This window comes from Williamsia sp. Y721 (genome assembly GCF_059683565.1).
On the sequence record NZ_JCASNH010000006.1, the window covers coordinates 1 to 229,034 of the forward strand.

Below are 229,034 nucleotides of genomic sequence, written 5' to 3' on the forward strand. Positions count from 1 at the left end.
CCGGAGATGACACCGTGACCATCCATGAATCCGGGATTGGTTGCGGTTCCTTCCAAGGTCGGCTGGTCGGTGATCACGTGCAGCACGATCTTCACGTCCACGCCTGAGATGACTTGTCCGGCAGGGACAGTGACGATCTCGGCGGTACAGGGGTGTTTGGGGTCGTTCGGGCATTCGCAGAGGAGCTCGCGGCCCATCACGGTGGCAAACAACGCATCGGCCATCCGATCAGACTTCTTCCGCGGATCAGCCTTACACGTGGCCATCGCCAGCTTTTCGAGCCGCGCCATGATCAACGTCAATTCCTCAGCGGTGGAATGCGCATCCAGCACCGCCATGCCGTGGTCGGCGTTGTTGGCCCACACGCCGCGATTGTTTTTCGCGTCCTCCCGGTTCTTACGAACCAGATCGGGATCGCGGCGAAAGATGATGGCATCGACCATGTCTCGCATCCGGCCCTTCGACCACGACCCCCGCCGACCCAGTGCTTCGGCGATGCCGCGATCGATATCGGCCACGTGGGCTGAGCCTTCGATCAACTCGGTCCGCGCGATGATGTCAGGGATATGGTGCGCGGCGATGCGACCGGCCTTCAACAACGCATTCACCGCAGGCAGACGGTCCCGCAACGCCACCCCGCGGCAGATCTGCAGCTCCGCGGCCCGCTGCGTCAGGCCTTGTGCGGCAGACAATCTCGCCGCACACTGCGCGAACGGATCCAGCGCCCGCATCTCCGCCTCGGACCCGGCGGTCGGCTCTACCAAATGCCGGTGCAACATCGCCGCAGCGGCATATCGCTCCCACTCCATCCGCGACTGCTGGGCCATCGCGAGTTCAGTGTTACGCAACAACTCGTTGACACCCAGCGACTCGACAGGACCGATTTCATCGTCCCCACCTGCATCTTCGATCTCCCCCTCGAACATACATTTGAGTCTAAACGAGGGGTCCGACACTGTTGATTCCGAGAAGCGACCGATACTGGTCAGCCGTCGAGTGTGCGATGAAATGGCGCCGGATACCCAGGCTTGGGTCGGTGATCACCCAGCCAGTCACCGAGTTCAGCGGCTCGACGCGTAATCGCGGCGGTGGCGGCGCGATTCAGGTCCTCCAACAGATGCGTGCCGATCGACCCATCCGCCCGCTGATGCCATCCGCCCACGATCCGTCCGTCCCACCAAACGGTTTGCCCACCATTGCCGTTCGAATCGAACAGGTGCGGGCCATGGGGACCCAGATACCAGTCCCGCTGCTTCCAGCCCATCAGCGTCGGATCAAGTTCGGGCAACAGCAGGGCTGTTGGCGGCACGGCCTCCACGTCGTCGAGATCATCGGGCAGGACGTACCCGATCGATCCGTCGTCAAGGTCCACCTCGACCACCTCGAGAGCTGAAAGAGCATTTCTCACAGCGGTTTTTGTGGACCCCAACCACCAAACGATGTCGGTTTCGGTGCCGGGCCCGAACTGACGCAGCCATCGCCGGATCAGTTCTCGGTGCCCGGTCGCGGGATCTTCGACCGGCAGCGGCTCGCCGAGCCAATCCGACATCGCTGTCCATCTGGGCCGCGAACGCATCCAGTTACCGTCGTTGGGTCCGCGGACGATTTCACCGGCGGCGCTCATGTGGTTCAGCACCCGCGGCCCCATCTGAGCGACACCGCCCCACGACTTACCCTCGCCGTGGCTGATGGCGCCCGCCAGTTCAGGCAATTCTTTACGCAGTTCAGTGGACGTCGCCGTTCGACCGTCGACCAGAGCTCTGTCCACGGCTGCCCGCGCCTTGTCGATCCAGCCTTCCGGATCCGGGAAGTCATCGCTGCGACGCAAATCGCGCAACATGTTGGTGCGTTCACTGGCTGCGACCCGCTGCCCCACCGCACTGACCGCATCGGCCAGCGCGGGGCGGGGAAACGCGAACAGCGTGCGCCGCATCGCGAGCTGCTTGACCAGTGTTCGGTCGTCGTACAGCGCCCGATCCATGTCGGGAACATCAAAGCCCGGCATGCGCGCCCATACCGACAGATAGACCGTCGCCGGGGTGGTCGCATGAAGCGCGACCACCGCTTCGGCGGCTTCCACCGGAGTTGCAGCCGCGGAGTCGGCGATCAGCCGGTGACGTCTGAGCAGCCTCGCGCGACGTTGTTCACTGCTGATCGCCGGCTTGGTCATGATGCGGGAATGGCCGCCACTGCTTCGATTTCGACCAGCTGGTCGTCGTAAGCCAGCACCGAGACACCCAGCAGGGTGCCGGCCGGCTTGTGGTCGCCGAAGACCTCGGTCACCACGTCCCACGCGACCACCAGATCGGCCTGCAGGTGCTCGGCGACGTACACGGTGACCTTGGCGACATCGGACAGTGACGCACCCGCCTCGGTCAGCGAGAGTTCCAGGTTTGCCATGCACTGGCGGGTCTGTTCACTGACGTTTCCCGGCGCGACCGTCACCCCGTCCCCGTCGAGCGGAGCGGCCCCTGCGGTGAAGACAAAACTCCCGGGGGCGATTATTGCGCTGCGCGTGTGACTGTTTTCCGGTCGGTTGATCTGCACTGGTGACATGAATCGATCCTAGGTGTTTCGACATCGACTCCACCTGACCCCGCGCGGTTTCCCGCACTCGACCGGCAGCACTGGCACAATGCCGTCATGGGACCTGGTGTCATACCGCAAAGCGCCTATTTTGTTCTCGGTATGCCCGACCATGCACTGGTCGGCGCCGGACTCGACATCAGCCAGGCCGAGGTGTTCTTCGAGGAAGAAGCCGCGCTCGCCTCGGTTGATCACCACTACACGCTCGCCCGCGATATCGCGTCCGAGAAGGTTCTGGCATCAACCGATTGGTTTGTCCTGACCGCACTGGTCGGCGATGGCGTCAGCCCGGCCTACGGTGATCACTTCTTTGCCTACGACGAAGACGACCGGCCATGGGCAATCGCAGGTGGCTTCACCCGCGCCGAGGAGATGACGGACTGGTTGCCGTTCATCTTTGCCGTCGAAGACCTGCACGAACACTGGTCGCCGGGTGGGGTCGACGAACACCTTGTGCCCTTCGAAACAACCCGCGACGCGGGCATCGACCTCTCACGGGTCTGGTTTGCACCGGTGATGGCGCAGCGGGTGTACCCCGGCGTGACCGAATGAAAGCCGAGCGCGAACCCAGCCACACGACTCATGCTGGAATCGTCAACTCGATCGTTCCAAATGCCTTACCGCCCTTGTAGATCGGCGTAGTGGCATAGATACTCTGCCAGGTCCGCGATCATCGACCCGAAACCTGACGCGGCCGATCCTGCACATAACGCCTACACCGAAGATGGACATCGTCGATGATGGATATGTGACCCAATTCATGGATGAGATCGACAACGCGATCCACGCGCTCAGGGAGCGACTGGACGCGCTGCAGGCGACCATGACGTACGCGCCCAATCAAATGACGCCGGCAGCGCGCGAGAAGCGCATCAAACTCGACCAGAGCATCGTCGAACTTTTCACGATCAAGGCGCTGGTCGCGCCTCCCAATACGGATCCGCCGACCAAGGAACTGCGGCAGCGTCTGCACCACGTGCTGTGGGAGAACGGTCTCCTCGCCCCGAAGGCTCCCCGCTCATAACGTGCGATGTGCCCGCATGCACCGGGCTCTTGGCCTGATCTTTAGCACTGAGTCAACCCGGCGAAACCGGCGAGTTGACCCTGAACTCTGTGGAGCCCCCTGTCAGGATTGAACTGACGACCGCTCGCTTACAAGGCGAGTGCTCTACCACTGAGCTAAGGAGGCAACTGCGTGCGTGAGTATATCGCGAGACTTCCCCGGCTCCTCGCCGGCAGTCGTCGAGCGACGATCGACACCATTGAACCGTTCGAACCGGCGGTGTCCCCCAGACAGCCGATCGACCTCACCGACGATGCCGCGGTGACCGAGGTTCTCGACCTTGCGATCCAGGTAGGCGCGGTGTTGCTCGACTCGGGCACCGGTGCGATCGACACACAAACGCAGGTGCGGTTCGTGGCAAGCATGTACGGCGTCGAGAACTGCGACGTCGATGTGACGTATAACACCATCTGGGTGAGTGCACGTCGCGGTACCTCGATGACCCCGGTCACCGCCATGAAGGCCGTGCACTACCGATCGCACGACTTCACCCGCCTGGCGGCCGTCGACCGATTGGTCCGGAAGATCCGCAACCTCGCGATCGACCCCGGCGAAGCCCATACCGTCATCGACGCCATCATCGCCGCACCTCACCCCTATCGGCGATGGATCGCGACGCTCGCGTGGTCGACGATGGCCGGCGCATTGTCTGTTCTGCTCGGTGGCGGCTGGCTGGTCGCGGTGGTTGCCTTCTTCACGACCGCGGTGATCGACCGAACCAACCGGCTGCTCAACAAGATCGGCACCCCGCTGTTCTTCCAGCACATGACCGGCGGTTTCATCGCGGTGATACCTGCGGCGATCGTCTACCAGAACAGTGAGGCCCTCGGGGTCGACATCAAACCGTCACTGGTCATCGCGGCCGGCGTCGTGGTGCTGTTGTCCGGGCTCTCGCTGGTCGGTTCGGTGCAGGACGCGATCACCGGAGCCCCGATCACCGGCGGCGCACGGTTCTTCGAGTTGCTCATCATGACCGGCGGCATCATCAGCGGCGTGGGTATCGCCATCCAGTTGACGGAGGCCGCAGGCGTCTATATGCCGACGATCACCTCGACCACCGCATTCGACCTCGCCAACACGCCGGTACGGGTGATCGCCGGTGGCGCCGCCGCCGCAGCGTTTGCCGTCGCGAGCTACGCGGAGTTCCGGGCTCTGCCGACAGCATTCATCGGAGGCGCGATGGGCGCCGCCATCGTCGCAACGGCCGGCCACTACAACTTCGGGCAGATCATCTCGGCCGGGATCGCGGCCTCCATGGTCGGCCTCGTCGGCGGTCTGCTCGCCCGGCGGGCGCTGACACCGCCACTTGTTGTCGCGGTCGCGGGCATCACGCCGCTGCTGCCCGGTCTTGCCATCTATCGAGGGCTCTACGGGTTGATCGGTGGTCAGACCGTCGACGGTCTTACCGCCATCGGATCAGCACTCGGCGTCGGCTGCTCACTCGCAGCCGGTGTCACCCTCGGCGAGTTCGTCGCCCGAACGCTGCGCCGCCCCCGGATTGCGACAAAGCCGACGCGAGCGCTCCTGACCGCACGCTCGGCAATCCGCCCTGGTCGCATGACAAGCGAACCCGAGGTCGACTCCGAGGCGGAGACACAGCCGCTGCGTAAGTCGGACCTGCGCGCGGGCCTCACCGATAGACGAGTATGAGCAGGTAGAATATTCGCCATGCCTGCCAAGACCAGTGACAAAACAGATATCGCCGACGAAGATCTGGAACCAGTGGCCGACGAGACAGCAACCTCCGCGCGCCGGGTTGTCGCTGCTTATGCAGTCGATGCCGACGAATGCCGGATGTTGCTCGCAATGCTGGGAATTGCTCCGGGCGAAGCCTGATCTGTGGCAACCAAGCGATCGAATGAGTCCGACCCGCGCGCCGATTTTGTTGTGGTCGCCAACCGGCTACCGGTTGACAAGCAGGTACTCCCCGACGGCAGCGTCCACTGGCAGCAGAGCCCCGGCGGATTGGTCACCGCCCTCGAACCCATTCTCCGGTCACAGACCGGCGCCTGGGTCGGATGGTCCGGCCTGCCGGATTCGGCAGAGCATCCCGAGGTAGAAGGGCTGCAACTCTTTTCGGTGCCGTTGTCGGCCGATGAGATCGCCGAATACTACGAGGGTTTCTCCAACGCCACCCTCTGGCCGCTCTACCACGACGTGATCGTCAAACCCGAGTATCACCGCGAGTGGTGGAACACCTATGTGGCCGTCAATCGACGGTTTGCCGAAGCGGCATCGGAGGCAGCCGCCGAGGGCGCGGTGGTCTGGATCCAGGACTACCAACTGCAACTGGTACCGAAGATGCTCCGGATGTTGCGGCCCGACCTGAAGATCGGGTTCTTCCTCCACATCCCGTTCCCCCCTGTTGAGCTGTTCATGCAGATGCCGTGGCGGACGGAGATCATCGAGGGTCTACTCGGTGCCGATCTGATCGGATTCCACCTGCCCGGTGGTGCCCAGAACTTCCTGTACCTCGCCCGCAGGCTCGCAGGCCAGGCCACGTCCAAGGGACAGGTCGGCGTCCGCGCAAAGTTCGGTGTCGTCCAGGTCGGCTTCCGCACGGTCCGTGTCGGCGCCTTCCCCATCTCCATCGACTCAGGCGAACTCGATGCGCGCTCGAAATCCAAGGAGATCCGCAAGCGGGCCGCCGAGATCCGCGAAGAACTCGGCAACCCGAAGAAGATCCTTCTGGGTGTCGACCGCCTCGACTACACCAAGGGCATCGACGTCCGGTTGCAGGCGCTCGCCGAACTCCTCGAAGAGGGTCGGGTCAATCCCGACGACATCACGATGGTGCAGCTGGCCACGCCCAGCCGTGAACGGGTCGACAGCTACATCAAAATGCGCGGCGACATCGAACAGCTTGTCGGCAACATCAACGGCAACTTCAGCGAAGTCGGGCATCCGGTGGTGCAGTATCTGCACCGCCCCGTCCCCCGCGACGACCTCATCGCGTTCTTCGTCGCGGCCGACGTCATGCTGGTCACGCCGTTGCGAGACGGCATGAACCTGGTGGCCAAGGAGTATGTCGCCTGCCGCAGCGACCTCGGTGGCGCATTGGTCCTGAGCGAGTTCACCGGCGCGGCAGCCGAACTCCGGCAGGCATTCCAGGCCAATCCGTACGACACCGACGGGGTGAAGCAGGCCATCGCCGATGCCCTCGAACAGGATCCCGACGAGGGCAAGCGCCGGATGCGGGCCCTGCGGCGGCAGGTCCTCACCCACGACGTGCAGCGCTGGGCGAAGAGCTTCCTCGGTGCCCTGGGCGGCGAAACCGAAACCATGCCGAGCGAAAACCGTGGACTTGACCTCGTGTGAGTGTCGGCGGGCCGGTGGGCCGCCGAGTTCGGACCACAAATTTGTGACGAGCACTGCAATTACACCCGCCTTGCGCAGTGGATTGGACTTGGCCGGGGTGCACAGACTTAGACTCGCGTAGTGAGTGCACAAGACCTGGCTCCGGAACTGCGGCGCGCCCTCAAAGCCATCGCTCGTATGCCCAGGCTGCTCGTTGCCTCGGACTACGACGGCTGCATGGCCCCCATCGTGTCCCGACCCCAAGATGCACGACCCAATGTCGATTCGGTTCGGGCCATGCGGGCCCTGGCCGAACTCGACTCCACCACCGCGGCAGTGATCTCGGGACGCGCACTGCGCGATCTGGCAACCCTGTCGCGTCTCCCGGCCGAGGTCCACCTCGTCGGAAGCCATGGCAGCGAGTTCGACGTGGGCTTCGTCCACGAGATCACCCCCGAGGCCACCGAACTCCTCGAAACTTTGATCGTCGAACTGCGCGCCATCGCCTCCGACTTCGACAACGTGACCGTGGAGACCAAACCGGCCAGCACCGCGCTGCACGTCCGGAACGCCACCCCGGCCGACGCCGACGCAGCCCTGCACCGGGTTCGCAACGGGCCGGCAACCTGGGATGGCGTGCAGGTGACCGAGGGCAAGTCCGTCATCGAGCTCGCGATCATCAAGACCGACAAGGGCCAGGCACTCGACATCCTGCGCCACGAGGCCGGGGCCAGCGCCGCCATCTTCTTCGGCGACGACGTCACCGACGAAAAAGCCTTCCAACGCCTGCACGGACCCGACTTCGGTATCAAGGTCGGCGAGGGCGACACCCTGGCGACCTATCGAGTCGACGACACCGAACAGGTTGCCGCCGCATTGGCTTTCCTCGTCGAGGAACGTCGCACCTGGCTGAGCGGCGACGCCGCCGTCCCCATCGAGCGGCTGACAATGCTCGCGTCCCCGCGCACCGTCGCACTGGTCACCCCGGAAGCCGACATCTGCTGGATGTGCCATCCCGAGCCCGACTCCGCGGCACTGTTCGCGAACCTCCTCGGCACCGACGAGGCAGGCGAGTTCTCGATCAGCCCGATCGTCGAGGGAGACAAGAAGCCACTCCCGCTGAGCCAGCGCTACATCGACGGAACGATGACCGTCCGGACCCGGTGGGCCGGACTCGAGGTCACCGACTACCTGCCGCACGACGTCAACGTCGGCCGCACCGACCTGACCCGCGTGATCCGCGGAAGTGTGAAGGCTCGGGTGCGGTTCTCACCACGCCCAGAGTTCGGCCAGGCCGCCGTTCGCATCGAGGTGTCCGACGACGGGCTACGGGTGTCCGGCTCCAACGAGCCGTTCGTTCTGCGCGCTCCGGGGGTCGAGTGGGAGATCGAAACCGACCGCCAGCACCAGATCGCCACCGCGGTGATCCAGCTCTCCGAAGAACCGTTGGTGCTCGAACTGCGCTGCGGTTCCGAAGACCTCGAGCCCTCGTCGGTCCCGGAACCCGAGCGCCGCGCGGAGGCAGAACGGTATTGGAGTGAATGGGCCGCGACGCTGGATCTCCCCGGCATCAAACGCGACCTGATGAAGAGGTCGGCGCTGACGCTGCGCGGACTCGTCCACAGCGACACGGGTTCGATCATGGCCGCGGCCACGACCTCGTTGCCCGAGGAAATCGGCGGAGTCCGCAACTGGGACTACCGCTATTGCTGGCTGCGCGATGCGGCCATGACCGCGTCGGCGCTGGTGTCCGTCGGCTCGTTCAAAGAGGCCGAAGACTACCTGGGCTGGCTGCACCGAGTGCTCGGCACCGTCACCGGCCCCGAGTGGCTGCATCCGCTGTACACACTGGCAGGCGGCGGGCTTCCGCCCGAAGCGGTCATCGATTCACTGCCCGGATATGCCGGTTCGCGTCCGGTCCGGGTCGGAAACGCGGCCAACCAGCAGGTCCAGCTCGACGTCTTCGGACCCATCGTCGACCTGATCTCGACCCTGTCCCATGCCCGCGCCGCCGCCGACCACCCGGATCCGCTGTCGGCCGCAGACTGGGAACTGGTGCAGGACATGGTCTACGCGGTGGAGCGCCGCTGGACCGAGCCCGACCACGGTATCTGGGAGATTCGCGGCAACCCCCGCCATCACGTGTACTCCAAGGTGATGTGTTGGCTGACCGTTGACCGGGCTCTCAAGCTCGGCAAGGAGTTCGGCCGCGACACCGAACTCGGATGGCCGGTGCTTCGGGACACCATCGCACGCCAGGTCCTGAGCCAGGGCTGGAGCGAGGCGGCCAACTCCTACACCGCCGCCTACGACGGCGTCGACCTCGATGCCGCGACCCTGCAAATCGGGTTGTCAGGACTCATCGACCCGTCCGATCCGCGGTTCACCGCCACTGTCGTCGCGACAGAGGCCGAACTCCGCAGCGGCTCAACGGTGTATCGGTATCACCACGACGACGGTCTGCCCGGCGACGAAGGCGGCTTCCACCTCTGCGCCGCCTGGCTCATCGAGGCCTACCTCCTCATCGACCGGCGCAGCGATGCAGAAGCGCTGTTCGACCAGATGGTCAAGGTCACCGGTCCGACCGGACTGATCTCGGAAGAATACGACCCCATCGCCGAACGGGCCCTTGGCAATCACCCTCAGGCCTACAGCCACATCGGCCTGCTCCGCTGTGCCCGGTTGCTGAGCGAGTAGCACCGGGGCACCAAGCCCTCTCCAAGTGGACACCAAGGGCCGCCGTGGACAGTGTTCACATGAACTACCAACCACGGCGCGGGAAGAGCTTTACGTGGATCTGCTCAACCTGTACACCGAACCCGGAAACGCCGCTGCCCCCGCAACGATCTGCCGCGCCGCAACGATGCACCACCCCACGGCCCTGGCGTTCGTCGGTCCGTCGTCACAGCCTGTGATCAGCTAGCGCAACTGGACCTGTAACGACGGATCGTCGATCGGTAGATAGCCGGCCACGATCGCCCCCACCTGATAGCTGCGCAACACGACGTCGCCGCCGTGGCTGTCGAGGAAGGCGGTGTCGGCGGCATCGCGACCAGAGGCTATCCGGACCAGCGATTGACGTGGCGCGAGCCCCGTGGCGTCCACGACCACCCACCGGCCGTCGATCAACGCCTCGGCGACGGCATGAAAGTCCATCGGGTACAGACCCGGGGCGTACACCGACACCAGGCGGGCCGGAATTCCCAAGGCCCGCAACAGTGCAACCACCAGATGCGCGAAGTCCCGGCAGACACCGGCCCCCGACAGCAATGTGTCGACTGCGCCGTCGATCGGATCGCTGGCACCGAAGATGTACGAAAGTCGCTGCCGGACAAAGTTCGTGACCGCCACCAATTGGTCGGCCGCCGGCATACTCGTATCGAATTGACCCGCGGCGAAGCCGAAGAACTTGTCGGCCTCGGCATACCGGCTCGGCCGAAGGTAGAGCGAACGGTCGAATTCGGCCACTTGCGGCGGATCGGCCGGTGTCAGGACACTCGCCGAGTATTCGACGTAGAGCTCACCGGACTCCACCTGCAGCCAGTGGATACGACTACCGCTGGCCGTCACGATCTCATCCGGGACAATTCGGTTGCCATCCAACCGAATTGACAGATTCTCGTTGACCTCCGTGCCGGGGAGCCGGGCCACTGCGATCTGCAATTCGATATCGGTGGCCTTGTTCACCAGTACGTCGAGTACAGCCGAAACGTCACGTTGAGCGGTTTGCCCGAAGTCACCTGACATGGATTGGATGATCCCTTCCCCGAATGGTCTGCCGAGTCAGGAACTCGAGTTCTGCAAGGCCCCGATGGGATCAGCGTAGAGCGCTCCGAGCGATACCACCACGGCTGCACCCTCCTGGACGCGCGCACCGAACCGCGGCGGCGACAGTTCCATCGGCCCCAGCCCGCTGGCCGCATCGAACGCCGCCTGCACCGGAGCCAGACCATGGCGATGTTCGGCAAAGACATGGCCGGCCAGGACCACCCGATCGGGATTGATCAGGTCGCGCACCAGAGCCACCATCTCGCCGAGCACTCGTGCTCGTTCGTCGTGCAACGCACCCGCATCGCCCCCGGCGGCCACCGCGTCGTCGAACACCTTGCGGCCGACAACATCCTGCAAGACCGATTGCGCCTGCCCCGTCAACAGCGGCGCGTGCACCGGCAGATGGCCGATGTTGCCGGGACGCTCCTGGACTCTGCCGTCGATCGTGATTGCCAGGCCGACCGTCTCACGAACGTAGAAGAGCAGATCGGTGCCGGTGGTGTTGTCGGCACCGGCCAGGAGCAACTCGGCCGCCGCCATTGCCTGAACGTGCTGACTCACCGATACCGGCAACCCCAACTCGTTCTCCAGGGCTTCACCGACCGGCGCCCGCCGCCACCCGAGTTGAGCATGGTCGACGCTGCCGTCCTCGTGGACCGTGCCACCAATAGCGGCACCGGCCCACAGCGGTACCCGCTGGGTGAAAGATCCGGCAACCAACGCCGCCCGCCGCGCGATCAGCCGGAGAGCCTGCTTTGCCGGGCCGACCGGCGTCGACATCGCGACCGTCTGCAGTGGTCGGCCACCCAGGTCCGCAACCATCAGCAGGGTCGAACGCGCACCGATGTGCACCGCGATCACACAGAATCGATCCCGATCGAGAGTCAACGGCACCTTCGGTCGCCCGATCGCGCCGGACGCAACCAGGTCCGGACGTTCCCGTACGAGTCCTAGCCGGTCGAGTGCCTGCAATTGCCTGTTGACCGTCGCCGGCGACAAGCCTGTTGCCGCAGGCAGCCGGTCCCGCGTCACGGGTCCCTGCGTGCGGACAGCCCGGAACACCACCGCGGCAGCGCCATCACCCCGCTCAAAAGACACGGTCCGTGATTCACCGGTTCGGGCTCGTGTGCGAGATCCGCCTTCCGCTTCGTCAGACCCCATGGTGGAAAAATCTACCGGTCGCAGCGCACCTAGACTGCACACCATGACAATTGCAGCCAGCACCGCGTCCAATACTGGTGATCGCAAGGTCGCCGTTGTAACCGGAGCCAGTTCGGGCATCGGCGAGGCCACAGCCAGAGTTCTTGCTGCGCAGGGCTATCACGTGGTGGTCGGCGCCCGCCGCATCGACCGCCTCGAGAAGCTTGCCGACGAGATCGATGGAACGGCGCTTCCCCTCGATGTCACCGACGAGGAATCCGTGCAGAAATTCTGCGCACAGATCCCGGCGGTCGACGTCCTGATCAACAACGCCGGGGGTGCGAAGGGTCTTGCCACCGTCGCCGAGGCGAACCTCGACGACTGGCGCTGGATGTGGGAGACCAACGTCCTGGGAACCCTGCGGGTGACCAAGGCGCTGCTGCCGAAACTCATCGACTCCGGCGACGGACTGATCGTCACCATCAGCTCGATCGCCGCCATCGAGGCCTACGACAACGGGGCCGGCTACACGACGGCCAAACATGCTCAAGCGGTTCTGCACCGGACGTTGCGGCCCGAGCTTCTCGGCAAGCCGGTCCGGCTGACCGAGATCCAGCCGGGCATGGTCGAGACCGAGTTCTCACTTGTTCGCTTCGACGGCGACGCCGAGAAGGCCGACAAGGTCTACGAGGGACTGACGCCACTCACCGCCGAGGATGTGGCCGAGGTGATCGGCTTCGTCGCCAGCCGTCCGCCTCACGTCAATCTCGACACGATCCTGCTGATGCCCCGAGACCAGGCCTCCGCCCGCCGAAACATCAAGACGGGCTAGGGGTTTTCGTATGTTCGTATGAACATCCCAAGGTTCGGTAACACATCGCGCACCCCGGTCGAAGTCCAGACATAATCCTTGAGCGGGTAACCGGTCCCCCACCATGGCGGGCCAGGGTCCGCACCGGACCTTGGAGACTCGAGTGAGCTATCCGTACGATGCTGCACCCACCGGACCGATCTCGACTCCACCCAACGACCGCAAGCAGATCGTCATCGTGCTTGCGGTCGTTGCGGCATTGCTGCTGGCGTTCCTGGGCATCGGTGCGGCATACCTGTTCACGGACTCCGAAAGCAAGGTCAAGGCAACGACTGCGCCAGAGCTCGTATTGGAGGCGGCCAACAGCACCGGCACCGACCCGTTCACACCGTCGGTCGCAGTCAGCAACCGCCCTCTGGACTCGGCCGTGACCGGACTCGCTCCCGTGGGAGCGCCCACCGTCCGCGGTGTCGAAGGGATCGACGGCACCACCGGCGGTCTCTACGGCGCCGATGGTGACGCGGTCTGCGACACAGCAGCTCTGGCCAACCACCTGGCCGACAATCCGGCCAAGGCCAAAGCCTGGGCGAGCGTATTCGGGATCAGCACCGAACAGATCCCGTACTACCTCGACACACTCACCCCGGTTGTCCTGACCCGCGACACCTGGGTCACCAACCACAGCTACTCGAGTTCCGGTGCGTATGCATTCCAATCTGTGTTCGAGGCAGGCACTTCGGTACTCGTTGACGCCTACGGCGTACCACGCGTTCGCTGCTCGTGCGGCAATCCTCTTGCGCCACCGGCAAGTACACCGGTCGCCGGGTATCGAACCGTCGGTGACCCTTGGCCGCGCTATGCACCTCGGCAGGTCGTGTACGTGACCTACAACAACGAGCACACGACGATCGTCAACAACACCACGACCGTCGTCCCGGCACCCAACCCGGCACCGACACCGGTCGCACTGACCCTGCTGGACCTGAACACACTACAACCACTGATCCGCGCGGTCGGCGGCATCCTGAACCTCGAAGGCCTTCCGCCACTGGCCGAACCACTGCCGTCACCGGCAGCCCTCAATACTCCGTTCACGTCCGCCGATCCAGAACAACAGGCGGCCAACGGAATCCAGGCCGACGGGCAGCCGGATCCGGAGGTCCAGCGTCGCGCGGCAGCTGAAACATCTGAGTCGTCGACAACCGACGTGCCGGCGCCACAAGCTGAGGTTCCCGGCGAATCAACGGTCCCGGCAGCTCCGGTGCCTTCCGATCCGGCAGTGCCCGTGGCCCCTTCGTCCTCCAGCGCACCTGCCAACCCGCCCGCCGACGAGGTTCCGGCAGTACCGGCGCAGAGCTCCAGCGTGGCCCCGACGCCGACGGTGTTCACCGGCAGCGGTGACATCATCTCGAGTTTCACCTTCACCGCCGAAAAAGCATCGATCACCTGCACGGTCCCCGACCCGACTCAGGCAACAGCAGAACTCAGCTGTACGGACGATGTGAAACGAACGGTGTCGACGAGCTCGCTGACACAGTCGTCGGTGACCTCGTCGACGGACAGCCTCGGGATCTGGACGGTCAAGCTGACCGACGTCACCGATCCGGAGAATCCGGCGACCGAGACGGTGACGATCACCAAGGCGGCGTGGACCGTCCTCCCGACCGCCACCGTGGCCCCGCCGGAACCCGAAGTCGCACCGGCGACGGAGACTCCGACCACGCAGGCCCCGACGGTCACCAGTGAGCCCGCCACCGCATCATCGGCACCTGCGGCGGGCTGACCCAGCACGGAACACAACGATGCCCCGAAGCGAAACCCTTCGGGGCATCGATGTGCGGCCACTCCGCTGCCATCATGGGCTGTCGTACTAGACTGGCGAGCACATTTCCAGGACGACCGGGGGGTCACTCATGGGTGAGTTCAATCTGGACTCTGATGCGTTGGGGCGCGTCACCTCGTCAATCCAGCAGTTGGCGGAGCGAATCGACAGGTACCACCTCAGAACCGGTACGACATTCAGCGAGATCTCCTCAGCATTCACCGGCGCCACCGCATCACTGACAGATGTCGCTGTCAGTGGCGACGATGCGGTACAGACTTCGTTGGACAACGCGGCCGGTCAGATCCAGTCATGGTTCGAACTGCTCTCCAACACTGCAGTGGCCTTTGAAGACAAAGACCTCGAAAATTCACAAATGATTCACAACGCGGGCGCACTGCCCACGGCCTACGTCATCGACCCGAACAACCAACGGTAACGGGCACGAATGACACCGACCTACAACAGCATTTCTACCTGGAAGCCAGAGATGCTGACCGAAATAGCAAGCGCCGTGCGCGAGATCCAACACGGACTCAACTCAGAGACCGCCAACATCGGCGACCCGGTCCTGAACCTCACCGACACAGAATGGTCAGGGAACACACGCTCAGCTGCCGACATCCGCGCGCAGGATGAAACCCGTTGGTTACGAACGCTCTCAGACAAGTTCGGAGATCTTGCCACGAATCTGGAAGATGCGGTTTCCGACATCAGAAGTGCGATCGATGTGCTCAAAGCCACCAAAGGTGATGCCGACGAAGCCGGCTACGTGCTCCGCACTGACGATCCCGGCTACACAGTCGACTTCGACAGCGAGCTGGCGCCTGAAGGCGCCGAGTTCGACCAAGATTCGGCCGACTACTGGCATTGGCGACTCTCCTCGCAAGCCACCGACGCGGACACCACCGTGACTTCTGCCGGGACGGCCATCGCCAGCGGTCTGACTTCCATCTCGAATCTGACGCCGGCGTCCCTCGCACAGAACTCGATGACCATCGACCCACAAGAGGCACAGTCGGACGCAATCGCCGTCATGAATGGGACCGCAACGCCTGAGCAACGCGCACGGTTCGACAATGCGATGACCCTGACACGTGATCAACTCAGTGCACTCAACCGGGGTGAGCCCATCTTCGTTCCAGAAGCACAACTGCAGTACATTGCACACGCTACAGGTGCAATCGATGTCGGCAACGGAAGAGTAAGTGGCATCAGCAGTTTCGACCAGTTCGGTACGCGGCCAGGGGAGGAGGGCCTCCGCACATCGCTTGCCAATGGTTTGCAGATCTTGTCCAATCCAAATGTGAAGTCCAGCGGAAATTGTCCGTACGACAAGGGTGGATTCGATCTCCTCCCGCAGTCGATCAAGGATTCGCTCACGAGGGAAGACCTCGCTGAGAGCGGTGACTACGGGCGCTTTTGGCTCAACGGCGTGAACGACAATCAAGCCATCGGCCGGTTGCTCCAGGCTGGAGATAGCCGCTACCAAACCGGCACGGATTTGGACAAACGCATGATCGAAGTTGGTCGCCAATATCTTGACCTGCAAACGAGGTACGAGCAGGAGACAACTGACGGTTTCCGCAACTTCTTCGTCGACGGAAAGCAAGTCGAAGACCCGGGCACCATCACCGAGGACATATTTGCCGGCGCCGGACCCGACGATATCGCGGTCCATGCGTCGCTGACCAATCCAGACAGTGGCCAGGACTTCATCCATGATCTGCTCACTCACGAGTGGACCGACGACGGAAAAGCCGCGGCGACGCTTCTGACCACCGACGTCAACGACGCAACGGTCGAGGATCCATCGAACCTCAACGACGCGTTCACCGCCAGAAAAACGGGCGAGACCATGGAAGCCGTTGCAAAATACATGGCATCCAACGACGGTTGGTCAACACTCAGCGACATGCCCGGCTTGGGTGGACAATCGGTCGGCCAAGTCAATCCCGAGCTACTCCGGACAATCTCGGATTCGATGTCCCCGTACATCCTTGAGCTGGCAGGCGGCAACACTCCGAACACACCGGGCTTCGATCCCGATGACAACTGGACAGATCCTGGCAAGACCACGAACACCGGCCACTACGCCGGCACCGCAAATATCTTCGCCACGATGAATACTGACGAGAAAGCGGGCACCAACTTCATGGGGCACGCAATAGATGACATGTGGAATGAAGAGGGCAAGTACGGCGAGGATCCAAACGCCAAGGGGTCAGGCGCACACCTGACAAACATAGGAAACCTGCATGGTCTCATCGACAAGTCGACAATGATGGCCACACAAGACGCATACGACGACGAATACGACGAAAACCTCAAAGCCTGGGAGATGAAAGGGAAGGCATTCGACTTTGCAGCCGACATTGCCGGAATAGGGATCGACAAAGTTCCTGGCAGCGAACTGGCAGAACCGGGGATCAACCACGAGAGAGAGCTCCTGAAATCGAGCCTGATCGGTGACGCGCCGACCCACCAAGAGGCCGGACTTTCCGGACCCAATTTCGATGAGATCCGATACAACGTCGCTCAACAGATACCCCCTGAGGTGTTTCGCGATATCGCACCCGATTTCACTACGGCCTACCCTGACTGGTTCGACCCCGACGGCCATCTTCTTCCACTCGACGATATTCGAGAACTGAAAAACGTCAATGGCGAAAAAGCCTATTCTGCAAACCAGGTCTCCGCTGGACTGTCTACCGCGATACGAACAATCGACACATCGCCACATAGCGATAACACCGATATCAATATCGCCTACGGTAAGATCGTCAAAGACCAAGGGTCCGAGACACCTTCGGAACAGGAGCCACGTTGAAAAGGCCTCCTCTTTCCACGTTAGTCCTGAGTGCGATTCTCTGCCTCTTCGCTTGCAGCACGACTGATCACGAAGTACCAAATTCATCGACACCACCGGAACCGACACCAGTCAACTATTCGATTCTCTGGTCCACAACACCCGGCGTCGACCTACAGGCGCGCCCCGCCGAGCTAATCCGCGCAGTCATTGGCGGTGCCGAAATGACGCAGTGGTACGGATCGCTGAAGTCATTTCCGGGCTATGCGGCTGCTATCACCGGATCGGAAGGCCGACTACTTGAACCGTGGGCTCGGCAGATTGTGCCGATCGACTTACGGAAACCAGTCCCCTCGGTGGTGTATTCGTATCATCTCCTCGATGTAAAAGCGTCCGTCGACACGATCACAGGCACGACATGTGGGTTCCGGCAAAGTATGGTCCGTTCAAATCCACCATCATCCCCACCGTCCTCGACCTACGTCGCACCGAAGAACTTCAGATCCGCGTTCCACGAGACGGCATACCGGATAACCATGACCAAACCCGCCGATCAGCCCGCGGGAGCCAGCGGCACCCGTGACGAGGACCCCGCCGAAGAAACGTCAAGGTCTCCCCGTGTTCCCACCTGGAATGTGTATGGCTCGTGGACGATTCATGACATCGAGATCCTCGGCCCGGACTCTCCCGACCGCAATCCTGTCGGCTGCACCGACTGGTGGAAGCAACGTTTCCCGTCGATCGTCCCCGACGGCGCAGGAGACTTCACCGCGCCGCCCGAAGGCTTTGAAATGAAGCTACCCCAACCCCAACCCGCGACCTTCCCCGAGTGGATTTCACCGGGAAAGACTGCAGCATAGGGCAATAGCGGCCGACCAGGTCAGCCGACCGGTGCTTGCGGTGCCCCGGCATCCCGGCATTGCCGGGATGCCGGACACGTCCGGCGCATTCGTCGGTGTGGTTCAGATGTCTCAAGTGGCCTGTCTGCCGCGATACGAACGATCGCCACATCGCGACAACACCGACATGAATGTCGCCTACGATAAGATCGTCAAAGACCAAGGGGCCGAGACACCTTCAGAACAGGAGCCACGTTGAAAAGGCTTCCTCTTTCCGCGATTGCCCTAGGCGCGATTCTCTGCCTCTTCGCATGCAGCACAACCGATCCAGAAGCCCCAAGCCCATCCACAGCAATAGAACCGACCCCGATCAACTATTCGAGTAATTGGTCTTCATCCCCTGGACTCGACCTCCAGGACAGGACCGCCGAACTCATTCGCGCGGCGCTGGGTGGTGCGGAAATGACGCAATGGTACGGCTCACTGAGGTCGTTCCCGGGCTACGCAGATGCGATAGCCGGATCTGAAGAACGGCTGCTCGAACCGATGGCCTGGCAGATTGTGCCAACCGACTTGGCGACCCCGGTGCCAACGTGGGCGTATTCATATCATCTACTGAACGTCGACACCTCAGACAGAAGCATCACCGGCGAGGTCTGCTCGATCCGGCAAAGCATGATCCGTCCAAATCCACCATCGTCCCCACCGTCCTCGACCTACGTCGAACCAAAGAACTTCGGACCCGCGTTCCACCAGACGGCATACCGGATAACCATGACCAAACCCGCCGATCAGCCCGCGGGAGCCAGCGGCACCCGTGACGAGGACCCCGCGGAAGAAACGTCAAAGTCTCCCCGTGTTCCCACCTGGAATGTGTATGGCTCGTGGACGATTCATGACATCGAGATCCTCAGCCCGGACTCTCCCGACCGCAATCCTGTCGGCTGCACCGACTGGTGGAAGCAACGTTTCCCGTCGATCGTCCCCGACGGCACAGGAGACTTCACCGCGCCGCCCGAAGGATTTGAGACGAAGCTGCCACAACCTCAACCCGCAACCTTCCCCGAGTGGATTTCACCGGGAAAGACTGCAGCATAGGGCAATAGCGGCCGACCAGATCAGCCGACCGGTGCTTGCGGTGCCCCAGAGTTCGCAGGCGTCGTCGGGATGCCTGATATGTCCGGCGCATTCGTCGGTGTCGCAGGCGCCGACTGCACGTCGGGCGTACCACCGATCGCCGACAACGACTTCCAGGTTTCCCAGTCGTAGATCCAGTCGAAGATGTCGCCATCGGCCTCGGACAGTGGGATCCGGGTGTTGATGACCTCGACCGGGTCGCCGTACATCGCGGTGCTGAAGTACTGCTCGGCGTCTTCGAGCGAGAGGTTGATGCAGCCGTTGGTGACGTTCGAAGATCCCTGGACTCCAAGGGTTGCCGGGTTGGCGTGGATGAACTCACCGTTGTTGGAGATCCGGACCGCAAAGCGCTCGAGCACGTTGAAGTAACCGGCGGCCGGGTTGCTCATGTAGAACTGCTCATGCTTTTCGCTGACGACATGGATGCCGGAGCGGGTGACGTTGCGGTCGAGGTCACCTTCGCCGTAGCTACACGGCAACGTCATCAGTGTGTTGCCGTCGTTCTGCACAACGATCTGATGTGAGTCGGCGTCGGCCTTGACGATCTGGTTGCGTCCGATCACGAAGTCGCTTGTGACGTCGGCCTCGCCGTAGCTGCCGTCGCCGTAGTTCACGCCGTAGAGTTTGCCGACCATCGACACCGTGGTGCCCGGTTGGTAATAGTCCTTGGTGCGCCAGTGCACACGGGACCCACCGTCTTCGCCCAGCCAGCCCCAACTACCCTCGGTCGCCGGTGTGGTGGTGACCGTCAGCGCCTTCTCGACGGCTTCCTTGTCAGTCACGACGCCGTCGAACTTGAGCATCAGCGGTGCCGCGATCCCGACTTCCTGACCGTCGGCGATGTTGATCACCAGACCGATCTGGCTGTCCGGGGTGAGGGTGCCGAAAGTACCGTTGATCGGGACAGCCTTGCCGTCCTCCCCCATCGCCGAACCCGCCCACGTGTACTGGCCGCCGTAGCCAAGCGGTTCGGTGATCGTGAAGGTGGTGCGGTCGGCCGACAGTTCGCCGGATACCACCCGTCCGCTCGCATTGGTCAGTTGCACATCGGGATTGAGCACACCGTCGGAGACCTTGACCGACACCACCTCGATGGGTGAGGCGTCGGGCACGTCAAGAGCGGGGCTGTACGAGATATCAGCTTTCGGCTCCGACGGCGCCTTGCTCCCGCCGGCACCGCCGGTCGAGTCGTCGCCGGTACTGCAGGCCGCAGCAGTCACCCCGGCCGCACCGACGGCTATCGCCGTGAGGGCCGCGCGCCGAGACAGCAGCAGACGGTCACGGTATTCAGTCATGCGCCAAACAGTACCTGCGTCGCTGGTCGCCACCATCTGTCGCGTCTATGACCTGCGCCAACAGTGTCGGCTGAACGAACTACAACGAACAGCCGACCAGCACCGGTTCCGGCTCGAGCCACAGCCCGAACTTCTCGCGCACGCCGCCGCGCACCTGGTGAGCCAGATCGATGATGTCTGCGCAGGTGGCCTGCCCTCTATTGGTCAACGCCAACGCATGTTTGGTGGACAGGCGGGCGCGCGCATCGGCGTCGGGATAACCCCGCGCAAAGCCCGCCCGCTCGATCAACCATCCGGCCGAGAGTTTCACCCCGCCCTCAGCAGGGAACTGTGGCACGGTCGCCTCCGAACCCAGCTCCTGGACGATCTGCGTCAGGACCCTGGGCAAATATTCGTGCGGGACAATCGGATTCGTGAAGAACGAGCCGACACTCCAGGTGTCGTGGTCGTCGGGGTCGAGGACCATCCCCTTACTCGCCCGCAACGCCAGCACGGCCTCGCGCACCTTCGGCGCCGGGGCTCGCGCCCCGTCCTCGAGACCCAGAACCCGAGCCAATTCTCCGTATCGTATCGGCTCACTCTGCCCGTCGTCACGGAGCCGGAACGAAACACGGACCACCAGTTCGTCATTGCGATGTTTGAGTCGGCTGGTGCGGTAACCCAGGTCCAGGTCACCCGAGTCGACCCAGTTGAGGGCGCCGGAACGGCGATCGAGGATCTGCACCGACCGCAACAGAGAACCGACCTCCACCCCATACGCACCGACGTTCTGGACCGGTGTGGCACCGGCAGCGCCGGGAATCCCGGACAGGCATTCGAGCCCGCCGAATCCACGCCCGACGCTCTCGGCCACCAGCGCATCCCAGTTCACACCGGCATCGGCGACGACATGGTCGGACCGCCAGTCGAGTTCGGTGTTGTTGATCCGGACCACCGTCCCGTCGAATCCGTCGTCACCGACAACCAGGTTCGATCCGCCGCCCACCAGCAGCACCGGAGTGCCCGCGGCATCGAGGCGCCCGACCGCGTCGATCAACGACTCGGAGTCTTCGCAGTTCACGACGTCGCGGGCGGGACCGCCAACGCGCAGGGTGGTGATCTCGGACAGCAAGAGGCGGTCATGTGTTTGTGCGGCCACCCCGCAACGGTAGCCTGCACTCATGGCGACCAAGCTGCAGCATTCGATCGACTTTCCGTGTCCCCCGGCCGACTTCGCTGCGGCGGTCACGTCCGAGCAATACTGGAATGACCTGGTGGCCAACGTTGCAGCCGACGTCTCCGAGCTCGAATCGTTCAAAGCCACCGATGACGAGGTCACCGTGGTCCTGCAACAACGTGTCCCAGAAGACAAACTGCCGTCGATCGTGACCAAGGTCCGTCCCGGCGACCTCCACATCGCCCGCACCGTCGTCTGGTCGATCGTCGACGGCGCCATCTCCACCGGCACGTTCGCCGCAGTGGTCGAGGGCGCACCGGCCAAGGTCCACGGCACCCAGACCCTGGCCGCGACCGCATCGGGCAGCACGGTCACGTTCGACGGCACCGCCGACGTGGCCATTCCCTTCGTCGGCGGCAAGGTCGAGAAGGCGATCATCGAGAACATCACCGAGTTGATCTCGGCCGAGCACGACTACACGATCGAATGGATCAACGCGCGCTGACCGGCGCCGCACACCCCCGACCGCAAGGCGGAGCACAGGCCTGACGTCCCCGCGGGTTACCCTGTGCCCATGGCACGACGTCTGTCCTACTCCGCCCGGTACCACCATGCCCCGAAGAAGGTGTATGAGGCCCTGACCCTCCGGGAGTTCTGGGACGCGCAGATGGAAGAGTTCCGCAAGCTCACCCCGCAGTCCGAGATCGATTCCCACATCGTCGGCGACAACGGGGTCGACGTCGTCCTCAAGCAGGTCCTCCCGCGCACAGAACTGCCACCGATCGCGCAGACGGTGATGTCCAAGGACATGATCATCACCCGCACCGAATCACTCGGCCCCTTCGACCCGGACAGCACCAAGGGCACGTATGCGGCGTCGATCCCGGCTGGCCCGGGCAGCCTGACCGGCGTGCAGGAGCTGTTCCCCACCGAGACCGGCTGCACCCTCCGGCGGACCACCGAGGTAAAGGTCTACATCCCGTTCATCAACGGCAAGCTAGAGCAGCTCATGCTGGTCAACCTGACCGATCTGTTCCGAGGTGAAGCAGAATTCACCTCGGGGTGGATTGACGCCAATCTCTGAGCGGCGGCCGGAAGGGACGATCACCCGCGGTACAACCGGTATCAACCGGCTCCGTCGTGTCGATCGCTGGATAGCCCACCACCGGCCGATACTTGCTGCCCTGGAGTCGGCGCGGCAACCGCTGGCCGTCGACCTCGGCTACGGCGCCCGCCCGGACACCGCACTCGAATTCGCGGCACGGCTCCGTGCCGTGGTGCCCGCCACCGAACTCGTCGGACTCGAAATCGATCCGGCCCGCGTGGTGCCGCCGCAGGACGGCGTGCGATTTGCCGTCGGGGGTTTCGAACTGGCCGGGCTGCGACCTCAACTGGTCCGGGCCTTCAACGTGCTCCGGCAATACGACGAATCACAGGTCGACGCGGCCTGGGCACGCATGCAGCAACAACTTGCACCGGGTGGCTACATCGTCGAAGGAACGTGCGACGAACTCGGTCGCCGGTGCTGCTGGATCCTGCTCGACGCGCACCACCCCCTGACCTTCACGCTGGCGTGGGATCCCACGCGCAGCGCTCGTCCCTCAGACCTGGCCGAACGCCTGCCCAAGGCGCTCATCCACCGCAACGTTCCCGGCGAACGGATCCACGACCTGCTGGCCAGCCTGGATCGCTGCTGGGACATCGCAGCGCCGTTCGCACCCTTCGGTCCACGCCAACGTTGGCATCGCACGCTGGAGTTGTTGTCCGGCTTCGGTTTTGCCCCGACACCTGATCGTCGGCGCCATCGCGACAACATCGTCACCGTTCCCTGGGATCAGGTCGCACCCCGAATCTGACCTCCGGTCGTAGGGTGGACGTCATGCGTATTGCCATCGCTCAGATCAGCAGCGGATCCGACCCGGACAAGAACTTGGCGACGGTTTCGGAGCAGACTGCGGCCGCCGCAGCGCAGGGCGCGGAACTGGTCATCTTCCCGGAAGCCACGATGTGCCGGTTCGGGGTGCCCCTCGGTCCGGTCGCGCAACCTCTCGACGGCCCGTGGGCGACCGCGGTCGGCAAACTCGCCGCCGAACACCAGATCACCGTGGTCGCCGGGATGTTCACCCCCGGCAGCACCGATCGGGTACGCAACACACTGGTCATCGCAGGCCCGGACGGCCAGATCACCGGGTACGACAAAATCCACCTGTACGACGCGTTCGGATTCACCGAGTCGAAGACCGTCGAACCCGGTGACCACACGGTCACGTTCGACGTCGGAGCGGTCACCGTGGGCACGGCCACCTGCTACGACATCCGTTTCCCACAACTGTTCACCACGCTGGCCGACCGCGGTGCGACCCTGATAGTCGTCCCCACGTCGTGGGGTGCCGGCCCGGGAAAGCTGACGCAGTGGCAGACCCTCGCAGCGGCCCGCGCACTCGACAGCGGCTGCTTCGTCGCCGCTGTGGGACAAGCGGTTCCGTCTGATCCCGCGGTCGCCGAATCGACGGCGCCGACCGGCATCGGCCATTCGATCCTGGCCGGACCTTTCGGAAACGTGCACGTCGAACTCGGTGAGTCGCCCGAGCTTTCGGTCATCGACCTCGACTTCGACGAAGTCGACCGGGCCCGTCGTGCGATCGCCGTTTTGCCGAATCGTCGCGACATCAATTCATTGGCCTCTACCAGCGTCGATACCGAAACACAGTAAACTCTTAGGCGCGGTTGCGCGCTGACCATGCATCATCGTTGGTGATGAACAATCGCGACGACGCCGAGTCGACACCGGACGACGAAACCCAGCCTGCGCCCTCCACTGAGGGTGCGCCGTCGCCCGCTGTGTCCGAGAATGCAACCAGTGATGACCTCAACTCGGACACCGACCAGTTCCCACCGGTTCCGTCCGGCCCTGCCCCCGAGGCCTATTCGAGCGGTCGCCAGGACACCGCGCAGCTCGAGGTGCCGCCGAACGGGTTCGAGCCGTACTCCGGTTCTGGCGGGCCCCCGCCCGCAGGCCCGGCATACGGTCCGGTATCGCCGGAACGGCCCAAACGTCGGACCGGCATGATCGTGAGTGTTGTCGCGCTCAGTGTCGTGCTCCTGCTGGTGATCATCGGTGTGGGCAGTGAGCTGGTCATCCGGAACAAGGCCCAGGACTGCCTCGAGCAGTCGTTCGGTGAACTCACCGGCGCCTCGACGTCGGTCTCGTTGAGCAAGCGGCCGATGTTGCTCCAGTGGGCCTCCGGAACGGTTCCTTACGTCCAGGTCGACACGAGCAACGAAGGCGACTCGTCGATGCGCCTGCACGCCCGCGGCGACGACATCCAGAGCGGCGACAACGAGACCACCATCGGTGAAATCCAGGGCTCGGGCTACGTGCCGTTCGCCCGCATCATGGAACTGAGCCAGACACCCCAAGCAGAACCCACCGAGCCGTCCGAACCCTCCGGCGGCGGTCTGAGCGGACTCCTCAGCGCGATGGGTGGCGGGATGACCGTGGACAGCGTCACCGGCAATGCCGCCGCAGGCACGGTCACCGTCAAAGGCAACTTCCAGCTGCTGATGCTGCCGATCCCGGCCGAAGCAGAGCTCAAGCCGGTCACCCAGAACGGCAAACTCACGTTCGAGGTGGTGCAGGCCAGCGCCGCCACCCTGGGCATCCCGAACTCCTGGGCCCAGGCCCTGGTCGATCAGATCAGCGCGGGACTGTTCCCACCGCTGTTCAACGAGCTCACCTTCGAACAGCTCACCGTCTCCGACAAGGGTGTCGAGTTCGCGGTCTCCGGCAGCGATGTCGCGCTGAACAACCAGACCACCGGCTCGAACGAGTCCGGTGAGAGCTGCACCGTCCTCTGACGACCGGGGAACGCTCGATCAGCTGAAGACGACCGTCTTGTGGCCGTGCACCAGCACCCGGTCTTCCAGGTGCCACCGCAGTCCGCGAGCCAGCACCAGCTTCTCGATGTCGCGGCCCTGCCGCACCATGTCGGCCACCGAGTCCGAATGATCGACGCGGATCACGTCCTGCTCGATGATCGGTCCGGCGTCGAGTTCGCCGGTCACGTAGTGGCAGGTGGCGCCGATCAGCTTGACGCCCCGCTTGAAGGCCTGGTGGTACGGCCGCGCTCCGATGAACGACGGCAGGAAACTGTGGTGGATGTTGATCGCCTTGCCTGCCCAGTGCTCGCACAGCCCTTCGGGCAGGATCTGCATGAACCGCGCGAGCACCACGGCGTCCGGATCGTGTGAGTCGACAAGAGCCTGCAACTCTTCGAATGCGCCGGCCTTGTCCTTGTCGAACGGGATGTGATGGAACGGCACGCCCAAGCGGGTGCTGAAGTCCTCGAGGTCTCGATGATTGCCGATCACGGCGCTGACGTCCGCGGGCAGCTCACCCCGATACGAACGGCCCAGCAGATCGCCCAGGCAATGACCCTCTCTGCTCACCAGCAGGACGGTCTTCTTGGGGACGGACGAATCGCTCACGCGCCACTCGGTTTCGGGGCCCAGCTGCGCCACCACTTCTGCTTCGAAGCGGGCGCGCAGTTCCTCGAACGTCAGCGCCACCGAATCGGCACGGACGGCCTGGCGGGTGAAGAACCAGCCGGAATCGGGATCGGAGTGATAGGCGGCCTCGACGATCCAGGCACCGACCTCGGCCAGAAAACCTGAAATGCGGGAGACGATTCCCGTGGTGTCGGGGCATCCGAGCGTCAGCACGTACCGATGGCCATCTGGCGGCGAGAATGTGGTCACAACTGTCCAGTGTGCCAAGCTCGATTCATGCCCGACACCCCGACCGGTCCACAGCTCACCCGATCAGTCGTCGCCGCCATGGTCGACCACACACTCCTCAAGCCCGAAGCGACCCGCGCGGACGCTGCGGCGACAGTCGCCGAGGCCAACGACCTCGGTGTGCTCGCCGTCTGCCTCTCACCGTCGATGCTCCCCATCAACACCGGATCAGCGCGCAGCTGCGTTGTGGTGGGCTTCCCGTCGGGTAAGCACCATTCGCTGATCAAGGCCACGGAAGCGAAGCTGGCCGTCGACTCCGGTGCGCAGGAGATCGACATGGTGATCGACGTCGGCGCGGCGGTCGACGGCAAGCTCGACGAGGTGTTCGCCGACATCTTGACCGTCCGCGAAGGGATCGGCGCCGGGGTCACCTTGAAGGTGATCATCGAATCGGCAGCGCTCCTTGCCCTCGCCGGACCGGAAACCGTGACGGCGGTCTGCAAGGTCGCGGTCAAGGCCGGTGCGACGATGGTCAAGACCTCAACCGGCTTCCATCCGGCAGGCGGCGCCAGTGTCGAAGCCGTACAACTGATGTCGGCAGCCGTACCCAACCATGTCGGCGTCAAGGCCAGCGGTGGTATCCGGACTGCGGAGTTCGCCGCCGAACTGATCGCCGCCGGCGCCACCCGGCTCGGCTTGTCCGGATCTCGGGCCGTGCTCGAGGGTTTCCCGGAAGCCTGAACCGGGTTACGGGGCTGTCGCCCGCGCGATGTGATTCATCCTGTCGCATCCGGTGGGCGTCCGTGCAGGCGTCGGCTGTCACTGTCCCGCCGTCCCGAAAGCCGCTTGTGCAGAAGGGTTGACCACGACGTGGGCAGCACACCGGGTTCGTCGAGCAGTCGCCGAATGGCAGGCGCGTCCCCGCGGTCGATGTTGAGTACGCGGTGAACCTCGGCGACTGTGATGCCATGCTTGGGAGCATGCTGTAGGACGAGGCTGTCACCAGCTGAAATACGGCCAGGCACAAGTACTCTCAGGTAGAAGCCGGTCCGTCCCGTGCGCTGGGTCACCACTGCGAGGTCGTCGATGCCATGGAAGGCTGCGAGTTTGAAGCACGGGCGACGGGGCTGGCTCACCTGTACCGTCACACTTCCGATATCGAACACCGAGCCGATCAGGGCATCGGTTTCGAGTAGCCCAGTGATGGTGAGGTTCTCACCGAAGGCGGGGAGCCCGAGCGTCCCGAGCGCGTCGCCCCAGGCTTCGTAATGCTCGTTGGGGTAGGCCAAAATCGCTTTGTCCGGTCCGCCGTGGTTTCTTCGGTCACCTTGTTCGTCACCAACCACGCCACGTTTGCCCACGGTGACCGGGCCCGATACCGGCACCTTGGCGATCGCGGACGGGACACCACGTCCATGCCATCGCAATGACTGCACGCTGCCGACCGACACGTAGAGCACGCGTGGCTCCGTCATCGCGCACTCTCCGCCACCAGGTCGGCGATGACGGCGTTGAACCGGTGCGGTTGCTCCCATTTCAGCAAATGTGTTGCATTCCTCCAGGTTTCGAACCTCTCAAGCGATCCGGCACAGCGCAGGGCCTCGGCGAGTGGAACCGCGAGCCGGAGAGGCGTGAGCCGATCGCGACCTCCGACGAGAACGGCGACAGGGACCGCCATCACCGACAGGCCCCGAGCCACGTCCAGGTTCTCCAGACAGCGTCCGACCTTTTCCCTCGTACGCCAATCGGTGTCACGCAAGATCTCGCCGAGGAAGGCAAGTTGCGCCCGGGTCGCTCCAGGGAACAGCGCACCGGCGGCCACCATGCCGGATCGCATCAACAGGTCACCGCCGGGCCGGTGGATGGCACTGAACGCCAGCCACGCCATCTCGTATTGGACGCGCCGAAGGAACGTGACCGGACTGGCCAGACGGACAGGACCTTTCGTCACCGGTGAGGTTGCCGCCGTACCGGCGAGCACGATCGACCTCGCGTAGCTCCCGACCTCGGCCGGGTACTGCGTGGCCCAGCTCATCACCGACATCCCGCCCATGCTGTGTCCGACGACAACAGCCTTCCGGCTGCCGGCGACGGTGTGCTCGAGCACTGCCGACAGGTCTTGCCCGAGGTGATCGTTGGTCATCGACCCGCTGCCGAGTTCAGATCGGCCGTGCCCGCGCTGGTCATAGGTGATCACCCGGAATCGATCGGCCAGACCATTGACCTGCGGATGCCAATAGCGCGCACTGACGGCGAAACCGTGCACGAGCACCACCGGATCGCCGTCGACCGGACCATATTCGTACGTGGCAATCGAAGCGCCCCCTGGGCGGTCGATGACGGTGTGCCGCATGTCGATCTGCGGGGCCTGCATCAACGGCTGCCCCCGAGACATCAGCCGGCCGTTCGATCCAGCAGGTCGGTCAGCAGTGCGTTGTAGCCCACCGAGTTCTCGATACTGCTCATGTGCCCGATCCCCGGCCACACCACCAGGTCGTCGAGATGGCCGTGGCCGCGGAGCGCGGTGGCCATCGATTCGGCATGCACGGCCGGTGTGAGTTTGTCGTCGGCGCCGACCACCACGAGCGTCGGCACCACCAGCGCGTCCAGACCACCCGATACGTCCAGGTTGACCAGTGCATTGCCCCACTTGCCCCGCGACCGTCCCGGACAGGCTGCCACCATCTCGTCGCAGAAGTCGACATGCGATCCACGTGAGGTCGTATTCAGCGCGATGTACTGGGTGACCTTGCGCGACACCTTGGTTCGCGGCAGGTGAATGGTGGCGCCGGCGACGAGACGACTCGTCAAATACTCGATTGGCGAGAGTGCGTCAGGCAAGTCGAGCGGAATGAGACCGAGATTGGGCAGCAGATGCTCGGCGCAGGTGGAGGTCAGCACCACCGCGCGCGCCACCTCGGGTACGCTGCCCGGAAACTGCTCGGCCCACGACAGAATCGTCATGCCACCCATGCTGTGTCCGGCTATCAGCGCTTTACGGCCTTGCGGGACAACCGCACTGAGCACAGCCTGCAGATCCTGCCCCAGGAGTTCAGCGGTCAGCTTCGAGGTTCCGCGCGGCGAACTGCCATGCCCGCGCTGGTCGTAGGCGACCACGCGGTATCGGTCGGAGAAGGCGTTGATCTGCGGGTACCAGTACTGGGTGCTACAGGTCCAGCCATGCACGAGCACCAGCAACTCACCATCGGGCGGCCCGTAGGCGAGCACATTGAGTTCGGTACCGTCCCCGGCCCGAACGGGTATCCGGTCAGGTTGCGCAGTGGGTGTGGCCAGGAGCGGATCCGGCTGGTCCTCAATGGGATCCGGCGCCAGCAGCGCCGCGCGAACGATCGATCCCAGGAAGGTTCCGGTGATCGCAGCACCGGCCGCTACCACACCGCCCCCGACTATCGCGCCCCCGAGCGCGATCTTCTTTCCGTTCACGCGTACCCCCTCATGCCTGTCTAGTGACTTTCCACATCGCCTGTGGCGACCGGCTTTTCATCGTCAGAGGCCATCATCAGCTCGGCACCGCGATCAAGAGCCTTGGAGATCTCGGCATCCATGGCTTTGCTGAAGGCGACTTCGACGATGTCGTGCGCCATCGGGCGAACGGTCTGCACCAACTCGGCGAGCCGGATCACTTCGCTCTCCTCGAGTTCGAAGGGTTCTCCTTCGACGAGGTATTTGTCGGTGACGATCGAGACGAAGCTCGCGGCGATGTCCTGCAGGTCATCCTGGACGCGTTCCCAGCGGTCGAGCAGGACTTCCAGGTCGATCCCGGCTTTGACGAGGACCTCGGCGCCGGCCAGGACCTCCGGGTTGGTGACGGCATATCCGGCACCTTCTTTGACCAGCAGACCCAGACGCTGTCCGAGCGCGATGCTGCTGTCGGTGGCACCGAGACCCTTGCGCAGTTCCGAGATCGTGATCGTGGCGACGCGTCGAAAGTTCTTCCAGCGGCTGCCACGTTTGGGCTCGCCTTCGAGTACGTGCTCGACCTTGAGCCCATATCGCGCCGCCATCAGCAATTCGCTGATGGTCGCAAACGTGTAGCCCCGCTCGAGCATCTGCGAGATCATCTTCAGGCGGCTCAGGTGCTCGGAGGAGTACCACCCCGTGCGTCCCTTGATCTTCGGCGGAGGCAACAGTCCGCGATCCTGATACACCCTGATGTTGCGAACGCTGACGCCGGAGACATCCGCGAGCTCATTGATCCGGTATTCAGCCATCTGCTCATTCTAGGTCGACCACCAGCGGTTCTTGGCGATGGGACCAGCGTGCTATATGACACCCGGCATTGTCAAGGTTTGGCGTCCCAGGGTCTCGACGACGTCGACCCCGCGACGACGGCGCCGATCAGACCTTACGGAACCACGACTTGTTCTGGATCGAATCGACCCGCGGCCGCACATCCACGATGTACACCAGCGTCGCGACCACACCGACGATCCCCAAGATGCCGATGGCACCGAACAGCCAGATGAACACCGTTGCAGCGGCCAGTATCGACACCCAGATCACCTTGCTCTGGCGATCGACCGCCGGAAACGCATCCGGCCGCTGGAGCGCGGCATGCACCAGCGAAACCGCCGCCGCGATGCCGGCCACAACCGTCAGAGCGAGAAGGACAAAGCTCTGCGCGTAACCCATGAAAGATAGAATGTCCACAAGTTCACCTTACTGTCCAATTCACCTGACGGTGGCGCCGTCGCATCACAGCGGCCGGTTTGAAACTCGTAGCCCGACCTGGCGGAGTCCCTACTTCGGCGGAGCCTTCTTGGCCGGAGCCTTCTTCGCGGGGGCCGCTTTCTTGGCCGGAGCCTTCTTCGCGGGGGCCTTCGCGGCCGGAGCCTTGGCCTCGGCGATCTTCTTGGCCGGGGAGTCGCTTGCGGTCCGCGCCTTCGCCTCCACGGTCCCGGCTGCGCCGGCGATCTGTTCGGCAGCCTCCTCGGAGGTGTCCTCGATCTTCTCCGAAGCCTCGTCGATCTTGGTCGAGGCGATGCCCGCGAGCTTGGCCGCACGCTGCCCGACGGCCCGCGTCTGCGACGAGATGGTGCCGAGGGTGTCCTCGGTCAGGTCGACGGCGTCGCCGTACGCCTTCTCGACGCGGCTGAGCTGCTCGTCGACGGCGGGGGTGGCACGCAGGCGCTCCACGGTCTCTTCGCCACGCTCGGCCAGCGAGTTGTAGATGTTGGTCGCGACCTCGATGTAGGCCTCGGCGACCTTGCGTAGTTCTTCGGCGGTGAACTTCGAACGCAGTTCATCAATATTCGACGGAACCTCTTCCGGCAGAGCCGAAATCCGCTCACGAGTCTCTTCCAGACGGCTCTGCGCGGTGGTGCGGGTTTCTTCGAATCGAGCCTGCGCTGTCCCCGTTGCGGTCTCGGTGCGTTCACGCAACTGCGTGATCACATCATTCACCTGCTTCAGTGCCAGATCTCCGGCACCGACAGCGGCGTACAGCGGGTTTGCGAGATTGCGGTCAGCTTTGGTCATCATGTCCCTCCAGCGTGGACTTTGAAGTGTTTTGTGTTGTGCCACTTTCGACCTCGGCCCGGTTCTCTTTACAGAACGACTCGTAGATCTCGAGCAACACTTGCTTTTGGCGTTCGCTGATGACGGTGTCGGCCATCAACGCGTCGCGCACCGGGCTCGCAGGACGCTCTTCGAGAATCCCGGCCCGCACATAGAGCACTTCCGCCGACACGCGTAGGCCCTTGGCGATCTGGGCCAGCACGTCGGCCGAAGGCTTGCGCAACCCTCGTTCGATTTGACTGAGGTACGGATTGCTCACCCCTGCGCGCTCGGCGAGCTGGCGTAGTGACACCTCGGCGGCAATCCGCTGAGACCTGATGAAGCTGCCGATGTCTTGGGCTGCAGTGGCAACGTTGGCACTGATGTCCTGGGCCGCGTTTGCAGCGGCCGCCACCGGCCCGTCTTCTGGATCAGTTGGCATTGGAACCATCGGTGACTCCTTCAGGTTTCGAGACCCATAGTGCCACTTCTGCTAGCAATTGCAAGCAATGTGCTAATTCGTGACGAAGGCCACAAACAACCTGTCCTTTTTAGGTGGTTTGTTCAGTGGAAAAGCAGCACGGACACGGTGTATATCGCCAGCCCGGCCAGCGCACCGACAACGGTGCCGTTGATGCGGATGAACTGGAGATCGCGTCCGACCTGCAGTTCGATCTTGTTGCTGGTGTCGTCGGCGTCCCACCCACGGACGGTCTCGGTGATGACCGAGATGATCTCCTGCGAGTAGTTCTCCGACACGTGTCGCGCCACCCGCACCATCAGCAGGTTCATCTTGTCCTGCAGTTCGTGGTCATCCCGGATCCGCACGGCGATTCCGATGACCGAATCGGTCAGGGTCTTGCGCAGGGTTCCGTTCGGGTCGGCGAGCAGTTGTTCGATCAGGGCCTTGCCCGCATTCCAGGCCGTCGAGGCCGCACCAGTCACCTCGTCGCGCTCGAGCATCTCCGACTTGATCGCCTCGAGCCGCGCGATCGTCGCCGGGTCATGCTGGAGGTCGTCGGCGAGTTGCACCATCATCGTCATCATGGCAGTCCGCACCTGATGGTGCGGGTCGGTCTTGACCTTGAACGAGAACTCGACCAGCTCTCGGTAGATCCGATCTCCCACAAAGTGATTGACGAACTTGGGCGCCCACGCGGGCCCGTCCTTGTCGATCACGCGGTCGATCAGCTCCTCACTACCGAGGGCAAAGTCATGCGCACGATCGCAGACGAGCTGGATCACCGGTTCGAGCCGGTTCTCGGCGATGAGTTGTTCGAGTACGCGCCCGGCCGGGGGACCCCATTCCGGTTCGGCAACCCACTTCATCCCCGCCAGGATCAGCTGTTCGATGTCTTCGTCATCGAGCATCTCTGCGGCAAACGCGATCCCGCGCGCGGCCTCCGCGCCGACACGCGGCGCATTCTTCGGATCGGCGAGCCACGACGACACCCGTTTCGGCAGGGCCAGCTGCGCGACCTTGTCCTCGATCACGTCCGGTGTCATGAAGTTCTCTTCGATGAACTCCCCCAACTGATCGCCGATCTGATCCTTCTTCTTACGGATCAGTGCGGTGTGCGGGATCGGAATGCCCAACGGGTGCTTGAACAATGCCGTGACAGCAAACCAGTCGGCGAGCGCACCGACCATGCCAGCCTCGGACGCCGCCCGCACATAGCCGACCCAGGCAGCGACGTTCTCTCCGTCGCGGTCTTCGAGCCAGCGGCAGAAGAAGTAGATCACCGCCGCGAGCAGCAGAAATCCGGTCGCGACCATCTTCATCCGTCGCAATGCGGCCTTACGCTGCGCGTCAGCACCCCCGATCCCGGCGATGTTCCGCTTGGGTGCGGAAGGCACTGCCGGTGGCGCCTGTGTCGTTTGCATTCAACCAGTGTTACCGAATGTCGAGATTTCAAGCGGGTTGGCGTGAGCGACCCTGCTCTCAATGCACTGCCCGCGTGCCGGGGAACATAAGGTGAACGGGCAACTACCGGCAACGAAGAAGAGACTTGTGTGATGTGCCCTCGACCGAATCCGGCAGCAGCCGCGCGCGCTGCGGTCGCAGCCGCTGCGACGGCAGCCGCCAAGGGCGCGTCGCTGCCCAAGGCCATCCGCGGCCAGGTCGGCATCGACGAGGTCAAGACAGACGGTCGAAAGCGTCGCTGGGAGGGCCACAAGGAGGCCCGCCGCACCGAACTGGTCGACGGCACGCTCGCCGCGGTCCGGGCACTCGGGCCAGACGCCGGTATGGACGAGATCGCCGCCGAGATCGGTGTCTCGAAGACCGTCCTCTACCGATACTTCAGCGACAAGGGCGACCTGACCACCGCCGCGATGATGCGTTTCATCGAGACGGTGCTGGTCCCTCGGCTGAGCAGTGCGATCAACGAGGACCTCGAAGAGTTCGACCTCACCCGGATGGTCATTTCCGTCTATGTCCAGACCGTCGCCGACGAACCGCAGATCTACTCGTTTGTGACGGCGGGTGGTTCGGGCGCGCAGGTTCTTGCCGACTCGCAGAAGCTCGTGGCGCAGATGCTCGCATTCGTGATGATCAACCGAATGGTCGATCAGGGATCCGAGACCGCAGGCGTGGAAACGTGGGCCTACAGCCTGGTCGGCGCGATCCAGCTCGCGGTGCACTGGTGGATGGTCGAACAGCGGCTCGGCAAAGAAGAGCTGATCAACTACCTGACGATGCTGGTCTGGTCGGCGATCTCCGGGATCGCGGCGGCCGGCGGCTCCAGCGAGTATTTCAACGCGCAAGAACATCCCCTCCCCGAGGCGCCTTCACCGATAGATTGACGCCCATGGGCGAGGACAAGGCAGCGGCTCCGGTCGCACTGGTGACCGGGGCGAGCCGCGGGGTCGGCAGAGGAGTGGCGACCGCACTGGGTGCGGCCGGCTGGACGGTCTACGTAACCGCGCGTGGGGGCACCGGGCCCGAGGATCCGCTGGGCCAGACCGTTGCCGCCATCAACGACGCCGGTGGCTCCGGGTTCGGCGTGCGTTGTGACCACACCGACGACGCGGCGGTGGCTTCCCTGTTCGAGACGATCTCGGCCGAACAAGGTCGGCTTGACCTCCTCGTCAACAACGCTTGGGCTGCACCAAAGGGTTTCGGTGGGTTCAGTGACAAGTTCTGGGAACGACCGGTCAGCGACTGGGACACCCTGATCACCGTCGGCCTTCGAGCGCACTACGTGGCGTGTGTCCACGCGGCGCAGCTCATGGTGCCGCAAGGGCAGGGCCTGATGGTCAACATTTCCTCGTTCGGAACCCGCGGCCACCTGCATTCGGTGCTCTATGGGATGAGCAAAGCCGCGCTGGACAAAATGGCCTTCGACATGGGCCACGAATTGGCCGGAACCGGCGTGAGCGCAATTTCCCTGTGGCTGGGCCTGATTCAGACCGAGTTGTTGCTGTCGTTCGGTATCGACGAGTTCGCCGGTTTCAAGATCAGCGAAGCCGAACACCCCGAGTTCGTCGGACGTGTGATCGATCGGCTCTGGCACGACCCGGATCTGCGAACCCACAACGGGCACACACTGGTGACCGCCGAACTCGGCGCCGACTACGGATTGTCGAACAACGACAGCGTCGTGCCGAAATCACACCGGGCCCCATTCGGCGGCGGCCCGCTGTTCCCACCCGCTCACTGACCCCCACCCCACCCAGCCACGAAGATTCGCGCCACTTGCCTGCGTTCGCGCCAGTTGCAACGGGCGCGAACGCAGGCAAGTGGCGCGAATTTTCGGTGGGCAACCCAGCTCCCGCTGTAATGGGATCGTATCAATTTCAACGAATTTCCATAACAGGTCAATTGACCTCCTTCAAGCCCCAGTTAATGGACACCTAAATGCACCAACGAGGATCGGTAGGGATCAATTTATTCAGAACAGCAAACCTCAAAGGGCAGCTTTCCACTACCAAAATACGGACGTATAGCCTGCTCAAAGCTGGTCTGGCGCACCGTTTCTCGAAGCCATTAGCGGTTCTTACCGATTAACATACCGATCATTCCCAGATTTAAAACCCTTGCTAAATGTCGAATAATTCAAGGACATCACCGTTTGCATTCACCCATACGACAGTTGTTAAGTTGACGTGACACCAACGCAACAAACCAACCTTCTGGGGGTCGATTCACAGCTATGAACCGCACTTTTGTTCGCGCCACCACCGCTGCCGCCGCAGTCAGCGCCGTCGCTCTGTTCTTCCCCGCCGTGGCCTCCGCCGCGCCGGTGACGGGCTCCAACTGCTCGACCGTATCCACCGGAACCGACGCCAACGGCTGGGGTAACCCGTTCCCGGAAGAAGCCGGCGCCGCGTACAGCGACACCACGGCTATCGATGCAGACGGTTCGCTTGTGCTGGCCACCGAGCCGTCCTCGGCACGGAAGGCGTGGTATCACCCCGCGGGTGAACTGAAGGCCTCGGACATCGGCGGGTCACTGACGTTCAAGCAGACCGCAGGCAATGCCAACTGGCAGATCCGGGTCACCGGCGCGGACACACAAGGCGCTCCCGAGTCCGAGAACGGCTTCGCCACCTTTGCCTGGGCGAGCCCCGGCAAAGGTGGCGACCAGGATGCCACCGACGCAACGAACTGGTGGTCGACCCGGAATCTGCCCGGCATTCCCAAGGGCACCCCGTCGACACTCGATGCACTGATCGCGGCCGCCGGCGACGCAACTGTCGTCACGAATTATGGAGTCTCCGCACAACCGGCCACTCCCGGCGAAACCGTATACGTCGACTCGGTGTCGTTCAACGGTTGCACCACGAACTTCAAGGCCACCGGCTCTGCGGGCGGCGACAGCGGCGGCTCACTCGGCGGTCTCGGATTGGGCAACCTGATCCCCGGACTGTTCCCGTAACCTCTACGCACGAACAGCAACATCTTCAGGAGTGCCCTTCCCATCATGGGAAGGGCACTTCTCGTTGCGGTGTCTCAATATGCGACGACAGTGCCCACTCCCCGGGTACCTGCCAGATCCCCGGCCTACACAACTAGCATTTGGCAGGGCACACCCGTAGTCGATATTTTTGGAGGGCGAAGTGATTTTCATCGTGGTGAAGTTTCAGGTGAAGCCCGAGTGGACCGAGAAGTGGCTCGATCTGGTCGGTCCGTTCACCCAGGCAACGCGGAATGAGCCCGGCAACAAGTGGTTCGAGTGGTCGCGCAGCGTCGATGATCCCAGCGAGTTCGTGCTGGTGGAGGCATTCGACGACGATGCGGCCGGCGCCCACGTGAACAGCGACCATTTCAAGAAGGCCACGCAGCAGGAGATGCCGCAGGCCCTGATGGCCACACCCAGGATCGTCAGTCAGCAGATCGAGGCCGACGGTTGGTCAGAGATGGGCGAGATCACGATCGACTGATCGTTCCCATCCAAACGGATCAAGAGGTGCCGGCGGCCTGTGCCTGCCGGGCCTCGACCCGGCGCCGTTCGCGCCGTGCCGCGGCGACCATGTTGCGCAACGCCGGCTCCAGTTGCCAGTAGTGCCTGGTCTTGAGGCCGCCATCCGGATTCACCCAGAGCCGATCGGGATCGATGGCCTGTGCTGCTCGCTGGATCCGTTCGTCGATCTCGTCGATGTCCGGGATCGCCGCGCTGCGGCTCTCATAGACACCTGGGCCGACCTCACGTTTGATGGACGTTCCCGAGGCCACGATCTGATCCAGCACCCAGTCGATCGCCCGGGTTGCCACGATCGAGGTGACATCGGCATCGAGCGCGTCGAACGCGTCCACCACTTTCGCGATACTGGAATAGCCGATGTGCGTATGGATCTGGGTCTGCGGCTCGGCACCGCCGACCGCCAGCTTGAACGCCGCGACCGCCCAGTCGAGATACCCCTCGCGACCGCGTTCGCGCAGCGGTAACAACTCCCGGATCGACGGCTCATCGACCTGGATGATCTTGACACCGGCCTTCTCGAGGTCGGCGATCTCATCGCGGACAGCCAGTGCCAGCTGTTCGGCGGTTTCATAGAGCGGTTGGTCCTGGCGCACAAACGATCTCGCCAACATGGTCACCGGTCCGGTGAGTATGCCCTTCACCGGCTTGTCGGTCAGGGACTGCGCATAGGTGATCCACTCGACGGTCATCGGGCCTCTACGCTTGATGTCGCCGTAGAGGATCGGCGGCCGCACACAGCGCGAACCGTAGACCTGAACCCAACCGAAATGTGTTGCGGCATAGCCGTCCATCAATTCGGCAAAGTACTGGATCATGTCGTTGCGCTCGGCCTCACCGTGCACAAGGACATCGAGGCCGATGTCCTCCTGCAGGTCGATGACGCGTTTGATCTCGTCGAGCAGCAGCTGCTTGTACTCGTCCCAGGCCACTCGTCCCTGGCCGTAGTCGTAGCGGGCCTGCCGGATCTCTGCGGTCTGCGGAAACGATCCCAGCGTCGTGGTCGGGATCAGCGGAAGTCCGATGGCCTGTTGCTGGGCTGCCCGGCGGACATCGTAGGGCGCCCGCTCGCGCTGATCCGAGCGGATCGCCGCAACCCGTTGGCGCACATCATGCTTGAGCTTGAAGTGCACCGACGTCGGCCGGTTGTACCAGCGTTCCGGTGCACCGTGGGTGACCGCCTTGGCCAGCGCCACCACCTCACCGACCTTCTGCTTCGCGAAGGACAACCGGTCGGCAACGTCACCGGGGATGTCATATTCGATGAGCAGGTCGACGGGGACGTGCATCAAACTGCACGAGGTCGACACGACCACGTCCGGGATCACCGCTTTGATGGCCAACAGGTAGTCGAGTGCCTGTGCTTTGTCGGCCTTCCACACATTCCGTCCGTTGATCACACCCGCGTACAGGCGCTTGCGCTTCAGACCCGGGATTTTGCCCAGAGCGGCGGCGCTGATCGGCTCCGACACCAGATCCAGACCGATGGCCTCGACCTTCGTCGCCGCCAGGATCGGCAGGGCCGCACCGAGATCGCCGTACTGGCCGGTGACGAGCAGACGCGGTCGCTGGCTCACCGCGGACAGCGCGTTGTACACGGTCCCCAGCAGTGCCAGCTCTTCGTCGGAGCGGTCGCCGGTGAAAGCGGGCTCGTCGAGCTGGACACATTTGGCGCCCTGCGCGGCCAGGTCCTTGAACAACTTCAGATAGACCGGGAGCAGCTCCTCGATCTTGTCGATCGGCGAGAAACCCTCGGGCGCATCAGGGCCAGCCTTCGACAGCAGCAGCAGCGAGATGGGTCCGAGGACCACCGGCCGCAGTTCGATGCCGTATTCCTTGGCCCGCTTGTGCTCGGCCAGCAACGATTCGGCGTGCAGCGAGAACTCGGTGTCGGCGCTGATCTCGGGCTGGCGGTAGTGGTAGTTGGTTCCGAAGAACTTCACCAGTTCCAGCGGCGGGATATCCGGTTTGCCCCGGGCCATCGTGAAATAGAAGTCCAACGGATGCAGCTCGCCGGCCAGCGGCTTGAACCGATCGGGGACGGCACCGAACATGAGCGCGTTGTCGAGCACGTGGTCGTAGAAGGAGAAGATGTTCCCGGGGACCTGCTCGAGCCCGGTGGCCGCGAGCTCCTGCCAGATGCTGTCTTGCAACTGATGCCCGGCGACGATCAGGTCGTCCACCGAACCGCCGTTGTGCCAATGTCTTTCGAGCGCTCGTTTGAGTTCACGCCGGGCGCCGATGCGCGGATACCCCAGGATCGAGGATCCGTATTCGATCTTCTCCGCGGGGCTGGTCATGTCCGCGCCCGTTAGTTCTTGACGCCGGTCTTTGCTGCTTCGTACTGGTAGAAGCCGTGGCCGGATTTCTTGCCGAGCCGGCCGGCCTCGACCATGCGCAGCAATAGCGGCGGCGGTGAGTAGAGCGGTTCCTTGAACTCCTCGTACATCTTGTCGGCGATGGCCTTGACGGTGTCCAGGCCGACCAGGTCGGTGAGCTTGAGCGGCCCCATCGGGTGCGCGCAACCCAGGACCATGGCCTTGTCGATGTCCTCGACGGTGGCAAAGCCGCTCTCCACCATGCGGATCGCCGACAGCAGGTACGGAACCAACAGCGCGTTCACCACAAACCCGGAACGGTCGGACGACCGCACGACCTGCTTGCCGAGGATGTCGCGGGCGAACTCTTCGGCGCGGGCGGTGATCTCCGGGGCGGTCATCAACGTGGTGACCAGCTCGACCAGAGGGAGCACGGGTACCGGGTTGAAGAAGTGCATCCCGACAACGCGATGTGCGTTGGCGGTGGCCATCCCGAGCTTCATGATCGGGATGGATGAAGTGTTGGAGGCGAGCACCGCGTTGGGATCGGTGACCACCTTGTCGAGCTCTTTGAAGATCTCGGTCTTGACCGCTTCGTCCTCGACGACGGCTTCGCACACCATCTGCCGGTCGGCGAAGTCGCCGAGGTCGGAGGTGAAACGCAAACGCCAGGAAGCCTGTTCACGTTCCCGCTCGGTGAGCTTCCCGCTGCTCACACCGCGGTCGAGCGAGCGCAGGATGCGCGAGCGTCCGGCAGCGGCAAGCTCGCGAGTGGTCTCGTAGACGAGCACATCCGCATGCGCACGCGCACACACCTCAGCGATGCCCGCACCCATCTGCCCGGCACCGATGACACCAACCCGCGTGATCTTCTCGCTTGCCATGACAACTCCTTGAAAACTACGAAACCGCAAAATCTTTGAACCAAAAGGAACCAACACAGAAGGCCGAGATGAGGGTAACCCTGCATGGGTACGCCCAAAAGCCTCCTAAAAACCAGCAGGCGGCCCGCAACGGTAGCTGCGGACCGCCTGACTAGTTCGTAAAGGCCCCGGAGTGGCGGTCCAGCCTAGTGGAACTGGCCTTCTTCGGTGGAGCCCTTCAGCGCAGTGGTTGAGCTGTTGGGATCAACGGTGGTGGCGATGCGGTCGAAGTAGCCGGCGCCGACCTCACGCTGGTGCTTGACTGCGGTGAAGCCGCGCTCGTCGGCTGCCTTGAACTCGCGGTTCTGCAGGTCGACGAATGCGGTCATCTGCTCGCGTGCGTAACCGTAGGCAAGGTCGAACATGCCGTAGTTGAGGGCGTGGAAGCCGGCGAGGGTGATGAACTGGAACGTGAATCCCATTGCGCCGAGCTCGTTCTGGAACTTGGCGATGGTGGAATCGTCGAGGTGCTGGCTCCAGTTGAACGACGGGCTGCAGTTGTAAGACAGCAGCTGGTCCGGGAACTCGCTCTTGACGGCTTCGGCGAACTTACGAGCCAGTTCGAGATCGGGGGTACCGGTCTCCATCCAGATCATGTCGGCGTACGGCGCGTAGGACTTTGCACGAGCGATGCACGGCTCGATGCCGTTCTTCACGTGGTAGTAGCCCTCGGCAGTGCGCTCACCGGTGACGAACGGCTGGTCGCGCTCGTCGACGTCGGAGGTGATGAGGGTGGCGGCCTCGGCGTCGGTCCGGGCGATGACCACGGTCGGCACGTTGGCAACGTCAGCGGCCAGGCGAGCCGAGCTCAGGGTGCGGATGTGCTGCTGGGTGGGGATCAGCACCTTGCCACCGAGGTGGCCACACTTCTTCTCCGAGGCGAGCTGATCTTCCCAGTGGGTTCCGGCGGCACCGGCGGCGATCATGGCCTTCTGCAGTTCGTAGACGTTCAGTGCGCCACCGAAGCCGGCTTCGCCGTCGGCCACGATCGGCACAACCCAGTTGTCGACAGTGTTGTCACCCTCGACGTGAGCGATCTCGTCGGCGCGCAGCAGAGCGTTGTTGATGCGGCGAACAACCGAGGGAACCGAGTTCGCGGGGTACAGCGACTGGTCCGGGTAGGTGTGTCCGGACAGGTTCGCGTCACCGGCGACCTGCCAGCCGGAGAGGTACACGGCCTTCAGGCCTGCGCGAACCTGCTGCACGGCCTGGTTGCCGGTGAGAGCACCGAGCGCGTTGATGTAGCTGCCATCACCCTTGGTGACACCCTCCCAGAGGATCTCGGCGCCACGACGTGCGAGGGTCTGCTCCTCGACAACGCTGCCCTGCAACTCGACGACCGACTCAGCGGTGTAGTCGCGGGTGATGCCCTTCCAACGAGGATTGGTGTCCCAGTCCTGCTGGATCTCGGCGGCAGTCCTTGGTTTTCCGACGGTGCTCATATTCTCGCGCTCCATATTCGTTGAGCTTGTGCTGTGTGGCGGTCCGCCCGAGTTCTGATCGAGCTGAACTCGTTCGGGGCTAATTAGCAATTTCATAACCCCCGAGGGGCGTCTGCCTCACCGAGAGTGCCACAGGCAAAGCCGCAGGTCTACACCCCGCAAGTGCGAATTCAGGCCACGTTTTCACGAGGCTTTGCAAATGTTGCGAATATTGCGGTGTAAACAACTTCCGATTAGTTACTGGTGAGTACGCCAAAAAGTACGCGCGTACTGCAACTTTGCGAGCCGGCCATCTCCCGAAGCGGCGCTCCGCGCCGGTCCACATCGACACCCGGGTTTCCGACCCCGGATCCTGCCGTGGTGAGCGGAATCACAGCGATCCGCCCGCAGATCACGTGCTCGCAGCGTCCACCCGGCCGACTGCTTCGGCGAACAAATCGGCGAATTCGACTTCGCTCAGGCCCTTTTCGGTCGAGTTGGCGACCAGCTGCACGGTGATCCCGTCGACCACGGCATAGCCCGCCAGCGTGCGCGACGCGGCCGTCCGACCCCCGGGATATGTGGTGGTCGCCACGGAACTCACCATCAGCGACAGTGAGGTGGGCAGGGCCGGCGGCGTCAGTCGGCGGTTCTGGTTGAGCACGGTGGTCCCGGCCGTACTGCCCTGTGTGATCGTGATCGTGAACTGCGCGCATTCGCCGACACTGACCCGCACATCGGCGTCGATATCCCGGGGCACCGTCGTCACCAATTCGGTGATGGTGCCGCCCGCCGGTGATTGCCATGCCGACACCGCCGCGTTGGAGACGTCGAGCTTGTCGTTCAGATCGGCATCGGCGGTCGGGCGGCACTGCGGCGGATCGAACTGCGCCGAGCCCGCCGACTCGAGGGCGGCCGCGTTCTGCCTTTGCAGGTCGATGATGCTCAGTTCGGCGGGTTGATAGCCCTTGGGAAACTCGCGGGCGGGTAACAGGAACGCGGCAGGTGTGTTCGACGAGGACTCCGGCGGTGCCGACGACTCGGACGCCGGAGAGGCGTCGTCGGAACATGCGGTACCGAGCAGACACAAAGATGTGAAAACAATCGTCATCACAGACAGCTTCCCCCGCATTCCCACAGCCTAGACATCGCCGCCTGCGGTGTTCGATCGGTAACCTGCGCTGGTCCCGCGCCGCGCCGCATACCCTAGGAGAATGTCCAAGACCTACGTCGGCGCACGTCTCCGGCAGTTGCGCTCCGAGCGCGGCATGTCGCAGGTTGCGCTGGCGCAGTCACTCGAGATCTCTCCGTCCTATCTGAACCAGATCGAGCACGATGCCCGGCCGTTGACGGTTCCGGTCCTGCTCAAGATCAGCGAGGTCTTCGGGGTCGACACCGGGTTCTTCAATTCTCAGGACAACGCCCGGCTCATCGCCGAGATGCGCGAGGTGATGATGGACGAGGACCTCGACGCGAATGCCGACGCCCAGGAGATCACCGACCTGGTGACCACTCATCCCGATATGGCCAAGGCCATGGTCAACCTGCATCGCCGGTATCGGATCGCCACCGAACAGCTCGCTGCTGCCACCGACGAACGCGGCGACGGCACCATGAGGGGTTCCATCAGTGCACCCCACGAGGAGGTTCGGGACTACTTCTATCAGCGCCGCAACTACCTCCACGAACTCGATGTCGCCGCCGAGGAGCTCACGTCCCGGATGCGGATGCATTCCGGTGACGTCCGGAGCGAGATCGCGAACCGTTTGCAGAACGTCCACGGCGTCCAGATCGTCCGACGCGTCGACCTCGGCGACACGGTCCTGCACCACTTCGACCCCGAGACCCGGCGCCTGGACATCTCCGGCCACCTCTCGCAGGGTCAGCGGGTGTTCAAGATGGCCGCTGAACTGGGTCACCTCGAATGCGGTGACCTCATGCGAGAGATGGTCGACGAGGGCAACTTCACGTCCGACGAGGCCCGCGCGCTGGCACTGCTCGGGATGGCGAACTACTACGCCGCCGCTGCGGTCCTCCCCTACTCCCAATTCCACGGCGCGGCGGAGGACTACCGCTACGACATCGAACGACTCTCCGCGTTCTACGCGGTCTCATACGAGACGATCTGCCACCGGCTCTCGACGTTGCAACGGCCCAACCTGCGGGGTGTCCCGTTCACCTTCGTCCGGGTCGACCGCGCGGGCAACATGTCAAAGCGGCAGTCCGCCACCGGTTTCCACTTCTCCAGTAGCGGCGGCACGTGTCCCCTGTGGAATGTGTACGAGACCTTCGCCTCGCCAGGCAAGATCCAGACCCAGATCGCACAGATGCCCGACGGCCGCAACTACCTCTGGGTGGCGCGCACCGTCGAGCGCCGCGCAGCGCGCTACGGCCAGCCCGGCAAGACTTTTGCGATCGGACTGGGTTGCGAGCAGCGCCATGCCGCGCGACTGGTCTACTCCGACGGTCTCGAGATCGGCCCACAGGCCAATGTGACGCTCATCGGCGCGGGTTGCCGCGTCTGCGAACGGATGAACTGCCCGCAACGTGCGTTCCCGGCACTCGGGGCAAAACTCGACATCGACGCGCACCGCAGCACAGTGTCGCCATATCTGGTGCAGTGAGGCGGCTAGACCGGGTCGAGGATCCGGCGTAGAAACTGTTTTGTCCGTTGGTGTTTCGGTTCGGCGAGGATCTCCGCCGGCGGACCCTGTTCCAGCACGATGCCGCCGTCGACGAACAACACCTGGTCGGCGACCTTCTGCGCGAAGTGGATCTCGTGAGTCACCACGATCATCGTCCAGCCCTGGGTGGCAAGGTCTTTCATGACCCCGAGGACCTCCCCGACGAGTTCCGGATCCAGCGCGGACGTCGGTTCGTCGAACAGCATCAGCGTGGGTTTGAGCGCCAGCGCCCGGGCGATCCCCACGCGCTGTTGTTGTCCCCCGGAGAGTTGATGCGGGTACTGGTCCCGTTTGTCGGACAGACCGACCTGGGTCAGTAGCGCCTCGGCTTCAGCGACGGCCTCCGCGCGTGGTCGCTTCTGGACGATCACCGGACCCTCGATGACGTTCTCCAGCACCGTCTTGTGTGGAAACAGGTTGTGACCCTGAAAGACCATGCCCGACTGCGCGCGGTATTTGACGAGTTGCGCCTTGGGTACCGGTTTGTCGAAGTCGACGGAAACGTCGCCGATGATGATCTGCCCGCCATCCGGCACGTCGAGGGCATTGAGCGAGCGCAAGATCGTTGTCTTGCCCGACCCAGACGGACCGATGATGGTGGTCACCGAACCGGCCCGGACGGTGAAGTCGATGCCGCGCAACACGTGGTTGTCGCCATACGATTTCTGCAGACCGGTCACGGTCACGAGGTTGCCCGTCTCGCCGGTGGGTTTCGGCGGGGGTCCAGGAGTTTCGGTCATTTCGCCACGTACCTATCCAGTCGGATCTCGATGCGGCCCTGTACCGATGACAATACGAGGCACACAACCCAGTAGTACAGGGCCGCGGTCCCGTACAGGGCGAAGAACTCGAAGGTCGGCGCTGCCGCGATCTGGGCGGTGCGCAGCAGTTCTGTCACCAGGATCGTCGAGGCCAGCGAGGTGTCCTTGACCAGCGAGATCAATGTGTTCGACAGCGGTGGGACCGCGGTGCGAAGCGCCTGCGGCAAGATGATGCGCCGCAACGCGACCGGATAGCTCATGCCGATCGTCTCGGCGGCCTCCCACTGCCCCTTCGGAACACTGCTGATGGCCGATCTGATGATCTCGGCGGCATAACCACCGACGTTGAGACTGAAGGCGATTGCCGCTGCCGGGAACGGATCGATGAGGATGTTCAGTTCCGGGAGCGCATAAAAGATGATGAAAAGCTGGACCAACAGCGGGGTACCGCGAATCAACGAGATGTAGACCCGCGCGACTGACGACAACGCCCGATTCTTGGACATCCGTGCCAACGCCACACCGAGCGCGATGATCAAACCGAAGAAGAAGCTGATCGCGGTCAACGGGATGGTCACGGTGATGGTGGCCTTGGCCATCGGCCACAGGTTGTCCGCAATCAGTTCCCACGTACTGGGCGCGGTCTTCGGCTCCGACGTGCCTGCGGCATTGGCATCCAGATAGGCCTGGGAGATCGCCGCGAGGGTGCCGTCACTCTTGAGCTCTTCGAGCGCCGCGTCGATCTCGTCGATCAGCCCACTGTCTTTGCGTGCCGCGAAGGCCTGCTCGCTCTTCTCCCCGATGTTCGCCGCGATCTTGATGCTGGTGTCACCGGTGGTCGCCTGATAGGCGAGAACGGACAGGCTGTCGTTCACCGTTGCCTGTATCCGCCCTTGGTTGAGCAGCTTGATGGCCTGGGTGAAACCCTCGACCGACTCGACGTTGGCTCCGGCATCCCGCGCCACCTGCGCCCAGTTGCTGGTCTCGGACTGTGCCGTGGTCTTGCCCTTGAGATCGGCAAGCGAGGTGATCGAGTTGTCGTCCGCCCTCGTCACGATCACGCCTTCACCGATCGCATACGGCGTCGACAGATCGTATTTCGCCTTGCGTTCGTCGGTGATCGTGACCTGGTTGGCGACCACGTCGAACCGGTCGGATTCCAGTGCCGCGAAAATGGAATCCCATGGGGTCTCGACGAATTCGACCCGGAGACCCATCTTCTCGGCGACCGCCTTCGCCACGTCGACGTCGTAGCCGACGAGTTGGCCGGTGGCCGGGTCGTGGTAGCTGAACGGCGGGTACGTACCCTCGGTCCCCACCCGCAGCACGCCCGACTCCTTGAGTCGGTCAATCCCGGTGCCGTCGTCACCGCCGCAACTCGCCAGCACCGACATCGCGGCGAGCACACCCACGATCACGATCAGTATCCGACGCACTGATAGGACTTTAGTCCCCCAACGAGCAGGTCGGGGAAGGCCACCACCGACGCGCCGGGACTGAGGCGGGTGCGGTCGGCGCCCGGGTACGGCGAGCGGTGGTGATCCGGCGTTACTCAACACTCCTTCCGCTAGGTTGGCAGAGGTGACCACACCACGCATCGACCCCGGGAATTTCCGTCAGCTCGGGCCCTTCAACTGGGTGTTCAGCCGCGGGGCCGCCCGCGTCATCGGAGTGCCGGACGCGCACATCTTTTCGACGCTGGGGCGGGCCAAGGGCCTGTTCCGGGGATGGCTGCATTTCTCGAGCCGGATGATGCCGTTCGGCAGACTTTCTCGGCACCACGCCGAAATGGTGATCATCCGGACCGCCCATCTGCGCAACTGTCAGTACGAGCTCGACCATCACAAGCGGCTCGGCCGGCGGGCCGGTATCGACGAGGCCGAGTTCTCACGGCTACTTCAGGGCCCCGAGGCGGGCTGGTCCGGGGTTGACGAGGCCTTGCTCCGCGGCGTCGACGAGTTGGTGGGCACCAAGGACCTGAGCGATGCCACCTGGAAGGACCTCACCTCCCACCTCGACGAGCGTCAGCTGATCGAGTTCGTCCTCCTTGTCGGACAATACGATTCCCTCGCCACCACCATCGGAGCCCTGCGGATCCAACGAGACTTCTGAGTACTTCATCAGTAGCTGCTATCGCTGAGCGCCAGTGGTGGGTAGGCCGTGGATGGCTCACCGTCCACGGTGGCGCCACCGAACTGGAGCATCGCCCGCACCGCGCCGTTCACCTGGGCCGGGTAATTCAAGATCGGCTCGGACACCGCATCGAGGCGCTGGATCTGCTCCGCTGTCAGGGACAACTCGAGGGCGGCCAGGTTGCCGGTGAGGTGCTCGATCCGCCGAGCACCGATGATCGGCACGACGGTGCCGATGCGCCCGCGTAACCAGGCCAGCGATACGGCAGATGCACTGGTCCCCAAGTCGTCCGCGACCGCAACAACGGTGTCGATCACCTCGAACTCCTCCTCGCTTGGACCACCGACAAAGGCGGCGCGGACCGAATCGAGGACCTCCGTGCCACGGCGGTATTTGCCGGACAGAAAGCCGTTTTCGAGTAGGCTCCACGGCACCAGTGCCATCCCCATATCCGCTGCGAGCGGCGCGATCTCACCCTCTACGGTCCGCGCCAGCAAGGAGTACTCGACCTGCAGCGCGATCAGGGGCGTCCAACCTTTGAGCATGGACATCACCTGCGCCTGAGCGGTTACCCACGCCGGGGTATTCGAGAACCCGATGTATCGGATCTTGCCGGCCCGCACCAGGTCGTCGAGGGTGCGCAGGGTTTCCTCGATCGGAGTGTTCCGGTCCCAATTGTGCAACCAGTACATGTCGAGGCGATCGGTCTTCATGCGTCGTAGGCTCTCATCGAGCTGGGCGATGATCGATGCGCGGCCGGCACCCCCGCCGTTGGGATCACCGGGATGGAGATTGGTGAAGAACTTCGACGCCAACACCACCCGATCGCGTTGTCCGGGACGGGACGCGAAGTAGTCGCCGAGTATCGCCTCCGAGTGGCCATTGGTGTAGAAGTTCGCGGTGTCGATGAAGTTGCCGCCCAGGTCCAGATAGGTCGAGAGGATCTTCTCGGACTCTTCGACGCTGCACCCGGCGCCTCCCGGATCCTCACCGAAGGTCATGGCTCCGAGCGCAAATGGGCTGACGCGCAGCCCTGAGCGGCCTAGTGTGACGTAGTGGTCGAGTGACATGGTGACTCCTGAATCCTGTTGGAAATGCTGCAATCCGGTCACTCTCCACTGAACTCCGATTGCCACCGCGACGGTAGATCAATCCTCTCCCAGTCTTGCCCAATCCTGCCGGATGTGCCTGAAATAGGTTGCCTGAGCCGCCTCCGGGATGCTTGTGTTGGGCATGGACGAATCCGCCGGACTCCTGGCCGAGATCTGCCAACGCATTGAAGCGGCAGCGCGGTCCGACATGCGAACCACGATCGATGGGTTGCTGCTGTCCAGGGTCGACACCGCCACACCGGACCATTCACTGACCGAGCCGCTTTTGGTGGTGATGGCCCAGGGCGGCAAACGACTTCTGCTGGGCGAGAAGGTATTCGAGTACCACGCCGGTCAGTGTCTGGTCGTGACTGCAGACCTTCCGGTTACGGGCCACTTCATCGGCGCGAGTGCGCGCACACCCGCGCTGGGTGTCGGGCTGAGGCTACGTCCGGGCAGTATCGCCCCGCTGTTGCTACAGACCCCGGCCGAGGCCTGGGGGCGCAACAAGACCGGCAGGCCGGCGATCACCACCAGCGAGGCCCAGCCGGTGTTGCTGGATGCGGTGGTCCGGATGTTGCGACTGCTCGATCGCCCTTCGGATGCCCAAGTCCTGGCACCATTGATAGAGCAGGAAATCCTCTGGCGCCTACTCACCGGTCCGCACGCCGATGCGGTACGCCAGATCGGGTTGCCAGACAGCGACCTCGCCCACATCAACCACGCCATCAGATGGATCCGCGGAAACTATGCAGAACCGGTGCGCATCTGCGACCTGGCAGGCATGGCCGGGATGAGCACGTCGACGTTTCATCGGCGCTTTCGGGCCATCACGGCGATGAGTCCGCTCCAGTTCCAGAAGAACATCCGCCTACAGGAGGCGCGCACCCTGTTGCTCGCCGATGCCGGCGACGTCACCGGGATAGCCCATCTCGTCGGATATGACAGCCCGACGCAGTTCAACCGCGAGTACCGACGATTGTTCGGTGCACCACCCGGCCAGGATGCCAAACGCCTTCGCGCACTGGATATCGCTCATGACGGCCCCCGTCTCCCGTGATGGGGGTCAACTCGTCGCGTGAAGATCCTTCGCTGTCGGCGACTTCTCGACGGACTCCGGATCGGGATTCGTACCGAGAAGTCGATCTGCGGTTCCCGCGGTGGTCACAGTGAACCAGTAGTGCTCGTTTTTGTAGTGGTGGAATCGGTGATGTCGCCAGGTCGCCCGGTAGAGGCGACTCCTGGGTTTGTAGTCGGTGTGGATCAGGTAGTGCGTCCACTCGTAGATCAACCCGAGAAACCCGAGGGTCACCATGAACGTCAAACCCAATCCCGTTCTGCCGAAGGCAAACAGGCCGAGCGCGATCGCCACCGGCAATATGAGACAGAGCACTTGCCAGGGAATGAAGATCAGCGGGACGTCCCGCGGATTGTTGTGGTGCTCGCGGTGTTTGCGCGACAGGAGGGTGTCGATCTTCAGGCCGGCGACGGTCCGGGGTCGCCAGTGCAGGATGCAGACGTGAATCACCCACTCCGCAAACGGGAATGAAACGATCATCACCACCGGGACGAGCGCATCGGTCCAGGCGAAATCACCGACCAGAATGCGGGCGATAGTCGACGCACCCAGGACGACGATGATCATCCACGGTGACGGGTACCCGACGAACTCACGAAACGCGCTCCATAGCGAGACCTTCCGGCGATCCCTGCGCCTCGGCGCCGCTTGTTCAGTCACCATCGGGGGCCTCCCGGAGCAGGTCTTCCATCTCGGTGAACGCCGACATCAGAGTTGTGGTGGCGGGTTCGAGCAGAACGGTCGCGGCGCGGGCCGCCGCGTTCGGATCGCGTCGTTCAACGGCGGCGACTATCGCGCGATAGCCATCGGAATTCCCCACCTCCGCCGACAACGCACCCGCCAGCGCCGGGAGCGCAGGTTCGTACGCCGCCCGCATCGTGTTGTACATCAAACGGAACGCAATAGAATCCGCGCCGTCCACCAACGCGTCCCAGAAGTCCAGCGCGACAACCTGTTGTTCGATGGGGTCGACCAGATCGGCGAGCCTGGTCGCGGCCTCGCGCACGGCAGCGATTTGAGTGCCGTTCGCACGTAGCGCCGCCAACTCGGCCACCTTGGGCCCGATGTGCGCCCTGGCCTCGATGACCGAACGGGCCACTGACACATCGAGTTCGCCCTGCCTGATGAGCAGGCGGGGCAACAGGTCGAGGCCACCGAACTTCCGCACATCCCGGACCGTGGTGCCATCTCCCTGCCTGATCGTGACAAGGCCGGCAGCGGCCACCCGCTTCAATGCCTCCCGCACCGCAGGCCGCGATACACCGAGCACCCGCGCGAGTTCGCGTTCGCTCGGCAACGACTGACCGGGAGCCAGATCACCACTGAGAACGCCTTCGATGATCTGCTCGAAAACGTCCTCGGGGACGCTGCGGTGTTCGATCGGCTGGAACGGCATGCTTCGACGGTAGAACCGTCAGCGGTAAGAGGTCAAGTGGTCTTACCAATCAACTGCAGTACCGTAAGCGCATGGCCGACCGCACCCACGTCCACGCTTTCACCGACGATGCACTCGGCGAGCACGATGCGGTGTCATTGGCGGCCGCCATCGCGGCCGGTGAGATCAGCGCCGACGAAGCCGCCGCCGCGGCGATCGCCCGCGCCGAAACTGTCGAACCAGACCTCAATGCGCTGGTCATCAAGGACTTCGACCGGGCTTTGGCGGCAGCGAGAACACCGGCGACCGGAGTGTTTGCCGGTGTCCCCACGGCCATCAAGGACAACAGTCACGTCGCCGGCCTGCCTACCGCATCCGGCTCGCGAGCGGTCCGACCGACACCGAAAGCGGCCAACGAACCGTACGTCGACCAATACCTGTCGACCGGTATGACGATGCTCGGCAAAACGCGTCTACCCGAGTTCGGCTTCAACGCCACCACGGAATTCGTCTCTGCGCCACCCACCCGGAACCCTTGGCACACCGGCTACTCCTCGGGTGCGTCGTCCGGTGGTTCGGCGGCACTCGTGGCCGCGGGCGTGGTGCCGATCGCGCATGCCAACGACGGCGGCGGCTCGATCCGGATTCCGGCTGCGGCCTGCGGATTGGTCGGCCTGAAGATGACGCGCGGCCGCGAGGTCCAGTCGATACAGGGCAAGGCGATGCCGATCGACATCATTTCCAACGGCGCCCTGACCCGAACGGTGCGTGATACCGCCGCATTCGTTGCCGCCATCGAGAAGTACCGGCCTGCAAAGAAACTACCCCCGATCGGGTCCGTCCACGGCCCGTCGGACCGTCGGCTGCGGGTCGGTCTGGTCCTCAACTCCATCGTCGGGGATCCGACCGACAGCGAGACCAAGACTGCCGTCGTGCAGACCGCGGAACTGCTGGAGTCACTCGGCCATGAGGTCTCGGAGATCGCCGTGCCCACCGACCAGACGTTTGTCCGCGACTTCGTGCACTACTGGGCAATGATGGCGTTCTCCATGAAGTACTTCGGCAAACAGGTCACCGGTGACAGGTTCGACAGACGCGAGCTCGATCCACTCACGGCGGGATTGGCCCGAGACTTCCTGCGACGCCCCTGGCTGACGCCGGCGTCGATCCGCGGGCTCAAGCGCAGCGAGAAGCAATACCGGGCGGCATTCTCCGACCTCGACGTGGTGCTCTCCCCCGTGCTGGGCCACACCACACCTGAACTCGGATTCCTCTCGCCCGCACTGGGTTTCGACGTGATGTTCCCGCGTCTGGTCAACTACGTCAGCTTCACGCCACTGAACAATGCCGCCGGCAGCCCGGCGGTCTCTCTGCCCATGGGTCGCACCCGGACGGGACTACCCATCGGCGTCCACTTCTCGGCAGCACACGGCGACGAGCGCACCCTGCTCGAGCTCGCGTTCGAACTCGAAGCGGCCAAACCCTTCGCCAGGATCCAAGACCAGGAGCGCTCGACTGCGTACCGAGCTCTCTAGGCCCGCGCACCATGACCATCGAAGTTCGTCCGGCTTCAGCCTTCTCCGATGTCCGTACCCTGGTCGGCCCGAAGTCACCGGGGGCCAACGTCTGCTGGTGCCTGAGCTACCGGATCCCGTCCAAGCTCAACAACGAGCTTCGCGGGTCTGCCCGCGGTGAGTACGTCGCCGAGCTGTGCCGAGCCGAGCCCCCGCCCGGGGTGCTCGCCTATGACGGTGACGAGCCGGTCGGTTGGGCGGCCGTGGCGCCACGCTCGGACACCTCCTTCGCACGCAGCCGTAGGATCCCTTGCGTTGACGACCTGCCGGTCTGGTCGCTGTGGTGTATCCGCGTCCGTCCCGGTCATCGCAAAAAGGGGATCTCTCACGCCCTGATTGCCGGCGCGGTCGAGTTCGCCCGCGCCCACGGCGCACCGGTGATCGAGGCATACCCGCTCGACAACGGTGGCGCCAAGGTCGACCTGACGATGGCGTACGCCGGGATCCGGAAGAACTTCGAGCGCGCCGGGTTCAGCCACGCCGCCGACACCACCTCGGTGTTGGCCGGCCACCCCAGAGTCCTGATGCGGCTCGACCTGCGCTGATAGCTCAGCCCGGCGACTCGACGTCCGGCATGACGGTGGTCAGTGATCGAAGCAGTCGCTCAGACAGACCTCAGTTCGTGCTCGCCAGCGCGAACGGCAGTACCTCCGAGACTCCGGCACGGCGTAGCTGCCGAGCCGCCATGGTCAATGTCCAACCGGTATCGGCAAGGTCGTCGACCAGGAGCACCGGTCCGGTGAGCGCGGCAACGGTCGCCGGGTCGGGATCACTCCATGCGTTTGCCAGGCCGGCCACCCGATACGCCGAGTTCGCAGCCGTCACCGGTCGGTGTTCTGGTGAGTAACGCAATGTCCCGAGATTGGTCAGACGTCCCAGTTCGGACAGCCGATCGACCACGGACCCGATCAGGATCGGATGCGAGTCCGAATCGAGCCCCATGATTGCAGTCGGCCGCGTCTGCCACGGCCACGCGGCGAGAACCGCCACCGCGGCGCGCACAACCTCTTCGGGAGCAGGCGCGTCGGGCTCATCCAGCAATCGGCGCAATCGGGTACCCCATCCGAGGTCACTGAGTCGACCGATCACGCGGCCCGTCGAGGGTCCATCCGAGATCTTGCCCGACAGTTCGACACCCAGCTTCTTCATACCCGTCGGCCACTGCTTGCGGGGTGCCAGCTCGACACCGGGACGCTGCAACTGTTCGCGCGCCGCGTCCAACGACTTGCCGTCGACCGTTGCCGAATACCGTTGGCCCGCACAGTTGTCGCATCGACCGCATTTGCTGTCGGGGATCAGATCGGGATCGTCGAGCTGAGCACGCAGGAACACCATCCGACAGTTGGGGGTGTTCTGGTAGTCGAGCATCGCCTGCTGTTCGCGCTTTCGGGCCATCTCGAGCTTCTCGTAGCGGGCCTCGTCATACGCCCATGGCTGACCCGTCCCGATCCAGCCACCCTTGACCCGCTTGACCGCACCATCGACGTCGAGCACTTTGAGAACCATCTCGAGTCGTGAGCGACCGAGGTCGACCAGCGGTTCGAGTGCCTGGGTGGACTGCGCCCTATCGGAATCCAGAACCTCGATCACCCTGCGTACCAACGTTTCCGAAGGGAAGGCCACCGACGCGAAGTATCGCCAGATCTCCTGGTCCTCACTTCCCGGCAGCAAGATCACCTCGGCGCTGGCCGTCGAGCGGCCGGCACGGCCGACCTGCTGGTAATAGGCGATCGGCGACGACGGAGCCCCGAGATGGATGACAAAGCCGAGGTCGGGCTTGTCAAAACCCATACCGAGCGCGGAGGTCGCGACCAGCGCCTTGACCCGGTTGGCCATCAGGTCAGCTTCGAGCTGTTCCCGCTCGCCCGAATCGGTGGCGCCGGTGTACGCGGCGACCTTGTGTCCGAGATCGTTGAGCAGGGTCGCGACGTCACGAGCCGCGGACACCGTGAGGGTATAGATGATGCCCGATCCCTCGATCGAATCGATATGGGCCGCAAGCCATGCCACCCGTTCAGCCGACGTCGGAACCTTCACCACCGACAGATGCAGCGATTCCCGATCGAGTCCGCCGCGCAACACAAGTGTGTCGCCGCCGCCGACACCGAGCTGCGCCGCCACGTCGTCGACAACCCGGTCATTGGCGGTCGCCGTGGTGGCGAGCACCGGCACGTCGGTCCCGAGTTCGGCGACAAGCGTCCGGATCCGGCGGTAGTCGGGGCGGAAGTCGTGACCCCAATCGGATACGCAGTGCGCCTCATCGACCACCACCAAACCGGCATCCGCGGCCAGTGCCGGCAGTACGTTGTCGCGGAAGTCCGGATTGTTGAGCCGCTCGGGGCTGACGAGCAGAACGTCGAGATCGCCACTGTTCACGCGCTCATGGATGTCGTCCCACTCGGTGACATTTCCCGAGTTGATGGTCGCCGCCTTCACCCCGGCCCGTTCGGCCGAGGCGACCTGGTTGCGCATCAGCGCAAGCAGCGGCGACACGATGACAGTCGCGCCGCGACCTTCGGCACGCAGCAGCTTGGCGGCGATGAAATACACCGCCGACTTGCCCCAGCCGGTCCGCTGTACCACCAGCGCCCGTCGTCGTTGAACAACCAATGCCTCGATCGCGGTCCACTGGTCGTCGCGCAACGTGGCGCCCGGTCCGGCCAGTTGCTCGAGGATGGTCTGAGCCTGCTCGCGGGTGGCGGTGATTCCAGTGGTCATGTGCCCATGGTGCCCTGCCACCCCGACAAGGGTCGTCAGCGGCATGCGAGCGAACGACGGTCACCTGCCATGACCCGCCAGATCACGAGTCCGCAGATACCGATCACGACGAACGACACATTCGCCAGCACGCCGGCCAGATGCACGTGCGCGTCACTGGCCACCGCAGACATGTCGAAGATCGAGGCGGCCAACCCGCGCATCACTGCGATTTCGCTTCCGACCAGCACCAACAGCGTCATAAGGCGATGCCAACGGCCGGACAGCTCCGCCAGGCAGACCAGGACGCATATGACGGCCGCGGCGAGCAGCAGGGCCCCGGTGACAATTTCGTAGGCCAGAAACAACGGCCGACCCGAGAGCAGTGTGGCATCGACCGGCAGGCCGGTGCGCCACCCCGACGCCCACGCGAAGTGCAGACCGGCGAAGGCTGCGCACAAGATCGCCACCACGCACGCCAACACCCGGAACTCCACGGTGTTCTGAGGTCGTTTGATCACAGAACCAGCGTCACAAGCACAGCTGCCCGAAGACAACCGACAAATGGCTGGCCTTGACCAGGACATCGGAGGCGGGCCACTCCGGTCGCCGGCGGCGCGGATTCACCGCCACCACCTCCGGTGGCGCGAGTGTCGCGCCCGGGGCAGGTACATGAGATAGAACCACAACACCAGCAGCGGAAACGACAGAGCCGACCCAAGGGCAGCCTGGAGACGGGCGGGATACCGTTTACTGCGTCTGTCCCGATTCAGAGGTCTCGATAGTCGCGGGTCGGCATCCTGGGTGCCCGGCGGGCGGGCATCGGCATGTACAACTCGATCAGACGGATCACGCGATAGCGATGGCCGGAATAGGGTTCGAGAAGTTCGAGCATCCCGTCGTCGTCGACCCGTTTACCGATGAGCGCACCGCCGACCATGGACGGATAGTGAAAGTCGCCCACCGGCACCGCATCGGCGTCCCCGACCGCTCGCACCCTGGTCTGCGCCGCGGTCCACGGCCCGATTCCGCGCAGGAGATGCAATCGATCGGCCTTGCGTTCCACGTCGTAGCCGGCTGCGGAGACGATCGTCCGGCGTCGCGCCGGTTCGGCACCACTGGCATGCCATTCCCATTGCGGGATCCCACGCCACACCTGTTGCGGCGGTGGAACTCTCATACTCGGAGCACCCGGTGCCGGTTCCCCATACTTTTTCAGGATGTACCGCCAGGACCGCCACGCCTCGGCGCCGGTCACCTTCTGTTCGAGAACCCCAGCCGCCAGCGACTCCCAGACCCGATCGGTGCGTCCGATGCGCAGCCCTCGTCCTTGACGCGCGAGCTTTGCGATGACGTCGTGATGGGCCACGAACTCCTCCGGGTTGTCCTGACTGCCGAGCATCGTCGGCAGGTGTTCTAACAGCCATGGACCGCCGGGTCCCCACGCCCGCCCCAGCACCTCGGCTCCGTGATGCGAAACTGCAAGCGTCCCAGGCCCATCCGGGGTGTGAATCGCGCGCCAGATGGAACCGTTCGGCGCGAATCTCGTGGACGGATCACCACTACCGCGACGATGCAGACCCAACGTGGCCCGCAGATCCACTGGTCCGGGCGGTGTCCACAACCGAGAAATGAATGAAGGGCCCGGCGAATTGTCGCCGGGCCCTTCATCGGTCATGAAAATCTACAGGTTGATCATGTGACCGATGGCGCCATGGAAGGTTTCCTGCATGGCCTCACTCATCGTCGGATGGGTGTGGACGTTGCGGGCCAGTTCCTTGGCCGTCAGGTCCCACTTCTGTGCCAGCGTCAGCTCGGGCAGCATCTCGGAGACGTTGTCGCCGACCAGGTGTCCGCCGAGCAGTTCGTCGTTGGTCTTGTCGGTGATGAGCTTGACGAAACCGGTGGGTTCGCCGAGGCCGTGTGCCTTGCCGTTGGCGGAGAACGGGAAGGTGGTGACCTTCACGTCGTAGCCCTCGTCGTTGGCCTGATCCTCGGTGAGACCGAAGGAAGCAACCTGCGGCTGACAGAACGTCGCCCGCGGCATCATCCGGTAGTCGTCGATGACCATCGTCTCGGCTCCGCCGATGGTCTCGGCAGCGATGACGCCCTGCGCCTCGGCCACGTGGGCGAGCATCAGCTTCGCGGTGACGTCACCGATCGCGTAGATGCCGTCGACGTTGGTCCGCATGTGATCATCGATCGCGATCGCGCCGCGATCGGTCAGCTCGACGCCGGTCTTGTCGAGGCCGAAGCCTTCGACGCGCGGAGCGAAGCCCACTGACATGAGGACCTTGTCGACCGTGAGCTCACCGGCGTTGTCCTTGGCGTCGACGTACTTGACCACGACCTTCGAACCCTGGTCATCGATCGACTGCACCTTGGTGGAGGTGAGGATCTTGATGCCGAGCTTCTTGTAGGCCTTGGCCAGCTCCTTCGACGCGTCCTTGTCTTCGTTCGGAAGCACGCGGTCGAGGAACTCGACGATGGTGACGTCGACCCCGTAGTTGGCCAGGACGTAGCCGAACTCCATGCCGATGGCGCCTGCGCCGACGATCACGATCGAGCCGGGGAGTTCACGGGTGAGGATCTGGTCCTCGTAGGTGACGACGTTGTCGGACAATTCGACGCCGGGCAGAAGCTTGACCACCGAGCCGGTACTGATGATCGCGTTGTCGAACGTGATCTCCTGATCGCCGACCTTGATCGTCTTGGGCCCGACGAACTCGCCGAACCCGTCGATCTCGGTGATCTTGTTCTTCTTCATCAGGAAGTGGACACCCTTGACCATCCGGTCCGCGACCGAGCGACTGCGATCAAACGCAGCACCGAAGTCGAAGGTCACATCCCCCGACATGCCGAAGGTCTTCGCCTGATGGTTGAAGATATGCGCCAGCTCGGCGTTGCGCAGCAACGCCTTGGACGGGATGCAGCCCACGTTCAGGCAGACACCGCCCCAGTACTTCTCTTCGATTACGGCGGTTTTAGCCCCGAGTTGCGCCGACCGGATCGCGGCGACGTAACCTCCCGGACCTCCGCCAAGGACAACAGTGTCAAAGTGTTCAGCCACGCGCTCTACCCTACGTCGCTGCACTTCGGCGTGCTGACAGATACCCCCTAGCCAGAGCGTGATTCACATGAACGACACGTAGTGACTGATCAACGATCATCCAGCCGGGATCCACAGCCACCGATCCGGCGGCGCCATCAGCCCGGCGTACCCACCACCACCATCGGCGAACTCCTGGGCGTCGGGGTCGGCAGGCAGGGCTTCGAGCAAACCGTCACAGTCACGATCACAGGGTCGAAGATGCTGCTTGTGCTGCGCTTTCATGGTGCACCCCTTGCCTCTGCAGTCCGCGACCACCGCAGGCAGCGACGGCGATACGCCGCGGCGAATCGGACCTTTACGCGCTATTCGTCACCCACCCCCCGTCGGATGGAATCACCAGTCCGCCAGAACTAGAACCTGTTCTTGTTCGCAGGTCGATTGGGAGATACCCTCAGCAGAGTGCAGCCCACACCGTTTGCCCCCGCGTCCCTCGGTCCGCTCAAACTCCGCAACAGGATCATCAAATGCGCCACGTTTGAGGGGGCAACACCTGATGCGCTGGTGACACCCGAACTCATCGAGTTCCACCGAGAGGTTGCCGCCGGTGGTGTCGCGATGAACACCGTCGCCTACTGCGCGATCTCGCCGGAAGGCCGCACCGACCGCCATCAGATCTGGATGCGCCCGGAGGCCGTGCCCGGTCTGATCGACCTGACCGAGGCCATTCACGCCGAGGGTGCCCTCGCCGCGGCTCAGCTCGGGCATGCCGGTCCGGTTGCGAACTCCATCTCCAATCACGCCAAAGCCCATGCCCCGTCCCGCATTCCGGCTCCGATGGGCATGGCGCTGTGTAAAAAGCTCACCACCGACGACATCGCCGACTCTGTGCTGAAGTACCGGCGGGCCGCCCGGCTCGCGGTCGACAGCGGTTTCGACGGACTAGAACTCCACTTCGGTCACAACTATCTGGCCAGCTGTTTTCTGAGCCCATTGCTGAATCGCCGCCACGACGAGTACGGCGGATCGCTGGTCAACCGGGCGCGGTTCTGCCGCGAGATCGCCGAAGCCGTCCGCGACGAGGTCGGCGACGATGTGGCGATCTGGGCCAAACTGAGCATGTACGACGGCTTCCCGGGTTCCTTCGGTGTCGACGAGGCGTGTGAGGTCGGCCGCATGTTCGAGTCCGACGGTTATCTCGATGCCATCGAACCGACCGCGGGCAGTTCGCTGCTCAACCCGATGTACCTGTTCCACGGCGAGGTACCGCGCAAAGAGTTCTCCGATGCCTTCCACGGCGTGATGCGCTGGGGCCTCAAAGCGGTTGCCCCGTTCTTCCTGAAGAAGTACGACTACGAGCCCGCCTACCTGCTGCCCCTCTCGCGCCAGTTGCGTGAAGCGGTGTCGATGCCGCTGATCCTGTTGGGCGGCATCACCGATCGTGCATCGATGGATCTGGCGCTGGCCGAAGGCTTCGACTTCGTTGCCATGGGCCGGGCGCTTCTTCGCGAGCCCGACCTCATTCTGCGCATCGAGGCCGACCCGACAACGGTCTCCAAATGCGTGCACTGCAACCTGTGCATGCCGACCATCTATTCGCGTACCCGCTGCCCGGTCCGCACCGGCGAGGTCTCCGAAGCCGAGGCCGTCAGCTGAGTTCGCGGCACCGACGTTCGAGATCCTGGCGCTGTGCCGGGTCCGTGGTCAGAGAGATGGCCTTGGCGAACGCATCCCGGGCCTCGGGTGTTCTGCCGAGTTGCCCGAGCAGGTGTGCGCGAGTGCTCCAGGCCGGCTGAAAATGGCCGGTCCGGTCCGCGATCGCATCGAGTAAGTCCAACCCGGCCGCCGGGCCGTCGACCTCCGCCGTCACCGCGGCCAGTGCGACAGTGCTGCCCAGTGTCGGTGCGACCGTGTCGAGTAGCCGGTAAAGATCACGCAGGACCCACCAATCGGTGGTCCCCAACTCCCGACGGGCGATATGCACCGACTCGATCGCGGCCTCGAGTTGAAAGCGCCCGAGTACACCGCAACTGTGCGCGGTGCGCAAGTGCTCCTGACCACGTTCGATGAGCCCGCCATCCCACCGCCTCACATCCTGTTCGGCCAGCGGGACCAGGGCCCCGTCCGAGCTGTAGCGGGCAGGCAGCCGGGCATTTGACAGGCAGATCAGGGCAGCGAGTCCGTGCGCCTCGGCCAAGATCTCCCGCGCTTCGGCCGGTGCCAGTTCGGCCAGCGTCTCGGCCAGATACAGCGCCTCGGTGGTCAGACCATCTCTGCGCTGCGTTCCGCTGCTGTGCCAATCGATGGCAAAAGTGCCGTAGACGGCTTCGGCGACGGCCGGCATCCTTTCGGCAAGCACGGTCCGGTCCGGAATCCGGAATGGTATGCCCGCCTGTTTGATCCGGCGTTTTGCACGAACCAGACGCGCCGCCATCGTCGCAGTGGGGATCGCCAGTGCGCGGCCGATCTGTTCGGCGGTGAAACCGACCACCGTGTTCAACATCAGCGGGGTGTGCACAGCCGGGTTGATGGCAGGGTGCGCACACACCAGCATCAGTGCCAGGCGTTTGTCCCCGATGGCGTCGGGATCGACACCATCGAGGTGCACGCCGGCATGGCGATCAGGCTCCAGCACAACCGAATTGCGGTGGGCCGCAGATTTCCACCGATCCCGTTGCCGATTGCGGGCGACCGCGAGGATCCACCCGTCCGGGTTGTCGGGCACCCCTACGCGCGGCCACCATGTCAGGGCCCGCTCGAAAGCATCGGCCAGCGCGTCTTCGGCTGCCGGCACATCACCGTCGGCGGCAGCCAGCAACGCCAGCAACCGGCCGTAGGACGTGCGCGCGGTCATCGCCGCCCGCACGTCCACCTGCGCCCTGGACTCGGGCACGGTTCAGACCCAGCGCCCGTCCACCAACGAGATCCCGACCGGTCGCACTTCGATCACGCCGTACTGGGTTCCCGGGCATTTCTCGGCCCACGCCAGCGCGGCGTCCAGGTCGGGCACGTCGATCACGAACACCCCAGCCAAGGCCTCCTTCGTGTCGGCGAAAGGACCGTCCTGGATCTGCAGGCTGCCGTCTCTCCGGGTCACCGTCGTCGTGGCCGCCACCGGTTGCAGGATCTCCCCGGCAACGAGCACTCCGGCTGAGGCCAGAGCATTGCCATAGACCCCGAATGCTTCCTGCATCTGGGCGATGTCGTCGGCGGAGATCTCACCCTCTGCGGGCTCCCGGTTGTTCAGAAGTAGTGCGTATCGCATCGTCTGGCTCCTCACATCTCATCCATTGTGGGCCGCATCTGGCGGTCCATCACGGTGATGACGATTGACGAGCCCACAATTCGACGTTTCCTCGAAAGAGATCGCGTAGTGCCCGGCCACGGATTCGAGTAGCGGACTACGCGTGCCCCGACCGCGGGATCACGGGATTCTCGAAGCACGCCACCACCTCGAAGCAAGCGAAGATCCTGGACCAGAACCCGACGAGGACATGCCATGACGATCGTCCAGACGCAGTCCGATGAGCTCACGCAATCACACCTGACCGCATTCGACTCCGAAAACCGACTTCAGACCGATGCCGCCGCGCGAAGAATCGCGGAGCGACAGGGCAAACGCAGCGGCAACGAGGACGCCATGTCGCAGGGTCGCCTCGCCGACGCGGATTCGGCGGCCCGGATCACCAATCGCCTGGCCCGGATCACTCGCTACTACGCTCCCGACTCGGCACCCCTGACACCCGAACCCACCATCGCCAGGGGTGTGGACCGGGCAGCTGACGCCCTCGACATAAAGGGTGCCAATCTCGAGAAGATCATCAACTCCCCTGACTTCCTCAGCATCCGATACCTCGACGAAGGTGTGATCTCATCGCGATCGGTTGGTCGCGTGAACATCGGAGTCAGGACAGGTCGGCCAAGTGGGCACGGCACCGGATTCCTCGTCACCCCATCGCTGCTCTTGACCAATCACCATGTGCTGCCGGACGCCGACACGGCCCGGACGAGTCAGATCGAGTTCAACTACCAGGACGGGCCCGGCGGTGTTCCACTGTCCGGCACATCATTCGGCTTTGCCCCCGACCGCTTCTTCCTGGCCGACCGCCAACGTGATTTCGCATTGGTTGCCGTCGACGCCCCGGCACCGGAGCTGGCGACATTCGGCTACAACCGGCTCACCTCCGCACAGGGCACGGTGATCGTCGGCGAATCCGTCACCATCGTTCAACATCCCGGCGGCCGCAAGAAGCAGATCGTGTTGCGCGAGAACAAACTCGTCGACATCCCCGAGGGATTTGTCCACTACTCCGCAGACACCGAACCCGGGTCATCGGGCTCCCCTGTCTTCAACGACCAGTGGGAAGTCGTTGCACTGCATCACGCCAGCGTGCCCGCCCCCGAGCAGACCCGGTTCGGCGGCTACCTGAACGAGGGGGTCCGGGTCAGCAACATCCTGGCCTATCTGCGATCACAACCCCTGACGGCCGAGCAGACGGCACTCGTGGGCGCGCTGCTCGGCGACGGGGTGTCATCGTCGCCTGCGCGCAGCGACGGAGAGAGCGAACCGGGCCGCGGCGAGGCGCATTCTGCGAACACCGCCACGACGATCCGGGTGCCGGTGGAGATCACCGTGCATCTCAACGGCACCGCCACGACGATCCGGGCCGATGTGGGCACCGTGAACACCGGCACCGGCACCGAGGCGGTGTCCATCGACCCCGACTACAGCACCCGTCGCGGCTACGACCCCGGATTCCTGACCCAGCCGGTACCGCTGCCGGTACTGACCGAAGCCATCAAACCGGTTGCTTCTCAAGAACTTCGGTACCACCACTTCAGCGTGGTGATGAATCGTCCACGGCGGATGGCGTTGTTCACGGCCGTCAACATCGACGGCGGCCAGGCGAACGATCCACCCCGTGAGTCGGACCGGTGGATTCGTGATCCGCGTATCGCCGCCGAGGAACAGACCGAGGAAGCCCTCTACCGTGACAACCCACTCGACCGAGGGCACCTGGTAAGGCGCCTCGATCCGGCGTGGGGTCCGCAGGCAAAAGCTGCCAATGACGACACCTTTCACTTCACCAATTGCACCCCGCAACACCACGATTTCAATGCGGGCAGAACATTGTGGGTGGGTCTGGAGGACTACCTGCTGCGTAGCGCCCAGAACAACGAAATCAAGGTGAACGTTCTCACCGGCCCGGTGTTCGCCGATGACGACCCGTCGTATCGCGGATTCAAGCTGCCCAAACAGTTCTGGAAGGTCGCGACGATGGCCAAGGACGACGGGACACTGTCGGCCACCGGCTACCTCCTCAGCCAGGAAGCACTTCTGGACGAATTCGCCACCGCGCCTGAAGCTTTTGCCTTTGGGGCGTACCGTACCTACCAGGTCCCGGTCCGCAGGATCGCAGGAGTATCCGGCCTCGACCTGAGTGCCTACATCGGTTCCGATCCGCTGGAGCACGTCGAAAGCTCGGACACCGCACGAGAACTCATCCGCACAGCAGACCTCATCCTCTGATCGGAGACAACCATGACCACCATCGAACCGCCGACCACGCGCCTGTGCGGGGCCATGCCCGAACACCGTAGATTGCTGACCGAATCAGCGGACTACCGTCGGGCGCGGGCCCAACTCGAAAACACAACCATCGAACTCCAAACCCTTGAACGGCTCAGCACCGAGATCGTCCACATCCCGTTGGTGGTGCATGTCGTTGCCCGCACCGACGCCGAGAACATCTCAGATGCTCAGATACACAGCCAGATCGAGGTTCTCAACCGCGATTACCGGGCCACCAACAGCGACATCGACAAGGTCCCGGAGTTCTTCAAAGACCGGATCGGTGACGCAGGCGTGGAGTTCTCGCTGGCGACCGTCGACCCGCAGGGCAACCCGACGACCGGTATCACCCGCACGTCGACCACCCATACATCGTTCGATGCCGACAACGCGATCAAATTCACCTCCAGGGGTGGCATCGACGCCTGGCCCACCGACCGGTATCTCAACGTGTGGGTCGGCCTCCTCGGTGGCGGATTGCTCGGATACGCGCAATTCCCAGGCGGACCCGCAGACACCGACGGCGTGGTGATCACCCACACCGCGTTCGGCACCACGGGAACCGCCAACCCGCCGTTCCATCTCGGCCGCACCGCCACCCATGAGATCGGGCACTACCTCAACCTGTTCCACATCTGGGGCGACGACGGGAGCGGCTGCGGCGGCACCGACGAGATCTCCGACACTCCGAATCAGGGCAGGGAGAACACCGGCAAACCGTCGTATCCACACGTCAGTTGCAACAACGCCCCGCACGGCGACCTGTTCATGGACTACATGGACTACACCGACGATGATTCGATGGTGATGTTCACCGCCGGGCAGGTCAGCCGGATGCGAGCCTGCCTCGACACGGCCCGGTCAGCGTTTGCGACGGCCGAGAGTACGCCCGCCGGCGCGGGCTCCCCCATCTCGTGACGGACCAACGTTGGTGGCACTCGTTCGAAGAAGACCACGACGATGTGGCCGTCTACCGACCCGACGGATTCGAGTTCCCGCCGGCCAGAGGTCGCCGAGGCCTCGAGATCGAGCCGGACGGATCGGTGATCGAGCTCGGTCTCGGCCGCGACGACGTACCCGGACAGCGGTTGCACGAATCAACAAGATCCCCGGCACCCGAGATCGTTCACCGCGACAGTCATCGGATCGAGGTCCGACGGCCATGACTGAGCCGCACTGAAAGGAATCTGCCATGCATACCGACGACACCATCGCGGTCGAGCGTGAACCGACGTGCAGACGGTCAGCGGCCCTGCGCATCGCGCCCACCATCGAACATCCGCCGATGGTCAGGGCCGTGCCGGATCCTGAGATCGCCGCCATTCTCTCGGCGTTGTCGAGTTCCCGCTACAACCGGTTCCTCTCGACCATCACCACCCCGATCACCCGGCATTCCCTGAGTCCGGAGTTCCGGTCCACCATGTATTTCGCGGCCACCGAACTCGAGGGTGCCGGATACCAGCTGTACCGCGCACCGGTACCGGTCGGCGCGGGTTCCAGTGCGAACCTCATCGCACACCTACCCGGAAATGGCCCCGAACCACGAGACCTGATCCTGGCCACCGCACACCTGGATTCTGTCAACGAGGCCGGACGTTCGCTTCCGGCACCGGGCGCCGACGACAACGCGTCGGGCTCGGCCGGAGTCCTCGAACTCGGAGCGGTTCTGGCCGGTCGCACGTGGCACCACGATGTGGTGCTCATCCTGTTCGGAGGTGAAGAGCAGGGCTTGCTGGGGAGCATCGACTACGTCGGGGCGCTCGCACCCGAGGTACGCACCCGGATCGCCGCCGTCATCAACATGGACATGATCGGCCGGAAGAACACCGCCGCCCCCGGCGTCATGATCGAGGGTGGGCAGAACTCGCAGGCGTTGATGAACGACCTGGTGGCGGCCGCGGGCACCTACACACAACTGTCGGTGTCCACGTCGCTGAACCCGTTTGCCAGCGACCACGTGCCGTTCATCGACGCCGGGATCCCCGCGGTCCTCACCATCGAAGCCGATGATCGCGCCAATACGGACGTACACAGCGACCGCGACACCCTCGCGACCGTCGACTCCACGCTGGCCATGGAGATCCTGCGCATGAACCTGGCAGTCCTGGCCGCCCGCCTCGACCCCCTGAGCACCGGACCGCTGATGAACGTCGAGAGCGCCGGTGCGGCAGACTGGTCGGCGTGAGTGATTCCGACCCCTACCTCTGGCTCGAAGATGTGACCGGCGAAGACGCCCTGACCTGGGTGCGTGAGCACAATCAACCCACCCTTGATCGCCTGACCACCGGAACCCGTTTTTCGGAACTGCAAGACGCCGCCCTCGAAGTCTTCGACACCGACGACCGCATCGCATACGTCCGACGCCGCGGCGACCACCTCTACAACTACTGGCGTGACGCCGCCAACCCGCGTGGACTGTGGCGGCGCACCACGTTGGAGCAGTACCGCACCGATTCCCCCGAATGGGACGTGCTGATCGACCTCGACGCGGTCGCCGCCGCAGAAGACGAGAACTGGGTCTGGAAGAGCGCCCTGGTACTGCGCCCGGCCCATGAGCGGGCACTGATCCTGCTCTCGCGCGGCGGGGCCGACGCCTCGGTCGTGCGCGAGTTCGACATGGTCTCGCGGACATGGATCGACTCCGCCGACGGTGGGTTCACCCTGCCGGAGAACAAATCCGACATCGATTGGATCGACAACGACACCGTCTACGTCGGCACCGACTTCGGAACCCACTCCGACGGCAAACCAGCGCTCACCAACTCCGGATACCCCCGCGTCGTGAAGCGCTGGACCAGGGGAACACCACTCGAATCAGCCGATACCGTATTCGCCGGATCTGTCGAAGACGTTGCCGTACAGGCGATGTACGACGACACACCCGGGTTCGAGCGACACTTCGTTGTCCGGTCGACCGACTTCTTCCACCAGGAGTTCTATCTCCTCGGAGACGGCGCGGGACCGACGCTGATCGATGTCCCCACCGACGCACACACCAGCGTGCACCGTCAGTGGCTGCTGGTGTTCACCCGCTCACCATGGGAACTGAGCGAGACTCAGACCTACCCCACCGGAACGCTGCTGGTCTTCGACCACGATGCGTACCTGACCGGGGATCGTGAAGCGACAGTGCTGTTCTCACCCGATGACCACACGAGCCTGCAGAATTTCTCGTTCACGTCCAAGCATCTGGTTCTGGTGACCTTGCGTGACGTGCAGACACAGGTGCGACTGCTCTCGGTGTCCGACTGGTCGGTCTCCGAACTCGCCGGTCTTCCGGAGTTGGCCACCATCTCCGTCCTCGACACCGATCCCGATCACAGCGACGAACTGTTCCTGTCGGCCAGCAGCTTCACCACCCCACCGAGCCTGCTGCACGGGTCGAGCACCGATGGCGTCGCCCCGATCAAACAGTCACCCGCACTGTTCGACACGAGCAATGTCACGGCCTCCCAGTTCTTTTCGACTTCAGATGACGGGACCCAGATCCCGTACTTCGTGGTCAAACGCGACGATGTCGATTCGGGACCGACCCTGCTGTACGGCTACGGCGGATTCGAGAACTCGCTGACACCGAGCTACGGCGCGGTCTCCGGCCGCAGCTGGGTAGAGCGCGGCGGCATCTACGTCATCGCCAACATCCGGGGCGGCGGTGAATACGGACCGACCTGGCACACCCAGGCCCAACTCGCAGGCCGTCACCTCGTATACGAGGACTTTGCCAGTGTCGCAAAGGATCTGATCGCGCGCGGCCTGACCACCAGTGAGCAACTGGCAGCGCAGGGCGGATCCAACGGCGGCCTGCTGATGGGCGTGATGCTCACCAGCTACCCGGAACTGTTCGGCGCCCTGGTCTGCCAGGTCCCACTGCTCGACATGAAGCGCTACCACCTGCTGCTCGCAGGCGCCTCCTGGGTCGCCGAGTACGGCGACCCCGACGACCCGGAGCAGTGGGAGTTCATCTCGAAATACTCTCCGTACCAACTACTCCGCAAAGACGCCGACTATCCCAAGCTCCTGATGACGACGTCGACCCGCGATGATCGCGTGCATCCCGGTCACGCCCGCAAGTTCGTCGCCCGGATGGAAGAACTCGGGCATTCGGTGAGCTACTACGAGAACATCGAGGGTGGCCACGGCGGCGCCGCCGACAACAAGCAGGCGGCCTTCAAATCAGCACTGGCCTACGAGTTCCTCTGGGAGAGCATCAGCGACTGAGTAGCTGCTGCACCGGCCCGATCAGCGCCGGTGCAGCAGGACCACGCCGCCACGTTCGCCGACCTCAAGGTACTGACCACCGGCTTCGACCTGCTCCAGTTCTTTGCGAACACCATCGGGACTGGTCGGGAACATGTTGTAGGTGTTCGTGTCGACAATGATCCATTCCGGGATGGAACGGTCACGATCCAACCGCGGGAACAGCGTCACCTCGTAGTCGGAAACAAGTTGCGGTGCAACGTTGTTGGTCGCGGCGACCGAATCACCGTCCGGGATCTGACGGGCGAGCGACTCCACCGATTCTGCAACCGTGGCCGGGGTGTAGAAATCGCTCTCCGCAAGGCGGTGCAGCGGACCACCCGCGGCCAGCGCCACCGCGATCACCGCGGCCCCCGCGGCGAACCCGGTGACCACCCGCCGCGACCGGCCCTGCCTGTGCAATGACATCAGGGCATCGATCATCGCAACGAACATGATCGGCATCAAGATGGCGTCGTAGTGGTAATCGTCGGACCAGTAGAGGTGGTTGGTGCTCCAGAATCGCCACGCGATGGTCGGGACCGCTATCAGTGCGATCGGCGAACGCACCGCGAGGAACAGCGTGATCACCAACAGCATGAAGGCAGTCGAGGCGCGCGCATCTCCGGCGGCAAATCCGAGGAGGAACTCCTTGACACCGTCGGCAGGCGACTCGGCGAACTTCGTCCCATAGGAATAGTCGGCGCTGCTGAACGCCGGGATGAACACCTTTGTCGCCAGGACCGTCCAGAGCACACCCCAGACCGCGGTGGCAGCCGCCCATCGATACGCCTGCGGACCGCATCGCCACGCAACAACGGCCGCGAGCACGGCAACGGTCAACCCGAGATCTTCTTTGCAGAAGACCAACGGCAGCGCATAGAGCAACGCGGCGCGCCACCGCTCCTCGACGATGGCGACCACGCTGAAGGCCAGCAGTGGTACCGCCAGAGCGATCTCGTGGAAGTCGAAGGCCAGCGCGTGCGCGATACCCCACGACAGCCCGTACGCGAGCGCGATCAGAACACCTACGACAACGCCCAGCTGCCGCGTCGCCAACCGCACGATCGGTATCGCCGCCAGCGCAAAGAGCAGCGCCTGGACCACCAGCAGCGTGATCGGCGTCGGAAAGACCCGGTAGATCGGCCCGATCAGGGCGATCCAGGGCTGGAAGTGGTCACCCATCAAGTTGATGTCGGTGCCTTCGAGCGGCACGATCGGCGCCTCCAAGCGGCCGTAGGCGCTGACCGCCTGGGTGAATATGCCCAGGTCCCAACCGGTGTATCCGAGCCGCTCGAAACGTCTGACCGAATAGACGATGTACACGACCGCCAGCCCGGCGAACGCGACGAACGCCAACACCCACGGCGCATTCCAGCGACGCGGATCGGCGAGTTGTTCTCGTCTGGTCCGGAGGGGCGGCCGTTCGCCGAGCCCATCTCCGGTCACGCCAGTGGTGTCCGCCACGATGGATGAAGACATTTTGCCACCGTAGCGTGGCTCGATGCCCTATGCGGCCGGCAAAGGATCAGTCCGGCAGCATCGGTACCTGCATTCCGCTGTCGCGGCCGAGGAGCACCGCCCTGGTCACGGCCCCGGCGCCGAACCGATCCCGCAGGCCGTCAACCGTGATGTCCAGCTGTTCCTGATGGTGCTCCTCGAAGGGCAGGGCCAACTGCACGACCTCGGTGCCGGACAGATTGGTGAGCGAGACACCCAGCAACGTGCAGCCCTTCTCCTCGATCATCGGCATGGCTGCGTCGAGGATCTTTCGCGATGCCGTCATCAAGACGTCGGTGCGGTCGGTGGACTCGTAGAGGGTGTGCGATCTGGTGGCCCGGGTGAAGTCGTCGAACCGCAACCGCAGGACAACGGTGCGCGTGCGCCGGTCGGCTTTGCGGAGCCGCTTTCCGAGCCGGTCGATGATCCCGACAATGGTGGCCTCGAGTTCGTCGGCCGACTTTGCACGACGGCCCATGGCGCGTTGCGATCCGATCGACCGGCGGCGGCGCCCGACCTCCACCCGCCGTGGGTCGCGGGCCATCGACAGCGCATACAGATGCCTGCCCGCGCCACCACCGACGAGTGAACTCAGCAGCGCCTCACCGACCGAGGCCAGGTCTCCCACTGTGCGCAACCCCGCGTTGTGGAGTTTCTCGGCGGTCACCGCCCCAACACCCCACAGCCTCTCGACCGGAAGCGGATGCAAGAACTCGAGTTCGGCGCCGACCGCGACCTCGAGAAGTCCATCCGGTTTGGCCACCGCGCTGGCCACCTTGGCCAAGAACTTCGTGCTTGCGATCCCGACGGTGATCGGCAGGCCCACCTCGGTGGCTACCCGCGTCCGCAGTCGCGCGCCGATCTCCAGCGGCGAACCACTGATCCGGCGCAGACCGCCGACATCGAGGAAGGCTTCGTCGATCGAAATCCCCTCGACGATCGGCGTGGTGTCCCGGAAGATCTCGAAGACGGCCTTGCTCGCTTCGCTGTAGGCCTCGAACCGCGGCGGCATCACCACGGCCCGCGGGCACATCGCGAGTGCTTCTCGGCCGTTCATCGGTGTTCGGATCCCGAAGGCCTTGGCTTCATAGCTGGCCGCGAGCACCACACCGCCGCCGACGATCACCGGCCGTCCGCGCAACTCCGGGTGGTCGCGTTGCTCCACCGCGGCATAGAACGAATCCAGATCGGCATGCAGGATGCTCGCCTGGTCTCTTTGCTCGATCCGGGACACGAACGTATGTTCGCATACGGGTCCGACAACGCGCTCCGTGTCCGATTCGCCGATAGGGTCATCTCCATGACACGAACCCGAATATGCCTCGCAACACTGGCGGCCGCCGCCGGACTGACCCTCGCGTTGCCTGCCACCGCCATCGCTGCCACCCCGGCGGACGTGAAGGTGTCCGTCGAGTCCGGCGGCGACGATTTCGGGTTCAAGCTCTCCCTGTGCCCGGTGACCGCCACCAACGTCGGCGGGACCACCGCTTACAACGTGAAGGTGTCAGGATTCGCGCTTGAGGGGACGCAGTTCACCATCCCCGAGCTCGCCCCCGGCGAATCGGAGACGCAGATCGTAGGGTGTGGACTGGGAATTCCGGTCTTCGGGATGGCCGTCCCGTCGGACTGGAACATCCTCAACAACTTCGCGGTGTCCTGGCGCATACTGCCCGATCTGTCATGACGTAGGCAGCCGACTCGTCGTCCGTCTAGCGCCGACGCTCGAGCGTTGCCGACACCACGATGCCGGCAACAACGACGACCACGCCGGCGCCGGCGGCGATCAGGCCGACGTTCTGCATGCTGTCGACCACCTTGTCGACGATGAGTTCGGCCACCTCGCGCGCCGAACCTTCCGCACCCGAGATCTCGTCGTCCGCCCGACGTTGGGCGAACTCGCCCAACAGCCAGGTCAGCACGCCACCGACGATCACACCGAATCCGATTGCGGCAACGACCAATCCGCGCCGCCGCGCCACCACCAGCGCGCCGAGTCCCGCGACGACAGCGATCACCAGGGACCCGAACGCGATGTACCCGATCTGATCGCCGAGCTCGTGGTAGCGACCTGCTTCCAGACCTGACCGCGCCGAATCACTCAGCGGAACCTCGATGGGCCCGGAGATCTCGACACCGCTCAGGAGCTGGGTGTTGATCACGCGGTTCACCATCGGCGTCAGGTTCAGCGACATCACCTTGCCCTCGTCTTCGGGCGTGGCCTCCTCGAACAGCCAATCGTGCTGCTGATTCATCGCCTCGACGAAGTCGGGTTTGAAGTTGTCGCTGCGGGTGTAGGCCTCGGCGAGTGGCCGGATCAGTTCGGTGGGGATCACCGGCGCAGCAGCCGACACCTGCGCGGTGATCTCGTCGGCGATCTGTTCTTGGACCTTCGAATTGTCCGCGAGTGGAGAGACCATCTCACTGAAGCCATCGCGGTCGACGAGATTCGAGTTGACCCAGAACGCCGGCACCGCAATGGCAGCAGAGACGATCGCAATCAGGCAGAGCACCGCAGCAAGGAATGAACGCACTGACCCAGGCTACCGATCGATCGGCATAAAACCCGGCAAGGACCTACTCTCCGATGATGTCGCGGGCTCGACCGACGATCAGCGGATCGGGACGTCCGACGATCTCGTCGTCCCGGTCTTCGTAGTCATAGAGGTTCAGGACGTAGCGCATGGCGCTGAGGCGGGCGCGCTTCTTGTCGTTGCTCTTCACCACGGTCCACGGCGCATGATCGGAGTCGGTACCGGCGAACATCTCTTCCTTGGCGGCGGTGTACTTGTCCCACTTGTCAAGGGAGGCAAGGTCCATCGGCGACAGCTTCCATTGCCGGACCGGGTCGACCTGCCGGATCGCAAACCGGGTGCGCTGCTCCAGCGGTGACACCGAGAACCAGAACTTGATGAGTTTGATGCCGTCGTCGATCAGCATTTCCTCGAACAGCGGCGCCTGCCGCAGGAACTGGGCGTGCTGTTCGTCGGTGCAGAATCCCATGACCCGTTCGACACCGGTCCGGTTGTACCAGGAGCGGTCGAACATCACGATCTCGCGGGCGGCGGGCAGATGCTGCACGTAGCGCTGGAAATACCATTCGGTCGATTCCCGCTCACTCGGCTTCTCGAGGGCAACCACCCGCGCGCCACGGGGATTGAGATGCTCCATGAATCGCTTGATCGTTCCGCCCTTACCTGCCGCGTCACGTCCCTCGAACAACAGCACATGTCGCTGGTTGGTCGCCTTGATCCACTTTTGGAGCTTGAGCAGTTCGATCTGCAGCAGACGCTTTTCCAGCTCGTACTGGTCGCGGCCCATACGTTCGTCGTACGGATAGTCCTCACGCCAGGTGTCGATGACGTTGCGACCCGGCAGGGTCAACAGTCGCGGGTCGTCGTCGTCACGGTCGTCGACGAGGAACTGTGTCGTGTCGGCGAGGTCGACGATCTTCTGCAGGGCCTCGCGGCCGGCAACAACGCTGAAGTCAGGCCCGACATCGGGATGATCGGGACCAAAATCTGAAAGTCGCAGTATCTCGTTCACCGATTCAATCTAGTCTGATCTGCCCACGCTCAGGTGTCCTCTTTGTGAACCCGGGACCAACGACGCGGAGCCGAAGAGTGCCGATACACGAAGAGCGGCACCGTAAGCGGCACCGCTCTTCGTCGGAGAGTGCGGGGAACAGGCGCCCGCACCGTGGTTTGTTATCGGGGTGTCGAAAGCCAGATACCGCCGGCGCCGATGCAGCCTTGTCCGGTGTTGGTGTCGACTGCGGCTGCGAAGCTGCCCGTGCACTGCGCCCCATAGCGTCCGGCGTAAGCACTGCCGCCCCATCCGGCGATCGCGATCGACGTGCCGCCGTCACGCGCCTGGCTGACCGACATACCTCCGGGGCCGGTTGTGACCGCGTAACCGTTGCCACCGGAAATCGCTCCCGCGAGGGCCGCGGCACCGGGCTGCAGGTTCAACGCGTTCGCGTTGCCACCGGTGTCCGCCGACGCCACAGCGGTGCCTGCACCGCTTTGATCTGTTGCCCGAGCCGTGCTGCCCGGGCCCGCCTTGGCACCACAGCCACCGTTGCCCTCGACATGGATGACGTTGTGCCCGTTGGACACCTCGCATGTCAACGGGTCGGCCGATGCCGTACCCAGCCCGCCAAAACCGGCCAAGGCCAGCGCTCCGGCACCGATCAATCCGGCTGCTGCAAGCCGGGATCGAAAGCGCGAGCAGACGCCAAAAATACTTGAATCAAACAAGTTTCGCCCCATCAAGACTGTCAAAGGAGATACCGGACCCACCGATTCGAGGCCCAGGAAGTACCCGGCCGCCTCACTGCGCGCCGACCACTGGGACAGACCATACTCCCCCGCCTGCCGTTCGGACCAAGATTCGATGGCAACGCTTCGGTCACAAACAACAGGCAGCGACGCCGGGACCAAACCCCGCCGATTCCGGGGCGCATCGGTGTAATTTTCTCTCCATGCCAGTGAACGCAAAAACCGAATTCGATATCGACGCTCCCCCGGCCGTGATCATGGAGATCCTGCTCGACGTGGAGTCCCTGCCCGACTGGTCGGGTCCCCACAAGAAGGCCGAAGTCCTCGAAGAGTACGACGACGGTTCCCCGAAGAAGGTGCAGCTCGAACTCCAGGCCTTCGGCATGACCGATCACCAGTTGCTGACCTATTCGTGGACCGAGAACACCTGCACCTGGGACCTCATCGAGGCCGACCAGCTGTCCCATCAGCACGGTCAGTACACGGTGACGCCCAAGGGCAAGGGGTCACACGTCGAGTTCGATCTCGACGTGGACCTGAAGATCAAGCTCCCCGGACTCCTGGTCAAGCAGGCCCAGAAAACAGCGCTGAACACTGCCCAAAAAGGTCTCAAGGAAGAAGCCAAACGCAGACTCGCGTGAGCGGGTTACTTCGCCATCCAGAGCCGGCGGCGCACGACTCCGCGCATCTGCTCGACCGCATTCGGCGAGAGCTGTATCGGCGGGCTCTGTCGCAGGAGGTCGTTCAGGGACGAGAAGTAGTCGCGATCCGACATCCCGAAACGCTCATGGATCTGGTCGGATGGCCCACCGCCAAGGGGATACCACTGGACCTCGAAATCCAGCATCTCCTGCGCATTCGGTGCCAAGACCCACTCCCTTCTACATGTGACCAGCGCCACTGATCAGTGACTGTAGACACAGGGTAGCGCGTCGCGCCAGTGGGTAGAGCTGTAGAAATCATAAGAATCGGAAAACGTTTGGGGGCCAGCGGACCACGACTCGAATTACGCGTGCCTCTGGGCTAATTGAGCGATCCGGTTGTCGCGGTCGGCGGCGTGGTGCGCCAGCATTGCCAGGCGTGCGCCGTCCCGATCACGATCACGCACCGCTGCGAGGATCTCGCGATGCTCGTCGATCGGACGCTCGAACGCGCCGTCGGAATGCGAGGGCTTCCATGGTGCGCCGAGTTTGATCTGGGCGTCCAGCCGATCGAGCAGATCGGTCATCGTCCGGTTGTGCGCCGCCTCGCGCAGGGCGGTGTGCCACTGCCGCAACGCGAGGCGGACTTCCACCTGGTCCTGCTGCGCCGCCGACCGATCTTGGGCGTCCTGCAGGCGGAGCAGGTCGACGTCGGTGCGACGCTCCGCCGCCGCCGACGCCACCGCGGCGTCGAGCACGGCCTGGGCCTCGAAGAGCTCGAGCAGTTCGTCGTCGCCACGCTGGGTGATCATGAATCCGCGGCGAACCGGTTCGATCAGTCCGTCCTGCGCCAGCAATGCCAGCGCTTCGCGGACCGGGGTACGAGAGACTGCGAAGTCCTCACTGAGCACTCCCGGGATCAACGGACTGTCGACGGGGTAGGTGCCCGCCAACAGATTCTCGCGAAGTCTGCGGTAGATCCCGTTTGCGTGGCTGTCCATCAGAGCTCGTCGAAACGGGGCAGCAGATGCTCGGCCACCTGCCGAGCCTCCTCGGCGAGCGGCCAGCCGGCCAGGATCAGCGACGTGATACCGACGGCATCCTTCAGGCGACGGACTGTGCCGGTGATCGAGTCGGGGTCGCCGACGAAATAGAGAGCCGACGAGCGGGACCCGAAGATGTCCAGAGGTGACCATGCGGTGATGCCGGCATAGAGACCCTCATCGACCTGCAGTTCGGAGGGCTCCGGAAAACGGTTGGCCCGCAGTGCATCAACCCATCCCTGACGCTGTGCATCAGGTGCGGTGTACGTGAGCAGGCTCTGCTCGCCACCGGTGCGCTTCTTGACCGCGACATCGAGGGTGTCGCGGACTGCGTCGATGCCCGCGCCGGTGAACACCGTGTAGAACTTCTCGAGCGCGTCGGCAGCATTCGGGCGCACGATCACGCCACCGAGTGCACCGATGGAATCGAACTGTCGGCCGGCGGCAGAGACCGCTGTCCTCGCGGCCTCGATCCTGGGGGCCAGCTCACCCGCGGGACGCAGCATCGTCAGGTAGTTGTGGATGGTCGCTCCGGCGTGCTCGAGCCCGGCAGGCGAATCCCCGGTGCCCCACAGATCGATCACGTCCTGGGTCGGCTCGATGCGGACCGGTGAATTGTGGAAGTTCGAGTCGGTTCCCGCGCGGTAGTGCTCGAGCACCTCGGCCCAGTACTTGGTGCTACGGGTGTACCGATCGTCGTGATCGGCCTTCACACCGTAGGGGCCGACCCGGTCGTCGGTGCCGTTGATCACGTTGATGTCGAGGCGACCGCCGCTGAAGCGATCGAAGGTGAGCGCCTTTTCGGCGAAGGCCTTCGGCGGGATGACACCCGAGTAGGTCGCGACCAGAAAGCGCATCCGACTGGTCACGGCCGCGGCAAACGATGCCGAGGTCAACGGATCATTGGGCCAGGTGGCGACCAGCGCGCCGTAGAAACCGCCGTCGTCGATGGCCTGGGCGAGTTCCCGGTAGTGCTCGAAGTCCGGCGGGTAGAGCCGGCCCGGAGTCCAGGGATAGTCACCATTCGCCGTGGTCAGGTACCAGAGCGTGCGGAAGCCGGCGTTACCGCCGGAGTCGATCGAGGCCATTACTGCACAGATCCCTTCATTGCTTGGAACGCTCCCGATTCTCTGCGTCGGGGCACCGATCGTCACCCATTCAAATCATCTGGATTTTAATGCGTGCACAATCATCCGAATGAATGTAGCTGTATACACATGCCGCAACCAGGACCGGGAAGCGTGAACACCGACCAGGACACCCCTGGGCTGTTCACGTCCGCGCAGTGGCTGAAGGACCATCGGGCCGACCCGAATCTCGTGGTCCTCGATGCCTGCGTCACCCGCGACGTCCATCCCGACGACACCAGCACGTATTCGACCGGGCTTCCCACGTATCGCGAGGGACACCTGCCCGGTGCGATCCACGCCGACCTCGTCGACGACTTCTCCGATCCCACCGCAGCGACACCCTTCACCCGACCCACCCGGGAACGGCTGGCCGCTGCTCTCGGCCGGCACGGTGTCGGCACGGATTCGACGGTGCTGGTCTATGACCACCTCAACGGGATCTGGGCCGCGCGACTGGTGTGGGTATTGCACAGCTACGGGTTCGCCGCCGCCTCCGTCCTCAACGGCGGGTTCGACACCTGGCGCGAGGGCGGCGGTGCCATCGAGACCGGCGATGCCGCCCCGACGCCGACCACTCCCCCTGAGCTCGTTGCCGAGCCCGGTTACTTCGCCGACGCCGACGACATCCGAGCGCTGGGACCGGAAGCGAACTTGATCAATGTGCTTCGGCCAGAGGTCTTTTCCGGTGAAGAAGTGCCCTATGGCCGTGCCGGACACATCCCCGGGAGCGTGAACCTGCCGTTCTCCGATCTGCTCGGTTCCGACGGCACCGAGCTCGATCTCGATCAGGCGGCTCGCGCAGCAGACTCGCTTCGCCCGGGGCCGGTGGTGACCTACTGTGGCAGCGGCATCACCGCCTCGGGATACGCACTGGCACTGCGCGCGTCAGGCCTCGACGACGTGCGGGTCTACGACGGTTCGATGTCCGAATGGGCGGCAGACCCCGACAATCCCCTCACCACATCACTGTGACAATCACACCCCGACACGAAGGACAGACCATGACCACCCTCGAACCGACCCGCGTACCCGACGTTGACGCAGTCATCGACGCGCTGCTCGAATTGCGTTCGCGGACACCACTGGTGCACGCACTGACCAACTACGTGGCAGCCGGGTTCACCGCCAACGTCCTGCTCGCCGCCGGTGCCAGCCCGGCCATGGTCGACAACGTGGAAGAGGCCGGCATCTTTGCCGGAGTCGCCGACGCAGTGCTCATCAACCTCGGAACACCGCAGGCGGCCCTGCACGACTCATACGTCGCCGCCGCGACCTCGGCCCGCGAATCCGGCACACCGTGGGTACTCGATCCGATCGGCGCCGGCGGACTGCCCTGGCGCGGCGAACTCGCCAGGGAACTGCTGGCCCAGCACCCAAGCGTGATCCGCGGCAACGCATCTGAGGTCATCGGCCTGCACGGCCTCGATGGTGGCGGCCGCGGAGTCGACAGCTCGGCCGATCCGGCCGCAGCGGTCCAAGCCGCTCGGGCCCTGCTCGCTTCCGCGGACGCCGTCTCGGCCTCCGGCCCTGTCGATCACGTTGTCGGCGCCACCGGCACCACCCACAACCTGGTCAAGGTGGGCGGCGGACATTCGTTGCTGACCAAGGTCACCGGCACCGGATGCTCATTGGGCGCGCTGGTCGCGGCATATGCCGCCGTCACCCCCAACGGACTGACGGCCGCGGTGTCCGCGCACACCCACGTTGCGGTCGCGGCAGAGATCGCCGCCGAAAAGACCTCGGCACCAGGATCTTTCGCGGTTGCCTACCTCGACGCACTCCACGATCTGGGCCCCGACGACATCCGGTCGCGAGCCCAGATCAGCGGAAATCCGCTCAGCTGACCTGACCGTAGAAGCGTTCGGCGTGGAGGCGGATCACCAGCCGGCGTTCATCGACCATCGCCTGGGCATACTCGTCCCAGTCGTGGTGTTCCCCGGAGATGTCGCGGTAGAGGTCGATCAGTTCCGAGACCGTGTCGTCGTCGGTTGCCTGTGCGGCGACAGGGCTCAGTTCCACCCGGCCCTCTGCGACCGCATACGACCAACCGTCTTCGCTGCTGACCTGAAAACTCGCGCGCGGATCACGCCGTAGATTGGCGACTTTCGCCCGCCCGTCGGTGGACGAGATCCGGAAGACACACTCGCTTGGGTCGAATGAGTAAGCCACCGTGGACAACTGTGGCATCCCGTTGTTCCGGATCGTGGCGAGGGTGCCACGGCTGTGTTCGGTGATGAACTCGATGAACGCCGCGTTGTCGGTCATGCGTCGAAATACTCCTCGTCGGTGACGTGTTCGAGCCAGGTCGTGGTTTCGGCCGGATCGTCGGCGTTGTCGAGCATCGCCAGGTGTTCCATGAACGAATCCGGCGCAGCTCCGTGCCAATGCTCCTCGCCGGGAGGACAGTACAGCGTTTGCCCGGTTTGCGCCTCGATCTTCGGTCCGCCGCGGGACTGCACCCAGGCGATGCCTGCGGTGATGTGCAAGGTCTGACCCAACGCGTGGGAGTGCCACGCGGTGCGGGCGCCCGGCGCAAACCGCACCTTCGCGACGGTCATCCGCTGGCCGTCCTCGCGGGGATGGGCGATCGGGTCGAGCCACACATCCCCGGTGAAGTACTCGGGTGGATTTTTGATGGTCGGTACACGTGGGTCGATGTCCATTGTCTTCTCAGGCTTCCGGGATGTTCATGCCAAAGGATTCACGAGTGATCGCCTCCGGCTCGGGGCCACCGCGGATACCGGTGTCGAGTGCGTCGATGGCGGTGAGCTCGTCGTCGGAGAGCTCGAAGTCGAAGATGTCGAAATTCTCTGCGATCCGTGATGGTGTCACCGACTTCGGAATGACCTGCCGCCCTTGCTGCACATGCCACCGCAGCATCACCTGGGCCGCAGTCTTGTCATGCGCGTTCGCGATCGCGACGATGGTGGGGTCCTTGAGTGTCGAGCCTTTGGACCCGTCGCGGTAGAAGGTGATGCCGCCGATCGGAGACCACGCCTGCGTGAGAATCCCGTGCTCGGCGTTGGCTGCAAGCACGTCGGGTTGCTGGAAGTAGGGGTGCACCTCGATCTGGTTGATCGCCGGCACAACCGATGTCGCGTCCAACAGGCGGGTGAGGTGCTCGCGCATGAAGTTGCTGACGCCGATGGCGCGAACCTTGCCGTCGGACAACAACTTTTCCAGCGCCTTGTACGCGCCGATCGTGAGATCGAACTCGGTCGGCAGCGCCTGATGGAGGATCAGCAGATCGATCTGATCGACCCGGAGTTTGCCTGCGGCCTTGTCGAACGCGTGCAGTGTCTCGTCGTACCCGTAGTCGCTGATCCAGACCTTGGTCTCGATGAAGATGTCCGACCGGTCGAGGTCCGACCGGCTGATCGCTTCACCGACACCCTGCTCATTGAGATAGGCAGCCGCGGTGTCGATGTGGCGGTAGCCGACCTCCAACGCGGTGGACACCGCGGCAGTCGTCTCATCCGGCGGGGTCTGAAATACCCCAAAACCTATTGACGGCAGTGTGATTCCATTGTTGAGAACATAGTTTGAAGGAGCCATGTCTTCCACGGTAACCCTCTACCGCACTCCCAGACAGTGACTGCGAGTACCTGGTTTCGGCGGTGCCGGTCACGGCCGGAGTGCAACTTTCAATGCCTCGCGGACCGGGGCGGACCACCGGTGAGGGTGATATTCGAACCGACCAAGCTCCCGAATCCGACAGGGCCTGCTCATATATTGCGGGCACACCGACACGGCTGATCACCATCGCCGGGCTCATGGATTGCCGGATTGGGTGCGTCGATGACCCGGACATCTCCGGCACCGTACATGTATCTGGCTTTCATGCTCTTCAATTGACCGCTGTTCTGCGATTTTCGGGAGTCACAGTTGTTCCGGGTAACGCCAGTACCTCCCTTGAATCCGCGGCGATGCCTACGGTGGATAGATGAGTTCTACCGAGCTTCGCACCGAGATCCGCGACTTCCTCAGCTCACGGCGTGCGCGCATCACCCCCGAACAGACCGGTCTTCCTGCCTATGGCGGCAACCGAAGGGTCAAGGGACTGCGCCGCGAAGAGGTGTCCCTGCTGGCAGGCGTGTCGGTCGACTACTACGTGCGGATGGAACGGGGGAACCTCGCCGGCGCCTCCGACAGCGTCCTCGGTGCCCTGGCCGGCGCATTGCAACTGGACGAGGCCGAACGCGATCACCTGTTCGCACTCGCCCGCCAGTGTCAGGAGAGTTCGGCGAACCGCCGCCAACGGACCCCACCGACCACCGTTCGCCCGGCGATCCAGCAGGTGCTCGACGCCATCACGGACGCACCGGCCTGGGTTCGCAATGGCCGCCACGACATCATCGCGATGAACCAGCTGGCCCGCGCGCTCTACTCACCGGTGTTGGCCGACCCCCGCCGCCCGACCAACACCACGCGATTTGTCTACCTGCAGCCCATCGCTGCCGAAGAGTTCTTTGTCGACTACGACCAGATCGCCAGGGACGCAGCGGCCATGCTCCGACTCGAAGCCGGCCACAACCCCCACGACAAGGGCCTCATCGCACTCGTCGGGGAACTGTCCACACAGAGCGAATTGTTCCGCAAACGCTGGGCCTCACAGGACGTCCGTTTCCATCGGAGCGGCCGTAAGCGCTTGCGCCACCCCATTGTCGGCCAACTCGACCTGGACTTCGAGAGCATGGAGTTCCCTTCCGAACCCGGCCTGCATCTCAACATCTACACCGCGGCCGCGGGCACGCCCACCGCCGATGCACTCAAACTGCTCGCCTCCTGGGCGGCCGGCCACGACCAGCTCGAAACCGAACGCCAACCAGTGCGCAAGACTTATTGAGTTCTCGTCCTGCTCAATAGATTCACCGAAATGTGGTGTCGGAGGGTTCGGCGGCAGGCGGGTTGGTGCGCGCCAGCGCTTCCAGGTACCAGCGGCCATCGAGCGCGCCAGGTATTTCCACCGCACGGTCGAGGGTGAAGTCGACGATGCGCCGGGCGCCGGGGACTGCGGCGGCACGATCTGCGGACCAGTCGGTGACGGCAGTTCCGGTCAGCTGGAGCACTTCGCCGGTTTCCCAGTTCACGAACAGGAGTCCGGCATGCGGGTCGGCGTCGAGGTTGCCGAGAGTGTTGTACATCGAGTTGCCGCGGTAATCCGGCCAACTCAGATGACGCTCGTCGACGACGGTGACGAACCCTGGATCACCTCCGCGGTGCGAGACGTCCGCGCCGAAACTCTCGTGGCTGGTGGCGACGAAGAACGTGTCGGCACGACGGATGAGTTCTCTTTGTGAGCTGTCGATCCGGTCGAAAGCCCTGACCTGACGCTCACTCGAGTCCGACTCTGCCAGAGGTCCATCGGGCTCGCGGGTGCTGATGTATTTGGGGCAGTTGGAGTAGACCTGCTCCGTGCGTAGTTCCAGCACGCCGCCATTCATTCGGCCAACCCCGTTGATGCGCATGCGCCGACGGGTCCCGGGTTCGATCGCCAGCAACCCCAGCGCCAGCGGTCCCCCATCCAGTGCACTCTCCAGGGGGTCGCCGGCTGATGGTCGAGCGTCCACCCGGACGGTGCGGCTATCCGGTGTGGAGATGAAGCCGGGGCCACCGGCCAGAACGCTGGCCCAGACTGCGCCACCGAGGGCGCGATGCCCCACGAACAGCAGGCGTTGCTGCCCGAGGAACTCCGCCGCGACCTCCGGGATTTCCGGCTGGATCATTCCTCGACCGACCCGGGATGCGATCTCGCGTTCACCCGCCCGCGCCTGCACGCGGAGTTCCCCCTCGTGAAAAGTAGACATGACGATCCTCGATGGTCAGAAGAAGCCGCAGGTCGGTGCGGCGCCGGACGGCGCTGCGGCATGTTCACCCAGGCCGGAAGGGGTGTAAACCTCCAGTCGCGTCCCGTCAGGATCTTCGAAGAAGATGCCGCCGGACGGCGCTCCCTCGCCATGCAGCACAACGCCGTCGTAGTACAGCACGGTGCCCAGCTCGCGGAGGCGCGTTTCGATCGCCCGAACCTGGTCGATATCCGACACCTGGAACGAGAGGTGGTGCAGACCGGGGGCGGCAGGGTTGAAACGTCCCACGCTCTGCTGCCACAGCGTGACCAGCAACGCGTTGTCGTCACCGAGGAACACCCAGCGCCGATCACCGTCGGTGCCCTCGCCCTTCACGTCCCATCCGAAGACCTGCTGATAAAAGCTGGTGGAACGGTCTGCATCGGTGACGTTCAGGCCGACATGTCCGGTCGACAAGCGTGGTGTCGTGGTCATTGCGTTCCTCCAGGTGATTCCTCAATGGCTATTCTGTCTTTATGAAGTTAGACGGTTACACAGAAGGCGTCAACAGCTACGACACCATTCGAGTTGGCGGATCTAATTACCCGAAGATGGTTACAGCTGGTGACGGATATACTTCCGACGTGGTGAATCGACCGCTCACGGGGGAGCCATTGCCGCTGGACCTGGCCAACACGTTCTGGGTGATTTCCGGCGAGTCGCATGACGCCCTGGAGGACCCCGACTTCGTAACCGAGTGGATGGCATCTCATGGTGGTCCAGCAGTTCCCGACCCTCGTCGTGCCACGCGAGCACTCGTTTCAGCTCGCTCCGCTATTCGGACGGCGCTGACGCGACCTTCCGAATCCGCCGACTACGACGCCCTCAATGCGTTGCTGGCTCGCGGACATCTCAGAGAGCGGGTCGATGCCGACGGCGTCCACAGCGTCGTCGAGGTGGACGACCCTCACCAGTGGCTGGCATGGAACGCCGCGCACACGTTGGTCGATCTGCTCAGAACCCAGCCACATCGCATCAAGCCGTGCAGCGGATGCGTGCTCTGGTTCTTGGACACCACGCGCAGCGGCACGCGGAGATGGTGTTCCATGGAAGCCTGCGGTAACCGCGCCAAGGTGCGACGTCACCGCGACGGCTCACTCTCTGAGTGATCCGGAACCGACCGGCACCCGAATCACGTTGAAGCACAGAACTCTTCACGTTGTGGTCGATCCGGGCACCGACTCCGCCAGGATTTCGAAGACCGAGAACGCGTCAGCCCCCGACGGCGGGACCGGGGTTACTCCGGTGCGCCGATATTGAGCTCGTCGGGATGGGCACCCACGCGGACGCCGTCGTCGAGGGTCGCGATGTCAGCGAGGTCGGCGTCACTGAGTTCGAAGTCGAAGACGTTGATGTTCTGGGCAATTCGGTCCGGATTGACCGACTTCGGGATGACGATGAGCCCGTTCTGCAGATGCCAGCGGATGAGAACCTGCGCGGGCGATTTGCCGTACTGCTCCCCCACCCGCGTGATGATCGGGTCGGTGAGCAATGTGTTCGGCTTGGAGTTCGGTCCCCAACCAGAATTGCTGGTTCCGCCGAGCGGACTCCACGATTCGACCGCGATCCCGTGCTTTGCAGCTGCCGCCCGGACCGCCTGCTGCGGTAGGTGCGGGTGGAGTTCGACCTGGTCAACGGCGGGTAGTCCGCCGCGGCTCACCAGCAATTCCAGGTGATGCGGTTCGAAGTTGCAGACCCCGATCGCCTTGGCACGACCCGATTCGGCGATGGTTTCCAGCGCATCCCAGGTCCGCAGCAGACGCGCGTCATCCTGCAGGGGCCAGTGGATGAGATACAGGTCGACGTAGTCCAGACCCAAACGCGACAAGCTCTTGTCGAACGCGCTCAATGCGGGCTCATACCCTTGGTCCGCATTCCACAGCTTTGTCGTGACGAACAGTTCTTCGCGCGGGACACCAGCATTCGCGATGGCCCGGCCGACACCCTCTTCATTGCCGTAAACCGCGGCGGTGTCGATGTGCCGGTAGCCCGCATCATCGATCGCCGACCGAACGGCCAGCTCGGTCTCGTCGTTGGTTGCCTGCCAAACACCCAGCCCCAGTTGGGGAATCGTGGTGCCCGAGTTCAATACGATGGTGGGTACTTGTGCGGCCATATGTCCACCTTACTGTCTTTCACCCACTGCGCGAGGCCAGAATGGTGCACTGGGGACGGGAGGGCTTGGTGTCCAACCTGATTGGGCGCCAAGATCAACCAACGTCGGCCAAAGGTTCGATGGGCCGAGCGGGCACCTAGTCGATGGTCAGCACGATCTTGCCTTGGATATGCCCGCGGGCGGCCCGTTCATGGGCCTGTTGCGCGTGCGCCAGCGGGAAGCTGCTGTCGATGGCGACTCGCAGAGTTCCGCTCGCCATCAAATCGGCGAGCTCGGCGAGCTGCGCACCGTTCGAGCGGACCTGGGTAGCCGTGACCGTAATACCCAATTCCGCATTCTCATCGTCGTCGAACTCACCGAAGTAGACCGGGTAGAGGGATCCACCACGTTTGAGGGTTCGCAGGAAACGTCGACTGTCCGGACCCCCGACGGCGTCCAGGACGAGGTCGACGCCCGCGGCGACTTCTTCGGGTCGGTCGGTGGTGTAGTCGATGAACTCGTCGGCACCGAGTTCGCGCAAAAAGCTCCGGTGGGCGCCGGAAGCCACGGCGATGACGCGGGCTCCCCTCCACTTGGCCAGTTGGACAGCAAGATGCCCAACGCCGCCGGCGGCGCCGTTGACGAGGACGGTGGTATTGCTGTCGAGTGCCACCGGTCGGTGCCGAGCCTCTTGGAACGGGGACGGGTGGTCGTGCCCGAGCGCGATCAGGAACTGCCACGCCGTCAAGCCCGACATGGCCAGACCGGCGGCGTGCACGTGGTCGACGGCGGCCGGTTTGTGAGCAAGGTCTGACGCCGGCGCGGTGACGTACTCGGCGTATGCGCTGCCCTGCAAGGAGGTTGGGAACCGGAGGAGACCGAACACGTCGTCTCCGACCGCGAAACCTTCGACATCGCTCGCGACGGCTTCTACGACGCCGGAGACATCGGTCCCGGGTATGAGCGGGAGTGTCATCGGGGGCTTGAGCTCGGGAGGCACGTTGGGCATCCCTTCACGCGCATACCAGTCGGGCGGGTTGATGCCGACCGCGTGGACTCGGATGAGCACCTCGCCGGACTTCGGCTCGGGAACGGGCACGTCGTCGTTGCGCAGTACCGTCGGGCCGCCGAACTCGTGTAGCCGGATCGCCTTCATCGTGCTCGTGCTTGTTGTCATCGTTCTCTCGTTTCTACCGATCGGGTGCCATGCGTGACGCAGAGCTTGTTAGTGGGACGAACCGTCAATATTGTTGTCGGACAGCGATACTGTCGCTTCTTGGATCTCACTGAAGCGACCGTCTGCGTCGTGTCGAGCGAATAGGTAGACCTCGGTGCGAACGAGCGTTCTGTCGAGCATGTGGATCTCGATTGTGTGGTGATCGGCGTAGAGCGAGCCATCGGTCAGCTCTTCGTGAACCTCGATGGTCCCGCTCGCCATCACTTTCCTGAGCTGGGTCATACGCTCGGCCAGCTCCGCCCTGCCGCCCCAGGCGCCGCCATCGATGCGCTGCCGGAATGCGGGGGTGAAGTGACGTTCGATGGTGTTATCGAGGTCGATGGTCGGATTTAGCAGCGGCTCGATGGCAGCCGTGACGGTGGATCGCGTGTTCATGTCAGTCCTTGTTTCCGGCTTCGAGGGTAAGCTATCGGAGCACTGCTCCGAATATATGGAGCACTGCTCCGTTTGTCAAAGGGAGACCATGCGCGCCGACGCCAGGAAGAACTACGATCAGCTACTCGGGGTCGCCCGCACTGTCGTGACCGAGCAAGGGGCCGACGCGTCACTGCGCGACATCGCGCGCCGCGCCGAGGTTGGGCTCGGCACGCTCTATCGACACTTCCCGACGCGAGAGGCGCTGCTCGAAGCCTTGCTGCGCAAGAGCTTTCGCGAGCTGACGGAACTGGCCGACAAGCTCGAGGCGTCGAAATCGCCCGCGGACGCGCTCGTCGAGTGGTTTTGCGAGTGTGTCGCGGTCACGCACGAATATCGTGGCGCCATCACGCCGATGACGGCCGCCATCGAGGAACCCGGGTCTGCGCTCCATGCCTCGTGCGTGACGTTGCGCGCGGCGGGCGCGCGACTGCTCTCCCGGGCGCAGGACGCCGGCGTCGCGCGGACCGACCTCGATGGCATCGACCTCTTTGCGCTGATCGCAGCCCTCGCGTGGCTCAATGACCAGGCCGCGACGGCGCCACGCGTCGACCATCTCTTGGGCGTCATCACGGGAGCAATCCTCAAGGATCGCTCCCGTGATGACGACGCTCATGCACCGGTCACATAGACCGATTCCGGTTCAGCGGGCACGTACTCAGAGTCGACGGCAGGCCGAATTGACGTCACTCCGCGAATTCAGCCTCAGTGGTGCGTCGCGCCGCCGTTCGAAATACCCGGCGTAACCGACACCATCGCAAGCCGAATCAGCCTGCCAATTCGCCGACCGTCAGGCCACCCCAGATCCCGTACTTCTCGCCATATCGCTCGGCGTGCCTGCGGCATTCCTGCGCGACCGGGCAACTTCCGCAGATCCTCTTCGCGGCGGCTTCGCGACGTCGACGTTCCTTGGCGTATTCGCGTCCGGCCGGCGGGAAGAATATGTTCGCGTCGACGTCCTCGGTTCGGCAACTACCCTGCACTCGCCAATCCCAGCCGGTTTCTCCCCCGACGTAGACGTCGCCGAATCCGGTCATGCCGTGACGGCAAGCGGTGCGCGCACCGCCGCCAGATCTTTGGCCCACACGGCAGCTGCGACCTCGGTTCCGGGCAGTTCCGTGCCCGACGCCGGCTCGTACCCGGCCCGACGGAACAGTGCGTGCAACTCGGACTGATCCGAGCCGGTCTGCACCAGCACGCGGCGATGCCCACGATCGGCTGCCTCTGCCTCGAGCCGGGCCAGGATCCGACTTCCGAGCCCACGGCGACGCTGCGCCGCGGCAGTCCAGATCCGGGTGATCTCGGCGGTGTGGCCATCGGCGCGCCGATATTCTCCGCCGGCAACCGGGACGCCGTCGGCAACCGCGACCAGGAAGGCGTCGCCCGGCCGGACCCGTAACTGCGCAAACCACCCACACGACGTGCCGCCGTACCGTCGGCTGTTCTCGATCGCGACCTGTGACAACGCGGTGCGGGCCAACCGGTCTTCACGAGCCACGCGCACTATCTCGACCTTCGGCCGACATGCCTCGATCATCGGCAGTGCCTGCGGAGCCTCCGGATGGACTGCAGCCGCAGCCATCAGCATCTGGTCGACCGACAACAGCTTTCCGACAAACGACATGACTTTGCTCCCTCGACGGTGGTGCAACCATTCAGCCGCGAAATCGCGCGGCGGGCGATGGTTAGAACCACGCTGATCCGATGAGCGCAGATCGGGTATCACCTTCGGCACCCTTGTCGTTGGCGCAGGTGTACCAACTCTGACGGCCACCGATCACGATGAAGGAGTCTTCGATGTCGACAACTGCGAGCCTGCATCTTGCAGTCGCGCTGGAAGGGGCCGGTTGGCACCCGGCCGCCTGGCGCGAACCCGATGCCAGACCGGCCGACCTCCTGTCGGCCAAGTACTGGGCCGACCTGATCGCCGACGCCGAACGCGGCCTGATCGACTTCGTCACCATCGAGGATTCCTTCGGACTTCGGCCTGCCACACTCGGCGGGCTCGACGCCCGGACCGACCAGGTCAGTGGCCGCCTGGACTCGGTGTTGATCGCCGCGCGGACCGCGCCGTTGACGTCGAATATCGGCATCATCCCCACCGCCGTCGTGACGCACACCGAACCTTTCCATCTGGCCAAGGCGATCGCCACACTCGACTACGTGAGCACCGGCCGGGCCGGGGTCCGACTGCAGGTCTCTGCCCGGCAACACGAGGCAAAGCTGTTCGGCCGCCGCGTCTTTCCCGAGGTCTCGTACGCAGATCTGTCTGATCCGTCGACTCAGGCCCTGATCGCAGATCTCTTCGAAGAGGCTGGCGATTACGCCGAAGTGCTACGGCGACTGTGGGATTCATGGGAGGACGACGCCGAGATCCGAGACGCTGCAACCGGCCGTTTCGTCGACCGCGACAAACTCCACTACATCGACTTCGAGGGCCGCTTCTTCAGTGTCCGCGGACCCGCCATCACCCCGCGACCCCCTCAGGGCCAACCCGTGATCGCGGCGCTGGGTCATCAGCAGATCCCGTACGAGCTGATCGGCCAGTCGGCCGATGTCGGCTTCGTGACCCCGCACACCGGGGCACAGGCCACCGAGACGATCGCCGCGATCAGATCAGCCCAGGAAGCCGCCGGACGCGCGGCGGAGACCGTTCACGTCTTCGCCGATCTGGTTGTCTTCCTTGATGATTCCGCGCAGGAGGCGGCCGATCGCCGCGCCCGTCTCGATGAGCTCGCCGGTGCGGAGTATCAGAGCGATGCACTGATCTTCGCCGGTACCGCGTCCGGTTTGGCAGATCTGATCGAGGAATTGGCTGCGGCCGGGATCACCGGATTCCGGCTGCGTCCCGGCGCGATCCCCCACGATCTGCAGGCGATCAGCGACGCCGTGGTTCCGGAACTGCAACGCCGCGGCCGGTTCCGCGAGAGCTACACGTCGTCCACACTGCGCGGGAACCTGGGCCTGGATCTGCCGGCAAACCGTTACGCAACAGCCAACCATCACTTCTCAGGGGATCTGATCAACCGATGACCAAGCAGGTACACCTCGCGGCGCACTTCCCCGGGGTCAACAACACCACCGTATGGAGCGATCCGGCTGCAGGCAGCCACATCGAGTTCAGCTCGTTCACCCACTTCGCGCAGACCGCGGAGCGCGCCAAGTTCGACTTCCTCTTCCTCGCCGAGGGCCTTCGTCTGCGTGAGCAGAACGGGCTGATCTACGACCTCGACGTCGTCGGGCGACCGGACACGTTCACGGTGCTCGCAGCGCTGGCTGCGGTGACCGACAAACTCGGGCTCACCGGGACCATCAATTCCACGTTCAACGAGCCCTATGAGGTCGCCCGGCAGTTCGCGAGTCTCGATCACCTCACTGCCGGACGCGCGGCGTGGAATGTGGTGACCTCCTGGGACGAGTTCACCGGACAGAACTTCCGTCGCGGCGGCTACCTTCCACAGGAGCAGAGATACCAACGCGCACAACAGTTCCTGGAGGTTGCCACCGAGCTGTGGGACTCCTGGAACGACGATGATGTGGTTGCCGATCGCGAGTTGGGTACGTTCCTGCGACGTCCCGACGCCGGCACTTTCCATCACACCGATGACCAGTTCGACATCTCGGGCCAGTTCAACGTGCCACGCGGCCCACAGGGACGTCCGGTCATCTTCCAGGCAGGCGACTCCGAGGACGGTCGTGACTTCGCCGCCGCGAAGGCCGACGCGATCTTCTCGCGCCATTCGACCCTCGACGACGGACAGTTGTTCTACAAGGACGTCAAGGCGCGTCTGGCCACGTACGACCGCCTGCCAGAGGAGCTACTGATCCTGCCTGCCGCGACCTTTGTGCTCGGTGACACCGACGCCGAGGCCGCCGAGCGGGCTCATGAGATCCGCCTTCAGCAGGTCAGCGGGCAGACCGCGATCAAGTTCCTCGAACAGCTGTGGAACCGCGACCTGTCCGACCACGATCCCGATGGCCCACTACCTGCCGTTGATCCGGCACCAGGGGAGAACACGGTCGCGAAGGGCCGCGCCAGTGTGCGCATGCATCGGGACCCGCTGGCTGTCGCCGCCGAGTGGCGTGCCAGGGCCGAGGCCGAGAACCTGACCACCCGTGAACTGATCATCGAGGTCACCGGGCGCCAGGCCTTCATCGGTTCACCGGCAACAGTCGCCGCCGAGATCAACAACTTCGTGCAGTCCGATGCCAGCGATGGATTCATCCTGGTCCCGCACATCACCCCGGGTGGTCTCGACGAGTTCGCCGACACCGTGGTTCCACTGCTGCAGGAGCGTGGGGTCTACCGGACCGAATACGAGGGCGACACGCTGCGCGATCACCTCGGCCTACCGACACCCGCCAAACCCCGATGATGTGGCCTTTTGGCGGTGTCGACCTGGGCTTTTACTCGCTATAAGGGCACATCATCGGGTCAGCTCTCCCGCTCGATGAGGCGGTGCGGCCAGGCCTCGTCCGGGATGTCCCGCAATCGGCACGGGACATCGTGGGCGGTGAACCAGCCGCGATAGTGGATCAGCTCACCGATCACCGGATTGCGCACGGTCGCGTCGACCCGGAAGCGGTTGTGTCGGTCGTCCCAGCCCTCGGCGTATTGCATCCGGGCTGCCATGAACCCACGCATGCCGACTTTGGGACCGGAGGTGAGCAGCCGCATGGGTCCGCTCTCGAACACCAGCGAGCCCTCCCTGTCGACCCTGGCATCCAGCGGCCAGAGCAGTTCCGGTCCATCGCCGAAGTAGTCGACCAGACCCTCGCGACCGTCCACCAGGAGCGAGTTCAGCCCCTGGGCACCACTGGTGTAGTTCAGGGATCGCATCACCGCCAGCGACTCCCGGCCGAGTTCGTCTTCATAACAATAATTTTGCATCGTGAAGGGAACCAGGCGGCTGGATTTTGTCGGCATGGCATTGCGTTTGCCGAAGTGCCGCAGCGCGGTTGACACAAGAGGCGAACTGTAAATCGACTCCATAATTCCGGTTGCCGACTGCGCCAAAAGGGATTTCGAATCAATCCCGTAGCGCCACTGTAAGTTTGGATGCAGACTTTCGAACTCTTGACCCAAAACATTCTGGATGACCGAGCTCACTGCAACCCCCCGTTCCGACAATGCGGCATGAGGACTGAATGTACTACGAACGGCCTGCCTAAAATGTTGGGTCGGAGCACGTATTACTGCACAACACAGAGGAGCATCACGTGAGCACTCAGGTCGAAGAGATGGAGTTCGCCGCCGAGACGCGGCAGCTGCTGGATCTGATGATCCACTCGATCTACTCGAACAAGGATTCTTTCCTTCGAGAGTTGGTGTCCAACGCATCGGACGCCCTCGACAAACTGCGGATGGAGTCGTACCAGGACAAGGATCTCGACGCCGACACCTCCGATCTGCACATCCAGATCTCCGTCGATCCCGAGGCCCGCACCTTCACGATCGCCGACAACGGCATCGGCATGACGCGCGATGAGGTCGTCGACCTGATCGGCACGCTGGCGAAGTCGGGTACCGCCGAGGTCCGCAAGAAGCTGAAAGAGGCCAAGGACTCGGCCGCGTCGGAAGAGTTGATCGGCCAGTTCGGCATCGGCTTCTACTCGACCTTCATGGTGGCCGACAAGGTCACCCTGCTCACCCGCAAGGCAGGCCAGTCCCAGGCCACCCGCTGGGAGTCCGCAGGCGCGGGTAAGTACACGATCGAAGAGGTCATCGACGCCCCGCAGGGCACCTCGGTGACGTTGCACCTCAAGCCCGTCGACGCCGAAGACGATCTGCACGATTACACGTCGGTGCCGAAGATCCGGGAACTGGTGAAGAAGTACTCCGACTTCATCTCGTGGCCCATCCGGATGGACGTCACCACCCCGGTACCGCCGAAGGCTGCCGACGCCGAGTCCGACGAGGGCGAAGCCGAGGACGACGCCCCCACCGAGACGACGGTGACCGAGACCCTGAACTCCCAGAAGGCACTCTGGACGCGTCCGCGCTCGGAGGTCACCGACGAGGAGTACGCCGAGTTCTACCGGCACGTCAGCCACGCCTGGGACGATCCGCTCGAAACCATCCAGATGAAGGCCGAGGGCACCTTCGAGTACCAGGCCCTGCTGTTCATCCCGTCGACGGCACCATTCGATCTGTTCATGCGGGAACACAAAGCCGGCGTGCAGCTGTACGTCAAGCGGGTGTTCATCATGGACGACTGCGAAGAACTCATGCCCGAGTACCTTCGCTTCGTCAAGGGTCTCGTTGACGCCGCCGACCTCTCGCTCAACGTTTCGCGGGAGATCCTGCAGCAGGACCGCCAGATCAAGGCCATCCGTCGACGGCTCACCAAGAAGGTCCTGAGCACCATCAAGGACATGCGGACCAACGACCGCGAGAAGTACGACACCCTGTGGTCGCAGTACGGCCGGGTCCTCAAAGAAGGTCTGCTCTCCGACATCGACAACCAGGCCGCCCTGCTGTCGATCATCTCGCTCAGCTCGACGCACTCCACCGACACGGCAACAACGCTGGCCGAATACGTCGAGCGGATGAAAGACACGCAGAGCCAGATCTTCTACGCCACCGGCGAGTCGCGCGAACAGCTCGAACGCTCCCCCCACCTCGAGGCGTTCAAGGCCAAGGGCATCGAGGTGCTGCTGCTCACCGATCCGATCGACGAGATGTGGATCGGATCGATCACCGATTTCGAGGGCAAGCCGCTGCAGTCGGTGGCCAAGGGCGAGGTCGACCTGAGCGGCGAGGCCGACAAAGAAGAGGACAACAAGAAGGACGAGGAGTTCGGCGAACTCCTCACCTGGATGACCGGTGTGCTCGTCGACGATGTCAGCGCGGTGCGGTTGTCGAGTCGCCTGACCGATTCGGCCGCCTGCATTGTCGGTGAGGCACAGAGCCTTTCACCGGCCCTGGAACGGATGTACCGGGACTCGGGGATCCCGATGCCCGACAGCAAGCGGATCCTGGAACTCAACCCGGACCATCCGCTGACGGTCGGTCTGCAGAAGGCGTTCGCCGAGCGCGGCGACGACGACGCACTGCGCCAGTCGGCCGAATTGCTGTACGGCGCGGCACTGTTGGCCGAAGGTGGCACTCCCAAGCAGCCCGCCGCCTTCAGTAAGACGCTGGCTGATCTGTTGACCCGGACGGTCTCCGCCAGCTGACCAACCCCCGATGATGTGGCCTTTTGGCGAACAAAAGCCCAGGCGGGCACCGCCACAAGGGCACATCATCGGGGTCGGGGAGCCCGTTCAGTGGATCCCGAACTCTTTGATCTTCCGATAGATGGTGGCGCGGGAAAGACCAAGTGCGGCTGCGGCTGCGGCCTTGTTACCGTTGTTGTCCAGCAGACTTCGCACGATCGCGTCACGTTCCAGCGATTCGATCTGGGACAGTGTTCGCCGGATCGTGGTGCGACATTCCGCCGGGAGATGTTCGACGTCGATGACCCCACCCCGTCGCACGGCCAGTGTTTCGGTGAGGATGCGGCGTAGTTGGGCAACATTTCCGGGCCACGGATGCTTGCTCAGCGCGCGGACCGCAGCCGGCGCGAGCCGGGCGGTCGACCCGGGATGGATCTGCTCGATCAGATAAGGCACCAGGGCATGAAGATCTTCGCTGCGATGCCGCAGCGCCTGCAAAGTCACCGTGTGTGAGAAGAACGGCAGCAACGTTGCCTCGACTTCGCTGCGTTCGGTGTTTCCGCTGGTGGTCGCCGCAACCCACCCCGTCCCCTCCACCGACTGCAGCAGAAGAGCAACCGGATCCACCAACAACGTTGGTAGCCGGTCGATGTCGGCAAGCAGAACGTTGAAGGCATCACTCGATTCGAGCTCCGCGGACAGCAGGTCCAGGTACCTCTCGTGATCGGCGGCATCACGGATCCCGAGCGTGAGCAGATGGGTGGCCGGGGCCAGTTTGTGCGCGGCCGCGGTCACCAGGGTGGCCCGCCCGGTACCGGGTTCGCCCTCGACGAGCACCCAGTGCCGGTCGGCGTAACAGCGTCGCACCTGGTTGTAGCTGCGCCGCAGTGAAGCGCTGTTCCCGACGAGTCCGGCGGGCAGGGGTTCTCCCTCGATCCAGGTCGGCGACGGGGACGGGGCAACCCAGGCGTCGGGGAAGTCGTCCACCGTCACGTGGAACACGATATTCACTGCACCGGAACGTATTTCGTCGCGATCGGCCACCGAGACCCGCGCGTTCCGTCCACTCGGCAGCTGCGCCACCAGGGTTCGCGTCGCGGCGACGGCCTGCACGTCGAGCGCGTGTTCGAGCAAAGCCGTCTGGTCGCGTGCGTCCAGGGTCCGCCGCAGATAGGCATTCATCAGGACCATCTCACCGGCGACGGCGAGGACTCCGCGGCTGTAGCGGCGGGCAGTCGTGAGGTAGGTGGTCAGCAGCGCGGTCTCGCGTTCGTTGGCCTGGCTCAGCAACTGGTTCTCGATCTGCCTGCTCGCCGACTTCGCGAGCGACAACAGCAACGGATTGGCGTGCTCGGCGCGACAGGTCATGTCGAGCACTCCGAGGAGCGCACCGGAATTCGGATGCCGAATCGGCACGCCCGCACACGCCAATGTCCCGAGCTCTCCGACGTAATGTTCGCTGCCGAGGATGTACGTCGGCTGCCGGGTCTCGATGGTGGTCCCGATGCCGTTGGTCCCGACGAACTGCTCGGCGTAGCTGTACCCGCGCGCCAGCTTCACCTCGTCGAGGGTGCGGTTGATGCCCGCATCCGACGAGAACCGCTCCAGGATGAGCCCCTCCGCCGACGTCAGGATCACGCTGACCGGCTGGCTCGCCATGTCATCGGTGATCGACTTCAACACCGGGCCCGCGGCGTTCATCAGCGGGGTGTCGAGGTCGGGTTCTCGAACGAACGGCAACTCCACCCGGTCGACGTGGATGTGGAGCGCTTGCGACCGTCGCCACGAATCCAACACCGCAGGACGGACGGGATGAGCGGCCCGTCCATCTGTGGTCAGAAATTCCTCGCGGGCCAGCTGCCGTTCCCCTGCTGACCAGCCACGATCGGCGAAACTCGACATCCTCGCAGGTCACCTCCATGACCGGGTGTCAAATTCCGGTCTGGCGCCATCGTAAGAGCGTCTCGGAATGAGACGCGTCTCACATTGAGACGTCCTACCCATCGTAACGAGTGTGTCATCGGTCACAGGGAGCTTTGCGGCTCTCGCCATCGACCGCCCGCGTGCTTGAACGAGGAGGACTGCGTTGAGCAGACAGAGTCTGAGCAAGGCACACAAGAAGATCACAGAACTGTCCTGGGAGCCGACCTTTGCCACGCCGGCCACCAGATTCGGCACCGACTACACCTTCGACAAGGCACCCAAGAAGGATCCGCTCAAGCAGATCCTCCGTTCGTACTTCCCGATGGAAGAGGAGAAAGACAATCGCGTCTTCGGCGCGATGGATGGCGCCATTCGCGGCAACATGTTCCGGCAGGTCGAGCAGCGGTGGATGGAATGGCAGAAGCTGTTCCTCTCGATCATCCCGTTCCCGGAGATCTCCGCCGCCCGGGCCATGCCGATGGCCATCGACGCGGTCCCCAACCCGGAAATCCACAACGGGCTGGCCGTACAGATGATCGACGAGGTCCGGCACTCGACGATCCAGATGAACCTCAAGCGCCTCTACATGAACCATTACATCGATCCCGCCGGCTTCGACATGAGCGAAAAGGCGTTCGCCAACAACTACGCAGGCACCATCGGCAGGCAGTTCGGCGAGGGCTTCATCACCGGTGACGCGATCACCGCGGCCAACATCTATCTGACAGTGGTCGCCGAGACCGCATTCACCAACACCCTGTTCGTCGCGATGCCGTCGGAAGCGGCCGCCAACGGTGACTATCTGTTGCCCACGGTGTTCCACTCCGTCCAGTCCGACGAGTCACGGCACATCTCCAACGGCTACTCCATCCTGTTGATGGCCCTGGCCGACGAGGACAACCGCCAGCTCCTCGAACGCGATCTCCGCTACGCCTGGTGGAACAACCACTGTGTGGTGGACGCGGCGATCGGCACGTTCATCGAGTACGGCACCAAAGACCGTCGTAAGGACCGCGACTCCTACGCCGAGATGTGGCGGCGGTGGATCTACGACGACTACTACCGCTCCTACCTCATCCCGTTGGAGAAGTACGGGCTGAAGATCCCGCACGATCTGGTCGAGGAGTCCTGGAACCGCATCGTCAACAAGGGTTACGTCCACGAGGTCGCCCAGTTCTTCGCCACCGGCTGGCCGGTGAACTACTGGCGCATCGACGCGATGACCGACGAGGACTTCGAGTGGTTCGAATACAAGTACCCGGGTTGGTACGACAAATACGGAAAGTGGTGGGAGGCCTACAACCGGATGGCGTATCCGGGAAAGAACAAGCCCATCGCCTTCGAGTCCGATGCCAACTACCAATATCCGCATCGCTGCTGGACCTGCATGGTGCCCGCCCTCATCCGTGAGGACATGGTCACCGAGAAGGTCGACGGTCAATGGCGGACCTACTGTTCGGAAACGTGCGCCTGGACCGACATCAAGGCGTTCCGTCCCGAATACGAGGGCAGGCCGACGCCGAACATGGGCCGCCTCACCGGTGACCGTGAGTGGGAGACCCTGCATCACGGCCGCGATCTCGCCGACATCGTCAAGGACCTCGGATACGTCCGCGATGATGGCAAAACCCTTATCCCGCAGCCACATCTGCACCTCGATGATCCGAAGAAGCTGTGGACCCTCGACGACATCCGGGGCATCGAGTTCGGCAGCCCGAATGTCGCGCTGAACGAGATGTCCGATGCGGAACGGGAGGCACACATCGCCGAATACAAGGCCGGTGGCCCCGCCGGTCGGCCGGCGAAACAAGCGGCAGGCGTCTGACCCCTCGCCGGGCCCCACCACCCGGCCAGGCGTCTGCTCAGAACTCGGGGGCAGTGTGGTTGCACGCGCCACGCTGCCCCTGGGCTCAATCCATTCACTGCCTCCATCCATCTCAGTGCAAGGACCTCGACCCATGGGTGACACCCACAATGTTCGGTTCGAACCCGTCGACCTCGACATCGAAGTCGACGAGGACGAAACGATCCTCGATGCCGCTTTCCGCCAGGGTGTTTCGCTGATGCACGGCTGTCGCGAAGGGCAATGCTCGGCCTGCAAGTCCTTTCTCCTCGACGGCGACATCCAGATGGACCGGTACTCGACGTTCGCGCTGGCAGACTACGAGAGCGAAGAAGGCTACGTACTGCTCTGCAAGACACACGCGTATTCGGACTGCGAGATCGAACTCATCAACTTCGACGAGGACGAACTGCGCAATGCCGTACCCCTGCAACACCTCAGGACCAGGATCGTCGGTCTCGACGACCTGACCCACGACATCGTGTCGGTCAAGCTGGAACTGCTCGAACCCGAGACGTTTGTGTTCAAGCCGGGGCAGTACGCCGATCTGATGATTCCCGGTGCCGACGAGCACCGCTCGTTCTCCATGGCCACCACCCCCACCATGGCGGGGCGACTGGAGTTCATCATCAAAAAGTATCCCGGTGGCCGATTCTCCGGCCTGCTCGAGACGTCGCTGGCCGTCGGCGACGAACTCGAACTCAACGGCCCGTACGGGTCTTTCACCATCAAGGAGTCCTCTGTACGGCCCATCATCTGCATCGCAGGCGGTGCAGGCATGTCCCCCATCCTGTCCCTGCTCCGCCATCTCTCCGAGCTGGAGAGCGCCGGCGGTGCGCCGGTCCGGCCGGTGCACTTCTACTACGGGGCCAGGACCGCCAAGGATCTGTTCTATCTGCACGAGATCAAGGAGATCGGCAACCAGTTGCCCGACTTCACCTTTGTTCCATGTCTGTCCGAGGAGACCACGGCAGATTGGGAAAGCATGGGCGTGGCAGGCGATTTCGGTTTCGTCACCGAGGTGGTCGAGCGACGCGAGTCCGGAATGGAATCCGCGGACTTCTATCTCTGCGGTCCACCACCGATGGTCGACGCCGCGATGGCATTGCTCGACGGTGCCGGAGTGCGGATCGACCAGGTCCATTTCGACAAGTTCACCACCACCATCCCGCAAGACAGTTGACTCTTCGTCCCCGACCGAGATGCGCCCCGACCGACCGCAACCGAAAGTGAGTTCAAAGATGAGCGCCCCAGCAGCCCCCAAACCCGATACCGGCGGCGAGAACGGGAAACCGGTTCGCAGCTTCCCGAAGCCCCACTTCACCGATGCCGAGGCCGGAGCTCTCGACTTCCCGAGTTCGAAGAGCCGGAGCTACAACTACTTCAAGCCCGCGAAGATGCGGGCCACCACCTACGAGGACGTCACCTTCGATGTCCAGCCCGATCCGGAACGCCACCTCAGCCAGGGCTGGATCTACGGATTCGCCAATGGACCCGGCGGCTACCCGAAGGACTGGACTGCGCTGAAATCAACTGACTGGCACCAGTTCCGCGATCCCAACGAGGAGTGGGAACAGACCATCTACCGCAACAACGCGAACGTGGTGCGGCAGATCCAGCAGAACCTGGCCAACGCAAAACTGGTCGGCGCCTACGACTCATGGACTCCGAGCTGGGCAACGTTCATCGAACGTAACCTAGGTGCCTGGATGCACGCCGAGAACGGCTTGGGACTGCATGTGTTCACCGCAGCACAACGGTCGGCACCGACCAACATGCTCAACAACGCCATCTGCGTCAACGCCGCCCACAAGATGCGGTTCGCGCAGGATCTCGCGCTCTACAACCTCGACCTGACAGACACGATCGAGGGCTTCGACGGCGCGGTGCACCGCGATGTCTGGCAGTCCGACCCGGTGTGGCAGGGCGTGCGCGAGAATGTGGAACTGCTGACTGCCGAGGGTGATTGGGCCGAAGCGGTGTTCGCCACGAACATCATCTTCGAACAGCTCGTCGGTGTCCTGTTCCGGTCACTGCTGGTGATGCAGATCGCAGCCCGCAACGGGGACTACGTCACTCCCTCCCTTGTCGGATCCGGTGAACACGACTACAACCGCGACCTCGGCTACACCAGGGCCATGTTGCGCATGCTGGTGACCGACGCCGAAGACGGTGAGGCCAATCGTGAACTGCTGGCGACCTGGGCGGACAAGTGGATTCCGCTGAGTCTGGCCGCCGCCCGCGAGTTGCAGCCGATCTGGTCGCAGCCGGCCGAACGACATGTGCCGTTCGCCGATTCGTTCGCCGCCGCCAAGACCGGGCTACGGACCGTTCTCGAAGATCTCAACATTCCTGTATCGAAGGAGCTGTCAGCATGAGCGAGATGACCTTTGGCGCCGACATCGGATCGTCCAACATGTGCGGTGTCACCCTGATGAACAACCAGAACGGCTACGTGGTCGCCGAGATCATGGGCCGCAAAGAGGGTGTCGAGATCGAAGAGTTCCCGTCGATGATCCGCGTCGACGGGCAGAAAGTCCTCACCTTCGACTTCGACGAGATCACCAATGCGCTCGGCTCCGAGTTCGATCAGTCCGACTTCGAGGAGATCATGTCCACCCACTACGGGCGGATGGTCCACTTCGACGACCGGACGATGCTGTTCGCCAACCCCGAGGATGCCGCCGAGTTCATCGATTTCGACCTCAAGGTCGTCGAGTAACCCTACCCATCACCAGTATTGGAGCAATCGATGTACAACAAGGATGGCGAGAGCTACTACATCGTGGACAGCCACATCCACTTCTGGAACGGTGGACCACGCAACCAGAAGAACCGGTACGGCAAGGGTTTCACCGGTTGCTTCTATGACTATCACGCGAATCTGTCCCCGGAATCAGAGAAGTGGACACTGGAGAAGTTCGGTAACTACACCGAGGACGACCTGATGCACGACCTGTTCGAGGTCGGGTATGTCGACAAGGGCATCTTCCAGCCCACCTACCTCTCCGACTTCTACATCGACGGTTTCAACACCACCGAACGCAACGGTGCACTGGCAGAGAAACATCCGGACAAGTTGATGACCAACGGCGCCTGGGACCCGCGCAACGGGGAGGCCGGACTCGAGGACCTGGAGAAGCTGGCCGCCCGGTGGAACCTGCAGGGCGTCAAGCTCTACACCGCCGAGTGGAAGGGCAACTCCAAGGGGTACAAGCTCACCGACGACTGGTCGTACCGCTACCTGGAGAAGTGTCAGGAACTGGGTATCAAGAACATTCACATCCACAAGGGACCCACGATCTATCCCCTCAACCGGGACGCCTTCGACGTGGCCGACGTCGACGATGTGGCAACGGCATTCCCGGAGCTCAACTTCATCGTCGAACATGTCGGGCTGCCCCGCCTGGAGGACTTCTGCTGGATCGCCACGCAGGAGCCCAATGTGTATGGCGGCCTTGCCGTTGCGATGCCGTTCATCCACACCCGGCCACGGTACTTCGCGCAGATCATCGGCGAGTTGCTGTACTGGGTTGGTGAAGACCGGCTGACGTTCGCCAGCGATTACGCCATCTGGAAGCCGGCGTGGCTCATCGAGAAGTTCGTCGACTTTCAGATCCCCGAGGACATGCAGTCCGAGTACGGCACGCTCAACACTCAGATCCGCAAGAAGATCCTAGGCCTCAACGCGGCCAAACTCTACGGTTTCGACGTCCCCGAGCAGGCCCGGATCCAGCCCGACGAGTCCGCACCCGCCGAGGAGCCGGTCGGCAGCAGCCCGGCCAAGCCGACCTCGTCATCATCGGCGTCGGTCACGGTATGACTGTCACAAATAGTCCGGCCCGGACGGCCACAAATAGTCCGGCCCGGACGGCCACAAGTGGTCCGGCCCGGACGGTCATCAGCTGGCCCACTTCAATCGGTACGGTCACGGCGGCGACGGCGCGGCGGGTCTGGGATGCACTGGGGACTGTGCGCGATCCCGAGTTGGACGAGCCCATCACCGACCTGCAGTTCGTGACGTCGGTCGATCTGGACACCGCGGGTTCCGGCATCGGGGTTGCAATCCGGTTACGCCTCCCGACGTACTTCTGTGCGCCCAATTTCGCCTATCTCATGGTCGCCGACGCGTACGACGCGGTGGCAGCCCTACCGGAGGTGGACCGCACCGTGGTGCGCCTGGAGGATCACTTCGCGGCCGAGGAGATCAACGACGGTGTCGCAGCGCGGGCCGGGTTCACCGGATCCTTTCCCGGGCTGGCGATCGATGAACTCGAAGAGCTCCGTCAGACCTTTCAGCGCAAGGCCTATCTGGCGGCACTGGAACGGATGTCACGTCGGTTGGCCGCCGATGGTGTTGATGTCGAGCAGTTCTCGGCCCTGACCATCGGCGATCTTCCGGCCGGTCACGAGCTCGATTCCCTCCTACGTCGTCGGGGCGATGTCGGTTTGGGATCGGGGCGGTCCGAGCTGGTCATGGTCGAGCACGATGGCCTGCCGATAGGCGCGGACGTCCTTCCCAAGCGGCTGCGTTTCGCCAAGTCCGTGCGGGTGAGCATCGAAGGCAACGGCATCTTCTGCCGCGGCCTGTTGACAACCCGTTACGGCGACGACATCACCCCCGGAACCGGCAGCAGCGTAGGTGAATCGGCGGGCACCGACCTGGGGATGCCAACGATGAGGAGCGAGTCATGAAAGCGGTGCAACTGTCGGCCTATGACACCAAACCCGAGCTGGTGGACGTCCCCGACCCCCATGCCGGCGGCGCCCTCGATGTGGTGGTGAAGATCGGTGGTGCCGGTGTCTGTCGCACCGATCTGCACATCATCGAAGGGCAATGGGAACAGAAGTCCGGTGTCACATTGCCGTACACGATCGGACACGAGAACGCCGGCTGGGTACAGGAAGTCGGTAGTGCGGTCACCTCGGTCAAGCCCGGCGATCCGGTGATCCTGCATCCGCTGGCAACGTGTGGTTTGTGCCGGGCCTGCCGTGCCGGCGACGATGTACATTGCAGCGCTTCGGCTTTCCCGGGTATCGACAGCGACGGCGGGTACGCCGAATACCTCAAGACCAATGCCCGTGCCGTGGTCAAACTCGATCCGTCATTACAGCCCGCTGATGTCGCGGCCCTGGCCGACGCCGGCCTCACCGCCTACCACGCGGTGGCCAAGGCGGCCCGGTTCCTTCGTCCCGGCGACACCGCGGTGGTGATCGGCGCGGGTGGTCTCGGCCATATCGGGGTCCAGGTGCTCGCGGCACTGTCAGCGGCCCGGATGATCGTGGTGGACCGGTCCGAGCCGGCGCTGGCGCTGGCCGCCGAACTGGGTGCCCATCACACGGTCGTTGCGGACGGCACCCAGGTGCAGCAGGTTCTCGACCTGACAGACGGGAACGGCGCCGAGGCCGTCATCGATTTTGTCGGTGAAGGTGGCGCCATCGAAGACGGTGTCGGGATGTTGCGCCGGGCAGGCAACTACTACGTGATCGGATACGGCGGCACCCTGTCGATTCCGACGATCGACATCATCTCCACCGAGATCAATTTCATCGGAAACCTGGTCGGCTCCTACAACGACCTGGTCGAATTGATGGTCCTTGCGGCGCAGGGCAAGGTGTCGCTGCACACCAGCACCTATCCGCTGGCCGACTTCGCCACCGCGCTGTCCGATCTCGACGCCGGGAACGTCCGGGGGCGGGCCATCCTCATTCCTTAGATCTCCTAAACCACATAGCTTTTCAATTCGTCTACACATGAAGGTGCGTGCACAATGGCAAAGGATCTGCGCTTCGGTTCGGACGCTCGGGCTCGGTTGGAGATGGGGGTCAATGCGCTTGCCGATGCGGTCAAGGTGACCCTCGGACCCAAGGGCCGCAACGCGGTACTCGAAAAACTCACCGGCCCACCGACCATCACCAATGACGGTGTCACCATCGCCAAGGAGATCCAGCTCCGCGACCCGTACGCCAACATGGGAGCACAGCTGGTGAAAGAGGTTGCCACCAAGACCAACGGGGTGGCAGGCGACGGCACCACCACCGCTACGGTTCTCGCCCAGGCGATGGTGCGCGAAGGTCTCCGGGCCGTCGACAACGGCGCAAACCCGATGCAACTCAAGCGCGGTATCGAAAAGGCGGTGGACGCGGTTGTCGCTCTGCTGCAACAACGTTCCCGTGAGGTGACCGGCGAAGAACAGCTCCGGCATGTGGCGATGCTCTCGGCCAACAACGACCCCGACATCGGCGACGTGATCGCCACGGCCATGACCCACGTGGGTGTGGGCGGTGTGGTCAGCGTCGAGGAATGGCCGCAGTTCGGACTGGGGCTGTCGTTTGTGGACGGTGTCGAGTTCGACCACGGTTACATCTCCCCCTACTTCGTCACCGACAAAGACCGGATGGAGTCACAGCTCGACGACGCCTACGTGTTGCTCACCAATCAGAAGATCACCACGGTGCAGACCCTGATGCCGGTGCTCGAGCAGGTGCAGCGCAGCAAGCGGCCGCTGTTGATCCTCTGCGAGAACATGGACGGCCCCGCGCTGTCGATGCTCATCACCAACAACATGCATGACACGTTCCGTTCGGTGGTGGTGCGGGCTCCCGGCTTCGGTCATCGGCGCGTTGCCGAATTGGAGGACTTCGCAGCAATTTTGGGTGGCCGGGTCGTCAGCGCCGACTCCGGCCTCTCCCTCGCCGACGTACGTCTCGAACACCTCGGCCGGGCAAAGAAGGTCACCGTCACCGAGTTGTCGACAACCATGGTCGACGGCGGTGGTGACGTGGCGGAGGTCCGGGCCCGTATCCATCAACTCGAACAAGAGCTGGCGCGAACCGAGAACGAGCACGACCAGGACAACCTGCAACTGCGCATCGCCAGGCTGTCCGGCCGGGTGGCGATGATCCACGTCGGCGCAGCCACCGGCGTCGAACTCAAAGAGAAGCAGCACCGCGTCGAGGACTCCCTGTCGGCAACCCGGGCCGCAATGGAGGAAGGCATCGTCGCAGGCGGCGGCACCGCGCTGATCCAGGCACAGGCGACGCTCGATCTCCTCGAACTCACCGGCGACGCCGCCGAGGGCCGTGAGATCGTCCGTCGCGCAGTGGAAGAACCGCTGCGCTGGATCTCGATCAACGCCGGTTACGACGGTGACGAGGCCGTGCAACGGGTCGCCGACCTTCCGGAAGGGCACGGGTTCAACGCGGTCACCGACACCTACGGCGACATGTTCACCGCCGGGATCATCGACCCGCTGAAGGTGACCCGCTCGGCGTTGCAGAGTGCCGCCTCGATCGCGGCGCTGCTCCTTACCACCGAGACCCTGGTCGTCGAGGAGGTGATCCAGAATCCCGGCGCCATCATCGCTCCCGGATTCGGTGACCTCGCCGAAGGCATGGTCCGACCGTCGAACATCTACTGAACACCGCACCATGACCACCGACTTTGTCGCACCGTCGCCGACGATGCGAGCCCGGCCACGCCTGGTGTTGCGCTCGCCCGAGGTCACCGACGGCGGACGGTTGCGGACCGCACAACGCAGTGGACTACTCGGCGGCGGCGGGCTCGATGTGTCACCGTCGTTGCAGTGGTCGGGCGCACCGATCGGAACGCTCTCCTACGCGGTGACAGCCACAGACTCGCGCGGCCGGTGCCATTGGGCGGTCGCCGATGTCAGTGGTGGTGTGACCGCACTGGTGGTCGACGCCGGCAATGGAACCGGCGAGCGACTACCCAGTCTGGCAAAGCAATTGCGTAACGATTTCGGGATCGTACGGTATGTCGGTCCGTCGCCGGCCCCGCCCGGCCTGCCGGGACGGTTCACATTCACCGTCCATGCGGTGGACATCGGCCGGCTGCCACTCGGCGTCCTCGCCGGATCTGTTCAGCTGCACGAGGCGCTCCACATTCACAGCCTCGGCCGCGCGACATTGACCGCAGCCCACGGGTGGACGCCGCCCGCCCACTGACTGCGACGAACCCTACTGACCGGGCCGAACATGCTTCGGCACGGCCCGCCCGCAGGAACACACATCAGGTGCGAAGATGAAGCACGTGAATGTGCGCGCGAAGAACAACGTCAAGATCCTCGGGCGCGAAGACGGGCCGACGATCATGTTGGCCCACGGATTCGGATGCGACCAGAACCTCTGGCATCGGGTGACCAAGCGGTTGGTCGACGACCATCGGGTGGTGCTGTTCGATCACGTCGGCGCAGGCGCCTCCGATCCGGCCGCGTGGGACGCCGAGCGGTATTCGAACCTCGAGACCTATGCGCAGGATGTGCTCGACATCGTCGTCGAACTCGATCTGCACGACGTGGTGTTCGTTGGTCACTCGGTCGCCTCGATGATCGGCGCCGTCGCCGTGGCCAAAGAACCCGACCGGTTCGCCAAGCTGGTATTGCTGACCCCGTCGCCGCGCTATGTCGACGACGAATCCGATGGATATCGGGGTGGCTTCACGCGTGGTGACATCGACGAACTGCTCGAGTCTCTCGAGAGCAACTACCTCGGTTGGTCGGCGTCGATGGCGCCGAACATCGCGGGTAACCCGGAGCGACCGGCGCTCGGCGACGAGTTGACCGAATCCTTCTGTCGAACCGACCCCGAGAAGGCGCTGGTGTTCGCCCGCGCCACCTTCCTGTCCGACAACCGCACCGATCTCGCGCGTGTCACCGTGCCAACCCTCGTGATCGAGTGTGCGCGAGACTCACTGGCACCCCGCCACGTGGGCGCATATGTGCACAGCCAAATCGAGGGCAGCGAACTCGTCACCCTCGACGCGAGCGGACACTGCCCCCAGCTCAGCGACCCCGTGCCCACCACAGAGGCCATCGTGGCCTTCGTGGGTGGCCGTCGATGAGCAAGGACCACGGCGATATCAGGTCACCGGACGTACTCGATGAGAGTCTGGAAGACCTGTACGAGAACGCACCGTGCGGGTATCTGTCGACGTGGCCGGACGGGCGCATCGCAAAGGTCAACACCACTCTGGCGGTGTGGCTCGGACACGACCGAACGTCATTGCTGGACAGGCCTTTCAGCGATCTGCTCACCGCAGGCGGGCGCATACACTACGAAACCCACTTCGCACCGCTACTGCAGCTGGTAGGGGTGCTGAGCGGAATCACCGTCGACCTCGTCGCGGCCGACGGCCGACGACTGCCCGTATTCGTCACCGCGAACGTCAAGATCGGTACCGATGGCACCGCCGTGCTCATCCGCATCACCGTGCAGGACGCACGTGATCGACGCGCGTACGAGAAACAGTTGCTCGCCGCACGGCGCCATGCCGAAGAAGAACGTGCGCGCGTACAACTGCTCGCCTCGACCCTTCAGCGCTCACTGCTTCCACCGTCGTTGCGACCTCCCGACGGCATGGAGGCAGCAGCCCACTACAACGCTGCATCGATCGACGATGTCGGCGGCGACTTCTACGACCTGTTCGCCCTGTCAGAGCACAAGTGGGGGTTCTTCCTCGGCGACGTGTGCGGAAAAGGAGCCACCGCAGCGGCGGTGACGTCGCTGACCCGTTACACGCTGCGCGCTGCAGCGGTGTACGACGACGATCCGATTGCGGTGTTGCACAACCTCGATGCCGTGCTGCATTCGAACTATCACGGCGACGAACCTCGTTTCTGCACAGTGATCTTCGGCGTCCTCACCCGCGCCGACAACGGATTCGACGTACACCTCGCGAGCGGGGGCCATCCGCCCGCGCTGTTGCTCACCGCCGCAGGCCGAGCGCAGTACGTGAGTACCGAGGGCGGCCAACTCGTCGGCATCCTGCGCGCTCCCAGATTTGTCTCTACCCGGATTCACCTCGACGCCGGCGACACCCTCGTGCTCTACACCGACGGGCTCACCGAGGCGCGGATCGGGCCGGGTCCCGAGCGGTACGACGACAACGGTGCGCTGCTCGAGTTCGCGGCGGCACACACCCCGACGTCCGCAGGCCAGATCATCGAGGACTTGCGAGAGTTGCTCGACGGTTTCGGTGCCGGCCTCGAAGACGACACCGCGCTCATGGCACTGAGCGTCCCCCACCCCGGGGTTTAGAGCGTGCGGAGGGCGGCGAGGAGCAGGTCGACGTCCTCGGAGCTCGAACCGAGGCCGAGGCTGGCGCGCACAGCCCCTGAGCCGTGGCCCAGACGGTCCAGAAGCGGATGGGCACAGAATCGTCCGTCGCGCACCCCGATGCCGTGTTCGGCCGACAGATGGGCTGCCACCTCGGCGGCCCGATGTCCGTCGACGACAAAGCTGACCACACCAACGGCATCGGTGCTGTCGGTGAAGATCTTCAGGGCATGCACGCCCGGGATCTCGGCCAGACCATCGCGCAACCGGTCGGTCAGTGATGTTTCATGGGAAACAACGGCCTCCCCAAGGGATTCGATTTCGACGCAGGCCGCCGCGAGCGCAGCCGCACCCAAGACGTTGGGCGAACCACCTTCATGACGGGCGGGCGCGGGCGCCCACTTCACGTCCTGCTCGGTGACGTTGAGCACCGCGCCACCACCGGCGAGATACGGGTCGGCGGCATCAAGCCAATCCCTCAGTCCGACAAGCACTCCGGCCCCGAAGGGCGCGTAGGTCTTGTGTCCCGAGAATGCCAGGTAGTCGATGCCGCAGGCAGTGATGTCCACCCTGCGGTGCGGAACCAACTGCGCGCCGTCGACAGCGATCCGAGCACCGTTGCGGTGCGCAAGATCTGCCAGTTCACTGACCGGCAAGATCTCACCGGTGACGTTCGACGCACCGGTGACCGCCAGCAACACCGCACCGGTCTCTTTGAGTGCGGTCTCCACACGGACGATCGTCGCGGCCAGCGTATTCGCAGCACGGACGACGTGAACATCACTCCACGGCAACAAATTTGAATGATGTTCCAGATCGAGGACGACGACTTTTCCCGGCACGCAGCGAGCCAGGAGGTTCAGCGAATCTGTGGTGTTCCGCGTGAAGATCAGGCAGTGCTGCTCGCCGGCACCGACAAAGTCAGCGACCTGCGCTCGGGCGGTCTCGTACGCCCGCGTCGTCACCTGCGATGCGTAGCCCGCGCCCCGGTGCACACTCGAGTAGGTCGGTAGTAGTCGCGTTATCGCATCGACCACGCTGCACAATGCCGGCGCACTCGCCGCGTAGTCGAAGTTGACGTATCGCGTGGTCGAGCCATCCCTCAGTGGGGCCTGGGTGTCCGAACCCTCTATCGCTGCAAGAGCATTCAGGTTTCGGTTCAGTGTTGCAGTGCTCATATCTCACACCAGCTTCCGGTGTCAGGGATCCCGCACGCACCAAGTTTCGAACCTGCAGATGGAGCAGTTCGGAACTCGGACGGTGGGAGGTCCGCGCTTGCCTGTTCGGGTTCGAACAGGCCAGGTCTTCACCCGGAGCACCCCGCCGCGATGGAGGGTTGCTGACCAGCAAGCCGGGGCTATGCGCTGGTACTCGTGACCGACGACGACGCTAACAGACTTCTTCGGCGTCGTCCATACCCATGTGCTTTAACTTCTCGGCGATCGAAACTCCGCGCATCCATCGGATTTGGGCAGCAGCGTGCGTATGGTTCTGTCCAACAGTTGAAATCCCCTGGCCCGGACACGCACATACGGTGCCCGGATTCGCCTGGTGGACAACAACTGCCCTGTGTCAACGAGTATCAGCGCCAAGTTCCAGCTTGCTGGTCGGCAACCCTCCACCGCGGCGGGGTGCCCTGGATGAAAGACACGGTCCCAGCCTTCACCGGCATGGGACAAGCGCGGGTTTCACGCAAGCGAGCCCGAAGAGATTCCCGGGAGCTTGATGACCTTGTTCAACGCACCACGCGGTCGAATCCTGAGCATCTGCCGGGCCCATTGCATGTGCAGCAGTTTCAGATGTTTCAGGTCGTCGAAACCGGCACTGCGGAAGTGTTTTTCACCAATCCTCGAAGCGAGGACACCAGGGCCCCTGTTGGCGTCGATACCAAGAATCGAGGGGCTCACCGAACACAACAGAATCGAGGTCACGATATGAGTTCCGTCAAGGTCGACACCGTGGTTGTCGGTGGTGGCGCGATGGGTTCGGCCGCCGCCTGGCAACTGGCGCGCCGGGGTGTCGAGACCGTGCTGCTCGAACGATTCACCCCCGGCCACGCCAACGGCGCCTCACATGGCGCCTCCCGCATCTTCCGCACCTCCTACGCCGAGCGCACCTACGTCGCGCTCGCGAGGGAAGCGGAAGGACTCTGGGCCGACCTCGAAGCCGAGTCCGGGACGCAACTGCTCACCGTCACCGGCGGCGTCGATCAGGGATGGACTCCGTACCTGTCCCAGATCGCAGATACCCTCGCCGACCTCGGACTCGTCCATCATTGGCTCGAGCCCGACGAGGCCTCGCAGCGCTGGCCCGGAATCAGATTCGACGGCCGCGCGTTGTACTACCCCAACAGCGGGCGACTACATGCAGACAACGCTGTCAGCGCACAACGCGGCGCAGCAGCTCTCGGTGCAGAGGTTCGACACGAATCGCAGGTGATCTCGATCGACGTCACAGACGAGAACTCGGTCACCGTGCGCACCGATGACCAGGAGTACGTGGCCCGACGTGTGGTGGTGGCGGCAGGCGCCTGGGCGACGAAGCTGTTGTCGGGAATCGCACCGCTGCCACAGATCACCGTCACCCAAGAGCAACCCGCACACTTCGTACCGCGTGACCAGGACGCCGAATGGCCCAGCTTCGGGATCTTGCATGACCCGGACGGACCGAACGCGCCCGAATTCGGTGGTGTGTACGGCTTGTCTTCGGGTGCCGAAGGCATCAAGGTCGGCTTCCATGGAACCGGACCCGTCGTCGACCCCGACCACCGCGATTTCACGGCGGAACCACGGCAGCTCAAGGCCCTGCAGGAGTACGTCCGTCATTGGGTGCCCGGCGTCGATGCCGACGCACTGACCCCGATCAGCTGCACGTACGCGACCACGCCCGACTCCAACTTCGTCATCGACCGCCGCGGTCCGGTCGCGGTCGCCGCCGGATTCTCCGGACACGGCTTCAAGTTCGTGCCCGCCATCGGCCGCCTCCTCGCCGACCTCACCGCCGACAAAGATGCCCCCGAGTTGTTCTCATTCCGTTCCCACTCCGCAGAAAAGGTTGTCTAGCCATGTCGAACTTCGCCAGCCCAGCCGATACCGAGACTAACGGCGAGTACACGATCACTCGCGAACCGGACGACACCCGACCGGTGTATCGATTCGCCGGACGTATCAGCAGCGACGGATCCACGCCGTACCCGGCTGTCTCTGATCGCTATCACGTCTATTCCGGCTGGTTCTGCCCGTGGGCTCAGCGGGTCACGCTGGTCATCGAGCTGGCCCGCCTCACCGATGCGATCAGTGTCAGCTACGTCGACGGTGCCCGCGATGCCCGCGGGTGGGCATTCCGCGAAACCCACGGCCCCGACCCGGTGAACGGCTTCACCCTGTTACGCGATGCCTACGACGCCACCGAACCCGGCTTCGATGGCCACGTGTCGGTCCCCACCCTGTGGGATCGCGAGACGAAGCAGGTGGTGAGCAACACGTTCGACACGCTCGACGCCGATCTCGCGACGCAGTATCGCCGTCAGGTCACCGGCGAGTTCGACCTCTACCCAGAGGACCTGCGCCCGCAGATCGACGAGTTGGAAGCCTGGTTGCGAGCCACGGTCAACAGCACCGCACACGTGGCGACCGGAACCGGTTCGGCCGCGCAGGAAGCCGCGACCACTGTGTATCAGGCATATTCAGAACTCGACAGCCGCCTCGCGGGGAGTCGATACCTCTTGGGCGACAACGTGACTCTGGCCGACGTCCGGCTCTGGGTGACGCTTGTTCGGCACGATGCTGCGGCGGCCAGGGCCGGTACCCGGCGTCTTGCCGACTTCCCGAATCTGTGGCGCTATGCCCGAGACCTGTACTCATTGGACGCATTTCGCGCCACCACCGATTTCGCGTCGTTCGGGGGTTCGGACGCCGTAGCCGGTGAATGGCAGTCGCCGATCACGTCGTCCGCAGCAGCTCACTAGGAGTTCCCATGGCCCCGCCCATCCCCCTGTCGGTTCTCGACCTTCTGCCCCGTTCCAGCGGGTCGGACAACACCACCGCAATACGCAACGCCATCGACCTGGTCCAGCGCGCCGAACAATTCGGATACGCCCGCTACTGGTTTGCCGAACACCACACGAATCCGGGGGTCATCGGTTCGTCGCCCGCTATCGAGATCGCACTGATCGCAGGGTCCACCTCGACCATCCGGTTGGGTTCAGCCGGAGTGCAATTCGGCCATCGGACGCCGCTGGCGACGGTCGAGGAGTTCGGCCTGATCAACACCCTGTACCCGGGTCGCCTCGACCTCGGTATCGGACGATCCATATCTCGCCCCGCCCCGGAAACGGCAACGGGATCGGAATCGGTGACCGAAGTCGCGGCAAAGAATTATCTGTCGGCTCGCGGCGGCGGCGCCCACACCGAAGACACGTACACACCCAATGGTCTACTCCTGCCGAAGATCTACAACATCGCCGGCGCGTTTGCGAGTAAGTCCATCACCCACCTACTCGATCTGCTCCAGCAACCCGGCGCGTACGCCTCGACCTATGACGAGCAGATCTCTGCTGTCCTCGCCCTTCTCGACGACACATATGTCAGCCCACAAGGTCTTCCCGCGCATGCCACCCCGGGAGATGGTGCTGACGTGCAGGTCTGGATCCTCGGCGCCTCTGGTGGATCCAGCGCCGCCGTCGCAGGGTCGAAGGGCCTGCGCTTTGTTGCCAGTTACCACCACAGCCCGAGTACGGTCATCGACGCCGTCGACGCCTACCTGGCAGCATTCCAACCGTCGGCGGATGTCCCGGAACCGTATATTGCCGTATCGGTGGATGCGGTGATCGCCGAAACCGACGACGAAGCAGCCGAACTGGCCAGTGGATACGCACCCTGGGTCCGCAGCATCCGGCGCGGCGAAGGTGCGATCCCGTTCCCGAGTCCGGCGCAGGCAGCTGCGATGGAATGGACCGACGACGACCGCGAACTGGTCCGCGACCGGGTGCTGACGCAATTTGTCGGATCGCCGTCCACCGTTGCCGACAAACTCGAGATCCTCCGGGACGCCACCGGCGCCGCCGAGCTCTCGATCACTACCATCACACACGACCACGCGGCGCGGGTGCGCTCGTACGAACTCATCGCAAAGGAATGGTTCAGCCGGTGACAGCTCAGACCACACCGGACACCGGCGTACTCGATAATGCCATGTGGGAGAGCCTAATCGGCGCCCATCTGCACCTGAGCGAGGGCACCACCCGCGCTCGCCGCTACCTCCCGACGATCTCCCCGTTTGTCGGGGTCGGCGATCTGAGCGATCCGCAGACGTGGACTGATCTCGCCGAGTTGATCGGCCCCGGACAAGAAGTCGCGCTGCCGGTCGAGGTGACCGACCTACCCGATGGCTGGGAGGTTGCCATGAGCGGCCCGGGCGTCCAGATGGTTGCCACCGACACGCTGAAGCCGAGGCCCGAACCCGAGGCAATCCAGCTCGGCGCCGACGATGTCCCCGACATGCTCGCATTGATCGACCGCACCAAGCCCGGGCCCTTCAGCCCCGAAACATACCGACTCGGAACATATCTCGGGATCCGGCGCGAGGGCCGGCTCATCGCGATGGCCGGCGAGCGCCTCCATCCACCGGGATGGACAGAGATCAGCGCCGTCTGTACCGACGCCGAGTTCCGCGGCGAAGGTCTGGCCACCCGCCTGGTACTCGCTGTCGCCCACGGCATCTACGCCCGCGGTGAGACTCCGTTCCTCCAGGCTGCGGCCGACAACACCAACGCCATCGAGCTCTACAAACACCTGGGCTTCCGCCTGCGAACCAACATCACCTTCACGGTCGTGCGCTCCCCCGGCAACTGATCAAGGCATCGAACACCCGCCGACACAAGCGTCTGGGCTGTCGACGGGGGCCGGCTGTACGATCCTTGTCGGGGTACTGTCCAGCTCCAAGCGGTCACCCTGTGACCGCTGACAAATGATGACGTGGAGGTTCCTCTGGAACGGGGGCTCCCACGTCGTCGGGCTTCACGGTATCCGGCGCCTTGTGGCGGCGGATTTGTTTGGGGCAGGGGCCTACCGACCTGAACTTCACCACCCTGCAAGAGGCGTAATGGAGTGAGCAGATGGACAGTCCACAAGATCATGTCGAGTCCGGCATTCATGACCAGATCGCGCAAATGGCACGCGATCTGCATGGGTCGCGGGATCACCCGATAACCGCAGATCAGGTACTCCAGGAGGTTACCGAGGCATCGGTGGCGCTGCTACCGAGTGTTTCTCATGCCGGGATCACCTTGATCAGGAAGTCCGACCCCGGCAGCGAAGCCGTACTCGAATCAGTTCTGGCCAGTGGTCCGGTTCCCGCGCAGGCCGACGCGTTGCAGCACGAGCATGGTGAAGGCCCCGCGCTCGACGCGATTTGGGAGCAGTACACAGTTCGGATCAACAATGTCGAGACGGAACAGCGATGGCCGAAACTGATGCCGGCTCTGTACCACCAAACTCCGATTCGATCGGTCCTATCACTTCAGCTCTATACCAAGGGACACGAACTCGGAGCTCTCACCCTCTATGCCGAGGTTGCGGATGCGTTCGACGCCGACACCGAAGACCTCGCAGTCGACCTCGCCACGCACGCTGCCATCGCTTTGGCCGCTGCCCGCAAGGGCAAGCAGTTTCGCAGCGCACTCGCCTCGCGGGACATCATCGGCCAGGCCAAGGGCCTGATCATGGAACGCTATGACCTCCATGCGGTGCAGGCCTTCGCGCTCTTACGCAAGCTCTCGCAAGATTCCAACATCCGCGTCGTCGACGTAGCTGCCCGGCTGGTGGAGCAAGACCATCCATTGCCGTTCGGGGTGACCGAGTAGGTCTGCCGTCCTGGTATCTGCCGGGAGAAGCTGCACCATCACTGTCACGGGTTTTGTGCGCGGGGCTAAAGGTTTGCGATTCGGCGCGCTGGGTAGTCAATCGGCAGGTCGGGGTTTTAGCCCCAGGTTCCGATTTAGATATCCTGGTTAAGCAGGAGCCGGGGTGTCGCTTGGGGGCCGAGTGAGCCGAGTTTCAACGACTGCTGAATCAACTTCCGTCGAAACGACGCATACTCCGTCCACACATGCTCCGGCTTCGGGGTCACCCACGAGTTCGAACGGGCTGAGTGAGGGTTCAGACATTGCTGGACTCCTCGGCCTGAACCTTGTCGAGAACACCGGTGAACGTCTCCGCCGACTGCGCGCCGGACACGCCGTACTTGCCGTTGATGACAAAGAACGGGACACCGGTAATGCCGTAGGCCCGGGCCTGATTGATGTCGGCGTCCACAGCCTCGGCGTATTCACCTGATTCCAGGATCGCCAGCACGGCGTCCCGGTCGAGTCCCACGTCGGCGGCGAGGTCGGCGAGTTCCTCACTGCGGCCCACGTGGCGGCCCTGCTCGAAGTACGCCCTGAACAACCTCTCCGCGTACTCCAGTTGCTTGCCCTGAGCCTTGGCGTAGTGCAGCACCTGATGCGCCTTGAGAGTTTTGGTCTGCAGGACGGAGTCGAAGTCGAAGTCCAGGCCCACCTCGGCGGCGATCCCGGTCACATTGCCGAGCATCTGCTTCACCTGATCAGCGGGCATCCCCTTCTTCTCGACCAGGTAATCGACCGAGGACCCGGCAAAGTCTTCCGGGGTATCCGGCGACAACTCATAGCTGTGGTAAGTCACCTCGACGTCGTCGCGACCCGCGAACCCGGCCAGACCGGCCTCGAACTTCCGTTTACCGATGTAGCACCAGGGGCAAGCGATGTCGGACCAGATGTCGACGGTGATAGGGGTAGGCATTCACGTTTCAACAACCGCTGTGTGCAAGCCATTCCCCGCGCACGTGCCGACCAGCCCACCATCCGAGGTGCGCGTCACGCACCCAGCGCCGCTCGCAAAGTCGGCATCGAGTGGATCAATTCGCTTCGCCAGAAGGGCCACAGGTGCATGCCGACCGGTTGCGCACTGCGGGTCACCGGCACGCCCTTGGCGCGCAGCGCATCAGTGAGCTGGTCGGTGCACAGATTCGAGCCGAACTCGAGGGCCATTGCTGTCGGTGGCATCGGAATACCTTCACCCTGACCGGGAAGACCGCTGCCCGAAGACAGATAGACCGATGTGCCTTGCAGTCGAGCCGCATTGGCGAAGATGTCGTGGGCCTTCCATTCCGGGCTGCCCACCGGTCCCCACATGAGCTGCGACGACCCTCCCGAACCGATCACCGTGAGATCGGTGAGCGTTGTACCGGCCAAGCCCTCTGTGAAGTAGCACCCGCTGTAGCCCGCAACCGCTCGATAGAAGCCGGGATTTCGCTGCGCGAGCATCACCGCACCCTGTGCCCCACTGGATATCCCACCGATCGCCCGGTCACCACTCGCGCCCAGGTACGGTTCCAACGCCGCAGGAAGCTCCTTGGTCAGGAACGTTTCCCATTTGACCACACCGAACTCGGGATGGTCTTCGATCCAGTCGGTGTACAGCGTTCCTGTACCCCCGACTGGCAGAACCACATTGACGTTCTCGTTCGCGAAGATCGGCGCGATGTTGCCTTTATCGGCGGCGAGCCAGCTGTTCGATTCCGTCTGTCCCGAGTTGCCATCGAGGAGGTACAGGGTTCCACGGGGCCGACTACGGTCCGCCGCCAACAACACGGTCACCGGGATGTCGCGACCCATCGCCGGACTGTACACAGTTAATTGAAGCGTGCGATCGTTCACCGTACCCCGCTGCACCACAACAGCTTCGGATACGTCAGACGCTCCGACGTTCGCCGGATCAGCGGCCGCCTGCACCGGCAAAGTCATCAAAACCGTTGCAACGGCGATCAACAGCGTCGTCACACCACGACGAAACAACAACCGGCTCACCGCCACCATCCACCCACTTTTCAACGCCCGACCCAGTCTGTCGGTTGAATACTTGAAGAATTGCAAAAACACACGCAGCCGTGGCCCACACCAGTCGGTGCGGGCCACGGCGGGCGTCAATCTACTTGGGAACCTTGACTGTTCCGCCGCTCAGCGCAGCGAGAGCCTCGAGTCCGCGAACCGCCAAATCGGTTACCGGCACAGCGATCGTTCCAACAATTGTTCCGACAACATCACCAACACTGCCCATTTCAATCTCCTTATTCTAGTTTCTGTTGCCATAGAGGGGGATGATCAACTGACGGTCACCGTCAGCCGGCAACCGATCCGACGAAGTTCCCGAGCAGGTTGTCCAACCCCAACATGATGGTGATGATGTTCGGCAGAAGGGTGTCACCGCCGGCCAGGAAAAATGCTTCGATAGATCCCATGTGTTGCGCCTACTTTCTTGCTAGTAACCGAGAAGTCGGCATGGCTCTACACAAGAGGCCAACGACCACTCGACTGGGGAGGTACACCACATTCAGGCTTTGATGTGATGTGTAGAACACGTTATCGTTATATTCCTGTCATGGGACCGGAATGTGAATTCTTCTCGAAAAGTTTTCCGCAGGACCGTTGTCGCACACCAGCTTTGAGATCATGAAGTCGCACAAGAATTCGATGTAACCAAAATTCGGGACAGGGTCGCCTTACCTGGGCGTCAGGCGGAAGAAACGCTTCATCTCAAGCAACGAATGCGATCAATGACGTCAATTCACCCCTACTGTGGCCGCTTGCGACAGGTCCGCGAGACTTGTTCGCAGAAAACGCACATAACTATCGGGATCCGGCAGAGCAGCTGATGAGCTGAAGAAATTGAGGATTAATTTCCCGTCGGCAGCGGCCAGCAGATAGTGCCGAAGGGCGTCACCATCCACTGGCGGCTGCCCGCCGAGAATCGCCACGGCCGGGGCACCGGCGAATGTACAGCCATCCACCGTCACCGGGATATTACTGACCGTCGAGTGCGACTGACGCCCGCGATCGGAATCGTGTGGATAGTGCCGAACGGCAACGCCGGTGAGCCGCAGCAACCATGCCGGTGCTGTCTCGACCCGCTTACCCTTGGCCCGCAACGCGGGATGGTCACTGCGCCGCTTCGCGGCCGAGGCAGCAGACGTGATTTTCGCCAGACGAACCAGTGGGTCCCGTTCGTCGACGTTCAGGTCGACCGTCAGGATCGCCAACTGGTTCGCAGACTCCCACTGCTCGATACGACGCATCGACCGGGGAACCATGGCGCACAGAGGATCCTTGGGCCCTTCCCCACAGCTGTCGAGGTATGCGGCCAGCGCGCCGGCGACGATGGTGAGGTAGACATCGTTCAAACTCGCCCCCGGGACCGCAGCTTGAATCGCCTTGGCCTCATCGATCGTCAAAGTCATGAAATCGACGGAGACCTCGCCCTGCAGAGAGCGATTGAACCGAGTCGCCGCCAGATCGTCTCGGATTGAGACGATCTCGCCGGATTGCTCGGCTTCCTTGACCTCCAGGCCCGCCCGACGGGTCGTCGAGAGTCCCTGAAAGAACCGAAACGACTTGCCGGGAAACGCGACCAGAGCCCGGGATAGCTGTGCGGTCCGGGTCATCGGTGGCATGGACACCCCGCCTGCGGGCGCAATGGTTGTCGAGAACAACGCCTGGGTCAGCTCCCTGGTGGCGAGTCCGTCTGCCGCACTGTGATGGATCTTGAGCGTGACCACGGTGTATCGGCCGGTCAGATCATCGAGGCCGTGTACTCCGCACAACACATGCATTTCCCACGGCGGCCTGGTCATATCCAACTTCCGCGCCAGCAGCACACCCAGATATGAACGCACCGCAGGCCAGCCCCCGGCACTCACGCGCTGCACGGTCACGTGATGATCCATGTCGGGCATGCCTGCCGGTACCCACCGCGGATAGTCCAGGTCGAATGGAGTCCGCTGCAACCGCGTGGTGAACAAGGCGGCATAGCCGAGCCGAGCAGTTATCCATGCGACAGCCTGCTCTTTGGTGACTTCCGCGCAGGATCCTTGATCAGCATCGAAGAAATAGCTGACCATGAGATGCCCACCGTGCGTATCACTTTCGTTGTATACGAACTCGGCATCGCGTGGTGCCAGCTGGGAGATTGGTGTCGGGGGCACCCTGCTGAACATCACGCTCCCTTGGAGAGACTGACTACCGGTGTTGGGCACCATATCTCGCCGAGATGAGGTTCGTTGCCGATTTCACCCAACTCGTAGTGATGTACGAACTCGCAGCCGGCCCTGCGACATCGACTTGTGTGCAAGGCGCGCTGCACAAAGAAACCGGCCCACCCCCGAAGGAGTGGGCCGGTCTCGGTAGAGAACGTAGAGCTGAAAAGCGTGGACTAGAAGCCCATGCCGCCCATCTCGTCGCCGCCCGGCATGGCCGGTGCGTTGTTCTTCTCGGGCTTGTCAGCAACGACGGCCTCGGTGGTGAGGAACAGAGCCGCGATCGAGGCTGCGTTCTGCAGCGCCGAGCGGGTGACCTTCACCGGGTCGTTGATGCCGCGGGCCAGCAGGTCCTCGTACACGCCGGTGGCGGCGTTGAGGCCGGTTCCCAGCGGGCTGTGACGGATCTTGTCGGCAACAACACCGGGCTCGAGGCCGGCGTTGATGGCGATCTGCTTGGCCGGAGCCTCCAGAGCGACACGGACGATGTTGGCGCCAGTGGCCTCATCGCCTTCCAGGGTCAGCGCGTCGATTGCGGACTCCGACTGCAGCAGAGCCACGCCGCCGCCGGCGACGATGCCCTCTTCGACAGCAGCCTTGGCGTTACGCACAGCATCTTCGATGCGGTGCTTGCGCTCCTTGAGCTCGACCTCGGTGGCAGCGCCGGCCTTGATGACTGCAACGCCACCGGCCAGCTTGGCCAGACGTTCCTGCAGCTTCTCACGGTCGTAATCGGAGTCGCTGTTCTCGATCTCGGAACGGATCTGAGACACGCGACCGGCGATGGCCTCGGAATCTCCGGCGCCCTCGACGATGGTGGTCTCGTCCTTGGTGACGACAACCTTGCGTGCGGTGCCCAGCAGCTCGACGCCGGCGCCCTCGAGGGACAGTCCGACCTCTTCGCTGATGACCTCTCCACCGGTGAGGATGGCGATGTCGGCCAGCATGGCCTTGCGACGGTCACCGAAGCCCGGAGCCTTGACGGCAACAGACTTGAAGGTGCCACGGATCTTGTTGACGACCAGGGTCGAGAGGGCTTCGCCTTCGACGTCCTCGGCGATGATCAGCAGCGGCTTGCCGGCCTGGATGACCTTCTCCAGCAGCGGCAGCAGGTCCTTGACCGTCGACACCTTGCCGGAGACCAGCAGGATGTACGGATCTTCGAGGACGGCTTCCTGGCGGTCTGCGTCGGTGACGAAGTAGCCCGAGATGTAGCCCTTGTCGAAGCGCATACCCTCGGTCAGTTCGAGCTGCAGGCCGAAGGTGTTCGACTCCTCGACGGTGATGACGCCTTCTTTGCCGACCTTGTCCATGGCCTCGGCGATGAGGTCACCGATGGCCGGATCGCCTGCGGAGATACCGGCGGTGGCAGCGATCTGCTCCTTGGTATCGATCTCCTTGGCGGACTTCAGCAGCGACTCGGTGACGGCTTCGACAGCCTTCTCGATGCCGCGCTTCAGGCCGAGCGGGTTCGCGCCGGCAGCGACGTTGCGCAGGCCTTCGCGGACGAGGGCCTGAGCCAGGACGGTGGCGGTGGTGGTGCCGTCGCCAGCGACGTCGTCGGTCTTCTTGGCGACCTCTTTGACCAGCTCAGCGCCGATCTTCTCGTAGGGATCCTCGAGCTCGATCTCCTTGGCGATGGAAACACCATCGTTGGTGATCGTGGGGGCGCCCCACTTCTTTTCGAGCACGACGTTGCGACCCTTGGGTCCCAACGTCACCTTTACGGTGTCAGCGAGGGCATTGAGGCCCCGCTCGAGGCCGCGACGGGCCTCTTCGTCAAACGCGATGATTTTGGCCATTACGAAGTGATCCTCCGATAGGGGGTGACACTGAAGTTCGTGGTTGGTTTCGGTGCCCGCGACGGACGAACGGTCGTGTCATTAGGACCGATCTCACCGTTCCAACCTGGCACTCACGGTTGGCGAGTGCCAGATCCCATTTTTAGCACTCACCGGGGTCGAGTGCAAGGTATGCCGGTCAGAAGGCTCGGCAAACTCGGGCAACTTCCACTCTCGGCGCTTAGACCGCCCACCGACTGCCCCCCAGCCGGCTCTTCGCGGGGCTAAGGAATATTCGTACTCCGCGGTTGATTGACTACGAGAATGCCACGACTACAGCTCGGCCAGGTCTCGGCGTTCACGGTGATCGCGGCTACCACTGTTGCGATGATGTTCTCCTCGTCGGCGCCGTCTCCCCTGTACCCGATCTATCAGGATCTCTGGGGCTTCTCCTCGTTCACCTTGACCGTCATCTTCGCGGCGTACGTGATCGCGTTGCTCGGCGGTCTGCTCACCGTGGGGGCGCTCTCCGACCACGTGGGACGGCGCCCGGTCCTGTTCGGCGGTCTGGCCCTGATCGTCGTCTCCATGGTGATGTTCGCCGTCGCCGACGGAGTTCCGATGCTGCTTGCGGCCCGCGTACTGCAAGGCCTGGCGGCCGGCGCCCTGACCGGCACGCTGAGCGCCGCGCTGGTCGATCTGCAGCCCAGCGCGCGCGTCGGCTCCATCACGAACTCGGCCGCGATGCTGGGCGGGTTGGCATTCGGCGCAATCGCGGCGGGCGGTCTCATCGAATACGCGCCGTTGCCCCGCGAGCTGGTGTTCCTGCTCTTGATCGCCGCGTTTGCCCTGTCCGCGGTGTGCATCGCGTTCATACCCGAGACCTCGGCGCGTATCGGTTTCACCTCACGCAGCCACCTGTGGGAGGTGGTGCGTCCCAGCGCCGGCCTGCCGCGGTCGGTCCGTGGGGTTTTCGTGATGGCCGCCCTCGGGTGCCTGGCCACCTGGTCGCTCGGCGGATTGACGCTCTCACTGGGATCGTCGATCGTGCTGCGCATCTTCGGGGTCGACAACCACATGATCACCGGACTCATCCTCGGAACGTTCTTCACCTTCGGCGCAGTCGGTTCCATGGCCACCTCCGGGTGGACGGCGAATCGGAAGTTCGGGATCGGCCTGACCGCGCTGGGTATCGGGCTGGTCATCAACCTGACCGGAACGATCTCGGCGGTGCTACCGCTCTATCTCGTCGGCTCGGCGATTGCCGGCTTCGGGTTCGGCTCGACGTTCGCCGGCGTGATGGCCACCGTCATCGCCGCCACCGCACCCGAACAGCGGGGTCAGGTCTTCTCCACCCTGTACCTGGTGAGTTACACCGGCTTCAGCATCCCGGCGGCGATCGGCGGAATCTCGGTCGGACACTTCGGATTGCGCCCCACCGCGATCGGCTACAGCCTGTACGTCTTGTGCTTGGTGGCGATCGCTGGAGGTGTGGCCATCCTGCGTGCTCGCACCGAACGTCGGGCGCAGCCCGCGCCGATCGAGACCACGCAAACCCTGATCACGGCGACGGCTGACAGGACGGGCACCAATAGATGACCCGTTCGAGGTCTGGGCCTCCGCCGAGATCCCCTGATCTGATGATGGTCCCGCATCGCCTGCACGGACGTCCGGCCCGGCCGTAGACCCAGGTGCGCTCACCGGCGCGGTCGACGTTGGTGACCCGGATCGTGCGGTTTCGGTTGAACTCCAACACCTTCTTCGCCAGATCCACCCATTCCCGCAGATCACAGGAATCGGCAACCGGCACTGCCGGGTGGGTCCGCCGCAGAAAGCACATCTCACAACGGAAAACGTTGCCGATCCCGGCCAGTACCCGCTGGTCGAGCAGGGCCAGACCGATCGGCCGCGCCGGATCCGACGCGAGGTTGTCGACCGCGACATCGGCGTCCCAGTCGGCTCCGAGTAGGTCGGGACCGAGATGACCGACGGCTGTGTCTTCGTCCGCGCGCCGAAGGATCTCGAGTTTTCCGAGCTCGAATCCCACCGCCTGCACCGGACCGGCTTCCAGGATGATCCGGGCCTTGAACGCCGGCCGCCGCCAGCGGGCGCCCTTTGTGTATATCTCCCAGCGACCCTCCATCTTCAGGTGCGAGTGCACAGTGTGCTCACCGACGCGGATCAGGAGATGCTTACCCCGGGCGACGACCTCATCGACCCGCTCGCCGGACAGATCCACCGTTGCGTACCGCGGTACCCGAACATCGCAGCGGGTCAGTGTTTTTCCGGCCAACGCGCGATGCAGACGCGCCGCGGCCTGGAAAACGGTGTCACCTTCGGGCATGTCTACTTGATACCCGTCTTCCGGCTCGCCGATTGCGATCGGCCGCGAAAGTAGGCCTCGATGGTGTCCGCGGCGGAACCGATGTGTTGCCGCAACACCGCCACCGCTTCATCGATCTCACCTCGGGCGGCACGATCGACCAGTTGCCGATGTTCGGTCTGGGCCAACTGGTCCGACCCCAACTCGGCCAGATGAAAACGCAGGTAGCGGTCCTCGTCGGCGAGTTCGGCAGCAATCAGCCTCAGCAACTTGGCATTTGGATGCCGCCGGTAGAGCGCAAGGTGGAAGTCGGAATTGAGTCTGCCGAGGTCTACCAGGTCAGGATCGTTCTCCATGGCCGCGAGGATGCGACGGGCCTCGTCGATGTCAGCGGGCTCGAGCCGCGGAATCGAACCGGCGAGCGCTTCCGGTTCCAGCAGCAGCCTGATCCGGTAGGTGTTGACCAAGTCGTCCTGGTCGACGCCCACCACCACCGCACCCTTGTGTGGCACGTGATCGACCAGGCCGCGGGCCTGTAGCGAGAGAAGGGCTTCGCGAACCGGCATTCGGCTGACCCCGAACACGTGCGCGAGTTCGGCCTGACGAAGTGCGGTGCCGCTGGCCAGTGAGCCGTCGAGGATCGCGTCGGCGAGCGTCGATTCGATGACCGTACGGGCGTGCTGCACCGCGGTCGGACGAAGTCCGAGGGTGTCGAGGACCTGCGTGGAACGTGTCGGCGGCATACTTCTTCCTATGATTGGATCCAAGATCCAATCTACTTTACGATGGTCCCTACTACCCCGACCCGCGGAGGTTCGTGTGTCGCTCACCCAGCCGATCACCGCCGGTGTCGTTGCCTCGCTGGTGGGATTCACCAGTTCTTTCGCCGTGGTCCTGACCGGCCTGAGAGCTGTCGGCGCATCGCCAGAACAAGCCGCTTCCGGCCTGTTCGCCCTCTGCGTGGCCATCGCCGTCGGCGTCGGATTCCTGGCGACCAGGTACCGGATGCCGATCACGTTGGCCTGGTCGACGCCGGGCGCGGCACTGCTGGCAGGCACGGCAACACCGGACGGCGGCTTCCCGGTAGCCGTCGGAGCATTCGTCCTCGTCGGCGTGATGGTCGTCGCCACCGGGCTGTGGCCACGCCTGGGCTCACTGGTGCAGGCCATACCGACGCCGATCGCCCAGGCGATGCTGGCCGGTATCGTCCTGCCCCTGTGTCTGGAACCGGTACGTGCGGTCGCCGCCGAACCGTTCGCCATCGCTCCGGTCATCGTCGTCTGGCTGATCCTGATCCGATTCGCCAAGCGGTGGGCGGTGCCCGCCGCATTTGGTACCGCGGCCATTGTCATTGCGGTGGTCCTGTTGACGTCCGATAAGGGCGTGACCGCCGATTCACTTATTCCCCGAATGGATGTGGTTGTCCCGCAATGGTCTTTGCAGGCCTGCGTGGGCATCGCGTTACCCCTCTACATCGTCACCATGGCGTCGCAGAACCTGCCGGGTACCGCGGTCATGGCCAGCTTCGGCTATCGGATCCCTTGGCGCCCCTCGATGTTGGTGACCGGCGCCCTGACCTCGATGGCCGCGCCGGCCGGCGGGCACGCGGTGAACCTGGCCGCGATCAGCGCGGCACTCACCGCCGCCCCCGCCGCCGAACCCGACCCGCGTCGGCGATGGATCGCGGCCGCCACCGTGAGCCCGGTCTATCTCGTCATCGGCATCAGTTCAGCAGCCGTCGCCGCACTGGTGACGATCGCACCGGCCGGACTGGTGGAAACAGTGGCCGGCCTGGCCCTGCTCGATACGCTGGCCGGCGCACTCGCTGCGAGCTTGCGTGATGAAAAGTCCAGAACTGCAGCAGTTCTGACCTTTGTGGTGGCTGCAGCCGGGATCTCCGTGGCCGGGATCGGATCGGCATTCTGGGCGCTGGTCGCCGGACTCGTCGTCTACGCGGTACTGAAGAGTTCGCCGGACTCCACAACACCGTCGACGAGTACCAGCGACCGCGAGATACCCAGCCGGGCCAAGAATCCGTCATCGTGACTGACCACCAGCATCCCACCCCGATACTCCGACAGCGCCTCCACCAACTGGTCGACGCTGTCGAGGTCGAGGTTGTTGGTCGGCTCGTCGAGGACGAGTAACTGCACCGGCGGGGTCGCCAGTAACAATCGGGCAAGTGCCACCCGGAACCGTTCGCCGCCAGAGAGTTCACCAACTTGTCGGTCCACTGCGTCACCGCGTAGCAAGAACTGAGCCAGCCGGGCCCGCACCAGGTTCGGCGCAACATCGGGTACCGCGGACCGAACGTTGTCGAGAACGCTGGCGGCGTCGTCGAGATCATCGAGACGTTGTGCCAGGTAACCGATGTGGTCGGTGTGCGCGACCGCGTACGGACCCTCCTCCGGGGGCTCCGGATCCCACAACGTTCGCAACAGAGTTGTTTTGCCCGATCCGTTTGCACCCGTGAGCGCAACCCGTTCCGGTCCGGCGATCACGATCGTCGAATCGCCGCTGCGTATCTCGGCCAAACGCCGGCCTGCCGGGACCTCCGGGTCGGGCAACTCGATCCGGATGTGTTTGTCGTCGCGGATCAATTCGGCGGCACCCTCGACTGCCCGGCGTGCGTCGTTGATCTTGTTGTCGCCTTCCGTTCGCAGTCGGCCCGCGGTTTCCTGGGCGCTGCGCTTACGCGCGCCAAGCAGAATCTTCGGCAGATTGGTGTTGGCCTTCCCGTAGCGACCGCGCCGGGCAACCTTCGTTTCGGTCTCCACGCGTTGCCGCTGTTGAACTTTCAGATCCTGCTGTGCCGACCGCAGATCCTGTTGCGCGGACTCCTGTTGGGACAGTACATATTCGCGATACTCGCCAAGCGGACCACCGAACACGGTCACGGTGTTGTCGCGCAGCTCGGCTGTCGTGTCCATCGATTCGAGCAGCGCGGTGTCATGGGACACGACCAGCAGGGTGCCCGGCCAGTTCCGGATCAGCGCGGACAGCCGGGACCGGGCGTCCCGGTCGAGGTTGTTGGTCGGTTCGTCGAGCAACGTGATCGGAGCACCACGCAGACGCAGGCCCGCGATCGCCGTCAGGATCACCTCGCCGCCGGAGAGGGTGCCAACGTTGCGGTCCAGGCCCAATTTCTCGATACCGGCCTCGGCGAGAACCTTCCGCGCCCGGGCTTCGACATCCCAGTCGTCGCCGAGGGTTTCGTAGTCCCCCGAGTCCGTTGATCCGGCCTCGATCGCCAGGAACGCATCAATCCGAGCGCGGACACCCAGGAGGTCGGCGACCGTGGTATCGCTGCGCAGGATGAGATCCTGTGGCAGGTAGGAGGTTTCGCCGGCGACCGTCACCGATCCCGAGGTGGGGGCGATGTCCCCGGCAATGACCTTGAGCAGTGTCGATTTTCCCGACCCGTTGGCGCCGATGACACCGATGTGTCCGATGCCGAAGGACACCGTCAGGTGTGAGAGGGCCGAGGATCCGTCCGGCCGAACAAGGCTGACGTCTCGGAGAGAAATTGCAGATTCAGAATGCACAGGCATACGGACTCCCAGGAAGAATGAAGACGGAAGTACGCCAACAACTCATCCCGCCGCGGCATGCGGCAATCGAACGGTGTCAGCGCGTCAGGACGCGGAGCCGTCGATGATCTTCACTGGAGAAACCTGACTGTCGGGAGCAGAACGTCGTCCAGTGTGCAGAACAATTCGGAGCTTCGCAAGTATTTTGTTCTGCGAGCAGAATGGTGCGATGGTGCTCATCCGATCCGCAGTGTCCGGCGACGTCGCGGCCGTATCAGACCTGATCTCTGCGGCGTTTTCGCACTACACCGAACGTATCGGCACCGAACCCGCGCCCATGCACACCGACTACGTCAGCCTGATCGACACCCGAACCGTGTGGATCGCGGAGGACGACGGCGCGATCGTCGGGACCATCGTGCTCACGCCAGGGGCCGATCACCTGCAACTCGACAACCTCGCGGTGTCGCCTGACGCCCAGGGGCTCGGCATCGGGGCGCAACTTCTTGACTTCGCGGCAGAACAGGCCCGCGCGCTGGGCCTGGGCCGTCTGGATCTCTACACCAACGAACTCATGACCGAGAACCTCCGCTACTACCCACGGCATGGGTTCACAGAGACGCACCGCGCCGCAGAACACGGGTTCTGCCGGGTCTTCTTCACAAAGTCCTTGTGAGGATCGGACCCGAGACTACAATCGAAGAGCGCTGACACCACCCGGAGAAGGCCGATGTACCTGCAAGAGTTCACTGCCAACGGTTCGTTGAATCACGATGCCGCAGAGCGGATATCGTGGAAGACCGCCGATTACGCGCCGCGGATCCACCTCGTGGTCAACGGGCGTCGGCTGTACGCCCATTGCCTGCCGCTCTGTTGGGACGAATTGGACATTCGCGCCGGAACACCCATTTCGATCACCGTCGACGGCGGTATCGGCGGGGCCGACGACACCGCCGAGCGGCGCGCGCTGGTCGAGATCGTCGACTATATCCAGCTCATGACTGCACCCGCCCCTCCGGATCGGAGATCTGGGTCCACTCGACGGCGGTTCTGGCACGCTCGACGGTGATGTCGGCACATCGACGGGTCAGAGGAGCGAACGATAGAACTCGAGATGACGTTCCGCAGCGAGTTCCCAGGTCAAGCTGGTCGCCAAGTCCCGGCCACGTGATTGCATCGCAGGATCGACAGTCATTGCGGCGGTCAGTTGTCCGGCCAGGTCCTCGGGTGTCCGGGCGTAACGCACGGAATCGCCGAAAACCCCCCGCAGCACCGGTAGGTCGCGGGCCACCACCGGTGTGCCTGCGGCCAATGCCTCCATCGCGGCCAGACCGAAGCCCTCTTTGGTCGATGGGAACGCGAGTACCGCAGCTTCGGCCACCAACGCAGGCAAGGTGTTGTCGGGGACCGACCCGAGGACTATCGGCGCGATGCCGAGATCGTCGGCCCGGCTGTTGAATTCGGTCCGGTAGTCGCGGTAGTCGAACAGCGTTTCGCCACCGGCGAATACGAGTTTGAGTTCAGTGTCGCTGCGGCGCATATATGCGTAGGCCTGCAGCAGATCGATACTCCCCTTCCGGGGTTCGATCCCTCCCACCGCAAGTATGTACCTCCCGAGTCGACTACCCCACTGTTGCCGCGCCGCAACAGCTTCCGGATCACCGCCCGACGCCGCCGCAAACCGCTCCGCCTGGACACCGTTGGGAATCACGGTCGGCTCGAACCCCCAACCCTGTCGAACCTCCTGCGCCACCGCGGACGACACACAGATCCGGGCGAAGGGCTCAACGATGGCCTTCTCGTGGCACGCGGCGAGCACCGGCGTGGTGAACTGGTCGAGGTGATGAATGGTCCGGATGCACCTGCCAACCGCATTGGCGCTGATGCAGTCCTGGGCATGCACGATATCGGCTGCTGCCGAGTCGAATTGCGCACCGAGCACCTCGATGGACCGGACGATCCGGTCGGTCACCGTATCGCCTTCGCGATCCTCGAATCGGACCAGCCGCACCGTCACGGCAGGATCCACCGGACGGAAGAACCCTGGGTCACCGCCGCGCGCCAAGGACCAGATGGTGACCTCGGCGCCTGCCTTCGCCAAGGCCTCGGCGAGATTGAGCGTATGTACCACGCCGCCACGCGGTTTGGTGGAGTAGGTCAGTAGTGAAACTCTCACAGAGCGTCCTGCCAATACGTGTCGGTGCGCCGCTCCGCGAGGTGGTGCAGCACCGTGCGGGCCCGGTTGATCTCGGCATCGATATCGATGTCGCACACCGCCATACCACCCTTCGCCCACGTCTTCGCCAGCACTTCTCCGCCGGGCCCGACCACCTTGGCCTGTCCGAGGAATCGCAGTTTGCCCATCACCCCGGTCTGATTGGACGACACCAGCACCACCTGATTCTCCGCGGCGCGGGCCGCGTCGTAGAGATCGAACAGCCGGGACTGCCGATCGTTGGGCAGCCGGGAGGCACGGTCGGTGACGCTCGCCGGCCAGGCCGAGAGTGCGGCAATGATCCTCGCCCCGTCGAGCGCAAGAGTGCGGGCCGATTCCGGAAACGTCTTGTCGTAGTCGATGAGCATTCCGATCCGGCCGACCGGCGTGTCGAAGGCCGCGAAGTCGTCACCGGCCGCATAGGCGAGCGATTCACCGGCCGGCTGATGGACTTTGCGGTGCAGACCCAAGATCCCGTCACCGGACAGGCAGACCGCGGTGTTGTACCGCTTGCCCTGTTCGGCTTCGGTGAATCCGACACACACCGTCATAGAGCCCGCTGCTTCGGCAATCTTCGCCAGTTCGGGTCCGTCGGTGTCCACCGTCGGTGGAAGTTGATCGATGTCCGGCGATCGCAGGTCACCGATGTATCCGCCCAGCGACGCGTCGGGCAATACCAACAGATTGATGCCGTCGCGCGAAGCCGCCTCGATGATCCCGACGATCTTGCTCACCGCACGTTCGACATCCCTGCCGAAATGGGCTGCGAGTGCGGCAACACGAATGGGTGCCATAGCGGATCAGCCTAGTGACTCGATGTGGCCTGCGCGGTCGAAACACGCCCTGCGGTCAATTGATCGGCCAGATACTCGGCGTCACGCGCGATGGCGGCGAATCGTCCGGAGCCCCAGGTGTGCTGCCATGGAAGGCCGAGGAAATAGACGCCGGGTGTCGAGGTGACACCACGATTGTGGGTCGGCATCCCTTCTCCGTCAAAGACTCCGACCTTGAGGAAACGGTAGTCGGTACGGAAGCCGATCGACCACACGATCGCCGACACATCTGAAGTGTCCAGATCCAGTTCGGTCACTTCGGTTTCCGGCGTCCAGACCGGGACGTACCGCGGTTCCGTCGGCGCATCGATGCCGGCTCGCTGGATGTAGGAATCGATGTCGTCCTTGATCGCGTCGCTGACGGCGTCGGCGGCGTCGAGGTTCTTCGCCAGGTTCGGCGCAAAGGTCAGGGTCGTCCCGACCAGCCCGGTGGACCGGCCGTGCAGTTGCATACCGTCGCGGGCGAATGCGCGCAAGTCGATGTCACGTCCACCGTCTCGGCCGGTCACGTAGTGATTTGTCTTCTCGCGCTTGGACAGACCACCGGGATGCTCGTCGATCGAGACGTCGTAGACACCCATGTCGTGCAGCCAGGCGACGCAGTCACGACCCCGGTAGAAACGGGCCACACGTGGGGCACTTCCTGTGGCCAGGTGCACCTTTCGACCGGACAGGTGCAGATCCTCGGCGATCTGCGCCCCGGATTGCCCGGAACCGATCACCAGCACGGCTCCCTCGGGGAGCTGATCGGCGCCGCGGTACTGCGACGAATGTATCTGCGCGATCCGATCCGGCAGCTTCTCTGCGAAACGCGGGATCACCGGAGTGTGATAGCCGCCAACCGCAACCACCACCTGCTGCGCGTGCAAAGGCCCGGCTGTGGTGGCGATGTCGAATCCACCGCCGACACGTTGGCTCACCGATACCACCGAAACATGCTCGCGTACCGGAGGGTCGAAGGTCTTTGCGTAGTCGCAGACCCAGGCATACACCTCGTCGCGGGTCATGAAGCCGTCCGGATCGTCACCGGAATACTCGTAGCCCGGCAGATTGCACTGCCAGTTGGGCGTGACGAGGGTGAAGTTGTCCCAGCGTCCATCCCGCCATTCATGGGCGATGGTGTCTCGTTCGAGCACCACATGGGCGACACCGCGTCGGGTGAGATGCCAACTGACAGAGAGCCCGGCCTGACCGGCGCCGATGACCACCACCGGCACCTCCTCGATCGAGGTACTCACGGGAGATTCGTTCATGATTTATGTCCTGCCTGTGTTGGCGTGATCAGTTCGGCACCGCTCATCGTCAATATCTGGACCTGCCCGTCGGGCATCTGGCGCGCCGCTGCCTCGATGTTCTCGAGCTGAGCGGCCGCCGACGTGCAGGCGAAGCCGAACTTCGCGCGGACACGGTCACTGGCGATGGTCAGGGCTTCGGTGCTGCGCGATACGAACTCCCCCACCGGGTACTCCGCACCCGGCTCGAAGAAGTCGTGCATGATCAATGAGGGTGAATAACATTGCTGCTCTGTGCCGTCCGGCCAGCGGACGGTGAACGTCATCTCAGGCATAGGTGAGCTCCTCGACGCGGTTGGGTTCGGTGACACTGCCGTAGATCTCGGGTCGACGATCACGCAGGTTGTACATCCCGCCACCGCGGGCAGCGGCCATCGCAGACTTGACGTCGAGCGTCGCGGTCGCCAGGCCTTCCTGGGTGCCGGTGTCGGCGAGGATCTCCCCACCCGGTCCGACAACCTTTGCGCTGCAGACAAATCGCAGGGAGCCGAAGGTACCGGCCTGATTCGACGCCACCCAGATCAGCTGGTTCTCCAATGCCCGGGCCCGGTCGTAGATGTCGAAACGCTGCTTCCAGCGGTCGTCTTCCATGTTGGGCGTGGTGTTGGTCCGCGACGTCGGCCACGCCGACAGAGACGCGACGATCTCCGCCCCGCCGAGCGACAGCGCCCGGGCGGCCTCGGGAAATGCCTTGTCGTAGCAGATCTGCATCCCCATCCGCCCGACCGGGGTGTCGAAGGTCGGATACTCCGAACCTGCTGAATAGCAGAGGTTTTCACCCAGGGGTTGATGGACCTTTCGATAGGAACCGAGTATCCCGTCGCCGCTGAGGGTGACAGCCGCGTTATAGCGGGTCTCACCATCGGCCTCGCAGAAGCCCAGCGTCACGGTCATGTCGCCGGCCATCTTGATGACCCGCTCCAATTCCGGACCACCGAGTTCGAGAGCGGGAGGCAGACTTTCGAGTCGTCGCTGCTTCGCCTCCGGACTCTCGTCGCCGCCGCCCAGGCTGGGCAGATAGCCGCCCAATGCAGCTTCCGGGAGGACCAGTAGGTCGCTGCCCCGTTGCCGCGCCAGTTCGATGAGCGCACCGATCGTCTGGTACGCCTCCTCCATGTCGCGGCCGAACTGCGCCGACGCGACAGAAATTGTGGTGCTCATGCTTTCCCCAATCCTGTGACGGTGCCTTGCACCGCTTGTGTGATCGTGCCGTCGGGCCAGCGCAAGCTGACGCCGTGGCCTTTGATGAGTCGTCCGCAGACCGCACTGGTCGCCGGTCCCGCATCGGGAACCTCTCGGCCCGGCGCGTCTGCCGTGATCATGGCGAATCCCGGGAAAGCAGTGACCCACTCGCCCATCGCCACGCCAGAAGGGAGTGGGATGGTGGACATGTCGAGCAGCGCGCCGGTTCCGCTGGCCTCGGCCAGCATGCCGGTGGTTCCGACCAGCCCGGCCATGCTGACGTCTTTTGCAGCAGCCGGAGCTGCCCGCTGCACGAACGTTCCCATCCGTACCAGATCTCGAGAACTGCGGGTGGATGTGGAATCCCACTGTTGCCCTGCATATCCCGGACGCCAGTTGCCTCCGAGATCGGCGGTGAGCCGAAGGTCGTGGCCTACCTGCCCACCCCCGGCCGGGACCGGTGTCGCGGTCCGTCCCAGCGCGGTCACCGACAATGACGACGGAACACCGGCCTGCGTGTGGCCACCGAGGACCGGAACACCCCATGCGGCAGCGGCTCTGGCCATTCCTCGAACGATCCGGGTCAGTTGCGATCGGGTGGGCGCGCCCACCGCATCGAGCAATCCGACCGGGGTGGCTCCCATCGCCGACAAGTCGTTGAGATTGACCAGCACGCCACACCACCCGGCCCATTCCGGATCGCGTTCGACCATCGAAGGGATGATCGCGTCGCAGGCCGCGATCAGATCGCTGCCGGGAACCGGCGTGCCGTCGTCGCCGCGGAAACCACTCGGCCCCAATCCCATCGACTGCTCTGCCAGTGGCGCCAGCACGTCGGCGAGCATCGCCTTGGTGGCCGTGACGAGGCGCTCGATCTTGTTGATCGGCCAGCGCATCGCCGCATGTGTGACCCCGGCGACGTCGACGTCGCCGGTGTACTGCCACCCCAACGAGGTGAACATCGGCTGGTACCGCTGTTGTACGGCGGCGTCGAATCGCAGGACCCCGGAACTCTCGGCGTGCGCGCTCGCTGCGCGCACCAGTGCCGGACCGACTCCTCGAGCCTGTTCGGTCGGTGCCACCACCAACCGGCTGCCTGCCCACCACCCGATGTCATCGGTTGTCGCCGGCGCGAGCCGCACCCCACCGAGCACCGTGCCATCGGGAGCCATCGCACAGAGCACAATCGTACGAGAGTCATCGTCGAGATCATCGTGGTCGGATCTCGCGAAGAGCTCTTGCTGCACCACGAACGCTTCGTGACGAAGGGCCCGATACTGATTGAGTTCCCTTGCATCCCGGGCTGGTTGGATGATGAACGCGGCCGGTGAGGACGCGCGGCGTGGCCCGGTGAGGATCGCCAGATCAGGGATACCGGTGTGCACGCTCAACCTCCGACATTCTGCAAGACACTGCATGCACCGCAGGCGGCACATCCGGCTTTCTGGTCGGCGCCGAGCATCCCCGCGGCGGACAACTCTTTGGCGACCCGGCGGGTGACGTCCTCGACGACGTCGCTGCGTGGGGCGACGGCACGGTCCACGTCAACGGCGAGCGATCCCTCATGTGGACGGAACGGCACCACAAAGGGATACACGCCCATGTCGATGAGTTCGCGCGCACCGGCAACCAGTTCGTCGGGATCCTCTCCCAATCCGACCAGCAGGTACGTCGACACCTGATTTCGACCGAACACCCGGACCGCCTCGGCCCACGCCGCCCGGTACTCGTCGGTGGACACCGTCGCCTTGCCCGGCATCCAGCGCTTGCGGACGGCATCGTCGAGCGACTCGATGTGGATGCCGATCGATTCGGCACCGGCGTCCTTCAACTCGGTGAGTGTGGCCAGATCACCGGGCGGTTCGCACTGGACCTGGATGGGCAGATCGGGCACCACCGCTTTGACCGCGCGGACGCAGCGCGCCAGATGTTTGGCGCCCCGGTCCTTCGCCGCGGACGTACCGGTGGTCATGACCATCTGCTTCACGCCGTCGAGACGGACGGCCGCCTCGGCGACCTCGGCAAGATCGGCCGGCTTCTTCACGGCCACCGTCGCGCCGGACCGCAGCGACTCCTCGATGGTGCAGAACCTGCAGCGCTGCGACTCGTCGTAGCGGATACAGGTCTGCATCACCGTGGTGGCCAACACGTCCCGGCCGTGGAGCTTGGCGATCTTCTCGTACTCGATGCCCGCATCGGTGCGCAGGTCGTAGAAGGCGGGCCGTTCGATGGCCATCACCTCCAGGCCGGTTTCGGCTCCGTCGAGCAACACCTGACCGCCGTCGAGAACATAAGGACTCAGAGGATTGCGCGGAATCGCGGCACTGAGACCGTCGATGATCAGGTGGCCGTCGTCGCTGGGGCCTGCGCCTGCGGATCGGCGCAGCGGGGGTGAGCCGCGAACCCCGAGCAGCGCAAGATCTACGCGTGCCGATACGGACATATCCTCACCTCAGACCATGTAGGTGGAATTGATGATGGCGCCCTTGCGTGCGTAGTGGATCAGCGCATCCTGCACGTCGAGCGGATGCGCCGGGATCACACCTTCGATGAGGTCTTCCTCGCGTCCGCCGTGCAATGCCAGACCGAATCGGCAACAGAACACCGTGCCGCCCTCGGCGATGAACGTGGCGAGCGAATCGTTGATGTTCTGCTCGCCCGGGAAGCCCGAGTCACCGGTGGTCGGGAAGCCGCGGGTGGCCAGGCAGTTGATGGCTCCGGGTCCGTAGAAGTACATCGCCGATTCGAATCCCTTGCGCAGTGCGCGCGTCGCCTGCAAGACCGCCACAAAACTCACCGATGATTCGTGGGCGATGCCGTGGACCAAGGTGAAGTACGACTCGCCGTCGTTGGCCTTGTAGTCGGGGAAGATCTTGGTGCCGCCGTAGATGTTGGTGCCCTTCGGCAACGACGGATGTGGGATCTCGGCGATGGACTTCTTGATATTCTCGGCGATGGACTGGTCGATCTCGGACATGGAGTCCTCCTGTTGAGACGGGATGCGTCAGGCCGCTGCGGCTGCTTTGCCGCTAGGGCCAGGAGCCGGAACCGGCTGCGAGTACCAGTACAAGAGTTTCCGGTTTCAGGCTGGTTATCGCGGGACTAACAGTGCAGTGCCAAGAGCTCACAGCTGTAACACGGAGGAAATAGTGGATCCGAGACAAACAAACGCACCTGTTCCAGTCATTTGCACACGTTGCAACGTGTGTAAATGACTGGAACGGGTGCGTTTGTCTAATGACTCGGTTCGGTGACTACGTGATGACGGCCGAGCGGTAGCATCAGCGGCTTGCCCGATGTCGGGTCGATGATGACCTGACTGTCGAGGCCGAACACCGCCCGGACGTTGTCCTCGGTCAATACCTCGGCGGGTTCGCCTGCGGCATGGACGTTTCCACCGGCAAGGGCGATGAGGTGATCGGAGTACCGGGCGGCGAGATTGAGGTCGTGCAACACCATCACGATGGTGGTGCCACGGTCACGATTGAGATCTGTCAACAGGTCGAGAACCTCTATCTGGTGACTGACATCGAGAAATGTCGTCGGTTCATCGAGCAGCAACACGTCGGTCTGTTGGGCCAGAGCCATTGCTATCCATACCCGTTGGCGTTGCCCACCGGAGAGTTCGTCCACCGGCCGATCGGCCAGCGCCGAGGTCTCGGTGGCCGCTAGCGCAGCGGCCACGGCTTCGTCGTCTTCGCGGGTCCATCGAGAGAACAGTCCCTGATGCGGGTGCCGTCCGCGTCCCACGAGATCGGCGACCGTGATTCCTTCAGGGGTGATCGGCGACTGCGGCAGCAGACCGAGGGTGCGCGCCAGCTGTTTGGCCGGCGTCTTGTGGACCTCGGTGCCGTCCAGCAGAACCCGACCCGATCGCGGGGTCAGCAGGCGTGACATCGACCGCAGCAGAGTCGATTTGCCACAGGCGTTCGCGCCGACGATGGCCGTCACCTTGCCAGGGGGTACCAATAGGTCGAGTTTCTCGATGACGGTGTGATCGCCATAGCCGAGAGTCAGGTTCTCGACAAGGAGTTGGTGTGTGGTTGTCACAGCGAGCCTCCGGCGCGGTTGGTACGAACGATCAGGTAGATGAGGTACGGGGCACCGAGCACACCGGTCACGACACCCACCGGATAGCGGGTGCCGAACGCGAACTGTCCGACGAAGTCGGCCACCAGCACCAGTAGGGCTCCGACGAGCGCGGCCGGGACCAACAGGGAGCCATTGGGTCCGACCAGACGCGCGGCGATGGGACCGGCCAAGAACGCCACAAATGCGATCGGTCCCGAGGCTGCGGTGGCGAACGCGAGAAGTCCCACGGCAGCGACGATCACGATCAGTCGAGTTCGGTTGACCCGCACCCCGAGCGCCGATGCGGCGTCATCACCGAGCTGCGACATCTCGAGATTGCGCGACTGTCCGAGCAGCACCGGTGCCAGCACGACGAGTGCGAACAGAACCGGGACCGCCTGGGTCCACGAAGCGCCGTTGAGGCTGCCCGTCAGCCACCGCATCGCTTCCTGCTGGTCCCATTCCGCGGCCTGGTCCAGAAGGTAGTCCGTGATGCTGTGAAGCATCGCCGCAATACCGATACCGATGAGGATCAGCCGGGTTCCGACGACGCCGCCGCGGAACGAGAGCGCGTAGATCAGAACCGAAACAGCAAGCGCGGAAACGATGGCGAAGATCGACACCTGGGTCGCGCCGAGTGACAGCGTGACGATTGCAAAGGTGGCCGCAGCGCTGGCACCCGCGCTGATCCCGATGATGTCGGGGCTGGCCAACGGGTTTCGCAGCATGGTTTGAAAAGTGATGCCGGCGAGACCGAAACACAAACCTGCCGAAACGGCCAGGACTGCTCGTGGGATCCGCAGGCGACCGACGGTGAAGGTCGCGCCCTGGACCTTCTCCCCCAGAATCACTTTGAGGACGTCCCCGGGCGGATAGAAAGTCTTGCCGCACATCAGGGTGATGGCAAAGGCGATGACGATGAGTACCACCAGGATCGCGATCACCCAGCGACGGCGGCCACCTCGGATCTTGCGGTTCCGGGCGATGGTCTGCGCCGTCACCATGGTTTCCGAACTCACAGGGCTCCGACCTTCTGCCGACGGACGATGTAGATGAAGAAGGGTGCGCCGATCAGCGCGGTCAGGATGCCCACGTCGATCTCGGCGGGGCGCGCGACGATCCGCCCGATCACGTCGGCCACGGTGAGCAAGACCGCGCCGGTGACAGCCGAATACGGCAGCAACCACCGATAGTCCACGCCGACGATCAGTCGGCAGGCATGCGGGACAACCAGTCCGACAAAGGCAATGGGGCCTGCGACCGCGGTCGCCGCGCCACACAGGATGATTGCCCCCAGGGAGGCGCCGCCACGGACGAGGGCTACCCGCTCACCGAGTCCGGCGGCAAGATCGTCGCCCAACGCGAGTGAGTTGAGGCCACGCGCCGACAACATCGAGACGATGAACCCGACCACCAAGAAAGGTAGGACCTGCTCGATGCTGGAATAGGTCGCTCCACCTACGCCGCCAACGCGCCACGATTGGACGGTATCGGCGACATCATTGCGCCCCAGAATGATTGCGGTGACGAAAGAGACCAGTGCCGCCGAGGTGGCAGCGCCGGCGAGCGCGAGCTTGAGCGGCGTGGCACCACCACGCCCGAGCGAGCCGACGAAATAGACGAATACAGCAGCGACGGCGGCACCGACGATGGCAACCCAGATGTAGGTGGACGCCGCGGACAGGCCGAAGTAGCTGATCCCGATGACCACGGCGAGCGATGCACCCATGTTCACCCCGAGGATGCCCGGATCGGCGAGCGGGTTTCTGGTCACGCCCTGCATGACCGCACCGGATACGCCAAGAGCGGCTCCGACGATGATCGCCAAAAGCGTCCGGGGGATCCGCTTTTCGACCGCGGCTTGGTTCATTCCCTCGGAGTCACCGCCGAGCACGGCAAAGACGTCCGACCAATCGACACCGCGAGAGCCGACCTTGATCGACAAGATCGCCACCACGACCAAGACCGCGACGACGACCAGGAAGCCAAGTGCCCGCACCCGTCTCGGGCGTCGCACGATGGCGACGCCCGAGGCGGACTGCGAAGTACCTTGTGTCACTTGGACTTGTCTGCTGCTTCCGCGAGCAGCGCGACGTAGTCGTCGAGTACCCAGGAGATCGACAACGGAGTCGGGTTCGCGGCGGTTCCCAGCGGCGTGCTGGGCAGGGCCACGATGGCGCCGTTTGCCACTGCCGGCATCTGGGACAGCAGCGGGTCGGCCTTGAGAGTCGCAATCAGCGCTTCGTCGCCGTAGGTCACGATGATGTCGACGTCACTGAGACCGTCGATCTGCTCGGCACTGCGTGTCGCCGAGAACTTTTCCGTTTCAGCCGACGCCGCGGCGATGCTGCCGGGAGTCTGCAACCCGAGGTCCTCGAAGAACAGGGCCCGCGTGTCGTGGGTGGTGTAGAAGCTGACCTCGCTGAGATCAGCGGCGTCGACGTGCGTCAGGAACATGATCGACTTGTCCTGCAGCTGCGGGTATTTCGTCCCGGCAGCAGCAACCTCTGCCTCGAGGCCGGCGATGAGCTCGGCGCCCTCGGTCTCCATGCCCATACCCTTGCTGTTCAGCTCGATCATCTGCTGCCAGGGGGTGCCCCACGCGGTTTCGGGGTAAGCCACCACCGGCGCGATCTCACTGAGAGTGTCGTAGTCCTCCTGGGTCAGGCCGGAGTAGGAAGCCAGGATCACGTCGGGATCGGTGTTGGCGACAGCTTCGAAGTCGACACCGTCGGTTTCGTCGAACAGCACCGGGGCTTCGCCGCCGAGCTCATCGAGCCGCTCGCTGACCCACGGCAACATGCCGTCGCCGTCGTCGTCGCCGAAGTTTGCGGCCGCCATGCCCACGGGAACAATGCCCAGTGCCAACGGCACCTCGTGGTTTGCCCAGTTCACGGTGGCCACCCGCTCAGGCTTTTCGGTGATGGTCGTGGTTCCGAGCGCGTGCTCGATGGTGATCGGGGTGAAGTCACCGTCGCCGCCATTGTCGTCCGAGGACGACGAGCAGGCCGCGAGCCCGACCGTGAGCAGCGCTGCCGCCGCGAATGCCACCAACTTGGGTGCGCGAGACATTGTTCCCTTTCGGTTCGTGAAGCAAAAAGACGCATGCACCGGCGGGCCCACCGGCGACCGATCAACATCGGTAAGGATTACCTAACAGAGGCTAGATCGCGATGCTTGCGATTGCAATCAAGCAAAAGTGACATAGTTTGTCGCGAAACGGACAAGTAGTGGGCCGCCGCCCATACCCCTCACAGCTCGCGGAACCGGCCCGGGCTCATTCCGGTGACCCGGCGAAATGCCGTTCCGAACGCGCTCACCGAGCGATAGCCGACCCGCCCGGCAACGTGTTCGATCGCGTGTCCCTGGGCCAGCAACGTGATCGCATGCTGGACGCGCGCGGTGGCCACCCACCGGGTGAAACCGATACCGGTCTCGGAATCGAATGCCCGCGTGATCGTGCGGGCGCTGACGCCGAGGCGGCTCGCCCACTCCCCCAACTGCGTCTCGTCGGAGGGGTCGGCCTGCACGGTGGCGACAATCGGCGCCAGCAGCGCCGATTCCGGAACCCGCAGCAACAACTGATGTGGCGCCGGGGTCAACACGTCGAGAACCATGGCCTCCGTGGTCGACCGCGATACATCGTCGAGATCATCGGCACCGAGCCGGTCGAGCAACAACCGCAACAGCGCAGAGACCTCGACAGCCACCGGCTCATCCGAGATGGACGGAACCTCACGAATACTGAAATGCACTGAGCTGAGCGCGGTCCCGGCCGGTGTCCAGCCCGAATGCAGGACGCCCGCGGGGATCCACAACCCGATCGTCGGCGTGATCGTCCACACCCGAGGGCCGACGGTGGTCGACGACGACCCCTTGGCACTCCACAGCAATTCATGCGTCGGATGGGAATGCTCTTCCCAATGGGTGTCGCGTGAGATGACCTCGTACACACCCGCGATGACAAACGGGACCTCGATGGCGCCCGCCTCATAGACGGGCAGGCTCCGCTTGTCGGCCACCTCGATACTCACCCGACCACCATAGGTCAGCGAACGCGGCGCAACCCCACCACAGTCGTCTGTCGGTCACCGCTGCCCGGCCACTCCAGGCCGAAGCCGACCCGCTCGGCGCAGGACATCGCATGCCCCACTTGGTCGACATTCATCTCGATCAGAACGCAACCGTTGTCCGACAACCATTCCGGAGCATCCTCGATCAGACGCCCGATGTGGTCCAGCCCGTCCGGACCACCGAACAGGGCGTGGTGCGGCTCGTGGTCCAACGCCTCGCGTGGCAAGAATTCCGAGGCGGTGGTCGGGACATACGGCGGCACGGCGGCCATCACGCCGATCCGCCCCCGCAACATGTCGGGCAGGGCATCAAATCCAGCACCCTGATGCAGCGTCGCAGTGCCGCCCACATTGACCGCGGCATGCTCCAGTGCGCCGGCATCGATATCGGCGGCATGGATTTCGAGCCTGGGCAAAGCCTGTTTCACCGCGGACGCGATCGGCGCAACACCACAAAACACTTCCACCACAATCGGATCCCGGCCGGCGCGCGCCGCTGCGATCGTCGCCCGCGCCAAGAATCGTGAACGCTGCCGTGGCACAAAGACACCCGGACCGACAGACAGTCGGAGACCGTCGAAGGACACGTGCCCGACGATGTGCTCGAGCGGCTCACCGGTCACGCGGCGCGCACACAACCTGTCGAGCTCTGCTGGGCTGCAGGCGAATTCCTTGAGGATCGCCGCTTCCTCGGTCGCGAAAACACAACCCGCTCGACCGAGCCGATCGGCGACCGGATCCGGCATCGCGCACGCCTGCCGAATCATCTCGGCATCGGTCATACCGGATACTCGACGATCACGAATCCGTCATCGATGGCCGACAACCGGCCGCCCGCGTCGTGCATAGCCGTCGCCGCGGCCGCAAGTCGGCGATACGCCTGCGCCGCCGCAGGCAAGGTGGTCGCACGGTCGGCCGCGTGCCGATGGCCCAGGGTCTCGACGGTCCGCACCACAACGCCGCTGACCACCGCATGCTGCCGAAGCCGACTGTGTTCGGCAATCAGATCCATTGACGGACCGATCCGGGCCGAGACCAGCGCCCACCTGCGATCGGCGGTCTCTCCCGGCCCGAACTGAGCTCGCACCTGCGCCATGGTGGCGCCATCGACCTCCGGACCGCTGAACTGCGACAACTCACCACCGCTTGCCGACAGCCACGGAGTTGCGCCGGACGCCTCGACGGTGAGGTAGGCGCCGGGTTCGTCCACGACCTCGTCGATGATCCGAAGCCGCCACCGAAGGCTCGGGGCCAGGACACCCACGGGAACATCGACACCGCCGGCAGGTTCGAGACCACGCCTGCGACGGGATGGCCGACGCGCGTGCAGCCGCCCATCCCGCATCGGCGATACCAATGTCCAGCCCGCCACGTGCGCGGCCATCAGTTGCTCACCCACTGCGGCAAGTTTGTCCGCCACCTCCGGCAAGGACTCGGCATCGTCGAGTTCCCAGTCGAGGAGCGCCGAATACTCAGACCCCGGCCACGGTGAAGGTGCTCGGTTCGTTTGTACAGTCATCTGTGCCACCTGGTTCTCAGTCGGCAACGGAAGGCTCGACCCGCGGGGACTCGGCGGTCGATTCCACCAACCCATCACGTTCGACAGCACACCGCGCCAATTCAGTTGAAGAGAACGGGGTCCCTCACAAACGAGGTCCGGCGTCAGCCACAAAGTATAGCCACGGAACATGCACAGAGCACACGATGTCCGCTACGCCGAGGCCTCACGATCCGGCGTAGATCGTCCGGTAGATGTCACAGATCTGATCGGCGTCGGGCACCAGCGGGTTGTTGGCCGGCGATCCCGATGCCAACGCCTGCTCGGCCATCACCGGCAACAGGCCGTCCCATGCCGTGCGTTCGATGCCGAACGCCGCCGGTGTCGGGACCTCGACGTCGGCGCACAACTGTTTGAGTTCGTCCACCAAGGCGCTCGCCGCGACCGGATCCGGGGTCGCGTCGGTGGCAACCCCGAGAGCCCGCGCGCACTCTGCATAACGCAGCGGAGCACCGGCGATCGAGAACTCCGTCACCGCCGAGAAGAGCATCGCGTTCGACAACCCATGGGCCACCTGAAAATGCGCACCGATCGGCCGGCTCATGCCGTGCACCAGCGCCACGCTCGAATTGGAGAATGCCATCCCCGCCTGCATCGACGCCAGCATCATGGCTTCCCGCGCCTGCCGATCCTGGCCGTCGCGATACGCGGTACGCAGGTGCTTGCCCACCGCGTTGATCGCGGTCAGGCACAGGCTGTCGGAGTAGGGGTTCGCCCTTCGGCTCACATATGCCTCGATCGCGTGGGTCAATGCATCCACCCCGGTGTCGGCCGTCAGCCGCGGCGGCATCGACAGGCTGAGCTCGTAGTCCACGATCGCGGCGGCGGGCAGAAACGAGGTCCCCGGACACAGCATCTTCTCGTCAGTGGCATTGTCGGTGATGACTGTGAACTTCGTTGCCTCCGAGCCACTCCCCGCGGTTGTGGGGATGGCGATGATCGGAAGCGCATCACCCGAATACTGGCGCGGTGCCTTGAAATCTCGCATCTCACCTCCCGCCGCCGAAAGCACGGCCAGCGCTTTCGCGGTGTCCATCGGACTGCCGCCACCGAATCCGATCACCGAGTCGGCCCGATGCCCCCGCACGGCGTCGAGGCCGGCCTGTAGCGACTCCGTGGTGGGATCCGGCACGGTCTCGGCAAAGACCGCAACGTCCACGCCGGCGGCGGTGAGGATCTCCGTCGCCCTCGCCACCGCCCCCGATCCGACGAGGTAGGCGTCGGTGACGATCAGCGGACGAGTAACGCCCAGGGCGGCAACAACTTCACCAACTGCTGCGAGTGAGCCTCCTCCGAGTCGCAGCAAACGCGGCAGTGCGATGTTCGTTGTTGTCATGGAATCTCCTGGTACCGGAAGGGTTCAGCTGTTTTCGGGGAACCCGAGGTTGATGCCGCCGTGACTCGGATCAAGCCATCGGCTGGTGATGGCCTTGGTACGCGTGAAGAAGTGCACGCCTTCCATTCCGTGTGCGTGGCTGTCCCCGAACAGCGAGGCCTTCCAGCCACCAAAGCTGTAGTACGCCATCGGGACCGGGATGGGCACGTTGATACCGACCATGCCCACCTCGACCTCATTCTGGAAACGTCTGGCCGCACCGCCGTCGTTGGTGAAGATCGCGGTCCCGTTGCCGTAGGGGTTGGCGTTGATCAATTCCAGTGCCTCGTCATAGGTTTCAACGCGCACAACCGACAGAACCGGCCCGAAGATCTCATCGGTGTACACACTCATCTCGGGCGTGACGTGATCGAGCAGGGTCGGCCCGAGCCAAAATCCGTCAGACGGCCGATCAGGATTCTCGGTGATCGCGCGTCCGTCCACCACGACAGTGGCGCCCTCCGCTTCACCGGCGTCGACATAACCACGGACCTTGTCACGGTGCGCCGCGGTCACCAACGGCCCCATGTCCGAATCCTTCGTGCCATCACCGGTTTTCAACGGCCGGGTGCGCTCGACGATCTTTCCGACGAGTTCGTCGGCGATGTCGCCAACAGCGACCAGCACCGATATCGCCATACAGCGTTCACCGGCTGATCCGAATCCGGCATTGACCATGGCGTCGGCTGCCAGATCCAGGTCGGCATCGGGCAACACGATGGCGTGATTCTTGGCGCCGCCGAGAGCCTGCACCCGCTTACCCGCGGCAGTCCCGGTGGCGTAGACGTACTGCGCGATCGGCGTGGAGCCGACGAATGAGACCGACTTGATCGACCGGTTGGTCAGCAGCTCATCCACCGCCACCTTGTCACCCTGCAAGACGTTGAACACACCTTCGGGCAGCCCCGCCTGCGCCCACAATTGCGCCATCCACAAGGCCGCCGATGGATCCTTCTCACTCGGCTTGAGCACCACTGTGTTGCCTGCGGCGATCGCGATGGGGAAGAACCACATCGGGACCATCGCCGGAAAGTTGAACGGCGAGATGATCGCGACCGGCCCCAACGGCTGGCTCACCGAGTACACGTCGACGTTCGTCGACGCGTTCTCCGTGTACCCACCCTTGAGCAGGTGCGGTATGCCACAGGCGAATTCGACGACCTCCTGTCCCCGGCCGACCTCACCGAGCGCATCGGAGACGACCTTGCCGTGCTCGGCCGTGATGATCTGCGCCAACTCGCCTTTGCGCTCGTTGAGCAATTCCCGGAACTTGAACATGATCGAGGTGCGCTTGGACAACGAGGTATCGCGCCAGGCCGGGAACGCGGCAGCGGCCGCTGCGATCACCGTTCTCGCGTCCTCGACCGACGCCAGCCGCACCCGGCCACTCACCACACCGGTCGCCGGATTCGTCACGGGCGCAAGCACATCGGATGAGCCGGCAAACGGCTTCCCCTCCGACCAGTGGGCGATCTCGAACATTGCACTCTCCTTGAACGTTGGCGGTTGCCTCAAGGCTGCCTTTGCGTCAACGCACAGTCAACGGCCAATGCTGCATTTGCATCTGCAGAAATGCACACACCAGAATGAGGGCATGCCGAGTGCCGACCACCTGAGATACCTGCTGGAACTGTCCCGAACGGGGCGACTCATCGAAGCCGGTCGCCGCCTGGGGGTCGACCACACCACCGTGAGCCGGCGGATCGCGGCCCTCGAACGCGAGACCGGTGAACGTCTTTTCGACCGGCACACCTCCGGATGGCAGCTCACGGCCGCCGGCCAACGCATGCTCCCTCACGCCCTCGCCGTGGAGGCGGCGGTGGCTGCCGCTTATGCCACCACCACCCCAACCGACGAGCTCACCGGATCTGTCCGGATCGTCGCACCGGACGGATTCGGCGTGTACGTGCTGGCACCGGCCCTGTTGCACCTCCGTGCGCGGCATCCCCAGCTGACCGTCGAAGTGGTGACCGCAACCAGCCACGACCTGCTCACCGTTCGCGATTTCGACGTGGCGATCACATTGGAGCGCCCGAATCGCCGTTCCAGCCTGATCACCAGATTGGGCACCTACACCCTCGGCCTGTACGCAGCGCACGACTACCTCGAGTCACACGGTCCGGTCACCGAACTCAGCACACTGAACGAGCACACCATCATCTGGTACGTCGACGCGCTACTCGATGTCGAGCCGTTGCAGATCCTCGACCATCTCGGTCCCGGGATCACCGCCCGGGTGCAGATGAACAACATAGCCGGACATCACCAGGGGGCCCGGACAGGTCTCGGTATCGCACCGCTGCCGACCTATGTCGGCGAGGCCGATCCTGCGCTGACTCGGATACTGCCGCAACACTTCTCGGTCGAACGCGTCTACTGGCAGGTGGTTGCCCGAGATACCTCGCGTTCACAACGGGTCCGAGCGGTCACCGACCTCCTCAGCGAAACCGTCAGCGGGCATCGGCACCTGTCTGTGTGAACTGCGCGACGTCAACAACTCTTCGAGGTTGGCCCCCGACCACACGCACATCCGGTATACGGTGGCCAACAGATCCGACCTCGAAAAATATCGAGGCGCTGTCGGCCCGCTGGGCGCGAGAACATAGCCGTGGATCAGGCGATGTGCGTAGATCGCGACGCGACCCCACGCGAACGGGAGTATCAAGGAACCATGCACCTCAAACTCAGCGACGAAGACGTTGCCTTCCGCGAGGAACTGCGCACCTTCTTCACGACCGAAATTCCCAAAGAGCTCCGCGAGCGTGCCGCTGCAGGCACCTCGATATTTCCCGACGACATGATCGCCGTGCAGCGCAAACTCAATGAACACGGCCTGGCTGTACCGAAGTGGCCGGTCGAGTGGGGTGGCAAAGATTGGACGCCGGTACAAAAGCACATCTGGCAGAACGAGATGAACCTCGCCTCCGTCCTGGAACCGTTGGCTTTCAACGCCGACATGGTCGGGCCGGTGATCGCCAACTTCGGCTCACAGGAACTCAAGGAGCGGTTTCTGCCTGCGACGGCCAACCTCGACATCTGGTGGTGCCAGGGCTTCTCCGAACCCGAAGCCGGTTCCGATCTGGCATCCCTCAAGACCAGGGCGGTGCGCGACGGTGACCACTATGTGGTCAACGGTCAGAAGACCTGGACCACCCTGGCGCAGTACGCCGACTGGATCTTCGCACTCGTCCGGACCAATCCCGATGCCCCAAAACGTCAGGCGGGCATCAGTTTTCTGCTCATCGACTTGAAGACCCCGGGCATCACCGTCCGCCCGATCCAGCTGATCGACGGCGGGTATGAGGTCAACGAGGTCTTCTTCGAAGACGTGGTGGTCCCGGTCGAAAATCTCGTCGGTGAAGAGAACGCCGGATGGAGCTATGCCAAGTTCCTGCTCGGCAACGAACGTGCCGGCGTCACCCGGGTCGGCATCACCAAGAACCGGCTGGCCCGCGCCAAGGAACTCGCCTCGACGATCCCCTCCGGCAACGGAACCCTGCTCGCAGATCCCCTGTTCGCAGCGCGCCTCGCCGAACTCGAAAATGAGCTGCTGGCATTGGAACTCACGCAGATGCGAGTGGTCGCCTCGTCGGCGAACGGAAAGCCCGACCCGGTCTCGTCAGTCCTCAAACTTCGTGGCAGTGAGTTGCAGCAGGCCTCCACCGAGCTTCTCGCCGACATCGCAGGCGTCGATTCGCTCGCCGTCGATGCCGCCGACATCGGCTCTCCCCATTGGGCGCAGGAGACGGTCCCGACGTACCTCAACTTCCGGAAGGTGTCGATCTACAGCGGCTCGTCCGAGGTTCAGCGCACCATCATCGCGTCCTCCATCCTCGGGCTGTGAAGTCGCCCCCGCACCTGTAAAGGACCACAGAACACCATGGATTTCGAATACAGCGAAGAGCAGACGATGCTGCGTGACACCACGCGCGATGTGCTGTCCAAGTTCTACGATCTCGAAAAGCTCCGCGCGGTCACCGATACCGACCTCGGCTGGAGTCGCGACCTCTGGAAGTCATTGGCCGAGATCGGGATTCTCGGTCTGCAGTTCAGCGAGGACGACGGCGGCATGGGCGCGGGCCCCGAGGAGATCAGCGCCGTCCTCGGCGAGTTCGGACGCGCACTGGCCCCCGAACCGCTCCTCGATGCGGTGATCATCCCCGGCGGGATCATCGCCGACACCGGCAGCGCCGAGCAGAAGTCGAAGTACCTGCCTGCGCTGGCGGCCGGTGAAGTGCTGGCCGCCTTCGCCCATACCGAGCCCGGCGACCGCTGGCCGAACGCGGCGGTCGCGACAACGGCGACCCCCTCCGGCGACGGCTACACGCTGACCGGCGTCAAGAATCCGGTGCTGCACGGCGACTGCGCCGACGTCCTCGTCGTCACCGCCCGCCTCGACGACGCCGTCCGCCTGTTCCTGGTCGATTCTGCTGACGGTGGTGTCACGCGCACGCCGTTCCGGACGCATGACTCCCGGCGGGGCGCCCAGATCGACCTGCAGGACGCCCCGGCGGCCCTGCTCGATTCCGGCGACACCGCTGCCGCACTGATCCGCAGTGAGGTGCTCGCGCAGGTCGGGTTGTGCGCCGAGGCTGTGGGCGCGATGGATGAAACCCTGCGCCTGACGGCCGAGTACCTCAAGCAGCGCAAGCAGTTCGGAGTGCCGCTGGCCAAGTTCCAGACACTGACGCAGCGGGCCGCGGATCTGTACGTCCTTGTCGAGCTGGCCCGCAGCATGAGCCTCTATGCGACGGTGTCGCTCGCAGACGGCGACATCGATCCGGTCATCGCCTCGCGCGCCAAACTGCAGATCTGCCGGTCGGCCCGCAAGGTCGGCCAGGAAGCCATTCAGATGCACGGCGGCATCGGAATCACCGCGGAATATCCGGTCGGTCACTACGCCAGTCGCCTACTTGCCATCGAACACACTCTCGGCGGTAGCGCGGAACATCTGCGGACCCTCTCCGATCGCATCGCAGACTATGACAAGATCCTGATCGGATAGTGACAACGTACATTGACGAAGTCGGACCGGCGGTTCATCGACGAAGCCGTACCGACGAGTTCGTTCATGACGTAGAACCGCGACAGGAGAAACATGGCTGCCCCATTGCTCGAAGCGTCCACCGAGATCAAAGCCACCCCGGAGCAGGTCTGGAAGGTGGTGTCCGACCTGCAACGGATGGGCGAATGGAGCCCGCAGTGCCGCAAGACCATCGTGCGCGGCGGCGGACCGGTCACCCTCGGAACCAAAACGATCAACATCAACAAGCGCGGGCTGCTGGTGTGGCCGACCAGGTCGAAGGTGGTGCGATACGAGCCGAACAAGGAGATCGCCTACCGGATCGCCGAGAACAACAGCGTGTGGAGTTTCACCATCACGCCCACCGCCGACGGTGTGAAGCTCACGGAACGCCGCGAGGCACCCAAAGGGACCAGCAAGGTCTCCCAGGTCCTCATCAATGCCGCGATGGGCGGCGAGAAGCCGTTTGACGCCGAGTTGGTCGACGGGATGAATCAGACGCTGACGAAGATCAAACTCGCCATCGCCTGATCAGGGTCGATCAGAGTTTTTCCAGTAGTGCGGGCAGGTCCGCGACCGAGTCGATGACGTGGTCGGGGACCTGCCCGAACTCGTCTGCTTCCAAGACCTGGAGTTGTTCGGGCCGGAACTTTCCGGTGCGGACCAGGACCCCGACCATGGCAGCCTTTTGCGCACCGAGAACATCGCTGTATATGTCGTCGCCGACCATGACCACCTCGGCCGGGTCAGCGACTCCGAGCATCTCGATCGCAGACCGAAATCCAAGTGGAGACGGCTTCCCGATCGCGGGGATCTTCTTGCCGGTCGCCTTCTGCAGGCCTTCCAAATAAATACCCGTGTCGATCTTCGGCCCCGACGCGGTCGACCAGGACAGCGACCGGTGCATCGAGATGGCGGGCACCCCGTCGATCATCCAGCCCAGTGCTTTCGAGAGCACCTCGTGGGTGAACGAGGGCCCGGCACCGCCGAACACCACCACGTCCGGGTTGTCCTCGACGAGATCGATCCCGTCCATGTCGTCGGAGACCTCTCCTTCGTTGAGGACCACCACCCGCTTGCCCGGGTGCTTGGCACGCAGGTATTCGGCCGTGAGCACCGCCGCGGTCAGCACCTCGTTGTCATCCACTTCGAATCCGACTCGGGTCAGCGTTTGCGCGATCTGACTTCTCGACTTGGATGTCGTGTTGGTCAAGAACATCCGGGGCATCCCCGATGCGGAGATCGCCTCCAACGCTTCGACGGCACCGGGCAGAGGTTCCCACGAGGTGACGATCACCCCGTCGATGTCGAGTAGCAACCCTTCAGCCATGACTCAAAAGCTAGTCCTGCCCCTGCGCGGCCGCACGACGGGATGGCCGCCTTGCTGACAGGTGCCCTTCCGTTCCGGCATGCTTGGCGTCATGGCCGATCAACGCGCACCCCAGTTTTCCGCACTGTCCAAACGAGTCGCCGGCCTCATGACACGCGCACATTCCGACCTGGCCGATGTGGTGGCACTGCCGTCGGTGCATCTCGATCCGGCCAAACGCGACGACTGCCGGGCCAGCGCAGCCTGGGTCCGCGGAGCGTTTTCCGACGCCGGCGTCGACTCGCTGGTGATGGACACCATCGACGGGAGCCAGACGATCCTGGGGTTCGTGCCCGGCCCGGCTGGTGCGCCGACGGTCCTGCTCTACTCGCATCACGATGTGCAGCCGTCCGGCCCGGCGGAACTGTGGGACAGCGCCCCGTTTTCGCTGACCGAACGCGACGGTCGTTGGTATGGACGTGGTTCATCGGACTGCAAGGGCAATCTGGTTGCCATCCTCACCGCATTGCGGGCGCTCGATCCGCTTCCGCCGGTCGGGATCCGGATCGTCATCGAGGGCTCCGAAGAAGCAGGCGGCGAAGGACTCGACCACCTGGCGCGTACGCGACCCGAACTCTTTCAGGCCGACATGATCCTCATCTGCGACACCGGCAACGTCGCGCCCGGCATCCCGACACTCACCACCAGCCTGCGTGGCATGGCTGCGGTGAAAGTGTCCGTGGAAACCCTTGCCTCCGAGGTTCATTCCGGCCAGTTCGGCGGCGGCGCACCCGACGCACTGGCCGCGCTGATAGCGGGTCTGGCAACACTGCGCGACGCCGACGGCAACACCACCATCGACGGCCTCACCAATGATCAGTCGTGGCCCGGCGCCTCCTACGACGCCAAGCAGTTCCGAGCGGACTCGACCACCCTCGACGGTGTCGACCTCATCGGGTCGGGCTCCCCCGCCGAAATGGTGTGGGCGCGACCTGCCGTGACCGTGATCGGTATCGACGCACCACCGACGGCAGGCGCCCCGGCCGCGATCAACCCGCGGGCAGCCGCGCAATTGAACCTGCGGGTACCACCCGGCATGGATCCCGACGAGGCCGCGACCGCGTTGGAAAAGCATCTACGTGAACACATTCCGTGGCATGCCCGGGTGGACGTCGAGACCCAGGCGACCGGCGCGCCGTTCTCGGCCGTCACCACCGGACCCGGCTACACCGCGCTGACGGCGGCGATGGCCAAGGCCTACGGCAAACCCGTCGTCCATTCGGGTCAGGGTGGATCGATACCGCTGTGCACGGTACTGGCGGAAATCTGCCCACAAGCCGAGATCGCGCTGCTCGGTGTCGAGGAGCCCGCGTGCCGGATCCATGCACCGAACGAGAGCGTCGATCCCGACGAGATCTCCAAAACAGCACTGTCCCTTGCCCTTTTCCTCTCGAAGTACGGAGCCCAGAACTGATGCGCAGCGTTTCCGAACATCAGGATGCGGTGACCGCACTGTTCCGGTCACCACGCGTTGTCACCGTGCCCGCCGCGGACGCGCTGGGCCGGGCACTCGCCGAAGACATCGATGCCCCGATCACGTTGCCCGGCTTCGACAATTCGGCCATGGACGGCTATGCCGTCCGCGCCGAGGACATCGCTGCCGCCACAGAGGACGCCCCGGTGGCCCTGCCGGTCGCCGCCGACATCCCGGCCGGGCGTACCGACGAGCTCACTCTTGCGCCCGGAACCGCGCACCGGATCATGACCGGGGCACCGATGCCGGCCGGGGCCGACGCGGTGATCCAGGTCGAGCGCACCGACGGCGGCACCGAAACGGTTCAGATCTTCGCTGCCGTCGCCGTCGGGACAGCGGTCCGCCGGGCCGGCTCCGACATCGGCATCGGCGCCCGTGCGTTGCCCGTCGGCCGAGTCCTGCGGGCCCCGCAGCTCGGCCTCGCCGCCGCACTGGGTCTGGCCGAACTGCCGGTCTACGCGCCACTGCGGGTACTGGTGCTCTCCACCGGCAGCGAACTGGTCCCGGCAGGCATCCCGTTGGAGTTCGGGCAGATCTATGAGTCGAACGGCGCGATGCTGACCGCTGCGGCCATCGAGGCAGGCGCGCATGCCGAACAGGTCCACTTCGTGCCCGATGACGTCACCGAGTTCCGAGCCAGTCTCGACAGTTACATCGACGGGGAAGAAGGCCCGGATGTCGATCTGATCATCACTTCCGGCGGAGTCAGCGCCGGCGCGTACGAGGTCGTCAAGGACGCCCTCACCGGTGAAGGGGTCGATTTCGTGAAGGTTGCGATGCAACCCGGGATGCCGCAGGGCTGCGGCACCTACACCAGCGCAGGCGGCCACCCGGTTCCGATCATCACGCTGCCGGGTAATCCCGTGAGCGCGAAGGTGTCGTTCGAGGTGTTCGTCCGCCCGCCACTGCGATCAGCGATGGGACTACCGGCCCAGCGCCGAACCATCGCGGCGACGGTCACCGAGGCCTTCACCTCACCCAAGGGGAAACGGCAATTCCGGCGTGGGGAACTCACGATCACCGATGGTGTCGCACAGGTCCGGCCCATCGGACCACCGGCGTCACATCACCTCGCGTACATGGCTTCGGCCAACGTCCTGCTGGACATCTCTGCCGACACCGACAAGGTCGATGCCGGCAGCACAGTCGAGGTACTGATACTCGAAGAGTTATGACACACCATCACCGGCATCGCCCCGGACCTGCGAAAACAGTCGCCTCGTCGGCACCGGCCGCAGCTCCGGCCGTTCGCCTGGAACAATAACGCCATGGCCAGACGCCCCACTCCGACAGACGCCGAGCCGACTACCGGTCTGGCTCACATCGCAGACCTCATCCGCGAGACCGTGCCGCCTCTGCACCGCGCCGGGATCCCGTTTGTTGCAGTCCCGGCTGCCATCGCGGTGGCCGGGCGCAAGCATGGGTGGATCCGCACCCCGGCAACCGTTGCCGCGCTCGCCACCGCGGCGTTCTTCCGCCACCCGTCCCGGGTACCACCCAACGCGCCCGGTGTTGTTGTCGCTCCGGCCGACGGACAGGTCGCCCTGGTCGATCACGCGGCCCCGCCCGTCGAACTGGGACTCGGCGACACCCCGCGCCCGCGGGTCTCGATCTTTCTCTCGGTCTTCGACGTCCACGTGCAGCGGATTCCTGTTGCAGGCAAGGTCGAGGCGATCGAATACCGCTCCGGTTCGTTTCTCAGTGCCGACCTCCCGGCGGCCAGCGAGGCCAACGAACGCAACTCGATGCTGATCCGTACCGACGACGGCGCCGAACTCGCCGTGGTCCAGATCGCCGGACTCCTGGCCCGCCGCATCGTCTGCGACGCCAAACCAGGTGATCAGGTCACACTCGGCGACACGTACGGCCTCATCAGGTTCGGATCCAGGGTCGACCTCTACCTCCCCGAGGGCACCCGCCCGCTCGTTGCCGTCGGGCAACGTGCGGTGGGCGCGGAAACCGTTTTGGCGCAATTGAAATGATTGCCTACGGACGGGGCGAAACCCAGCGCACAGCCTCCCGCCGCGTCAACCCGACAACCGGCCGTCGGCGGCCGAGTCGAGCCGGAACGCTGAACACCGGCAAGTTGCTGGTGCCATCGGCGTTCACCGTGCTCGCGATCTGCGCCGGCTTGTCGGCAACGAAGTTCGCACTCGACGGCCGGGTCGACCTGTGCGTGGCGATGATCGCCGCGGCGGCTCTGCTCGACGGCATCGACGGACGGATCGCGCGACTGCTCGGCGCCACAACCAAGATCGGCGCCGAGCTCGATTCGCTCGCCGATGCCATCAACTTCGGTGTCGCACCCGCACTCACGCTGTACGTGCTCATGCTGCAGGGCAATGACGCCGGCTGGCTGCTGTCGCTGATCTACTGCTGCGCAATCGTTTTGCGACTGGCCCGGTTCAACACCCTGATCGACGACGATGACCGGCCGCAGTACACCAAGGACTATTTCGTCGGCGTACCCGCACCGGCGGCTGCCCTGATCGCGATCCTGCCGATCGCGCTCGACCAGCAGTTCGGCTCCGGCTGGTGGACATCGGACGTGTTCGTCGGCGGCTGGATGACATTCACCGCACTACTGGCGGTGAGCCGACTACCCACGGCGTCGTTGAAATCGTTTGCCGTACCCCCCAATGCACTGGTGCTGGTGCTGATCGGGGTGGCATTGGTCGCCGCGGCCCTACTGACCTACCCGTACGCGCTGATGTTCGCCGCCATCGGCCTCTACCTGGTCCACATCCCTTTCGCCTGGCGCACCAAACGCTGGGTCGCCAGCCGCCCGGAGACCTGGGATTACCATCCGCGGGAACGGCGTGCCGAGCGCCGCGCGATCCGCCAGGTGCGTCGCGGACGTCCAACCCAATCCGTGGCCCGTCTCGGATTGCGGCGTCCCGGCTCCTGATACCGGTAGTTTTGCTTCTGTGACATCCGAATCCGCGGCCGCTGATCCCACACAATCCGGATCACCGCAGCTGACACTGACCGCACGACTCAACCTGTCGGCCGCCGAAGCCCGGCGGGGCATCGTCCGGGTGCACCCTGAAGTGCTCACCGGCCTGGCATTGCGCGAATGGGATGGCGTTGCGGTCATCGGATCCCGGACGACCACCGCGGTCATCGCCTCGACCTCGGCGTCCGAACCGACGGGTATCGCCCTGCTCGACGAACTGACACTGTCGAATGCCGGGATCAAACCCGATGCACCCGTGGTGCTCGCACCGGCCGTTGTTCATGGCGCCACCCGCATCGTGGTCCGGGGTTCGTCCCTGACCTCTGAATCAGTCGACGAACGAACACTGCGTCGGGCGCTGCTCGGCAAAGTGGTGTCGGTGGGTGACGTGGTCTCGCTGCTCCCCCGCGACCTCGGCCCCGAGTTCGCCACCTCCGAGGCCACCCGCTCCCTGGCACGTTCGGTCGGCATCACCTGGACCAACGAACTGCTGACCGTCGTCGCCGCCGAACCGGCGGGCCCGGTGAGTGTGCAACCCGACACCGCTGTGCTGTGGGCCGACCGCACGAACACACCCCCGACCCCGACGCCGACCCCGAGCGCGCCGATGCGGATTCAGACTCCGAGTACACCGGCGCCACCGGTACGCCGGGTCGATGAACTGGTCGGCGTGGAAGCCCAGGTCGGCAAGCTCACCGAGTGGATCGGGCTGGCACTGGACAACCCCGAATTGCTCACCGCACTCGGCGCGCAGGCACGGCTCGGCGCGATCGTCACCGGCCCACCCGGCGCGGGCAAGGCCACCGTGGTCCGGGCGGTGTGCGCCGACCGCAACCTGATCTATCTGGACGGTCCGGTGACCGGTGCCCTGGAGTCGTCCTCTCGCCTGACCGCGGTCAGAGATGCGGCCAACCAACTGGTTTCATCAACCGACGAGCGCGGATCGGTCCTGTTGATCAGCGACGTCGAAGCACTGCTGCCCGCCGAGTCAGATCCGGTGTCGGCCTTGATCCTCGACGCCCTGCGGACCGCCATCACCGCGCCCCGAGTCGCCTTGATCTGCACCAGCTCCAGGCCGGAGAACCTCGACACCCGGCTGCGCGATCCCGAACTCTGCGATCGAGAGCTGTCGATCGGACTGCCGGACAACAAGATCCGCCGAGGGCTGCTCACCGCCTTGCTGACCGACGTTCCCACCGAGACCATCGACCTCAGCGATATCGCCTCCCGAACACCGGGCTTCGTTGCCGCCGACCTCGCCGCCCTGACCCGCGAAGGTGCGCTGCGCGCCGCCGCTCGTAGCGCGCGAGATGGCAAGCCCCCCAAACTGACCGAGGCCGACCTCAGCGGTGCATTGGAAGTGATCCGGCCGGTGTCACGGTCGGCCTCACCGGAGGTTGCCGTCGGCGGCATCACCCTCGAAGACGTCGGCGACATGGTCGAGACCAAGCAGGCCCTGACCGAAGCCGTCCTGTGGCCACTGCATCATCCCGACACTTTCACCCGTCTGGGCGTCGACCCACCGCGCGGTGTGCTGCTCTACGGCCCGCCCGGCTGCGGCAAGACGTTTGTGGTGCGCGCACTCGCCGCATCCGGGCAGCTCAGTGTCCACAGCGTCAAAGGTGCTGAACTCATGGACAAGTGGGTCGGCAGTTCGGAAAAGGCGGTCCGCGACCTGTTCGACCGGGCCCGGGAATCCGCACCATCGCTCATCTTCCTCGACGAGATCGACGCGCTCGCGCCACGGCGAGGGCAGTCCTCCGATTCCGGCGTCGGCGACCGGGTGGTCGCGGCCCTGCTCACCGAACTCGACGGCGTCGAACCGCTACGTGATGTGGTGGTCCTCGGCGCGACCAACCGGCCCGACCTGATCGACCCCGCCTTGTTGCGGCCCGGTCGTCTCGAACGACTGGTGTTCGTACCGCCACCAGATGCCGAGGCCCGCGGCGACATCCTGCGGACCTCGAGCCGGTCGGTCCCGCTCGCCGAAGGCATCGATCTCGACGAGCTTGCCGCCGATCTGGACGGATACTCCGCGGCCGACTGTTCGGCGCTCCTGCGTGAGGCGGCACTGGCCGCCATGCGCCGCAACATCGACGCCGCCACCGTGACGGCCGAAGATGTGGCCGCGGCCCGGGCCAAGGTCCGGCCCTCACTCGACCCCGATCAGGTGGAGAACCTGCGGCAATACGCCGACAAACGCGGCGCCTGAACGCCGCAGAATACGTCAACCAGGCGTGCCTGGGTTCGATTTCGCGTGCTTCGCCAAAACGTTGACATGCTGACCCGTTTGGTGGAAATGTGCTGAGCGAGTGTTCAGCATTTACGTAACCGTCGGCTCTGAGCGAGAACCGGCGATGAGTCGATCTCGAAAGGGTTGGTGCACGATGGCGGGACGCATGGAGGGCAAGGTTGCCTTCATCACGGGAGCAGCGCGCGGGCAAGGACGAAGCCACGCAGTACGTTTGGCGCAGGAGGGTGCCGACATCATCGCTGTCGACATCTGCGGCCCGATCTCCGAAGAGGAGGCCGTGATCGCGGTGTCCACACCGGAAGACCTTGCCGAAACCGTCAAGCTCGTCGAGGATCTCGACCGCCGGATCGTTGCGGTACAGGCGGATGTCCGCGACTACGACGCCCTGAAAGCTGCCGTCGACAGTGGCGTCGAGCAACTCGGGAGACTTGACGTCATCGTTGCCAACGCAGGCATCGGTAACGGCGGTGACACCCTGGACAAGACGAGTGAGCGCGACTGGCAGGAGATGATCGACGTCAACCTGTCGGGCGTCTGGAAGTCGGTGAAAGCCGGTGTTCCACACCTGATTTCAGGCGGCAATGGCGGATCTATCATCTTGACCAGCTCGGTTGGCGGACTCAAGGCCTACCCGAACACCGGCCATTACATCGCCGCCAAGCACGGTGTTGTCGGGCTGATGCGCAGCTTCGCCGTCGAACTCGGAGAGCATTCGATTCGCGTCAATTCTGTGCACCCGACCAATGTGAACACACCGATGTTCATGAACGAGGGCACGATGAAGCTGTTCCGTCCCGACCTGGAAAATCCGGGGCCCGACGACATGGAGCTCGTCGCGAAGTTCATGCATGTGCTCCCGATCGGTTGGGTCGAACCCGAGGACATCAGCAATGCGGTGCTCTTCCTCGCCTCCGACGAAGCCCGCTTCGTCACCGGTGTGACACTGTCCGTCGACGCAGGCAGCTGCCTCAAGTAGGCCCGCACCGCTGACCGCGGGTATCCACGAGGGGCAGGCAACGAGCCCCTCGTGGATACAGCGCGTCCCGCACGGCCCGCCGCCACGCACGTGCCACCACCACAGCACCGGCCCGGCCGCGCTGGTCACCGAAACCGGATGCCGCCCAAATCGACTCGGCAGCAACATCTCCGGGACAGATGTCCCCCACATGTCGCCCCACCACCGCCAGCTCGGCAGCAATGGCCCGCACCACCGACAGGGCCAGGCCGTACAGCGCGATCGCGCAGTGATCGACGCGGCCGTAGGCATCGAGCCAGACGACCACGGCCGCACCCACCGCCGCGGAGTCATCACCGCACCGCCGGAACCCTTCGATGGCGTACCCGCCCCGGTCGTAGCGGCGCGGAACCACGATCCCAGTCAGGACCTCGTCGCCGGCCAACACCGTTTTCCATGGCCCGGTGAAGAAGTCCGTCGCCTCGACGGTCCGGCTGCCACGGGGTGAGAGCGTCTCGAACTCGGCATCGAGCGCCAATGCCACTGCGGCGTACTCATCGGCGGCATCGGCGTGAGCGATCGATCCACCGATCGTCTCGCGGTCGCCGGGAGGCCCGTTCACCGGAGTCGCCGGCCAGAGCAAGGGGACGTGTTCTCGAATCAGCCCCGAGTGCCTGATCGCGGCATGCGTTGTACCCGCGCCGATCCAGACCGAATCCGGACCGAGTTCGAAGCCCTGCAATTCGACTGCCGGCAGTTTCATCGGCACCACACTCATTCGACGTCGCTCATGCTCTTACCGACGTCGGCCAAAGTGAGCGGAGTGCCGTAGGTGCTGGTGTATTTGTACGGGGGAACGTCACATCGATACGGGCCGTTGTCAGGCTGAAAGTCCGCAGGCTCCCATCCCGCACCAGTCAATCGTTCGACGTTGAAGCAGGCCGACGGAGGCGTCGGCTGCGCCAGATTCACAGGCGCGTGCAGACCCCCACCGGTCCAGGCGGTTTCCTTCTTCGCGGTGTCATGAAGGCAGGTACGCGTGAGGTCGTCCCCGCACTTGGCGGCCGAAGTGGCGAAGAGCAGCCAGGACGACATCGCGCGCATCGCCGGATGTGTCAGCTCCGCACCGGGGGCATATTTCGCCCAGAGTTCCTTGAGCTGCTTCATCGCCGGCGCGTCACTGCCGAGTGGCAGATTTCCGCCGAGGTCCACGTAGTTGTTCTGATAATCCGCCGAGTTGCCCACCAGGTCGGCGAACTGTTGCCCGTAGGCGTTGTTGTTCGCATCAATCCAATCGAGCTTGTACTCCATGGACGTCAGCACGCTCTCCAGTTTGGCCAACTGCGAGAACTCACCATAGAAGATCAGTCCTTTCACACCCTTGCTCTTCAAGGCCTGTGCGTATGGTGTCCAATCCGAAACGCCCATCGCCGGATACAGATCGTTGTAAACAAACACCCCGCCGGCCGCTTCGGTGGACTCAACGGCTTGCTCCCCCATGAGCTTGGTGACCGGCGAATCTCCGTTGATGATTCCGACCGCATCGGCCGAATCGGGATGGGCATCGTTGATCAACCACTGGCGGAACCCGAAGAACGGGTCGTAGCCGGGCACCTGAGTCGGATCCGCACTGATCTCGAGATCAGAACCCACCGACGACAATTGAGCGACCTGCGCCGGGAAGCTCGGCAACAGACAAGAGACCCGCTCCTTCACTCCGAGGCCGTCGAGTGCACTACCACCGCCGACAAGAGCAAAATCCTCGCGACACGCCTCCAACATCTGCTTCCGTACATCCATCAGCTTCGAGTCGCGGGTGGTGGCCGTGATCTTGCGGCCGCCGATGCCGCCCAACTCGTTGCACCACGACGTGAAAACCTTCGCCGCATTGACGAATTCGGCATTCTTGTTGAACCCCACGTCAGAGAAGACACCGACCTGGATCGCATCGGCCGTTACACCCTGAGTCGGTGCCGAGGACATCGAGCCCTGCTGACAGACGTCCGACAGATCACCGAAGTCGGCCGACAGGCCCGCCGCGGACGAGTCCGCTGTATCGGCACCCTCATTCCCAGCAGTCCCCCCGCCCCGGTCGCCACAGGCGGACACCAGCAGAACACTCGCCACCACGGCGACAAACATGCGACGTGCAGTCATTGTTTTTCCTCTCGGAGAACATCCGGGGTCGTCAGGCTTGGGAGGAGGCAGCGACGGCCCGCCGGCTGCACGCGGCTGCCGAAAACACCGGCGCGAGGGTTCCGTCGACTACCCGGCAAAGCTAACTCCTCCCCCTCGTTGGATACAAGCGTTTCGCCGATTTACCCCTGATCGACCGATCATATTTCTTCGTCCGTCAGGAATATTCGACGTGGAGATCGCTGCCGCGGAGACTCGATTACACACTGCTGCAGCGATTCCCCGGATATTCACTCTTCACGGTGGTCCAGGCGTCGCCGTTGACAGAACACCATCGTGATGGGAGAGTCTTGATCAAGTGATCAGTTTCGTGTCGGTGACCAATCAACCCCGACACGTAATCAATTTCGAAAGGATCGGTGGGACAATGGCGGGACGTATGGAGGGCAAAGTCGCCTTCGTCACCGGAGCAGCGCGGGGGCAGGGACGAAGCCATGCGGTGCGCCTGGCACAAGAAGGCGCCGACATCATCGCGGTCGACATCTGCGGACCCATCTCCGACGAGGTCGAGCCACTCATCGCGGCGTCGACACCGGAAGACCTCGCCGAAACCGTCAAGCTGGTCGAAGATCTGGACCGCCGGATCATCGCCACACAGGCCGACGTACGCGACTTCGACGCACTCGTCTCCGCGGTGGACAGCGGCGTCGAAGAGCTCGGCCGACTCGATGTCATCGTTGCCAACGCGGGCATCGGCAACGGCGGCGAGACCCTCGACAAAACCAGCGAGCGGGACTGGCAGGAGATGATCGACGTCAACCTGTCGGGCGTCTGGAAGACAGTCAAAGCCGCTGTGCCCCATCTGCTGTCGGCCGGAAACGGCGGATCAATCGTGTTGACCAGCTCGGTCGGCGGCATGAAGGCCTACCCGAACACCGGGCACTACATCGCCGCCAAACACGGCGTCATCGGGCTCATGCGAAGCTTCGCCGTCGAACTCGGAGCGCACTCGATCCGGGTCAACTCGGTTCTGCCGACCAATGTGAACTCCCCGATGTTCATGAATGAGGGCACGATGAAGATGTTCCGGCCCGACCTGGAGAACCCGGGCCCCGACGACCTCGAGGTGGTCGCGAAGATGATGCACGTCCTGCCGATCGGCTGGGTCGAACCCGAGGACATCAGCAACGCGGTGCTCTTCCTGGCCTCCGACGAATCCCGCTATGTCACCGGCATCTCACTGGCCGTCGACGGGGGAAGCCTGCTGAAGTAGCACCTCGACGGCTCCTCAGGGCTGCGTGGCATGTTCCCGTCCCATGTCACACAGCCCTGATCAGTCGACTGATCCAGACCAGGTCCGGCGACTCACCCGTCGCGCTCCGGCGACACGGAGGAGTACTCGTCGATGAACCGCTCGATGAACGCCACGAGTTCGGCATGGCCGGCAGTCACACCGACGGCTTCCTCGTTGCGGAGATTGCGAGCCATACCGGTCAGGATCATCGACATCACCACCGGCGGATACTTTTCCAAGTCGACGCCACGAGCCCGAAGAACCATGGTCACCGCCGCGGTTTCGATGTCGCGAATGCGCTCGGACGACTTCTTCAATTCAGCACTGATCACCTTCCGGTGATTGGCCAATGCCATGAATTCGGTGTTCAGCTTGGTGGCCCGGGCATCGCCACTGACCAGCCACAACGCCCGCAGTGGATCGTTCTGTTCCAGCGCGCGACGTTGACGCTCGTACGTGACCTCGGCGCCTCCACGGACCACGGCGAGAAACAGGTCGTCCATCGTCGGGAAGTAGTAGTACACCAGCGCCTGCTTGACACCGGCCCTGGCGGCGACCTTCCTGGATGTCGCTGCGGCGTAACCCTCTTCGAGAATGACCTCGATCGTCGCTTCCATCAAACGGGTGCGGGCATTGACCGCATCCGGATCACGCTTCGTGCGTGGCGTTGCCATTCAGCGTCCCCCGCCGACAAAAACGCGCACGGACTTCAAGCATCGCGAGCCCGAACACGATCTTGACTTCAAATTCACTCCCGCACTATGCATGACTCACTGTAACATTCTGATCGATCGATCAGTTTTGGCTTCGGCAGTCACACAGCCCACCACCGAAAGGCCTCCGATGGTTGACATCACCAAGGCAGACTTCTTCAGCGAACCCGCACTGGCGGACGACCCGTATCCGTATTTCGACGAGCTGCGGTCGCGGTGCCCGGTACATCCCATCGCCATGCCCCGGGTCATGGCCGTCACCGGCTATGAGGAAGCCATCGAGGTCTACCGGGACCCCGAGGTGTTCTCTGCCTGCAATTCCGTTGCCGGTCCGTTCCCACCGCTCGAAGGCCAGCCCGACGGCGACGACATCAGCGACTATGTCGAACAGAACCGCGAGCACTGGTTCTTCCACGAATACCTGATCACGATGGATGGCGCGCCACATGAGCGCGAACGGGGACTGCTCCGTCGCATCATGACCCCGCGTCGTCTACGGGAGAACGCCGAAGCGATGTCCGCCATCGCCGACCAGTGCCTCATCGAGGATGTTGCGACTGGTGCCAGCGAGGTGATCGCCGACTATTCCCGGCCCTTCACCACTTTGGTGATCGCAGACCTGCTCGGTATGCCGGACGAAGATCGCGAGAATCTCCGCATGAGCAACTTCAAGGCCAAAGTTGTTGGTGCGCTGGGTGGATCAGAAACCGTCGAGACCAACCTGCTCGAGTATTGCGAAGAGCGATTCATGGAATACGTCATCGATCGCCGCCAGAACCCACAAGAGGACGTACTCACCCAACTCGCAACCGCCACCTATCCCGACGGCACCGTTCCGGAGCCCGACGTGGTCGTACGATTGGCATCTTTCCTCTTCGGTGCCGGCCAAGACACCACCGCACGCCTGATCGGATCCGCGCTTCGCATCATCGCCGAAGACCAAGAGCTGCAGGCGAAGTTGCGTGAAGACAAGAAGGTCATAGCACCGTTCATCGAAGAGGTCCTGCGACTGGAAAGCCCCACCAAGAGCGACTTCCGGTTCACGAAGATGGCCGTCAATCTCGGGGGCGTCGACGTGCCGCCCGGTACGACACTCATGGTCCATCCCGGTGCCTGCAACCGCGACGACCGCAAGTTCGAGAATCCGGATGTGTTCGACCTCGCTCGCGAAAACAACAGGGAACACATCGCATTCGGCCGCGGGGCACACACCTGTCCCGGAGCGCCCCTGGCGCGCGCGGAAGCCACCGCCACGGTCGAACGCTACCTTGCGAACACCGGAAACATCGCCATCAACGAGGACAAGCACGGGCCGGCAGGCAACCGTCAGTACAGCTACGAAAAGACATTCCTGCTGCGTGGTCTGTCAGAACTCCATCTGCTCTTCACCCAACCCGGGGAGTGATGAACATGACCACATCGCGTCCGAGACTCACCGTCGACAAGGAACGTTGCGAAGGCCACGCGCTCTGTGTCCAGACGGCTCCTGACATATTCGACATCGGCGACGACGACATGGCCATCTGGGTTGAGTTTCCTCCAGAAGGATCCGAGAAGTCGATCCGCGCTGCGATTGCCGCCTGTCCCCGCCAGGCGATCAGCATCGAGGAACGCTGATCAAGGCAGGAACAACCAGAAACCGGCGACGAGCTGGCTCGTCGCCGGTTTCTGGTTGAACGACAGTTCACATACCGATTCGAATGTTCTTGACCTGCAAGAACTCGTGGAGCCCCTCCAGTCCGCCTGCGCGACCGGTGCCACTTTGTTTGTAGCCGCCATACGGCCCCTGAGGCGAGATGTCGCTGTTCCTGTTGATCCACACCGAGCCCGACTCGAGCTGGCGCGCAACACGATGCGCGCGTGCCAGGTCGGTCGTCTGAACATAAGCATTGAGACCGAAAGTGGTGTCATTCGCCAGGGCGACGGCTTCTGCCTCATCGGTGAAACGCATAACCGACACCACCGGTCCGAAGGTTTCGACAGTCGCCAATGGCGATGTGTTGTCGACATCGACGAACACTGTCGGCTCGATGTAGAACCCGGAGCCGAGGTCACCACCGATCCGATGACCTCCGGTGATCAGTTCGCCCATCTCTTCTTCAACAGCACGGTCGATCACACCGAGGATCCGGTCGGCCGCGGCCTGGCTGACCACGGGCCCGACCATGGTGGCCGCGTCGAAAGGGTCCCCAATCGGTGCAGCCGAGATCACATTCAGAAATCGCTCGAGGAAGTCATCGTAGACGCTGTCCTGCACCAGAATCCGACTCGCGCATGCACAACTCTGCCCTGATTGGCCCAAAGGGCCCTGCCAAGCTGCAAGGATCGCCGCCTGGTCGAGGTCGGCATCCCCGAAGACGATGTCCGCGGATTTGCCACCCAACTCCGTGGCCACCGGAGTGAGATTGGGTGCGGCGGCGGCGATGATCTTGCGGGCCGTGTCGCCGCCACCGGTGAAGTGGATTTTCCCGATCCCGGGGTGACGGACAAGCGCGTCGCCACCCTCGGGTCCCGACGGCAGCACGTTGACAAGCCCTGGCGGCATTCCGACGTCGAGACACAACTCGCCGAACCGCAGGGGGCTGAACGGCGACAACTCCGATGGTTTGAGAATCACCGCATTCCCAGCGGCCAAGGCTGGAGCGACGTTCAGTCCGACGACCACCATCGGGCCGTTCCACGGCGCGATGATGCCGACCACGCCATAGGGCTCACGCTCGATGAGATTGATGTCGAACCTGCTCGATACCGGGGTGCTCGACCCATGAGCCTTGTCGACGTACCCGGCGTAGTACCGAATGAAGCTCTCGGCAAGCATCACGTGGCCGGGGCTGGTTCGAACCGGCACGGCAAAATCGTGAACATTCAGGCGCGCCAGTCGATCAACGTCCTGCTTGACGGCGTCGGCAAGGTCGAACATGAGGTCACGCCTTTGCGCCGGGGGCATGGAGATCCACTCACGCTGGGCCTCTCGCCCCGCTGACACTGCACGATCGATCTCGTCATATCCGGCGAGTTCGACAGTCGCATTACACAACCCATTCGCCGGATAGATGTGATCGTACGTCCCGCCCGACGACCCGGTGACCCGATCACCTCCGATCAACAATGCCGAAGGTAACGCTTCAGAGACCGGTATTGCGCTCATGCTTCCATCCAATCCATTCTGCGGTCAGAGTTGCCGATACGCATGTTCAGCGGATCATGAAGCCCGCGTCCAGGGCCCATTCGGTTCCGGTGATGAACTTGGCTTCGTCGGAGACCAGGAAAGCCACCGCGTTGGCAACATCTTCGGGCTCGAGCATCTGAATCGGGAGTGCGTTCTGCATTCCGGAGATGGAGTTGGAGCCACCGGCCGATGCTTCCTCGAACAGCTTCGCCATGGCCTCGTTCATCGTCATACCACTGGCCACACCTGTCGGATGAATGGTGTTGACCCGAATCCATTCGGGTGCAAGATAACTGGCCAGCCCCTGCATGAGCCCGACAAGTCCGCGCTTGGCCGATGCGTAGGCCATGCCGCTGGCATTGAGTGATGCCGACGCCTTCAATCCGGCAGTGGAGCTGGTGATGACGATCGAACCGCCACGGCCACCTTCGCGTAGCGCCGGCAGTGAGGCACGGACGGTATGGAACACCCCGGACAGGTTCGTGTCGATGACGTCTTTCCAATCGGTGAGGAAGTCCTCCGATTCCGGACCCATCCGGATGATCCCGGCGTTGGCGATCACGATGTCCAACCGCCCGAACTCGGCCAGCCCCTCACCAAATGCTTCCGAAAGCTCCTCATAATTCCGCACATCCGCCTTGCGGGCGACGATCCGGCGATCCTGCTGCTCCACAAGCCGCACGGTTTCGGCCAAATCCGCCTCGCTTGCATTGGGATACGTCATCGAATCGACGTTCTCGCAGATGTCCACAGCGATGATGTCGACACCTTCGCGCGCCAACCGCACGGCGTGAGCGCGGCCCTGCCCACGGCCTGCACCGGTGATGAACGCAACGCGACCTTCAAGTCCTGACATTTTCATGCTTCCTTTTCCTGTGACCGGGCGATCCTTGCCCAGGCTTGTTCCGCAACTGCATGGAGAGCTTCACCTTTGGCGAAACCCGAGTACGCCGACAGTTGGAGCACGACCTCGTCCATCTCGGCCTTGGTGATGTCGCCCGATTCGAGGGCCGATCCGGTATGCGACGTCAGTGGCAACGCCGAATCACACACGGCCACAGAGGCAACGGTGATGAATCGTCGATCACGCCGACTGAGTCCGGGGCGCTGCCAGACGTGTCCGAATACAAAGTTCAGGATGCCGGCGTGCATGTACGGCGTGTCGGGACCGGGAGCCTCGATCAGATTGACGTCACGGAACTCCTGCACGCCACGCTCGATCCGCTCGTCCCAGTCGGACAATCCCAATTGCGTGTTCTCTTGCGGGGCCACCACACCCGAGCGGCCCCGGCCCTGCTCCAATATCGCCCACTGCCGTCGCACGACGCCCTCGAGGTGTGACGCCTTGGGCCAGCCGTTGTAGACCGCGAAATGCAGGACGAACTCCAGCATCTCGTCGATGGTGATGTCACCGCTGCTCAGCGCGGCGATGACCTGATCCTCGATCGGCTGCTGCGCGTCGGCGGCGCCGACACAGGTCAATGTGACCCAGCGGCGGTTGCGGCGGCTCAATCCAGGCCGCGCCCACACCTCGCCGAAGACAAACCGCTGCTGCGCGTCAACAAACGGGGTCGAGCCGATCGGGGGGTCCGACATCATCACGTCGCGATAGCCGGAAGGCGCCAAGTTTTCCATTTTGGGTACTCACTTTCAGGTCAAGTGCCTGAACTTTAAGTCCCTAACCCTAATTTTGTCCATCATGGTTTCATGGTGAAATGTCGATGCCCCCGGTCGGTCGGTCCGCCAAACAGCAACTGGTGCTCACCGCCGAGCGCCTTTTTGCGGTCCACGGAATCGACGGGGTACCGCTGCGCCAGATCGGGACCGAAGCGGGCATGGCGAACAAATCGGCAGTGCAATATCACTTCGGATCAAAAGAAGGCCTGGTCGAGGCCATCCTGGTCAACCGCCTCGACGATCTGGACCGCAGGCGGGCACTGCTCCAGGCCCGAACACCCGCTGACGACCTGCGCGGGGTGATCGAGGCACACCATCTACCGTTGATCGAACTCGCCGAAGACGAAGACTGCTACTACTTGCAGTTCCTCGAACAACTCGGACACAAGGTCCACCCCTTGGACCGGCTTCCCTCGTCCAATCGGACAGTCGAGGACGCGTACACCGCACGGGTCGACTCACTGATCAGTGACATACCGAAACGTTTGCGGGAAATCCGGATTCGCCAGGCATCGGCTACAAGCCTGCACGTATGCGCGGATCGGCATCGCACCCGCATGCTGGGGCTACCCATTCCGCCGTACGCGGTACATGTGAGTCAGCTACTGGACAGCTTGATGGCGTACCTCGTGACCCCGCCGTCAGCGGAGACTCTCGCGGCCCTGGCCGCCTGGCCACAATCAAAGAGCAGACGGGCTACGACTGCGACACCTGATAGGTGATGGCCGTCGGACCGCTGACGGATGCCTCGGTCGTGCCGATCACCACGGTGTAGCGCTTGCCGTCCGCCTCGGCCACAAAACCCTTCACGGACTCGGGGCCCTCCTGGCGCTGGAATTGCTCGGTGAACCCACCGTCGAGAAGTTGCGTCGATGCGTTGTCGAACGGATCGCCCGCGTCGGCCCGGCCGGCCACGGTCAGGTTCCAGCCGTCCTTGGCCGTGCCTCCGACAGCCAGCACCGCACCCTCGATCACCGGCACCTGGGAAGGGAAGTCACCGGGCAGCGCCAGCGATCCTGCCGACGTCGAATCGGCCTCTTTGTCGTCGCTGCCGCACGCTCCGACAAGCAACATCAAACCCGCCAGGATCAGCATCACAACCACGCGCACCCGAATCATGGAGACAGACTAGGTGGTGAGGTCGTCAACTGTCCTACCGACCGGCGGACAGCTTTACGGTGACCTGGGCGATTACTTGCATCCGGAAACGAATCGAAGCCCGAATACGGCACCTAGCAGCAGCAACGGTAGACTGGACCGCAGAGAACGAGGCCGAACTCCCCACAGCAGGTAGCGCGACAGCAGGTATTGCGCAGTTTGTTCCCTGAGGCCTCGTGCGCCGACACACCGCCCACCTGATCGACGGAGTGCCCCTTGATTGCAGTCCTGGCCGCCTTGGCCATCACGGCTGTGCTGGCGCCTGCGATCATCACCTGGCTGGGCAGGCGCGGCTTCTACATTCTGGCCCTGGCACCCTTCGGCGGGCTCATCTGGGTCTTCGCGAACTGGCCCGACGAATCCAGTGGCATCCGCACCGAGTCGATCACCTGGGTGCCCGCACTGCAGATGAACATCGACCTGCGGTTCGACACCCTGGCCGCGATCATGTCGGTCCTGGTCCTCGGGGTCGGAGCCCTGGTGCTCTGTTATTGCGCCGAGTACTTCACCGAGACCCGGCGCCGGGTCGCCGGCTTCGGTGGCGAGATGGTCGCGTTCGCCGGCGCCATGTTCGGCCTGGTCTGCAGTGACAACATGCTGGTCCTCTACATCTTCTGGGAACTGACCACGGTCCTGTCGTTCCTGCTCGTCGGCTTCTACGCGGTGCGCGCCACCAGCCGTCGCGCCGCGACCCAGGCACTGCTGGTCACCACGGCAGGCGGCCTGGCCATGCTGGTCGGCATCGTCATCCTCGGTGAGATCGCCGGCACGTATTCATTGTCGGAGATCGTGGCCGACCCGCCCGCCGGAACGTCGGTCACCATCGCGATCGTGCTGATCCTGATCGGTGCCCTGAGCAAGTCCGCCATCTTCCCGTTCCACTTCTGGCTTCCTGGCGCGATGGCCGCGCCCACCCCGGTCAGTGCTTACCTGCACGCCGCGGCGATGGTGAAGGCCGGCATCTTCCTGGTCGCCCGACTGGCACCGGGGTTCTCCGACCTCGTGTCCTGGCAGGTCCTGGTCCTGGGTCTGGGCACGCTGACGATGCTGCTCGGCGGGTTCCGTTCACTGCGCGAATACGACCTCAAGTTGGTACTCGCCTTCGGCACCGTCTCCCAGCTCGGCTTCCTGATGGTGCTGGTGGGTATCGGCGATGCGAACGTGGCGATGGCCGGACTCACGATGCTCGTCGCGCATGCCATGTTCAAGGCCGCGCTGTTCATGGTCGTCGGCATCATCGACCACTCGACCGGTACCCGCGACCTGCGCAAGCTCGCGTGGCTGGGCTCCAGGTCACCGTGGCTCGCCGCGATCGCGACACTGGCCGCAGCCAGCATGGCCGGGCTGCCGATCACCCTCGGATTCGTCGGCAAAGAGACCGCCTTCTCGGAGATCTGGGACACCGGCGCGCTGAACTCCTGGCAGGGCCCGGTCGAGGTGATCTTGCTGGTGATCGGCTCCATCCTCACCGTTGCGTACTCGCTGCGTTTCCTGTGGGGCGCATTCGGCCGTAAGCGCAAGTCGTCGCCGAGTCCGGCCGTCGCCCGACTGCACAAGCCGACCGCCGCATTCCTCATCCCGGCCGGGGTCCTGGCTTTGGCAGGCGTTGCCTCCGGCCCACTCGCCGGTCTGATCGGCGAAGGCTTCGAGCCCTACGCCGAGACCGTCCCCAACTACGGCGAACCGATCGTCCACCTGGCGCTCTGGCACGGATTCAACCTGGCGTTGGCACTGTCCGGAGTCGCTGTGGTCGGTGGAATCGCTCTGTTCGTGCTGGTTCGCGAGCTGGGCCGGCTCGGATTCGTGAAGCCGGCGCTGGGCAACGCCGACCGGATCTACGACGCGGTCCTGCGCGGCGCAGATACCCTCTCGGTCAACCTGACCCGCAACACCCAGCGTGGCTCGCTGCCACGGACACAGGGCATCATCGTCGTCACCCTGGTGCTGCTGCCGACCATCGTGCTGTTCGTCGGTTCGCGAAACCGGCTGGAACTGAACGGTTTCGAGTCACCCGTTCAGCTGGTCATCGGCGGCATCATGGTCGCCTCCGCGATTGCGGCCACCGTACTGCGCAACCGCCTCGCCGCCGTGCTGGTCGTCGGTGTCACCGGCTACAGCTGCGGCGTGTTGTTCGCCCTCCACGGCGCACCCGACCTGGCACTGACACAGTTCCTGGTCGAAACGTTGACGCTGGTCATCTTTGTCCTGGTGCTGCGCAAACTGCCCGCCGAAGCCGAGACGCGGCACGCAACCGGCTTCAAGCCCCTGCGCGCTCTCCTCGGCCTGGCATTCGGCGCACTCCTCGTCATGGTCGGCCTGTTCGCCGCGGCAGCCCGCAACACGATCCCGATGTCGTCCGAGTTGCCCTACGCCGCATACAAGTACGGCAACGGCTCGAACACGGTCAACGTTCTACTTGTCGACATCCGCGCCTGGGACACACTCGGCGAGATCTCGGTCCTCCTGGTGGCCGCGACCGGTGTCGCGTCCATGGTCTTCCGGCACCGCCGGTTCGGAGCGGCGCCCAGCGTCGCCGACGCCACCCGCAGCAATGCGCCACGACCCGCCGGGTACAACAGCGCCCAGCAGTTCGGTGAGCGGACGACATGGCTGCGCGGCAGCAACTTCCGTGATCCACGGCACCGGTCGATGGTGCTCGAGGCCACCACGCGGCTGATCTTCCCGACCATGATCGTGCTGTCGCTGTACTTCTTCTACGCCGGCCACAATGCGCCCGGCGGCGGATTCGCCGGCGGTCTCACCATGGGTCTGGCCCTGGTACTCCGGTACCTCGCAGGCGGCCGCTACGAGCTCGGCGAAGCCATCCCGATCGATGCCGGCCGAATCCTCGGTATCGGACTGGGCCTTTCGGTTGGCACCGCGGTGGCCTCGGTCTTCCTCGGCGCACCGGCACTGTCCTCGGCGACGATCGAGTTCACACTCCCGATCTTCGGTGACGTGAAACTGGTTACGGCGCTGTTCTTCGACCTCGGCGTCTACTTCATCGTTGTCGGCCTGGTCCTCGATGTACTGCGCAGCCTCGGCGCCCGCCTCGACGAAGACGCACCAAGGGTCCGTCGCGAAACACAGGAGGTCGGCGCATGAGTGTCAACCTCGGACTACTCATCGTTGTCGGCCTGATGGCGGCCTGCGGCGTGTACCTGCTCCTCGAACGCAGCCTCGTCAAGATGCTGCTCGGGCTGTTGTTGGTCGGCAACTCGATCAACCTGCTGATCATCACCATCTCCGGCGGAATGGGTAACCCGCCGATCATCGGACGTAGTTCGGGAGACCGAACTCAAGACGCCGATCCGCTTGCGCAGGGCATGATCCTGACCGCGATCGTCATCACGATGGGGATGGCAGCGTTCATTCTGTCGCTCGCCTACCGCAGCTTCATGATCAACACCGACGACGAGGTCGACGACGATCCCGAGGATCTGAAGGTCCAGCACCAGCGCAGCGCGGACGCACCCGACCGCGACCGCAGCGACGACCCGATCACCGGCTTCGACACCAAGCGCGGCGACATGTTCGACGACGCAGGCAATCCGTTGACCGAAGAGCAGATCAAGGCCCGCCGCGCCGAGATCTACGAAACCGACATCCTTCCCGACCCCGACGACCTCGCCGACGAACTGGCGGATCTCGAAGAAACCGTGCCGGACACCAGAGGGGGCGCAGACACATGACGTTGTCGAATGCCTGGTTCCCCACGCTGATCGTGGCGCCGGTCCTGGTTCCGATGATCGGCACCGTTCTCACGCTGATCATGGGTCGCTATCCCCGTTTTCAGCGTGTGGTGACCATCGTGGCGATCTCGATCGCCTTTGTCTCCGCCTGCCTGTTGCTGTATCTGACCAACCGCGACGGTACCTACGCTCTGCACATCGGTGGCTGGGATTCAAAGGGCGGCGATCTCGGTCCACTGGGCATCACCCTTGTCGCCGACCAGCTCTCGGCCCTGATGCTCGTGGTCTCGACCGCGGTCCTGCTCTGCGTCATGCTCTACGCGGTCGGCCAGGGTATCCGCGACGGCACCGTCGACCAGCCGGTCTCGATCTTCCTACCGACCTATCTACTGCTGTGCACCGGAGTCTGCAACGCCTTCCTCGCCGGTGACCTGTTCAACCTGTACGTCTCGTTCGAGGTCCTGCTGGCGGCCAGCTACGTGCTGCTGACGCTCGGCGCCAGCGCCGACCGGGTGCGCGCAGGCGTGTCGTACGTGATGGTCTCGATGGTCTCGTCACTGGTGTTCCTCGCGGGCATCGCGTTCGCCTACGCCGCCACCGGCACCCTGAACCTGGCCGAGATGGCGATCCGCCTGCAGGACATACCCGACGGCACCAAGGGCGCGCTGTACGCGGTGCTGCTGGTCGCCTTCGGCATCAAGGCGGCCGTCTTCCCGCTGTCGACCTGGTTGCCCGACTCCTATCCGACGGCGCCGGCTCCGGTCACCGCAGTGTTCGCCGGCTTGCTGACCAAAGTCGGTGTGTACGCGATCATCCGGGCCCACACCCTGCTGTTCCCTGGTGGCTCCATGGACAAGGTCCTGATGGTGGCCGGGTTGCTGACGATGTTGGTGGGCATCTTCGGTGCGATAGCCCAGTCCGACATCAAACGACTGTTGTCCTTCACGCTGGTCAGCCACATCGGTTACATGATCTTCGGCCTCGCGCTGTCCACAGAGTTCGGATTGTCCGGCGCAATTTACTATGTGGCCCACCACATTCTGGTGCAGACAACGCTGTTCCTGGTGGTCGGACTCATCGAGCGGCAGGCCGGCTCTGCCTCACTGCGCCGGCTGGGTGGTCTGGCGGCCAGTCCCCTACTGGCAGCTCTGTTCTTGATCCCGGCGCTGAATCTCGGTGGCATCCCGCCGTTCTCCGGGTTCATCGGCAAGGTCGCGCTGATCGAAGCCGGCGTTCAGGACGGCAGCGTGCTCGCCTGGTTCCTGGTCGGCGGCTCGGTCGTGACCAGCCTGCTCACCCTCTACGTGGTGGCCCGTGTGTGGACCAAGGCCTTCTGGCGCCCGCGCGCCGACGCCCCCGAAGGTGAAATGGCCGATGCCGGTCCCTCACCGCTGCTCGACGGATCCGACGCCGATGACGTCGCCTTCGACGACCGTGTCGATGTCGGCCGGATGCCCATCGGCATGGTGGTCCCCACCATCGCGATGGTTGTCGCAGGCATCATCCTCACCTTGTGGGCCGGCCCCATCTTCGAGTTCACAGATCAGGCCGCCGCCGATCTCACCGACTCGAGCATCTACCTCGACGCGGTGCTGGGAGGTGGCCGGTGACCGAGCCAACCGCATCGTCGCGACCACAACCGCCGTCCCCGCGCGGTCCGATACGTGCGCACCTGGTGAACGCCTGGCGGTTCACCGTCATCTTCATCGCCTGGCATCTGACCAGGATCGGGATCCTGATCAGGAACCGCATCCAGATCAAGCGATGGTTCGGTTCGGACCGCCGCGAAGTCGCAGTCCGGGTGTGGACGATCTCCTGGCTCACCTTCGTCTGGGTTCTGCTCTGGGGTACGTTCGACCTCGCCAACGTCATCGCCGGCATCGGCGTCGCGATCGTGGTACTCATCCTGCTGCCGCTGCCGCGGGTCCCGGTTGAAGGCCGCATCCACCCGTTGACGGTGGTGGAGTTGATCTTCCGCCTGCTGACCGACCTCTTCAAGTCGAGTTTGCAGGTCGGCTGGCTGGCGATCCGGCCCGCCAAACCACCCCTGAGCGCGGTCTTGCGGGTCCGGCTTGCCATCAAGTCGGACCTGGTACTGACGCTTGCCGTGGACTATCTGAATCTGGTGCCCGGAACCATGGTGGTCGAGATCGACCACAGCCGCCGACTGCTGTACGTCCATATCATCGACGCCAGCTCACCGGAAAAGGTGAAGGCCTTCCACAAGCAGGTCGAAACCGTCGAACGGTTGTTCATCAAGGCCTTCGAGCGCGATAGTGAATGGCATGCCAGCCCGTACCACGGAATCGACGACGACTACACGAGCGGAGTCATGAAGTGAACGTTGTCTGGGTCATTGCTGCCTGTCTCCTGCTCTCCGCGTCGGTGCTCACCACCGCACGCATGCTGATCGGCCCCGACACCCTCGACCGGCTCGTTGCGCTCGACACCGCGGTGGCGGTGGCGACGTGTTCACTGGCGGTGTGGGCGGCCTACTCCATGGACTCGACGGTGGTGTCCGGGATCGTCGCGCTGTCGCTGCTCGGCTTTGTCGGAACCGTTGCGGTCGCCCGCTTCCGCGTCCGGGACAACGAGGTGTAGCGCATGATCTCCGACATCATCGTCTCCATCCTGGTCCTGAGCGGATCATTGATGGCATTCACGGCCTCCATCGGAATCCTGCGCTTCCCTGACACGCTGACCCGCATGCACGCGGCCACCAAACCTCAGACACTCGGACTGCTCCTGGTCCTGATCGCCGCCATGATCCGCCTCTGGGACACCGTCGATTTCGGCATGCTGGTGCTATCGGCGATGTTTGCCCTGGTCACCGCGCCGGTCATCGCACACCGGGTCGGCAAACTGGCGTACCAGGAGCAACGGATGCGCGACGACCTCATCCGCGAGGACGAGATCGAAACGCATCGCACCGACTGATGGCGTTGCCGAACTGATGGATCCCGAACCGGCCCCCTCCACACCCGCGCCATCAGCCTCGGCACTGCGGCGCGGTGGCGAGCTCGGAAAAGTGGCTGCACACACCGCGATCCGGAGAGTCCGTTCGCGCGCGGCCACCCTGGGCGGTTCCCCCGACGAACGCCGCCGACGCGCAGAGCGTGATGCCCTCGCCGCTGCCGATGAGCTGATCACCGTCCTCGGGTCCATGAAAGGCGCTGCGATGAAGGTCGGACAGTTCCTCTCACTGCTCGACCTGAACATGGTGCCGCACTCGGCACGACCCGCGTTCAACCAGAAACTCGCGATACTCCGCGACAACGCTCCCCGGGTGTCGAACGAAACCATGCTCGCCGTGGTCCGTGCCGAACTCGGTGACCGGATGTCTGCGATCGCAGAGATCGCTCCCGTCCCGATCGCCGCCGCCTCCATCGGACAGGTGTACCGGGCGCGGCTCACCGATGGCCGCGACGTCGCCATCAAGGTGCAGTACCCCGGGATCGACCGGGTGGTGCGGGCCGATCTGAAGAATCTCGCCATTGCGCTGCGCCTGTACAAAGGCCTTTTGCCCACGGCGGATCCGCACTCGTTCGTTCGTGAGATCACCGGCAACATCGTCGCCGAGCTCGACTACGCGGCCGAGGCCGACAACCAGCGCAGGCTTGCGGTGCGCTATCAAGGACACCCGTTCATCCAGATCCCGGATGTGATCGAAAGTCTGTGCAGTTCAAAGGTCCTGACCACGGAGCTTGTCAGTGGCATCACCTTTGACGAGGTGGCGAAACTCGATTCGGAGACCCGCGACCAGGTCGGGGAAGTGATCTACCGGTTCTACTGCGGCAGCATTCACACCGACGCCACGTTCTGCGGCGACCCACACCCGGGCAACATCATGCTCGCCGACGACGGCCGGGTCGCCTTCCTCGACTTCGGATCCAGCAAGACGATGTCCAAACACGCCTTGCAACTGGAGCGAGCAGCTCTGATCGCCGCCCGCGCCGGCGACTCCGCACAGGTCGCCCGGATACTGCGACGCGGCGACATACTGATCGATGAGGACAACATCACCGACGCCGACGTCCTCGCCTACGTCCAGGACTCCACGTGGTGGCATATGGACGACGTGAGCCTGACCATCACACCCGAGATCGCCAACAGCGCCATGGTTGCGGCCGTCCATCCCGCCCATGAGTACGCCGAACCCGCACGTAGACAGCGATTCCCGGAGGAGCATCTGATGGCCCGGCGAGTCGAGTTCTACACCTGCGCCATGCTCGGCCAACTCGGCGCGAGCGCCAACTGGTTCCGGATCGAATCAGAGTGGCTCACCGGCGCCGAGCCGGAAACCGAACTGGGACAAATCGATCAGTGGTGGCGAAAGCGCACCTTCAGCGACTGAGTTCGCCGACCACCGCGTCCACGACCGAAACCATGTCACCGGTCTCCGCGTGGATCTTCCGCTGCCGCTGATAGGAGCCACCCCGGCGCGGTATGTCTGCCACCGAGGCCAATTCGGCAACGCAGTCGAGTTCGACCGCAATCGGGGCCAACCGGGTCAATATGTCGTCGAGGTCGTCGGTGACAAGACGCTCGTTGCACTGTGCGTCGGTGATGATGATGGCGTCGAGTCCGTAACGTGCGGCCCGCCACTTGTTTTCCTGCACCAGCCAGGGGGCCATCACCGGCAGCGTTTCACCGGCGTCGAGCCGATGATCGAGATCGACGACCAGACAGTGGATGAGCGCCACCAGTCCGGCGAGTTCGGCCACGGTGGACACTCCGTCGCAGACCCGGATCTCCACCGTCCCCAACACCGGTGACGGCCGGATGTCCCAGCGGATCTCATTGAGGTGCTCAATGATTCCGGTTGTCATCTGATCGCCGACAAAATGCTCGAACTCGGACCACTTCTGGAATTGGAACGGCAGGCCCGCGGTGGGAAGTTGCTGGAACATCATCGCGCGGTTACTGGCATATCCGGTGTCCTGGCCCGACCACATCGGCGATGACGCCGACAACGCAAGCAGGTGCGGGTACTGGTTCAGCAACGACGACACGATCGGTAAGACCTTGTCGCGGTGGTTGATCCCGACGTGCACGTGCACACCCCAGATGAGCATCTGACGACCCCACCACTGGGTGCGTTCGATCATCTCGGCGTACCGGGGTGAGGGCGTCAGCTGTTGTGTCGACCACTGCGCGAACGGGTGCGTACCGGCGCCGTACAGGTCGACGCCGATATCGTCGGCGATCCGGCGGACCACCGCCATCGACTCGGAGAGGTCGGCTATCGCCTCCCCGGTGTTGTCGCAGATTCCGGTGACGAGTTCAACGGTGTTGCGCAGCAACTCTTTGTGGATACGGTCACCGGAACTCGGGTTGTCGAGTCGGCTCACCTCTTCGAACAGTCGCGCCGCGGAGTTCGACAGATCCCTCGTCTGCTTGTCGACGAGTGCGAACTCCCATTCCACGCCGAGCGTGGGCCTCGGCGAAGCGTTGAAGTCGATCGACCGAGAGTTGTTTATCTCAGGCCTCTTCGATGACGCCGCAGGCGATCCGCTTGCCGGCGTCACCTGTCATCAGCGTTTCCTCGTCAGGCGCCGGTGCGTACTTGGTCGGAATGTTGCCGAAGTTGTCCGGCTTCTCGTGGATCACGATCGCGGTCTGCAGGATCTGCTCGATGTCGAAGGTGTCGGTGACGGTGACGGTTTCGCCGGTGCCCTCGTCGTTGATGTAAATCGATACGAGGTCACCGCTGGCCGGATGCGAGGTGTTGCCATCGACCTGCAGGTGTCCGCCTGCGGAGAGGAAGTCTCCGGCGGCGCCACCGGTCGGAGAGGTCGAGCCGGGCTCGCACTTGCCAACCGCGTGGACGTGCATGCCGTGGAAACCGGGTGCGAGGTTCTCCGCCTTCACGGTGACGACAACCGAACCCTCTTCGTTCGTGTCGAAGCTGGCCGTGCCTGCCGACTGGCCATCGGGTGTGCGCAGTTCCGCGGTGGCCTCGCCACCTTCACTCGGATCACCGATCGCGCCGACGTCGATCGGTGCCGGATCACCCGTCACGACGCTCGGCGTCGTCCCCTTTTCCTTGGTCGGGTTCTCATCCGCGCTGCAACCGGCCACAAAAAGCACAGCCATTGCTGCCGGTACAACCAGCGCGGCGGCCCGCCACACAGTGCTGAGGTTCTTGAGCGAGCGCTGCGCCATGATTGAGCTCCCTTTGGGGTTGGGGTACGAATCCACCGGTTCTACCGTCGGTAGTAGGTCAGAAAAATCATATCCGTGTTGATGCCGAGCTCCGCCTCCGGCTTCGTCTTTCCGTTCCGGTCGGGATCATCACCGGGTCACGACGATGAGTGGCAACCCACCCGGACACTGGCTGAACGCCGACGGCCGCGGATCAACGGAGACGTCGCCCCCTAGATCTTCGGCGAGTTGCTCGGCGGCAGCGCGCTGCCGGGCGGTGTAGAAAATGGTGTTCTCGGTGATGCTCGCCGACTGCAGATTCGTCGGTTCCGCGGTCTCCCAGCCCAGGTCTTCGACCTTTTTGGTGTACGTCTGGCCCAGGCCGCTGACCGTGCCCGCATTGAAGATGCAGACCTCCGGACGGGTGGGGTCAGCCGAGATGGAGGTCGATGGCCGCGGTGTGGTCGTGGCCGTTGGCATGGACTCCGTCGCCGGGGCCTGCGGCGCAGCCGATGAGGGCGCAGCCGAAGTCGACTGCCGACTCTGCGCAGCTTGGAGGCCGGCTTCGGGGTCGGAGTCGCCCGTGGCAGCGGAATGCCAACCGAGTCCGATGAACACCACGGCAACGGACAGCAGCAGCATTGCCCCGGCGCGTAGTGGCAGGTGAGGGTTTTCCCGACGCGTCGGAGATTCCGGCGGGTCGGATTGGTCGGGCTTGGTCATTGGGTCAACCTTACGAAACTTCCCCGGCCGTCCGCACGCGGCGGGTCCGACAAGTCATCGAAACGGCAGAACCAGCCATCAGGAACGGCAAAGCCGAGCCATCAGGTGACGTCGAAACCGAGGCGGCGGGCCGCACGGGCCTTCTGCCGACTGGCCCGCAGACGACGCAGTCGCTTGACCAACATCGGGTCGGCAGCCAGCGCCTCAGGACGGTCGACGAGTGCATTGAGCACCTGGTAATAGCGGGTTGCGGACAAGCCGAACAACTCTTTGATGGCCTCTTCTTTGGCGCCGGCGTACTTCCACCATTGACGTTCGAAAGCCAAAACCTCATGCTCGCGCCGAGTCAGTCCATCGGCTCCAACCTCGCCGGGCCCCAACTCTGCATGGTGCTGGCTGATGTTGTCCGCAAGTCCGGAATTCTTCTGGTCTCGCGCGGTTGCGCCGTCCATCTCGCTCCCTTGAGAATCGGTCCTACTCCACCCCGTCGCCACACATCAACTTGACGATAGTTATGGCGCGAATTACATCAGTGTGGTTCGTGGTACATCTAACCACGCCGCCAGTGGATTTCGCGCGATGGCATGCCGAGTAATCTGACCCTCATGGCAATTCTTCCGATCTGCATCGTCGGTGATCCGGTGCTGCACAAACCCACTGAGATCGTCACCCTCGACGCCGAGGGCAAACCACCCGCTGACGTGGTGGCATTGCTCGACGACATGTACGAAACCATGGACGCGGCCAACGGTGTTGGACTCGCCGCAAATCAGGTCGGCGTGGGTCGGCGTTTCTTCGTCTATGACTGCCCCGAGGGTGATGGCCGGACAGGGCCGCGGCGTCGCGGCGAAGTGATCAACCCCGTCCTCGAGACGTCAGAGATTCCCGAGACCATGCCCGACCCGGACGACAACGACGAGGGCTGCCTGTCGGTCCCGGGATTGCAGTTCCCCACCGGCCGCGCCGACTGGGCAAAGGTGACCGGCGTCGACCGAAATGGCGATTCCGTAGAGATAGAGGGCAAAGGCTTCTTCGCCCGGATGCTTCAGCACGAAGTCGGACACCTCGACGGCTTCCTCTACACCGACGTTCTGGTCGGACGGAACGCCCGGGCCGCCAAAAAGACCATCAAACGCAGTGGATGGGGTGTGCCCGGTCTGTCCTGGCTGCCGGGCTCGGAGTCCGATCCGTTCGGCCACGACGACGAAGATGACGACGACTAGGTGACCCCGGCTGCAGGCGACCGCGTTGTGGTGCGCTTCCGGAAAGGACCCGGCGCGCCCGCCGACTGGCGCGCCGACGAGACCGCGACCCTGAGCGACGTCACCGGCATCCTCGAATCCACGAAACCGGAACTCCGGGTCCGGCGCGGGGTCGAATCGCTGCACATCCCGGCCGAACTGGTCGTCGCGGTGAAAGTGCTCTCCGACAAGCCGGTGCGGAACTCGGAGATCCGGTCCTTGGAGGTCGCGGCCACCCGGGCCTGGCCCGGGCTGGAGTCGGAGATGATCGACGGCTGGTTCGCCCGGGCGGGTGGTGGATTCACCCGGCGGGCCAACTCCGCGGTGCCGCTGGAGATGGGCGCCCGCCTCGACTCGCAGACCCTGCAGCGGTTGGGCCAGTGGTACGCCGCGCGGGATCTGCCGTTGATGCTTTCCGTGGTGTCCCGGCTGATCCCTCGGTCCCACGTCTCCGAAGACGACTACACGAGCCCGGTGGACGTACTGACCGCGCCGATCGGCACAACGGCGACAACTCGGGCCGATCACCTCGTGACGATCACCGATCAACCGACCGACAAGTGGCTGGCGAACCATGCCGCAGGGCGGACGATCTCCGACCTGTCCACGGCACGGGCTGTTGTCTCCGCATCGCAGGACGGACGTCTCGGCTTTGCCGAGGTACGCGATTGTGTCGGCGATGTGGTTGCCATCGGTCGCGGCGCGGTCACCACCGGCCTCAAAGGCGAAGTATGGCTGGGTGTTTCAGCACTCCACAGCGACCCCGAACACCGAGGTCATGGCTACGGACGCTCGATCATGGCCGCGATCGAGACCTGGGGCGCCGCCGGTGGCGCGACCTCCACCTACCTGCAGGTCGAAACCACCAACCAGCTCGCCCGGGAGTGGTACCGCCGCTTGGGCTTTGGTCTGCACCACTCTTACGGCTACGTCGAGTACCGCTAGCGTCGAGCGGGGCCTACTCGGCGCGGCGGCGGCGGACGAACAGGACAACCAGCGCGGTCACGACCAGAGAAATCGCCACCGACACGGCGGTCCGCGTGACGACGCCGCCGAATCCCGCCGCCTCGATCAGGTCGATCGGCTCGGCGGGCTTCCTCGGCGCCACCGGCTTGTCGACCGCAGGCGCGACAACCGAGGTCCGTGTTTCAGCGGTCTCGGCAGCTGGTGTCTCGTCGACTGGCACGGCGGCCTGGTCGCCCTCGATCTCTGCCGCAAGGTTCTCGGAGAATTGTCCGATCAGTTTGCCCGCCACCTCGGCCATCGCACCCCGCCCGAACTGTGCGGGTTTCCCGGTGATGTCGAGTTCGGTCTCGACGAAGACATCGGTTGAGGTGGGACCGGCTTCGACGAGGCGGCAGGTCACCACCGCGCTGGCGGTGCCGTTGCCTCGGGCTTCACGTCCGCTACCTTCGAGGACGGCGATCTTGGCCGCTTCGTCGCGGGAGCGAAACTTGATGGTGCCCGCGTAGCTCAACGCGATCGGACCCAGTTTCACCTTGACCTTGCCCTTGAACTGGTCGCCCTCGTTCGAGGTGAGCGTTGCTCCGGGAACGCATGGGGCAACTCGTTCGATGTCGAGCAACACCTGCCACGCCTCCTCGACCGGAACGGCGATGCTGAACTGGTTCTCGAGCTTCATGCGGGCCTTTCACTTCCGTTGATCGAATCGGCCGCCGCACGAACGGCTTCCACGATTCCCTGGTAACCCGTGCACCGGCAGATGTTACCGGAGAGCGCTTCCCTGATCTCGGTATCGCTCGGATCGGGCGTCTCCCGCAGGAATGCGGTCGCGGACACCACAAAACCCGGTGTGCAGAAACCACATTGGAGACCGTGGTGGTCACGGAACGCGCACTGCACTGTGGAGAGTTCACCGTCAGAGGACGCCATACCCTCGATCGTCGTGATCTCGGCGCCGTCCACCTGGACCGCGAAGAGCAGGCAGGCACGCACCGCCTCCCCGTCGACGAGCACGGTACAGGCGCCACACACGCCGTGTTCACAGCCGAGATGCGTTCCGGTCAAACCACAGTCGACCCGCAGGAAATCGGCCAGCGTGAGCCGGGGTTCAATCGATGCGTGATACAGCGCGCCGTTCACCCAGACCTTGATCTCTACATCAGCCATTCTTCGCCTCCAAAAGCGCGCGATCGAGCGCACGGTTGACTCGTGTTGCCCCGACCCGGGTTCGATACTCGGTGGAACCATGCAGATCCGCCGGAACCGAGGTGAGTCCCGACACTCCGAGTTCCCCGATTTCTTTGGTGTCGATCTCGTCGACGAAAACGCCGATCAGCGCCTGTTCCGCCGCGGTGGCGCGGGTGACCGCGGGACCGAGACCGAACAGACCTATGGCGCATCTGTCGATCCGCGAATTGTCGTCGATCCGTACCGCCACGGTTGCTCCCGCTATCGCGAAATCACCCTGGCGGCGGGCGAACTCATCAACAGCGAACCCGCACCTGCCTTCCCATACCGGGAAAGTGATGCCGGTCAGCAATTCGTCTTCGGCCATGTCGGTGCTCCACATACCGGTGAAGAACTCCGCAGCCGGCACCGTCCTCGCACCACGAGGCGACAGCAATTCGATCTGCGCGTCGAGGGTGATGGCCACCGCCGGATACTCGGCTGCGGCATCGGCGTGAGCGATCGAGCCGCCGATGGTTCCGCGATTCCGAATCTGAAAGTGCCCGATCAGCGGGGTCGCCCGCGCCAGCAACGGCACCGATGCCGCCACGGTCTCCGATCGGCCGATGGCACTCTGCCTGGTGCCGGCACCGATCCAGACGGATTCACCGCGCACCTCGATGCCTTCGAGCCCGGACAACCGGCTGATGTCGATCAGATGCTCGAATGCCGCGAGGCGCAGCGCCAGCATCGGCATCAGGCTCTGGCCGCCCGCAATGAATTTGGCCTCATCGCCGAGTTCGGCGAGCAGGCTGACCGCTTCCTGCGCGGTGGCCGGCCGGTGGTAGTCGAACGCTGCGGGCTTCATCGGATCACCGATCCCGCGCGGGCCGCATCCACCATTGCGACGATCCTCGCCGGGCTCAGTGGTAACTCACTGACCTCGACACCGAACGGTGCCAGTGCATCGGCAACGGCGTTGACCACAGCCGGTGCCGACCCGATCGCCCCACCCTCGCCCACGCCCTTGAACCCGCCCGGACCGGGGCCCATCGTCTCGACGTGCACTATCTCGATGTTGTCGGGAACTTCGGTTGCGGTGGGCATCAGGTAGTCCATGAATGTTGTGGTCACCGGGTTTCCGGAATCGTCGTAGGCCAGGTGCTCGTAGAGTGCGCCGCCGATGCCCTGCACCGTTCCGCCCCGGATCTGCCCCTCCACCACGTTCGGATTGATCATCGGGCCGATGTCCTCACCGACGATGAACCTCAGAAGGGTGACTTCACCGGTCTCGATGTCGACCTCACAGGTGCACACGTGGGTGGCATTGGCCCAGATCATCGGAGCCTGCGCCTTGTACCGGCCACTGGACTCGAGGCCCGGAGATACACCCGGCGGGAGCGAATCGGGTTGGTAGTACGCGATATCGGCGATCTCGGCGAGAGAAACACCCGGTCCGTCCCCACCTCGTACCGAGGCATGACCGCGGATGAAGTCGACGTCGGCGACATCGGCACCCAACTTGTGGGCGGCGATCGCCAGGATCTTCTCCCGTAGACCGGTCGCGGTCACGGCCACCGCACCGGCCGTCATCGAACCCGTACGGCTGCCCTGGGTTCCGGCACCGAATGGGGTCAGGGCGGTGTCGCCCTGGATGGTGTGGACGTCTTCGATCGCCACACCGAGTGCGTCCGCGGTCAACTGCACGACAGTCGTCTCGACGCTGTTGCCCGCCGAACCACCGTTCACGAAAACATCAACGGTCCCAGACGGATTGACCCGGATCGTGGCACCCTCGGTTGCCATGAACGGCGTGGAGGCCGAGGTGGGTTCGATGTAGGTACAGGTACCAACACCCAGATAGCGCCCCTCGGCCCGCGCAGTCTCCTGCTCACGACGGAAGGCCGGGTAGTCGAGCGCCTCGATCGCTTTCTCAAAGGTCTCGAGCGGGGTCGCATCCGAATACGGCATCCCCAACGCGTTGCTCACCGGCATCTCGTCGGCGCGGAGCAGGTTGCGGCGGCGCAACTCGATGGGGTCGATGTCCATCTGACGGGCGGCGGCGTCGAGCAACACTTCCCTGGCCATCGACTCGTACTGCCATGGGCCGCGGTACGCGACGCGCCCAACAGTGTTGGTGTACACCAACTTCAGGCTGAACGTTGCGTCCGGAACCCGGTACGGGCCGGGGAACAACATTCCCACCGCTCCCGCACCGGTCAGCGGCGACGGAATCGGGTAGGCCCCGATGTTCTGTACATGATCGAGTTCGGCGGCGACGATCTTGCCGTCGGAGTCGAAGGCCATCCGGGCATCACCGTGATCCTGGCGCGCCATACCCGCCGACATCAGGTGCTCCTGCCGGTCCTCGATCCACTTGACCGGAACACCGATCTTCTTCGCGGCGATCATCACGCAGATCTCTTCGCGCTGCGGCACGACCTTCTGGCCGAATCCGCCTCCGGTGTCGCGGGACACCACCCGGACCCGATGCTCGGGGACACCGAGTATCCGGGAAGCAAATCCGCGGGCTTCGTGCGGCGATTGGGTGGAGATCCAGATCGTCATCTCGCCACTGGGCGAAGACCATTCGGCGATGATGCCGCGCGTTTCCATCGGCATGGGCGAGTGGGCCTGCTGGTACACGGTTCGGCGGACGACGTGCGCGGCAGCGTCGAAGATCGGATCCATCTCCGATGCCGGACGTCCGGGGAGTTCGATCGCCAGATTCCGCGCGAACGCCTCGTGGACCAATTCGGTGGAATCCTGCGCGGTCCGGTAGTCGACCACCGGTGCCTGTACGTCGTAGTCGACGATCACCATGTCGACGGCGTCTTCGGCGATGTAGCGACTGGTGGCGATCACCATGGCGATCGGGTCGCCGACAAATCGGACCTCACCGTCGGCCAGTGCGGGCCACTGCGACGATCCGCCGACCATCCCGTCGAGGGAGTAGCGGAGTTCGTGGATGCCGGGATTGATATCGGCGGCAAGGTAAATGGCCTTGACCCCATCGATCGCCAGCGCCTCCGAGGTGTCGATACCCAGGATCCGGCCGCGCGCGACGGTGCTGCGCACAAACGCGATGTGCAGCATGCCCGGCCGGGTGATGTCGTCGACGTAGCACCCCGCGCCGGCCACGAGCCGGGCGTCCTCGACCCGTGGCACCCGGGCCCCGACGTACCGGGCGGTTGAAATTTCAGTTGTGCTCACCGGCACCCCTCTGTCCGTTCACATTGCGCATGATCGACATACTTTTGTGCACTCGCTCAGCTTTGTAGGATTGCGGTATGTATAGCAGTTTTCGGAGAAGTCGGTCAAGGTTTTGCTTTCCTTCGCAGTCCCGCAAAACACCAGGTCTTTTGGCGTGACCGAGGGTGTACGACGCCGTAGGGTCGACGCCGCCGGAGAGTCCGAAACCCGCGACGCGCTGGTGCGGGCGACCGCTCAGATCATGCTCGAGGAGGGCTACGCCGCGGCCACCTCACGACGGGTCGCCGCGCGCGCCGGGATCAGGCCGCCCCTGGTGCACTACTACTTCCCGACCATGGACGATCTGTATCTGGCCGTTTTCCGGGACGGCGCCGAGGCCAACCTGGAACGCCTCAAGAGGGCACTGCTCGATGAGCGGCCCATGGACGCCATCCTCCAACTGCACAGCGATCCGAAGGGCACAGCGCTCCAGATGGAGTTCATGGCGCTGTCGAATCACCGAAAGGCGATCCGTTCTGAGATCGCGGCATACGGACTGCGTTTCCGCGAGATCGAGACGGCCGCGTTCGCGATGCTGATGGGCGCGCGTGGCATCGATCCGCGCGACCTCCCCCGGTCGCGGTGTCGGTTGCGCTGACCTGCGTGACCCGCACCCTGGTCATGGAGAACGAACTGGGTATCACCGGTGGGCACGATCAGACGCAGCGAGTGCTGGACGATCTGGTGCGACAGCTCGAACTACGGCCACCCCGGATCGAGCACGGCTCCGAATAGTCGACCTATCTGAAGCGGGCAACATACCGTCGCTGCCAAGGCATTTCGACGGCGCCCTCGCGATAGTTTGCCCGGACGTAGTCGACAGCCTGCGCTGCGGGTACACCGTCGATCACGGCCAGAGCGGCCAGCGCCGTACCGGTCCGTCCGCGACCTCCGAGGCAGGCCACCTCCACCCGTTCGGTTTCGGCGCGCTCCCACACCTCCCGAAGTGCGGCGGCAGCTGCCGCCCGATCGGACGGTAGCCAGAAATCCCGCCACCGCAGCCATCGATGTGGCCACGCCACAGTCGGCGGCTGGTGACCGAGCAGGTACAGCCCGTAGTCGGGTTGCGGACCGGATGGCATCGGGTCGCGTAATCCTCGTCCTCGCACCCGCCTGCCAGAGGGCAGTTCGAGCACCCCGTCAATCGAGTCGCCCCAGGTGAGAGCCATAGCGCAAGGGTAAACCGACGACTCTCCCCGAACTCCGGTATCCGCCCACAGCGAACCCGTGTGACGAATCCCTGTAACGGTGTAATCATGTAATCACCTACCAAGGAGGCATCATGAAAGGCACACATCCAGGATCCAGAGGGCCCGGTGGACGTCGCGGTGGCTGGCAACAGGCGCAACTCCCGGACGCAGGCGATGCCGGTGCATGGTTCACCGGACGACTGCCCGACGACTGGTTCGACGGACCGGTCGAGGTGACCGTCGACCGCGACGAGATCACCGTCATCGGCACCCTGACACCCCCGGACACCGGCACCGACGACAGCGGCACCGAAAACACCGCGACCGCTGCGGCGCAAGGACGCGCATCACGCTTCCGTGAGGACACCCGCGGCGAACGGATGTCCATCGCCGACGAGGCCCAGGCCCGATATGCAAGAAAAGTTTCATGGGGCGTCAAGGTCGGCGACGAGCGGATCTTGTTCACCCACATCGCCGTTCCCGTGATGACGCGCCTGCGTCAGCCGGAACGACAGGTCCTCGACACCCTGGTCGACGCCGGGGTCGCACGATCACGTGCCGACGCACTGGCGTGGTCGGTCAAACTCGTCGGGGCCCACACCGACGAATGGCTGGGCAAACTACGATCCGCGATGGATGAGGTGGACAGCCTTCGCGCCGAAGGCCCAGGCCTGTAGAGCGCCAGTCCCCGGAAATTCGCGCCACGTCCCTGCACACGCGCCGGTTGCAACTGGCGCGAACAGCGGTAGGTGGCGCGAATTTCGCAGGTGAGCCGTACTAGCGGAACCAGCCGGAGTTCTTCGCTCGCCACAGCATCTCCGACCAGTACCCCCAGTCGTGTGTGCCGGTGATCGGGTAATCGGTGGTGATGGGCAGCCGATTGATCGCCGCCTGAACCTCAAATGCGCGGGTTTGCGAAAGGGCCAGCACCTCGAGGGGCGAACCCTTGAGGGAGTTGATGGGATCGGTGTTGTACTGGCCCCACAGTCCGGTGGACGCGGCAACCCGCACGTTGAGCCCGTGCATCTTCGGCACCTGGATGAGCGGGTCGTTGTCTGCCCAGCGCGGGCTCCATGGCGGGCCGAACATGCTGTCCGAGTTGAACGGACCAACGCCGGCTTCGATGCCCGCATCGATGAGCATCAACCGCACCGCACTGCGGGTGCCGGGGATCGACAATGCCAGGACGCCGGACATGGAGAAAGCGTGCGAGAAGTTGTGTCGGTTGTTCGCGGCGATCACCAGCGCGGGGCCGCCGCCCATCGAAATCCCGGCGATGGCGTATCTGCCACTGGGTCCCCGAAGTCCCTGCCCGTCCATTGCCCGGACCAAACTCCAGCTGATCACGCAGTTCCACTGGTACCGGAACTGTTGGTTGTTGAAGTTGCTGGGGGCGTCCCAATCGGCATACCAGCTGGCCAGCCCGCCAACGGGCTGGACCACGTTGACGCCGGAATCGGCCATGTCCTGGACCCGGGTGTTGTGCTCCCACCCGCTGACATCGTTGGTCGCCCGCAATCCGTCGAGGAGTACCACCGTCTTGTAATTTCCCGGCTGCGCCCAGTAGTTCACTTTGATCTGGCCGGGCATGCCGCAGGCATCGATCCACATCGTCTGACGGGAAGGTGCTGCGCTCGCGACGCCGGAACCGATGGTCACACCGCCGATGATCAGCATTACCGCACTGATGAACGCAGCTAACAAACGTGATCTGGTTCGTGCTCCCGAGCGCTTGGCTGCAACAATTTTCATCGACGGTCTCCCTCGGCTTGCAGGCCATGTGATAACCATGTCGTCAAAAGTCCAACAAATGTAACGCGAGGGATCGCTCACTGCAGTCGAAAGACGAAACTGCGGAGAGCAGTGCACCGGGGATCGGGCAGCCTGATCGACGCGAAATCCGCTTCGCAGGTGGCGAAAACCCGACCTCTAAGTTGCGGCGAAAGCGGTCAATGTCGCTTCGACCACCGCCGCAACCTCCGCCACGCCGGGTATGTGCTCGGAGTCGGTTTCGATGCCGATCCACAGCCGGCCCGCGTAGGACGCCGCGGTGAATCCGATGCGCACGTTGCCGGCGAGTGGGCCCAACGGCCACAGCTCGACAAGTGGTGCCCCATCGAGAGCCAGTGGGCGGCTCGGACCCCGCACATTGGACGCAACGGTGGCGATCATGCGCTGGTGCTGAGCCAACACATTGAACCCGCGCGCCAGCAGAGCCGACCGGATGACGGTCCCGGAGGCCCTCGCCAGAGTCTTCGACGCCGCGGTCCGCTGCGCGACCACCGCAAGTGCCGACAACGGATCGACAAGTGGCACATCGACGATCATCACACCGACGGCATTGTGAGCGGCGCCGTGCGCGGCGATTCGCACCGGAACCGAAATCGCGAGGGACCCCGGAATCGGTTCTCCCGCATGCTCGAGCACGGCGGCAAGACCCTGCCCCACCGCGATCAGGTAGGCGTCGTTGACAGTTGCGCCGCTACGTTGGGCCGCCGCCGCGAGCGCCGCGAGATCAACACTGGCTGACGACACTGCCCGGCCTGCACTCACGGGACCGAGCAGTGTCCGAGACCTGATGCGCGACCGCATGATCGAACGCATCCGAAAGGCCATCCTCGACCCGGACGACGTTGCGGAACCCAGCTCGCGCTCAACGACTCTCACCGGCCGGACATCGGGTTCCACCGAATCCTCCCGGAAAAGGCGCTCCATCAATGCACTCGCACGAGCGCCATCGACCAGCGCGTGGTGTAGCCGCACCACCAATCCGCAGCGACCGGATCGCGCGGCCGGGACGAGCGCGATGTGCCAGGGCGGGTGATTCACGCGCAATGGTGTCATCACCAGACGGCCGCATACATCTTCGAAATCCTCACTGGAGCGCGCCTCTTCGACGGTGATATGCACCGCCAGATCGGCCTGCGCATACGTCCACCACCATCGCCCGTCCCGACGATCGGGACGCTGGTGCAGGTCGGCCTCCGCCTCGATCCGAGGGCCGAGCGCGCGGCGGAGACGACCGATATCGGGGCGACCGTTGTGGTCGACGAACCCGCCGCTGCCGAGCACTCCGGCCAGCGTCACAACGTATGGCTGACCACCGGCGCTGATGCCGAGCGTCGCGACATCGACCGCAGCGATCGGGACATCCGGAATTGCCCCGCTCATCGACACCCCCCTGCGTTGAACCTCATCCGAACCTCAGTCAGCGTTCAGCGCGCGGCTGTTGTCCTTGAGTTCAAAGCCGCTGCGTCCCAGTGTGCGGGCACCTTCCACCAGTGCAGCGCACACTCGGGCGGCGTCGGCGTAGCCCAGGCCCCCCGGCGGGTGGATATTGCTGATGCAGTTGCGCATCGAATCGGCCCGCCCCGGGGTCGGTAGATGTGTCAGGTAGATCCCGACGCTGTCGGCGACCGACAGTCCCGGCCGCTCACCGATGATGACGATCAGTGTTCCCACCTTTTGGGCCGCCCCGATGTGATCACCCAACGCCACCCGGGCCTGGGTGGCGATCACCGGAGTGGCGAGCGAATAACGCGGCGCCAAAACCTCTTTCAAAGCCGAGAGCAGGCCCGCACCGTGTTCGGCGAGCGCAATCGGAGACAACCCGTCGGCCAGCACAACGCCGATATCGGCACCGACTTCATCCACCGAATCCAGGTCTGCCGGCGTCCGACCCAGATCCGGCCGTCGCAGGTACTCACCACGATTGGCGGCCCGGCTTGTCACCACCAGCGGATCTCCCAGACCGACCGCCGCGACCTCGGTCACCAGCGCATCGACGTCGAGAGGTTGGTGGACCGCATCCCTGGCCGCCGCGTGAGCAGCGGCGAACTCGAGCACCCGTGTCGTGGGAAGCGAATCCCCGGTGCGCCCCAGCCCGATTCGCGCTGCCGTGCGTAGACGCAGCGCGTCCCACAGTTCACTCATCGGGTCACCGGACCGGCGAGAGAACGCAGCGGCGACGCTTCGGGCGCCAGATCGAGCACCCGGCCGTCGGGACCGAGCATGCCCACCCGGTCGAGCCAGGCGGCGAACTCGGGCGCGGGCGCCAAACCCAGTGTGCGGCGGGCGTACAACGCGTCATGGAACGACAGGCTCTGGTAACCGAGCATCACGTCGTCGGCGCCGGGCACGGTGATGACAAAGGGCACACCGGCAACCCCGAGCAGCGTCAGCAGGTTGTCCATGTCGTCCTGATCGGCCTCGGCATGGTTGGTGTAACAGACATCCACCCCCATCGGCAGACCCAGCAACTTCCCACAGAAGTGGTCTTCGAGACCGGCCCGCAGGATCTGCTTGCCGTCGTACAGGTATTCGGGGCCGATGAACCCGACCACCGTGTTGATCAGCAGCGGATCGAGTTCGCGCGCAACAGCATACGAGCGCGTCTCCAATGTCTGTTGATCAACGGGCTTTCCACCGGTCCCGATGTGAGCGCCAGCCGACAACGCCGACCCCTGCCCGGTCTCCAGGTACATGACATTGTTGCCGACGGTCCCGCGCTGCAACGATTTCCCTGCCTCGTTCCCCTCGCGCAGCACCGCGAGGTCGACACCGAAACCCTTGTTGGCACCTTCGGTTCCGGCTATCGACTGGAACACCAGATCCACCGGCGCTCCGGCCTCGATCAATCCGATCGTGGTGGTGACATGCGAGAGCACACACGATTGCACCGGAATCTCGTACCGCTGCCGGATGTCGTCGAGTAGATGCAGCAACTCTGATGTCGCGTGCGGTGAATCGGTGGCCGGATTGATCCCGATCACCGCATCCCCACAGCCGAGCAATAATCCGTCGAGGGTTGCCGCGGCAATCCCCGTCGGATCGTCGGTGGGATGGTTCGGCTGTAGTCGGGTGGCCAGCGTTCCCGGTAGACCGATGGTGGTCCGGAACGCCGACACCACCGAGATCGCACGCGACACCGCGATCAGATCCTGATTGCGCATCAGCTTGCTCACCGCCGCCACCATTTCCGGTGTCACCCCTCGAGACACCGACGTGAACGTCGCAGCGGCGAGGGCCGCAGGTCCGGCCGCCACGTCCAGCAACCAGTCCCGGAACTCCCCGACCGTGAGCGATCCAACGGCCGAAAATGCCTGCGCATCATGGCTATCCATGATCAGGCGGGTGACCTCATCGGTCTCGTACGGAACCACGTCCTCGGACAAGAACACCGTCAACGGCACATCGGCCAGTGCCCACTGCGCGGCCGCCCGTTCGGTATCCGACTCGGCGGCACACCCGGCCAACTCGTCCCCGCTGCGAGCCGGCGTCGCTTTCGCCAGCAGCTCCACCAACCCGTCGAAGATGTAGGTGGTGCCGGCGAGCGTATGTCGATAGAGCGTCACGCCTTATTCCGTTTCCTCGTCTGCCGCTGCGAGCAACGCGAACTCTTCGTCAGGCGAGTTCGCCACCAGGTGTTTGCGGCTGTACAAACCAAAGTAGGCCATGAAGACAACAAACGCGCCCAGGCACCAGAGCGCGGCCGTGGTGTCGACAAGGAAGGTGGCGATCACCGAGGCGATGGCGATCACCAGGGCGAAACCGGTGGTGTAGACCCCACCCGGGGTCTTGTATGGACGCGGCATGTCGGGCTCGCGGACCCGGAGCACGATGTGACTGATCATCATCAGCACGTAGCTGAGCGCGGCTCCGAAGACGGCCATGTTCAACAGGATTGCGCCCTCACCGGTGAAGGTGAGCGCGAATCCGATGATGCCCGGGATGATCAGCGCCCAGGTCGGCGCCTTCCGGCTGTTGGTGACCGACAGCGCCGTCGGCAGATAACCGGCCCGCGACAGGGCGAACAGCTGCCGCGAGTAGGCATACATGATCGAGAAGAAGCTCGCGACCAGCCCGGCCAGCCCGATGTAGTTGACGACCGTTGCCGCACTGCCGTCGATCGCGTCGACCAGTGGGTTCGCCGATTCCCCGACACCCTGCGCGCCGAGCGCGCCGGTGGCCATGAACAGCACCAGTGCACCGGTCAGGAGCAGGACGCCCATGGCGGCGATGATGCCGCGTGGCACGTTCTTCTCGGGGTTCTCGGCTTCCTCTGCGGCCAGCGGCACGCCTTCGATGGCCAGGAAGAACCAGATCGCAAACGGAATCGCGGACCAGATGCCCAAATAGCCGAAGGGCAGGAAACTGACGAACCGGCTGCATCCGGATCGGCGGCAATGTCCGTGAGCAACCCCGTGTCGAAGCTCCCGATGGCGGCGATGCCGAAGATGACCAGCCCGACCAGTGCGATCGCGGTGATGACAAACATCGCCTTGAGTGCCTCACCCGCACCGACTAGATGGATGCCGATGAAAACCACGTACACAGCGAGGTAGACCCACCAACCGTCAGAGATCCCGAGCAGATCCAACGATTCGACGTACCCACCGATGAACGTGGCGATGGCCGCCGGGGCGATCGCGTACTCGATCAGGATCGCCGTGCCGGTGGCAAAACCACCCCACGGCCCCAACGCTCGCCGGGCAAAGGTGTAACCACCACCGGCGGCAGGCAGCGCCGAGGACATCTCTGCCATCCCGAGCACCATGGCGAAATACATCGCGGCAATGATCACCGACGCGATGAGAAGACCACCGAATCCGCCTTCGAGCAGACCGGCATTCCATCCGGCGTAATCGCCGGAGATCACATAGCTGACACCAAGCCCGGCGAGGAGAACCCACCCGGCTGTGCCCTTACGCAGTTGACGCTTTTGAAGATATTCGGAGGACTCCGAGATCTCGGTTGCATGGCTCATGCCGAACGGTATCGAGCCTTTGCAGCGACGAGGTTAGCGCCAGCTTGCGACCTTGTTTCGTCCGGTGATCACCCGACGGCGGCGATGGCGCGATCCGACCGGAACACGTGGGGGTACGCCTCTTCGCGGCCCTGGAACGACAGGATCGACGGATTCGAGATCACACCTTCGCGGATCTCGATCGCCCGCGAGATGACAGGTGCGCCGTCCCAGGCCGCCGGACCATCCATGATCACACCCAGATGCGGGAGCAACGCGGAACTGATCTCCCAGGTCGCCGAGTCCCACAAGTAGGAAGGGCTGTGGTCGACCGCGTAGTAGAGGACATTGTTGCCGACGGTGAACGACGGCTCGATGAACGTGGTCGGGCGGGCCCAGCTGAAACCCATGCCTTCGTCGCAGGAGACATCGATGATGATGCTGCCCGCCTCGAACGCGTCCAGGTCGGATTCGTCGAGAAAGGTCAGCGGCATGTCGGTGTTCTGCAGGACACAGTTGACGATGATGTCGCTACCTGAGAGGAACTCCGCCACCGACACCATGCCATCCGGCGTCTGCGCCGACATACTGGCCGGATCACCGCCGTCGCCGTACTCGAGCTGCACGATCTGGGTTCCGTGGATCGGTGAACCGACCGCCGCGACGTCACGGTTGGTCAACACGTGCACCTCTCCGATGCCGTGCGCGTTGAGTGCGGTCACCGCACCGCGAGCGGTGGCTCCGAAACCGATGACGGTGGCCTTGAGCCGACGGCCGTAGTCGCCGGTTTTGCCTGCCAGTTCCAGCGCATGCAGCACCGAGCAGTAGCCGGCCAGTTCATTGTTCTTGTGGAACACGTGGAGGGCAAAGCGACCGTCGGCTCCCCAATGGTTCATCGCCTCGAATGCGATGAGCGTCAATCGCCGGTCGATGGCGATCTGGGTCAGGGCGGTGTCCTGCACGCAGTGCGGCCAGCCCCAGATCGTTTGTCCGACGCGCATTTCCAAGAGATCAGCAGCCTGCACCTTGGGCAGCAGGATGACGTCGCAGTCGGCGATCAATTCCGCGCGGGACGCGATACGTCCGACATGCGGCAGCAGATCGGCGTCCGTGACACCGAAATGCTCGCCGTATCCGTGTTCGAGCTGGATGTATGGGCGCAGGTCCTCATCCAGGTCCACAAAATGCCGTGGATGGATGGGGAGCCGACGTTCGTTCTCTTTGCCCGAGTGAGCAAGTATGCCGATTGAAAGAGTCGGCACCTCAGCGCTTCTTGTTGCCGGTGAAGACGGTCTCGCCCGGCGAGGCGTCGGCCTTGCCTTTTTTGATGGCGCGCTTTTCTTTGAGGGACTTGCCGGATTTCTTGGTCAAACCTTGACGAGGCGACTTGTCGGCCATGTGGCGATCCCTTGATTGAGAACCTGATAGGTCCCGATGGGCTGACACTACGCCTACGGACATGGCGACCACCGGGCGCGAGACCTGGGTCCGGCGGGGTGTGGAAAACTCGAGCCATGCGTATCGCGACCTGGAACGTCAACTCCATTCGAGCCCGCAGCGAGCGGGTTGTCAGCTGGCTGGAACGGTCGAACATCGATGTCCTGGCCATGCAGGAGACCAAGTGCAAGGACGAGCAGTTCCCGGCGATGGGTTTCGAGGCCGCCGGGTACGAGGTCGCGACCTTCGGCTTCAGCCAGTGGAACGGTGTGGCGATCGCCTCGCGCGTCGGCCTCGAGGACGTCGCGCGCCAGTTCGACAACCAGCCCGGATTCACCAAGGACCCTGAAGTGGCTCCGGTCCTGGAGGCCAGGGCGCTCGGCGCCACCTGCGGCGGTGTGCGGGTATGGAGCCTGTATGTACCCAACGGTCGCACCCTCACCGATCCGCACTACGCGTACAAGCTCGAATGGCTGGCCGCGCTACGTGACAACGCCGACAAATGGCTGGCCGACGACCCGCAGGCACAGATCGCGCTGACCGGAGACTGGAATGTGGCACCCACCGACGACGACGTGTGGGATCCGGCGCTCTTTGAAGGCAAGACCCACACCTCCGAACCCGAACGCAATGCGTTCGAGGCGATGATCAAGACCGGATACACGGATGTGGTGCGGCCCCATACACCCGGACCCGGCGTCTACACCTATTGGGATTACACCCAACTGCGATTCCCCAAGCGGCAGGGAATGCGCATTGATTTCAGTCTGTGTTCACCGGCGCTGGCAGCCCGGGTCACCCATGCCGAGATCGATCGTGAAGAACGAAAAGGCAAGGGCGCCAGCGATCATGCTCCGGTGATCATCGAACTCGGCGACTGAGCCCTCCTTCTCGGGGCACTCACTTCTCGGGACGTTCGGCCAACTCCTCGGCGATCTTGTGCAGGGACCGTGCCAGGACATCCCGTTCGGTCTCGTCCAGCCCGGCCAGAGCCTTCTCCAGCGCCTGAACCCGTCGAGACCGGTTGCCGTTGCCCAGTTCGATTCCGGTCTCACTCGGCGCCAGCAGGCTCGCCCGACCGTCCGCTGGATCTGCGGTGCGCACCACCAGACCGTCTTTTTCGAGACCGGTGACGATCCGCGACATCGTCGGCACCGTGAGATTCTCGCGTTCGGCCAGCGTCGACAGTCGAATCGGCACCCCGGTGTCGAGCAGTACCCACAGCGCCGACAACGAACTCAACGGCAGTGCACTCTTGTTCGCTCCCGCGCGCAGCGCCCTGGCAATCCTCGCGAGGTCACGCGAAACCGAGGCGGCGGCGTTGTTGGGCGCTGTCATAAACAGGTAGTTTACGTGCGAAGAATTCAGACCTACCGGGCTATTCGACAAGTGCACCAAATAGGGCGCAATGCTCGTGGCTCGGTACGCGATCAAATTCCTCGAAATCGACCACCCGCGGGGATCCTGCCCACCAAAACTCCGAACGGTGACGTAAGCTACGCCGAGAACAACTTCACAAGCACGGGGGCTCTTCGATCCGAGGGCTGAGAGGACGGCAGGCGGCCGTCGACCGTATGAACCTGACCGGATAATGCCGGCGTAGGGAGAAATACCATGGCGACAGCCGTCCATTCCGTCACGACCGGACCCATTCGTGGCAGCTCGAAGACCTATCAACAGATCGACCATCTGCGCGTTCCGGGTCGGCGCGTGCACCTGTCCAACGGTGAGCATCACGACCTGTACGACACCTCCGGCCCCTACACCGAGACCGACCCACAATTCGACCTCGAAATCGGCCTCCCCAAGACCCGCGACAGCTGGCAACGCCCCGCACCCGTCAACGGCGCGAGCACCCAACTCGCTTGGGCCAGAGCAGGTTTGATCACCGATGAGGTGCGGTATGTGGCGGCACGGGAACAACTCCCCGCCGAACTCGTCCGCGCCGAGGTGGCCGCCGGTCGTGCCGTCATCCCGGCCAATCACCGGCATCCGGAATCGGAGCCGATGATCATCGGTAAAGCGTTCACCGTGAAGGTCAACGCCAATATCGGGAACTCCGCGGTCACGTCGTCCATCGCCGAGGAGGTCGAGAAGATGGTGTGGGCAACCCGCTGGGGAGCCGACACCATCATGGACCTGTCCACCGGCAAGGACATTCACGCCACCCGCGAATGGATCATGCGCAATTCACCGGTGCCGGTGGGTACCGTACCCATCTACCAGGCCCTGGAGAAGGTGAACGGTGATCCCACGAAACTGACCTGGGAGATGTACCGCGACACCGTGATCGAGCAGGCCGAGCAGGGTGTGGACTACATGACGGTGCACGCGGGCGTCCTGCTGCGGTATGTACCCCTGGCCGCGAACCGGGTCACCGGCATCGTCTCGCGCGGTGGCTCGATCATGGCCGCGTGGTGCCTGGCCCACCACGAGGAATCGTTCCTCTACACACACTTCGACGAACTCTGCCGCATCTTTGCGCAATACGACATCACCTTCTCACTCGGCGACGGCCTTCGTCCGGGCTCGATCGCCGACGCGAACGATGCCGCACAGTTCGCCGAGTTGCGCACCCTCGGCGAGCTGACCAAGATCGCCAAATCCTTTGGTGTGCAGGTGATGATCGAAGGTCCGGGCCACGTCCCGATGCACAAGATCGTGGAGAACGTCCGGCTCGAAGAGGAGCTCTGCGAAGAAGCCCCCTTCTACACCCTGGGCCCCCTTGCCACCGACATCGCACCGGCATACGACCACATCACCTCTGCCATCGGCGCCGCGATGATCGCCCAGGCCGGCACCGCGATGCTCTGTTATGTGACACCCAAAGAGCATCTGGGCCTACCCAACCGGGATGACGTGAAGGTCGGGGTGATCACCTACAAGATCGCCGCGCATGCTGCCGACCTCGCCAAAGAACATCCCCGGGCGCAGGAACGGGACAACGCACTGTCGAAGGCGCGCTTCGAGTTTCGCTGGAACGACCAGTTCAACCTCTCGCTCGATCCCGACACAGCCGTGGAGTATCACGATGAGACGATGCCTGCCGAGCCCGCCAAGACCGCTCATTTCTGCTCGATGTGCGGCCCCAAGTTCTGTTCGATGCGCATTTCCGCCGATGTCCGTGAATACGCGCAGAAACACAACCTGGTGACCCAGGACGACATCGACCGCAAGTTGGCGGCCGACATGGCGGCCAAGTCCCAGGAGTTCCGCGACAAGGGAAGCGCCGTGTATCTGCCGCTGACCGAGGTGGATTCGGTTGCGACGCCATGATTGAGACACCACTGCTCCCCCTCGCCGGACCGGGCCAGAGCCCGGTCCGCGTCATGACCATCGCCGGGACGGATTCCGGTGGCGGCGCGGGCATCAACGCCGACCTGCGCACCATGGCGTTGCTGGGCGTACACGCCGCCACCGCGGTGGCGGCGGTCACCGTTCAGAACAGTCTGGGGGTCAGCGGATTTCATCCGATACCCCCCGAGGTGGTGGCCGCCCAGATCCACTCGGTTGTCACCGACATCGGGATCAGCGCCGCGAAGACCGGCATGCTCGCCTCCGGCGACATCATCAATGCGATCGTCGACGTCGCAGGCGACCTCGACATCGGACGCGGCCGGTCCATCCCACTCGTTGTCGACCCGGTGTGTGCGTCCATGCACGGCGATCAACTGCTGGCCGATGAGGCGATGGATTCGTTACGCAGCAAGCTCATTCCGATTGCCACCGTGATCACGCCGAACCTCGACGAGGTCAAGTTGATCACCGGGATCGAGGTGACAGATCGGGCCAGTCAGGAAGCTGCCGCCCGGGAATTGCACGCACTCGGCGCGCAGTGGGCGCTGGTCAAGGGTGGCCACCTGCGGTCTGATCCGAACAGTCCGGACCTGCTGTTCGACGGATCTGACTTCATCGAACTGACCGCCAAACGCATCGACACCACCCACGACCACGGAGCCGGTGACACGCTGGCCGCGGCCATCACATGTGCACTGGCCCACGGCTATTCGGTGCCCGATGCCATCCGTTTCGCCAAGGCCTGGGTGACCCGTTCACTGTCCGCGGCCTACCCGCTGGGGGCAGGCCACGGACCGGTGAATCCTCTGTGGCGCCTCGAGAAGTGAGGACTCAGGCGTCGCGGCGATCGGTGACCAGAACCCCGGCACCGAAGATCACGGCGGCGAATACGAGGAAGTAGATCAGCGAGCCGTACGCATTCCAGTGCCAGTCGATCCCCAGATCGCTGTCGTCGATGAAGTGGCTGCCGTTGAGGAACGGAAGGAACGGTCCGACCGCGTCGCCCACCTTCGGGATCACCGACAACAGGCCTTCGAGCACCAGACTCCAGACCAGCAGGATCACGATGGCGCCTGCCGTCTGCCGGATCAATGCGCCGAGCCCCAGCCCGATCAACACCGACAGGAACGTGTACAGCGGTACACCCCAATACATTCGGATCGCGGTCGATCCGAAGAGCTCGATGTCGCTGCCGGAGACAGCTTTCGCCAATGGCAGTGAGATCACGGTGAGCACGAAGGTCAACAGCGCCGACAGCCCGCCGTAGACAACAGCTTTGGCGACCAGCACGTTGGACCGCTGCGGTACTGCCTGGAACGACGTCCGGATGGTCCCGAACCGGAATTCACTGGTGACCGCCAACACCGCCATGATCATCAGCACCGTCACACCGAAGGCGGTGATGCCCACCAGGGAGTCGCTGACCGACATACTGCTGCCATCGCCGCTGTCGACGTTGGTTGCCCAGCCGAGCAGCAACGCGAGCCCGACACCCAGCAGCACCACGATGCCGCTGCACCAGTACGCAGACTTGGTGGTGAGCAGTTTGATCCGTTCGGCTTCAATTGCATGTGCCAACATCAGTTGCCACCTCCCTGCTGGTTCCAGCTCTGCTGATCCCCACCCTCTTGGGGCGGTGGTCCAGGTGCCCAACCCGGTGGTGGTTGGCTGGCGACGCTCGCCATGGATTCGTTGCCGTGATAGTCGACGGCGCCCGACGTCATCGACATGAAGACCTCTTCCAGCGACGCGGTCTTCCCGGACAGTTCGTGCAACCCGATCCCGTTGGAGGCGGCGATGTCACCCACCTGTTCGGTGGTCACGTTCTCCAGGCTCAATGCCGGACCGGAACCGTCATCCACCGGAATGGACCGCAGCCCCGCTGCGGCCAGCGCCGACTGCAGCTCACCGAGCCGCGGACTACGGACGCGAACGGTGATCTGCGCGCCGCCGGTGAAGTCCTTGACCGAGGAGTCGGCGATCAATTGACCTCGCCCGATGACGATCAAATGCTCTGCGGTCATTGCCATCTCGGTCAGCAGATGACTCGAGACCAGGACCGTACGGCCCTGTTCGGCCAAGGCGCGCATGAACTTTCGAATCCAGACGATGCCCTCCGGATCGAGTCCGTTCACCGGTTCGTCGAAGAGCAGGACCCCGGGGTCGCCGAGCAGCGCGGCGGCAAGGCCGAGGCGCTGCGACATACCCAGTGAGAAACCGCCTGCTTTCTTGCCCGCCACCTCGGTCAGGCCGACATCGGCGAGGACCTGGTCGACACGGTGAAGAGGTATGCCGTTGGATGCCGCCATCCACCGCAGGTGGTTGCGGGCCGACCGGTTGGGGTGCACCCACTTTGCGTCGAGAAGCGCCCCCACCTGGGTCAACGGATTCTTCAGGTCGCGGTACAGCTGCCCGTTGATGGTTGCCGTGCCCGCGGTGGGCCGGTCCAGACCGAGAATCATCCGCATCGTCGTCGACTTACCTGCACCGTTCGGTCCGAGGAATCCGGTCACCAGACCGGGCTTCACATCGAAGGTGAGGTTACTGACCACCTGATTCTGGCCGTAGACCTTTGTCAATCCCTGAACACTGATCATGGCTCACAGTGTGCCATCGAGGTGTCACCGACCGCATCATCCTTCAGTCTGACAAACCAGAGGTGGGATCAGGGTGTGATCAGCGATCGATCTGAGGCGACGACGCCTGCGCCCAGAATCTCTTCGGGATACGTCCCGCACCGTGGGCGAGCCGGCCGGCGCCGACCGCGGCCCGCATCGCCGCGGCCATGCGCGGCGGGTCTGCCGCTCGGGTGACAGCCGAGGCCAGCAGCACTCCGGAACATCCCAGCTCCATCGCCAAGGTCGCATCACTGGCGGTCCCGATACCCGCGTCGAGGATCACCGGCACCCGCGCCGCGGCCACGATCATCTCGATGTTGTGCCGGTTGATGATCCCGAGTCCGGTGCCGATCGGCGACCCCAACGGCATGACGGCCGCGGCGCCGGCATCTTCGAGCCGACGGGCCAGGATCGGATCGTCGTTGCTGTACGGCAACACCACGAACCCGTCGTCGACCAGTGCGGTGGTCGCCGCGAGGAGTTCCGGTCCGTCGGGCAACAGCGTGCGATCGTCGCCGACAACCTCGACTTTGACCCAATTGGTCCCGAGGGCCTCACGGGCGAGCTGGGCGGTCAGCACCGCCTCGGCGGCCGACCGGCAGCCTGCCGTATTGGGCAGGACATCGATGTCCAAGCGGCGCAACAGGTCCAGCACACCGGTCCGGCCTGCGGAGTCGACACGCCGCATCGCCACGGTCGTGAGTTCGGTTCCAGAGGCGATCAGGGCCTCTTCGAGCACAGCCAGATTCGCGGCGCCACCGGTGCCGGTGATCAGTCGGGAATGGAATATTCGATCACCGATGATCAGCGGATCATCCACCTTGCACCGCCGTGAGGATCTCGACACTGCTGCAGGTTCCGAGTGCGGTGTGCCAGGTGGACTTCGGACGCACCACCCCGTCGATCGCGATGGCCACGCCAGTGCGCGGCAGATCGAGGTGATCGAGCAGTTCGGCCACGGTCATCCCTTCCGGAAGCGCGGTGGCAACGCCGTTGACGACCACGTCGGTTGTCATGAGAATCTCCCTGGATCGATGGCCGGTTCGTCAATACTGTTGCCCGCAAGCATGTCCGCCACCAGATCGGCGGTGATCGCGCTCATCAGGATGCCGTTGCGGCCGTGTCCGGTGGCCGCACAGACGCGTTCGTCGAGTCTGCCGATGATCGGGAGTCCGTCCGGCGTCAGCGGACGCAGCCCGGCATCGGCGGAGAGCAGGCGATATTCGCGCAAAGACGGCATCAGCTCGATGGCATCTGCCAGCAGATCGGCCACACCGCCGACCACCGGTTGCAGATCCGCATCGCCGTCGTACTGGGTCGCACCAACGACCACCCCGTCGGACCGGGGCACGACGTAGACGGCGCGACCGTTGATCAGCCCGCGGACAACATGTTTGGGCGGCGGCAACGCCCCGTTCGCCCAGCCGAGCCGGAGCACCTCTCCCTTCGACGGGTACACCGGCAACCCGGGCCACAGCTTCGTCGATCCCACGCCCGCGGTCAGCAACAGCTGATCATCCGGCGGGCTGTTCAGATCCGTGACCTCATCAGATACGAAACGCACGCCGAGGGCGGACGCACCCGCGGTGAGCACCGACAACAACCGGCGGTTGTCCACGGCCATCTCACCACTCGCCAGAAAGCCACTGCGTACCCGCGGCGACACCGCCGGCTCGAGGCCGCGAATCTCGTTACCGGTCAACGGTTGCACCTGATGACCGCGTTGCCCGAGCCAGCCGGCGGCCATGGTGAGTTCGCCGACGTCCGCACTGTCCACCCCGGCCATCACGCTGGAGCGCGCCGCGACCACCCGGGGATCCCCGAGTCTGTCCAAGAACGCCGGCCATCGGGCCATGGCGCGTTCGGCAAAGGTGAGGTAGGTGTCTTCGCCGATGCGGCTCTCGCCGGCGATGCCGAGCATCCCGGCCGCCACCGCAGATGCCGCATCACCCCGGCCGGGGTCATAAATGGTTACTTGCCAGCCACTTTCGGCGGCCCGAAGCGCGCACGACAGTCCGATGACGCCGCCACCGACAATTCCGAGGGTCTTCATCCCACGTCCTTCCTTCGCCGGCATTATCCGGATCAGGTGTAACGGTTTCGCGGACGGTTCGTGTCCTGCGGTCTCAGCCCGAGCGGTTCCCTCGAGCACCCGTGTGTGTACTGCCGAACAGAGTACGCCGGTACATTCGGGGACTGTGACTGACCACAACCGTTCGGCCCCTGCCGGTACTCGTTCGAGTGCTGCCCGTACTCGTTTGAGCGCTGCCCGGCTCTATCTCTGTACCGACGCCCGCCGCGAGCATGGCGACCTCGCCCGGTTTGCCGACCGCGCACTGGCAGGCGGTGTCGACATCATCCAGCTCCGCGACAAGGGTTCACCCGGTGAGCGCGAGTTCGGACCGCTCGAAGCCGCCCAGGAGCTGGATCTCCTCGCTGAGCTGGCCGAGGTCACCGCCCGCCATGGCGCACTGCTCTCGGTCAACGACCGCGCCGACATCGCCGCACTCTCGGGTGCCGACATCTTGCACCTCGGCCAGGACGACCTCCCGGTGGCAGCGGCCCGCCGAATCGTCGGCGACGACGTCATCATCGGACGCAGCACCCATTCGGCAGTCGAGGCACGCAGCGCCGCAACAGAACCCGGGGTCGACTATTTCTGCACGGGTCCCTGCTGGCCGACACCCACCAAACCCGGCCGCACTGCGCCGGGGCTCGACCTCGTCCGTGACACCGCGGGCCACGCCCCGCCCCGTCCCTGGTTCGCAATCGGGGGCATCGATGAGCAACGACTGTCCGAGGTCATCGCCGCAGGCGCGCAGCGCATCGTGGTCGTCCGGGCGATCACGGCCGCGGCCGACCCGGAGGCCGCTGCCCGTCGTTTGAAGGACAATCTGCTTGCATCGGCCAAAAACTGAGAGCTATGGTGGGCAGATCATGATGAAGCAGCTTCTCGTAGTTCACCGCCGTAGCGGGGTCTGATTCGACCGGCCCCCCGCTGCGGGCCGTTGCGCTATCCGCTGGTCATCCTCTTTCCCGGAAGACCCGCTCTCATGAACATCCTGATCTCCACTGATTCACAACATCGCCACCGCGACCACTTCACCGCCCGGTTCGGACGCCCGCTGCCCTCAGCCCTGTGTGCCGAGGCCGCAGGTATGAGCTGGTCCGCCTTCACCAGCACCTACGCCCCCACCTCGGGTCCGATCCGCCTCGGAAACTGGACTGCTGACCGGGGCGCCGACGACCTGCTGTTCTGTCAGGCGACCATCGCAGACGGCGACTCGATCTCAGCGCTGTCCGCCACCGCATCCGGACCGATCGGCGCACTCACCGACATGCTGTATCAGCTCGGCGCCGGGCTCGAGATCGCCGACCTCCACCAGTACGACCACGCGGGAGGCGCCACCACGTTCCTGCGCTGCGAACGTGACGGCAAACGGACCTGGTCAATGGGGTCGGGTACCAACGGCGAGAGCTCGGCGCTGGCCGCACTGATCGCCGCGGCCAACCGGCTCAGCTGACGGTACCGGTGTCGGCCGCAGCGACGATCGAGCCGAGTTGGGTCCTCAGGTCGGGCCAGCTCGCCCCGAACGCCGGGTGCAGCGGCAATTCGTTCACCCGGTCAGAGCTGACCCAGCGCAGCTCCACCGACTCACCGTTGGCCGTGGTGACCAGCGGGCAGGCGACCTCGGCGATCACGGTGGTGTAAGTCCAGCCGCTGGGTGCTCGATGTGTCACCAACTCGGTGTGCACGGTCAGGGCCGCATCGGCGATGCCGGCCTCTTCATCGGCCTCACGCACCGCGGTGTCCACCGCGCTCTCGTGGGAGTCGCGGGCGCCGCCCGGCAGTGCCCACGTTCCGCCCTGATGGCTCCAGACCGCGCGATGCTGTAACAGAATCAGCGCTTCACTCGCTTCACTAAGTGTGAAGAGTAATAGCCCGGCGGCACCGTGACGACCCCAATAACGCGATCCATCCGCGTCGAAAACCCATCCGTCGCCGTCGCCTCGCACCAGAGACCTCCTCGCCAGCCCGCGTTCGTTGGTAGTCACGCTACTTGCAGTCGGCGAGTGACACGGGGTCGCACTGCAACAAGTCCATGATCAATCGAAGTAATGTCGCTGTCAGTTCGAAAAAATCTCCGATCAGGACACGACCTGTTGGACCCGGCGAGCTCCAGGAAGAAGGGACAGCGTGACCGGCGGTAACGCAACATCTTTGCGTACCCGGTTCATGCGTGCGGATAAGCCCTACTCCGACCGGCCGGCTCCGCTGACCCGGCGCGAACTGATGACTCTCACGCGCGAGCGGCCATCGCACCCCTTCACCAACATGCGCGAGATCGCCAAGACCAGCCCCGGCAAACTGATGATCATCATGGCAGTCCTGATCATTTCCTGCGTCACGGTCGGCTGGTATGCCTCCGACACCCTCGACCAGCGCACCAGCACACTCGAAGTGATGATCGACGAGACCGAACCGCTGGCCGAGGCGTCGCAGGTGCTCTACAGCTCCCTGTCGATCGCCGACGCCGCCGCCAACACCGCGTTCATCTCCGGCGGCCTGGAACCGGCTGCGCTTCGGGCCAGCTACAACGACGCGGTGGCGACCGCCGCGAACGCCATGATCGAGTCCGTCAGCGGTACCGCCATGGACAACGCCCAGGTCCGGCAAGACCTGACCACCCTTTCGACGCAACTGCCCGTCTACACGGGCCTCATCGAGTCGGCTCGGATCAACAATCGCCTGGGCAATCCGGTCGGATCGGCGTACCTGGGCGAGGCGTCGAACATGATGCAGGAGACCATCCTGCCCGCCGCCGAACGTCTGTACACCGAACGCTTCGAAGCGATCGGCGACGCACGGACCAACTTCACAAGCCCACCCTGGGGTGTCTATTTCGCCCTGACTCTCGTCTTGGCCGCGCTGATCGCCACCCACCTCTACATCGCGCGTCGCAGCCGACGGCGTTTCAACATCGGACTGCTCGTGGCCATCGGATGCCTGGTGATCGGGTTGATGTGGTTGCTGATCGGCGGGCTTCTGTCGGTGAAGGCGACCAGCGATGCCGAAAAACTCGGTGCGGCTCCCCTCGGCGAGCTCACCTCGGCCCGGATCCTCACCCAGCAGGCCCGATCGGACGAAACGCTCTCGCTCGTCCGACGCGGCGATCAGCAAGACATCGAGGCGAGCTGGACCGAGGCCGCCAACCAGATCGACGTGGTGCTCGGCGAATACCTCGACGACGAGAGCAAGGACGTCGCGGAGGACTCCGTCGCCGACGCCCTCGATGCCCTGGCCCTGTGGCGCGACGCCCATGCAGCGATGCTCGAACGCACCAATGCCGGTGACTTCAACGGCGCCACCGCCATCGCCGTTGGCGACAACCCGGACGGTTCGGCGGCCGCATACAGCGCGCTCGACGACGCGCTCGTCGACGGCATCACCCGCACCCGAGAAACCTTCCGCGACGACATCAACACCGCCCGGGTCGTGATCGGATACGCCGGACTGGGAATCCTGTTGCTGGGGATCGCCGCAGCCGTCGCGTCGGCGGTCGGCATCGCACCACGGATTCGGGAGTATCGATGACCACGCGACGCACGTTCCGTCCGGCGGCGGCCGCCGCCGTCATCGCGGTGACCGCAGGCCTGCTCACGGGCTGCGTGCACGCCGCGGCACCACCGAATGATCCACCCTCGGCCACCGCAGCCTGGCCCAGCCCGGCCGGTGTCAGTACCGATGTCCCGGTGGAAGCACCACCGGCCACCGAATCCTGTGACTCCACCGCAAGCCTGGCTCCCGGACCCCTTCCGACGCCCGGACAGATGCCGGCAGGCAGCAGCATGGAAGCCATCTACAAGCGCGGCTGGCTCAAAGTCGGCCTCGACATCGGTTCGAACCTGATCTCGTTCCGCGATCCGGTCAGCGGGACCATCGAGGGATTCGACGTCGACATCGCCAAGGAGATCGCACGCGGCATCTTCGGCGATCCCGAACGTATCGAGTTCCGGATCCTCAATTCCGACGACCGGATCAGCGCACTCAAAGACGGATCGGTCGACATCGTGGTCAAGACCATGAGCATCACCTGCGACCGGCTCGAAGAAATCGCCTTCTCCACGGTGTATTACGAAGCGTCTCAGCGCATACTGACAATGCGGAGCTCAGGCATCAACGGTGTTGCCGACCTGGCGGGCAAGAGGGTCTGTGCCGCGCGCGGCACCACCTCGATCGCCCGCATCCAGCAACGGGTTCCCGATGCCATCGTCGACACCGTGTCCACCTGGGCGGACTGCCTGGTGATGCTGCAGCAAGGTCAGGTGGATGCGGTCTCGACCGATGACGCGATCCTCGCCGGCATGGCAGCCCAGGATCCGTACGTCCACGTCGTCGGCCAGAGCCTCGGCGAGGAGCCGTACGGGATCGGCATCAACAAGGACGACGACGACATGGTGCGGTTCACCAACGGGATCCTCGAGCAGATCCGCAACGACGGGACCTGGTTCGAGATCTACAACAAGTGGCTCTCGATTCTGGGACCGAAATACTATCCGCCGCAACCCGAGTACCGGGATTAGGACACAAATCCGTTGACTGATCATCCTTCCTCCGACAAGACCCCTGAGGTCGGCACCCAAGCTGCCACCCTCCGGGATCTCGAGGTGGGTACGGAGCCCTCCGGTGTCCGTCACGCCGAAGTCCCGACGCAGGCCGTCGGGGCTGACCCGGACTTCACCGAGCCGACCTTGCGCGCGCAGGTCGGCAGCCCGAGCCAGCCGAACCTCCTGATCCCCACCAGCCGGAGTTCTCGTAGTCGCAGGCGGATGGGCGGCGGCCTGGTGGACGTGCCGAGGATCCACGACATCGAACCGTTTGACGCCGTGATGGACGACGCCGTCATCCCCGAGGCAAACCGGTTGTGTTGGAAGTGTGGTCGCCCGGTGGGCAGGTCGTCGGGTCAGGGCCGTGGTCCGCTCACCGGCACCTGCAACAACTGCGGGGCCCGGTATTCGTTCGTCCCGGGGTTGAGCAAGGGGACGATGGTCGCAGATCAGTACGAGATCGTCGGAGCCATCGCCTATGGCGGCCTCGGCTGGATCTATCTGGCCATCGACCACAACGTCTCCGACCGGCCAGTGGTCCTCAAGGGACTGCTGAACTCGAAAGACTCTCAGGCACAGGCCGTCGCGCTGGCAGAGCGCCAGTTCCTGGCTTCGGTCTCACACCCCGGGATCGTCAAGATCTACAACTTCGTCGAGCATCCCGATGTCGGCGACAACACCTTCGGCTACATCGTGATGGAGTACATCGGCGGTAGCACGCTCAAGGACATCACGTCCGCCGAGGACGAATCCGGTTCACACCGAAAGCAACTACCGCCGGAACAGGCGATCGCCTACCTGCTCGAGGTCCTGCCCGCCGTCACCTATCTCCATTCGGTCGGACTGGTGTACAACGACATCAAACCCGAGAACATCATGATCGGCAGCGAAGACGTCAAACTCATCGACCTCGGAGCCGTCTCCCGGATCAACGGTTACGGTCACCTCTACGGGACCCCCGGATTCCAGGCACCCGAGATCGTCAAAACCGGCCCGCAGGTCGCGACAGACATCTACAGCCTCGGACGCACGCTGGCGGTCCTCACCGTCGACATGCCGATGGACAAGGGCCGTTACCTCGATGGGCTTCCGGACCCCGCGGATGTGCCGCTGTTCCAAGAGAATCCGTCATTCCATCGACTGTTGCAGCGCGCCACGAACCCCGATCCCACCCAGCGATTCGCTTCCGCGGACGAGATGGCAGGCCAGCTCCTCAACGTGTTGCGTGAGACCGTTGCGGCCCACACCGGCATTCCCCGGCCCGGGTTGTCGACGGTCTTCAGTCCCCAGCGAACAACTTTCGGCACCGAGATGATGCTCGCACCGGTGGATGGCATCCTCGAACCGGTCCGCACCAGAAGGAGTCTGGACACGATCGACATCGTCGCGGCCCTTCCGGTCCCGCTGGTCGACCAGTCGGATCCGGCTGCCGGGCTACTCAACTCGACGGTGTTGTCGGAGCCGACCCAGACACTCGACTCGATCCGCAGCGCGCGTGAAGGCGGCCTGTCGTCGGTCATCGGCACCGACCCGTCCGATGATCATCCATCCCGAGAGATCGACCTCATCGAGGCCCGCGCGTACCTCGAGCTCGGCGAAGCGCAAACCGCCCTCAATCTCCTGCACGACGCGACCGAACACCACGGAAAGTCCTGGCGCACAGACTGGTTCATCGGGCTGGGAACCTTGTTGACCGGCGACGTCCCCACTGCGCACGATCGCTTCAACGGCGTCCTTTCCGCAATGCCCGGTGAGGCTGCGCCCAAACTCGCCGTCGCCGCCACCGCCGAACTGATGGGCAACCACGACGTTGCACTGCACCACTACCGGACGTTGTGGCAGACCGACCGCGCCATCATCACCGCCGCGTTCGGCCTCGCGCGGATGCGGTTTGCGAAGGGCGACATCCCCGGTGCCGTCAAGGCGCTCGACGATGTGCCACCCACCAGCCGCCACTACAACGCCGCCAACTGCACCTCGGTACTGACCCTGGTCCACGGCCGCGACCCCGCCGAGGTCTCCGAAGACCAATTGCGGGAGGCTGCACGGCGACTCGAGATGATGTCGGACGCCGAGCCCCGCAAGCAACGACTGGTGATCCTGGTCCTGGGCATCGCACTCGGCTGGATCCATCGCCGTCCGGACCAATCCCCCACCGACGCATCCGCGCGGGGTGACATCCTCGGCTATCCGTTCAACGACCACGGACTGCGGGTCGGCTGCGAACAGTCACTGCGCCGGCTCGCCCGCAGCACGGTCAACCGCACCCAACGATTCCGGCTGGTCGACCTGGCCAACTTCGTTCGGCCACATACGTTGTTCTGAGCGCGGCTCCGGGCCCAACGCCACTCCGGCGAGTCAACAGGTCAGCACGGCAAGACAACCCGCGGCGAGGTGAGCGTCCACCCCGAGGAGCACCGTCAGAGGTCGAGCCAGCATCGGCTTGGTCAGCGCATCCCAGTGATGGCTGAGACACCGTCCGCTTGGATGAGGCCGGGAACGGAACGATGGCTTCGTTGGAGGTCAGGAACTCGAGCGCTTACGGGGTTCTGCTATTGAGCAGTGTCGACCAAGTCGGCGACGGCATGGACGACAGATCCATGCACTTGGGAAAGTACTGACGCAGAGAGATAGGTGCGGCGCCGCGTCCCCATGGTGAGGGACCCTTCAAAGAGATGAAGGTTTCCATAGTTCTGATCACTAAAAGTGTTGTGGAACAATAGAATTCGCTACTCGAACACTTGTGCGATGAGGTTCCGGCGGGTATTCTTGAGCCATGGACCTCGGGGAGATGTTCGCCAGAATCTCAGATCTGGCAGGGGGTGCGGCTGTGGTCGCTGGTGATGACATCGCGTTGTCGTCGCGGGTTGTGACGGTGATTCGTCTCAACCACGTTGTGGAGCAGGTTCTTTTCCGTTTGGTCGGCGAGGTCGATCGGCGTCGGATCGCGCAGAAGAAGGGCGTGGGGTCCACAACCAAGCTATTACGGGACGCCGGTATGGCGCCGACGGTCGCGCACCGGTACGTGCGAGTAGGTAAGGCGCTCAGTGAGATTCCGTCGATTGCCGGTTACGGAATCGACGGACGACTATCCGGTGAGCATGTGGATGCAATCGTGAAGGGCCTCCATCACATTGAGCGCCGCAACCCACACCTTCCCGATGCTGACCGGTCCGACTGTGAACGCGGACTGCTGACCGAAGCGTTGATGGGCACACCGGCGGCAGTGTCGGCGCGGGCACGATCTATGGCTATCGCCTTGTCGCCGCCGGACAAAGAGATCCCGGATGCGGAAAACCACGATCTGAATGAGTTGTCATTCGGGACCGGTGATGACGGCCGCACCCACGGCACCCTGGATCTGGACAGTCTTCTCGGCGAAAAACTGGCGGTGGCGCTCGATCCACTGTGCAGACCGGTACCCGAACCCGACGGCTCACCGGATCCGCGGAGCACGGGCCAAATCCGGGCTGATGCACTGGAACGACTGCTGGATTCGTATTTCGATCAGGAAGACCGACCTACCCGCGGCGGGGCGAAACCGCATGTGACGGTGACGGTCTCACCCGAATATCTGCAACAGTTGCAGCTGCGGGGTATCGCGGGTGCCAAACCGTCGGCTTCAACTCCCTCATTCGAGTGGACTGGTCCAGCGTCAGCGCCCACCTCGCAAATGGTGGCCTGCGATTCGGTGATCACCAAAATCCTGCTCGACAGCGACGCCGTACCGCTCGATGTCGGACGCGACCAACGCACCGTCACACCGGCGATCCGCAAAGCGTTGATCGCCCGGGATCAGGGCTGCGCTTTCCCGGGTTGTGGCTGCGCTGCGGGCTACACCGACGCCCACCACATCGACTTCTGGCGCAACGGCGGTACCACCGGCCTGACCAACATGGTGCTGCTCTGCCGGCGCCACCACCGCTACATCCACCACCAGGGCTGGACCGTGTTCCCAGGTCGAGACGGACATCCCTGGTTCATCGCACCGGGCAGCACAATCGAGCTGCGATCCCACGCCCGCCGCACCCTGACCACCGAACTCACCGCCGCTTAGGCAGCGAGACACCGAACCGCAACACCGAGCAACACAGGCTGAAACCTGTGTGTACTGCATGCTCTTTGAAAACTACATAGTGGTCCGGGGGTTGCCCTCAACCCGCGAACACCCGGAACGGCCGCAGAACCAGCTGGCCGCTTTCTTTGAGTCTCATCTGGATGTCGATCCGGATCTCCTCGTCCGAAACGGCACCGATCACGCCTGATACGGAGAGTTCCGCGGGGACGCCGTCCAACACCACAACGGGTTTGACGAACCTGGTCTCGTACCGGAGGAATCGCTGCGGCTGGCCTTCGAGCCATCGCATCACGTGCCCGACGCCGATCCCCACCGTCAGCATGCCATGCGCCACCGGGCCTGCCAAACCGACTGCAACAGCGACCTTTTCGTCGACATGGATCGGGTTGTCGTCCTTCGAAGCCCGCGCGTAGGCACGGATTCTCTGCTGGTCGATTGTCTCGGACACATTGAACAGCTCGGTTCCGACCGTGAGATTGCTCATACGGCAGCCTCGGTTTCGCAGATCAATGCCGAGTTGACCCGGACGATCTCCTGTCCATCCAGGTCGGTGACCAGCGACAGGATCTCGAATTGTGTGACCGATGCCCGCGCGCGCACGCTGGTCACCGTCACACTGGTTTTCACAACGTCTCCGGCCTTCAAAGGCCTTGTATAGATCGTTGTTTCGGCGGTATGGACCACTCCGGCGACGGGCATGTCGCCACTACCCAGGAACGACTTGATCGCGGGCTCCAAGACCACGTTGACGAAACTCGGCGGTGCTTCGCCGGAGACGGCAGGCGGTCCCCCGATCACCGCCACCACCGCGTCGATCCCCGACTGTGTCACCTCGTATGGTGACTCCGGCGAGACCTGCGCGCCTTGAACGATCATGAAAGTGCCTCCACTGATTGCCGCGCGATCGCGAGCTCTTCGTTGGTCGGAACCACAAGCACGGTCACCGCGCAATCATCGGTTGAAATGATCCTCGGCTCACGGCTTCTGGCAGCATTGCGTTCGGCATCGATCACGATGCCAAAGTTTTCGAGCCCGGCCATGGAGTCCGCACGAACCCTGACCGAGTTCTCCCCCACGCCCGCGGTGAACACTATCGTGTCGGTTCGGCCCAACGTCACCATGTAGGCGCCGATGTATTTGCGCAAACGGTGAATATAGACGTTGTAGGCAAGTGTCGCGTCCGGGTCGCCCTCTTCAACCGATTGGGTGATCGCACGGAAGTCGTTCTCCCCACACAAACCCTTCAACCCCGACCGCCGATTGAGCACCGAGTCGATGTCACCGACATCCAGACCCGCCGCGCGCTTGAGGTACATGAGCACGCCCGGGTCGATGTCACCGCTTCGCGTCCCCATCACCAGACCTTCGAGCGGGGTCAATCCCATCGACGTCTCGACCGGGTTTCCGCCCGCGATGGCAGATGCCGATGCACCGTTACCCAGATGCAGCACAATCTGATTGAGACTCTCGAGCTCGACACCCAAGAACTCGGCGGTCCGCGACGACACATACTCGTGTGATGTGCCGTGGAATCCATACCTGCGGATGTTGTGCTCGAGCGCCAACTTCCGGTCGATCGCATATGTGGCCACATGCTCGGGGAGTCCGTGGAAGAACGCCGTGTCGAACACGACCACGGAGGGTACCTCGGGCAACAACCTCCGGATCGCTTCGATCCCCAGGAGATTCACCGGGTTGTGCAGCGGGGCCATGTCTTCGAGCCCCTTGATGGCTTCGATCAGATCTTCGTCGACCACGGTCGGCCGATAGAAGTCCGGCCCACCATGAACCACCCGGTGTCCCACCGCGGTGATGCCCTCGGATACCAGGTCATGCCCGGAGTCCTTGAACAGCGCGAACGCCTTGGACAGCCCGTCCTGATGGTCGACGACTTCACCGACGTATTCGTTGCGGACATCGCCGCGGACAAGCAGCACCCGTCCCTGTGACTCCCCGATGCGTTCCACCACACCCTGGGCCACCACAAACCCCGAATCCGGCTGCACGAGCTGATACTTCAGAGAAGAGGAACCAGCATTGAGCACCAGGACGGTTTCGTTCTCACTCACCGGCGATCCCCTGTGCCTGGATCGCAGTGATCGCAACCGTGTTGACGATGTCTGACACCAAGGCTCCTCGCGACAAATCATTGATCGGCTTACGCAACCCCTGTAACACCGGACCGACAGCCACGGCATTGGCGCTGCGCTGAACGGCCTTATAGGTGTTGTTGCCCGTGTTGAGATCCGGGAACACCAGCACGGTGGCCCGCCCCGCGACCGCGGAATCGGGCATCTTCGCACTCGCAACGGCCAGGTCGACCGCGGCGTCGTATTGAATCGGCCCCTCCATCAACAGTTCCGGCGCCCGCTGCCGGGCCAGGCGGGCGGCCTCGCGCACCTTTTCCACATCGGCGCCACTGCCGGATTCGCCAGTGGAATACGACAACAGGGCAACCCGTGGTTCGATCCCGAACTGGGCCGCCGTAGCCGCAGACGAGATCGCGATGTCGGCCAACTGTTCGGCGGTCGGGTCCGGGATCACCGCACAATCACCATATGCCAGAACATGATCGGCGAGGCACATGAAGAACACACTCGACACCGTCGAAATACCCGGAGCCGTCTTGATGATCTCGAACGCGGGCCGGATGGTGTGGGCGGTGGTGTGCACCGCACCCGACACCATGCCGTCCGCGTAACCGAGATGCACCATCAGGGTGCCGAAATACGATACGTCCTTGACAATGGTGCGGGCCCGCTGCGGGTCCATCCCCTTGTGTTTGCGCAGCTCGGTATAGACCGCACTGAACTCGTCGAGCAGGTCGGACGTCGTCGGATCGATCACAACCACGTCGGACAGGTCGACCCCGAGCTCCGCCGCCCGATCACGCACCGCCCGTTCGTCACCCAGGATCGTCAGGTCTGCCACTTGCCTGCGCAGCAGGCGCCCGGCGGCGCGCAGGATCCGATCGTCACCGCCTTCGGGCAGGACGATCCGTTTGCGGAACTTACGAGCGCGCGAAATCAGCTGATACTCGAACATCTGCGGTGTGACGACCTCGGGAATCGGTAGCTGGAGCTTCTCCAGCATCGCAACCGCGTCCACGTGCGCTTCCATGAGGTTCAAGGCGATGTCGATCTTTCGAGCCGAATCGACGTTCATCCGGGCGCGGGCATGTACTGCAGCCCTTGCTGTTTCGTAGGTTCCCTGTTCGCAGCAGAAGATGGGTAACGCAGAGTTGAGGCCTTCGACCAGAGCGGCGATCTTGGGGTGGGGTTTGAGACCGCCGTTGAGGATGATGCCGGAGAGCTTCGGGAAACCATCGGCCGCGTTGGCCGCCACCAAAGCGAGCAGCACGTCGGAGCGGTCGGCAGGCGTGATCACGGCCATCCCTTCCGTGAGACGTTCGAGGATGTGCTCGACGGTCATCCCGCCGACCATCACCTTCACGGCCTCCCGGCCGAGCAATTCCGGATCGCCACTGTACATTTCGCCGTCGAGTTCAGACATCAACTCGGCAACCGTCGGAGCGACGAGTAGCGGGTCCTCCGGCAACGCCCAGGAGGGCAGCCCGGTGGCCCGCTCGAGTGCGGCCCTCACCTCCTCCAACCGGTTCGGCGCGCAGCGGTTGGCGATCAGCGCGACGGCCTGCGCGTGGTTGGCCGACAACTCCGCCAGACACAGCTCGGCCAGGGACACCACCTCGTCTTCGGTGCGGTAAGCCGCCTTGAGCGCCAACAGCATCGGTGTCTGCAGGTTCGCTGCGATGCGCGCGTTGAAACTCAGTTCCGAGGGGCTCGCGACATCGGTGTAGTCGGAACCGACGACCAGGACCGAATCGCAACGTTCTGCCACCGCGTGAAACCTGTTCACGATCTCGCTGAGGGCGGCATCCGGATCGGCGTGTACCTCCTCATAGGTCACGCCGATACAGTCTTCGTAGCTCAGATCACTGGAATCGTGTTCGATCAGCAGTTCCAGGATGTAATCGCGCTGACCGGAGTTCGTCCGGGAAATGGGACGGAACACCCCGACCCGCCCACCCGAGGCCGCCAGCAGATGCAGCACCCCCAGCGCCACTGTCGACTTGCCCGTGTCGCCTTCAGGCGATGCCAGGTAGATACTGTTCGACGTTGAAGCGCCCATGAGGTCAGCCTAGACCCGGCCGGCCTGCGTTATTCGACCGCTCGGACCGTGGACCGCACAACCATCTCCGCGACATCCTGATCTGACATCGCACTTCCGGGAATCAGCATGTAGGAGTACACAACCCGGACCATGAACTCCGTGGCCCGGCGCGCGTCGGGGATGAGCGCGGCCTCCAACTCGGGTTCGGCGGTGAAATTACCGACACTGTTCGCAACGATGATGTCGACGATGGTGGTGGCCGCGTCACGATCAGGCCCACGGGCGACGATCGTGGCAATGATCTCTTCGGGCTCATTGCGCAGAATGTATTGCAGCGCTTCGTGTTCCCGGATGTACGCGAGGACGTTGACCACCATCGTCGACACCTTGGCCGGCGGGTCGGTCTCCGATGCGATCCAGCCCGCGATCAGATCACCGAGGCTCTTGACCTCGCGTTCGACGATCGCCTGCACCAACTCGTCGCGGCCCCCGAACATCCGGTATGCGGTTGCCCGGCCGACACCGGCGTGCCGCGCCACCGATGTCAGGCTCAGCGCCCTGGCGCCGAAACGCTCCACGACGGCGATGGCGACGTCGACCATCCGATCTCGTTCCATACCCCTGAGATTAGGAGGTCACGGCAGGTTCTGGCGATTGCGCACCGGCTCGACCCCGGCGGCGGCTGATCGCCACACCGGCCAGCGCCATCGCGCCTCCGACCAATCCGAGCAGGGTCGGGACCTCGCCGAGGAAGATCCAGGACAGGACGATCGCGATCGCCGGCACCGCCAGCGTGGTGGCCGCCATCTTCCCCGCATCGGTCCGCGAGAGCGCATATGCCCAGGTGAGAAAAGCAATGGCGGTGGGTCCAACGCCCAGGAAGACAACTCCCGCGGTCGCTCCGGCCGATGCTTCGGACAACTCCGAGACGGCCTGCGGAGCAAACGGGATGGTGGCGAGGAGTCCGGCGAGACAGCCCACCCAGGTCGCGGTGATGGCGTCGACTGTGCGGAGCGCCACCTTCTGCATGAGCACGCCGATCGCGTAGAGCACAGCGGTGATCAGCCCCAGGATGATCCCCAACCTGTCGTTGTTACTGCCCCCGGACCCACCGAGCGCGATGAGGAGGACCCCGGAAAATGCCACCAGGATGCCGATCACCAGTTGGCGCGGAAAACCTTCGCCGAAGAACAGACCGGCGAACACCGCCACCAGGATCGGCGCGAAGTTCACCAGCAACGCCGCGGTCCCGGCATCGAGATGCTGCTCGGCCCAGTTGAGCAGCACCGTGTAACCCGCGAACCACACCAGTCCATACCCGACGACCAGCAACAATCCCTTGCCGCGGGGAAGCGGGCGACGGTAGCGCAGCGCGATGATCACCAGGACCACCGAGCCGACACCCAGCCTTGTCACGGTCATCGGTCCCGGGGAAAGCGTCTCCCCCACAAACCGGATGACAACGAACGCCGACGCCCAGAGCAGGACTGTCACCGCGGCCGCCACCACGGCCAGGTTGTTCGCCAGTGCTGCCTTCACGATTCGCCTGCTTTCATGGCTTCTACCTTCACCCACGAAACCCGTAAGCACAAGTAAATTCTCCTTGTCGTCACTTCAGTCCGGCTGTACATTGAGGAGATGTTGGATGTCCATCGCCTGCGAATCTTCCGTGCCGTGGTGGCTGCCGGTTCGATCAACGAAGCTGCCACAGCACTCGGCTACACCCCGTCCGCGATCAGTCAGCACCTGACGGCGCTGCAGAAAGAGACCGGCCTGACCCTGATGGAGAAGGACGGCCGCGGCATCAAACCCACCGCGGTCGGGCTGACGGTCGCCGACGAGGCCGCACAGGTTCTCGAGCGCCTTGCCGAACTCGAATCCCTGATCGCGGATTTGCGCTCGGGCCGGGTCGGCGGTCTGTCGGTGAGCTACTTCTCTTCGGCAGGCGCCGCCTGGATCCCCCCGATCATCGCGGCCCTCACTCGCGAGTACCCCGACCTGCGAGTCGATCTGCGGCTGGTCGAGCTGGCGCACGACAGCTCGGGTGACCCTGACGTCGAGATCTATGTCGAGGGCGCCGCGTCCACGTCGCTGCGCGGTTACGACGTCCAACAACTACTCGCCGAGCCCTACGTGGTGGTGCTGCGCGACGATCACCCACTCGCCCGACGCGAACACGTCGACCTCGGTGCCCTGCGTGACGAGCGGTGGGTCGACAACGACGTCTCCCGCGGGCCGTGCAGACAGGCGATCCTCGATGCCTGCTCGGTGGTCGGCTTCAGTCCCGGGTTCCACATCGAGACCCACGATTATCCGACCGCGATCAGTTTTGTCGCGGCCGGCATCGGGGTCACGGTCCTGCCATCACTCGGCGCCGGGACGCTGCCGGCCGGCGTGGTGAGCCGCCCGCTTGTCAACCCGACACCGATGCGCACCATCTCGGTGCGCACCCGGCAGGCCGTGCGCGGCAACCCTGCCGTCCAGCGGATCATCGAGCTACTGCGCGAGCGCGTCGCAACTCCCGTGGCGGCCTGACCCACGCAGACCGTTGCAAGTGTGGTGAGGTGACTCATGGCCGACAACCAAGTAACTCAGGCAGTGGACAAAGCCACCGACAGCAACCTGTTCGAACGGGCCGCGCGCGGCGGCCACGTCGTCAGCGGGATCCTGCACCTACTGATCGCCTACATCATCCTGCGGCTGGCCTTCGGGTCCGGCGGTAGTGCCGACCAATCGGGCGCTCTCGCCCAATTCTCCGGCAAACCCGGCGGCACCCTGGTGCTGTGGATCGCCGTCGTGGCATTCGTGGCGATGGCGCTGTGGCGCGTCGCGGAAACAATCGTGGGTCCGCACGCCACCGAACCCGGAAGCGGCGACTCGGGTGCCTCCGGGCTCTTCGATCGCGCGAAGTCGGCCAGCGTGGCCGTTGTCTATTTCGGGTTCGCCATCTCGGCGGTGCAGTTTGCCCGCGGTAGCGGTCAATCGAGCGGCAAGCAGAACGCGGGCCTGTCGGCGCGGTTGATGGAGAACACCGCAGGCAAGACACTGCTCGTCGTGGTCGGACTGATCATCATCGCCGTCGGCGGATATCACATCTACAAAGGCGTGACCAAGAACTTCCTCGACGACCTCAAGATCACCGACAACAAGGTGGTCACCCCACTCGGGATCGTCGGTTACACCGCGAAAGGTCTGGTCCTGGTGGGCGCAGGCGTCCTCGTGATCGTGGCGTCCGTCAACTCGGATCCGTCCAAGGCCACCGGCATCGACGGGGCCGTCAAGACCCTCGGCGACGCACCGTTCGGCCAGTTCTTGATGGTCGTGGCGGCATTCGGGATCGCCGCCTACGGGCTCTACAGCTTTGCGATGGCACGCTACTCCCGCATGTAAACCCCGAAAGTGTGCCCTTTTGGCGGACCCCACCTGGGGTTTTGTTCGCCAAAAGGGCACACTTTCGGTGTCGGGGGGTGGGGTCAGCCCAGCTTGCGGAGGCGGGGTTCGAGATCCTTCTGGAAGTTGGTGAGGAATCGCGCCTGGTCATGTCCGGGGGCGTGGAACACCAGGTGGTTGAGGCCCGCATCGGTGTACGCCTTGACCTTCTCGACGGCTTCGTCGGGATCGGAGGCGACGATCCAGCGCTTGGCGACCTGCTCGATCGGCAGTTCGTCGGCCAGACGCTCCATCTCGGTCGACGAGTTCACGCTGTGCTTCTGCTCCGGTGTCAACGACAGCGGTGCCCAGAAGCGGCAGTTCTCCAGGGCCAGCTCCGGATCGGGGTCGTACGAGATCTTGATCTCGATCATCCGGTCGATGTCCTCGAAGTTGCGCTCGGCTTTCTCCGCGCCTTCCTTCACCGACGGGATCAGCTTCTCGGTGTAGAGCTCCATGCCCTTGCCCGAGGTGCAGATGAAGCCGTCGCCGCTACGACCTGCGTACCGCGCCACCACCGGACCACCGGCTGCGATGTACACCGGGACCGGCTGCTCAGGAATGTCATACATGTACGCGCCCTGCGTCTTGTAGTACTCACCGTCGAAGCTGACCTCTTCGCCGGTCCACAACTCGCGCATCAACTTGACCGCCTCACGCAACCGCGCAAAACGTTCCTTGAACTCGGGCCATTCACCCTGAAATCCGGTGGCGTATTCGTTGAGCGCTTCACCGGTGCCGACTCCGAGCATGATGCGGCCCGGGTACATGCACGCCATCGACGCGAAGGCCTGCGCGATCACCGCGGGGTTGTACCGGAAGGTCGGTGTCATCACCGAGGTGCCGATCTGAACCCGTTTGGTCCGCTCGCCCACCGCAGCCATCCAGGCCAGCGAGAACGGGGCATGGCCGCCGTTGTGGCGCCACGGCTGGAAATGGTCCGACACCGCAACCGAATCCATGCCGTGCTCTTCTGCGGCCACCGCGATCTCGACCAACTCACGAGGATTGAACTGTTCCGCCGAAGCCTTGTATCCGAGTCGCAAAACCACCGTGTCTCCCTTGATAACTATGTGCACCGTTGATTCCAGTTGACCACAACCCGCCGGCGGAAGCATCCGCCGGCCGATCAGCACCGCACTTCAGCTGCGGTTTGACTTCAAGTGAACTTGAACTCCTACAGTTGATGACATGAGCATGGAGTCAGTTGCCTGGAACACGATGTACCGGTCGGCGAACGGGCCCGACCTCGACCGCGAGAAACAACGAGGGAACCGCGGCGTGACGGTGCGCCGGATCATGACATTTGCCTCGCCACATCGTGGCAAGCTGACCGTCTTCATGATCCTCAGCGTGGTGGTCGCGGTCCTGACCGTCCTGACTCCGGTCCTGGCCGGGCAGGTGGTCAACCACATCGTCGACGGCGGTATGGCCTCAACGGTGGTGTGGCTGTCGGTCCTGATCGCGCTGATCGCGCTCGCCGAGGCCGCGGCCGGACTCGTGGTGAGCTGGCTGTCGTCCAGCATCGGCGAGGGTCTGATCTACGACCTACGCCGGGCGGTGTTCGACCACGTTCAGAAGATGCCGGTCGCGTTCTTCACGCGGACCCGCACCGGGGCCCTGGTGAGTCGCCTCAACAACGACGTCATCGGCGCGCAGCGGGCGTTCTCCGACACTCTCTCCGGAGTGGTGTCCAACATCGTCACGCTGACGCTGACCGTCGCGGTGATGATGTCGATCAGCTGGCAGATCACCCTGCTGACACTGGTCCTGCTGCCTCTGTTCGTCGTCCCGGCCCGGCGCATGGGTAAGCGGATGCAAGCACTGTCCCGGGAGGCCGCCGAGTACAACTCGCTGATGTCCACCCAGATGACCGAGCGATTCTCGGCTCCGGGCGCCACCCTGGTGAAGTTGTTCGGACGCCCCGATCACGAATCGGATGAGTTCTCCATCCGCGCCGACAAGGTTCGGGCGATCGGAGTACGCCGTTCATTGGCCCAGAGCATCTTCGTCACCTCGCTGACACTGGTCTCGGCACTGGCGCTCGCGCTGGTCTACGGGCTGGGCGGCTACCTCGCGGTCAACGGTCATCTCGACGCAGGCGCCGTGGTGTCGTTGGCCTTGCTGCTGACCCGGATGTACGCGCCGCTGACCGCACTTGCCAACGCCCGGGTCGAGATCATGAGCGCTGTGGTCAGTTTCGAGCGTGTTTTCGAGGTCCTCGACCTCCCGCCGCTGATCACCGACAAGGACGACGCCGTTACCGCACCTTCGGGCCCACAATCGCTGACCTTCGACAACGTCCGCTTCGCATATCCATCAGCCGACAAGGTCTCGTTGGCTTCACTCGAAGAAGTCGCGATCCTGGACACCCGCGGCGGCGACCAGGTTATCCACGATGTGTCGTTCACCGTGCCTCCGGGAAAGATGGTGGCCCTCGTCGGCAGTTCCGGCGCCGGGAAATCGACCGTTGCCCAACTGGCCACCCGCCTGTACGACGTTGACGGAGGTTCGATCCGGCTGGGCGGCACAGACATTCGGGACATCGAGAGCGGATCGCTGCACCGCTCGATCGGACTCGTGACGCAGGACGGACACCTGTTCCACGAAACTGTCCGCCAGAATCTGCTGTTCGCCAGCCCCGACGCCTCCGAACAGGCGATCTGGGACGCGTTGCGTCGCTCTCGGCTCGACGGCCTGGTGGCGAGTCTGGCCGACGGCCTCGACACCGTTGTCGGAGAACGGGGATACCGCCTGTCCGGCGGCGAGCGTCAGCGCCTGACCATCGCGCGATTGCTCCTGGCACAACCGTCCGTGGTGATCCTCGACGAGGCAACAGCCCACCTCGACTCCACGTCGGAAGCCGCGGTGCAGGAAGCGCTGGGCGAAGCACTCGCCGACCGGACATCAGTGGTGATCGCTCACCGCCTGTCGACCATCCGGGCGGCCGACGAGATACTCGTCTTGGAAGAGGGCCGCGTGGTCGAACGCGGCACGCACCTCGAACTGCTTGCGCGTGGCGGGCGTTACTCCGAGCTGTATCGAACCCAGTTCTCGGACAACAACTCCGCGCCGGTCAAGTGAATACGGCCACCCCTCAGGGCCGTACACCTGCCTGGGCGAATCCCTTCAGCGCAAACTTGTTGTAGCGGACTGTGGCGGGCAGCTTCCGGTAGATCGGATCGATGGCCCGAACGGCGGCGCAGAACCGCCGGTAGTTGCGTTCCTTGCGGTCACTCCACGGCAGGTCCAACTGCCGGCGGGAGCGTTCCGGCAGACCCCCGGTGGTGATGAATGCCGCAACAGGATTGACGATCGGCGAGATCACCTTCCAGACAACGGGTTTCATACCCGGAGGCAGCGGGTAGCCCTTGGTGACGAAACCGACGCCGTAGCGCGCGGTCTTGTGCGGTACGAGTACCTCGTCGACCATGTGATCCCAGTACGCAACGAAGTCGGCGTACGTCGCCGGAACCGGCCGTTCGCTGACACCGTAACGGCGATACCAGGTGACCGACTCGGCATAGATCTGCTCTTTTTCGGCGTCGGTGAGCTTCTTGATGAACCGGTCGGTCGCCGTCAGGACGATGTCGACAAACGTCGCATGTGCCCAGTAGTAGGTCTCGGGATTGAGCGCGTGGTACCGCTCCCCGCCGGGCATCTCACCCTTGATGTTGACGTGGAAGTCACGAACCGTCGGTCCGGCACTCGAACCCTCCGGCGAATAGACGGTGCCGTAGATACCCGGCAGCGAGCGCTTGACGCGAGCAAACGGGTCGTCGAAGAACACCGAATGTTCCAGGACTGCCTGTCCGAGTTCGGGCAGCATGTTCTCGAGCACGCCCGGTCGTGGACCCAGCAACGTCACCCGGCTGTCCCCGAAGTAACGCCAGGTCAGCGAGCCGGGGCCCAAGGGTGCGCCGACGAGCTCCGGGCGCGCATCGTCGGCCTCCGGCGCGGCGGCCGTCGTGTCGATTGCGTCGGTCATGAGGTCGACGGTAGCAGCAATGGAACAGATTCGGAAGATTGTGCCAACGTACGGTCAACCGGTCCCCCGCAGGTGGGTGCGCCCGCTTCGTGCGGCCGCCGCAACGGCATCCTTGGCGAACCGCGCCGTCCTCGCGATGGCCCGACGTGCTTCCGGATGGCGCCCCGCCAGCGCGGGAAATGCGTGAACCTGCCAGGCATAACTGTGCATCTGCACCTTCACGCCGGCCGCGGTCAGTGACTCCACCAGTTCGAGCGCGTCCGGCTCGAGCATCTCGCCTTCGGCAGTGACGACGATGGTCGGCGGAAAGGCCACCGGCGACACGTCCACGATCCGGCGGGCCCCGTCGAATTCGATCGGCCCCCTGTCGAACTGCGGCCGGAGCGCGGCAAGTTTGCGAATCGGGAGGTATGCGTCGCTGCGACTCGAGCGGTCGGGATTGGCGCCGAGATCGAGATCGAGGAACGGCGAATACCCGATATACGCGGTGGGAGATGGCACTCCGTCACGGTGGGCCAGCTCGACGATCTTGCCCGCGAGGAACCCACCGGCCGAATCACCCGCCACAACAACGTGTTTGAACCCGCGTTCGGTCACCAGTTCCAGGTAGGCCTGATAGGCATCGGCGACGGAGGTTCCGACGCCTGCCTCCGGAAGTTGCCGGTACGCAACCGAATACACGGGCAGGTCGACGTGCTCGCACAGCTTCCCGGCGACCGCCCGATGCGTGGCCAGGCCACACACGACGAGCGCCCCACCGTGCAGATAGAGCACGGCCGCCGCTTCATCGCGACCACTCGGGCGGGCTGGTACCGACAGTTCCACCGGTCGGCCTGCCAAGGTGATCTGCTCGCGCACCACAGACTTTCCCTTCGGACCCAGGGCGAAGATCTCATCGATGAGGTAGAGCGGCCGCAGCCCAAGGGCCCCGATGGGCCAGAGCGCGAGAGTGGGCTTCACAAAGAGCCGCGAACCCATCCAGATCGGGTACGACCGCAGGCTCGGTCGTGCATGTCTAGTCACCGACATCTGAAGTCCCCTTCGTCATGACCAGGGCATATCGTCTTGAACAGTGAATTTTAGACAAAGATTTCGTGAAGTTACACCTACCACTCCGTAGTTGGGTCGACCTGAGTACCTCACGCGAGGGGCTGATGTGGTCTCGTTGCATCGCATGTCCATGACCGGGCTGCAACACTTGTTCGGAAAACGTGGAGAGAAAGGCCCTTGGTGACAGCTCCAACCCTCGCGCAATTCAGCAGATCTGCGCAGGCGCCAACCGCACGGACCCTCATCGATGTATTGACCGAAACCGCGTCACTACATCCGGATGCACCGGCCATCGATGACGGCGACACGATTCTCACGTACGCCGAACTCATGGATCTGGTCGATGAAGGTGCGGCCTGGCTCGGCACGCGTGGGATCGGACACGGTGATCGTGTCGGAATCCGCATGCCGTCGGGGTCACGCGAGCTGTACCTGGCAATCCTTTCGACTCTGGCGGCCGGTGCGGCCTACGTGCCCGTCGACGCGGACGATCCGCCCGAGCGGGCCACCCTGGTGTTCGGTGAGGCCGGTGTGGCGGCGGTCCTCGGCGCCGAGGGCCTGCGCTGGCCGGCCGATCTCGGGCTCTCCCGTGGCGAGGGTGTCGAAAACCCGACCCCACCGACCATCGAAGACGACGCCTGGATCATCTTCACCTCCGGATCCACCGGCACACCCAAAGGTGTGGCTGTCACCCATCGCAATGCAGCGGCGTTCGTCGACGCCGAGGCATTGATGTTCTTGCAGGACGAACCACTCGGTCCCGGCGACCGGGTGCTCGCCGGGTTGTCGGTGGCCTTCGACGCGTCCTGCGAAGAAATGTGGCTGGCGTGGCGGTACGGCGCCTGCCTGGTCCCCGCGCCACGATCGCTGGTGCGTTCGGGCATGGACCTCGGGCCGTGGCTCGTCCAGCGTGACATCACCGTCGTGTCCACGGTCCCGACGCTCGCCGCACTCTGGCCGCCGGAGGCCCTCGAAGCCGTCCGGCTGCTGATCTTCGGCGGCGAGGCCTGCCCACCCGAACTCGGCGAGCGGCTGGCGGTCGACGGCCGCGAGGTGTGGAACACCTACGGCCCCACCGAGGCGACCGTGGTGGCCTGCGCCGCCCAACTCGACGGAAGCCAGCCCGTCCGAATCGGACTGCCACTGGCCGGCTGGGATCTGGCCGTGGTCGACGGCGAACAGAAGCAGGTCGACTTCGGCGAGGTCGGTGAACTGGTGATCGGTGGAGTCGGACTCGCCCGTTATCTGGATCCGGTCAAAGATGCCGAGAAGTTCTCTCCGATGGAGACCTTGGGCTGGGAACGCGCGTACCGCAGCGGCGACCTGGTCCGGTTCGAGGCCGAAGGCCTGGTGTTCATGGGCCGCGCCGACGATCAGGTCAAGGTGGGCGGGCGGCGCATCGAACTCGGCGAGGTCGACAACGCGCTGCAGCATCTACCGGGAGTCGCCGGCGCCGCCGCGGCCGTCCGGAAATCGGCGGCGGGCAATTCGTTGCTGGTCGGCTATCTCGTCTCGACCGATCCCGACTTCGACGTGGATCGCGCCCGGGATCAACTCACCGAACGGCTGCCGGCTGCCCTGATCCCGCGACTGGTACTCGTGGACGAACTGCCCACCCGGACATCTGGCAAGGTCGACCGCAACGCGCTCCCGTGGCCGCTGCCGTCCGGCGATGGCGAGCCCGACACCGGTGACCTCAGCGCGACCGAGGCCTGGTTGGCCGGGCATTGGGCAACAGTGCTCGGTGTCGGCATCACCAACGCGAAAGCCGACTTCTTCTCCGAGGGTGGCGGGTCGCTCGCGGCTGCCCAGCTGGTGACCGTCTTGCGCCAGCGGTTTCCCACCGTCACCGTCGCCGACCTCTACGACCACCCCCGGCTGGGTTCGCTGGCGCAGATGCTCGACGACCTCAACCCGGGTGCGGTCGTCGAGCCCCGGATCGTCGAACCGACGCCGCGCCGGACCGGACTGGCCCAGATCGCGCTGTCCGTACCGCTGACGACCTTGACCGGTCTGCAGTGGGCGACCTGGCTGGCCATCGCGAACAACGTCCTGTCGGCGGCCTTCGACTCGTCCTGGATCCATCCGATCAACTGGTGGATCGTTCTCGCCGCCTTCAACATCTTCATCACCCCGCTGGGCCGGATGCTGACCGCCGCGGCGGGCATCCGGCTGTTGCTGGCCGGGGTCCGCCCCGGTGATCATCCCCGCGGCGGGTCGGTGCATCTGCGGCTGTGGATCGCCGAGCGCCTGACCGAGGCCAGTGGTGCCGCGAACCTCTCCGGCGCGCCCTGGATGATCTATTTCGCCCGTTCGCTCGGCGCCCAGATCGGGCATGGCGTCGACATGCACACGTTGCCACCGGTGACGGGCATGATCACACTCGGCGACGGCTGCTCGGTGGAACCCGAGGTCGACCTGTCCGGTTGGTGGATCGACGGCGACGTCGTCCACATCGGTGAGATCGAGATCGGTGCCGGCACCAGTGTCGGTTCGCGGTCAACCCTGTTGCCGGGAGCCAGGATTGGCGCAGGCGCCGAAATCGCGCCGGGTTCCGCCGTGATGGGCCGGGTCAAGGACGGTCAACGCTGGGCCGGTTCGCCTGCGGTCAAGACCGGTAAGGCCCAGCGCCCCTGGCCGGAGGAACGGCCTGCCAGGCGCAGCTACTGGGTGCCGATCTTCGGGGTGTCGTCGGTGTTGCTGGCCGGGGTTCCGCTGGTGTCCTTGGCTGCCGGTCTGACGGTCATCGGGACCTGGGCAGGCGGCGCCGACGACCTCGAGTCGGTGACGCTGCGTGCGATGGCATTGCTTCCCGCCGCGACTCTGCTGAGCCTGCTGGTGTTCGCGGTGCTCACCGTGGTCCTGGTGCGGTTGCTGTCGATCGGCATGCAGAAGGGCTATCACCCGGTGCGCTCCCGGGTCGGTTGGCAGGTCTGGGCCACCGAGCGGTTGATGGACTCGGCCCGGACCTTCCTGTTCCCGCTGTACGCCTCACTGCTGACGCCGGTGTGGTTCCGGATACTGGGCGCCGACATCGGCAAGGGCACCGAGATCTCCACCGCCCTGGTGATCCCGAAGTTCACCACGGTCGGCGACGGTGCGTTCCTGGCCGACGACACCATGGTCGCGTCCTACGAACTCGGTGGCGGGTGGATGCACATCGACGAGGCCAAGGTCGGTAAACGCGCCTTCCTCGGCAACTCCGGCATGACCGGGCCCGGCCGTAAGGTCCCGAAGAACTCCCTCGTGGCTGTCCTGTCGGCCACACCGAGCAAGGCGAAATCGGGATCGAGTTGGTTGGGCAGTCCGCCGGTGCGCCTGCGCCGGTCCGCGGCCCAAACCGACACCTCCCGGACGTTCGATCCACCGACCAAACTGAAGATCGCCCGCGCGACCGTCGAGACGATGCGACTGATCCCGGTGATGGTCAGCTTCGGCCTTGGCCTGCTGGTGCTGATCGCCCTGCAGTACGTCGTGATCGAGACCAACTATTTCGTGGCGGCCCTCGTCAGCGGACTCGTGCTGCTGATCGCCGGTGCCGCTGCCTGCTGTATCGCGGCCGCCGCCAAATGGACTGTGGTCGGCCGTATCCGGGCCACCGAGTATCCGCTGTGGAGCTCGTTCGTCTGGCGCAACGAACTCTCGGACGCCTTTGTGGAAACGGTCGCCGCCCCCTGGTTCGCGAACGCAGCCACCGGAACACCCATCCTCAACGTCTGGCTGCGGATGCTCGGCGCCCACATCGGCAAGGGCGTCTGGTGCGAAACCTATTGGCTGCCGGAAGCCGACCTGGTGACCCTCGGCGACGGCGCCACCGTGCAACGCGGCTGTGTTGTCCAGACCCACCTCTTCCATGACCGGGTGATGGCCATGGACGAGGTCGTCCTGGGGCCCGGCGCCACGCTCGGACCACACTGCGTCGCGCTCCCGGCCTCCGGACTGGGCGCGGGCGCCACCGTCGGTCCCGCCTCACTCGTCATGCGCGGCGATGTTGTCCCCGATTCCACCCGCTGGCAAGGGAATCCGATCGCACCGTGGAACCCGTGATCGCGCTACACCTTGTTTCGGCGCCGTCGGCTCATCAGGTAGCCGTCGGCTCCGACTCGGCCGGTATCGGCGAGCCCGACGGCGACCAGGCCTGCGATCAGGGCGAGCGGCAGTTCATAGCCGTCGTCGTAGTTCCAGAACCCGTTGTCGATGTGGGCGTAGAAAATCGCGCCGATCATGTCGGCGATCAGCAACAACGACACCAATGGCGTCAGCACACCCAGGATGAGCAGGATGCCACCACCGAATTCGACCAGTGCGGAGTACCAGGCCGCTGCGGCAGGCCACGGGATGTCCAGCGACTTGAAGTACGCCTCGGTGGCATCGATTCCGTTGGTGTGCAACTTCTGCCACCCATGGAAGATGAAGATTATGCCCAGGATCACACGTGCGACCAGGGATGCGAAACTTCTCGATGTACCCATGACTATGGTCCTTGTCCTCGGGAAAAAGTACGTCGACTTCAGCGGCTATCTGCCCCACGGGTCTTGAAGCACCGTCGCCTCGGTGGCCATGTAACGTCACCACCGATCACGAATCGGCGGTGCGACGTCATAGATGTCCACCCACAAGCCATTCAACGCGATCGACGATGCACATCGGAACCGAACAGGAGGATTTGTGCCAGGTAAACTCGGCAGGCGCCCCTCCAGGACCGGGCAATCGCTGTTGGGCGACCCGTCGGACGGAATCGACCCGTATCTGCCTGCCAACGGCAATCTCGGATACCGGGTATCGCGCTACGACCTCGACCTCGAATACAAGGTCGCCACCAATCGACTCGCCGGAGTCGCCGCCATCACCGCGACCACGGTCAGCAACCTGAGTCGCTTCAGCATCGACCTGTCCTCCGCGCTCAAGATCGAACGCGTCACGATCAACGGCAAGCGTCCGGCCCGGTACAGCCACCGCAGCCACAAGCTCAACATCACGCTTGCCACCGAACTCCCCGCAGGCGGCGGGATGATCATCGTGGTCAAGTACGCGGGCAACCCCAAACCGATCCGCGGCCAATGGGGCGAGGTCGGCTGGGAAGAGCTCACCGAGGGTTCACTGGTCGCCGGCCAGCCCAACGGGGCCGCATCCTGGTTTCCCTGCGACGACCACCCGAGTTCCAAAGCCGCGTACGGGATCTCGATCACCACCGACAGTCCCTTCATGGCGGTGGCCAACGGCGTTCTCAAGAGCAAGCGCACCAAGGCCGCCCAGACCACGTGGGTCTACGAACAGATCGAGCCGATGGCGTCTTATCTGGCCACCGTTCAGATCGGCGCGTATACCCGAAAGACGCTGAGTACCAAACCAGTTCCCATCCACGCCGTGATCCCGCCGCGACTGCGCAAAGAGTTCGACCTCGACTTCGCCAAGCAGCGGTCGATCATGGAAGTGTTCGTCGACCTGTTCGGCCCGTACCCGTTCCCGGAGTACACGGTGGTGGTCACCGACGACGAACTCGAGATCCCGATCGAGGCCCAGGGCATGTCGATCTTCGGCGCCAATCACTGCGACGGGACCGGTTCGTCCGAGCGTCTGATCGCACACGAATTGGCACATCAGTGGTTCGGCAATTCACTGACGCTGAACCGGTGGAAGGACATCTGGCTGCACGAGGGCTTCGCCTGCTACAGCGAATGGTTGTGGTCGGAGCGCTCGGGCGGACTCAGTGCCGAGGCCCAGGCCCGCAAGTACTACGGCCGGTTGTCGGCATCCCCCATGGATCTGGTGATCGGCGATCCCGGGCCCAAGAACATGTTCGACGACCGGGTCTACAAACGAGGCGCGCTGACGCTTCATGCCCTGCGGAAGCGTGTGGGCGACAACAACTTCTTCGATCTGCTCCGGGAATGGACGAAGGACTACCGCTACAGCTCGGTGACCTCGGCCGACTTCGCCGGCCTGGCCGCCAAGCACAGCCCGGAGCCGCTGAACGATCTGTGGCAGCACTGGCTCTATGAGAAGCCGCTGCCTGCGTACCCGGGTGTCTAGATGAGTCGGGTGGCCCTGGCGACCGTGATCGCCGCGGTGTCCGGCTATCTGGTCCTCTTGCTCGCGGCCCGCGCCCTCGGCGCCGACAGCTACGCAGCGTTCGCGGTGTTCTGGGCCGCTTACGGACTGGTCACCGGAACGCAGAACGGGCAACTCCAGGAAACGACCCGCGCGATCCGGGGCGCCCGGATCCGGGGCGCCGGCACCGACGACGCCCGGCCGATGCCGCTC

At 64.0% G+C, this 229,034-nt stretch carries 223 protein-coding genes, 1 tRNA gene, 1 pseudogene and 3 riboswitches (1 of these 228 running past the window's edge); of the genes and pseudogenes, 104 read left to right on the forward strand and 121 right to left on the reverse strand.

Going from position 1 to position 229,034, the window contains the following annotated elements:
* The 3 genes from AC56PL_RS26200 to AC56PL_RS26210 form a co-directional block, all read right to left on the reverse strand.
* The coding region (locus tag AC56PL_RS26200) for a DUF222 domain-containing protein (RefSeq protein ID WP_497155657.1) at window positions 1–926 on the reverse strand (926 nt) is incomplete at its 3' end.
* Window positions 927–985: 59 nt separating this feature from the next.
* Window positions 986–2,170, reverse strand: coding sequence for a winged helix DNA-binding domain-containing protein (locus AC56PL_RS26205; RefSeq protein ID WP_497155658.1), 1,185 nt, complete (start codon window positions 2,168–2,170; stop codon window positions 986–988).
* Entirely contained in the window at window positions 2,167–2,556 is a 390-nt protein-coding gene (locus AC56PL_RS26210) for a Rid family hydrolase (RefSeq protein ID WP_495517180.1), read from the reverse strand. The genes AC56PL_RS26205 and AC56PL_RS26210 overlap by 4 nt, the downstream gene beginning before the upstream one ends.
* Window positions 2,557–2,643: 87 nt before the next feature.
* Between AC56PL_RS26210 and AC56PL_RS26215 the strand changes: the two genes are divergently transcribed.
* Both AC56PL_RS26215 and AC56PL_RS26220 read left to right on the forward strand, forming a co-directional pair.
* Window positions 2,644–3,138, forward strand: a complete 495-nt coding sequence (locus AC56PL_RS26215) for a hypothetical protein (protein WP_495517179.1) — start codon at window positions 2,644–2,646, stop codon at window positions 3,136–3,138.
* 172 nt (window positions 3,139–3,310) lie between these two features.
* Complete coding sequence (locus AC56PL_RS26220) at window positions 3,311–3,610, forward strand: hypothetical protein (protein WP_495517178.1); 300 nt, start codon at window positions 3,311–3,313, stop codon at window positions 3,608–3,610.
* Window positions 3,611–3,700: 90 nt separating this feature from the next.
* Here AC56PL_RS26220 and AC56PL_RS26225 read toward each other — a convergent pair.
* Window positions 3,701–3,775, reverse strand: a tRNA-Thr gene (locus AC56PL_RS26225).
* Window positions 3,776–3,781: 6 nt separating this feature from the next.
* Here AC56PL_RS26225 and AC56PL_RS26230 point away from each other — a divergent pair.
* The 4 genes from AC56PL_RS26230 to otsB all read left to right on the forward strand — a co-directional run bounded on the left by AC56PL_RS26230 (window position 3,782) and on the right by otsB (window position 9,643).
* Entirely contained in the window at window positions 3,782–5,299 is a 1,518-nt protein-coding gene (locus tag AC56PL_RS26230) for a threonine/serine exporter family protein (RefSeq protein WP_497155659.1), read from the forward strand.
* 18 nt (window positions 5,300–5,317) lie between these two features.
* Complete coding sequence (locus AC56PL_RS26235) at window positions 5,318–5,485, forward strand: hypothetical protein (RefSeq protein ID WP_495517176.1); 168 nt, start codon at window positions 5,318–5,320, stop codon at window positions 5,483–5,485.
* Between the two features lie 3 nt (window positions 5,486–5,488).
* Window positions 5,489–6,967 (forward strand): trehalose-6-phosphate synthase, encoded by a 1,479-nt coding sequence (locus AC56PL_RS26240; RefSeq protein WP_495517175.1) that lies wholly within the window; start codon window positions 5,489–5,491, stop codon window positions 6,965–6,967.
* 120 nt (window positions 6,968–7,087) lie between these two features.
* Window positions 7,088–9,643, forward strand: coding sequence for a trehalose-phosphatase (gene otsB, locus AC56PL_RS26245; protein ID WP_497155660.1), 2,556 nt, complete (start codon window positions 7,088–7,090; stop codon window positions 9,641–9,643).
* Between the two features lie 222 nt (window positions 9,644–9,865).
* Here the strand turns inward: otsB and AC56PL_RS26250 are convergent, their stop codons facing one another.
* Entirely contained in the window at window positions 9,866–10,693 is an 828-nt protein-coding gene (locus AC56PL_RS26250; protein WP_497155661.1) for a transglutaminase-like domain-containing protein, read from the reverse strand.
* A 36-nt stretch (window positions 10,694–10,729) separates the two neighbouring features.
* On the reverse strand, window positions 10,730–11,815 hold the full coding sequence (locus AC56PL_RS26255; protein ID WP_497155662.1) for an ROK family protein: 1,086 nt from the start codon (window positions 11,813–11,815) through the stop codon (window positions 10,730–10,732).
* Between the two features lie 106 nt (window positions 11,816–11,921).
* Here AC56PL_RS26255 and AC56PL_RS26260 point away from each other — a divergent pair, with 106 nt between their 5' ends.
* The 6 genes from AC56PL_RS26260 to AC56PL_RS26285 all read left to right on the forward strand — a co-directional run bounded on the left by AC56PL_RS26260 (window position 11,922) and on the right by AC56PL_RS26285 (window position 19,236).
* Window positions 11,922–12,689 carry an SDR family NAD(P)-dependent oxidoreductase gene (locus tag AC56PL_RS26260; protein ID WP_497155663.1) on the forward strand — a complete coding sequence of 256 codons (768 nt, stop codon included), beginning with the start codon at window positions 11,922–11,924 and terminating at the stop codon, window positions 12,687–12,689.
* 142 nt (window positions 12,690–12,831) lie between these two features.
* Window positions 12,832–14,451, forward strand: coding sequence for a DUF6777 domain-containing protein (locus tag AC56PL_RS26265; RefSeq protein WP_497155664.1), 1,620 nt, complete (start codon window positions 12,832–12,834; stop codon window positions 14,449–14,451).
* A gap of 130 nt (window positions 14,452–14,581) precedes the next feature.
* Window positions 14,582–14,929: a hypothetical protein gene (locus AC56PL_RS26270; RefSeq protein ID WP_497155665.1), complete on the forward strand. Its 348-nt coding sequence runs from the start codon at window positions 14,582–14,584 to the stop codon at window positions 14,927–14,929.
* Between the two features lie 9 nt (window positions 14,930–14,938).
* On the forward strand, window positions 14,939–17,320 hold the full coding sequence (locus tag AC56PL_RS26275) for a TPR repeat domain-containing protein (protein WP_497155666.1): 2,382 nt from the start codon (window positions 14,939–14,941) through the stop codon (window positions 17,318–17,320).
* A gap of 203 nt (window positions 17,321–17,523) precedes the next feature.
* Window positions 17,524–18,159 carry a hypothetical protein gene (locus AC56PL_RS26280; RefSeq protein WP_497155667.1) on the forward strand — a complete coding sequence of 212 codons (636 nt, stop codon included), beginning with the start codon at window positions 17,524–17,526 and terminating at the stop codon, window positions 18,157–18,159.
* A 234-nt stretch (window positions 18,160–18,393) separates the two neighbouring features.
* A complete protein-coding gene (locus AC56PL_RS26285; RefSeq protein WP_497155668.1) occupies window positions 18,394–19,236 on the forward strand; it encodes a hypothetical protein in 843 nt (280 codons plus the stop codon).
* 20 nt (window positions 19,237–19,256) lie between these two features.
* Here the strand turns inward: AC56PL_RS26285 and AC56PL_RS26290 are convergent, their stop codons facing one another.
* Window positions 19,257–20,570 carry a L,D-transpeptidase gene (locus AC56PL_RS26290; protein WP_497155669.1) on the reverse strand — a complete coding sequence of 438 codons (1,314 nt, stop codon included), beginning with the start codon at window positions 20,568–20,570 and terminating at the stop codon, window positions 19,257–19,259.
* A 79-nt stretch (window positions 20,571–20,649) separates the two neighbouring features.
* Window positions 20,650–21,732: a UDP-N-acetylmuramate dehydrogenase gene (locus AC56PL_RS26295; protein WP_497155670.1), complete on the reverse strand. Its 1,083-nt coding sequence runs from the start codon at window positions 21,730–21,732 to the stop codon at window positions 20,650–20,652.
* On the opposite strand from AC56PL_RS26295, the gene AC56PL_RS26300 reads away from it, so the two are divergent.
* From AC56PL_RS26300 to AC56PL_RS26320, 5 genes are all read left to right on the forward strand, one after another.
* A complete protein-coding gene (locus AC56PL_RS26300; RefSeq protein ID WP_497155671.1) occupies window positions 21,731–22,231 on the forward strand; it encodes a DUF2505 domain-containing protein in 501 nt (166 codons plus the stop codon). The two genes, AC56PL_RS26295 and AC56PL_RS26300, sit on opposite strands and share 2 nt — an antisense overlap.
* Before the next feature lie 69 nt (window positions 22,232–22,300).
* Window positions 22,301–22,810 (forward strand): DUF2505 family protein, encoded by a 510-nt coding sequence (locus AC56PL_RS26305; RefSeq protein ID WP_495517162.1) that lies wholly within the window; start codon window positions 22,301–22,303, stop codon window positions 22,808–22,810.
* The gene (locus tag AC56PL_RS26310; RefSeq protein ID WP_497155809.1) at window positions 22,803–23,582 is read left to right on the forward strand and encodes a class I SAM-dependent methyltransferase; all 780 of its coding nucleotides are present in this window, start codon (window positions 22,803–22,805) and stop codon (window positions 23,580–23,582) included. Before AC56PL_RS26305 ends, AC56PL_RS26310 begins: the two co-directional genes overlap by 8 nt.
* A gap of 23 nt (window positions 23,583–23,605) precedes the next feature.
* Window positions 23,606–24,439, forward strand: coding sequence for a carbon-nitrogen hydrolase family protein (locus AC56PL_RS26315; RefSeq protein ID WP_497155672.1), 834 nt, complete (start codon window positions 23,606–23,608; stop codon window positions 24,437–24,439).
* A 44-nt stretch (window positions 24,440–24,483) separates the two neighbouring features.
* Window positions 24,484–25,584 (forward strand): LmeA family phospholipid-binding protein, encoded by a 1,101-nt coding sequence (locus AC56PL_RS26320; protein WP_497155673.1) that lies wholly within the window; start codon window positions 24,484–24,486, stop codon window positions 25,582–25,584.
* A gap of 18 nt (window positions 25,585–25,602) precedes the next feature.
* Here the strand turns inward: AC56PL_RS26320 and purU are convergent, their stop codons facing one another.
* Window positions 25,603–26,484 (reverse strand): formyltetrahydrofolate deformylase, encoded by an 882-nt coding sequence (gene purU / locus AC56PL_RS26325; RefSeq protein ID WP_497155674.1) that lies wholly within the window; start codon window positions 26,482–26,484, stop codon window positions 25,603–25,605.
* Between the two features lie 27 nt (window positions 26,485–26,511).
* Here purU and deoC point away from each other — a divergent pair, with 27 nt between their 5' ends.
* Window positions 26,512–27,204, forward strand: coding sequence for a deoxyribose-phosphate aldolase (gene deoC, locus AC56PL_RS26330; protein ID WP_495517158.1), 693 nt, complete (start codon window positions 26,512–26,514; stop codon window positions 27,202–27,204).
* Between the two features lie 35 nt (window positions 27,205–27,239).
* Here deoC and AC56PL_RS26335 read toward each other — a convergent pair whose 3' ends face one another.
* From AC56PL_RS26335 to AC56PL_RS26370, 8 genes are all read right to left on the reverse strand, one after another.
* Window positions 27,240–27,938, reverse strand: a complete 699-nt coding sequence (locus AC56PL_RS26335; protein WP_497155675.1) for an MOSC domain-containing protein — start codon at window positions 27,936–27,938, stop codon at window positions 27,240–27,242.
* Complete coding sequence (locus AC56PL_RS26340; RefSeq protein ID WP_497155676.1) at window positions 27,935–28,858, reverse strand: alpha/beta fold hydrolase; 924 nt, start codon at window positions 28,856–28,858, stop codon at window positions 27,935–27,937. The genes AC56PL_RS26335 and AC56PL_RS26340 overlap by 4 nt, the downstream gene beginning before the upstream one ends.
* Window positions 28,858–29,907: an alpha/beta fold hydrolase gene (locus tag AC56PL_RS26345; protein WP_497155677.1), complete on the reverse strand. Its 1,050-nt coding sequence runs from the start codon at window positions 29,905–29,907 to the stop codon at window positions 28,858–28,860. The genes AC56PL_RS26340 and AC56PL_RS26345 overlap by 1 nt, the downstream gene beginning before the upstream one ends.
* A 20-nt stretch (window positions 29,908–29,927) precedes the next feature.
* Entirely contained in the window at window positions 29,928–30,695 is a 768-nt protein-coding gene (locus tag AC56PL_RS26350; protein ID WP_495517154.1) for a MerR family transcriptional regulator, read from the reverse strand.
* Window positions 30,696–30,822: 127 nt separating this feature from the next.
* Window positions 30,823–31,116: a DUF2516 family protein gene (locus tag AC56PL_RS26355; protein WP_495517665.1), complete on the reverse strand. Its 294-nt coding sequence runs from the start codon at window positions 31,114–31,116 to the stop codon at window positions 30,823–30,825.
* A 108-nt stretch (window positions 31,117–31,224) separates the two neighbouring features.
* On the reverse strand, window positions 31,225–31,962 hold the full coding sequence (locus AC56PL_RS26360; protein WP_495517664.1) for a heparin-binding hemagglutinin: 738 nt from the start codon (window positions 31,960–31,962) through the stop codon (window positions 31,225–31,227).
* Entirely contained in the window at window positions 31,949–32,422 is a 474-nt protein-coding gene (locus AC56PL_RS26365) for a helix-turn-helix domain-containing protein (protein WP_495517663.1), read from the reverse strand. Before AC56PL_RS26365 ends, AC56PL_RS26360 begins: the two co-directional genes overlap by 14 nt.
* A 122-nt stretch (window positions 32,423–32,544) precedes the next feature.
* A complete protein-coding gene (locus AC56PL_RS26370; RefSeq protein WP_497155678.1) occupies window positions 32,545–33,864 on the reverse strand; it encodes a DUF445 domain-containing protein in 1,320 nt (439 codons plus the stop codon).
* A 132-nt stretch (window positions 33,865–33,996) separates the two neighbouring features.
* Here AC56PL_RS26370 and AC56PL_RS26375 point away from each other — a divergent pair, with 132 nt between their 5' ends.
* The 4 genes from AC56PL_RS26375 to AC56PL_RS26390 all read left to right on the forward strand — a co-directional run bounded on the left by AC56PL_RS26375 (window position 33,997) and on the right by AC56PL_RS26390 (window position 37,365).
* Window positions 33,997–34,785, forward strand: coding sequence for a TetR family transcriptional regulator (locus AC56PL_RS26375; protein ID WP_495517152.1), 789 nt, complete (start codon window positions 33,997–33,999; stop codon window positions 34,783–34,785).
* Window positions 34,786–34,790: 5 nt separating this feature from the next.
* On the forward strand, window positions 34,791–35,642 hold the full coding sequence (locus AC56PL_RS26380) for an SDR family NAD(P)-dependent oxidoreductase (protein ID WP_497155679.1): 852 nt from the start codon (window positions 34,791–34,793) through the stop codon (window positions 35,640–35,642).
* Window positions 35,643–36,134: 492 nt separating this feature from the next.
* Window positions 36,135–36,860 carry a hypothetical protein gene (locus AC56PL_RS26385; protein ID WP_497155680.1) on the forward strand — a complete coding sequence of 242 codons (726 nt, stop codon included), beginning with the start codon at window positions 36,135–36,137 and terminating at the stop codon, window positions 36,858–36,860.
* Window positions 36,861–37,041: 181 nt separating this feature from the next.
* Window positions 37,042–37,365 (forward strand): antibiotic biosynthesis monooxygenase, encoded by a 324-nt coding sequence (locus AC56PL_RS26390; protein WP_495517149.1) that lies wholly within the window; start codon window positions 37,042–37,044, stop codon window positions 37,363–37,365.
* 19 nt (window positions 37,366–37,384) lie between these two features.
* On the opposite strand, the gene metE is transcribed toward AC56PL_RS26390, so the two are convergent.
* The 4 genes from metE to AC56PL_RS26410 form a co-directional block, all read right to left on the reverse strand.
* A complete protein-coding gene (gene metE / locus AC56PL_RS26395; RefSeq protein WP_497155681.1) occupies window positions 37,385–39,703 on the reverse strand; it encodes a 5-methyltetrahydropteroyltriglutamate--homocysteine S-methyltransferase in 2,319 nt (772 codons plus the stop codon).
* Window positions 39,704–39,714: 11 nt separating this feature from the next.
* A complete protein-coding gene (locus AC56PL_RS26400; protein ID WP_495517147.1) occupies window positions 39,715–40,605 on the reverse strand; it encodes a 3-hydroxybutyryl-CoA dehydrogenase in 891 nt (296 codons plus the stop codon).
* A 185-nt stretch (window positions 40,606–40,790) separates the two neighbouring features.
* Window positions 40,791–42,086 (reverse strand): isocitrate lyase, encoded by a 1,296-nt coding sequence (gene aceA / locus AC56PL_RS26405; protein WP_495517146.1) that lies wholly within the window; start codon window positions 42,084–42,086, stop codon window positions 40,791–40,793.
* Between the two features lie 391 nt (window positions 42,087–42,477).
* Window positions 42,478–43,176 carry a hypothetical protein gene (locus tag AC56PL_RS26410; protein ID WP_497155682.1) on the reverse strand — a complete coding sequence of 233 codons (699 nt, stop codon included), beginning with the start codon at window positions 43,174–43,176 and terminating at the stop codon, window positions 42,478–42,480.
* A 103-nt stretch (window positions 43,177–43,279) separates the two neighbouring features.
* On the opposite strand from AC56PL_RS26410, the gene ramB reads away from it, so the two are divergent.
* Window positions 43,280–44,689: an acetate metabolism transcriptional regulator RamB gene (ramB, locus tag AC56PL_RS26415; RefSeq protein ID WP_495517144.1), complete on the forward strand. Its 1,410-nt coding sequence runs from the start codon at window positions 43,280–43,282 to the stop codon at window positions 44,687–44,689.
* A gap of 5 nt (window positions 44,690–44,694) precedes the next feature.
* On the opposite strand, the gene AC56PL_RS26420 is transcribed toward ramB, so the two are convergent.
* Together AC56PL_RS26420 and AC56PL_RS26425 are read right to left on the reverse strand one after the other, a co-directional pair.
* Window positions 44,695–45,489: an amino acid ABC transporter ATP-binding protein gene (locus tag AC56PL_RS26420; RefSeq protein WP_497155683.1), complete on the reverse strand. Its 795-nt coding sequence runs from the start codon at window positions 45,487–45,489 to the stop codon at window positions 44,695–44,697.
* Entirely contained in the window at window positions 45,486–46,904 is a 1,419-nt protein-coding gene (locus AC56PL_RS26425) for an ABC transporter permease subunit (protein WP_495517662.1), read from the reverse strand. The genes AC56PL_RS26420 and AC56PL_RS26425 overlap by 4 nt, the downstream gene beginning before the upstream one ends.
* 187 nt (window positions 46,905–47,091) lie before the next feature.
* Here AC56PL_RS26425 and AC56PL_RS26430 point away from each other — a divergent pair, with 187 nt between their 5' ends.
* Window positions 47,092–47,622: a carboxymuconolactone decarboxylase family protein gene (locus AC56PL_RS26430; protein WP_495517142.1), complete on the forward strand. Its 531-nt coding sequence runs from the start codon at window positions 47,092–47,094 to the stop codon at window positions 47,620–47,622.
* A gap of 8 nt (window positions 47,623–47,630) precedes the next feature.
* Here the strand turns inward: AC56PL_RS26430 and AC56PL_RS26435 are convergent, their stop codons facing one another.
* A complete protein-coding gene (locus AC56PL_RS26435) occupies window positions 47,631–48,713 on the reverse strand; it encodes an aldo/keto reductase (RefSeq protein ID WP_497155684.1) in 1,083 nt (360 codons plus the stop codon).
* 163 nt (window positions 48,714–48,876) lie between these two features.
* On the opposite strand from AC56PL_RS26435, the gene AC56PL_RS26440 reads away from it, so the two are divergent.
* Window positions 48,877–49,794 (forward strand): AraC family transcriptional regulator, encoded by a 918-nt coding sequence (locus tag AC56PL_RS26440; RefSeq protein ID WP_497155685.1) that lies wholly within the window; start codon window positions 48,877–48,879, stop codon window positions 49,792–49,794.
* Window positions 49,795–49,800: 6 nt separating this feature from the next.
* On the opposite strand, the gene AC56PL_RS26445 is transcribed toward AC56PL_RS26440, so the two are convergent.
* Both AC56PL_RS26445 and AC56PL_RS26450 read right to left on the reverse strand, forming a co-directional pair.
* Complete coding sequence (locus AC56PL_RS26445; RefSeq protein WP_497155686.1) at window positions 49,801–50,475, reverse strand: sterol desaturase family protein; 675 nt, start codon at window positions 50,473–50,475, stop codon at window positions 49,801–49,803.
* Window positions 50,465–51,208, reverse strand: coding sequence for a FadR/GntR family transcriptional regulator (locus tag AC56PL_RS26450; RefSeq protein ID WP_497155687.1), 744 nt, complete (start codon window positions 51,206–51,208; stop codon window positions 50,465–50,467). Before AC56PL_RS26450 ends, AC56PL_RS26445 begins: the two co-directional genes overlap by 11 nt.
* A gap of 71 nt (window positions 51,209–51,279) precedes the next feature.
* Here AC56PL_RS26450 and AC56PL_RS26455 point away from each other — a divergent pair, with 71 nt between their 5' ends.
* A complete protein-coding gene (locus AC56PL_RS26455; protein WP_497155688.1) occupies window positions 51,280–52,722 on the forward strand; it encodes an amidase in 1,443 nt (480 codons plus the stop codon).
* Window positions 52,723–52,733: 11 nt separating this feature from the next.
* Window positions 52,734–53,306, forward strand: a complete 573-nt coding sequence (locus AC56PL_RS26460; protein WP_495517136.1) for a GNAT family N-acetyltransferase — start codon at window positions 52,734–52,736, stop codon at window positions 53,304–53,306.
* 70 nt (window positions 53,307–53,376) lie between these two features.
* Here the strand turns inward: AC56PL_RS26460 and AC56PL_RS26465 are convergent, their stop codons facing one another.
* The 5 genes from AC56PL_RS26465 to AC56PL_RS26485 all read right to left on the reverse strand — a co-directional run bounded on the left by AC56PL_RS26465 (window position 53,377) and on the right by AC56PL_RS26485 (window position 58,792).
* Window positions 53,377–55,479, reverse strand: coding sequence for a RecQ family ATP-dependent DNA helicase (locus AC56PL_RS26465; RefSeq protein WP_497155689.1), 2,103 nt, complete (start codon window positions 55,477–55,479; stop codon window positions 53,377–53,379).
* Between the two features lie 35 nt (window positions 55,480–55,514).
* On the reverse strand, window positions 55,515–55,979 hold the full coding sequence (locus AC56PL_RS26470; RefSeq protein WP_497155690.1) for a hypothetical protein: 465 nt from the start codon (window positions 55,977–55,979) through the stop codon (window positions 55,515–55,517).
* 248 nt (window positions 55,980–56,227) lie between these two features.
* Window positions 56,228–57,136 carry a DNA-3-methyladenine glycosylase family protein gene (locus tag AC56PL_RS26475; RefSeq protein ID WP_497155691.1) on the reverse strand — a complete coding sequence of 303 codons (909 nt, stop codon included), beginning with the start codon at window positions 57,134–57,136 and terminating at the stop codon, window positions 56,228–56,230.
* 6 nt (window positions 57,137–57,142) lie between these two features.
* Complete coding sequence (gene lpdA / locus AC56PL_RS26480; RefSeq protein WP_497155692.1) at window positions 57,143–58,528, reverse strand: dihydrolipoyl dehydrogenase; 1,386 nt, start codon at window positions 58,526–58,528, stop codon at window positions 57,143–57,145.
* A 96-nt stretch (window positions 58,529–58,624) separates the two neighbouring features.
* A complete protein-coding gene (locus tag AC56PL_RS26485; RefSeq protein WP_495517131.1) occupies window positions 58,625–58,792 on the reverse strand; it encodes a hypothetical protein in 168 nt (55 codons plus the stop codon).
* Window positions 58,793–58,969: 177 nt separating this feature from the next.
* On the opposite strand from AC56PL_RS26485, the gene AC56PL_RS26490 reads away from it, so the two are divergent.
* On the forward strand, window positions 58,970–60,163 hold the full coding sequence (locus tag AC56PL_RS26490) for an oxidoreductase (protein ID WP_495517130.1): 1,194 nt from the start codon (window positions 58,970–58,972) through the stop codon (window positions 60,161–60,163).
* Here the strand turns inward: AC56PL_RS26490 and AC56PL_RS26495 are convergent.
* Window positions 60,156–61,361: an RNA polymerase sigma factor gene (locus tag AC56PL_RS26495; protein ID WP_497155810.1), complete on the reverse strand. Its 1,206-nt coding sequence runs from the start codon at window positions 61,359–61,361 to the stop codon at window positions 60,156–60,158. The two genes, AC56PL_RS26490 and AC56PL_RS26495, sit on opposite strands and share 8 nt — an antisense overlap.
* A gap of 42 nt (window positions 61,362–61,403) precedes the next feature.
* Window positions 61,404–61,772 carry a YciI family protein gene (locus AC56PL_RS26500; RefSeq protein WP_495517129.1) on the reverse strand — a complete coding sequence of 123 codons (369 nt, stop codon included), beginning with the start codon at window positions 61,770–61,772 and terminating at the stop codon, window positions 61,404–61,406.
* A 234-nt stretch (window positions 61,773–62,006) separates the two neighbouring features.
* On the opposite strand from AC56PL_RS26500, the gene AC56PL_RS26505 reads away from it, so the two are divergent.
* The 5 genes from AC56PL_RS26505 to AC56PL_RS26525 are packed head-to-tail and all read left to right on the forward strand — an operon-like array spanning window position 62,007 to window position 68,297.
* On the forward strand, window positions 62,007–64,037 hold the full coding sequence (locus AC56PL_RS26505; protein ID WP_497155693.1) for a DNA/RNA non-specific endonuclease: 2,031 nt from the start codon (window positions 62,007–62,009) through the stop codon (window positions 64,035–64,037).
* Window positions 64,038–64,049: 12 nt separating this feature from the next.
* Window positions 64,050–64,997: a zinc metalloprotease gene (locus tag AC56PL_RS26510; protein WP_497155694.1), complete on the forward strand. Its 948-nt coding sequence runs from the start codon at window positions 64,050–64,052 to the stop codon at window positions 64,995–64,997.
* The gene (locus tag AC56PL_RS26515; protein ID WP_495517126.1) at window positions 64,994–65,245 is read left to right on the forward strand and encodes a hypothetical protein; all 252 of its coding nucleotides are present in this window, start codon (window positions 64,994–64,996) and stop codon (window positions 65,243–65,245) included. Before AC56PL_RS26510 ends, AC56PL_RS26515 begins: the two co-directional genes overlap by 4 nt.
* Window positions 65,246–65,271: 26 nt before the next feature.
* Window positions 65,272–66,264, forward strand: coding sequence for a M28 family metallopeptidase (locus tag AC56PL_RS26520; protein WP_497155695.1), 993 nt, complete (start codon window positions 65,272–65,274; stop codon window positions 66,262–66,264).
* Window positions 66,261–68,297 carry a prolyl oligopeptidase family serine peptidase gene (locus tag AC56PL_RS26525; protein ID WP_497155696.1) on the forward strand — a complete coding sequence of 679 codons (2,037 nt, stop codon included), beginning with the start codon at window positions 66,261–66,263 and terminating at the stop codon, window positions 68,295–68,297. Before AC56PL_RS26520 ends, AC56PL_RS26525 begins: the two co-directional genes overlap by 4 nt.
* A 21-nt stretch (window positions 68,298–68,318) precedes the next feature.
* On the opposite strand, the gene AC56PL_RS26530 is transcribed toward AC56PL_RS26525, so the two are convergent.
* Both AC56PL_RS26530 and dinB read right to left on the reverse strand, forming a co-directional pair.
* A complete protein-coding gene (locus tag AC56PL_RS26530) occupies window positions 68,319–69,797 on the reverse strand; it encodes a DUF2079 domain-containing protein (protein ID WP_497155697.1) in 1,479 nt (492 codons plus the stop codon).
* Between the two features lie 46 nt (window positions 69,798–69,843).
* A complete protein-coding gene (gene dinB / locus AC56PL_RS26535) occupies window positions 69,844–71,049 on the reverse strand; it encodes a DNA polymerase IV (protein WP_497155698.1) in 1,206 nt (401 codons plus the stop codon).
* A 66-nt stretch (window positions 71,050–71,115) separates the two neighbouring features.
* Here dinB and AC56PL_RS26540 point away from each other — a divergent pair, with 66 nt between their 5' ends.
* Window positions 71,116–71,499, forward strand: a complete 384-nt coding sequence (locus tag AC56PL_RS26540; RefSeq protein ID WP_497155699.1) for a hypothetical protein — start codon at window positions 71,116–71,118, stop codon at window positions 71,497–71,499.
* A gap of 25 nt (window positions 71,500–71,524) precedes the next feature.
* Here AC56PL_RS26540 and AC56PL_RS26545 read toward each other — a convergent pair whose 3' ends face one another.
* The 3 genes from AC56PL_RS26545 to AC56PL_RS26555 all read right to left on the reverse strand — a co-directional run bounded on the left by AC56PL_RS26545 (window position 71,525) and on the right by AC56PL_RS26555 (window position 74,056).
* Window positions 71,525–72,346 carry a hypothetical protein gene (locus AC56PL_RS26545; protein WP_495517120.1) on the reverse strand — a complete coding sequence of 274 codons (822 nt, stop codon included), beginning with the start codon at window positions 72,344–72,346 and terminating at the stop codon, window positions 71,525–71,527.
* Window positions 72,347–72,389: 43 nt separating this feature from the next.
* Complete coding sequence (ppk2, locus tag AC56PL_RS26550; protein ID WP_495517119.1) at window positions 72,390–73,358, reverse strand: polyphosphate kinase 2; 969 nt, start codon at window positions 73,356–73,358, stop codon at window positions 72,390–72,392.
* Between the two features lie 161 nt (window positions 73,359–73,519).
* On the reverse strand, window positions 73,520–74,056 hold the full coding sequence (locus tag AC56PL_RS26555) for a DUF6764 family protein (RefSeq protein WP_497155811.1): 537 nt from the start codon (window positions 74,054–74,056) through the stop codon (window positions 73,520–73,522).
* Window positions 74,057–74,295: 239 nt separating this feature from the next.
* Here AC56PL_RS26555 and AC56PL_RS26560 point away from each other — a divergent pair, with 239 nt between their 5' ends.
* Complete coding sequence (locus AC56PL_RS26560) at window positions 74,296–74,733, forward strand: SRPBCC family protein (protein ID WP_495517117.1); 438 nt, start codon at window positions 74,296–74,298, stop codon at window positions 74,731–74,733.
* Between the two features lie 5 nt (window positions 74,734–74,738).
* Here the strand turns inward: AC56PL_RS26560 and AC56PL_RS26565 are convergent, their stop codons facing one another.
* The 3 genes from AC56PL_RS26565 to AC56PL_RS26575 form a co-directional block, all read right to left on the reverse strand.
* Window positions 74,739–74,939, reverse strand: a complete 201-nt coding sequence (locus AC56PL_RS26565) for a DUF3263 domain-containing protein (RefSeq protein WP_495517660.1) — start codon at window positions 74,937–74,939, stop codon at window positions 74,739–74,741.
* Between the two features lie 159 nt (window positions 74,940–75,098).
* A complete protein-coding gene (locus AC56PL_RS26570; RefSeq protein WP_495517116.1) occupies window positions 75,099–75,734 on the reverse strand; it encodes an FCD domain-containing protein in 636 nt (211 codons plus the stop codon).
* Window positions 75,734–76,864: an LLM class flavin-dependent oxidoreductase gene (locus tag AC56PL_RS26575; RefSeq protein ID WP_497155700.1), complete on the reverse strand. Its 1,131-nt coding sequence runs from the start codon at window positions 76,862–76,864 to the stop codon at window positions 75,734–75,736. Before AC56PL_RS26575 ends, AC56PL_RS26570 begins: the two co-directional genes overlap by 1 nt.
* Window positions 76,865–77,017: 153 nt before the next feature.
* On the opposite strand from AC56PL_RS26575, the gene AC56PL_RS26580 reads away from it, so the two are divergent.
* Window positions 77,018–77,878, forward strand: a complete 861-nt coding sequence (locus AC56PL_RS26580) for a sulfurtransferase (RefSeq protein ID WP_497155701.1) — start codon at window positions 77,018–77,020, stop codon at window positions 77,876–77,878.
* Window positions 77,879–77,907: 29 nt separating this feature from the next.
* On the forward strand, window positions 77,908–78,750 hold the full coding sequence (gene thiM / locus AC56PL_RS26585) for a hydroxyethylthiazole kinase (RefSeq protein ID WP_497155702.1): 843 nt from the start codon (window positions 77,908–77,910) through the stop codon (window positions 78,748–78,750).
* Here thiM and AC56PL_RS26590 read toward each other — a convergent pair.
* Genes AC56PL_RS26590 through AC56PL_RS26600 form a run of 3 tightly spaced genes read right to left on the reverse strand, consistent with a single transcriptional unit; the run spans window position 78,743 to window position 80,461 of the window.
* Entirely contained in the window at window positions 78,743–79,171 is a 429-nt protein-coding gene (locus AC56PL_RS26590) for a TIGR03618 family F420-dependent PPOX class oxidoreductase (RefSeq protein ID WP_495517112.1), read from the reverse strand. The genes thiM and AC56PL_RS26590 overlap by 8 nt on opposite strands.
* On the reverse strand, window positions 79,168–79,569 hold the full coding sequence (locus tag AC56PL_RS26595; RefSeq protein WP_495517111.1) for a (R)-mandelonitrile lyase: 402 nt from the start codon (window positions 79,567–79,569) through the stop codon (window positions 79,168–79,170). Before AC56PL_RS26595 ends, AC56PL_RS26590 begins: the two co-directional genes overlap by 4 nt.
* A gap of 7 nt (window positions 79,570–79,576) precedes the next feature.
* The gene (locus tag AC56PL_RS26600) at window positions 79,577–80,461 is read right to left on the reverse strand and encodes an aldo/keto reductase (RefSeq protein ID WP_497155703.1); all 885 of its coding nucleotides are present in this window, start codon (window positions 80,459–80,461) and stop codon (window positions 79,577–79,579) included.
* A gap of 388 nt (window positions 80,462–80,849) precedes the next feature.
* Between AC56PL_RS26600 and AC56PL_RS26605 the strand changes: the two genes are divergently transcribed.
* A complete protein-coding gene (locus tag AC56PL_RS26605) occupies window positions 80,850–81,752 on the forward strand; it encodes a helix-turn-helix transcriptional regulator (RefSeq protein ID WP_497155704.1) in 903 nt (300 codons plus the stop codon).
* A gap of 22 nt (window positions 81,753–81,774) precedes the next feature.
* Here the strand turns inward: AC56PL_RS26605 and AC56PL_RS26610 are convergent, their stop codons facing one another.
* Entirely contained in the window at window positions 81,775–82,713 is a 939-nt protein-coding gene (locus tag AC56PL_RS26610) for a pyridoxamine 5'-phosphate oxidase family protein (RefSeq protein ID WP_497155705.1), read from the reverse strand.
* Between the two features lie 15 nt (window positions 82,714–82,728).
* Window positions 82,729–83,187 (reverse strand): VOC family protein, encoded by a 459-nt coding sequence (locus tag AC56PL_RS26615; protein WP_497155706.1) that lies wholly within the window; start codon window positions 83,185–83,187, stop codon window positions 82,729–82,731.
* Window positions 83,188–83,336: 149 nt separating this feature from the next.
* Between AC56PL_RS26615 and AC56PL_RS26620 the strand changes: the two genes are divergently transcribed.
* Entirely contained in the window at window positions 83,337–83,861 is a 525-nt protein-coding gene (locus AC56PL_RS26620) for a CGNR zinc finger domain-containing protein (protein ID WP_495517106.1), read from the forward strand.
* 128 nt (window positions 83,862–83,989) lie between these two features.
* Here AC56PL_RS26620 and AC56PL_RS26625 read toward each other — a convergent pair whose 3' ends face one another.
* From AC56PL_RS26625 to AC56PL_RS26635, 3 genes are all read right to left on the reverse strand, one after another.
* A complete protein-coding gene (locus tag AC56PL_RS26625; protein WP_497155707.1) occupies window positions 83,990–84,868 on the reverse strand; it encodes an aldo/keto reductase in 879 nt (292 codons plus the stop codon).
* A gap of 136 nt (window positions 84,869–85,004) precedes the next feature.
* Window positions 85,005–86,024, reverse strand: a complete 1,020-nt coding sequence (locus tag AC56PL_RS26630; protein WP_497155708.1) for an NADP-dependent oxidoreductase — start codon at window positions 86,022–86,024, stop codon at window positions 85,005–85,007.
* 48 nt (window positions 86,025–86,072) lie between these two features.
* Window positions 86,073–86,459: a nuclear transport factor 2 family protein gene (locus tag AC56PL_RS26635; protein ID WP_497155709.1), complete on the reverse strand. Its 387-nt coding sequence runs from the start codon at window positions 86,457–86,459 to the stop codon at window positions 86,073–86,075.
* A gap of 88 nt (window positions 86,460–86,547) precedes the next feature.
* Here AC56PL_RS26635 and AC56PL_RS26640 point away from each other — a divergent pair, with 88 nt between their 5' ends.
* Window positions 86,548–87,129 (forward strand): SbtR family transcriptional regulator, encoded by a 582-nt coding sequence (locus AC56PL_RS26640; protein WP_495517102.1) that lies wholly within the window; start codon window positions 86,548–86,550, stop codon window positions 87,127–87,129.
* A 136-nt stretch (window positions 87,130–87,265) separates the two neighbouring features.
* Here AC56PL_RS26640 and AC56PL_RS26645 read toward each other — a convergent pair whose 3' ends face one another.
* Both AC56PL_RS26645 and AC56PL_RS26650 read right to left on the reverse strand, forming a co-directional pair.
* The gene (locus AC56PL_RS26645) at window positions 87,266–87,535 is read right to left on the reverse strand and encodes a WhiB family transcriptional regulator (protein ID WP_497155710.1); all 270 of its coding nucleotides are present in this window, start codon (window positions 87,533–87,535) and stop codon (window positions 87,266–87,268) included.
* The gene (locus AC56PL_RS26650) at window positions 87,532–88,122 is read right to left on the reverse strand and encodes a GNAT family N-acetyltransferase (protein WP_497155711.1); all 591 of its coding nucleotides are present in this window, start codon (window positions 88,120–88,122) and stop codon (window positions 87,532–87,534) included. Before AC56PL_RS26650 ends, AC56PL_RS26645 begins: the two co-directional genes overlap by 4 nt.
* 173 nt (window positions 88,123–88,295) lie before the next feature.
* On the opposite strand from AC56PL_RS26650, the gene AC56PL_RS26655 reads away from it, so the two are divergent.
* Both AC56PL_RS26655 and AC56PL_RS26660 read left to right on the forward strand, forming a co-directional pair.
* On the forward strand, window positions 88,296–89,531 hold the full coding sequence (locus tag AC56PL_RS26655; RefSeq protein WP_497155712.1) for an LLM class flavin-dependent oxidoreductase: 1,236 nt from the start codon (window positions 88,296–88,298) through the stop codon (window positions 89,529–89,531).
* On the forward strand, window positions 89,528–90,874 hold the full coding sequence (locus AC56PL_RS26660; RefSeq protein ID WP_497155713.1) for an NtaA/DmoA family FMN-dependent monooxygenase: 1,347 nt from the start codon (window positions 89,528–89,530) through the stop codon (window positions 90,872–90,874). Before AC56PL_RS26655 ends, AC56PL_RS26660 begins: the two co-directional genes overlap by 4 nt.
* 59 nt (window positions 90,875–90,933) lie before the next feature.
* Here the strand turns inward: AC56PL_RS26660 and AC56PL_RS26665 are convergent, their stop codons facing one another.
* Complete coding sequence (locus tag AC56PL_RS26665) at window positions 90,934–91,608, reverse strand: DUF4166 domain-containing protein (protein ID WP_497155714.1); 675 nt, start codon at window positions 91,606–91,608, stop codon at window positions 90,934–90,936.
* 110 nt (window positions 91,609–91,718) lie between these two features.
* On the opposite strand from AC56PL_RS26665, the gene htpG reads away from it, so the two are divergent.
* Window positions 91,719–93,677, forward strand: a complete 1,959-nt coding sequence (gene htpG, locus AC56PL_RS26670; RefSeq protein ID WP_497155715.1) for a molecular chaperone HtpG — start codon at window positions 91,719–91,721, stop codon at window positions 93,675–93,677.
* A gap of 87 nt (window positions 93,678–93,764) precedes the next feature.
* Here the strand turns inward: htpG and AC56PL_RS26675 are convergent, their stop codons facing one another.
* Window positions 93,765–95,558 (reverse strand): sigma-54-dependent Fis family transcriptional regulator, encoded by a 1,794-nt coding sequence (locus tag AC56PL_RS26675; protein WP_497155716.1) that lies wholly within the window; start codon window positions 95,556–95,558, stop codon window positions 93,765–93,767.
* Window positions 95,559–95,742: 184 nt separating this feature from the next.
* Between AC56PL_RS26675 and AC56PL_RS26680 the strand changes: the two genes are divergently transcribed.
* From AC56PL_RS26680 to AC56PL_RS26730, 11 genes are all read left to right on the forward strand, one after another.
* Window positions 95,743–97,404: a ferritin family protein gene (locus AC56PL_RS26680; protein ID WP_495517094.1), complete on the forward strand. Its 1,662-nt coding sequence runs from the start codon at window positions 95,743–95,745 to the stop codon at window positions 97,402–97,404.
* Between the two features lie 133 nt (window positions 97,405–97,537).
* Entirely contained in the window at window positions 97,538–98,605 is a 1,068-nt protein-coding gene (locus AC56PL_RS26685) for a 2Fe-2S iron-sulfur cluster-binding protein (protein ID WP_495517093.1), read from the forward strand.
* 58 nt (window positions 98,606–98,663) lie between these two features.
* The gene (locus AC56PL_RS26690; RefSeq protein ID WP_495517092.1) at window positions 98,664–99,800 is read left to right on the forward strand and encodes an aromatic/alkene monooxygenase hydroxylase subunit beta; all 1,137 of its coding nucleotides are present in this window, start codon (window positions 98,664–98,666) and stop codon (window positions 99,798–99,800) included.
* A complete protein-coding gene (mimD, locus tag AC56PL_RS26695) occupies window positions 99,797–100,144 on the forward strand; it encodes a propane 2-monooxygenase effector subunit MimD (RefSeq protein WP_495517091.1) in 348 nt (115 codons plus the stop codon). Before AC56PL_RS26690 ends, mimD begins: the two co-directional genes overlap by 4 nt.
* 30 nt (window positions 100,145–100,174) lie before the next feature.
* Window positions 100,175–101,245 (forward strand): amidohydrolase family protein, encoded by a 1,071-nt coding sequence (locus tag AC56PL_RS26700; protein WP_497155717.1) that lies wholly within the window; start codon window positions 100,175–100,177, stop codon window positions 101,243–101,245.
* Window positions 101,242–102,117: an iron-sulfur cluster assembly protein gene (locus AC56PL_RS26705; protein WP_497155718.1), complete on the forward strand. Its 876-nt coding sequence runs from the start codon at window positions 101,242–101,244 to the stop codon at window positions 102,115–102,117. Before AC56PL_RS26700 ends, AC56PL_RS26705 begins: the two co-directional genes overlap by 4 nt.
* Window positions 102,114–103,139, forward strand: coding sequence for an alcohol dehydrogenase catalytic domain-containing protein (locus AC56PL_RS26710; RefSeq protein WP_495517088.1), 1,026 nt, complete (start codon window positions 102,114–102,116; stop codon window positions 103,137–103,139). Before AC56PL_RS26705 ends, AC56PL_RS26710 begins: the two co-directional genes overlap by 4 nt.
* 54 nt (window positions 103,140–103,193) lie before the next feature.
* Window positions 103,194–104,843 carry a chaperonin GroEL gene (groL, locus tag AC56PL_RS26715; RefSeq protein WP_495517087.1) on the forward strand — a complete coding sequence of 550 codons (1,650 nt, stop codon included), beginning with the start codon at window positions 103,194–103,196 and terminating at the stop codon, window positions 104,841–104,843.
* 10 nt (window positions 104,844–104,853) lie between these two features.
* Entirely contained in the window at window positions 104,854–105,390 is a 537-nt protein-coding gene (locus AC56PL_RS26720; protein ID WP_495517086.1) for a YbhB/YbcL family Raf kinase inhibitor-like protein, read from the forward strand.
* A gap of 85 nt (window positions 105,391–105,475) precedes the next feature.
* Window positions 105,476–106,285, forward strand: coding sequence for an alpha/beta fold hydrolase (locus AC56PL_RS26725; RefSeq protein ID WP_497155812.1), 810 nt, complete (start codon window positions 105,476–105,478; stop codon window positions 106,283–106,285).
* Window positions 106,282–107,481, forward strand: a complete 1,200-nt coding sequence (locus tag AC56PL_RS26730) for a PP2C family protein-serine/threonine phosphatase (protein WP_497155719.1) — start codon at window positions 106,282–106,284, stop codon at window positions 107,479–107,481. The genes AC56PL_RS26725 and AC56PL_RS26730 overlap by 4 nt, the downstream gene beginning before the upstream one ends.
* Here AC56PL_RS26730 and AC56PL_RS26735 read toward each other — a convergent pair.
* Window positions 107,478–108,677 (reverse strand): aminotransferase class V-fold PLP-dependent enzyme, encoded by a 1,200-nt coding sequence (locus AC56PL_RS26735; protein ID WP_495517084.1) that lies wholly within the window; start codon window positions 108,675–108,677, stop codon window positions 107,478–107,480. The two genes, AC56PL_RS26730 and AC56PL_RS26735, sit on opposite strands and share 4 nt — an antisense overlap.
* An 88-nt stretch (window positions 108,678–108,765) precedes the next feature.
* Window positions 108,766–108,878, reverse strand: a riboswitch (SAM riboswitch).
* Window positions 108,879–109,069: 191 nt separating this feature from the next.
* Window positions 109,070–109,187, forward strand: a riboswitch (SAM riboswitch).
* Window positions 109,188–109,430: a hypothetical protein gene (locus tag AC56PL_RS26740; RefSeq protein WP_497155720.1), complete on the reverse strand. Its 243-nt coding sequence runs from the start codon at window positions 109,428–109,430 to the stop codon at window positions 109,188–109,190.
* A 3-nt stretch (window positions 109,431–109,433) separates the two neighbouring features.
* Here AC56PL_RS26740 and solA point away from each other — a divergent pair, with 3 nt between their 5' ends.
* The 5 genes from solA (at window position 109,434) to AC56PL_RS26765 (ending at window position 114,361) form a co-directional block, all read left to right on the forward strand.
* Entirely contained in the window at window positions 109,434–110,561 is a 1,128-nt protein-coding gene (gene solA / locus AC56PL_RS26745) for an N-methyl-L-tryptophan oxidase (RefSeq protein WP_497155721.1), read from the forward strand.
* Window positions 110,562–110,563: 2 nt separating this feature from the next.
* Window positions 110,564–111,466 carry a glutathione S-transferase C-terminal domain-containing protein gene (locus AC56PL_RS26750; RefSeq protein ID WP_497155722.1) on the forward strand — a complete coding sequence of 301 codons (903 nt, stop codon included), beginning with the start codon at window positions 110,564–110,566 and terminating at the stop codon, window positions 111,464–111,466.
* Window positions 111,467–111,474: 8 nt separating this feature from the next.
* Entirely contained in the window at window positions 111,475–112,650 is a 1,176-nt protein-coding gene (locus AC56PL_RS26755) for an LLM class flavin-dependent oxidoreductase (RefSeq protein WP_497155723.1), read from the forward strand.
* Complete coding sequence (locus AC56PL_RS26760; protein WP_497155724.1) at window positions 112,635–113,351, forward strand: GNAT family N-acetyltransferase; 717 nt, start codon at window positions 112,635–112,637, stop codon at window positions 113,349–113,351. Before AC56PL_RS26755 ends, AC56PL_RS26760 begins: the two co-directional genes overlap by 16 nt.
* 263 nt (window positions 113,352–113,614) lie before the next feature.
* The gene (locus tag AC56PL_RS26765) at window positions 113,615–114,361 is read left to right on the forward strand and encodes an ANTAR domain-containing protein (protein WP_495517080.1); all 747 of its coding nucleotides are present in this window, start codon (window positions 113,615–113,617) and stop codon (window positions 114,359–114,361) included.
* A 295-nt stretch (window positions 114,362–114,656) separates the two neighbouring features.
* On the opposite strand, the gene AC56PL_RS26770 is transcribed toward AC56PL_RS26765, so the two are convergent.
* The 5 genes from AC56PL_RS26770 to groL (AC56PL_RS26790) form a co-directional block, all read right to left on the reverse strand.
* On the reverse strand, window positions 114,657–115,316 hold the full coding sequence (locus AC56PL_RS26770) for a DsbA family protein (protein ID WP_495517079.1): 660 nt from the start codon (window positions 115,314–115,316) through the stop codon (window positions 114,657–114,659).
* Window positions 115,317–115,390: 74 nt separating this feature from the next.
* Window positions 115,391–116,383 carry an alpha/beta hydrolase-fold protein gene (locus AC56PL_RS26775; protein WP_495517078.1) on the reverse strand — a complete coding sequence of 331 codons (993 nt, stop codon included), beginning with the start codon at window positions 116,381–116,383 and terminating at the stop codon, window positions 115,391–115,393.
* Between the two features lie 121 nt (window positions 116,384–116,504).
* Entirely contained in the window at window positions 116,505–116,633 is a 129-nt protein-coding gene (locus tag AC56PL_RS26780) for a hypothetical protein (RefSeq protein ID WP_495517077.1), read from the reverse strand.
* Window positions 116,634–117,135: 502 nt separating this feature from the next.
* A complete protein-coding gene (locus AC56PL_RS26785) occupies window positions 117,136–118,554 on the reverse strand; it encodes a wax ester/triacylglycerol synthase domain-containing protein (protein ID WP_497155725.1) in 1,419 nt (472 codons plus the stop codon).
* A gap of 227 nt (window positions 118,555–118,781) precedes the next feature.
* The gene (gene groL, locus AC56PL_RS26790) at window positions 118,782–120,407 is read right to left on the reverse strand and encodes a chaperonin GroEL (protein ID WP_482141099.1); all 1,626 of its coding nucleotides are present in this window, start codon (window positions 120,405–120,407) and stop codon (window positions 118,782–118,784) included.
* 303 nt (window positions 120,408–120,710) lie between these two features.
* Here groL (AC56PL_RS26790) and AC56PL_RS26795 point away from each other — a divergent pair, with 303 nt between their 5' ends.
* Window positions 120,711–121,985, forward strand: coding sequence for an MFS transporter (locus tag AC56PL_RS26795; protein ID WP_497155726.1), 1,275 nt, complete (start codon window positions 120,711–120,713; stop codon window positions 121,983–121,985).
* On the opposite strand, the gene AC56PL_RS26800 is transcribed toward AC56PL_RS26795, so the two are convergent.
* Window positions 121,948–122,730, reverse strand: coding sequence for a DNA-formamidopyrimidine glycosylase family protein (locus tag AC56PL_RS26800; RefSeq protein WP_495517074.1), 783 nt, complete (start codon window positions 122,728–122,730; stop codon window positions 121,948–121,950). The genes AC56PL_RS26795 and AC56PL_RS26800 overlap by 38 nt on opposite strands.
* A 2-nt stretch (window positions 122,731–122,732) precedes the next feature.
* Window positions 122,733–123,452: a GntR family transcriptional regulator gene (locus tag AC56PL_RS26805; RefSeq protein WP_497155727.1), complete on the reverse strand. Its 720-nt coding sequence runs from the start codon at window positions 123,450–123,452 to the stop codon at window positions 122,733–122,735.
* 10 nt (window positions 123,453–123,462) lie between these two features.
* Here AC56PL_RS26805 and AC56PL_RS26810 point away from each other — a divergent pair, with 10 nt between their 5' ends.
* Entirely contained in the window at window positions 123,463–124,755 is a 1,293-nt protein-coding gene (locus AC56PL_RS26810) for a benzoate/H(+) symporter BenE family transporter (protein WP_497155728.1), read from the forward strand.
* On the opposite strand, the gene AC56PL_RS26815 is transcribed toward AC56PL_RS26810, so the two are convergent.
* Window positions 124,659–126,260, reverse strand: coding sequence for an ABC-F family ATP-binding cassette domain-containing protein (locus tag AC56PL_RS26815; RefSeq protein ID WP_497155729.1), 1,602 nt, complete (start codon window positions 126,258–126,260; stop codon window positions 124,659–124,661). The two genes, AC56PL_RS26810 and AC56PL_RS26815, sit on opposite strands and share 97 nt — an antisense overlap.
* Before the next feature lie 208 nt (window positions 126,261–126,468).
* Here AC56PL_RS26815 and AC56PL_RS26820 point away from each other — a divergent pair, with 208 nt between their 5' ends.
* Both AC56PL_RS26820 and AC56PL_RS26825 read left to right on the forward strand, forming a co-directional pair.
* A complete protein-coding gene (locus tag AC56PL_RS26820; protein WP_497155730.1) occupies window positions 126,469–126,915 on the forward strand; it encodes a GNAT family N-acetyltransferase in 447 nt (148 codons plus the stop codon).
* A gap of 54 nt (window positions 126,916–126,969) precedes the next feature.
* Window positions 126,970–127,308: a hypothetical protein gene (locus AC56PL_RS26825; protein WP_497155731.1), complete on the forward strand. Its 339-nt coding sequence runs from the start codon at window positions 126,970–126,972 to the stop codon at window positions 127,306–127,308.
* Window positions 127,309–127,326: 18 nt separating this feature from the next.
* Here AC56PL_RS26825 and AC56PL_RS26830 read toward each other — a convergent pair whose 3' ends face one another.
* The 17 genes from AC56PL_RS26830 to AC56PL_RS26910 all read right to left on the reverse strand — a co-directional run bounded on the left by AC56PL_RS26830 (window position 127,327) and on the right by AC56PL_RS26910 (window position 144,320).
* On the reverse strand, window positions 127,327–128,415 hold the full coding sequence (locus tag AC56PL_RS26830; protein WP_497155732.1) for an MSMEG_0565 family glycosyltransferase: 1,089 nt from the start codon (window positions 128,413–128,415) through the stop codon (window positions 127,327–127,329).
* Complete coding sequence (locus tag AC56PL_RS26835) at window positions 128,412–129,248, reverse strand: carbon-nitrogen hydrolase family protein (RefSeq protein ID WP_497155733.1); 837 nt, start codon at window positions 129,246–129,248, stop codon at window positions 128,412–128,414. The genes AC56PL_RS26830 and AC56PL_RS26835 overlap by 4 nt, the downstream gene beginning before the upstream one ends.
* Window positions 129,249–129,259: 11 nt before the next feature.
* Window positions 129,260–130,540 carry an MSMEG_0569 family flavin-dependent oxidoreductase gene (locus AC56PL_RS26840; protein WP_497155734.1) on the reverse strand — a complete coding sequence of 427 codons (1,281 nt, stop codon included), beginning with the start codon at window positions 130,538–130,540 and terminating at the stop codon, window positions 129,260–129,262.
* A complete protein-coding gene (locus AC56PL_RS26845; protein ID WP_495517065.1) occupies window positions 130,537–130,854 on the reverse strand; it encodes an MSMEG_0570 family nitrogen starvation response protein in 318 nt (105 codons plus the stop codon). The genes AC56PL_RS26840 and AC56PL_RS26845 overlap by 4 nt, the downstream gene beginning before the upstream one ends.
* Window positions 130,847–131,740, reverse strand: coding sequence for a nitrilase-related carbon-nitrogen hydrolase (locus tag AC56PL_RS26850; protein ID WP_495517064.1), 894 nt, complete (start codon window positions 131,738–131,740; stop codon window positions 130,847–130,849). Before AC56PL_RS26850 ends, AC56PL_RS26845 begins: the two co-directional genes overlap by 8 nt.
* The gene (locus tag AC56PL_RS26855) at window positions 131,737–133,179 is read right to left on the reverse strand and encodes an MSMEG_0567/sll0787 family protein (RefSeq protein WP_495517063.1); all 1,443 of its coding nucleotides are present in this window, start codon (window positions 133,177–133,179) and stop codon (window positions 131,737–131,739) included. Before AC56PL_RS26855 ends, AC56PL_RS26850 begins: the two co-directional genes overlap by 4 nt.
* A complete protein-coding gene (locus tag AC56PL_RS26860) occupies window positions 133,149–134,204 on the reverse strand; it encodes an MSMEG_0568 family radical SAM protein (RefSeq protein ID WP_495517062.1) in 1,056 nt (351 codons plus the stop codon). Before AC56PL_RS26860 ends, AC56PL_RS26855 begins: the two co-directional genes overlap by 31 nt.
* A gap of 9 nt (window positions 134,205–134,213) precedes the next feature.
* A complete protein-coding gene (locus AC56PL_RS26865; protein ID WP_495517061.1) occupies window positions 134,214–134,738 on the reverse strand; it encodes an MSMEG_0572/Sll0783 family nitrogen starvation response protein in 525 nt (174 codons plus the stop codon).
* Between the two features lie 257 nt (window positions 134,739–134,995).
* On the reverse strand, window positions 134,996–135,811 hold the full coding sequence (locus AC56PL_RS26870; protein WP_497155735.1) for an ABC transporter ATP-binding protein: 816 nt from the start codon (window positions 135,809–135,811) through the stop codon (window positions 134,996–134,998).
* Window positions 135,808–136,836, reverse strand: coding sequence for a FecCD family ABC transporter permease (locus AC56PL_RS26875; RefSeq protein WP_497155813.1), 1,029 nt, complete (start codon window positions 136,834–136,836; stop codon window positions 135,808–135,810). The genes AC56PL_RS26870 and AC56PL_RS26875 overlap by 4 nt, the downstream gene beginning before the upstream one ends.
* 11 nt (window positions 136,837–136,847) lie before the next feature.
* Window positions 136,848–137,849 (reverse strand): FecCD family ABC transporter permease, encoded by a 1,002-nt coding sequence (locus AC56PL_RS26880; RefSeq protein ID WP_497155814.1) that lies wholly within the window; start codon window positions 137,847–137,849, stop codon window positions 136,848–136,850.
* Window positions 137,850–137,887: 38 nt separating this feature from the next.
* On the reverse strand, window positions 137,888–138,904 hold the full coding sequence (locus AC56PL_RS26885) for an iron-siderophore ABC transporter substrate-binding protein (RefSeq protein WP_497155736.1): 1,017 nt from the start codon (window positions 138,902–138,904) through the stop codon (window positions 137,888–137,890).
* Between the two features lie 179 nt (window positions 138,905–139,083).
* Entirely contained in the window at window positions 139,084–139,866 is a 783-nt protein-coding gene (locus AC56PL_RS26890) for a helix-turn-helix domain-containing protein (RefSeq protein ID WP_495517057.1), read from the reverse strand.
* Between the two features lie 14 nt (window positions 139,867–139,880).
* Entirely contained in the window at window positions 139,881–140,687 is an 807-nt protein-coding gene (locus AC56PL_RS26895; protein ID WP_497155737.1) for a N5-glutamine methyltransferase family protein, read from the reverse strand.
* The gene (locus AC56PL_RS26900; RefSeq protein ID WP_497155738.1) at window positions 140,684–141,424 is read right to left on the reverse strand and encodes a hypothetical protein; all 741 of its coding nucleotides are present in this window, start codon (window positions 141,422–141,424) and stop codon (window positions 140,684–140,686) included. The genes AC56PL_RS26895 and AC56PL_RS26900 overlap by 4 nt, the downstream gene beginning before the upstream one ends.
* Window positions 141,425–141,629: 205 nt before the next feature.
* Entirely contained in the window at window positions 141,630–142,799 is a 1,170-nt protein-coding gene (locus AC56PL_RS26905) for an iron-containing alcohol dehydrogenase (RefSeq protein WP_497155739.1), read from the reverse strand.
* Window positions 142,800–142,823: 24 nt separating this feature from the next.
* Window positions 142,824–144,320: a CoA-acylating methylmalonate-semialdehyde dehydrogenase gene (locus AC56PL_RS26910; RefSeq protein ID WP_495517053.1), complete on the reverse strand. Its 1,497-nt coding sequence runs from the start codon at window positions 144,318–144,320 to the stop codon at window positions 142,824–142,826.
* Window positions 144,321–144,432: 112 nt separating this feature from the next.
* On the opposite strand from AC56PL_RS26910, the gene AC56PL_RS26915 reads away from it, so the two are divergent.
* From AC56PL_RS26915 to AC56PL_RS26930, 4 genes are all read left to right on the forward strand, one after another.
* Window positions 144,433–145,317: a LysR substrate-binding domain-containing protein gene (locus tag AC56PL_RS26915; protein ID WP_495517052.1), complete on the forward strand. Its 885-nt coding sequence runs from the start codon at window positions 144,433–144,435 to the stop codon at window positions 145,315–145,317.
* A 192-nt stretch (window positions 145,318–145,509) separates the two neighbouring features.
* A complete protein-coding gene (locus AC56PL_RS26920; RefSeq protein WP_495517051.1) occupies window positions 145,510–146,682 on the forward strand; it encodes an acyl-CoA dehydrogenase family protein in 1,173 nt (390 codons plus the stop codon).
* Window positions 146,683–146,718: 36 nt separating this feature from the next.
* Window positions 146,719–147,843, forward strand: coding sequence for an acyl-CoA dehydrogenase family protein (locus AC56PL_RS26925; RefSeq protein WP_495517050.1), 1,125 nt, complete (start codon window positions 146,719–146,721; stop codon window positions 147,841–147,843).
* Window positions 147,844–147,936: 93 nt separating this feature from the next.
* A complete protein-coding gene (locus tag AC56PL_RS26930) occupies window positions 147,937–148,392 on the forward strand; it encodes an SRPBCC family protein (RefSeq protein ID WP_495517049.1) in 456 nt (151 codons plus the stop codon).
* 10 nt (window positions 148,393–148,402) lie between these two features.
* Here AC56PL_RS26930 and AC56PL_RS26935 read toward each other — a convergent pair whose 3' ends face one another.
* Window positions 148,403–149,191, reverse strand: a complete 789-nt coding sequence (locus tag AC56PL_RS26935) for an HAD-IIA family hydrolase (protein ID WP_495517048.1) — start codon at window positions 149,189–149,191, stop codon at window positions 148,403–148,405.
* 91 nt (window positions 149,192–149,282) lie between these two features.
* Between AC56PL_RS26935 and AC56PL_RS26940 the strand changes: the two genes are divergently transcribed.
* The 6 genes from AC56PL_RS26940 to AC56PL_RS26965 all read left to right on the forward strand — a co-directional run bounded on the left by AC56PL_RS26940 (window position 149,283) and on the right by AC56PL_RS26965 (window position 156,890).
* Window positions 149,283–150,644 (forward strand): M20/M25/M40 family metallo-hydrolase, encoded by a 1,362-nt coding sequence (locus tag AC56PL_RS26940; protein ID WP_495517047.1) that lies wholly within the window; start codon window positions 149,283–149,285, stop codon window positions 150,642–150,644.
* Window positions 150,644–151,879: a molybdopterin molybdotransferase MoeA gene (gene moeA / locus AC56PL_RS26945; protein WP_497155740.1), complete on the forward strand. Its 1,236-nt coding sequence runs from the start codon at window positions 150,644–150,646 to the stop codon at window positions 151,877–151,879. Before AC56PL_RS26940 ends, moeA begins: the two co-directional genes overlap by 1 nt.
* A gap of 93 nt (window positions 151,880–151,972) precedes the next feature.
* Window positions 151,973–152,686: a phosphatidylserine decarboxylase gene (locus AC56PL_RS26950; RefSeq protein ID WP_495517045.1), complete on the forward strand. Its 714-nt coding sequence runs from the start codon at window positions 151,973–151,975 to the stop codon at window positions 152,684–152,686.
* A complete protein-coding gene (locus AC56PL_RS26955) occupies window positions 152,683–153,612 on the forward strand; it encodes a CDP-alcohol phosphatidyltransferase family protein (protein WP_495517044.1) in 930 nt (309 codons plus the stop codon). The genes AC56PL_RS26950 and AC56PL_RS26955 overlap by 4 nt, the downstream gene beginning before the upstream one ends.
* Window positions 153,613–153,631: 19 nt before the next feature.
* On the forward strand, window positions 153,632–155,872 hold the full coding sequence (locus AC56PL_RS26960; RefSeq protein WP_497155741.1) for an AAA family ATPase: 2,241 nt from the start codon (window positions 153,632–153,634) through the stop codon (window positions 155,870–155,872).
* A 175-nt stretch (window positions 155,873–156,047) separates the two neighbouring features.
* On the forward strand, window positions 156,048–156,890 hold the full coding sequence (locus tag AC56PL_RS26965) for a mycofactocin-coupled SDR family oxidoreductase (protein ID WP_495517042.1): 843 nt from the start codon (window positions 156,048–156,050) through the stop codon (window positions 156,888–156,890).
* Here AC56PL_RS26965 and AC56PL_RS26970 read toward each other — a convergent pair.
* Both AC56PL_RS26970 and AC56PL_RS26975 read right to left on the reverse strand, forming a co-directional pair.
* Window positions 156,883–157,632, reverse strand: coding sequence for an FAD binding domain-containing protein (locus AC56PL_RS26970; RefSeq protein WP_497155742.1), 750 nt, complete (start codon window positions 157,630–157,632; stop codon window positions 156,883–156,885). The genes AC56PL_RS26965 and AC56PL_RS26970 overlap by 8 nt on opposite strands.
* Window positions 157,633–157,643: 11 nt before the next feature.
* On the reverse strand, window positions 157,644–159,026 hold the full coding sequence (locus AC56PL_RS26975) for an ABC transporter substrate-binding protein (protein WP_497155743.1): 1,383 nt from the start codon (window positions 159,024–159,026) through the stop codon (window positions 157,644–157,646).
* 406 nt (window positions 159,027–159,432) lie between these two features.
* On the opposite strand from AC56PL_RS26975, the gene AC56PL_RS26980 reads away from it, so the two are divergent.
* Window positions 159,433–160,278, forward strand: coding sequence for a mycofactocin-coupled SDR family oxidoreductase (locus tag AC56PL_RS26980; protein ID WP_497155744.1), 846 nt, complete (start codon window positions 159,433–159,435; stop codon window positions 160,276–160,278).
* Between the two features lie 92 nt (window positions 160,279–160,370).
* On the opposite strand, the gene AC56PL_RS26985 is transcribed toward AC56PL_RS26980, so the two are convergent.
* Entirely contained in the window at window positions 160,371–160,973 is a 603-nt protein-coding gene (locus tag AC56PL_RS26985; protein WP_495517038.1) for a TetR family transcriptional regulator, read from the reverse strand.
* Window positions 160,974–161,142: 169 nt separating this feature from the next.
* Here AC56PL_RS26985 and AC56PL_RS26990 point away from each other — a divergent pair, with 169 nt between their 5' ends.
* Together AC56PL_RS26990 and AC56PL_RS26995 are read left to right on the forward strand one after the other, a co-directional pair.
* A complete protein-coding gene (locus AC56PL_RS26990; RefSeq protein WP_495517037.1) occupies window positions 161,143–162,417 on the forward strand; it encodes a cytochrome P450 in 1,275 nt (424 codons plus the stop codon).
* The gene (locus tag AC56PL_RS26995; RefSeq protein WP_495517036.1) at window positions 162,417–162,629 is read left to right on the forward strand and encodes a 4Fe-4S domain-containing protein; all 213 of its coding nucleotides are present in this window, start codon (window positions 162,417–162,419) and stop codon (window positions 162,627–162,629) included. The genes AC56PL_RS26990 and AC56PL_RS26995 overlap by 1 nt, the downstream gene beginning before the upstream one ends.
* A gap of 67 nt (window positions 162,630–162,696) precedes the next feature.
* On the opposite strand, the gene AC56PL_RS27000 is transcribed toward AC56PL_RS26995, so the two are convergent.
* Genes AC56PL_RS27000 through AC56PL_RS27010 form a run of 3 tightly spaced genes read right to left on the reverse strand, consistent with a single transcriptional unit; the run spans window position 162,697 to window position 165,816 of the window.
* Window positions 162,697–164,160: an aldehyde dehydrogenase family protein gene (locus tag AC56PL_RS27000; RefSeq protein ID WP_495517035.1), complete on the reverse strand. Its 1,464-nt coding sequence runs from the start codon at window positions 164,158–164,160 to the stop codon at window positions 162,697–162,699.
* Window positions 164,161–164,206: 46 nt separating this feature from the next.
* The gene (locus AC56PL_RS27005; protein ID WP_497155745.1) at window positions 164,207–165,037 is read right to left on the reverse strand and encodes a mycofactocin-coupled SDR family oxidoreductase; all 831 of its coding nucleotides are present in this window, start codon (window positions 165,035–165,037) and stop codon (window positions 164,207–164,209) included.
* A gap of 2 nt (window positions 165,038–165,039) precedes the next feature.
* Entirely contained in the window at window positions 165,040–165,816 is a 777-nt protein-coding gene (locus AC56PL_RS27010; protein ID WP_495517033.1) for a carboxymuconolactone decarboxylase family protein, read from the reverse strand.
* A gap of 80 nt (window positions 165,817–165,896) precedes the next feature.
* On the opposite strand from AC56PL_RS27010, the gene AC56PL_RS27015 reads away from it, so the two are divergent.
* Window positions 165,897–166,580 (forward strand): TetR/AcrR family transcriptional regulator, encoded by a 684-nt coding sequence (locus AC56PL_RS27015; protein ID WP_497155746.1) that lies wholly within the window; start codon window positions 165,897–165,899, stop codon window positions 166,578–166,580.
* Here AC56PL_RS27015 and AC56PL_RS27020 read toward each other — a convergent pair.
* A complete protein-coding gene (locus AC56PL_RS27020; RefSeq protein WP_495517031.1) occupies window positions 166,555–166,977 on the reverse strand; it encodes a hypothetical protein in 423 nt (140 codons plus the stop codon). The two genes, AC56PL_RS27015 and AC56PL_RS27020, sit on opposite strands and share 26 nt — an antisense overlap.
* Before the next feature lie 255 nt (window positions 166,978–167,232).
* Here AC56PL_RS27020 and AC56PL_RS27025 point away from each other — a divergent pair, with 255 nt between their 5' ends.
* The 7 genes from AC56PL_RS27025 to AC56PL_RS27055 are packed head-to-tail and all read left to right on the forward strand — an operon-like array spanning window position 167,233 to window position 175,062.
* Entirely contained in the window at window positions 167,233–170,121 is a 2,889-nt protein-coding gene (locus tag AC56PL_RS27025; protein WP_497155747.1) for a Na+/H+ antiporter subunit A, read from the forward strand.
* Entirely contained in the window at window positions 170,118–170,708 is a 591-nt protein-coding gene (locus AC56PL_RS27030) for a Na(+)/H(+) antiporter subunit C (protein ID WP_497155748.1), read from the forward strand. Before AC56PL_RS27025 ends, AC56PL_RS27030 begins: the two co-directional genes overlap by 4 nt.
* The gene (locus AC56PL_RS27035; protein WP_495517028.1) at window positions 170,705–172,318 is read left to right on the forward strand and encodes a Na+/H+ antiporter subunit D; all 1,614 of its coding nucleotides are present in this window, start codon (window positions 170,705–170,707) and stop codon (window positions 172,316–172,318) included. Before AC56PL_RS27030 ends, AC56PL_RS27035 begins: the two co-directional genes overlap by 4 nt.
* The gene (locus tag AC56PL_RS27040) at window positions 172,315–173,049 is read left to right on the forward strand and encodes a Na+/H+ antiporter subunit E (RefSeq protein WP_495517027.1); all 735 of its coding nucleotides are present in this window, start codon (window positions 172,315–172,317) and stop codon (window positions 173,047–173,049) included. Before AC56PL_RS27035 ends, AC56PL_RS27040 begins: the two co-directional genes overlap by 4 nt.
* Window positions 173,046–173,309, forward strand: a complete 264-nt coding sequence (locus AC56PL_RS27045; RefSeq protein WP_495517026.1) for a monovalent cation/H+ antiporter complex subunit F — start codon at window positions 173,046–173,048, stop codon at window positions 173,307–173,309. Before AC56PL_RS27040 ends, AC56PL_RS27045 begins: the two co-directional genes overlap by 4 nt.
* Window positions 173,310–173,312: 3 nt before the next feature.
* Window positions 173,313–173,645 carry a monovalent cation/H(+) antiporter subunit G gene (mnhG, locus tag AC56PL_RS27050; protein ID WP_495517025.1) on the forward strand — a complete coding sequence of 111 codons (333 nt, stop codon included), beginning with the start codon at window positions 173,313–173,315 and terminating at the stop codon, window positions 173,643–173,645.
* Window positions 173,646–173,661: 16 nt separating this feature from the next.
* Window positions 173,662–175,062, forward strand: a complete 1,401-nt coding sequence (locus AC56PL_RS27055; protein WP_497155749.1) for an ABC1 kinase family protein — start codon at window positions 173,662–173,664, stop codon at window positions 175,060–175,062.
* Here the strand turns inward: AC56PL_RS27055 and AC56PL_RS27060 are convergent.
* The 4 genes from AC56PL_RS27060 to napA form a co-directional block, all read right to left on the reverse strand.
* On the reverse strand, window positions 175,052–176,188 hold the full coding sequence (locus AC56PL_RS27060; RefSeq protein WP_495517656.1) for a glutamate--cysteine ligase: 1,137 nt from the start codon (window positions 176,186–176,188) through the stop codon (window positions 175,052–175,054). The genes AC56PL_RS27055 and AC56PL_RS27060 overlap by 11 nt on opposite strands.
* A 1-nt stretch (window position 176,189) precedes the next feature.
* The gene (sodC, locus tag AC56PL_RS27065) at window positions 176,190–176,873 is read right to left on the reverse strand and encodes a superoxide dismutase[Cu-Zn] (RefSeq protein WP_497155750.1); all 684 of its coding nucleotides are present in this window, start codon (window positions 176,871–176,873) and stop codon (window positions 176,190–176,192) included.
* Window positions 176,874–177,002: 129 nt separating this feature from the next.
* Window positions 177,003–177,575, reverse strand: coding sequence for a LytR C-terminal domain-containing protein (locus AC56PL_RS27070; RefSeq protein WP_495517022.1), 573 nt, complete (start codon window positions 177,573–177,575; stop codon window positions 177,003–177,005).
* A gap of 101 nt (window positions 177,576–177,676) precedes the next feature.
* The gene (napA, locus tag AC56PL_RS27075; protein ID WP_495517021.1) at window positions 177,677–178,027 is read right to left on the reverse strand and encodes a nucleoid-associated protein NapA; all 351 of its coding nucleotides are present in this window, start codon (window positions 178,025–178,027) and stop codon (window positions 177,677–177,679) included.
* 153 nt (window positions 178,028–178,180) lie between these two features.
* Here napA and AC56PL_RS27080 point away from each other — a divergent pair, with 153 nt between their 5' ends.
* Window positions 178,181–178,798, forward strand: a complete 618-nt coding sequence (locus AC56PL_RS27080) for a peptide deformylase (protein WP_495517020.1) — start codon at window positions 178,181–178,183, stop codon at window positions 178,796–178,798.
* The gene (locus tag AC56PL_RS27085; protein WP_497155751.1) at window positions 178,799–179,761 is read left to right on the forward strand and encodes an N-acetylglutamate synthase, CG3035 family; all 963 of its coding nucleotides are present in this window, start codon (window positions 178,799–178,801) and stop codon (window positions 179,759–179,761) included.
* Window positions 179,762–179,774: 13 nt separating this feature from the next.
* Here the strand turns inward: AC56PL_RS27085 and AC56PL_RS27090 are convergent, their stop codons facing one another.
* Genes AC56PL_RS27090 through AC56PL_RS27105 form a run of 4 tightly spaced genes read right to left on the reverse strand, consistent with a single transcriptional unit; the run spans window position 179,775 to window position 184,165 of the window.
* Window positions 179,775–180,458, reverse strand: coding sequence for an SRPBCC family protein (locus AC56PL_RS27090; protein ID WP_497155752.1), 684 nt, complete (start codon window positions 180,456–180,458; stop codon window positions 179,775–179,777).
* Entirely contained in the window at window positions 180,455–180,946 is a 492-nt protein-coding gene (locus AC56PL_RS27095) for a 2Fe-2S iron-sulfur cluster-binding protein (RefSeq protein WP_495517017.1), read from the reverse strand. Before AC56PL_RS27095 ends, AC56PL_RS27090 begins: the two co-directional genes overlap by 4 nt.
* Window positions 180,939–181,814 carry an FAD binding domain-containing protein gene (locus tag AC56PL_RS27100; protein ID WP_497155753.1) on the reverse strand — a complete coding sequence of 292 codons (876 nt, stop codon included), beginning with the start codon at window positions 181,812–181,814 and terminating at the stop codon, window positions 180,939–180,941. The genes AC56PL_RS27095 and AC56PL_RS27100 overlap by 8 nt, the downstream gene beginning before the upstream one ends.
* Window positions 181,811–184,165 carry a xanthine dehydrogenase family protein molybdopterin-binding subunit gene (locus AC56PL_RS27105; RefSeq protein WP_497155754.1) on the reverse strand — a complete coding sequence of 785 codons (2,355 nt, stop codon included), beginning with the start codon at window positions 184,163–184,165 and terminating at the stop codon, window positions 181,811–181,813. Before AC56PL_RS27105 ends, AC56PL_RS27100 begins: the two co-directional genes overlap by 4 nt.
* Before the next feature lie 148 nt (window positions 184,166–184,313).
* Here AC56PL_RS27105 and AC56PL_RS27110 point away from each other — a divergent pair, with 148 nt between their 5' ends.
* The gene (locus AC56PL_RS27110; protein ID WP_497155755.1) at window positions 184,314–184,796 is read left to right on the forward strand and encodes a TetR/AcrR family transcriptional regulator; all 483 of its coding nucleotides are present in this window, start codon (window positions 184,314–184,316) and stop codon (window positions 184,794–184,796) included.
* A 5-nt stretch (window positions 184,797–184,801) separates the two neighbouring features.
* Window positions 184,802–184,933, forward strand: a complete 132-nt coding sequence (locus AC56PL_RS27115; RefSeq protein WP_497155756.1) for a hypothetical protein — start codon at window positions 184,802–184,804, stop codon at window positions 184,931–184,933.
* A 5-nt stretch (window positions 184,934–184,938) separates the two neighbouring features.
* Here the strand turns inward: AC56PL_RS27115 and AC56PL_RS27120 are convergent, their stop codons facing one another.
* Window positions 184,939–185,367, reverse strand: a complete 429-nt coding sequence (locus AC56PL_RS27120) for a protein-tyrosine phosphatase family protein (protein WP_497155757.1) — start codon at window positions 185,365–185,367, stop codon at window positions 184,939–184,941.
* A 113-nt stretch (window positions 185,368–185,480) separates the two neighbouring features.
* Between AC56PL_RS27120 and abmR the strand changes: the two genes are divergently transcribed.
* On the forward strand, window positions 185,481–186,065 hold the full coding sequence (gene abmR / locus AC56PL_RS27125) for an ATP-binding transcription factor AbmR (protein ID WP_495517012.1): 585 nt from the start codon (window positions 185,481–185,483) through the stop codon (window positions 186,063–186,065).
* 100 nt (window positions 186,066–186,165) lie between these two features.
* On the opposite strand, the gene AC56PL_RS27130 is transcribed toward abmR, so the two are convergent.
* The 7 genes and pseudogenes from AC56PL_RS27130 to AC56PL_RS27160 form a co-directional block, all read right to left on the reverse strand.
* On the reverse strand, window positions 186,166–187,140 hold the full coding sequence (locus tag AC56PL_RS27130) for an alpha/beta hydrolase (RefSeq protein WP_497155758.1): 975 nt from the start codon (window positions 187,138–187,140) through the stop codon (window positions 186,166–186,168).
* 177 nt (window positions 187,141–187,317) lie between these two features.
* Window positions 187,318–188,559, reverse strand: a complete 1,242-nt coding sequence (locus tag AC56PL_RS27135; RefSeq protein WP_497155759.1) for a wax ester/triacylglycerol synthase domain-containing protein — start codon at window positions 188,557–188,559, stop codon at window positions 187,318–187,320.
* 33 nt (window positions 188,560–188,592) lie between these two features.
* Window positions 188,593–189,321, reverse strand: a complete 729-nt coding sequence (eutC, locus tag AC56PL_RS27140; protein WP_497155760.1) for an ethanolamine ammonia-lyase subunit EutC — start codon at window positions 189,319–189,321, stop codon at window positions 188,593–188,595.
* A complete protein-coding gene (locus AC56PL_RS27145) occupies window positions 189,318–190,742 on the reverse strand; it encodes an ethanolamine ammonia-lyase subunit EutB (RefSeq protein ID WP_497155761.1) in 1,425 nt (474 codons plus the stop codon). The genes eutC and AC56PL_RS27145 overlap by 4 nt, the downstream gene beginning before the upstream one ends.
* A 3-nt stretch (window positions 190,743–190,745) precedes the next feature.
* Window positions 190,746–192,154: pseudogene (eat, locus tag AC56PL_RS27150) on the reverse strand (ethanolamine permease).
* A gap of 68 nt (window positions 192,155–192,222) precedes the next feature.
* Window positions 192,223–193,395 carry a N(5)-(carboxyethyl)ornithine synthase gene (locus AC56PL_RS27155; RefSeq protein ID WP_495517006.1) on the reverse strand — a complete coding sequence of 391 codons (1,173 nt, stop codon included), beginning with the start codon at window positions 193,393–193,395 and terminating at the stop codon, window positions 192,223–192,225.
* 1 nt (window position 193,396) lies between these two features.
* The gene (locus AC56PL_RS27160) at window positions 193,397–193,531 is read right to left on the reverse strand and encodes a hypothetical protein (protein WP_495517005.1); all 135 of its coding nucleotides are present in this window, start codon (window positions 193,529–193,531) and stop codon (window positions 193,397–193,399) included.
* Between the two features lie 116 nt (window positions 193,532–193,647).
* On the opposite strand from AC56PL_RS27160, the gene AC56PL_RS27165 reads away from it, so the two are divergent.
* Window positions 193,648–194,451 carry an exodeoxyribonuclease III gene (locus AC56PL_RS27165; RefSeq protein WP_497155762.1) on the forward strand — a complete coding sequence of 268 codons (804 nt, stop codon included), beginning with the start codon at window positions 193,648–193,650 and terminating at the stop codon, window positions 194,449–194,451.
* 19 nt (window positions 194,452–194,470) lie between these two features.
* Here the strand turns inward: AC56PL_RS27165 and AC56PL_RS27170 are convergent, their stop codons facing one another.
* A complete protein-coding gene (locus AC56PL_RS27170; RefSeq protein WP_495517003.1) occupies window positions 194,471–194,908 on the reverse strand; it encodes a MarR family transcriptional regulator in 438 nt (145 codons plus the stop codon).
* 276 nt (window positions 194,909–195,184) lie between these two features.
* Here AC56PL_RS27170 and thiC point away from each other — a divergent pair, with 276 nt between their 5' ends.
* Together thiC and thiD are read left to right on the forward strand one after the other, a co-directional pair.
* Complete coding sequence (gene thiC, locus AC56PL_RS27175; RefSeq protein ID WP_495517002.1) at window positions 195,185–196,846, forward strand: phosphomethylpyrimidine synthase ThiC; 1,662 nt, start codon at window positions 195,185–195,187, stop codon at window positions 196,844–196,846.
* Window positions 196,843–197,694 (forward strand): bifunctional hydroxymethylpyrimidine kinase/phosphomethylpyrimidine kinase, encoded by an 852-nt coding sequence (gene thiD / locus AC56PL_RS27180; RefSeq protein WP_497155763.1) that lies wholly within the window; start codon window positions 196,843–196,845, stop codon window positions 197,692–197,694. Before thiC ends, thiD begins: the two co-directional genes overlap by 4 nt.
* A gap of 4 nt (window positions 197,695–197,698) precedes the next feature.
* Here the strand turns inward: thiD and AC56PL_RS27185 are convergent, their stop codons facing one another.
* From AC56PL_RS27185 to thiO, 5 genes are all read right to left on the reverse strand, one after another.
* Window positions 197,699–198,448, reverse strand: coding sequence for an ABC transporter permease (locus tag AC56PL_RS27185; RefSeq protein ID WP_497155764.1), 750 nt, complete (start codon window positions 198,446–198,448; stop codon window positions 197,699–197,701).
* Entirely contained in the window at window positions 198,448–199,464 is a 1,017-nt protein-coding gene (locus tag AC56PL_RS27190) for an ATP-binding cassette domain-containing protein (protein ID WP_497155765.1), read from the reverse strand. Before AC56PL_RS27190 ends, AC56PL_RS27185 begins: the two co-directional genes overlap by 1 nt.
* Window positions 199,465–199,543: 79 nt before the next feature.
* Complete coding sequence (locus AC56PL_RS27195) at window positions 199,544–200,305, reverse strand: thiazole synthase (protein WP_497155766.1); 762 nt, start codon at window positions 200,303–200,305, stop codon at window positions 199,544–199,546.
* Window positions 200,298–200,501 carry a sulfur carrier protein ThiS gene (gene thiS, locus AC56PL_RS27200; RefSeq protein ID WP_495516997.1) on the reverse strand — a complete coding sequence of 68 codons (204 nt, stop codon included), beginning with the start codon at window positions 200,499–200,501 and terminating at the stop codon, window positions 200,298–200,300. Before thiS ends, AC56PL_RS27195 begins: the two co-directional genes overlap by 8 nt.
* Window positions 200,498–201,538, reverse strand: a complete 1,041-nt coding sequence (gene thiO / locus AC56PL_RS27205) for a glycine oxidase ThiO (RefSeq protein ID WP_495516996.1) — start codon at window positions 201,536–201,538, stop codon at window positions 200,498–200,500. The genes thiS and thiO overlap by 4 nt, the downstream gene beginning before the upstream one ends.
* Window positions 201,529–201,651, reverse strand: a riboswitch (TPP riboswitch). Its footprint overlaps the gene before it by 10 nt.
* Window positions 201,652–201,683: 32 nt before the next feature.
* Between thiO and thiE the strand changes: the two genes are divergently transcribed.
* Window positions 201,684–202,403 carry a thiamine phosphate synthase gene (gene thiE, locus AC56PL_RS27210; RefSeq protein WP_495516995.1) on the forward strand — a complete coding sequence of 240 codons (720 nt, stop codon included), beginning with the start codon at window positions 201,684–201,686 and terminating at the stop codon, window positions 202,401–202,403.
* Window positions 202,404–202,538: 135 nt separating this feature from the next.
* Window positions 202,539–203,009: a 2-isopropylmalate synthase gene (locus AC56PL_RS27215; protein WP_497155767.1), complete on the forward strand. Its 471-nt coding sequence runs from the start codon at window positions 202,539–202,541 to the stop codon at window positions 203,007–203,009.
* Here AC56PL_RS27215 and AC56PL_RS27220 read toward each other — a convergent pair.
* On the reverse strand, window positions 203,002–203,502 hold the full coding sequence (locus AC56PL_RS27220) for an NUDIX domain-containing protein (protein WP_495516993.1): 501 nt from the start codon (window positions 203,500–203,502) through the stop codon (window positions 203,002–203,004). The genes AC56PL_RS27215 and AC56PL_RS27220 overlap by 8 nt on opposite strands.
* A gap of 220 nt (window positions 203,503–203,722) precedes the next feature.
* On the opposite strand from AC56PL_RS27220, the gene AC56PL_RS27225 reads away from it, so the two are divergent.
* From AC56PL_RS27225 to AC56PL_RS27240, 4 genes are all read left to right on the forward strand, one after another.
* Window positions 203,723–205,081: a GlnX family signal transduction membrane protein gene (locus AC56PL_RS27225; protein WP_495517655.1), complete on the forward strand. Its 1,359-nt coding sequence runs from the start codon at window positions 203,723–203,725 to the stop codon at window positions 205,079–205,081.
* Entirely contained in the window at window positions 205,078–206,070 is a 993-nt protein-coding gene (locus tag AC56PL_RS27230) for a glutamate ABC transporter substrate-binding protein (protein ID WP_497155768.1), read from the forward strand. The genes AC56PL_RS27225 and AC56PL_RS27230 overlap by 4 nt, the downstream gene beginning before the upstream one ends.
* Before the next feature lie 12 nt (window positions 206,071–206,082).
* Window positions 206,083–208,419, forward strand: coding sequence for a tetratricopeptide repeat protein (locus AC56PL_RS27235; RefSeq protein WP_495516991.1), 2,337 nt, complete (start codon window positions 206,083–206,085; stop codon window positions 208,417–208,419).
* A gap of 451 nt (window positions 208,420–208,870) precedes the next feature.
* The gene (locus AC56PL_RS27240) at window positions 208,871–210,151 is read left to right on the forward strand and encodes an HNH endonuclease signature motif containing protein (protein ID WP_497155769.1); all 1,281 of its coding nucleotides are present in this window, start codon (window positions 208,871–208,873) and stop codon (window positions 210,149–210,151) included.
* A gap of 97 nt (window positions 210,152–210,248) precedes the next feature.
* Here AC56PL_RS27240 and AC56PL_RS27245 read toward each other — a convergent pair whose 3' ends face one another.
* Genes AC56PL_RS27245 through AC56PL_RS27270 form a run of 6 tightly spaced genes read right to left on the reverse strand, consistent with a single transcriptional unit; the run spans window position 210,249 to window position 215,842 of the window.
* Window positions 210,249–210,656 (reverse strand): MaoC/PaaZ C-terminal domain-containing protein, encoded by a 408-nt coding sequence (locus tag AC56PL_RS27245; RefSeq protein ID WP_497155770.1) that lies wholly within the window; start codon window positions 210,654–210,656, stop codon window positions 210,249–210,251.
* Window positions 210,653–211,048, reverse strand: a complete 396-nt coding sequence (locus AC56PL_RS27250; protein WP_495516988.1) for an FAS1-like dehydratase domain-containing protein — start codon at window positions 211,046–211,048, stop codon at window positions 210,653–210,655. The genes AC56PL_RS27245 and AC56PL_RS27250 overlap by 4 nt, the downstream gene beginning before the upstream one ends.
* Window positions 211,045–212,241, reverse strand: coding sequence for an acetate kinase (locus AC56PL_RS27255; protein ID WP_497155771.1), 1,197 nt, complete (start codon window positions 212,239–212,241; stop codon window positions 211,045–211,047). Before AC56PL_RS27255 ends, AC56PL_RS27250 begins: the two co-directional genes overlap by 4 nt.
* Window positions 212,234–214,321, reverse strand: coding sequence for a phosphate acetyltransferase (gene pta / locus AC56PL_RS27260; protein WP_497155772.1), 2,088 nt, complete (start codon window positions 214,319–214,321; stop codon window positions 212,234–212,236). The genes AC56PL_RS27255 and pta overlap by 8 nt, the downstream gene beginning before the upstream one ends.
* 29 nt (window positions 214,322–214,350) lie before the next feature.
* On the reverse strand, window positions 214,351–214,920 hold the full coding sequence (locus tag AC56PL_RS27265) for a TetR/AcrR family transcriptional regulator (protein ID WP_497155773.1): 570 nt from the start codon (window positions 214,918–214,920) through the stop codon (window positions 214,351–214,353).
* 10 nt (window positions 214,921–214,930) lie between these two features.
* Window positions 214,931–215,842: a DMT family transporter gene (locus AC56PL_RS27270; protein WP_497155774.1), complete on the reverse strand. Its 912-nt coding sequence runs from the start codon at window positions 215,840–215,842 to the stop codon at window positions 214,931–214,933.
* A 99-nt stretch (window positions 215,843–215,941) separates the two neighbouring features.
* On the opposite strand from AC56PL_RS27270, the gene AC56PL_RS27275 reads away from it, so the two are divergent.
* Window positions 215,942–216,838, forward strand: a complete 897-nt coding sequence (locus tag AC56PL_RS27275) for a LysR family transcriptional regulator (protein ID WP_497155775.1) — start codon at window positions 215,942–215,944, stop codon at window positions 216,836–216,838.
* Window positions 216,839–216,874: 36 nt separating this feature from the next.
* Window positions 216,875–217,693: a DUF1206 domain-containing protein gene (locus AC56PL_RS27280; RefSeq protein WP_497155776.1), complete on the forward strand. Its 819-nt coding sequence runs from the start codon at window positions 216,875–216,877 to the stop codon at window positions 217,691–217,693.
* A gap of 83 nt (window positions 217,694–217,776) precedes the next feature.
* Here AC56PL_RS27280 and fgd read toward each other — a convergent pair whose 3' ends face one another.
* On the reverse strand, window positions 217,777–218,784 hold the full coding sequence (gene fgd, locus AC56PL_RS27285; protein ID WP_495516981.1) for a glucose-6-phosphate dehydrogenase (coenzyme-F420): 1,008 nt from the start codon (window positions 218,782–218,784) through the stop codon (window positions 217,777–217,779).
* Window positions 218,785–218,923: 139 nt separating this feature from the next.
* On the opposite strand from fgd, the gene AC56PL_RS27290 reads away from it, so the two are divergent.
* Window positions 218,924–220,816: an ABC transporter ATP-binding protein gene (locus AC56PL_RS27290; RefSeq protein WP_497155777.1), complete on the forward strand. Its 1,893-nt coding sequence runs from the start codon at window positions 218,924–218,926 to the stop codon at window positions 220,814–220,816.
* A gap of 13 nt (window positions 220,817–220,829) precedes the next feature.
* Here the strand turns inward: AC56PL_RS27290 and AC56PL_RS27295 are convergent, their stop codons facing one another.
* Complete coding sequence (locus AC56PL_RS27295; protein ID WP_495516979.1) at window positions 220,830–221,720, reverse strand: oxygenase MpaB family protein; 891 nt, start codon at window positions 221,718–221,720, stop codon at window positions 220,830–220,832.
* 54 nt (window positions 221,721–221,774) lie between these two features.
* Window positions 221,775–222,749: an alpha/beta hydrolase fold domain-containing protein gene (locus tag AC56PL_RS27300; RefSeq protein ID WP_495516978.1), complete on the reverse strand. Its 975-nt coding sequence runs from the start codon at window positions 222,747–222,749 to the stop codon at window positions 221,775–221,777.
* 201 nt (window positions 222,750–222,950) lie between these two features.
* On the opposite strand from AC56PL_RS27300, the gene AC56PL_RS27305 reads away from it, so the two are divergent.
* Window positions 222,951–226,817 (forward strand): Pls/PosA family non-ribosomal peptide synthetase, encoded by a 3,867-nt coding sequence (locus AC56PL_RS27305; protein ID WP_497155778.1) that lies wholly within the window; start codon window positions 222,951–222,953, stop codon window positions 226,815–226,817.
* A 5-nt stretch (window positions 226,818–226,822) separates the two neighbouring features.
* On the opposite strand, the gene AC56PL_RS27310 is transcribed toward AC56PL_RS27305, so the two are convergent.
* Window positions 226,823–227,242: a DoxX family membrane protein gene (locus AC56PL_RS27310; protein WP_495516976.1), complete on the reverse strand. Its 420-nt coding sequence runs from the start codon at window positions 227,240–227,242 to the stop codon at window positions 226,823–226,825.
* A gap of 196 nt (window positions 227,243–227,438) precedes the next feature.
* On the opposite strand from AC56PL_RS27310, the gene AC56PL_RS27315 reads away from it, so the two are divergent.
* Both AC56PL_RS27315 and AC56PL_RS27320 read left to right on the forward strand, forming a co-directional pair.
* Window positions 227,439–228,803, forward strand: coding sequence for a M1 family aminopeptidase (locus AC56PL_RS27315; RefSeq protein WP_495516975.1), 1,365 nt, complete (start codon window positions 227,439–227,441; stop codon window positions 228,801–228,803).
* A protein-coding gene (locus AC56PL_RS27320; protein ID WP_497155779.1) for a polysaccharide biosynthesis protein crosses the window boundary here: on the forward strand, window positions 228,804–229,034 show its 5' portion. Its footprint extends 1,014 nt past the window's final position; 231 of the gene's 1,245 nt are visible here — the first part of the coding sequence; its start codon is at window positions 228,804–228,806; its stop codon lies off the right edge, out of view.

Coding starts and splice junctions, on each gene's coding strand:
- AC56PL_RS26690 (WP_495517092.1), top strand. CDS start 98,664: ATGAGCGCCCCAGCAGCCCCCAAACCCGATACCGGCGGCGAGAACGGG.
- ramB (WP_495517144.1), top strand. CDS start 43,280: ATGTCCAAGACCTACGTCGGCGCACGTCTCCGGCAGTTGCGCTCCGAG.
- AC56PL_RS26700 (WP_497155717.1), top strand. CDS start 100,175: ATGTACAACAAGGATGGCGAGAGCTACTACATCGTGGACAGCCACATC.
- AC56PL_RS26730 (WP_497155719.1), top strand. CDS start 106,282: ATGAGCAAGGACCACGGCGATATCAGGTCACCGGACGTACTCGATGAG.
- AC56PL_RS26940 (WP_495517047.1), top strand. CDS start 149,283: ATGGCCGATCAACGCGCACCCCAGTTTTCCGCACTGTCCAAACGAGTC.
- AC56PL_RS27095 (WP_495517017.1), bottom strand. CDS start 180,946: ATGGCTGATGTAGAGATCAAGGTCTGGGTGAACGGCGCGCTGTATCAC.
- AC56PL_RS26860 (WP_495517062.1), bottom strand. CDS start 134,204: ATGTCCGTATCGGCACGCGTAGATCTTGCGCTGCTCGGGGTTCGCGGC.
- AC56PL_RS26970 (WP_497155742.1), bottom strand. CDS start 157,632: ATGAAACTGCCGGCAGTCGAATTGCAGGGCTTCGAACTCGGTCCGGAT.
- AC56PL_RS26755 (WP_497155723.1), top strand. CDS start 111,475: ATGGCCCCGCCCATCCCCCTGTCGGTTCTCGACCTTCTGCCCCGTTCC.
- AC56PL_RS26435 (WP_497155684.1), bottom strand. CDS start 48,713: ATGTCACTCGACCACTACGTCACACTAGGCCGCTCAGGGCTGCGCGTC.
- AC56PL_RS26885 (WP_497155736.1), bottom strand. CDS start 138,904: ATGTCTCGCGCACCCAAGTTGGTGGCATTCGCGGCGGCAGCGCTGCTC.
- AC56PL_RS26250 (WP_497155661.1), bottom strand. CDS start 10,693: ATGTCAGGTGACTTCGGGCAAACCGCTCAACGTGACGTTTCGGCTGTA.
- AC56PL_RS26540 (WP_497155699.1), top strand. CDS start 71,116: ATGACACGAACCCGAATATGCCTCGCAACACTGGCGGCCGCCGCCGGA.
- abmR (WP_495517012.1), top strand. CDS start 185,481: ATGAAAGGCACACATCCAGGATCCAGAGGGCCCGGTGGACGTCGCGGT.
- AC56PL_RS26295 (WP_497155670.1), bottom strand. CDS start 21,732: ATGAGTGCAGGCTACCGTTGCGGGGTGGCCGCACAAACACATGACCGC.
- eutC (WP_497155760.1), bottom strand. CDS start 189,321: ATGAGTGAACTGTGGGACGCGCTGCGTCTACGCACGGCAGCGCGAATC.
- aceA (WP_495517146.1), bottom strand. CDS start 42,086: ATGAGCACCGTCGGAAAACCAAGGACTGCCGCCGAGATCCAGCAGGAC.
- AC56PL_RS27185 (WP_497155764.1), bottom strand. CDS start 198,448: ATGTTGGCACATGCAATTGAAGCCGAACGGATCAAACTGCTCACCACC.
- AC56PL_RS27240 (WP_497155769.1), top strand. CDS start 208,871: ATGGACCTCGGGGAGATGTTCGCCAGAATCTCAGATCTGGCAGGGGGT.
- sodC (WP_497155750.1), bottom strand. CDS start 176,873: ATGGCGCAGCGCTCGCTCAAGAACCTCAGCACTGTGTGGCGGGCCGCC.
- AC56PL_RS26385 (WP_497155680.1), top strand. CDS start 36,135: ATGAACCGCACTTTTGTTCGCGCCACCACCGCTGCCGCCGCAGTCAGC.
- AC56PL_RS26530 (WP_497155697.1), bottom strand. CDS start 69,797: ATGTCTTCATCCATCGTGGCGGACACCACTGGCGTGACCGGAGATGGG.
- AC56PL_RS26290 (WP_497155669.1), bottom strand. CDS start 20,570: ATGACTGAATACCGTGACCGTCTGCTGCTGTCTCGGCGCGCGGCCCTC.
- AC56PL_RS26845 (WP_495517065.1), bottom strand. CDS start 130,854: ATGCCTGAGATGACGTTCACCGTCCGCTGGCCGGACGGCACAGAGCAG.
- mimD (WP_495517091.1), top strand. CDS start 99,797: ATGAGCGAGATGACCTTTGGCGCCGACATCGGATCGTCCAACATGTGC.
- AC56PL_RS26475 (WP_497155691.1), bottom strand. CDS start 57,136: ATGACCGATGAAGGGCCCGGCGACAATTCGCCGGGCCCTTCATTCATT.
- AC56PL_RS26685 (WP_495517093.1), top strand. CDS start 97,538: ATGGGTGACACCCACAATGTTCGGTTCGAACCCGTCGACCTCGACATC.
- AC56PL_RS26455 (WP_497155688.1), top strand. CDS start 51,280: ATGGCCGACCGCACCCACGTCCACGCTTTCACCGACGATGCACTCGGC.
- AC56PL_RS26600 (WP_497155703.1), bottom strand. CDS start 80,461: ATGGCTCCTTCAAACTATGTTCTCAACAATGGAATCACACTGCCGTCA.
- AC56PL_RS27295 (WP_495516979.1), bottom strand. CDS start 221,720: ATGACCGACGCAATCGACACGACGGCCGCCGCGCCGGAGGCCGACGAT.
- AC56PL_RS26365 (WP_495517663.1), bottom strand. CDS start 32,422: ATGCCAACTGATCCAGAAGACGGGCCGGTGGCGGCCGCTGCAAACGCG.
- AC56PL_RS26675 (WP_497155716.1), bottom strand. CDS start 95,558: ATGTCGAGTTTCGCCGATCGTGGCTGGTCAGCAGGGGAACGGCAGCTG.
- AC56PL_RS26380 (WP_497155679.1), top strand. CDS start 34,791: ATGGGCGAGGACAAGGCAGCGGCTCCGGTCGCACTGGTGACCGGGGCG.
- AC56PL_RS26955 (WP_495517044.1), top strand. CDS start 152,683: ATGATTGCCTACGGACGGGGCGAAACCCAGCGCACAGCCTCCCGCCGC.
- AC56PL_RS26850 (WP_495517064.1), bottom strand. CDS start 131,740: ATGAGCACCACAATTTCTGTCGCGTCGGCGCAGTTCGGCCGCGACATG.
- AC56PL_RS26615 (WP_497155706.1), bottom strand. CDS start 83,187: ATGACCACGACACCACGCTTGTCGACCGGACATGTCGGCCTGAACGTC.
- AC56PL_RS26450 (WP_497155687.1), bottom strand. CDS start 51,208: ATGCCGTTCCAGCCGATCGAACACCGCAGCGTCCCCGAGGACGTTTTC.
- AC56PL_RS26350 (WP_495517154.1), bottom strand. CDS start 30,695: ATGGCTGAATACCGGATCAATGAGCTCGCGGATGTCTCCGGCGTCAGC.
- AC56PL_RS26800 (WP_495517074.1), bottom strand. CDS start 122,730: ATGCCCGAAGGTGACACCGTTTTCCAGGCCGCGGCGCGTCTGCATCGC.
- AC56PL_RS26300 (WP_497155671.1), top strand. CDS start 21,731: ATGGCGACCAAGCTGCAGCATTCGATCGACTTTCCGTGTCCCCCGGCC.
- AC56PL_RS26410 (WP_497155682.1), bottom strand. CDS start 43,176: ATGACGATTGTTTTCACATCTTTGTGTCTGCTCGGTACCGCATGTTCC.
- AC56PL_RS26605 (WP_497155704.1), top strand. CDS start 80,850: ATGAGTTCTACCGAGCTTCGCACCGAGATCCGCGACTTCCTCAGCTCA.
- AC56PL_RS26950 (WP_495517045.1), top strand. CDS start 151,973: ATGGCCAGACGCCCCACTCCGACAGACGCCGAGCCGACTACCGGTCTG.
- AC56PL_RS26335 (WP_497155675.1), bottom strand. CDS start 27,938: ATGACGGAGCCACGCGTGCTCTACGTGTCGGTCGGCAGCGTGCAGTCA.
- AC56PL_RS26930 (WP_495517049.1), top strand. CDS start 147,937: ATGGCTGCCCCATTGCTCGAAGCGTCCACCGAGATCAAAGCCACCCCG.
- AC56PL_RS26440 (WP_497155685.1), top strand. CDS start 48,877: ATGGACGAATCCGCCGGACTCCTGGCCGAGATCTGCCAACGCATTGAA.
- AC56PL_RS26560 (WP_495517117.1), top strand. CDS start 74,296: ATGCCAGTGAACGCAAAAACCGAATTCGATATCGACGCTCCCCCGGCC.
- AC56PL_RS27010 (WP_495517033.1), bottom strand. CDS start 165,816: ATGGAAAACTTGGCGCCTTCCGGCTATCGCGACGTGATGATGTCGGAC.
- moeA (WP_497155740.1), top strand. CDS start 150,644: ATGCGCAGCGTTTCCGAACATCAGGATGCGGTGACCGCACTGTTCCGG.
- AC56PL_RS27190 (WP_497155765.1), bottom strand. CDS start 199,464: ATGATCAGTGTTCAGGGATTGACAAAGGTCTACGGCCAGAATCAGGTG.
- thiO (WP_495516996.1), bottom strand. CDS start 201,538: ATGAAGACCCTCGGAATTGTCGGTGGCGGCGTCATCGGACTGTCGTGC.
- AC56PL_RS26875 (WP_497155813.1), bottom strand. CDS start 136,836: ATGGTGACGGCGCAGACCATCGCCCGGAACCGCAAGATCCGAGGTGGC.
- AC56PL_RS27300 (WP_495516978.1), bottom strand. CDS start 222,749: ATGTCGGTGACTAGACATGCACGACCGAGCCTGCGGTCGTACCCGATC.
- AC56PL_RS27100 (WP_497155753.1), bottom strand. CDS start 181,814: ATGAAGCCCGCAGCGTTCGACTACCACCGGCCGGCCACCGCGCAGGAA.
- AC56PL_RS26835 (WP_497155733.1), bottom strand. CDS start 129,248: ATGGCACCCATTCGTGTTGCCGCACTCGCAGCCCATTTCGGCAGGGAT.
- thiC (WP_495517002.1), top strand. CDS start 195,185: ATGGCGACAGCCGTCCATTCCGTCACGACCGGACCCATTCGTGGCAGC.
- AC56PL_RS26495 (WP_497155810.1), bottom strand. CDS start 61,361: ATGACCGCGCGCACGTCCTACGGCCGGTTGCTGGCGTTGCTGGCTGCC.
- AC56PL_RS26810 (WP_497155728.1), top strand. CDS start 123,463: ATGATTGGATCCAAGATCCAATCTACTTTACGATGGTCCCTACTACCC.
- AC56PL_RS26915 (WP_495517052.1), top strand. CDS start 144,433: ATGCCGAGTGCCGACCACCTGAGATACCTGCTGGAACTGTCCCGAACG.
- AC56PL_RS26460 (WP_495517136.1), top strand. CDS start 52,734: ATGACCATCGAAGTTCGTCCGGCTTCAGCCTTCTCCGATGTCCGTACC.
- AC56PL_RS26235 (WP_495517176.1), top strand. CDS start 5,318: ATGCCTGCCAAGACCAGTGACAAAACAGATATCGCCGACGAAGATCTG.
- AC56PL_RS26565 (WP_495517660.1), bottom strand. CDS start 74,939: ATGCTGGATTTCGAGGTCCAGTGGTATCCCCTTGGCGGTGGGCCATCC.
- AC56PL_RS26210 (WP_495517180.1), bottom strand. CDS start 2,556: ATGTCACCAGTGCAGATCAACCGACCGGAAAACAGTCACACGCGCAGC.
- AC56PL_RS27170 (WP_495517003.1), bottom strand. CDS start 194,908: ATGACAGCGCCCAACAACGCCGCCGCCTCGGTTTCGCGTGACCTCGCG.
- AC56PL_RS27230 (WP_497155768.1), top strand. CDS start 205,078: ATGACCACGCGACGCACGTTCCGTCCGGCGGCGGCCGCCGCCGTCATC.
- AC56PL_RS26640 (WP_495517102.1), top strand. CDS start 86,548: ATGCGCGCCGACGCCAGGAAGAACTACGATCAGCTACTCGGGGTCGCC.
- AC56PL_RS27290 (WP_497155777.1), top strand. CDS start 218,924: ATGAGCATGGAGTCAGTTGCCTGGAACACGATGTACCGGTCGGCGAAC.
- pta (WP_497155772.1), bottom strand. CDS start 214,321: ATGGGCGCTTCAACGTCGAACAGTATCTACCTGGCATCGCCTGAAGGC.
- AC56PL_RS26920 (WP_495517051.1), top strand. CDS start 145,510: ATGCACCTCAAACTCAGCGACGAAGACGTTGCCTTCCGCGAGGAACTG.
- AC56PL_RS27215 (WP_497155767.1), top strand. CDS start 202,539: ATGAACATCCTGATCTCCACTGATTCACAACATCGCCACCGCGACCAC.
- AC56PL_RS26895 (WP_497155737.1), bottom strand. CDS start 140,687: ATGACCGATGCCGAGATGATTCGGCAGGCGTGCGCGATGCCGGATCCG.
- AC56PL_RS26735 (WP_495517084.1), bottom strand. CDS start 108,677: ATGAGCACTGCAACACTGAACCGAAACCTGAATGCTCTTGCAGCGATA.
- AC56PL_RS27310 (WP_495516976.1), bottom strand. CDS start 227,242: ATGGGTACATCGAGAAGTTTCGCATCCCTGGTCGCACGTGTGATCCTG.
- AC56PL_RS27090 (WP_497155752.1), bottom strand. CDS start 180,458: ATGAAGCTCGAGAACCAGTTCAGCATCGCCGTTCCGGTCGAGGAGGCG.
- AC56PL_RS26995 (WP_495517036.1), top strand. CDS start 162,417: ATGAACATGACCACATCGCGTCCGAGACTCACCGTCGACAAGGAACGT.
- AC56PL_RS26320 (WP_497155673.1), top strand. CDS start 24,484: ATGAACAATCGCGACGACGCCGAGTCGACACCGGACGACGAAACCCAG.
- AC56PL_RS26340 (WP_497155676.1), bottom strand. CDS start 28,858: ATGTCTCGGGGGCAGCCGTTGATGCAGGCCCCGCAGATCGACATGCGG.
- AC56PL_RS26750 (WP_497155722.1), top strand. CDS start 110,564: ATGTCGAACTTCGCCAGCCCAGCCGATACCGAGACTAACGGCGAGTAC.
- thiS (WP_495516997.1), bottom strand. CDS start 200,501: ATGACAACCGACGTGGTCGTCAACGGCGTTGCCACCGCGCTTCCGGAA.
- mnhG (WP_495517025.1), top strand. CDS start 173,313: ATGATCTCCGACATCATCGTCTCCATCCTGGTCCTGAGCGGATCATTG.
- AC56PL_RS27000 (WP_495517035.1), bottom strand. CDS start 164,160: ATGAGCGCAATACCGGTCTCTGAAGCGTTACCTTCGGCATTGTTGATC.
- AC56PL_RS27055 (WP_497155749.1), top strand. CDS start 173,662: ATGGATCCCGAACCGGCCCCCTCCACACCCGCGCCATCAGCCTCGGCA.
- napA (WP_495517021.1), bottom strand. CDS start 178,027: ATGGACGGCGCAACCGCGCGAGACCAGAAGAATTCCGGACTTGCGGAC.
- AC56PL_RS26485 (WP_495517131.1), bottom strand. CDS start 58,792: ATGAAAGCGCAGCACAAGCAGCATCTTCGACCCTGTGATCGTGACTGT.
- AC56PL_RS26965 (WP_495517042.1), top strand. CDS start 156,048: ATGGCGGGACGCATGGAGGGCAAGGTTGCCTTCATCACGGGAGCAGCG.
- thiD (WP_497155763.1), top strand. CDS start 196,843: ATGATTGAGACACCACTGCTCCCCCTCGCCGGACCGGGCCAGAGCCCG.
- AC56PL_RS26780 (WP_495517077.1), bottom strand. CDS start 116,633: ATGGGCAGTGTTGGTGATGTTGTCGGAACAATTGTTGGAACGATCGCT.
- AC56PL_RS26465 (WP_497155689.1), bottom strand. CDS start 55,479: ATGACCACTGGAATCACCGCCACCCGCGAGCAGGCTCAGACCATCCTC.
- deoC (WP_495517158.1), top strand. CDS start 26,512: ATGCCCGACACCCCGACCGGTCCACAGCTCACCCGATCAGTCGTCGCC.
- AC56PL_RS26500 (WP_495517129.1), bottom strand. CDS start 61,772: ATGCGATACGCACTACTTCTGAACAACCGGGAGCCCGCAGAGGGTGAG.
- AC56PL_RS26905 (WP_497155739.1), bottom strand. CDS start 142,799: ATGACAACAACGAACATCGCACTGCCGCGTTTGCTGCGACTCGGAGGA.
- AC56PL_RS27225 (WP_495517655.1), top strand. CDS start 203,723: ATGCGTGCGGATAAGCCCTACTCCGACCGGCCGGCTCCGCTGACCCGG.
- AC56PL_RS27070 (WP_495517022.1), bottom strand. CDS start 177,575: ATGACCAAGCCCGACCAATCCGACCCGCCGGAATCTCCGACGCGTCGG.
- AC56PL_RS26980 (WP_497155744.1), top strand. CDS start 159,433: ATGGCGGGACGTATGGAGGGCAAAGTCGCCTTCGTCACCGGAGCAGCG.
- AC56PL_RS26990 (WP_495517037.1), top strand. CDS start 161,143: ATGGTTGACATCACCAAGGCAGACTTCTTCAGCGAACCCGCACTGGCG.
- AC56PL_RS26260 (WP_497155663.1), top strand. CDS start 11,922: ATGACAATTGCAGCCAGCACCGCGTCCAATACTGGTGATCGCAAGGTC.
- AC56PL_RS27160 (WP_495517005.1), bottom strand. CDS start 193,531: ATGGCCGACAAGTCGCCTCGTCAAGGTTTGACCAAGAAATCCGGCAAG.
- AC56PL_RS26315 (WP_497155672.1), top strand. CDS start 23,606: ATGCGTATTGCCATCGCTCAGATCAGCAGCGGATCCGACCCGGACAAG.
- AC56PL_RS26805 (WP_497155727.1), bottom strand. CDS start 123,452: ATGCCGCCGACACGTTCCACGCAGGTCCTCGACACCCTCGGACTTCGT.
- AC56PL_RS26205 (WP_497155658.1), bottom strand. CDS start 2,170: ATGACCAAGCCGGCGATCAGCAGTGAACAACGTCGCGCGAGGCTGCTC.
- AC56PL_RS26985 (WP_495517038.1), bottom strand. CDS start 160,973: ATGGCAACGCCACGCACGAAGCGTGATCCGGATGCGGTCAATGCCCGC.
- AC56PL_RS27250 (WP_495516988.1), bottom strand. CDS start 211,048: ATGATCGTTCAAGGCGCGCAGGTCTCGCCGGAGTCACCATACGAGGTG.
- AC56PL_RS26710 (WP_495517088.1), top strand. CDS start 102,114: ATGAAAGCGGTGCAACTGTCGGCCTATGACACCAAACCCGAGCTGGTG.
- AC56PL_RS26445 (WP_497155686.1), bottom strand. CDS start 50,475: ATGGTGACTGAACAAGCGGCGCCGAGGCGCAGGGATCGCCGGAAGGTC.
- AC56PL_RS26510 (WP_497155694.1), top strand. CDS start 64,050: ATGACCACCATCGAACCGCCGACCACGCGCCTGTGCGGGGCCATGCCC.
- AC56PL_RS26975 (WP_497155743.1), bottom strand. CDS start 159,026: ATGACTGCACGTCGCATGTTTGTCGCCGTGGTGGCGAGTGTTCTGCTG.
- AC56PL_RS26815 (WP_497155729.1), bottom strand. CDS start 126,260: ATGCCTGTGCATTCTGAATCTGCAATTTCTCTCCGAGACGTCAGCCTT.
- AC56PL_RS27135 (WP_497155759.1), bottom strand. CDS start 188,559: ATGAGCGGGGCAATTCCGGATGTCCCGATCGCTGCGGTCGATGTCGCG.
- AC56PL_RS26925 (WP_495517050.1), top strand. CDS start 146,719: ATGGATTTCGAATACAGCGAAGAGCAGACGATGCTGCGTGACACCACG.
- AC56PL_RS27245 (WP_497155770.1), bottom strand. CDS start 210,656: ATGAGCAATCTCACGGTCGGAACCGAGCTGTTCAATGTGTCCGAGACA.
- AC56PL_RS27020 (WP_495517031.1), bottom strand. CDS start 166,977: ATGATTCGGGTGCGCGTGGTTGTGATGCTGATCCTGGCGGGTTTGATG.
- AC56PL_RS26425 (WP_495517662.1), bottom strand. CDS start 46,904: ATGTCGGTGCTGGCGAGTTGCGGCGGTGACGACGGCACCGGGATTGAC.
- AC56PL_RS26630 (WP_497155708.1), bottom strand. CDS start 86,024: ATGACAACAAGCACGAGCACGATGAAGGCGATCCGGCTACACGAGTTC.
- AC56PL_RS27275 (WP_497155775.1), top strand. CDS start 215,942: ATGTTGGATGTCCATCGCCTGCGAATCTTCCGTGCCGTGGTGGCTGCC.
- groL (WP_482141099.1), bottom strand. CDS start 120,407: ATGGCCAAAATCATCGCGTTTGACGAAGAGGCCCGTCGCGGCCTCGAG.
- AC56PL_RS27035 (WP_495517028.1), top strand. CDS start 170,705: ATGACGTTGTCGAATGCCTGGTTCCCCACGCTGATCGTGGCGCCGGTC.
- AC56PL_RS27120 (WP_497155757.1), bottom strand. CDS start 185,367: ATGGCTCTCACCTGGGGCGACTCGATTGACGGGGTGCTCGAACTGCCC.
- AC56PL_RS26375 (WP_495517152.1), top strand. CDS start 33,997: ATGTGCCCTCGACCGAATCCGGCAGCAGCCGCGCGCGCTGCGGTCGCA.
- AC56PL_RS26900 (WP_497155738.1), bottom strand. CDS start 141,424: ATGACTGTACAAACGAACCGAGCACCTTCACCGTGGCCGGGGTCTGAG.
- AC56PL_RS26655 (WP_497155712.1), top strand. CDS start 88,296: ATGTCGACAACTGCGAGCCTGCATCTTGCAGTCGCGCTGGAAGGGGCC.
- AC56PL_RS26650 (WP_497155711.1), bottom strand. CDS start 88,122: ATGTCGTTTGTCGGAAAGCTGTTGTCGGTCGACCAGATGCTGATGGCT.
- AC56PL_RS26635 (WP_497155709.1), bottom strand. CDS start 86,459: ATGAACACGCGATCCACCGTCACGGCTGCCATCGAGCCGCTGCTAAAT.
- AC56PL_RS26220 (WP_495517178.1), top strand. CDS start 3,311: ATGGACATCGTCGATGATGGATATGTGACCCAATTCATGGATGAGATC.
- AC56PL_RS26420 (WP_497155683.1), bottom strand. CDS start 45,489: ATGACCGAAACTCCTGGACCCCCGCCGAAACCCACCGGCGAGACGGGC.
- AC56PL_RS26215 (WP_495517179.1), top strand. CDS start 2,644: ATGGGACCTGGTGTCATACCGCAAAGCGCCTATTTTGTTCTCGGTATG.
- AC56PL_RS26305 (WP_495517162.1), top strand. CDS start 22,301: ATGGCACGACGTCTGTCCTACTCCGCCCGGTACCACCATGCCCCGAAG.
- AC56PL_RS27165 (WP_497155762.1), top strand. CDS start 193,648: ATGCGTATCGCGACCTGGAACGTCAACTCCATTCGAGCCCGCAGCGAG.
- AC56PL_RS26705 (WP_497155718.1), top strand. CDS start 101,242: ATGACTGTCACAAATAGTCCGGCCCGGACGGCCACAAATAGTCCGGCC.
- AC56PL_RS26840 (WP_497155734.1), bottom strand. CDS start 130,540: ATGAACGAATCTCCCGTGAGTACCTCGATCGAGGAGGTGCCGGTGGTG.
- AC56PL_RS26865 (WP_495517061.1), bottom strand. CDS start 134,738: ATGTCCGAGATCGACCAGTCCATCGCCGAGAATATCAAGAAGTCCATC.
- AC56PL_RS26795 (WP_497155726.1), top strand. CDS start 120,711: ATGCCACGACTACAGCTCGGCCAGGTCTCGGCGTTCACGGTGATCGCG.
- AC56PL_RS26570 (WP_495517116.1), bottom strand. CDS start 75,734: ATGGACAGCCACGCAAACGGGATCTACCGCAGACTTCGCGAGAATCTG.
- AC56PL_RS27005 (WP_497155745.1), bottom strand. CDS start 165,037: ATGTCAGGACTTGAAGGTCGCGTTGCGTTCATCACCGGTGCAGGCCGT.
- AC56PL_RS26720 (WP_495517086.1), top strand. CDS start 104,854: ATGACCACCGACTTTGTCGCACCGTCGCCGACGATGCGAGCCCGGCCA.
- AC56PL_RS26280 (WP_497155667.1), top strand. CDS start 17,524: ATGACGCAGTGGTACGGATCGCTGAAGTCATTTCCGGGCTATGCGGCT.
- AC56PL_RS26935 (WP_495517048.1), bottom strand. CDS start 149,191: ATGGCTGAAGGGTTGCTACTCGACATCGACGGGGTGATCGTCACCTCG.
- AC56PL_RS27030 (WP_497155748.1), top strand. CDS start 170,118: ATGAGTGTCAACCTCGGACTACTCATCGTTGTCGGCCTGATGGCGGCC.
- AC56PL_RS27280 (WP_497155776.1), top strand. CDS start 216,875: ATGGCCGACAACCAAGTAACTCAGGCAGTGGACAAAGCCACCGACAGC.
- AC56PL_RS26625 (WP_497155707.1), bottom strand. CDS start 84,868: ATGGCCGCACAAGTACCCACCATCGTATTGAACTCGGGCACCACGATT.
- AC56PL_RS27130 (WP_497155758.1), bottom strand. CDS start 187,140: ATGAAAATTGTTGCAGCCAAGCGCTCGGGAGCACGAACCAGATCACGT.
- AC56PL_RS26370 (WP_497155678.1), bottom strand. CDS start 33,864: ATGCAAACGACACAGGCGCCACCGGCAGTGCCTTCCGCACCCAAGCGG.
- AC56PL_RS26855 (WP_495517063.1), bottom strand. CDS start 133,179: ATGCAGTGTCTTGCAGAATGTCGGAGGTTGAGCGTGCACACCGGTATC.
- AC56PL_RS27080 (WP_495517020.1), top strand. CDS start 178,181: ATGGCAATTCTTCCGATCTGCATCGTCGGTGATCCGGTGCTGCACAAA.
- AC56PL_RS26275 (WP_497155666.1), top strand. CDS start 14,939: ATGACACCGACCTACAACAGCATTTCTACCTGGAAGCCAGAGATGCTG.
- AC56PL_RS26910 (WP_495517053.1), bottom strand. CDS start 144,320: ATGTTCGAGATCGCCCACTGGTCGGAGGGGAAGCCGTTTGCCGGCTCA.
- AC56PL_RS26645 (WP_497155710.1), bottom strand. CDS start 87,535: ATGACCGGATTCGGCGACGTCTACGTCGGGGGAGAAACCGGCTGGGAT.
- AC56PL_RS26270 (WP_497155665.1), top strand. CDS start 14,582: ATGGGTGAGTTCAATCTGGACTCTGATGCGTTGGGGCGCGTCACCTCG.
- AC56PL_RS26575 (WP_497155700.1), bottom strand. CDS start 76,864: ATGGCCTCGATCGACTCCGGCGGTAACGCCGGCTTCCGCACGCTCTGG.
- solA (WP_497155721.1), top strand. CDS start 109,434: ATGAGTTCCGTCAAGGTCGACACCGTGGTTGTCGGTGGTGGCGCGATG.
- AC56PL_RS26610 (WP_497155705.1), bottom strand. CDS start 82,713: ATGTCTACTTTTCACGAGGGGGAACTCCGCGTGCAGGCGCGGGCGGGT.
- AC56PL_RS26505 (WP_497155693.1), top strand. CDS start 62,007: ATGACGATCGTCCAGACGCAGTCCGATGAGCTCACGCAATCACACCTG.
- AC56PL_RS26760 (WP_497155724.1), top strand. CDS start 112,635: ATGGTTCAGCCGGTGACAGCTCAGACCACACCGGACACCGGCGTACTC.
- AC56PL_RS26400 (WP_495517147.1), bottom strand. CDS start 40,605: ATGGCAAGCGAGAAGATCACGCGGGTTGGTGTCATCGGTGCCGGGCAG.
- AC56PL_RS26360 (WP_495517664.1), bottom strand. CDS start 31,962: ATGACCAAAGCTGACCGCAATCTCGCAAACCCGCTGTACGCCGCTGTC.
- AC56PL_RS26660 (WP_497155713.1), top strand. CDS start 89,528: ATGACCAAGCAGGTACACCTCGCGGCGCACTTCCCCGGGGTCAACAAC.
- AC56PL_RS26770 (WP_495517079.1), bottom strand. CDS start 115,316: ATGCCTACCCCTATCACCGTCGACATCTGGTCCGACATCGCTTGCCCC.
- AC56PL_RS26595 (WP_495517111.1), bottom strand. CDS start 79,569: ATGGACATCGACCCACGTGTACCGACCATCAAAAATCCACCCGAGTAC.
- AC56PL_RS26520 (WP_497155695.1), top strand. CDS start 65,272: ATGCATACCGACGACACCATCGCGGTCGAGCGTGAACCGACGTGCAGA.
- AC56PL_RS26820 (WP_497155730.1), top strand. CDS start 126,469: ATGGTGCTCATCCGATCCGCAGTGTCCGGCGACGTCGCGGCCGTATCA.
- AC56PL_RS26765 (WP_495517080.1), top strand. CDS start 113,615: ATGGACAGTCCACAAGATCATGTCGAGTCCGGCATTCATGACCAGATC.
- AC56PL_RS26825 (WP_497155731.1), top strand. CDS start 126,970: ATGTACCTGCAAGAGTTCACTGCCAACGGTTCGTTGAATCACGATGCC.
- thiM (WP_497155702.1), top strand. CDS start 77,908: ATGACCACCCTCGAACCGACCCGCGTACCCGACGTTGACGCAGTCATC.
- metE (WP_497155681.1), bottom strand. CDS start 39,703: ATGACCAGCCCCGCGGAGAAGATCGAATACGGATCCTCGATCCTGGGG.
- groL (WP_495517087.1), top strand. CDS start 103,194: ATGGCAAAGGATCTGCGCTTCGGTTCGGACGCTCGGGCTCGGTTGGAG.
- AC56PL_RS26590 (WP_495517112.1), bottom strand. CDS start 79,171: ATGACCGACAACGCGGCGTTCATCGAGTTCATCACCGAACACAGCCGT.
- AC56PL_RS27265 (WP_497155773.1), bottom strand. CDS start 214,920: ATGGAACGAGATCGGATGGTCGACGTCGCCATCGCCGTCGTGGAGCGT.
- AC56PL_RS27015 (WP_497155746.1), top strand. CDS start 165,897: ATGTCGATGCCCCCGGTCGGTCGGTCCGCCAAACAGCAACTGGTGCTC.
- AC56PL_RS26355 (WP_495517665.1), bottom strand. CDS start 31,116: ATGGGTTACGCGCAGAGCTTTGTCCTTCTCGCTCTGACGGTTGTGGCC.